This is a genomic window from Pseudomyxococcus flavus, assembly GCF_050038885.1.
GTDB classification, from domain to species: Bacteria; Myxococcota; Myxococcia; order Myxococcales; family Myxococcaceae; genus Myxococcus; species Myxococcus flavus.
Window position 1 is genome coordinate 2,292,224 of the sequence record NZ_CP143624.1, and the last position, 226,432, is coordinate 2,518,655.

202 protein-coding genes (1 of these 202 only partly in view) are annotated in these 226,432 nt (G+C 70.6%); 94 read left to right on the plus strand and 108 right to left on the minus strand.

Annotated elements, in window-relative coordinates:
• From VZL07_RS09615 to VZL07_RS09650, 8 genes are all read left to right on the plus strand, one after another.
• Positions 1–137, plus strand: partial view of an SRPBCC family protein gene (locus tag VZL07_RS09615; protein WP_426755123.1) — the final stretch only. The gene continues 367 nt to the left of window position 1, outside the view; the window shows 137 of its 504 coding nt (coding positions 368–504); its start codon lies beyond the left edge, outside the window; it ends in the stop codon at positions 135–137.
• Positions 138–253: 116 nt separating this feature from the next.
• A complete protein-coding gene (locus VZL07_RS09620; protein WP_426755125.1) occupies positions 254–817 on the plus strand; it encodes a MarR family winged helix-turn-helix transcriptional regulator in 564 nt (187 codons plus the stop codon).
• A 228-nt stretch (positions 818–1,045) separates the two neighbouring features.
• Positions 1,046–4,189, plus strand: a complete 3,144-nt coding sequence (locus VZL07_RS09625; RefSeq protein WP_426755127.1) for a DUF4175 family protein — start codon at positions 1,046–1,048, stop codon at positions 4,187–4,189.
• Positions 4,186–5,982 (plus strand): peptidase MA family metallohydrolase, encoded by a 1,797-nt coding sequence (locus VZL07_RS09630; RefSeq protein WP_426755129.1) that lies wholly within the window; start codon positions 4,186–4,188, stop codon positions 5,980–5,982. Before VZL07_RS09625 ends, VZL07_RS09630 begins: the two co-directional genes overlap by 4 nt.
• A gap of 443 nt (positions 5,983–6,425) precedes the next feature.
• Positions 6,426–6,851, plus strand: a complete 426-nt coding sequence (locus VZL07_RS09635; protein ID WP_426755131.1) for a DUF1622 domain-containing protein — start codon at positions 6,426–6,428, stop codon at positions 6,849–6,851.
• A 173-nt stretch (positions 6,852–7,024) separates the two neighbouring features.
• The gene (locus VZL07_RS09640; RefSeq protein ID WP_426755133.1) at positions 7,025–7,714 is read left to right on the plus strand and encodes a DUF4142 domain-containing protein; all 690 of its coding nucleotides are present in this window, start codon (positions 7,025–7,027) and stop codon (positions 7,712–7,714) included.
• Positions 7,715–7,993: 279 nt separating this feature from the next.
• Positions 7,994–8,668 carry a DUF4142 domain-containing protein gene (locus VZL07_RS09645; RefSeq protein ID WP_426755135.1) on the plus strand — a complete coding sequence of 225 codons (675 nt, stop codon included), beginning with the start codon at positions 7,994–7,996 and terminating at the stop codon, positions 8,666–8,668.
• Positions 8,669–8,754: 86 nt separating this feature from the next.
• A complete protein-coding gene (locus tag VZL07_RS09650) occupies positions 8,755–9,033 on the plus strand; it encodes a hypothetical protein (RefSeq protein ID WP_426755137.1) in 279 nt (92 codons plus the stop codon).
• 65 nt (positions 9,034–9,098) lie between these two features.
• Here the strand turns inward: VZL07_RS09650 and VZL07_RS09655 are convergent, their stop codons facing one another.
• A complete protein-coding gene (locus VZL07_RS09655; protein ID WP_426755139.1) occupies positions 9,099–11,135 on the minus strand; it encodes an LpqB family beta-propeller domain-containing protein in 2,037 nt (678 codons plus the stop codon).
• A gap of 189 nt (positions 11,136–11,324) precedes the next feature.
• On the opposite strand from VZL07_RS09655, the gene VZL07_RS09660 reads away from it, so the two are divergent.
• On the plus strand, positions 11,325–11,945 hold the full coding sequence (locus tag VZL07_RS09660; protein ID WP_426755141.1) for a DsbA family oxidoreductase: 621 nt from the start codon (positions 11,325–11,327) through the stop codon (positions 11,943–11,945).
• 6 nt (positions 11,946–11,951) lie between these two features.
• Here VZL07_RS09660 and fliB read toward each other — a convergent pair whose 3' ends face one another.
• Both fliB and VZL07_RS09670 read right to left on the minus strand, forming a co-directional pair.
• Complete coding sequence (gene fliB, locus VZL07_RS09665; protein WP_426755143.1) at positions 11,952–13,232, minus strand: flagellin lysine-N-methylase; 1,281 nt, start codon at positions 13,230–13,232, stop codon at positions 11,952–11,954.
• 9 nt (positions 13,233–13,241) lie between these two features.
• Positions 13,242–16,661: a TIGR02266 family protein gene (locus tag VZL07_RS09670; protein ID WP_426755145.1), complete on the minus strand. Its 3,420-nt coding sequence runs from the start codon at positions 16,659–16,661 to the stop codon at positions 13,242–13,244.
• A gap of 144 nt (positions 16,662–16,805) precedes the next feature.
• Between VZL07_RS09670 and VZL07_RS09675 the strand changes: the two genes are divergently transcribed.
• Both VZL07_RS09675 and mltG read left to right on the plus strand, forming a co-directional pair.
• Positions 16,806–17,948 carry a hypothetical protein gene (locus tag VZL07_RS09675; RefSeq protein ID WP_426755147.1) on the plus strand — a complete coding sequence of 381 codons (1,143 nt, stop codon included), beginning with the start codon at positions 16,806–16,808 and terminating at the stop codon, positions 17,946–17,948.
• Positions 17,949–18,034: 86 nt separating this feature from the next.
• Entirely contained in the window at positions 18,035–19,054 is a 1,020-nt protein-coding gene (gene mltG, locus VZL07_RS09680) for an endolytic transglycosylase MltG (RefSeq protein ID WP_426755149.1), read from the plus strand.
• Positions 19,055–19,072: 18 nt separating this feature from the next.
• On the opposite strand, the gene VZL07_RS09685 is transcribed toward mltG, so the two are convergent.
• Both VZL07_RS09685 and VZL07_RS09690 read right to left on the minus strand, forming a co-directional pair.
• Positions 19,073–19,864 (minus strand): enoyl-CoA hydratase/isomerase family protein, encoded by a 792-nt coding sequence (locus tag VZL07_RS09685; RefSeq protein ID WP_426755151.1) that lies wholly within the window; start codon positions 19,862–19,864, stop codon positions 19,073–19,075.
• 27 nt (positions 19,865–19,891) lie between these two features.
• Entirely contained in the window at positions 19,892–21,259 is a 1,368-nt protein-coding gene (locus VZL07_RS09690) for a hypothetical protein (protein WP_426755153.1), read from the minus strand.
• Positions 21,260–21,532: 273 nt separating this feature from the next.
• Between VZL07_RS09690 and VZL07_RS09695 the strand changes: the two genes are divergently transcribed.
• The 3 genes from VZL07_RS09695 to VZL07_RS09705 are packed head-to-tail and all read left to right on the plus strand — an operon-like array spanning position 21,533 to position 25,551.
• A complete protein-coding gene (locus tag VZL07_RS09695; protein WP_013937762.1) occupies positions 21,533–22,561 on the plus strand; it encodes an AAA family ATPase in 1,029 nt (342 codons plus the stop codon).
• 15 nt (positions 22,562–22,576) lie between these two features.
• Positions 22,577–23,455 carry a DUF58 domain-containing protein gene (locus VZL07_RS09700; protein WP_426755154.1) on the plus strand — a complete coding sequence of 293 codons (879 nt, stop codon included), beginning with the start codon at positions 22,577–22,579 and terminating at the stop codon, positions 23,453–23,455.
• A complete protein-coding gene (locus VZL07_RS09705; protein ID WP_426755155.1) occupies positions 23,452–25,551 on the plus strand; it encodes a BatA domain-containing protein in 2,100 nt (699 codons plus the stop codon). Before VZL07_RS09700 ends, VZL07_RS09705 begins: the two co-directional genes overlap by 4 nt.
• Before the next feature lie 17 nt (positions 25,552–25,568).
• Here the strand turns inward: VZL07_RS09705 and VZL07_RS09710 are convergent, their stop codons facing one another.
• Together VZL07_RS09710 and VZL07_RS09715 are read right to left on the minus strand one after the other, a co-directional pair.
• Positions 25,569–25,967 carry a hypothetical protein gene (locus VZL07_RS09710; protein ID WP_426755156.1) on the minus strand — a complete coding sequence of 133 codons (399 nt, stop codon included), beginning with the start codon at positions 25,965–25,967 and terminating at the stop codon, positions 25,569–25,571.
• Positions 25,968–25,980: 13 nt separating this feature from the next.
• Complete coding sequence (locus VZL07_RS09715; protein ID WP_426755158.1) at positions 25,981–27,129, minus strand: zinc-dependent alcohol dehydrogenase; 1,149 nt, start codon at positions 27,127–27,129, stop codon at positions 25,981–25,983.
• A 331-nt stretch (positions 27,130–27,460) separates the two neighbouring features.
• Here VZL07_RS09715 and VZL07_RS09720 point away from each other — a divergent pair, with 331 nt between their 5' ends.
• The 4 genes from VZL07_RS09720 to VZL07_RS09735 all read left to right on the plus strand — a co-directional run bounded on the left by VZL07_RS09720 (position 27,461) and on the right by VZL07_RS09735 (position 31,230).
• Positions 27,461–28,096, plus strand: a complete 636-nt coding sequence (locus VZL07_RS09720; RefSeq protein ID WP_426755160.1) for a sporulation delaying protein family toxin — start codon at positions 27,461–27,463, stop codon at positions 28,094–28,096.
• A gap of 77 nt (positions 28,097–28,173) precedes the next feature.
• Complete coding sequence (locus VZL07_RS09725) at positions 28,174–28,755, plus strand: SdpA family antimicrobial peptide system protein (RefSeq protein WP_426755162.1); 582 nt, start codon at positions 28,174–28,176, stop codon at positions 28,753–28,755.
• Positions 28,749–29,744, plus strand: coding sequence for a sporulation-delaying protein SdpB family protein (locus VZL07_RS09730; RefSeq protein WP_426755164.1), 996 nt, complete (start codon positions 28,749–28,751; stop codon positions 29,742–29,744). Before VZL07_RS09725 ends, VZL07_RS09730 begins: the two co-directional genes overlap by 7 nt.
• Positions 29,745–30,144: 400 nt before the next feature.
• Positions 30,145–31,230 (plus strand): YcjF family protein, encoded by a 1,086-nt coding sequence (locus tag VZL07_RS09735; protein WP_426755166.1) that lies wholly within the window; start codon positions 30,145–30,147, stop codon positions 31,228–31,230.
• Between the two features lie 5 nt (positions 31,231–31,235).
• Here the strand turns inward: VZL07_RS09735 and dbpA are convergent, their stop codons facing one another.
• Positions 31,236–32,621: an ATP-dependent RNA helicase DbpA gene (dbpA, locus tag VZL07_RS09740; protein ID WP_426755168.1), complete on the minus strand. Its 1,386-nt coding sequence runs from the start codon at positions 32,619–32,621 to the stop codon at positions 31,236–31,238.
• Between the two features lie 182 nt (positions 32,622–32,803).
• Here dbpA and VZL07_RS09745 point away from each other — a divergent pair, with 182 nt between their 5' ends.
• From VZL07_RS09745 to nagZ, 6 genes are all read left to right on the plus strand, one after another.
• Positions 32,804–33,364, plus strand: a complete 561-nt coding sequence (locus VZL07_RS09745) for a hypothetical protein (protein WP_426755170.1) — start codon at positions 32,804–32,806, stop codon at positions 33,362–33,364.
• A 37-nt stretch (positions 33,365–33,401) separates the two neighbouring features.
• Positions 33,402–34,757, plus strand: coding sequence for a glycoside hydrolase family 2 TIM barrel-domain containing protein (locus VZL07_RS09750; protein ID WP_426755172.1), 1,356 nt, complete (start codon positions 33,402–33,404; stop codon positions 34,755–34,757).
• 95 nt (positions 34,758–34,852) lie between these two features.
• On the plus strand, positions 34,853–35,782 hold the full coding sequence (locus VZL07_RS09755) for a DUF6209 family protein (RefSeq protein ID WP_426755174.1): 930 nt from the start codon (positions 34,853–34,855) through the stop codon (positions 35,780–35,782).
• A 153-nt stretch (positions 35,783–35,935) separates the two neighbouring features.
• Positions 35,936–37,435, plus strand: coding sequence for an RAD55 family ATPase (locus VZL07_RS09760; protein ID WP_426755176.1), 1,500 nt, complete (start codon positions 35,936–35,938; stop codon positions 37,433–37,435).
• Between the two features lie 2 nt (positions 37,436–37,437).
• Positions 37,438–37,803 (plus strand): response regulator, encoded by a 366-nt coding sequence (locus VZL07_RS09765; protein ID WP_426755178.1) that lies wholly within the window; start codon positions 37,438–37,440, stop codon positions 37,801–37,803.
• A 143-nt stretch (positions 37,804–37,946) separates the two neighbouring features.
• The gene (nagZ, locus tag VZL07_RS09770; RefSeq protein WP_426757271.1) at positions 37,947–39,011 is read left to right on the plus strand and encodes a beta-N-acetylhexosaminidase; all 1,065 of its coding nucleotides are present in this window, start codon (positions 37,947–37,949) and stop codon (positions 39,009–39,011) included.
• Between the two features lie 77 nt (positions 39,012–39,088).
• On the opposite strand, the gene VZL07_RS09775 is transcribed toward nagZ, so the two are convergent.
• From VZL07_RS09775 to VZL07_RS09785, 3 genes are all read right to left on the minus strand, one after another.
• On the minus strand, positions 39,089–39,580 hold the full coding sequence (locus tag VZL07_RS09775; protein WP_426755180.1) for a hypothetical protein: 492 nt from the start codon (positions 39,578–39,580) through the stop codon (positions 39,089–39,091).
• 103 nt (positions 39,581–39,683) lie between these two features.
• Positions 39,684–40,523 carry a thioredoxin-dependent thiol peroxidase gene (gene bcp / locus VZL07_RS09780; RefSeq protein WP_426755182.1) on the minus strand — a complete coding sequence of 280 codons (840 nt, stop codon included), beginning with the start codon at positions 40,521–40,523 and terminating at the stop codon, positions 39,684–39,686.
• Between the two features lie 162 nt (positions 40,524–40,685).
• Entirely contained in the window at positions 40,686–41,198 is a 513-nt protein-coding gene (locus VZL07_RS09785) for a hypothetical protein (protein ID WP_426757272.1), read from the minus strand.
• Positions 41,199–41,265: 67 nt separating this feature from the next.
• Here VZL07_RS09785 and VZL07_RS09790 point away from each other — a divergent pair, with 67 nt between their 5' ends.
• On the plus strand, positions 41,266–41,913 hold the full coding sequence (locus VZL07_RS09790; protein ID WP_426755184.1) for a hypothetical protein: 648 nt from the start codon (positions 41,266–41,268) through the stop codon (positions 41,911–41,913).
• 45 nt (positions 41,914–41,958) lie between these two features.
• Here the strand turns inward: VZL07_RS09790 and VZL07_RS09795 are convergent, their stop codons facing one another.
• Positions 41,959–43,278: a response regulator gene (locus VZL07_RS09795; protein WP_426755186.1), complete on the minus strand. Its 1,320-nt coding sequence runs from the start codon at positions 43,276–43,278 to the stop codon at positions 41,959–41,961.
• Between the two features lie 114 nt (positions 43,279–43,392).
• Here VZL07_RS09795 and VZL07_RS09800 point away from each other — a divergent pair, with 114 nt between their 5' ends.
• From VZL07_RS09800 to VZL07_RS09825, 6 genes are all read left to right on the plus strand, one after another.
• Positions 43,393–43,755 (plus strand): MXAN_6627.5 family MYXO-CTERM protein, encoded by a 363-nt coding sequence (locus tag VZL07_RS09800; RefSeq protein WP_426755188.1) that lies wholly within the window; start codon positions 43,393–43,395, stop codon positions 43,753–43,755.
• Between the two features lie 10 nt (positions 43,756–43,765).
• Positions 43,766–44,809: a methyltransferase gene (locus VZL07_RS09805; protein WP_426755190.1), complete on the plus strand. Its 1,044-nt coding sequence runs from the start codon at positions 43,766–43,768 to the stop codon at positions 44,807–44,809.
• Between the two features lie 111 nt (positions 44,810–44,920).
• A complete protein-coding gene (locus VZL07_RS09810; protein WP_426755192.1) occupies positions 44,921–46,366 on the plus strand; it encodes a UbiA family prenyltransferase in 1,446 nt (481 codons plus the stop codon).
• Between the two features lie 13 nt (positions 46,367–46,379).
• A complete protein-coding gene (locus VZL07_RS09815) occupies positions 46,380–47,774 on the plus strand; it encodes an FAD-binding oxidoreductase (protein WP_426755194.1) in 1,395 nt (464 codons plus the stop codon).
• Between the two features lie 24 nt (positions 47,775–47,798).
• The gene (locus tag VZL07_RS09820; RefSeq protein WP_426755196.1) at positions 47,799–48,536 is read left to right on the plus strand and encodes an SDR family oxidoreductase; all 738 of its coding nucleotides are present in this window, start codon (positions 47,799–47,801) and stop codon (positions 48,534–48,536) included.
• A 56-nt stretch (positions 48,537–48,592) separates the two neighbouring features.
• Entirely contained in the window at positions 48,593–49,180 is a 588-nt protein-coding gene (locus VZL07_RS09825) for a Uma2 family endonuclease (protein WP_426755198.1), read from the plus strand.
• Here the strand turns inward: VZL07_RS09825 and VZL07_RS09830 are convergent.
• Positions 49,177–50,280: an aldo/keto reductase gene (locus VZL07_RS09830; protein ID WP_426755199.1), complete on the minus strand. Its 1,104-nt coding sequence runs from the start codon at positions 50,278–50,280 to the stop codon at positions 49,177–49,179. The two genes, VZL07_RS09825 and VZL07_RS09830, sit on opposite strands and share 4 nt — an antisense overlap.
• 90 nt (positions 50,281–50,370) lie before the next feature.
• Here VZL07_RS09830 and VZL07_RS09835 point away from each other — a divergent pair, with 90 nt between their 5' ends.
• Entirely contained in the window at positions 50,371–51,273 is a 903-nt protein-coding gene (locus VZL07_RS09835; RefSeq protein ID WP_426755201.1) for a LysR family transcriptional regulator, read from the plus strand.
• Positions 51,274–51,415: 142 nt separating this feature from the next.
• Complete coding sequence (locus VZL07_RS09840) at positions 51,416–52,714, plus strand: DoxX family protein (RefSeq protein WP_426755203.1); 1,299 nt, start codon at positions 51,416–51,418, stop codon at positions 52,712–52,714.
• 1 nt (position 52,715) lies between these two features.
• Here the strand turns inward: VZL07_RS09840 and VZL07_RS09845 are convergent, their stop codons facing one another.
• Positions 52,716–53,780 carry an MBL fold metallo-hydrolase gene (locus VZL07_RS09845; RefSeq protein WP_426755205.1) on the minus strand — a complete coding sequence of 355 codons (1,065 nt, stop codon included), beginning with the start codon at positions 53,778–53,780 and terminating at the stop codon, positions 52,716–52,718.
• 181 nt (positions 53,781–53,961) lie between these two features.
• Between VZL07_RS09845 and VZL07_RS09850 the strand changes: the two genes are divergently transcribed.
• A complete protein-coding gene (locus VZL07_RS09850) occupies positions 53,962–54,426 on the plus strand; it encodes a hypothetical protein (RefSeq protein WP_426755207.1) in 465 nt (154 codons plus the stop codon).
• On the opposite strand, the gene VZL07_RS09855 is transcribed toward VZL07_RS09850, so the two are convergent.
• The 10 genes from VZL07_RS09855 to modA form a co-directional block, all read right to left on the minus strand.
• On the minus strand, positions 54,326–55,423 hold the full coding sequence (locus VZL07_RS09855; protein WP_426755209.1) for an NAD(P)/FAD-dependent oxidoreductase: 1,098 nt from the start codon (positions 55,421–55,423) through the stop codon (positions 54,326–54,328). The genes VZL07_RS09850 and VZL07_RS09855 overlap by 101 nt on opposite strands.
• A gap of 115 nt (positions 55,424–55,538) precedes the next feature.
• Positions 55,539–57,323: a fatty acyl-AMP ligase gene (locus VZL07_RS09860; RefSeq protein ID WP_426757273.1), complete on the minus strand. Its 1,785-nt coding sequence runs from the start codon at positions 57,321–57,323 to the stop codon at positions 55,539–55,541.
• Positions 57,324–57,427: 104 nt separating this feature from the next.
• Entirely contained in the window at positions 57,428–57,706 is a 279-nt protein-coding gene (locus tag VZL07_RS09865) for an acyl carrier protein (RefSeq protein ID WP_426755211.1), read from the minus strand.
• Positions 57,699–58,274: an isoprenylcysteine carboxyl methyltransferase family protein gene (locus VZL07_RS09870; protein ID WP_426755213.1), complete on the minus strand. Its 576-nt coding sequence runs from the start codon at positions 58,272–58,274 to the stop codon at positions 57,699–57,701. The genes VZL07_RS09865 and VZL07_RS09870 overlap by 8 nt, the downstream gene beginning before the upstream one ends.
• Positions 58,268–59,350: a type III polyketide synthase gene (locus tag VZL07_RS09875; RefSeq protein WP_426755215.1), complete on the minus strand. Its 1,083-nt coding sequence runs from the start codon at positions 59,348–59,350 to the stop codon at positions 58,268–58,270. The genes VZL07_RS09870 and VZL07_RS09875 overlap by 7 nt, the downstream gene beginning before the upstream one ends.
• Positions 59,351–59,548: 198 nt before the next feature.
• Positions 59,549–61,135: an MXAN_6640 family putative metalloprotease gene (locus tag VZL07_RS09880; protein ID WP_426755217.1), complete on the minus strand. Its 1,587-nt coding sequence runs from the start codon at positions 61,133–61,135 to the stop codon at positions 59,549–59,551.
• Positions 61,132–62,070 carry an HmuY family protein gene (locus tag VZL07_RS09885; protein WP_426755219.1) on the minus strand — a complete coding sequence of 313 codons (939 nt, stop codon included), beginning with the start codon at positions 62,068–62,070 and terminating at the stop codon, positions 61,132–61,134. The genes VZL07_RS09880 and VZL07_RS09885 overlap by 4 nt, the downstream gene beginning before the upstream one ends.
• Before the next feature lie 331 nt (positions 62,071–62,401).
• Positions 62,402–63,472 carry a molybdenum ABC transporter ATP-binding protein gene (gene modC, locus VZL07_RS09890; RefSeq protein ID WP_426755221.1) on the minus strand — a complete coding sequence of 357 codons (1,071 nt, stop codon included), beginning with the start codon at positions 63,470–63,472 and terminating at the stop codon, positions 62,402–62,404.
• Positions 63,469–64,143: a molybdate ABC transporter permease subunit gene (gene modB, locus VZL07_RS09895; protein ID WP_426757275.1), complete on the minus strand. Its 675-nt coding sequence runs from the start codon at positions 64,141–64,143 to the stop codon at positions 63,469–63,471. Before modB ends, modC begins: the two co-directional genes overlap by 4 nt.
• Entirely contained in the window at positions 64,143–64,904 is a 762-nt protein-coding gene (gene modA, locus VZL07_RS09900; RefSeq protein WP_426755223.1) for a molybdate ABC transporter substrate-binding protein, read from the minus strand. The genes modB and modA overlap by 1 nt, the downstream gene beginning before the upstream one ends.
• Positions 64,905–64,999: 95 nt before the next feature.
• On the opposite strand from modA, the gene VZL07_RS09905 reads away from it, so the two are divergent.
• A complete protein-coding gene (locus VZL07_RS09905) occupies positions 65,000–65,509 on the plus strand; it encodes a MarR family winged helix-turn-helix transcriptional regulator (protein ID WP_426755225.1) in 510 nt (169 codons plus the stop codon).
• 121 nt (positions 65,510–65,630) lie between these two features.
• Positions 65,631–67,205, plus strand: coding sequence for a trypsin-like peptidase domain-containing protein (locus VZL07_RS09910; protein WP_426755227.1), 1,575 nt, complete (start codon positions 65,631–65,633; stop codon positions 67,203–67,205).
• Here the strand turns inward: VZL07_RS09910 and VZL07_RS09915 are convergent.
• Positions 67,186–67,776: a YdcF family protein gene (locus tag VZL07_RS09915; RefSeq protein ID WP_426757276.1), complete on the minus strand. Its 591-nt coding sequence runs from the start codon at positions 67,774–67,776 to the stop codon at positions 67,186–67,188. The genes VZL07_RS09910 and VZL07_RS09915 overlap by 20 nt on opposite strands.
• 485 nt (positions 67,777–68,261) lie before the next feature.
• On the opposite strand from VZL07_RS09915, the gene VZL07_RS09920 reads away from it, so the two are divergent.
• From VZL07_RS09920 to VZL07_RS09930, 3 genes are all read left to right on the plus strand, one after another.
• Entirely contained in the window at positions 68,262–69,884 is a 1,623-nt protein-coding gene (locus VZL07_RS09920; protein ID WP_426755229.1) for a matrixin family metalloprotease, read from the plus strand.
• A gap of 206 nt (positions 69,885–70,090) precedes the next feature.
• Complete coding sequence (locus tag VZL07_RS09925) at positions 70,091–70,477, plus strand: hypothetical protein (RefSeq protein WP_426757277.1); 387 nt, start codon at positions 70,091–70,093, stop codon at positions 70,475–70,477.
• Between the two features lie 118 nt (positions 70,478–70,595).
• Entirely contained in the window at positions 70,596–71,147 is a 552-nt protein-coding gene (locus VZL07_RS09930; RefSeq protein WP_426755231.1) for a hypothetical protein, read from the plus strand.
• Positions 71,148–71,169: 22 nt separating this feature from the next.
• Here the strand turns inward: VZL07_RS09930 and VZL07_RS09935 are convergent, their stop codons facing one another.
• On the minus strand, positions 71,170–72,078 hold the full coding sequence (locus VZL07_RS09935) for an endonuclease/exonuclease/phosphatase family protein (protein ID WP_426755233.1): 909 nt from the start codon (positions 72,076–72,078) through the stop codon (positions 71,170–71,172).
• Positions 72,079–72,293: 215 nt separating this feature from the next.
• Between VZL07_RS09935 and VZL07_RS09940 the strand changes: the two genes are divergently transcribed.
• Positions 72,294–72,596: a hypothetical protein gene (locus VZL07_RS09940; protein ID WP_426755235.1), complete on the plus strand. Its 303-nt coding sequence runs from the start codon at positions 72,294–72,296 to the stop codon at positions 72,594–72,596.
• A gap of 47 nt (positions 72,597–72,643) precedes the next feature.
• Here VZL07_RS09940 and VZL07_RS09945 read toward each other — a convergent pair whose 3' ends face one another.
• The 3 genes from VZL07_RS09945 to VZL07_RS09955 form a co-directional block, all read right to left on the minus strand.
• Entirely contained in the window at positions 72,644–73,267 is a 624-nt protein-coding gene (locus tag VZL07_RS09945; protein WP_426755237.1) for an MXAN_6652 family MXYO-CTERM-anchored protein, read from the minus strand.
• Positions 73,268–73,338: 71 nt separating this feature from the next.
• Positions 73,339–74,076, minus strand: coding sequence for a TetR/AcrR family transcriptional regulator (locus VZL07_RS09950; protein WP_426755239.1), 738 nt, complete (start codon positions 74,074–74,076; stop codon positions 73,339–73,341).
• Positions 74,057–74,731, minus strand: coding sequence for a DUF4336 domain-containing protein (locus tag VZL07_RS09955; protein ID WP_426755241.1), 675 nt, complete (start codon positions 74,729–74,731; stop codon positions 74,057–74,059). The genes VZL07_RS09950 and VZL07_RS09955 overlap by 20 nt, the downstream gene beginning before the upstream one ends.
• A 167-nt stretch (positions 74,732–74,898) precedes the next feature.
• Here VZL07_RS09955 and proS point away from each other — a divergent pair, with 167 nt between their 5' ends.
• Positions 74,899–76,350 carry a proline--tRNA ligase gene (gene proS / locus VZL07_RS09960; RefSeq protein WP_426755243.1) on the plus strand — a complete coding sequence of 484 codons (1,452 nt, stop codon included), beginning with the start codon at positions 74,899–74,901 and terminating at the stop codon, positions 76,348–76,350.
• A 69-nt stretch (positions 76,351–76,419) separates the two neighbouring features.
• Here proS and VZL07_RS09965 read toward each other — a convergent pair whose 3' ends face one another.
• Positions 76,420–77,652 (minus strand): adenylate/guanylate cyclase domain-containing protein, encoded by a 1,233-nt coding sequence (locus tag VZL07_RS09965; RefSeq protein ID WP_426755244.1) that lies wholly within the window; start codon positions 77,650–77,652, stop codon positions 76,420–76,422.
• 259 nt (positions 77,653–77,911) lie between these two features.
• Here VZL07_RS09965 and thpR point away from each other — a divergent pair, with 259 nt between their 5' ends.
• The 3 genes from thpR to VZL07_RS09980 all read left to right on the plus strand — a co-directional run bounded on the left by thpR (position 77,912) and on the right by VZL07_RS09980 (position 81,281).
• Positions 77,912–78,469: an RNA 2',3'-cyclic phosphodiesterase gene (gene thpR / locus VZL07_RS09970; protein WP_426755246.1), complete on the plus strand. Its 558-nt coding sequence runs from the start codon at positions 77,912–77,914 to the stop codon at positions 78,467–78,469.
• A gap of 72 nt (positions 78,470–78,541) precedes the next feature.
• Entirely contained in the window at positions 78,542–79,159 is a 618-nt protein-coding gene (locus tag VZL07_RS09975) for a YiiX family permuted papain-like enzyme (RefSeq protein WP_426755248.1), read from the plus strand.
• A gap of 55 nt (positions 79,160–79,214) precedes the next feature.
• Positions 79,215–81,281, plus strand: coding sequence for a MopE-related protein (locus tag VZL07_RS09980; RefSeq protein WP_426755250.1), 2,067 nt, complete (start codon positions 79,215–79,217; stop codon positions 81,279–81,281).
• Positions 81,282–81,723: 442 nt separating this feature from the next.
• Here the strand turns inward: VZL07_RS09980 and VZL07_RS09985 are convergent, their stop codons facing one another.
• The 8 genes from VZL07_RS09985 to VZL07_RS10020 form a co-directional block, all read right to left on the minus strand.
• Positions 81,724–82,491 (minus strand): hypothetical protein, encoded by a 768-nt coding sequence (locus tag VZL07_RS09985; RefSeq protein WP_426755252.1) that lies wholly within the window; start codon positions 82,489–82,491, stop codon positions 81,724–81,726.
• Positions 82,492–82,669: 178 nt separating this feature from the next.
• The gene (locus VZL07_RS09990) at positions 82,670–83,425 is read right to left on the minus strand and encodes an ABC transporter ATP-binding protein (RefSeq protein ID WP_426755254.1); all 756 of its coding nucleotides are present in this window, start codon (positions 83,423–83,425) and stop codon (positions 82,670–82,672) included.
• Positions 83,422–84,306 (minus strand): ABC transporter ATP-binding protein, encoded by an 885-nt coding sequence (locus tag VZL07_RS09995; protein ID WP_426755256.1) that lies wholly within the window; start codon positions 84,304–84,306, stop codon positions 83,422–83,424. The genes VZL07_RS09990 and VZL07_RS09995 overlap by 4 nt, the downstream gene beginning before the upstream one ends.
• A complete protein-coding gene (locus VZL07_RS10000) occupies positions 84,303–85,367 on the minus strand; it encodes a branched-chain amino acid ABC transporter permease (protein WP_426755258.1) in 1,065 nt (354 codons plus the stop codon). Before VZL07_RS10000 ends, VZL07_RS09995 begins: the two co-directional genes overlap by 4 nt.
• Positions 85,367–86,287 (minus strand): branched-chain amino acid ABC transporter permease, encoded by a 921-nt coding sequence (locus tag VZL07_RS10005; protein WP_426755260.1) that lies wholly within the window; start codon positions 86,285–86,287, stop codon positions 85,367–85,369. The genes VZL07_RS10000 and VZL07_RS10005 overlap by 1 nt, the downstream gene beginning before the upstream one ends.
• A complete protein-coding gene (locus VZL07_RS10010) occupies positions 86,287–87,489 on the minus strand; it encodes an ABC transporter substrate-binding protein (protein ID WP_426755262.1) in 1,203 nt (400 codons plus the stop codon). Before VZL07_RS10010 ends, VZL07_RS10005 begins: the two co-directional genes overlap by 1 nt.
• 123 nt (positions 87,490–87,612) lie before the next feature.
• Positions 87,613–88,326 (minus strand): YsnF/AvaK domain-containing protein, encoded by a 714-nt coding sequence (locus tag VZL07_RS10015; protein ID WP_426755264.1) that lies wholly within the window; start codon positions 88,324–88,326, stop codon positions 87,613–87,615.
• Between the two features lie 28 nt (positions 88,327–88,354).
• Positions 88,355–88,720 carry a hypothetical protein gene (locus tag VZL07_RS10020; protein ID WP_426755265.1) on the minus strand — a complete coding sequence of 122 codons (366 nt, stop codon included), beginning with the start codon at positions 88,718–88,720 and terminating at the stop codon, positions 88,355–88,357.
• A 317-nt stretch (positions 88,721–89,037) separates the two neighbouring features.
• On the opposite strand from VZL07_RS10020, the gene VZL07_RS10025 reads away from it, so the two are divergent.
• On the plus strand, positions 89,038–89,979 hold the full coding sequence (locus VZL07_RS10025) for a YsnF/AvaK domain-containing protein (protein ID WP_426755266.1): 942 nt from the start codon (positions 89,038–89,040) through the stop codon (positions 89,977–89,979).
• Positions 89,980–90,034: 55 nt separating this feature from the next.
• Here the strand turns inward: VZL07_RS10025 and VZL07_RS10030 are convergent, their stop codons facing one another.
• The 5 genes from VZL07_RS10030 to VZL07_RS10050 all read right to left on the minus strand — a co-directional run bounded on the left by VZL07_RS10030 (position 90,035) and on the right by VZL07_RS10050 (position 95,255).
• Entirely contained in the window at positions 90,035–91,480 is a 1,446-nt protein-coding gene (locus tag VZL07_RS10030) for a serine/threonine-protein kinase (protein WP_426757278.1), read from the minus strand.
• 118 nt (positions 91,481–91,598) lie between these two features.
• Positions 91,599–91,895 carry a hypothetical protein gene (locus tag VZL07_RS10035; protein ID WP_426755267.1) on the minus strand — a complete coding sequence of 99 codons (297 nt, stop codon included), beginning with the start codon at positions 91,893–91,895 and terminating at the stop codon, positions 91,599–91,601.
• Positions 91,896–91,960: 65 nt separating this feature from the next.
• Positions 91,961–93,784 carry a molecular chaperone DnaK gene (gene dnaK / locus VZL07_RS10040; protein WP_426755268.1) on the minus strand — a complete coding sequence of 608 codons (1,824 nt, stop codon included), beginning with the start codon at positions 93,782–93,784 and terminating at the stop codon, positions 91,961–91,963.
• Between the two features lie 5 nt (positions 93,785–93,789).
• Complete coding sequence (gene grpE, locus VZL07_RS10045) at positions 93,790–94,665, minus strand: nucleotide exchange factor GrpE (protein WP_426755269.1); 876 nt, start codon at positions 94,663–94,665, stop codon at positions 93,790–93,792.
• Between the two features lie 98 nt (positions 94,666–94,763).
• Positions 94,764–95,255 (minus strand): transcriptional regulator, encoded by a 492-nt coding sequence (locus VZL07_RS10050; protein WP_426755270.1) that lies wholly within the window; start codon positions 95,253–95,255, stop codon positions 94,764–94,766.
• Between the two features lie 211 nt (positions 95,256–95,466).
• On the opposite strand from VZL07_RS10050, the gene VZL07_RS10055 reads away from it, so the two are divergent.
• Together VZL07_RS10055 and VZL07_RS10060 are read left to right on the plus strand one after the other, a co-directional pair.
• Positions 95,467–97,473, plus strand: a complete 2,007-nt coding sequence (locus VZL07_RS10055) for a lamin tail domain-containing protein (RefSeq protein WP_426755271.1) — start codon at positions 95,467–95,469, stop codon at positions 97,471–97,473.
• A gap of 181 nt (positions 97,474–97,654) precedes the next feature.
• Positions 97,655–97,930, plus strand: coding sequence for a transposase (locus tag VZL07_RS10060; protein ID WP_426755272.1), 276 nt, complete (start codon positions 97,655–97,657; stop codon positions 97,928–97,930).
• Positions 97,931–97,957: 27 nt separating this feature from the next.
• Here the strand turns inward: VZL07_RS10060 and VZL07_RS10065 are convergent, their stop codons facing one another.
• The gene (locus VZL07_RS10065; protein WP_426755273.1) at positions 97,958–98,491 is read right to left on the minus strand and encodes a hypothetical protein; all 534 of its coding nucleotides are present in this window, start codon (positions 98,489–98,491) and stop codon (positions 97,958–97,960) included.
• Positions 98,492–98,780: 289 nt separating this feature from the next.
• Between VZL07_RS10065 and VZL07_RS10070 the strand changes: the two genes are divergently transcribed.
• The gene (locus VZL07_RS10070) at positions 98,781–99,251 is read left to right on the plus strand and encodes a macro domain-containing protein (protein ID WP_426755274.1); all 471 of its coding nucleotides are present in this window, start codon (positions 98,781–98,783) and stop codon (positions 99,249–99,251) included.
• 25 nt (positions 99,252–99,276) lie between these two features.
• Here VZL07_RS10070 and VZL07_RS10075 read toward each other — a convergent pair whose 3' ends face one another.
• The 3 genes from VZL07_RS10075 to VZL07_RS10085 form a co-directional block, all read right to left on the minus strand.
• Positions 99,277–99,795 carry a hypothetical protein gene (locus VZL07_RS10075; protein WP_426755275.1) on the minus strand — a complete coding sequence of 173 codons (519 nt, stop codon included), beginning with the start codon at positions 99,793–99,795 and terminating at the stop codon, positions 99,277–99,279.
• A gap of 397 nt (positions 99,796–100,192) precedes the next feature.
• Positions 100,193–101,779, minus strand: coding sequence for an IS1182 family transposase (locus VZL07_RS10080; RefSeq protein ID WP_426755276.1), 1,587 nt, complete (start codon positions 101,777–101,779; stop codon positions 100,193–100,195).
• An 80-nt stretch (positions 101,780–101,859) separates the two neighbouring features.
• Positions 101,860–102,093 carry a DUF6968 family protein gene (locus VZL07_RS10085; protein WP_426755277.1) on the minus strand — a complete coding sequence of 78 codons (234 nt, stop codon included), beginning with the start codon at positions 102,091–102,093 and terminating at the stop codon, positions 101,860–101,862.
• Positions 102,094–102,465: 372 nt separating this feature from the next.
• Here VZL07_RS10085 and VZL07_RS10090 point away from each other — a divergent pair, with 372 nt between their 5' ends.
• The 3 genes from VZL07_RS10090 to VZL07_RS10100 are packed head-to-tail and all read left to right on the plus strand — an operon-like array spanning position 102,466 to position 104,028.
• Complete coding sequence (locus VZL07_RS10090; RefSeq protein ID WP_426750665.1) at positions 102,466–102,984, plus strand: helix-turn-helix domain-containing protein; 519 nt, start codon at positions 102,466–102,468, stop codon at positions 102,982–102,984.
• Positions 102,906–103,562 (plus strand): IS630 family transposase, encoded by a 657-nt coding sequence (locus tag VZL07_RS10095; RefSeq protein ID WP_426755278.1) that lies wholly within the window; start codon positions 102,906–102,908, stop codon positions 103,560–103,562. Before VZL07_RS10090 ends, VZL07_RS10095 begins: the two co-directional genes overlap by 79 nt.
• A gap of 13 nt (positions 103,563–103,575) precedes the next feature.
• On the plus strand, positions 103,576–104,028 hold the full coding sequence (locus tag VZL07_RS10100; RefSeq protein WP_426755279.1) for an SMI1/KNR4 family protein: 453 nt from the start codon (positions 103,576–103,578) through the stop codon (positions 104,026–104,028).
• Positions 104,029–104,247: 219 nt separating this feature from the next.
• Here VZL07_RS10100 and VZL07_RS10105 read toward each other — a convergent pair whose 3' ends face one another.
• Positions 104,248–104,931: a hypothetical protein gene (locus VZL07_RS10105; RefSeq protein ID WP_426755280.1), complete on the minus strand. Its 684-nt coding sequence runs from the start codon at positions 104,929–104,931 to the stop codon at positions 104,248–104,250.
• A 184-nt stretch (positions 104,932–105,115) separates the two neighbouring features.
• Between VZL07_RS10105 and VZL07_RS10110 the strand changes: the two genes are divergently transcribed.
• The 9 genes from VZL07_RS10110 (at position 105,116) to VZL07_RS10150 (ending at position 117,764) form a co-directional block, all read left to right on the plus strand.
• Positions 105,116–105,760 carry a hypothetical protein gene (locus VZL07_RS10110; protein ID WP_426755281.1) on the plus strand — a complete coding sequence of 215 codons (645 nt, stop codon included), beginning with the start codon at positions 105,116–105,118 and terminating at the stop codon, positions 105,758–105,760.
• 122 nt (positions 105,761–105,882) lie between these two features.
• Positions 105,883–106,575 carry an RNA polymerase sigma factor gene (locus VZL07_RS10115; protein WP_426755282.1) on the plus strand — a complete coding sequence of 231 codons (693 nt, stop codon included), beginning with the start codon at positions 105,883–105,885 and terminating at the stop codon, positions 106,573–106,575.
• Positions 106,572–107,330, plus strand: a complete 759-nt coding sequence (locus VZL07_RS10120) for a hypothetical protein (protein WP_426755283.1) — start codon at positions 106,572–106,574, stop codon at positions 107,328–107,330. The genes VZL07_RS10115 and VZL07_RS10120 overlap by 4 nt, the downstream gene beginning before the upstream one ends.
• Positions 107,327–109,063: a caspase family protein gene (locus VZL07_RS10125; protein WP_426755284.1), complete on the plus strand. Its 1,737-nt coding sequence runs from the start codon at positions 107,327–107,329 to the stop codon at positions 109,061–109,063. The genes VZL07_RS10120 and VZL07_RS10125 overlap by 4 nt, the downstream gene beginning before the upstream one ends.
• Positions 109,064–109,075: 12 nt before the next feature.
• Positions 109,076–110,938: a DUF7151 family protein gene (locus VZL07_RS10130; protein WP_426755285.1), complete on the plus strand. Its 1,863-nt coding sequence runs from the start codon at positions 109,076–109,078 to the stop codon at positions 110,936–110,938.
• Positions 110,939–110,971: 33 nt separating this feature from the next.
• Positions 110,972–112,597, plus strand: a complete 1,626-nt coding sequence (locus tag VZL07_RS10135) for a DUF7151 family protein (RefSeq protein WP_426755286.1) — start codon at positions 110,972–110,974, stop codon at positions 112,595–112,597.
• Between the two features lie 36 nt (positions 112,598–112,633).
• The gene (locus tag VZL07_RS10140; protein ID WP_426755287.1) at positions 112,634–114,505 is read left to right on the plus strand and encodes a DUF7151 family protein; all 1,872 of its coding nucleotides are present in this window, start codon (positions 112,634–112,636) and stop codon (positions 114,503–114,505) included.
• A 69-nt stretch (positions 114,506–114,574) separates the two neighbouring features.
• Positions 114,575–116,317, plus strand: a complete 1,743-nt coding sequence (locus VZL07_RS10145) for a DUF6311 domain-containing protein (RefSeq protein WP_426755288.1) — start codon at positions 114,575–114,577, stop codon at positions 116,315–116,317.
• A gap of 58 nt (positions 116,318–116,375) precedes the next feature.
• On the plus strand, positions 116,376–117,764 hold the full coding sequence (locus VZL07_RS10150; protein WP_426755289.1) for an ATP-binding protein: 1,389 nt from the start codon (positions 116,376–116,378) through the stop codon (positions 117,762–117,764).
• 95 nt (positions 117,765–117,859) lie between these two features.
• Here VZL07_RS10150 and larC read toward each other — a convergent pair whose 3' ends face one another.
• The 9 genes from larC to thiL form a co-directional block, all read right to left on the minus strand.
• Positions 117,860–119,032, minus strand: a complete 1,173-nt coding sequence (gene larC / locus VZL07_RS10155; RefSeq protein ID WP_426755290.1) for a nickel pincer cofactor biosynthesis protein LarC — start codon at positions 119,030–119,032, stop codon at positions 117,860–117,862.
• A gap of 5 nt (positions 119,033–119,037) precedes the next feature.
• Positions 119,038–119,790, minus strand: coding sequence for a nickel pincer cofactor biosynthesis protein LarB (gene larB / locus VZL07_RS10160; protein ID WP_426755291.1), 753 nt, complete (start codon positions 119,788–119,790; stop codon positions 119,038–119,040).
• 25 nt (positions 119,791–119,815) lie between these two features.
• Positions 119,816–120,415, minus strand: a complete 600-nt coding sequence (locus VZL07_RS10165; protein ID WP_426755292.1) for a chemotaxis protein CheC — start codon at positions 120,413–120,415, stop codon at positions 119,816–119,818.
• Positions 120,412–123,441 carry a chemotaxis protein CheW gene (locus VZL07_RS10170; RefSeq protein WP_426755293.1) on the minus strand — a complete coding sequence of 1,010 codons (3,030 nt, stop codon included), beginning with the start codon at positions 123,439–123,441 and terminating at the stop codon, positions 120,412–120,414. Before VZL07_RS10170 ends, VZL07_RS10165 begins: the two co-directional genes overlap by 4 nt.
• A gap of 53 nt (positions 123,442–123,494) precedes the next feature.
• A complete protein-coding gene (locus VZL07_RS10175) occupies positions 123,495–123,863 on the minus strand; it encodes a response regulator (RefSeq protein WP_011556618.1) in 369 nt (122 codons plus the stop codon).
• Between the two features lie 69 nt (positions 123,864–123,932).
• The gene (locus VZL07_RS10180; RefSeq protein ID WP_011556619.1) at positions 123,933–124,355 is read right to left on the minus strand and encodes a chemotaxis protein CheW; all 423 of its coding nucleotides are present in this window, start codon (positions 124,353–124,355) and stop codon (positions 123,933–123,935) included.
• 39 nt (positions 124,356–124,394) lie between these two features.
• Positions 124,395–125,150 carry an MmcQ/YjbR family DNA-binding protein gene (locus VZL07_RS10185; protein WP_426755294.1) on the minus strand — a complete coding sequence of 252 codons (756 nt, stop codon included), beginning with the start codon at positions 125,148–125,150 and terminating at the stop codon, positions 124,395–124,397.
• Positions 125,147–126,529, minus strand: a complete 1,383-nt coding sequence (locus VZL07_RS10190; RefSeq protein ID WP_426755295.1) for a methyl-accepting chemotaxis protein — start codon at positions 126,527–126,529, stop codon at positions 125,147–125,149. Before VZL07_RS10190 ends, VZL07_RS10185 begins: the two co-directional genes overlap by 4 nt.
• Before the next feature lie 56 nt (positions 126,530–126,585).
• Positions 126,586–127,533: a thiamine-phosphate kinase gene (gene thiL, locus VZL07_RS10195; RefSeq protein ID WP_426755296.1), complete on the minus strand. Its 948-nt coding sequence runs from the start codon at positions 127,531–127,533 to the stop codon at positions 126,586–126,588.
• 129 nt (positions 127,534–127,662) lie between these two features.
• Between thiL and VZL07_RS10200 the strand changes: the two genes are divergently transcribed.
• Positions 127,663–129,201 (plus strand): hypothetical protein, encoded by a 1,539-nt coding sequence (locus tag VZL07_RS10200; RefSeq protein ID WP_426755297.1) that lies wholly within the window; start codon positions 127,663–127,665, stop codon positions 129,199–129,201.
• A 24-nt stretch (positions 129,202–129,225) separates the two neighbouring features.
• On the opposite strand, the gene VZL07_RS10205 is transcribed toward VZL07_RS10200, so the two are convergent.
• From VZL07_RS10205 to VZL07_RS10225, 5 genes are all read right to left on the minus strand, one after another.
• Positions 129,226–130,656, minus strand: coding sequence for a di-heme oxidoredictase family protein (locus tag VZL07_RS10205; protein WP_426755298.1), 1,431 nt, complete (start codon positions 130,654–130,656; stop codon positions 129,226–129,228).
• Positions 130,657–130,725: 69 nt separating this feature from the next.
• Positions 130,726–131,469 carry a hypothetical protein gene (locus VZL07_RS10210; protein WP_426755299.1) on the minus strand — a complete coding sequence of 248 codons (744 nt, stop codon included), beginning with the start codon at positions 131,467–131,469 and terminating at the stop codon, positions 130,726–130,728.
• Positions 131,470–131,707: 238 nt separating this feature from the next.
• Positions 131,708–132,295 (minus strand): NYN domain-containing protein, encoded by a 588-nt coding sequence (locus VZL07_RS10215; protein ID WP_426755300.1) that lies wholly within the window; start codon positions 132,293–132,295, stop codon positions 131,708–131,710.
• Positions 132,296–132,367: 72 nt separating this feature from the next.
• Positions 132,368–133,876, minus strand: coding sequence for an ATP-binding protein (locus VZL07_RS10220; protein ID WP_426755301.1), 1,509 nt, complete (start codon positions 133,874–133,876; stop codon positions 132,368–132,370).
• Positions 133,873–134,592, minus strand: a complete 720-nt coding sequence (locus VZL07_RS10225; protein WP_426755302.1) for a GTP-binding protein — start codon at positions 134,590–134,592, stop codon at positions 133,873–133,875. The genes VZL07_RS10220 and VZL07_RS10225 overlap by 4 nt, the downstream gene beginning before the upstream one ends.
• 287 nt (positions 134,593–134,879) lie before the next feature.
• Here VZL07_RS10225 and VZL07_RS10230 point away from each other — a divergent pair, with 287 nt between their 5' ends.
• The 5 genes from VZL07_RS10230 to VZL07_RS10250 all read left to right on the plus strand — a co-directional run bounded on the left by VZL07_RS10230 (position 134,880) and on the right by VZL07_RS10250 (position 139,547).
• The gene (locus VZL07_RS10230; RefSeq protein ID WP_426755303.1) at positions 134,880–135,416 is read left to right on the plus strand and encodes a GNAT family N-acetyltransferase; all 537 of its coding nucleotides are present in this window, start codon (positions 134,880–134,882) and stop codon (positions 135,414–135,416) included.
• A gap of 251 nt (positions 135,417–135,667) precedes the next feature.
• The gene (locus tag VZL07_RS10235; RefSeq protein ID WP_426755304.1) at positions 135,668–137,377 is read left to right on the plus strand and encodes a PilT/PilU family type 4a pilus ATPase; all 1,710 of its coding nucleotides are present in this window, start codon (positions 135,668–135,670) and stop codon (positions 137,375–137,377) included.
• Between the two features lies 1 nt (position 137,378).
• Positions 137,379–138,488, plus strand: coding sequence for a type IV pilus twitching motility protein PilT (locus VZL07_RS10240; protein WP_426755305.1), 1,110 nt, complete (start codon positions 137,379–137,381; stop codon positions 138,486–138,488).
• Between the two features lie 33 nt (positions 138,489–138,521).
• The gene (locus tag VZL07_RS10245) at positions 138,522–138,917 is read left to right on the plus strand and encodes a VOC family protein (protein WP_426755306.1); all 396 of its coding nucleotides are present in this window, start codon (positions 138,522–138,524) and stop codon (positions 138,915–138,917) included.
• A gap of 66 nt (positions 138,918–138,983) precedes the next feature.
• The gene (locus VZL07_RS10250; protein WP_426755307.1) at positions 138,984–139,547 is read left to right on the plus strand and encodes a regulatory protein RecX; all 564 of its coding nucleotides are present in this window, start codon (positions 138,984–138,986) and stop codon (positions 139,545–139,547) included.
• Positions 139,548–139,594: 47 nt separating this feature from the next.
• On the opposite strand, the gene VZL07_RS10255 is transcribed toward VZL07_RS10250, so the two are convergent.
• The 7 genes from VZL07_RS10255 to map all read right to left on the minus strand — a co-directional run bounded on the left by VZL07_RS10255 (position 139,595) and on the right by map (position 146,470).
• Positions 139,595–139,798, minus strand: a complete 204-nt coding sequence (locus VZL07_RS10255; RefSeq protein ID WP_426755308.1) for a YtxH domain-containing protein — start codon at positions 139,796–139,798, stop codon at positions 139,595–139,597.
• Positions 139,799–139,876: 78 nt separating this feature from the next.
• Entirely contained in the window at positions 139,877–141,331 is a 1,455-nt protein-coding gene (locus tag VZL07_RS10260; RefSeq protein WP_426755309.1) for a S28 family serine protease, read from the minus strand.
• A gap of 127 nt (positions 141,332–141,458) precedes the next feature.
• The gene (locus VZL07_RS10265) at positions 141,459–142,226 is read right to left on the minus strand and encodes a hypothetical protein (protein WP_426755310.1); all 768 of its coding nucleotides are present in this window, start codon (positions 142,224–142,226) and stop codon (positions 141,459–141,461) included.
• A 92-nt stretch (positions 142,227–142,318) separates the two neighbouring features.
• The gene (locus VZL07_RS10270) at positions 142,319–144,064 is read right to left on the minus strand and encodes a hypothetical protein (RefSeq protein WP_426755311.1); all 1,746 of its coding nucleotides are present in this window, start codon (positions 144,062–144,064) and stop codon (positions 142,319–142,321) included.
• On the minus strand, positions 144,061–144,663 hold the full coding sequence (locus tag VZL07_RS10275) for a hypothetical protein (RefSeq protein WP_426755312.1): 603 nt from the start codon (positions 144,661–144,663) through the stop codon (positions 144,061–144,063). Before VZL07_RS10275 ends, VZL07_RS10270 begins: the two co-directional genes overlap by 4 nt.
• A 261-nt stretch (positions 144,664–144,924) precedes the next feature.
• Positions 144,925–145,575 (minus strand): DUF2231 domain-containing protein, encoded by a 651-nt coding sequence (locus tag VZL07_RS10280; protein WP_426755313.1) that lies wholly within the window; start codon positions 145,573–145,575, stop codon positions 144,925–144,927.
• A gap of 112 nt (positions 145,576–145,687) precedes the next feature.
• Positions 145,688–146,470 carry a type I methionyl aminopeptidase gene (gene map / locus VZL07_RS10285; RefSeq protein WP_426755314.1) on the minus strand — a complete coding sequence of 261 codons (783 nt, stop codon included), beginning with the start codon at positions 146,468–146,470 and terminating at the stop codon, positions 145,688–145,690.
• 101 nt (positions 146,471–146,571) lie between these two features.
• Between map and VZL07_RS10290 the strand changes: the two genes are divergently transcribed.
• Both VZL07_RS10290 and VZL07_RS10295 read left to right on the plus strand, forming a co-directional pair.
• Positions 146,572–146,850 (plus strand): LysR family transcriptional regulator, encoded by a 279-nt coding sequence (locus tag VZL07_RS10290; RefSeq protein WP_426755315.1) that lies wholly within the window; start codon positions 146,572–146,574, stop codon positions 146,848–146,850.
• A gap of 130 nt (positions 146,851–146,980) precedes the next feature.
• A complete protein-coding gene (locus VZL07_RS10295) occupies positions 146,981–149,446 on the plus strand; it encodes a TonB-dependent receptor (protein WP_426755316.1) in 2,466 nt (821 codons plus the stop codon).
• A gap of 3 nt (positions 149,447–149,449) precedes the next feature.
• On the opposite strand, the gene VZL07_RS10300 is transcribed toward VZL07_RS10295, so the two are convergent.
• From VZL07_RS10300 to VZL07_RS10310, 3 genes are all read right to left on the minus strand, one after another.
• Positions 149,450–151,438, minus strand: coding sequence for an ATP-dependent DNA helicase (locus VZL07_RS10300; RefSeq protein WP_426755317.1), 1,989 nt, complete (start codon positions 151,436–151,438; stop codon positions 149,450–149,452).
• Positions 151,439–151,601: 163 nt separating this feature from the next.
• The gene (locus tag VZL07_RS10305; protein WP_426755318.1) at positions 151,602–152,561 is read right to left on the minus strand and encodes a hypothetical protein; all 960 of its coding nucleotides are present in this window, start codon (positions 152,559–152,561) and stop codon (positions 151,602–151,604) included.
• The gene (locus tag VZL07_RS10310; RefSeq protein ID WP_426755319.1) at positions 152,558–153,556 is read right to left on the minus strand and encodes a site-2 protease family protein; all 999 of its coding nucleotides are present in this window, start codon (positions 153,554–153,556) and stop codon (positions 152,558–152,560) included. Before VZL07_RS10310 ends, VZL07_RS10305 begins: the two co-directional genes overlap by 4 nt.
• Positions 153,557–153,767: 211 nt before the next feature.
• On the opposite strand from VZL07_RS10310, the gene VZL07_RS10315 reads away from it, so the two are divergent.
• The 3 genes from VZL07_RS10315 to VZL07_RS10325 all read left to right on the plus strand — a co-directional run bounded on the left by VZL07_RS10315 (position 153,768) and on the right by VZL07_RS10325 (position 155,759).
• Positions 153,768–154,115: a hypothetical protein gene (locus tag VZL07_RS10315; protein WP_426755320.1), complete on the plus strand. Its 348-nt coding sequence runs from the start codon at positions 153,768–153,770 to the stop codon at positions 154,113–154,115.
• A 77-nt stretch (positions 154,116–154,192) separates the two neighbouring features.
• Positions 154,193–154,996, plus strand: a complete 804-nt coding sequence (locus VZL07_RS10320; protein WP_426755321.1) for a hypothetical protein — start codon at positions 154,193–154,195, stop codon at positions 154,994–154,996.
• Between the two features lie 46 nt (positions 154,997–155,042).
• Positions 155,043–155,759 (plus strand): HAD family hydrolase, encoded by a 717-nt coding sequence (locus VZL07_RS10325; RefSeq protein ID WP_426755322.1) that lies wholly within the window; start codon positions 155,043–155,045, stop codon positions 155,757–155,759.
• A gap of 57 nt (positions 155,760–155,816) precedes the next feature.
• Here the strand turns inward: VZL07_RS10325 and VZL07_RS10330 are convergent, their stop codons facing one another.
• Complete coding sequence (locus VZL07_RS10330; RefSeq protein WP_426755323.1) at positions 155,817–156,281, minus strand: transcriptional regulator; 465 nt, start codon at positions 156,279–156,281, stop codon at positions 155,817–155,819.
• Positions 156,282–156,584: 303 nt separating this feature from the next.
• On the opposite strand from VZL07_RS10330, the gene VZL07_RS10335 reads away from it, so the two are divergent.
• On the plus strand, positions 156,585–157,595 hold the full coding sequence (locus VZL07_RS10335) for a lipid kinase (RefSeq protein ID WP_426755324.1): 1,011 nt from the start codon (positions 156,585–156,587) through the stop codon (positions 157,593–157,595).
• Between the two features lie 80 nt (positions 157,596–157,675).
• The gene (locus VZL07_RS10340) at positions 157,676–160,522 is read left to right on the plus strand and encodes a carboxypeptidase regulatory-like domain-containing protein (protein ID WP_426755325.1); all 2,847 of its coding nucleotides are present in this window, start codon (positions 157,676–157,678) and stop codon (positions 160,520–160,522) included.
• Between the two features lie 5 nt (positions 160,523–160,527).
• Here the strand turns inward: VZL07_RS10340 and hrcA are convergent, their stop codons facing one another.
• Positions 160,528–161,559 carry a heat-inducible transcriptional repressor HrcA gene (gene hrcA, locus VZL07_RS10345; protein ID WP_426755326.1) on the minus strand — a complete coding sequence of 344 codons (1,032 nt, stop codon included), beginning with the start codon at positions 161,557–161,559 and terminating at the stop codon, positions 160,528–160,530.
• Positions 161,560–161,793: 234 nt separating this feature from the next.
• Between hrcA and yedA the strand changes: the two genes are divergently transcribed.
• A complete protein-coding gene (yedA, locus tag VZL07_RS10350; protein WP_426755327.1) occupies positions 161,794–162,777 on the plus strand; it encodes a drug/metabolite exporter YedA in 984 nt (327 codons plus the stop codon).
• Between the two features lie 6 nt (positions 162,778–162,783).
• On the opposite strand, the gene VZL07_RS10355 is transcribed toward yedA, so the two are convergent.
• The 8 genes from VZL07_RS10355 to VZL07_RS10390 form a co-directional block, all read right to left on the minus strand.
• A complete protein-coding gene (locus tag VZL07_RS10355; RefSeq protein ID WP_426755328.1) occupies positions 162,784–163,743 on the minus strand; it encodes an NADP-dependent oxidoreductase in 960 nt (319 codons plus the stop codon).
• A 125-nt stretch (positions 163,744–163,868) separates the two neighbouring features.
• Positions 163,869–165,725: a hypothetical protein gene (locus tag VZL07_RS10360; RefSeq protein WP_426755329.1), complete on the minus strand. Its 1,857-nt coding sequence runs from the start codon at positions 165,723–165,725 to the stop codon at positions 163,869–163,871.
• A 69-nt stretch (positions 165,726–165,794) separates the two neighbouring features.
• Positions 165,795–167,321, minus strand: a complete 1,527-nt coding sequence (locus VZL07_RS10365) for a caspase family protein (protein WP_426755330.1) — start codon at positions 167,319–167,321, stop codon at positions 165,795–165,797.
• On the minus strand, positions 167,318–168,100 hold the full coding sequence (locus VZL07_RS10370) for a hypothetical protein (RefSeq protein WP_426755331.1): 783 nt from the start codon (positions 168,098–168,100) through the stop codon (positions 167,318–167,320). Before VZL07_RS10370 ends, VZL07_RS10365 begins: the two co-directional genes overlap by 4 nt.
• Positions 168,097–168,597, minus strand: a complete 501-nt coding sequence (locus tag VZL07_RS10375) for a sigma-70 family RNA polymerase sigma factor (protein ID WP_426755332.1) — start codon at positions 168,595–168,597, stop codon at positions 168,097–168,099. Before VZL07_RS10375 ends, VZL07_RS10370 begins: the two co-directional genes overlap by 4 nt.
• A gap of 89 nt (positions 168,598–168,686) precedes the next feature.
• Complete coding sequence (locus VZL07_RS10380; RefSeq protein WP_426755333.1) at positions 168,687–170,669, minus strand: hybrid sensor histidine kinase/response regulator; 1,983 nt, start codon at positions 170,667–170,669, stop codon at positions 168,687–168,689.
• 123 nt (positions 170,670–170,792) lie between these two features.
• Positions 170,793–178,226 (minus strand): HAMP domain-containing protein, encoded by a 7,434-nt coding sequence (locus tag VZL07_RS10385; RefSeq protein WP_426755334.1) that lies wholly within the window; start codon positions 178,224–178,226, stop codon positions 170,793–170,795.
• A gap of 199 nt (positions 178,227–178,425) precedes the next feature.
• Positions 178,426–179,313: a hypothetical protein gene (locus VZL07_RS10390; RefSeq protein WP_426755335.1), complete on the minus strand. Its 888-nt coding sequence runs from the start codon at positions 179,311–179,313 to the stop codon at positions 178,426–178,428.
• Positions 179,314–179,471: 158 nt separating this feature from the next.
• Here VZL07_RS10390 and VZL07_RS10395 point away from each other — a divergent pair, with 158 nt between their 5' ends.
• Together VZL07_RS10395 and VZL07_RS10400 are read left to right on the plus strand one after the other, a co-directional pair.
• Entirely contained in the window at positions 179,472–181,703 is a 2,232-nt protein-coding gene (locus VZL07_RS10395) for a TonB-dependent receptor (protein WP_426755336.1), read from the plus strand.
• 1,762 nt (positions 181,704–183,465) lie between these two features.
• On the plus strand, positions 183,466–183,840 hold the full coding sequence (locus VZL07_RS10400) for a hypothetical protein (RefSeq protein ID WP_426755337.1): 375 nt from the start codon (positions 183,466–183,468) through the stop codon (positions 183,838–183,840).
• 28 nt (positions 183,841–183,868) lie between these two features.
• On the opposite strand, the gene VZL07_RS10405 is transcribed toward VZL07_RS10400, so the two are convergent.
• The 4 genes from VZL07_RS10405 to VZL07_RS10420 form a co-directional block, all read right to left on the minus strand.
• Positions 183,869–184,174, minus strand: a complete 306-nt coding sequence (locus VZL07_RS10405) for a cyclic-phosphate processing receiver domain-containing protein (RefSeq protein ID WP_426755338.1) — start codon at positions 184,172–184,174, stop codon at positions 183,869–183,871.
• A gap of 99 nt (positions 184,175–184,273) precedes the next feature.
• A complete protein-coding gene (locus VZL07_RS10410) occupies positions 184,274–184,621 on the minus strand; it encodes a TipAS antibiotic-recognition domain-containing protein (protein ID WP_426755339.1) in 348 nt (115 codons plus the stop codon).
• Between the two features lie 80 nt (positions 184,622–184,701).
• Positions 184,702–184,929, minus strand: a complete 228-nt coding sequence (locus tag VZL07_RS10415) for a hypothetical protein (protein ID WP_426755340.1) — start codon at positions 184,927–184,929, stop codon at positions 184,702–184,704.
• Between the two features lie 32 nt (positions 184,930–184,961).
• The gene (locus tag VZL07_RS10420) at positions 184,962–185,819 is read right to left on the minus strand and encodes a 2-oxo acid dehydrogenase subunit E2 (RefSeq protein ID WP_426755341.1); all 858 of its coding nucleotides are present in this window, start codon (positions 185,817–185,819) and stop codon (positions 184,962–184,964) included.
• A 115-nt stretch (positions 185,820–185,934) separates the two neighbouring features.
• Here VZL07_RS10420 and VZL07_RS10425 point away from each other — a divergent pair, with 115 nt between their 5' ends.
• Positions 185,935–186,846 (plus strand): DUF1684 domain-containing protein, encoded by a 912-nt coding sequence (locus VZL07_RS10425; protein WP_426755342.1) that lies wholly within the window; start codon positions 185,935–185,937, stop codon positions 186,844–186,846.
• A 146-nt stretch (positions 186,847–186,992) separates the two neighbouring features.
• Complete coding sequence (locus VZL07_RS10430; protein WP_426755343.1) at positions 186,993–188,156, plus strand: PQQ-dependent sugar dehydrogenase; 1,164 nt, start codon at positions 186,993–186,995, stop codon at positions 188,154–188,156.
• 64 nt (positions 188,157–188,220) lie between these two features.
• Here the strand turns inward: VZL07_RS10430 and VZL07_RS10435 are convergent, their stop codons facing one another.
• The gene (locus VZL07_RS10435) at positions 188,221–188,991 is read right to left on the minus strand and encodes an SDR family NAD(P)-dependent oxidoreductase (protein ID WP_426755344.1); all 771 of its coding nucleotides are present in this window, start codon (positions 188,989–188,991) and stop codon (positions 188,221–188,223) included.
• Positions 188,992–189,105: 114 nt separating this feature from the next.
• On the opposite strand from VZL07_RS10435, the gene VZL07_RS10440 reads away from it, so the two are divergent.
• Positions 189,106–190,017 carry a LysR family transcriptional regulator gene (locus VZL07_RS10440; RefSeq protein WP_426755345.1) on the plus strand — a complete coding sequence of 304 codons (912 nt, stop codon included), beginning with the start codon at positions 189,106–189,108 and terminating at the stop codon, positions 190,015–190,017.
• Between the two features lie 18 nt (positions 190,018–190,035).
• Here the strand turns inward: VZL07_RS10440 and VZL07_RS10445 are convergent, their stop codons facing one another.
• From VZL07_RS10445 to VZL07_RS10470, 6 genes are all read right to left on the minus strand, one after another.
• Entirely contained in the window at positions 190,036–191,205 is a 1,170-nt protein-coding gene (locus VZL07_RS10445; protein ID WP_426755346.1) for a tetratricopeptide repeat protein, read from the minus strand.
• A 141-nt stretch (positions 191,206–191,346) separates the two neighbouring features.
• Complete coding sequence (locus VZL07_RS10450; protein WP_426755347.1) at positions 191,347–193,794, minus strand: M56 family metallopeptidase; 2,448 nt, start codon at positions 193,792–193,794, stop codon at positions 191,347–191,349.
• Between the two features lie 4 nt (positions 193,795–193,798).
• Positions 193,799–194,182 carry a BlaI/MecI/CopY family transcriptional regulator gene (locus VZL07_RS10455; RefSeq protein WP_426755348.1) on the minus strand — a complete coding sequence of 128 codons (384 nt, stop codon included), beginning with the start codon at positions 194,180–194,182 and terminating at the stop codon, positions 193,799–193,801.
• Positions 194,183–194,308: 126 nt separating this feature from the next.
• On the minus strand, positions 194,309–195,724 hold the full coding sequence (locus VZL07_RS10460) for a hypothetical protein (protein ID WP_426755349.1): 1,416 nt from the start codon (positions 195,722–195,724) through the stop codon (positions 194,309–194,311).
• A gap of 131 nt (positions 195,725–195,855) precedes the next feature.
• Positions 195,856–196,350 (minus strand): hypothetical protein, encoded by a 495-nt coding sequence (locus tag VZL07_RS10465; protein ID WP_426755350.1) that lies wholly within the window; start codon positions 196,348–196,350, stop codon positions 195,856–195,858.
• Positions 196,351–196,629: 279 nt separating this feature from the next.
• Positions 196,630–197,469 (minus strand): SDR family oxidoreductase, encoded by an 840-nt coding sequence (locus tag VZL07_RS10470; protein WP_426755351.1) that lies wholly within the window; start codon positions 197,467–197,469, stop codon positions 196,630–196,632.
• A 112-nt stretch (positions 197,470–197,581) separates the two neighbouring features.
• On the opposite strand from VZL07_RS10470, the gene VZL07_RS10475 reads away from it, so the two are divergent.
• Entirely contained in the window at positions 197,582–198,034 is a 453-nt protein-coding gene (locus tag VZL07_RS10475) for a winged helix-turn-helix transcriptional regulator (RefSeq protein WP_426755352.1), read from the plus strand.
• A 92-nt stretch (positions 198,035–198,126) separates the two neighbouring features.
• Here the strand turns inward: VZL07_RS10475 and VZL07_RS10480 are convergent, their stop codons facing one another.
• Positions 198,127–199,716 carry a phospholipase D-like domain-containing protein gene (locus VZL07_RS10480; RefSeq protein ID WP_426755353.1) on the minus strand — a complete coding sequence of 530 codons (1,590 nt, stop codon included), beginning with the start codon at positions 199,714–199,716 and terminating at the stop codon, positions 198,127–198,129.
• Positions 199,717–199,809: 93 nt separating this feature from the next.
• Positions 199,810–200,049, minus strand: a complete 240-nt coding sequence (locus VZL07_RS10485; RefSeq protein WP_426755354.1) for a chaperonin — start codon at positions 200,047–200,049, stop codon at positions 199,810–199,812.
• 523 nt (positions 200,050–200,572) lie between these two features.
• On the opposite strand from VZL07_RS10485, the gene VZL07_RS10490 reads away from it, so the two are divergent.
• Together VZL07_RS10490 and VZL07_RS10495 are read left to right on the plus strand one after the other, a co-directional pair.
• Positions 200,573–201,148: a hypothetical protein gene (locus tag VZL07_RS10490; RefSeq protein WP_426755355.1), complete on the plus strand. Its 576-nt coding sequence runs from the start codon at positions 200,573–200,575 to the stop codon at positions 201,146–201,148.
• A 59-nt stretch (positions 201,149–201,207) separates the two neighbouring features.
• Complete coding sequence (locus VZL07_RS10495; protein ID WP_426755356.1) at positions 201,208–201,990, plus strand: hypothetical protein; 783 nt, start codon at positions 201,208–201,210, stop codon at positions 201,988–201,990.
• A gap of 22 nt (positions 201,991–202,012) precedes the next feature.
• Here the strand turns inward: VZL07_RS10495 and VZL07_RS10500 are convergent, their stop codons facing one another.
• From VZL07_RS10500 to VZL07_RS10535, 8 genes are all read right to left on the minus strand, one after another.
• Positions 202,013–202,441, minus strand: a complete 429-nt coding sequence (locus VZL07_RS10500; RefSeq protein ID WP_426757279.1) for a hypothetical protein — start codon at positions 202,439–202,441, stop codon at positions 202,013–202,015.
• A gap of 23 nt (positions 202,442–202,464) precedes the next feature.
• On the minus strand, positions 202,465–203,109 hold the full coding sequence (locus VZL07_RS10505) for an anti-sigma factor family protein (protein ID WP_426755357.1): 645 nt from the start codon (positions 203,107–203,109) through the stop codon (positions 202,465–202,467).
• A gap of 72 nt (positions 203,110–203,181) precedes the next feature.
• The gene (locus tag VZL07_RS10510) at positions 203,182–203,796 is read right to left on the minus strand and encodes an RNA polymerase sigma factor (RefSeq protein ID WP_426755358.1); all 615 of its coding nucleotides are present in this window, start codon (positions 203,794–203,796) and stop codon (positions 203,182–203,184) included.
• Positions 203,797–203,877: 81 nt separating this feature from the next.
• Positions 203,878–204,789 (minus strand): Immediate early protein ICP0, encoded by a 912-nt coding sequence (locus tag VZL07_RS10515; protein WP_426755359.1) that lies wholly within the window; start codon positions 204,787–204,789, stop codon positions 203,878–203,880.
• Positions 204,790–204,940: 151 nt separating this feature from the next.
• Positions 204,941–205,423: a hypothetical protein gene (locus VZL07_RS10520; RefSeq protein ID WP_426755360.1), complete on the minus strand. Its 483-nt coding sequence runs from the start codon at positions 205,421–205,423 to the stop codon at positions 204,941–204,943.
• A gap of 7 nt (positions 205,424–205,430) precedes the next feature.
• A complete protein-coding gene (gene hemF / locus VZL07_RS10525; RefSeq protein ID WP_426755361.1) occupies positions 205,431–206,339 on the minus strand; it encodes an oxygen-dependent coproporphyrinogen oxidase in 909 nt (302 codons plus the stop codon).
• 72 nt (positions 206,340–206,411) lie between these two features.
• Complete coding sequence (locus VZL07_RS10530) at positions 206,412–207,170, minus strand: hypothetical protein (RefSeq protein WP_426755362.1); 759 nt, start codon at positions 207,168–207,170, stop codon at positions 206,412–206,414.
• 89 nt (positions 207,171–207,259) lie between these two features.
• A complete protein-coding gene (locus VZL07_RS10535) occupies positions 207,260–207,550 on the minus strand; it encodes a DUF3467 domain-containing protein (protein WP_426755363.1) in 291 nt (96 codons plus the stop codon).
• Positions 207,551–207,625: 75 nt separating this feature from the next.
• Here VZL07_RS10535 and VZL07_RS10540 point away from each other — a divergent pair, with 75 nt between their 5' ends.
• The 11 genes from VZL07_RS10540 to VZL07_RS10590 all read left to right on the plus strand — a co-directional run bounded on the left by VZL07_RS10540 (position 207,626) and on the right by VZL07_RS10590 (position 221,698).
• Positions 207,626–208,432: an alpha/beta hydrolase gene (locus VZL07_RS10540; protein ID WP_426757280.1), complete on the plus strand. Its 807-nt coding sequence runs from the start codon at positions 207,626–207,628 to the stop codon at positions 208,430–208,432.
• Between the two features lie 69 nt (positions 208,433–208,501).
• Positions 208,502–209,224 (plus strand): ABC transporter ATP-binding protein, encoded by a 723-nt coding sequence (locus VZL07_RS10545; RefSeq protein ID WP_426755364.1) that lies wholly within the window; start codon positions 208,502–208,504, stop codon positions 209,222–209,224.
• A complete protein-coding gene (locus VZL07_RS10550; protein WP_426755365.1) occupies positions 209,221–211,761 on the plus strand; it encodes an FtsX-like permease family protein in 2,541 nt (846 codons plus the stop codon). The genes VZL07_RS10545 and VZL07_RS10550 overlap by 4 nt, the downstream gene beginning before the upstream one ends.
• 3 nt (positions 211,762–211,764) lie before the next feature.
• The gene (locus VZL07_RS10555; RefSeq protein ID WP_426755366.1) at positions 211,765–213,003 is read left to right on the plus strand and encodes a lipocalin-like domain-containing protein; all 1,239 of its coding nucleotides are present in this window, start codon (positions 211,765–211,767) and stop codon (positions 213,001–213,003) included.
• Between the two features lie 394 nt (positions 213,004–213,397).
• The gene (locus VZL07_RS10560) at positions 213,398–214,999 is read left to right on the plus strand and encodes a hypothetical protein (RefSeq protein WP_426755367.1); all 1,602 of its coding nucleotides are present in this window, start codon (positions 213,398–213,400) and stop codon (positions 214,997–214,999) included.
• Between the two features lie 157 nt (positions 215,000–215,156).
• Positions 215,157–215,375: a hypothetical protein gene (locus VZL07_RS10565; protein ID WP_426755368.1), complete on the plus strand. Its 219-nt coding sequence runs from the start codon at positions 215,157–215,159 to the stop codon at positions 215,373–215,375.
• Between the two features lie 92 nt (positions 215,376–215,467).
• A complete protein-coding gene (gene glpK, locus VZL07_RS10570; protein WP_426755369.1) occupies positions 215,468–216,958 on the plus strand; it encodes a glycerol kinase GlpK in 1,491 nt (496 codons plus the stop codon).
• On the plus strand, positions 216,958–218,301 hold the full coding sequence (locus VZL07_RS10575; RefSeq protein ID WP_426755370.1) for a hypothetical protein: 1,344 nt from the start codon (positions 216,958–216,960) through the stop codon (positions 218,299–218,301). Before glpK ends, VZL07_RS10575 begins: the two co-directional genes overlap by 1 nt.
• A 53-nt stretch (positions 218,302–218,354) precedes the next feature.
• Positions 218,355–218,666 carry a 4a-hydroxytetrahydrobiopterin dehydratase gene (locus VZL07_RS10580; protein ID WP_426755371.1) on the plus strand — a complete coding sequence of 104 codons (312 nt, stop codon included), beginning with the start codon at positions 218,355–218,357 and terminating at the stop codon, positions 218,664–218,666.
• A complete protein-coding gene (locus VZL07_RS10585; protein WP_426755372.1) occupies positions 218,663–219,952 on the plus strand; it encodes a hypothetical protein in 1,290 nt (429 codons plus the stop codon). The genes VZL07_RS10580 and VZL07_RS10585 overlap by 4 nt, the downstream gene beginning before the upstream one ends.
• A 405-nt stretch (positions 219,953–220,357) precedes the next feature.
• Positions 220,358–221,698 (plus strand): hypothetical protein, encoded by a 1,341-nt coding sequence (locus VZL07_RS10590; protein WP_426755373.1) that lies wholly within the window; start codon positions 220,358–220,360, stop codon positions 221,696–221,698.
• Positions 221,699–221,783: 85 nt separating this feature from the next.
• Here the strand turns inward: VZL07_RS10590 and VZL07_RS10595 are convergent, their stop codons facing one another.
• The 5 genes from VZL07_RS10595 to VZL07_RS10615 form a co-directional block, all read right to left on the minus strand.
• A complete protein-coding gene (locus tag VZL07_RS10595; protein WP_426755374.1) occupies positions 221,784–222,164 on the minus strand; it encodes a cell envelope biogenesis protein TolA in 381 nt (126 codons plus the stop codon).
• A gap of 178 nt (positions 222,165–222,342) precedes the next feature.
• Entirely contained in the window at positions 222,343–223,431 is a 1,089-nt protein-coding gene (gene dapE, locus VZL07_RS10600; RefSeq protein WP_426755375.1) for a succinyl-diaminopimelate desuccinylase, read from the minus strand.
• A 25-nt stretch (positions 223,432–223,456) separates the two neighbouring features.
• Positions 223,457–224,092 (minus strand): cupin domain-containing protein, encoded by a 636-nt coding sequence (locus VZL07_RS10605; RefSeq protein ID WP_426755376.1) that lies wholly within the window; start codon positions 224,090–224,092, stop codon positions 223,457–223,459.
• 58 nt (positions 224,093–224,150) lie between these two features.
• Positions 224,151–224,975, minus strand: coding sequence for a 2,3,4,5-tetrahydropyridine-2,6-dicarboxylate N-succinyltransferase (locus tag VZL07_RS10610; protein ID WP_426755377.1), 825 nt, complete (start codon positions 224,973–224,975; stop codon positions 224,151–224,153).
• 54 nt (positions 224,976–225,029) lie between these two features.
• The gene (locus tag VZL07_RS10615; protein ID WP_426755378.1) at positions 225,030–225,395 is read right to left on the minus strand and encodes a hypothetical protein; all 366 of its coding nucleotides are present in this window, start codon (positions 225,393–225,395) and stop codon (positions 225,030–225,032) included.
• A gap of 391 nt (positions 225,396–225,786) precedes the next feature.
• Between VZL07_RS10615 and VZL07_RS10620 the strand changes: the two genes are divergently transcribed.
• Entirely contained in the window at positions 225,787–225,999 is a 213-nt protein-coding gene (locus VZL07_RS10620; protein ID WP_426755379.1) for a hypothetical protein, read from the plus strand.
• Positions 226,000–226,432 lie beyond the last annotated feature (433 nt).

The window sequence follows — 226,432 nt, forward strand, 5'->3', positions numbered from 1 at the left end:
TCGAGCGTCATGGCCCCGAGGGAGGCCCTGCGCTCCGGCAGGGCATGGACTCCCCCCAGGGCTGGCCCCTGATTCTGGCGGAGCTGCGGCGGGCCCTCGCCCGGGACGCCCGGATCGGGGAAGCGGCGGCGCCCTAGCCCGGCGGCCAGCTTGCGAGCGGTCAACAGCAAACGGTTTTTCCGCAGCAGCCCGGACCGCGACGCGGTAGACCTGCTGCGACTCAAACCTTTGGCTTGAGACACGGAGGCAGCAGGTGAAGGCAGAAGAATCCCCGAAGGACCCGGCAGAAGAGCCGCTGGAGCCCCACGAAGGCGAGCGGACCTACAAGGGGCCGCCCCTCGGCGAAGTGCTCGAGTTCATGCGGCTGCTCTGGGCCGTGGACCACGGGCTCCAGTCCACCTCGAAGCGCATGGAGTCCACGCTCGGACTCACCGGTCCGCAGCGCCTGGTCATCCGCCTGGTGGGGCGCTTTCCCGGCATCACCGCGGGCATGCTCGCGCAGATTCTCCACGTCCACCCCAGCACCCTGACGGGCGTGCTCAAGCGCCTGGAGAAGCGGGGCCTGCTGGAGCGCAAGTCGGATCCGCTCGATGGGCGCAAGGCGCTGTTCTCGCTGACGGAGGAAGGGCGCGCGCTCGACATCCCCTCCGAGGGCACCGTCGAGGCGTCGGTGCAGCGCGTCCTGTCGCGCATGTCGCGCAACCGCATCCTCGCCACCCAGGACGTGCTCACCGCGCTCGCGCAGGAGCTGGGCGGCGTGCCCATGCCCGAAGTCGAGTTCGACGAGACGGGCGCCCGCAAGCCCACCACCCGCTGAGCCAGCTGCCCGCTCGCTCTCTCGCTGTCGGGGCGCCCGTGGCGGGCATTCCGTGACGCGTTACCTCCCGGACCCTCGCCCCCACGCCTCCTTCCAGCGCCAGACACCCGGAGCCCGTCATGCGGGCCTCCGGGTCGTTATCCTTCGCGGGAAGGGAGTGGCTGCTAGAAAATCGGGAAATAGGCCGCCCCTCCAGGGGTTGCCTCGCCACGGAGCGGACAGGACAGCGTGAATCTCGACACCCCGCAGAGCCCAGGCCCCGAGCTACCGCCCCCGCCCCCTCCTCCGCCGTCCACTCCCGCCTCCCGGGCGCGGCCCTCCCTGGAGGCCCCTGGCGTGGAGGCCCTGCTCGCCTCCGTCCGCTCCCGCCAGCGCCGCTACCTGTGGCTCCAGGGGGGAATGCTGGGCGTGGCCTCCACGGCGTTGCTGCTTTCGGCCGGAGGCTTCCTGGCGCTGGTGGCTCCCCGCGCGGGGGCGTCCCTGCTGTGGCTGGCGCTGCCGGTGGGCGTGGCGGTGGCCTGCGTCTTCGGCCTGTGGCTGGCCCAGCGCCGCGTGGGCGATGACATCCTCACCGCGCGGCTGGTGGGCGAGAAGCGCCCGGAGCTGTCCCTGGACGTGCTCGCCGCGGTGGAGCTGATGCGCGAGCCGGACGCGCCGGGCAATGGCTCGCCGGAGCTGGCCGGCGCCTTCCTGCAGCAGATGGACACGCGCGCCCGCACGGTGGACGCGCGCTCGGTGGTGGACAGCCGTCCGGTGCGCCATGTGGCCCTGGGCGCGGGTGGCGTGCTGCTGGCCCTGCTGGTGCTGATGGGCGTGCTCGGCGGCCGCTGGTCCGCGGGCCTGGCGCGCATCCGGGCCGTGGCGGCGACGCCCAAGGCCCAGGCCCAGGTGGAGCCCATCACCGGCGACATCGAGCTGACGTACCGCTACCCCGCCTATACGGGCCTCGCGCCGCGCACGGTGCAGGGGACGAACGGCGAGGTGAGCGCGCCAGCGGGAACGGAGGTCGTGCTGAAGACGCGCTCGGACCGCCCGGTGGAGCGCGCGGAGCTGGTGGTCAACGACCAGGCGCTGCCGCTGAAGGTGACGGGCAACCGCGACCTGGAGGGCAGCTTCGTCGCGAAGCAGTCCGGCCACTACCACTTCGCCTTCTACGGCGCGCGGGACAAGGCGCTCGCGGTGGGCCCGGACATCGCGCTCACCGTGGAGGCGGACAAGGCGCCCGAGGTGTCGCTGCTGACGCCCACGGTGGAGCTGGAGGTGGACCCGGGAGACCAGGTGGCGCTCAAGTACGAGGCCTCGGACGACTACGGCCTGTCCGGCATGGCGCTCGTCTTCCGCACGCCCGGCGCCCAGCAGGAGACGCGGGTGCCGCTGCCGCGCGAGGACGGCCGCCGCATGCGGGGCACGTACACCTGGGATCTGGGCAACCTCAAGCTCGACCCGGGCGACCGGATTACCTACTACGTGGAGGCGCGGGACAACGACGCGGTGGAGGGCCCCAAGAAGGGCGTCAGCCGCACGCAGGTGCTGCGCGTCTACTCCGCCGCCGAGCACCGCCGCGCCGCGCTGGAGAAGACGGAGCTGCTGTGGGGCCGGATGGTGGACCACCTCGCGGACCGGCTGGAGGGGCCGGAGCGCGCGAAGCAGAAGGACCCGCAGGCCATCACCGCCGGGGCCAGCGTGGACACCAGCGGCGAGAGCCTCGTCGCCGACATGAAGGCGCTGGCCCAGGAGCTGGCGCGCGAGCGGGACGTGCCCACCGAGCTGGTCTCCGCGCTGAGCAACATCTCCGAGTCGCTGGGCAGCCACATCCGCGGCACCGCGGAGCTGCGCCGCCTCTACCTGCGCACGCAGCGCGCCCGCGGCGAGGACTGGGGCACCGGCAACCGCCTCACCGCCGTGGTCAACGAGGAGATTGTGGAGCTGGAGAAGGACATCCTCTACCTGGAGTCGCTGCTCGACCGGCAGAAGCTGGAGGCGCTCCAGGAGATGGCCAAGCAGCTCTCCAACGAGCGGCGCGAGCTGGCCAGCCTCATCGAGCAGTACAAGTCCAACCCGGACGAGGCCGCGCGCCAGGCGGTGATGGAGCAGATTCAGCAGCTCAAGTCCCGCATCCAGGAGCTGATGCAGCGCATGGCGGAGATGCGCAAGGGCATCCGCGACGAGCACCTCAACGCCGAGGCCCTGTCCGAGATGATGAAGGACCAGGACCTGCGCAGCGCGCTCGACGACGTGGAGAAGCTGATGCGCGAGGGCAAGGCGGACGAGGCCCTGGCGAAGCTCCAGGAGCTGGGCATGCAGATGGACGAGATGCTCGAGAACCTGGACCAGGCGGGCGACGAGTTCGGCGGCGAGCAGTACCCCGAGCTGGCCGAGAAGTTCGGCAAGTTCATGGAGGAGCTCCAGGACACGGTGCAGGAGCAGCAGCGCGTCGCGGACCAGACGCGCCAGCTTCGCGACCAGGCGCGCTCGCAGAACCGCGAGCGGCTGGCGGAGAAGGGCGAGTCCATCAAGGACAGCCTGATGCGCAAGGTGCAGCAGGCGCAGGAGAGCTACAAGGCGCTGGAGCCCGGCCAGCTCAACAGCCGCGCCGCGCGGCCGCTGGAGGAGGCCCAGGCGGAGCTCAAGAACGTGGAGAACGCGCTGAAGGTCAACGACTACGACCTGGCGGCCGAGGCGGCGGCGCGGGCGGAGGACGCGGCCCGGCAGCTGTCGATGATGGGCGAGCAGCAGCGCCACCTGGACGAGATGTTCGGCAATCCGGAAGAGGTGGTGAAGCAGTCCACGGAGCTGGCGCAGCGCCTGGGCCGCGACGCGCGCAACGTGTCCGAGGTGAACCGGCAGCTCCAGTCCCTCTTCCCGCCTCCGGGCTCGCAGCTGTCGTCGCAGGAGAAGCAGCAGCTCCAGCAGCTCAGCGAGCAGCAGTCGCAGCTGGAGGAGCGCGCGCAGGGCCTGCGCCAGCAGATGGAGGAGATGCAGCAGATGGCGCCCATCTTCGGCGAGGAGGCCACGCAGCAGATGGAGGGCGCCGGCCAGCGCATGGGCGAGGCCGCCCGGCGGATGCAGGGCAAGGACCCGGGCCGTGGCTACGGCGAGCAGCAGGCGGCGCTGGAGGGCCTGCGCCAGTTCCAGCAGCAGATGCAGGAGGGCCAGCGCGGCGGCAAGGGCGGGCTCCCGCTCCCCATGGGCATGGGCCGCCGCCAGCAGGGCAACGGGAGGGACCCGAAGCAGAAGGTGGAGCTGCCGGATGAGGACGCCTTCCAGGCGCCGAAGGAGTTCCGCAAGGACCTGCTGGACGCGATGAAGCAGGGCGCTCCGGAGAAGTACCGGGAGCAGGTGAAGCGCTACTACGAGGAGCTGGTGAAGTGAGCCGCCACGCGCTGAAGCAACCGTCCGGACAGCTTGCCTGGGTCCGGGCCCTCTTCGCGGCCCTGGCCGTGAGCGCCTTCTGCGCGCCGCACGCGGCGTGGGCCCAGGATGCCTCGCTCAAGGAAGAGGTGAAGGAGCGGCTGGGCCGCGTGGAGACGGAGCTGGACGACTGGGACGTCCCCGGCGCCCGGCGCGAGCTGGCCGAGGTGGAGAAGCTGCTCCCCGCCGACGTCGAGCCGCTGAAGTACTACCAGGGCCGGGTGGCCTTCGAGGAAGGCCGCTACGACGACGCGGTGGCGCTGCTGGAGGGCGCCAACATCGAGGACAAGCCGGGCAGCTACCTGCGCCTGGCCAAGGACACGCGCGACATCACGAAGGCCCACCAGCGCGCGGAGAGCGAGCACTTCATCTTCCTGTACCCCAAGGGGAAGGAGGAGGTGCTGGTGCCCTATGCGCTGGAGACGCTGGAGGCCATCCACCGCGCGATGAAGGAGGACCTCGGCTGGACGCCGCCGGGCGGCAAGATTCGCGTGGAGGTGGTGAGCAACGCGCGCGAGCTGTCGAAGGTGAGCACGCTGACGGAGAAGCAGATTGGCACCACGGGCACCATCGCCATCTGCAAGTTCAACAAGCTGATGGTGACCAGCCCCAAGGCGGTGGCGCGCGGCTACGACTGGCAGGACACGCTGGCGCACGAGTACATCCACCTGGTCATCAGCCAAATGAGCCGCAACACGGTGCCCATCTGGCTGCACGAGGGGCTGGCCAAGTTCCTGGAGTCGCGCTGGCGCGGCAAGGCGGGGCTGGCGATGACGCCCTCCACGCAGGCGCTGCTGGGCAAGCGGGTGAAGGCGGACACGCTCATCCCCTTCGAGAAGATGCACCCGTCGATTGCGCTGCTGCCCACGGCGGAGGACGCGGCCACCGCGTTCGCGGAGGTGTTCTACGCCATCGACTACATTCACAGCGTCAAGGGCAACGCGGGCCTGCGCGCCATCATCCAGGAGCTGAAGGCCGGGCAGAAGGACCGCAAGGCGGTGGAGACGGCGATGGGCATGCCCTTCCCGCTCTTCGAGAAGTCCTGGCTGGCGCACATCAAGAAGCAGCCCTTCCCCACCGAGCTGTTGCCGCGCGAGGACCGGGTGGTGCTGAAGGAAGACGCCAAGGGCCAGGTGAAGGACGAGAGCGAGAAGAAGGGGCGTGAAATCTCCTTCGGCGACTTCCAGGAGGTGACGGAGGTCCCCGCGCGCAAGTTCGCGCACCTGGGTGAGCTGCTGCGCGAGCGCAACCGCGTGAAGGCCGCGGCGGAGGAGTACGCCAAGGCGCACGAGCTGGTGGGCGACAAGTACGAGTCGGTGTCCAACAAGTACGCGCTGGCCCTGCTGGAGCTGCGGCGGCTGGACGAGGCGGAGCGCGTGCTGCGCGGCAGCCTGCGCGTGCACCCGGGCTCGCCGTCGACGAACGTCCACCTGGGCCGCATCCTGCTGTACCGGAAGGACTACTCGAAGGCGAAGACGGCCTACCTGGAGGCGCTGGCGTCGGACCCGTTCGACCCGGAAATCCACCTGGCCCTCACGCGCATCCACGGCTCGCTGGGCGAGACGGAGCTGGCGGGGCGAGCGCGGCAGGCGAGCGCGCTGCTCACGGGCCTCAAGGTCGACGAGGTGGACCGGGTGGCCCAGCAGTTCCTCCGGGAGGAAGGCGAGCTGTCGGAGATGAACGTGTCCGGCACGCCGGACACGGGGGCGCCGAAGGACGCGGCGCAGCCCGAGAAGCCGGACGCGGGGAACTGAGAGGCTCAGAGCCCCGGCGTCGCGTCCGTGCCTGCGCGCTGGAGGGGAGGCGCCGCATCGCCGAACCAGGAGCCCTCTGAATGCAGATGCCTTCGGCCTCACAGCCGCCTGGCGTGCGGCCGAAGGCGCAGGAATCCCGCGCTGCGGTGGGCTCAATCGGATGCAGGCGCTGGATGTGTTGCCCGCATGCGAGGCTTGTGGCGCGTGGGACGCGGTCAGGCAGCGACTTTCCTCCTGCCCTTGGGGACACTGATTCCCGGGCGCTCGAACCGCTCATCGCGGCGCGCAGCAATGGCTATCCAGCGAGCCGCTCGCGTGAGGCATGGAAGCACCTCGAAGGCGCCATGGACCGGAGGCTCTCAGCAGCCGGGCCATCGGCCCTTGGACCGGCCGCTCGGTAGACCGACGCCCTTCAATGCCTAGCTTCCCGCATGCGAGGCTCGATGGAGGTCCATTCCCTCATCTCGCTGGCCGCCCAGTTCATGGAATGGGCGGGCGTGGGCACCATGGTGCTGGGCGCCGTCTTCGCCCTCGTCCTGCTCGCCACGCGGCAGCGGCTCTCCACCAGTGAGGCCTACCGCCGCTTCCGGCTCGACCTGGGCCGCGCCATCCTGCTGGGCCTGGAGTTCCTCGTCGCCGCCGACATCATCCGCACCGTCAGCCAGCGCCCGACGCTGGATGGCGTGCTGGTGCTCGGGCTCATCGTCCTCATCCGGACCTTCCTCAGCTTCACCCTCACCGTGGAGCTCGAGGGACGCTGGCCCTGGCAGCATGCTCCGGAGACAAGCCGGCCCGCCCCAGGCGTGCCCCCTGCCCCGCCGCCACACAGAAGGAATCCGGAGCACGAAGTGCGCCCTCCCAGCCACTGAACGCGGTCTCGGTCTCCAGTGCAACGCCACTGTCGGGCAACGCACCCGGTCCCGAACCAAGCGTGCATTCCCATGCAACAACGCCAGCCCTCCCCACCCCACCGCCCAATGCCCAATTCAAGGTGCGCTTCGCGGTCGATGCGACACCTCACACGTACCAGGAGATGCAAGACATGAAGCGGACCTTCCAGGGAGTCATCCTCGCCACGTCACTGCTGACCGGCGGCCTGTCATTTGCGCAGGACAACACACAAGGCAAGGCCTCCGCACAGAAAGGCATGGTGGAGTACCGGGGCTTCATGGCTCCGACGGACGAGCGGGCCCTGCTGGAGCGGCTGCACTACACCAACCAGCAGGAAATCATGCTCGGCAAGCTCGCCCAGCAGAACGCACAGAGCCCGGAGGTGAAGTCCTTCGCCGACATGATGGTGAAGGACCACACGGCCATGGACCAGAAGCTCATGACCTATGCTCAGAGCAAGGGCATGAAGCTCTCCGACAAGCCCCGGCCCATGAACGACATGGAGAAGAAGGCCATGGCGCAGGACCAGGCGACGATGGAGGAACTCAAGACGCTCAAGGGGCTCCCCTTCGACTCCTGTTACATGGCCGGGCAGGTCGGCGACCATGACGCCGCGCTGGGCAAGGTGCTGGCCGCCCGGCAAGGCATGCCCAACGCTCCGGCCGAGGTCTCCGCCATGCTCCAGGAAGCCAGTCAGAAGATGCCAGCCCACCGCGAGCAGGCCTGGACCATCCTCGGCAAGCTCGGGAGCTCCATGGGCGTGGGCGGCTCCGGTACCCCGGGCGACACCATGGACCACGGCGACATGGACCACGGCACCTCGGGAACGCCAACGAAGTAGGCGGCACGTCCCGGCAGGGCGCGGCGCCCGCCGGTCTGGCGGCCCGCGCCCGCCCGCATGGCGGGGGTGCCCATGCGCCCCGGGCCTCCCGGGGCCGTTCAGGTGAAGCACTCAACGCACGGCCTGCGACGGACAGGCAGCAGCACCGTCATCCGCCGCACCCTGCCCTTCCCTCCCGTGAAGTGGCGCACGAACGTGTCTCCTCTCGCCGTGCATCCCGCTCCGACGCCGCTCCAACGTGCGCGCCCGCATTTCTCCACGCACAAGGAGCCGCACGCCATGAAGCATCCCCTCCCGGGGCTCGTCCTCGCCGCCTCGCTGTTCACCCAGGGCATCTCGTTCGCGCAGTCCGGCGTTCCCGACAGCCCGCCCTCCGCGCAGGACACCGTGTCCGTGCAGAAGGGCATGGCCACGTACCGCGGCTACACCGCCCCCACGGACGAGAAGGCGCTGCTCGACCGGCTGCACTACGCGAACCAGCAGGAAATCAAGGCGGGCCAGCTCGCCCAGCAGCGCTCGCAGAACGCGGACGTGAAGGCCTTCGGCGCCATCATGATGAAGGCGCACACCGCGCTGGACCAGAAGCTCACGTCCTATGCGCGCAGCAAGGGCCTGAAGCTGGCGGAGACGCCCAAGGCCATGAACGACGCGGAGGAAGCCTCCATGGCCAAGGACAAGGCCACCCTGGAGCAACTCCAGGTCATCAACGGCGCCCCCTTCGACTCGGCCTATCTGTCGTCACAGGTCGCGAACCACGACGCCGTCCTGGGCCTGGTCCTCACCGCCCAGAAGGCCATGCCCAAGGCCTCCCCGGAGCTCTCCGCCATGCTCCAGGACCTCGGCAAGCAGGTGCCCGCCCACCGGCAGCAGGCCTGGAACATGCTGGGCAAGCTGGGAGACAGCACCGGCGTGGGTGGCTCCGGGCAGCAGCCCCCGCCATCTCCGGAGCACTGACCCGCGAGACACGGCGCACCTTCACACGCCGCACACCCGCGCTGCCCACGGATGAAGGCCGGCCCTCGTGAGGGCATGATGGTGCCATGATGAATCGGACGCTGCCCCTGACCTTTCTCGTCACCGTGAGCGCGCTGCTGTCCGGCTGCTTCAGCGACACGGACACCATCTGCGAGAGGCGGAAGGAGTGTTTCACGGACACGCTCAACGTCCAGTCGTGCGAAGACGACCTCCGCGCCTGGATGGAGCAGCAGGACCAGGACCGCCGCCGGGAAACGCTCGCCTACTGCGCGGACTGCGTCAGCAGCCGGACCTGTTCGCAGATTCGCACCGCCTGCATCGGCGCCTGCAACGGCGTTCCCTGAGCCCCAAGACAACGGGGCCCGCATCTTCCGACGCGGGCCCCGAGCACGACGACGTCACACCGCGGCTACTTGCGCGTCCACTGGTCCAGCCAGCCCAGGACCTCGTCGTGCCACTGCACGCTGTTGGCCGGGCGCAGCACCCAGTGGTTCTCCTCCGGGAAGTAGAGCAGCTTGGACGGAATGCCCTTGCGCTGGAGCGCCGTGAAGGTGCCCAGGCCCTGCGTCTCCACCACGCGGAAGTCCTGGCCGCCGTGGATGACCATCATCGGCGTCTTCCACTTCGCGACGTGCTCGATCGGGTTGTGCTTGCTGTAGCCCGCCGGGTTCTCCCACGGCGTGCCCTTGTGCTCCCACTCCGGGAACCACAGCTCCTCGGTGTCGAAGTAGCCCATGCGCTCGTCGAGGATGCCGTCGTGGTTGACGAGGCACTTGAAGCCGTCCGGCCAGTTGCCCGCAATCCAGTTGATCATGTACCCGCCGTAGCTGGCTCCCAGCGCGCACATCTTGTCCTGGTTGATGAAGCTGTAGCGCTTGAGCGCGGCGGCCAGGCCCTTCTGCAGGTCCTCGAACGGCTTGCCACCCCAGTCATCGGAGATGGAGTCCGTGAAGGCCTGCCCGTAGCCCGTGGAGCCGTGGAAGTCGACCATGACGGCCACGTAGCCACGCCCCGCGTACACCTGCGGGTTCCACCGGTAATGGAAGTGGTTGCCGAACGAACCCTGCGGACCGCCGTGGATGAGGAAGGCCAGCGGGTACTTCTTCTTCGGGTCGAAGTTCACCGGCTTCACGACGTAGGCGTAGACCGTCTCGTTGTTCCAGCCGGGGAACGAGAACTGCTCGAAGCCACCGAAGCGGATGCGCGCCAGCGCGTCCTGGTTCACCTGGGTGAGCTGACGCGAGCCCGAGCCGTCCGCGTTCATCACGTGCAGGTCCGCGGGCGAGTCCAGGTCGTCGTACACGTAGACGATGCGGCCACCCGCCGCGGGCTGCGGCGCGTCCGCGCTGCCTTCCTTCGTGAGCTGGGTGGGCTTGCCCGTGGCCACGTCCAGCGCGAAGACGGGCTGCTGGCCGATGTGCCCGGCGCTCGCGTACAGCGTCTTGCCGTCCGGGCTCCACGCGAGGCTGCCGACGGAGCGGTCCCAGTCCTGGGTGAGCACGCGCTCCTGGCCACCCGGCCACGTGCGCAGGATGACGCGGTAGCGGTCCGCCTCGAAGCCGGGGCGGGACATGGCCAGGTACGCCAGCGTCTTGCCGTCCGGGCTGAAGACGGGGCTGGTGTCGGTGGCGCGGTTCTTCTCCGTCAGCTTGCGCGGCTTCGTCTTGCCGTCGATGGGCGCGACGAAGAGGTCCAGGTCCGTGGACCAGGCCTCGGCGCGGCCCACGTCACGCGCGGCGAAGACGATGCTCTTGTTGTCCGGCGTGAAGGTGAACTCCTCCGCGCCGCCGAAGGGCTTGGAGGGGCTGTCCGCGTCCATGCCCTTCATCACGTCCACGGGCGCGCCGCCGGCCACGGGGACGACGAAGACGTGCGAGCGCCGCCCGTCCTTCCACGTGTCCCAGTGACGGACGAAGAGCTTGTCATACGTGCGGCCGGTGGCCTTGCGCTTGGAGCGCTCCTCCTCGCGCTGCGTGTTGCACTCCAGCGTGGGGCAGTCCGGGAAGACCTCCAGCGCCACGGCCAGGCGCGTGCCGTCCGGCGACAGGCGGAAGGCGCCCACGTCCAGGGGCAGCTTCGTCACCTGCACGGCCTCGCCGCCGTCCACGGGCAGGCGCCACACCTGCGACGAGCCGCCGCGCGAGGACAGGAAGAAGAGGCTCTTTCCGTCCGGCGCCCAGGTGGGCTCGGAGTCCCCCGCCGGATGCGAGGTGAGCTGGCGCGGCGCGGCGTTTCCGTCGACGCCGACGAGCCACAGGTCGGTGAGCCCCCGGTTGGCCTCCATGTCCGTGGTGCGCAGGACGTAGGCGACCTGCTTCCCATCCGGAGAGACGCGCGGGCTGCTCAGCCGGCGCATCGTAATCATGTCGTGGTGGGTGAATGGCTGGGGCCGGGCCGGCGCCGGGGTAGCGCCCAGGGCCAGGGCCGCGAGAAGCGACAGCGGCAAGGCAGTCTCCTGGTTCAGTCGCCCCGCGGTCACCCCACCCGAGGGGTGCGTCACGGGCACGGTTGTCGGAGGTGGACGCTGCCTGCTACGGCCCGCCCTGTCCACCTTCGCGTACCCGGGGTGCACCCGCACGCATTCGCGGCGCACTCCGTCATGACGCGGCGCCTCGACGCGGTTAGACACGGCCGCATGAGCGAGCCCGTCACCCTGCGCGTGTGGTCCGATTACGTCTGCCCCTGGTGCTACATCGGCTACGCCGAGGTCCAGAAGCTGAAGAAGGAGTACGACGTCCAGGTGGACTGGCGTCCCTTCTACCTGCGCCCGGAGACGCCTCCCGAGGGCCTGCCCCTCCCCGATTACGTGCGCGAGAAGATGAAGGACCCGAACAACCCGCTGAAGCTCCGCGCCCAGGCAGCCGGGCTCGCCCTGGTGATGCGGGACATCACCCCGTCCACCCGCCGCGCCCACGAGGCCACGGAGTACGCCCGCGAGCAGGGCAAGCTGGAGCCGTTCCACGGCGCCGTCCTGCGCCGCTACTGGAGCGAGGGTCAGGACCTCTGGCAGTGGGACACGCTCCGGGGCGCCGCCGAGGAGGCGGGCCTGGACCCGGACGCGATGCAGCGCGCAGTGGAAGACGGGCGCTACACGAAGGTCGTGGAGGACGCCATCCAGGAGGCGCGCACCCTCGGCGTCAGCGCGGTGCCCACCTTCGTCATCGGCGAGCGCTTCGGCCTCCAGGGCGCGCAGGAGTACCCCGTGTTCCAGGAAGCCATGCGCCGCCTGGGCGCGACGCCCCGCGCGCAGCGCTGAGGGGCCTCAGAGCCCCTTGAGCAGCACGAGCATCCGGCCGAGCGTCTCGGCGCCCCCGCTCCCCGCCAGCCCCTGGGCGAGGGAGTGGAGCTGGGGCGCCTGCTCGACATGCTTGGCGATGAGCTGGAAGCACTCCACCGCCGAGGCGTCCAATCTCGAGCGCGCCTCCTCCGTGTCCGCCCCGCCCGCCGCGCAGAGCGCCACCACCGAGGGGTGACCGAAGAGCGTCCAGCAGAGGACCGCCTCGCGGAGCACCATGCGGAACACGTAGTCCAGCACGCCGGGCGCGTCCGTGAAGGGCCGGCGCAGCCAGTGATTCACAGCGTGGTGGCGGAAGTACTGCTCCACCCTCGCGGCCAAGCCGGGTGACAGCCGCGCGCGCCGCTCCGCGTGGAGACGCCAGGCGTTGTCAGGCACCAGGTCCGCGCCGCCGTAGGACTCCAGCACCAGGTCCACCAGCGTCAGGAAGCGCTCGCTCTGGACGGCGCCCCGGCGGGCCCTCAGCACGGTGGCGCAGATGCCTGCCCACGGGCCTCCCGGCAGGTCCAGCGCCGCGAAGCCATCGTGCAGCCCCGCCAGCGTCTCCGGCAGGGAGAACGCGTGCAGCACCTCTGTCAGCAGCGCCTCCGCGCCCTCGCGCGCGCCGCCGCGAAACACCTCCGTGCCCTGGAAGTAGAAGCCGTCCAGCCGGAGCCCCAGCTGCCCCAGCGCGAACAGCCGCGCGGCGAAGGGCAGCTCCTGACGCTGGAGCAGGGCCAGCGCGGTGGCGCGCACGGCGCTCGCATGCCGTGTCCACGCGTCCCCGGCGTCCGTGTCCAGAGGCCGCGCCGCCTCGGGACGGATGGCGAGCGACTCGGGCACCGGCACCGGCTCCACGGCGTCCTCCGCCAGCAGGCACAGGCGGGCCACCTCGGGACAGGCGAGCGAGCCGGCCACCTCCAGCCCGTGCATCCAGCGGGTGGCGACGCGGGGGAAGGTGGCGCAGGCGTCCGGCAGCGCGGGCTCGCCGTAGGCGCGGTGCAGAGAGCACGTCTTCCGCGCATCCAGGAACACGCAATGGCCGTCGTCGCGCTTCGCGATGACGGCCTCATCCCCGGGAGCAGCGCCGGGCTCGGAGCGGATGAAGGTGTCCACCCGCTCCGCGTCCGGGCCTCCCGCCACGGCTTCGCGCAGGCGGCGCAAGTGCGCCTCGCTGACGGGGACGACGAGCCCCGCGCAGCAGGTGTCCTCGCAGTCCTGCGCGAGGCACCGGAAGCGCGTCATGTACCGAGGCGCGGTGGCCGTCATGGCGGGAAGCTACTTCCGGCCCAGCGCCTTCTTCAGGAAGCCCCAGAAGCCACCCGCGCGTTCCTTGAGGTCGGCGCCGCGGCGCTCCTCGGCGGCCTTCACGGACTCCTTGCTGACCTGGAGCTGCTTCTGGAGCTCCTCGGGCGAGTAGCGCGTGGCCAGCGTGGCCTTCACTTCCTTGCGCGTGGAGTACTCGCGCGCCTCCACGTGCAGCACGCATTCGGAGTCGAGCTTGAGCGTCACCGCCACGCGCACGGAGCCCTTCGGGCCCTTGGGCAGGCCCTCGATGCGCACGGTGCCCAGGTACTCGTTGGCGGAGATGTGGCTGTCCTCGCCCTGGAAGATGGACAGCTCCAGCGCCTCCTCGTTGTCCTTCGTCGTGTTGATGGCGAAGGAGCGCTGCGCGGGCAGCGGGCTGTTGCGCTCGATGACACGCTTGAAGGCGCCGCCGGGCATGGCCACGCCCACCGTCATCGGCAGCACGTCGATGAGCACCACGCTGCTCACCTTGTCCACGGAGCCGGAGTAGAGCGCCGCGCCCAGGGCCACCGCCTCGTCCGCGTTGACGCTCGCCTGCGGCCCCTTGCCGAAGAGCGACTTGAGCTTGTCGCGCACCAGCGGCATGCGGCTCATGCCGCCCACGAGGATGATGTCGTCCACCTCGGAGGCCTTCAGCTTCGCGTCCAGGAGCACGTCGCGCACCACGTCGATGGTGCGGCTGAGCAGCGGCTCGCAGATCTTCTCCAGCTCCTGCCGGTTGAGGACGACGCGCAGGTCCCGCGGCCTGCCCGAGTCGTCCATCATCAACATCGGGATGTGGACCTCGAAGGTGCTGCGCTCGGACAGGCCCATCTTCGCGCGCTCGGCGGCGTCGCTCACGCGCGACAGGGCGATGCCGTCGCCCGTGAAGGCGATGCCCTCCTTCTCCTGGAAGCGCGCCAGCAGGTAGTCGACGATGAGGTTGTCGAAGTCGATACCGCCCAGGAAGATGTCGCCGCCGGTGCCGAGCACCTCGAAGACGTTCTTCTCGATTTTCAGAATCGTGGCGTCGAAGGTTCCGCCGCCCAGGTCGTAGACGAGCACCTTCTTGTTGAGCTCGCGGTTGAGGCCGTAGGCGAGCGCGGCGGAGGTGGGCTCGTTGAGGATGCGCTCCACCTTGAGGCCCGCGAGGATGCCGGACTTGCGCACGGCCTCACGCTGCGGCTCGGAGTAGTACGCGGGCACCGTCACCACCGCGCGCTCCACCTTCTGGTTGAGGTGGGCCTCCGCCATCTCCTTGCACTCGCGGAGGATGATGGCCTGCACCTCTTCCAGCGACAGCGCGGTGTCCGCCAGCCGCACGGCGGCGCGGCCCGCGGAGTCGGGGACGATGTCGTAGTGGAAGCGCTCGCGGACCTGGTTCACCACGGCGCTGTCATAGGGGCGCCCGACGAGCCGCTTCGCGCCGTAGATGGTGTGCTGGGGGCGCAGCACCAGCTGGTTCTTCGCCCGGTGGCTGACGAGCAGCTTGTTCTGCGCGTTGAGGGAGATGACGGAGGGGATGGTGTTGTAGCCCTCGCGCGAGCGCAGCACGATGGGCCGGCCGTTGGAGAGCAGCGCCACGCACGAGTTCGTGGTTCCCAGGTCGATGCCGATGACGGGCCCCGTGCCACTGAGCGGGCCCGGCGGGGGCAGGAACACCGTCTTCGGCAAGCCGTGCTCGTCGAGCGCGGGCGCCTGGGCGGGCGCCTTCGCCACGGCGGGCGCGAGCACCGTGGGCGTCGCCGATGGCTCGGGCGCACGGGGCGCCTCACGACGCACCTGCGGCAGCCCTTGCTGGGGCGGCGGAGGCGGAGCCACGGGCGGAGGCGGAGGCGGCCGGACCGCCGCGGGCGGCTGCGCGGGCGCGGGCGGAGGCACCGGCGCCGCGCGCGGAGGCGGCGGCGGGGCAACGGGAGGGGCCTCGGTCACGTCATCGGACAGGTCGAGATCGAACTCGATGCTGCCGCCCCCGGAGCGGGCCGCGGCCGGCGCGGGCGGCGGTGACGGCTTCCGCGTGTCCTCCGTCACGGCGAAGTCGAACTCGAAGGCGCCACCGCCGGAAACAGGCGCGGGCGGAGGCGCGCGCGGTGGGGGCGGCGGGGCGATGGGAGGCGCCTCGGTCACGTCGTCGGACAGGTCGAGGTCGAACTCGATGCTGCCGCCCCCGGAGCGGGCCGTGGCCGGCGCGGGCGGCGGCACCGGAGCACGTGGCTGCGGTGGCGCTGGAGGCCGAGCCACTGGCGGCGCGGGCTCGGCGTCGCTCAGGTCCAGGTCGAACTCGAAGGCGCCGCCCCCTGAGACGGCCGCGGGCGCGGTGGGAGCCGGCGCACGCGGTGGAGGCCGCGTGGCCGCGGGCTCCACGTCGCCCAGGTCCAGCTCGAACTCGAAGGCGCCGCCGCTCGCGGGGGCCACACTCGGCGGTGGCGGTGACGCGCGAGGCGGCTCCGCCACCACGTCGCCCAGGTCCAGCTCGAACTCCAGTGCCGCCCCGCCCGATGGCGCGGTGGACTGCGGCTCGACCTCCAGCGAGATGCCGACTTCGATGGGCGGCTCGTCGAGCGGCGCCCCCATGGCCACGGGGGCCTCGCTGGACGGGCTCTCGAGTTCGAACTCGAAGCCGGGCAGCGGCTCGTCGACCTCCGGCACCGCGGGCGGCGGGGGCGTGCTCGCGATGAGCTCGTCGAGCGGAATGTCCACGTCATCCGCGGCAACGGGAGGCGGCGGCGAATACGAGACGGGCACCCCGGTGGGCGCGGGCGCCGGAGAGAAATCGAAGGGCTCGTCCAGGGTGCCAGGCGCGGCCGCGTTGCTGTCCGGCTCGATGTCATCGAACAGCGAGTCGAGCCCCATGCCACCCGGCTCGGCGGGCGCGGGACGTGCGGGCGCCACGGGGCGCGGCTGCACCGGCGCCACGGGCGCGGGACGCGCCTGGACGGGAGGCACGGGCGCGGGGCGAGGCTGCATCGGCGCCACGGACGGCGCGACCGCGGGGGCCACGGCAGGCGCAATCGACGGGGCCACGGACGGCGCAATCGAGGGCAGCGGCTGGGCAGCGGGCCCGCCGGCATCCGCGACGGCCTTGCGCATCGTCATCATCTCGACGAGCGCGCGGCTCGACGTGTCCAGTTCCTCGAACTGGAGGCCCATGCCCGGGGGCCCCGCGGGGTCACCCACTTCACGGACCCAGCGGACCATCGCGGTGCCACGAAGCACGCGCACACCGCCGGCGATCTGCACCTCGAACTTGACGGGGGTCCCCACCGACTGCGGTGTGCGCGAGCGGATGAACATCCCACCCGGGCTCAGGTTCGTGGCGAACTCCTCCGCGAAGCTCCCCACGCTCTCATGTTTCAGCTTCACCAGCAGGCCAACTGCCTTCCTGTCCGTGGTGCGCCTGCCTTGATCCATGGCGAGGACAATCGCGGTACGCGACCCGCCGCTCAAGTAGGTTTTGCCCCCTTGCCTCCCCTCCCGGCGAATGGTCAACGTCAGGTGGACAAACTGACTACCTGCACCTTCCCATAATCTTCGCGGCGTCCCTCGGGAGCCCCCATGAGCGCCATCCCCCTCGCAGTCCCAGCCCCCGCGAGCGCGGGCTGGCTCGTCGACCGGCGGCACGACCTGCTATCCACGGTGGGCGGCTTCGCCGTGAGCCTCGCGCTGGTCGGACTCCATGTCTGGGGCGGCGTCAGCAGCCTGGTGCTGTGGTGGGCCTGGGTGCTGGCGCTGGACGGTCCCCACCTGTTCGCGACCGTGTCCCGCACCTATCTGGATGCGCGGGAGCGGCAGACGCGGCGGCGCCTGCTGCTGGGCAGCCTGGCCTGGTTCGCCGCGGGGCCGGTGTCCTTCGGCCTGTCAGCGGCGCTGGGAACGAAGCTGCCCTTCGCCCTCTTCATGACGCTGGCCGCGCTGTGGGCGTACTGGCACGTGGTGCGGCAGCACTACGGCATCATGGTGCTGTATCAGCGCAAGGGGGGTGAGTCGCTGCCACTGGACCGACGGCTCGACAGCGTGACGCTGTACACGGGGCTCCTGGCCCCTTTCGTCGCGTTCGCGGTGACCCATTCGGGGGCGCGCAAGCAGCTGGGCTTGCTGGGCCCGCCCACGTGGGAGCCAGTGGTGGCCGGGGCGTGCTTCACCGGCGTGCTGGCGCTGGTGGTGCTCTACGCGGGCCGGCAGGTGCAGCGCCACCGCGCGGGGCTGAAGGTGAACGGCCCGAAGCTGCTGATGATGGGCTCGGCGCTGGCGCTGACGGCCGTGGTGTTCTGGCCCCCTGTCGCGGCGCGCATGGACTTCATCATGTTCGCCGTCGCGGTGACGGCGTTCCACAACGTGCAGTACCACGGCGTGGTCTGGTTCTATCACCGCAACCGCTACCACGCGGCGGGCGTGGACCCCACACCGTTCGGCTGGGCGCCCAAGGTGAGCCAGCGCTTCATCATCTACGCGGCGTGCGGTGTCGTGTTCACACTGCTGTACCGGGGCCTGGGCTGCGGCTTCGGCGCGCACCCGGGCTGCGGCGCCTTCGACTCGAGGATGGCACTGGGCGCGGGGCTCACGCTGCGCAACCTGATGGAGTGCTTCATCTGGGGCTTCGCGCTCCACCATTACTACCTGGATCAAAAAATCTGGCGCGTGAGCCGGGACACAGGGCTGCACCGGGACCTGAAGCTCGGGACGGCACCGGCCGCCTGACCGCCGGCCCGCCGGGCGCCCAGGAGGCGACATCTGCGTGTCGGAACGGAGGCACGGCGCGAATCCGGTGATAGCGTGCGCCGCGAATGAAGCGGATTCTCTGGGTCCTGGGTGCAGCCTTCGTGCTGCTGGTGGCGTCCGGCGCGGGCGCCTTCTTCTGGCTGGAGCAGCAGACTCGCACGGCGGCGGCGCCGCCCGGCGCGGACGTGGTGGAGTTCACCGTTCCCAAGGGCACCTCCGGGCGCGGCCTGGGCACGCTGCTCGAGTCACAGGGCCTCATCCGTGACGCGCGGGTGTGGCGCTGGCACCTGTACCGGCGCGGCAGCTTCGCGCCCAAGGCGGGCCGTCACGAGGTCAGCGCCTCCATGACGCTGGCCGAGCTGGCCACGGAGCTGGAAGGCAACCCGATTCCCGAGGACGTGCCCTTCGTCGTCGTCGAGGGCTGGCGCCTGCGCGACACCGACGCGGCGCTCGCGGCGGCGGGCTACATCAAGGCGGGCGCGTACATCGCCGCGGCCAGCAGGCCCCAGGACTTCACCGCGCCCTTCCCCCTGCCCTCGACGGGCACGCTGGAGGGCTACCTCTACCCGGAGACCTACGGCGTGATTCCGGGCAAGTTCGACGTGAAGGCGCTCATCCAGCGCCAGCTGGATGCCTTCGCGCAGCGCTTCTACGCCCCCAACCGCGACGCCATCGCGAAGAGCGGGCGCACCCTGCACGAGGTGGTGGTGATGGCCTCCATGCTGGAGCGCGAGGAGCCGCTCCCGGAGCAGCGCCCCCTCGTCGCGGGCATCCTCTGGAAGCGCGTGGACAAGGGCTTCCCGCTCGGCGTGGACGCCACGTCCCGCTACGAGCTGGCGCAGTGGAATGACCGCGTCGCCTTCCTCAAGCGGTTGAGGGACCCGCAGGACCCGTACAACACGCGGCACAAGAAGGGCCTGCCGCCCGGCCCCATCGGCGCGCCCACGGTGGCGTCGCTCCAGGCCGCGATGTCGCCCAAGCCGAGCGAGTACTGGTACTACCTGCATGATGCGCAGCGCATCCTCCGGCCGTCTCGCAACGCCGAGGAGCACGAGGCGCTGCGCCGCAAGTACAACGTGTACTGAGGCGAGGCCCGGACGGGCTCAGCGCCCCTTGAACACAGGCGCGCGGCGCTCGGCGGCCGCGGCCAGTCCTTCGCCCAGGTCCTCGCTTCCGTAGCTCTCCGCCTGGAAGCGGGCTTCGGCCTCCAACGCACGCAGGAGCTGCGTCCTGTCGACGCCCAGCCGCGTCTTCAGCGCGCGCACGGCCAGCGGCGCGTTCGCGGCAATGCGCCCCGCCAGCTCCCGCGCCCGCGCGAGCACCTGCCCGGAAGGCGCCGCCTCCAGCGCCAGCCCGAGCCTCACCGCCTCCTTGCCATCGAAGCGGCGGCCCGTGAGCAACAGCTCGGCGCCCGCCTGGGCCCCGGCCCGGTACGGCGCCAGGTACGTGGCCCCCATGCCCGGATGCAGCCCCAGCTGGACGAAGTTGAGCGCCAGCTTCGAGTCCTCGGCCACGAGGCAGAGGTCACACGCCAGCGCCACGCACAGCCCCGCGCCAATCGCCGGCCCATCCACCGCGGCGATGACGGGCACCGGCAGCTCCAGCACGCTGAGATAGCGCGCGTAGAAGTCCAGCATGAAGGTCCGCGCCTCCTCGAACGAGGCCTGGCGCAGCCGCTCCAGCATCTTCAGGTCTCCGCCAGCCGAGAAGGCCCCACCCGCGCCCGTGAGCACCACGGCGCGGACGTCGTCGCGCAGCTTCAGCGCCTCGACCCGCGCACGGAGCGCGTCTCCCAGCTCGGGCGTCATCACGTTGCGGCGGGCGGTGTCATGGAGGGTGAGGGTGGCGACGGCACCCTCCACCTCGAGGAGGACCTCGGCGACAGGAGCGGACATGGCCGCGCACTGTAGCGGCCCTGGCGGCTACGGCACCACGAGCCGGAGGAAGGCGTCCTGGTTCCAGGTGTCCCCCGCGCCGTCGCGCTGCCAGCCGGTGACGGCGACCCCGCGCCCCGGCACCGCCACCACCCCCGCCGTGGTCAGCGAGCACACCCCGCTGGCGCACGGCTGCGCGGCCAGCGTCTGCTCGCCCAGCCACGCCCCCGAGGCGGCGTAGCGCGTCAGCACGTCGCCACACGCCACGGCCACGCGGCCCGAGTCCTCCACGGCGACAGACGCCCCCAGCTCCGTCACCTGGCCACAGTCAGGCTGCCGCACCCAGCGCTCGCTCCCATCCGCGCCCGTGGTCAGCACGAAGGCCCCCGAGGAGCCGAGCGACGACGCGCCCCACACCAGCAGGCCCATGAAGTCACCCGCCGCCGCGATGGTGCCATCCGGCGCCACCGTCACCGAGGTGATGCGGCCCTTCGCGCCCGGCACCTCCTTGCCCCACAGCAGGCGCCCGGATGCGTCGAACGCGAGCACCACGAAGCCGCGCACACCGGGGGCGCCGAACGTCTGGCCGTCCACCTCCAGCGTGTCCACGAGCTGCCCCGCCAGAATCGCCTGTCCCGACGGCGCCAGCGCCGCCGCGTGCAGCGCGCTGTCCATGTTCGCGCCCCGGAAACGCCGCGTCCACAGCACGGAGCCATCCGCGGCGTAGCGCGTGAGCACGGGGTCCTCGATGGTCTCCCCCTCCCACTCCTCGCCCGCGGCCAGCACGCCGCCTCGCGCGTCCGCGGCGATGGCGTAGACCTTCTGCCCCACGCGGTGCTGCCACACCGGGGTACCCTCCGCGTCGAACTTCACCAGGAAGCCGTCCTGCGCCTCGCCCAGGCCGAAGTCCGCCGAGTAGAGGAACGCGTTGCCCGACAGGAACGTCGCCGCGTCGCTCGCCGCCACCCGCGTGTCGGAGAAGCGGTTGCGCACCCACTCACGCGACCAGCGCGGCGCCCCCTCCGCCGTGTAGCGCGCCAGCGTCAGCGCCAGCTTCTCGCCCTCCACCGGCTCGCGGTCGGCGTCCTGACGCGGCGTGCTGGACACCACCACCGCCACATCCCCGGAGGGGGCCGTGGCCACACCTGTCCCCACGTCGTCCTGGGGCCCGCCCACCACCTGGTTCCAGGGGGCGGCCATGGCCGGCGCGGGCCGCTGCGGAAGCCGCGTGGCGTCTCCCGGCATCGTGGGCACCGTGGAGACGCCCGGTGCGGCCTCGTCGCCCGTCCGCGGCGCTCCGGCCGGCTCCCCCCCGTCCCCGCTGCTCCCGCCGCACCCGCCCGCCCCCCACAGCAGGGCGACTGAAAGCAGCCCCGTCCAGTGGTTGCCACGCCCACCACGCCGAATTGACCGCATGACGTTCTCCAAGGAGCCCGCTCCCGTCCGCCGGAAGCGAGGCCTTGGGAACCTAAGCAGCGTGTCCAGCCCCCGGCATTCCCCCTGGGCCCGGAGGCACTGTCACATGGCAGGGGGGCATGCAGGCGATCAGCACGCCCATGTGCCCCGGCGTGCCGGGGTGTGCGGCAGCGGAATAGGTCGCCCCCTGAACCGTTGGCAGCGCACGCCCAGGCGCAAGGGTGGCGGAATCCTTTGGTCCCAGCGCCGCCCACGAATTAAGAGAACCCTTCCATGGAAAGCGCCGCCCCCGACTCTCTGCCCGTGCCCGACGCCTCCAGCGACGACCTCCGTGCCGTCGAGGAGCTCGCCCAGGCCCGTAACGAAATCGTCGCCCAGATTGAAAAGCGCGTCGTCGGCCAGCGCGAAGTGGTGGAGCACCTGCTCATCTCCCTCTTCAGCCGCGGCCACTGCCTCTTCGTGGGCGTGCCGGGCCTCGCCAAGACGCTGCTCATCTCCACGCTGGCGGACGTCCTCAACCTGTCCTTCAACCGCATCCAGTTCACGCCGGACCTGATGCCGTCGGACATCACCGGCACGGACATCCTCGAGGAGGACCGCACCACCGGCCGGCGCACCTTCCGCTTCCTCCAGGGCCCGCTGTTCGCGAACATCATCCTCGCGGACGAGGTGAACCGCACCCCGCCCAAGACGCAGGCCGCGCTGCTGCAGGCCATGCAGGAGTACCGCGTCACCGCCGGTGGCCGCACGTACCCGCTGGAGCTGCCGTTCCTCGTCTTCGCCACGCAGAACCCCATCGAGCAGGAGGGCACCTACCCGCTGCCCGAGGCCCAGCTCGACCGCTTCATGTTCCTGGTGGACGTGGGCTACCCCACCGCCGACGAGGAGGTGCAGATCGTCAAGAGCACCACCGGCGGCCCACAGCCGAAGCTGGAGAAGATTCTGTCACCCGAGCGCATCCTCGCGCTCCAGGAGCTGGTGCGCCGGGTGCCGGTGCCGGACCACGTGGTGCGCTACGCGGTGGAGCTGGTGCGCCACACGCGGCCCAAGGAGCCGGGCGCGCCGGACTTCATCGCCAAGAACGCGTCCTGGGGCGCCGGGCCGCGCGCCAGCCAGTACCTGGTGGTGGCCGCGAAGGCGCGCGCCATCCTCCACGGCCGCTTCGTGGCCACCGTCGAGGACGTGCGCGCCCTGGCCCGCCCCGTGCTCCGCCACCGCGTGCTGCCCAACTTCACCGCGGAGAGCGAGGGCATCACCTCGGTGAAGCTCATCGACCAGCTCCTCACGGTGGTGAAGGGCTAGGCCCAGGGCCGCGCCATGCTGCTCGACGCCCAGACACTGGCCCGCCTCCAGGGAGTGAAGCTGCGCGCCCGCGCGGTGATGGAGGGCGTGTTGTCCGGCCTCCACAAGAGCCCCCATCAGGGGCAGAGCGTGGAGTTCGCGGAGCACAAGGAGTACGCCCCGGGCGACGAGCTCCGCCACCTGGACTGGAAGGCCTACGGCAAGTTCGACAAGTACTACGTCAAGCGCTTCGAGCACGAGACGAACCTGCGCGCCGTCATGGTGGTGGATGCGTCCGCCTCCATGGGCTACCGCAGCGGCGCGCTCAGCAAGCTCGATGTCGCCACCACGCTGGCCGGCGCGCTGTGCTACCTGCTGGTGCGCCAGCAGGACGCCGCGGGCCTGGCGCTGATGGCGGGCGGCAAGTGGAAGGACGTGCCGCCGCGCGCGTCGGCCGGGCACCTCAACGTGCTGCTGGACACGCTGGAGCACACCGCGCCCGCCGGCGCCACCGATTTGGGCAGCGCGGCGGACCACCTGGCGGAGGTGCTGCCGCGGCGCTCCAGCATCGTCGTCCTGTCGGACCTGCTGGACGAGAACCAGGACGCCCTGCGCCGCGTCCTGGCGCTGCGGCAGCGGAAGAACGACGTGTCCGTGTTCCACCTGGTGGACCCGGCGGAGCTGACCTTCCCCTTCGACGACCCCACGCTCTTCCTCGACATGGAGGGCCAGGGCCGCATCGAGGTGAACCCGCGCGAAATCAAGGAGAGCTACCTGGAGGAGTTCAACGCCTTCCTGGCGAGCGTGAAGGCCGCGTGCGCCGAGGCGGACGTGGACTACGAGCTGGTGCGCACCGACGACAAACTCGATGACGTGCTGCTGCGGTACCTGGCGCGGCGCGGGAGGCGCCGGTGACCTTCGGCAATCCGTGGATGCTGCTGGGCGCGCTGGGCGCCCTCATCCCCTTGCTGGTGCACCTGTTCGACCGGCGCCGTCCCCGGCCGCACCCCTTCGGGCCGCTGGCCTTCGTGATGCGCAGCCAGAAGCGCACCGCCAGCCGGCTCAAGCTCAAGCGGCTGCTGCTGTACGCGCTGCGCACGCTCATCCTGCTGGCCATCCCCATTGCCCTGGCCCGGCCCGAGCTGACGCGTGACGCCGCCGCCGCGCAGGTGGTGAAGGGCCCCGCGGCCACGGCCATCATCCTGGACGCCTCGCTGTCCATGCGCTGGTCGGACGGCACGTCCAACTTCGAGCGCGCCCGGGATGAAGCGCGCGACGCGCTGAAGGACCTGCTGCCGGAGGAGCCCGCCACGGTGCTCGTCTGCACGCAGGCCCCCGCCGCCCCGCCGCCGCCCGGCTTCGACCGGGGCCGCCTGCGCTCGCTGGTGGACGAAGCCAAGGCCACCTACGGCGGCGCGGACCTGTCGCGCTGTCTGGACATGGCGGCGCGCGCCCTGGAGGAGAGCCCCATGCCGGCCAAGCGGCTGGTGCTGGTCTCCGACATGACGGCCGCGGCCTTCCGGCTGGAGGCCCCGCCGCCCACGGTGAAGGGCCCCACCGGCGCCCCCGTGAAGCCGGAGGTCGTCCTGCGCGACGCGGCCGAGGGGCACGAGGTGCTGAGCAACCGCGCCATCGTCGACCTCAAGGTGGAGCCCGCGCTGCAGGCCGGCCCGCGCGCGTTCCAGTTCACCTTCACGGTGCGCAACTTCGGCGCGGAGCCGGTGAAGGACCTGGAGGCCGCGGTGCGCGTGGGTGAGTCCACGCTGGCCAAGGGCTTCGTGGACATCCCTCCGGGCGGCACCACGCAGAAGACGCTCACGGTGCGCTTCCCGCAGGGCGGCACGGTGCTGGGCCAGGTGGCGCTGGCGCCCGACGCGCTGGCGGAGGATGACCAGCGCTCCTTCGTGCTGCCGGTGCCGCGGGCGCTGAAGGCGCTGGTGGTGAATGGCTCCCCCCACGCGACGCGCTACCGGGACGAGGCCTTCTTCGTGGACGCGGCCCTCACCGCGCCGGGCTCTCCGGTGGAGGTGGCCACGCGCGACGCGGAGGTGGGCCTGCGCGAGGACTTCTCCGCCTACGACCTGGTGCTGCTGCTCAACGTGCCCGCCCCGGGCGCCGACGAGGCCCAGAAGCTGGCGGCCTTCGTGGAGAGCGGCGGCGGCCTCTTCATCAGCATGGGCGACCATGTGAACCCGGAGGCGTACAACCAGCGCCTGGGCACGGTGCTCCCCCGCCCGCTGCGCCTGGTGCGCACCAGCGCCGAGCGCGACGACCCGGACGCGGACACCAAGAGCGCGAGGCTGGCGCAGGTGTCCGTGGAGCACGTCCTCTTCTCGCCCTTCACGGGGCAGGCGGAGGAAGGGCTCGTGGGGGCGCGCTTCTACAAGTACATGCTGCTGGAAGCGGACAGCCCCGGCGCGTCCGGCGCCAGCCAGGTGCTGGCCACCTACGAGGACGGCGCGCCCGCGGTGGCGGTGGCGCGCAAGGGCAAGGGGCGCGTGGCGCTGCTCACCAGCACGGTGGACCGCGACTGGAGCGACTTCGCCATCCGCACGTCCTTCCTGCCGCTGATGCAGCGCTTCGCCGCGTACCTCACCGGCTCGTTGGACGAGCGCGAGGAGGTGCGCGTGCGCGTGGGCGAAGGCGCGACGCTGCGCCCGGAAGGCGGGCGGAAGGTGTCCGCGGTGCGCGCGCCGGACGGCAGCGAGGTGTCCGTCAAGGAGCAGCCGGATGGCTCGCTGGTGGCGGGGCCGGTGATGGAGCCGGGCGTGTACTCCGTCCTCGGCGCGGACGGGAAGGTGCAGCCCGACCTCTCCTTCGCCGCCATCCTCGACCCGTCGGAGAGCGACCTGGGACGTGTGCCCCAGGACACGCTCACCGCCTACTTCGGAGAGGAGACGGTGAAGGCCTCCACGGGCGACGCGGACAAGCCGTCCGTGCCGCTGTGGACGTGGCTCATCCTCGCCGCCTGCCTGGCGTTCTTCTTCGAGGGCACGCTGCTGCGCAAGTAGCGCCGCGCGGGAGGCGCTCAGCCGCGGAGCTGGCGCATCACGACGCGGCCGGCGAAGAGGACCGCCGCCGCGGCGGTGAGCGCTGGAAGTCCCCTCCGCAGCTTGTGCTCGGCCACGTCCACCCGGTCCGCCAGCAGCAACATCATCCAGTGCCGCGTCCAGTGGTCCGGATACTTGTAGGCCAGGCGCCGCAGCATGCCGGAGACGCCCCTGGGCGGCTGGGCCGTGCCGAACACCGGCGGCATCTTCCGCGCGGGCTGGCCATGCTTGAACACCGTCACGTCCGACTGCTGACGCGGCGGCGTGCCCAGGGCATCGCCGCGCAGCTGGGGCGACTCCTCCCTGGGGAAGCCGGGACGGCTCCGGGGGTCGGCGTCCACGCCGTACCCGGGAATGTCTCTCACGTTCGGGTTCATGGTGGGCTCCTTCTCAGGCATGGCCATGCGGGGAGAGGACGCACTTGATGCAGCCGTCCTGTTTCTTGGAGAAGAGGTCGTACGCCTTCGGCGCGTCCTCCAGGCTGAAGCGGTGGGTGATGATGCCCTTGGCGTCCACGCGCCCCTTGCGGATGTGCTCCAGCAGGTGCGGCATGTAGCGCTTCACGTTGCACTGCCCCAGCCGCAGCGTCTGGTTCTTGTTCATCGCCGTGCCGATATCCACCAGGTTCCACGGCGGCCCGTACACGCCCACCACCGAGATGACGCCGCCCTTGCGAGTGGCGTGCATGCACCAGTTGAGCGCCGTGGTGGCGCCCGCCTCGGCCATCAGCCCCAGGCCCAGCACCCGCTGCAGGAGCGAGCCCTCCGCTTCACAGCCTACCGCCTCGATGCTCACGTCGGCGCCGCGGCCCTCGGTGGTCTCCTTGATGGCGGTGACGATGTCCACGTCCTTGAAGTTCAGCGTCTCCACGTGGGCGAACTTCCGGGCGAAGTCGAGCCGGTAGTCCTGCATGTCCACCGCGATGACGCGGCCCGCGCCCATCAGCCACGCGCTCTTCATGGCGAAGAGGCCCACCGGGCCCGCGCCGAACACCACCACCGTGTCTCCCGGCTGGATGCCGCCCATCTCCGCGCCCATGTAGCCGGTGGGGAAGATGTCACTGAGGAAGAGGACGTCCTCCTCGTCCATGTCGTCCGGAATCTTCATGGGCCCCACGTTGGCGAAGGGCACGCGCACGTACTCCGCCTGTCCGCCGTCGTAGCCGCCCGTGGTGTGCGAATAGCCGAACGTGCCGCACGCGACGTCGCTGGAGGGGTTGGAGTTCTCACAGCACGCCGTCAGGCCCTTCTTGCAGTAGAAGCACGCCCCGCAGGAGATGTTGAAGGGCACCACCACCCGGTCTCCCGGCTTGAGGTTGGTGACGCCCGGCCCCACTTCCTCGACGACACCGGCGAACTCGTGGCCGAAGGTACAGCCCACCCGCGTGTCGGGAATGAGGCCGTGCAGCAGGTGCAGGTCCGAGCCACAGATGGCCGTCTTCGTGACCTTGAGCACCGCGTCCTGGGGATGCTCGATTCGAGGGTCGGGCTTGTCCTGCACCCGGACCTTGTAAGGACCCTGGTAGCTGAGTGCGCGCATGCGTGTCTGCTCCTTTGTGCGTAAAGGAGTGAGGCCCCCATACCGATGCGGCAAGGCAGCGCGATGGCTCGTGTGGACGCCCCCTGTCCCTGCCAGCGCCCATGACGGGCTGAACCTCCCAGACACCGTCCCAGCAGACCCGCCGGGTTCTCAGAAACCAGCTAAACCTGAAAGTTTAAACATCCACGCAACTGATACGAATTCGTATAAATTTAAGTAATTCTATGGATTGCGAACAAATTCAACTTGCCAGAAATTCGTGACTTGTCCGTGACGCACCTGGCCGGCCGGGCTGCTCACGGGCAAGAACCCCGATTGCCAGGAGTACACCTTGAAGCGTTCCACCCTGAAGCTGACCTCGGCCATGACGGCCTTCATGACGTTCTCCACCTTCGGCGTGGGCTGCGGCCCCGCGGACGACAGCAGCGGCCCCTCTGCCGGCATCACCCAGAACCAGGCGCTGTCGGGCCAGAACCTGTTCAAGGGCATGGCGTTTGGCCTGGGCCCGGCGGCGCACTACTTCGACGACATCTGGCAGCGTCCGGAGATGAAGGAGAAGCTGGGCGACGAGACGCTGGCGAAGCGCGAGGAGGCCGCGGAGGCCGTCATCGCCAAGATGAGCGCGCTGGACCCGACCTTCTTCGAGCGCTTCGGCCAGGACCTGCGCAGCGGCAACCACCTGGTCATCGACCAGCTCCTGACGGACACGCGGGAGCTGACGTTCGCCGCCGCGAACGCGCTGCGCAAGGACGCCGGCCAGGAGGGTGAAATCAACGCCGCGGCCCTGCACCAGGTCGAGGCCGGCCTGTACCTGTACGTGGAGACCGCCGTCGCGGTCGCCCTCGTGCTGATCCTCATCCTGACCCAGATTGACATCACGCCGGTCGTGGCGGGCCCCCAGGCCAGCCAGCTCCAGCGTGACGTGTGGGTGGACATGCTGGCGAAGCGGTTCGCCGACGCGAAGTAATCGCAGCACCCCGGGGAGTGTCCATCGCCCTCACCGGTGGGCACTCCCCTTCTTCCACCCTCTTCGCGAGCACGGCCGTGACCGAGTCCACCCCTCCCGCTCCCCAGACCTCCCCATCACGCCGCCTGGGCCTGCTGGCCCTGGGGCTCATCCTGGGCTGGACCACGCTCACGGTCTACGCCCTGCACGCGGCGCTTCCGTACAACCCCATCGAGCTGCCCTTCGAGAAGCACTTCAACATCAAGCTGCTGCTGCCGGAGGGGTGGGCCTTCTTCACCCGCGACCCGCGTGACGACCGGATGCTGCCCTATCTGCGCACGCCGGAGGGCCAGTGGGCCTGGGCGAGCGACGCGCCCAACTTCCAGTGGAAGAACGCCTTCGGCATCAACCGGGCCGCGCGGGCCCAGGGCGTGGAGCTGGGCCTGCTGATGAAGGAGACGGCGGCGCTCCCCCGCGTGGAGTGCAAGGAGTCTCCCGACGTCTGCCTGGAGCGCGCCCCGGTGGCCCAGACGCTCCGCAACCCCAGCCCCCGCCCCACGTACTGCGGCCAGCTGGGCATCGTCTTCCAGCGGGCCGTGCCGTGGGCGTGGAGCCGCACCAACCAGGGGAAGCCCATCATCATGCCCTCGAAGGTCCTGCGTCTGGAGGTCGAATGCTGACCGCGCTTGGAGACCGCGCACGCGCCTGGGTGGCGGGGCCTTCCCCGTGGAGCAATGTCTACGGCCTGGCGCGCACGCTCGTCGCGCTGGGGACGGGTGGCACGCTGGCCTTCAGCGACACCACCACGCTGTTCCGCCCCGCGGCGGGCATCCCCGAAGCGCCCGTCTGCGAGGGCATCCGCGCCGCGTCCTTCTTCTGCGTGTTCCCCTCCGGCTGGCTGGAGGTGGCGCGGTGGGCGGCGGTGCTGCTGCTCGTCGTCGTCGCCTCGGGCTGGCGCCCGCGCGTCACGGGGCTCGTGCACTGGTGGGTGGCCGTCAGCATGCCGTGGTCCGCGACGCTGACGGACGGCGGCGACCAGATTGCCGCCATCCTGGCGTTGCTGCTGCTGCCCCTGACGCTCACGGACGAGCGACGCTGGCACTGGAGCGCGCCCGTCGAGTCCTCGGGGAACAATGAGGCGAAGCGGCTCATCGCCCGGTCCGCCTGGGTGATGCTCCGCCTCCAGGTGGCGGGCATCTACTTCCACGCCTCCGTCGGCAAGTTCAAGGTGACGGAGTGGGTGGACGGCACGGCGGTGTACTACTGGCTGCTGGACCCCAGCGTCGGCGCGCCGGACTGGCTGGCCCGCCTGATGCTCCCCGTCCTCAGCAGCCCCGCGGTGGCGCTCATCACCTGGTCCGTGCTGCTGCTGGAGCTGGGGCTCGCGCTGGGGCCGCTGCTGAACCCGTCCCTGCGCCGGGTGCTGCTGCCGCTGGGCATCAGCTTCCACCTGGGCATCGCCGTGTTCCACGGGCTCATCAGCTTCGTGCTCGTCATGTTCGGCGCGCTCATCCTCCTGCTGCGTCCGCTCGATGAAGTCTTCCGCTTCGAGCGGCTCCGCGCCTGGCTGCGGCAGCTTCGTCCCCAGCCGGCCTCCGCCGCGCCGGCACTGGAGCCGGTGGCGGTACAGGCACAGGTGGTGTCGGTGACCACCACCGACGGCGCCTGAGGTGTCGCGCGGTGGCCTCCACGCCGGTGGCGATGCAGGCGGTGTCGGCATCCACCAGTAACAGAGCTTGAGGCGTCGCGTGGTGGCCTCCACGCCGGTGGCGATGCAGGCGGTGTCGGCGTCCACCACTCACGGCGCATGAGGTGTCGCGCGGTGGCCTGCACGCTGGTGTGGAGGCCATGACGTTGCAGCGGGCAACGCCGCGGGGGCACTCCTGCCTGCCCGCCGCCAGGCAGGCGCGCGGTGCCGTGGGCAGGGCCCGGATGTCCGTCCGTCCTGGAGCCGGGAGCCGCCAGGCCGCGCTCCTCCACCGCCGACACGCGGAGGCTTTCCGCTACGCTGATGCGGCCTTCCGCGCATCACGCCCGGGAGGCCTCACCGGCGGAGGCGGCGGCAGCGCATGGACATCCAACTGGCGGACGAAATCCGAAAGCAGGTCGAAGAAGCCTTTCGCAAGCGCGGCCGGGTCAACATCGTCATCGCGGGCCGCAGCGGCGTGGGCAAGAGCACGCTGGTCAACGCGGTCTTCCACGGCCGCATCGCGGATACCGGCCAGGGCCGGCCCGTCACGAAGGAGACGCGCGAGTACACGAAGGACGGCATCCCCGTCAGCATCCTCGACACCCGCGGCCTGGAGCTGGGCGCCTTTCAAGAGACGCTGAAGCTGCTGGAGGAGCTGGTGGCCGCCCGTGCCAGGGACGCGGACGCCACGCGCCACCTGCACTGCGCCTGGCTGTGCATCAGCGAGGACTCGCGCCGCGTGGAGGACGGGGACCTGAAGGCGGCGGAGATGCTCGCGCGCCACATGCCGGTGGTCGTCGTCATCACCAAGGCGCGCAGCGACCAGGGCTTCCGCGCGGAGGTGCAGAAGCTGCTGCCCATGGCCCGCAACGTCATGCGCGTGCGCGCGCTCCAGGAGACGGACGACGAGGGCCACACACTGCAGCCCAAGGGGCTGGTGGAGCTCGTCGAGCTCACCATGGAGCTGGTCCCCGAAGCCCAGCGCAACGCCTTCGCCGCGGCCCAGCGGGTGAGCATCGGGCAGAAGCGCAAGCGCGCGCACGGCATCGTCGCCAGCGCGGCGGCCGCCGCCGGCATCATCGGAGCGGTCCCCATCCCTTTCGCCGACGCCGCCCTGCTCGTCCCCACGCAGGTCGGAATGCTGGCGGGGATCAGTAGCGTCTTCGGCCTCCCACTGACGGAGGCCTTCCTGTCCACGCTGGTGGGCTCGAGCATCACCGGCCTGGGCGCCACCTTCACCGGCCAGTCCATTGTCTCCGGCCTGCTGAAGCTCGTCCCCGGACCGGGCACGGCGATTGGCGCGCTCATCTCCGCCACCACCGCCACCGCGCTCACCACGGTGTTCGGCGAAGCCTACGTCGCCGTCCTCTCCAAGCTGATGGAGAAGCGCTGCGGCGAGCTGCCCACGGAGGAGGAAGTCGTCCAGGCCTTCCGCGAGGAGATGTCCCTGCGCGGCGCCGCGTAGCCGCGCTACCGCACGCGCTCGATTTTGTAGCGGCGGCCCTTGATGCGGCCCTCGCTCAAGCGCTGGAAGGCCACGCGCGACACGCGCCGCGCGACGGCGACGTAGGACACGCGGTCCTGGATTTCAATCTTCCCCACGTCGGCCGCGGCCAGCCCGCCCGCCTCGCCCGTGAGCGCGCCCAGGATGTCGCCGGGCCGCAGCTTGTCCTTGCGGCCCGCGGAGATGTAGAGCGTGTCCCACGCCGACGCCAGGGACACCGCGCCGCGCGGGTCCGCCGAGGGCAGTGACGCCACGTCGCCGCGCTCCAGCTTCACGCCGGTGGCCAGCTCGATGTCGTCCACCTTGCGGCCGTCCCGGGGCGTGACGATGGACACCGCCAGGCCCGCGCGCCCCGCCCGGCCCGTGCGGCCGATGCGGTGCACGTAGGGCTCGGCCTGCATGGGCAAGTCGAAGTTGATGACGGCATCCAGCGCCTCCACGTCGATGCCGCGTCCCGCCACGTCCGTGGCGATGAGCACCCGCGTGCTCTGGTTGCGAAACTTCGCCATCACCCGGTCGCGCTCGAACTGCTCCAAATCCCCCTGGAGCCCGTCCGCGCTGACGCCCGCCTCGCCGAGCGCCTTCTTCAGCTCCACCACCGTCGCCTTGAGGTTGCAGAAGACAATCGCGGAGGCGGGCTGGTAGTGCCGGAGGATGCGCAGGAGCAGGGCCTGCTTCTCCTCCGGCGCGCAGTCGTAGCGCACCTGCTGGATGTCGGGCCCCGCGCTGGCGGCCTCCACCGTCACCCGCACGGGCTCGCGCTGGAAGGCGCGGCTGAGCGCCTCGATGTCCGGCGGGAAGGTGGCGGAGAAGAGCACCGTCTGCCGCCGCGAGGGCATGGCCCCCAGGATGCGCTCCATGTCCTCGCGGAAGCCCATGTCGAGCATCCGGTCCGCTTCATCGAGCACCACCGTGGAGAGCTGCCGCGTCTCCAGCGCCTCCCGGTCCAGCACGTCCATCACCCGGCCCGGCGTTCCCACCGCGAGGTGCGCGCCCTTCTCCAGCGCCTCCAGCTGCGGACGGATGGGCTGGCCTCCCGCGAGCACCAGCACCTGGAGCCCCGGCAGCCGCCGCCCCAGCCGGCGAATCTCCCCCGCGACCTGCGCGCACAGCTCGCGCGTCGGACACAGCACCAGGGCCTGCACCCGGCGGTGCTGTAGCTGGACCTTCTGGAGCAGCGGCAGCGCGAAGGCCGCCGTCTTTCCGCTGCCTGTCTGCGCCTGGCCGACCAGGTCCTTGCCCTGGAGCAGCACCGGGATGCTCTGCGCCTGGATGGGCGTGGCCGTCTGGAAGTCGAGCTCCTGCAGGACCTGGAGCAAGGGGGGCGCGAGTGAAAGCGAGGAGAAGTCCATTCAGGGCCTCGGGGAGCGGAGGCGCGGACAGGAGCCTCGGGTTCTCGCACGCCCCATGTCACACCCCACGAAGGCAGGACAAGCGAAGCCGCCCGCCCCCCGCACTGGATTGCGCCTCACAATCTCTGCGAAACTCAAGTTTTGCCAGAAAACACGCATCAGTCCCTCACCTGGAGCTCACCATGCCCTCCTTCCGCAACCATCTGGTCCTGCTGTCCACCCTTCTGCTCGCCACGGCCTGTGGTGGCACCGAGGAGCTGCCCGCCGAGGGCTCCGCGCCGGTGCTCGAGTCGTCCGGCGACCCGGAGGGCGGCGTGGAGGCGTTCAGCGCCTGCAACGTGACGCTCGCGTGCGCCAACGGCTCGAGCATCCAGTGCTCCAGCGCGTCGGGGAACTGCCACTCCACCAGCACCTCGGTGACGTGTGATGGCGTGTCGAAGGTTTGCGCGCCGTCGTCCTGCGCCCCCGCGGTGAGGACCATCAACGAGAACATCGGCGTGTGCTACCCGTCGCGCCACCCCTACGGCCGCTACGCCATCCTGAGCCCCGAGAGCGGAGTGACGTACACCTGGTCGAGCAACTACGCCTCCCTGCACAGCAACACGGGCTCGTACATCGTCCTCTCCGCCACGTCGGTGGGCTACTTCACCCTGACGGTGACGGCGTCGCGCCCGGGCTGCGCCCAGACGACGACCTTCTCGGCGGACTTCTACGCGGAGGACGCAGCGTTCTGCGGCTTCTAGGCCCGACGCGCCCTCGCGCTCGAAAAGAGGCCCGCGCATGACACCCGCCCGTTCCACCCTCCTCGGCTGCGCCCTGCTCGGCGCGCTCCTGCTGCCGCCCGCGACGGCGGCGGCCCGGACCGTCCTCCTCCAGAAGGATGGCCAGTGGCAGCTACAGGTGGACGGGCGGGCCTACGTCGCACGCGGCGTCACCTTCAGCGGTAGCAGCAACAGCAGGGCCTACGAGCAGGACTGTGCCCGCCTCGCGGCGCTGGGGGTGAACACCCTGCGCACGTGGGGCACCGGCTCGGAGACCCACCTGCTGCTCGACGCCGCGCACAAGCATGGGCTGAAGGTGCTCGTCGGCCTCTGGATGCGGCACGGCCAGCCCGGCGCGGAAGGTGACGACACCTTCGACTACACGCGTGACACGGGCGGTATGAAGAAGCAGCTCGAGGACACGCTGACGCAGGTGCGCCGCTTCAAGGGCCACCCGGCCGTCCTGGCCTGGGGTGTGGGCAACGAGGTGATTCTCAACAGCCCCCACGACGCGGCGAAGGAGGCCTACGCGCGCTTCCTGGAGAAGGTGGTCCGTGAAATCAAACAGGTCGACGCGGACCATCCCGTCATCTCCGTGGACGCGTGGACGCTGGCGGTGCCCTGGTGGGAGAAGCACGTGCCGTCGCTCGACGCGTATGGCCTCAACGTCTACGGCGGCGGCATCCACATGCTGCCCTCGGAGCTGGCGAAGGCCGGCGTGAGGAAGCCCTGGTTCGTCACCGAGTTCGGCGCGCAGGGCGAGTGGGATGCGCCGAAGGACGCGCACGGCGTGCCCCGCGAGCCCACCGACGAGGAGAAGTACGCCGCCATCGTCGACGGGTGGAACAACGCCCTGGCGCCCCACGTGAAGGCGGGCCGGTGCCTGGGCCTGTTCGTCTTCAACTACGGGGCGTCGTTCGACCACACGGGGCTCTGGCTGGGCATGCTGTCGGGCACGGCCACCCGGCCGGCCTGGCACGCGGTGCGCGAGGCCTACACGGGTCAGAAGCCCGCCACGCCCCTGCCCCGGATTGCCGCCGTGTCCGTCCACGGCGCGGAGCGCGAGGGCCCCAGCACCTGGGCCCGCGTCCGGGTCGACGTGGAGGACTCGGCCCCGAAGCTCCAGGGGCTCTCGTTCGCCTACAACTTCCGAGGCGCCGCCACGCGGCACGAGCGCGACGAGGTGCGCCGGCTGGACGCGCGGCCCGGCCCCGCTCCCGGAACGTGGCGGGTGCGAATGCCCGCGGTGCGAGGCGCCATCAAGCTCTACGCGCTCGGCAAGGACGCGGCCGGAAACCTCGCGGTGGCCACCACCTCCGCCACCCTGCCCCTCGCCATGGCCGAGGCCGCCCGGCCGGGCGACGGCGCACCGTGAAATCGCCCGCTCCCCGGCATGGGCTCCCTCCAACAGCGCATGTGTCAGGAACTCCTGGTAAGTGGCGGGTTCCTCAACCTCTGGAGAAACCCAGAATGAAGAAGTCTGCCTGGAAGTCCCTGGCCTTCGCGCTGCCCCTGCTGGTCGCCTGTGGCGGCATGCCGCAGCAGGACGACTCTTCCGCCAGTCCCTCCACGGAGACGCAGCAGGCGCCGCTCACCACGCCCACGGCGACCGTGCGCTTCTCCACCGGCTGGACGCACTCGCAGCACGGCGCCATTGTCCGCGGCGGCACGCTCGTCGTCGACTACGACCTGTACCGGATGACGGACTGTCACCACAGCACCTACGCCGGTCAGCAGGCCTGGGACACGCTGGCCTATGTGCGCTTCCTCCCGGGCGGCCAGCTGTTCAGCGGCAGCGTGAAGCAGGCCACGGGCAGCACCACGTTCGTGAGCAAGCCCTTCGAAGTCACCGTGCCGACGGACGCCACCAGCGTGGAGACGTGGTTCTACACCTCCGGTCGCACGTGCGCGGCGCGCTACGACAGCAACTACGGCCAGAACTACGTCTTCCCGGTGGAGGCGCAGTCGCCCGCCGCGGTGGCGTGGGCCGGTGACTGGGGCGGCAGCTTCGCGCGCGACTGCGAGCACCGCGACGGCCTGGCGGACCCCATCGTCATCGACAGCTACGTCATGGAGCGCGCCTGCAAGTTCGTGGACGCGGACGTGTACGTGCCGGGCGTGACGGACGCCGCCGCCGCGCGTCCCGAGCTCATCCAGGCGCAGGTGGAGCTCAGCGTGGACGGGGCCGCCACGCAGTACCGGTGGCTCACCTATCAAGGCCGCGTGGGCAACAACTACCGGTACCGCTGGAACCTTGCCGCGGAGCCCCTCGCCTATACGCCGTGGAATGCGTATGCCTTCGGGTTCCGGTATTCAACCGATGGCGTGAGCTGGTATCGCATCGCGAACGGCGCGGGCCCCACGGGTGGTGCCGCGCGGACCGTGCAGCGCAGCTTCTGAAATGGGTCACGGCCTGCTGCTGAGGCCCCTCGCTTCAGCGGCGGCTCGGAAGAGGCGCTATGGCAAGAGGTGTTCCCTGAGGAAGGCGAGCGCTTTGCTCCAATCATTCCAGCGGGGCCATACCCGGGCCGGGCCCAGGAAAGGGAACGCGAGATGACCGATAGCACTCCACGCATGCCGGAACGGATTCCCACAGGCATCCCAGGCCTCGACACCGTGCTGCACGGCGGTCTGCGCAAGGCCCGCACCTACATGCTGATGGGACTGCCGGGCTCCGGGAAGACCATCTTCGCCAACCAGCTGTGCTTCCACCACGCGAGCCGTCAGGGCGGGCGCGTGCTGTACCTGACGCTGCTGGCCGAGTCCCACACGGAGCTGGTCGGCAACCTCAGCTCGCTGTCCTTCTTCGACTCCACCCTCCTGCCCAACGCCATCACCTACCTGAGCGCCTTCACGGTGCTGGAGCAGGGGGGGCTGGACGCGCTGGCGGAGCTCATCCGCAGGGAGACCAAGGCCCACCAGGCCACGCTGCTCGTCCTGGACGGACTGGTCGCGGCGGAGGAGGTGGCGCCCTCCCAGCAGGCCATCAAGAAGTTCATCCACGGGCTCCAGGTGGTGACGGGGCTCATGGGCTGCACGACGTTGATTCTCACCACGGGCCGGGGGCAGGGCCTGCGCGCCGAGCACACCATGGTGGACGGGCTGCTGCTGCTCCGGCAGCGGATGTTCGGCGTGCGCGCGGTGCGCGAGCTGTTCGTGCGCAAGTTCCGGGGCAGCCCCTATCTGCTCGGCAAGCACAGCTTCGACATCACCCAGGACGGCATCGTCATCTACCCCCGCCTGGAGACGCTCGCGCAGTCGGGCCCGCCGCCGCGACCGCACCTCGAGGGCAAATGCGCCGTGGGCGTGGCCGGCCTGGACACCATGCTGCACGGGGGCGTGGCCCGGGGGTCGACGACCATCCTCCTGGGGCCGTCCGGCAGCGGGAAGACGCTGCTGGGACTGAACTTCCTCGCGGAGGGCGCCCGCCAGGGCGAGCGCGTGCACTACTTCGCCTTCTACGACTCTCCCGAGCGGATGGTGACGCAGGCGGCGGGCATCGGGCTGGACCTGAAGCCCTTCATCGACCGGGGGGACTTCGAGGTCAGCTTCCGGCCTCCCACCGAGAACCTGCTGGACAAGCTCGGCGTCCAGTTGCTGGACGTCATCCGGACGCACGGCGTGCGCCGGCTCTTCCTGGACGGCTACGACGCGCTCCGCAGGGCGGCCGTCCGGCAGGCCCGCGTGTCCCGCTTCCTGGCCGCGCTGGTCAACGAGTGCCGCATGCGCGGCGTGACGTTGATGTACTCCGTCGAAACCTCTTCTTCGTTCGGCCTGGAGGTGATGTTCCCGATGAAGGGCATCTCCATGGTGGCGGAGAACATCCTCTTCCTGCGCCAGGTCGAGCTGGACTCCCAGCTGCGCCGCTTCGTCACGGTGTTGAAGCTGCGCAACAGCAAGCACGACCCGGCCTTGCGTGAGCTGCACATCCGTCCGCAAGGGATGGAGGTGGCAGGCGCCTTCGACAACGTCGAGATGATGATGACCGGCCTTCCGCGGACGACCGCGCGGCTCGGGCCCCCGCATCCCGACAGCAGGCGCCAGGGGAAGTAGTCATGGGGCCCATCCTCATCGTCGATGACGAATTCGGCATCGTCGAAGCCATGCGAGACCTCTTGAGCGACGAGGGCTACCGGACGGCCATCGCGCTCAACGGGAAGGAGGCCCTGGAGCGCATGTCCGAGGAGCGCCCCTGCATGGTGCTGCTCGACTACATGATGCCGGTGATGAACGGCCCCGCGCTGCTGGAGGCCATGGAGCGCAGCGCCGTGCTGCGGGACATCCCGGTGGTGATGATGAGCGCCAGCCCCCCGGACTACTGGAAGGACCTGCGCTGCGCCGCCTTCCTGCCCAAGCCCTTCTCCCTGACCGAGCTGCTGGCCATCGTGAAGCGCTTCGCCCAGGGCGCCATCCTCCAGTAGCGAGCCCCTCGGGCCCACGGCCTGACAGGCAGCCGACACGCCCGGGGCAAACGGCGTTCCCCCCGAGCATCCCCGGCCCCGCTTCTGCCAGACTGTGTGCCGTGACGACCTCCGCCCTCTACCGCGACTGCGCCCGCCTCTTCATGGTGGGCTTCCCCGGCACCGACATCGACAGTGAGCTCGCCGCGCTGATGGATGACGGCATCTACGGGGCCATCCTCTTCAAGCGCAACGTGGGCACCGCCGCGGACACGGCCGCGCTATGCCATGCCCTGAAAGCACGCGCGGGCCGGCCCTTCATCCTGTCGGTGGACCAGGAGGGTGGACGCGTGGCCCGGCTCCGCGGCGCGCCCTTCACCCCGCTGCCGCCCATGCGCGAGCTGGGACAGCGCGGCGACGCGGCCCTGGTGGAGCGGGTGGGCCAGCTGCTGGCGTACGAGCTGCGGGCGCTGGGCTTCGACTGGGACTTCGCGCCGGTGCTGGACGTGGACACCAACCCGGCCAACCCCGTCATCGGTGACCGCAGCTTCAGCCGCGAGGCGGAGGAGGTGGCGCGGCTGGGCGTGGCGCTCGCGCGCGGCCTGGAGGCCGGTGGCGTGGCCTCGTGTGGCAAGCACTTCCCCGGACACGGCGACACCACCACGGACAGCCACCTGACGCTGCCACGGCTGGCGCACACCCTGGAGCGGCTGCGCAGTGTGGAGCTGGTGCCCTTCCGCGCCTTCGCCCAGGCGGGCCTGGCGTCGCTGATGACGGCGCACGTGCTCTTCGACGCGCTGGACCCGGGCGTGCCCGCCACCATGAGCCCGCGCGTGCTCCAGGGCGTGCTGCGCGAGGAGCTGGGCTTCGACGGGGTGCTCGTCAGCGATGACCTGGAGATGAAGGCCATCGCCGGCCACTACTCCGTGGAGGAGGCCACGGTGCAGGGCACGCTCGCGGGCGTGGACCTGTTCCTGGTGTGCCACCGCGCGGACGTGCAGCGGCGGGCCATCGAGGCGCTGGTGAAGGCGGTGGAGTCCGGACGCGTCCCGCGCGAGCGGATTGCCCAGGCCCATCGCCGGCTCGACGCGCTCAGCGCCCGCTTCGCGCACCCCGCGGAGGACCGGCTCGCCACGCTGGGCAACGACGCGCACCGCGCGCTCGCCATGGGGCTCGACAGCGCCTTCGCGGGCCGGGACCCGACCGAGGTGATGCTGGCCTCCCGCTGAGACGCGGGCGGCCTGGCTGCTCCCGGGCGTATCCACCGGGAGCAGCCGAGGGCGCGCCGGGCGCCCCCGTCAGGCCTTCAGCGGATGTAGGGGCCGCTGCGGTCCTGCCAGCCCAGCGGGGCGTAGCCGCTGTAGTGGCCGCTCCGCCTGCCACCGAGCGCCGCGCCGTCCTCGCCGCCCAGGCCATGGGCCGCGGGCGAGTACGCCGCGCCACCCTCGGCGGCATACCGGTCCTGCATCATGTTCCCGGCGTCGTCCAGGAGGGACCGGCCCTGCGTGCCGTCCTTCTGCGCCGTGCGCGGGTCGATGCTGGAGCCAATCTGGGCGATGGTGCCGTTGTAGCCGCGGTTCGAGGGCATCGTCCAAGGCGGCAGCGCCGCGTTGGTGTTGCCACCCTCCATGTTCTTCATGGCCTCGGCCTGGTCGCCGCGCTGGGCGACGAAGCTGCCCCGCGGCTCATCCGGCTGACGCCCTCCCGTCTCCGGCAAGGGGCCACAGCCCACGGCCAGAACCGTGCCCGCCGCCAACGCCACCGCCGAACCCCACCGCCGAAAATTCCGCTCGCGCATGTCGACTCCTCCGAGTCCCTTCAATCTGGTTGCTGCTGCTTCCCGAAGATGGGCACGCCGGGCGTGCAGACCACGGGGTGACCCCGCGTCCCCCATATAGCCCTCAGCGGCGGGTCCGGGCAGCCTTCTTCGACGCCGGGGCCTTCCGGCCCGTGGAGGGCTTCTTCGCCGCCGCAGAAGCCTTCTTGGCGGCGGGCTTCCTCCCCGCGAGGGCCTTCTTCGCCACCGAGGCGGCCTTCTTGGCGGTGGGCTTCTTCGCCGCCGCAGAAGCCTTCTTGGCGGCGGGCTTCTTCCCGGCCGGGATCTTCTTCGCCGCCGCGCTCTTGCCCGCCGGGACCTTCTTCGCTGAAGCGCTCTTCCCCGCCGGGGCCTTCTTCGCTGAAGCGCTCTTGCCCGCCGGGGCCTTCCTGGCGGCGGCCACCTTCTTGCCGGCCGGAGCCTTCTTCCCGGCGCCTTCCGGCGTCTCCGCGGCCTCGGCCAGCGCGCCACCCTTCAGCGCGGCCAGCACCTCGGCGACGTGGCCGTTCACCTTCACCTTGGGCCACACGTGCTTCACCACGCCGTCAGGGCCGATGAGGAAGGTCGCGCGGGTGATGCCCAGGAACTTGCGGCCGTAGAGCGACTTCTCGCCCCAGACGCCGTAGGCCTCGCACAGCGCGTGGTCCACGTCCGCCAGCAGCGGGAAGGGCAGGTTGAACTTGGTGGCGAACTTCCGGTGACGCTCGGTGCTGTCCGCGGACACGCCCAGCACCACCGCGCCAGCGGCCTCCAGCGCCGAGTGCTCGTCGCGGAAGCCGCAGGCCTCCACGGTGCAACCCGGGGTGTCATCCTTCGGATAGAAGTAGAGGACGACGCTGCGGCCCGCGAACTGCGCGAGCGACACCGTGTTTCCGTCCTGGTCGGGGAGCTGGAAGGCGGGGGCCTTGTCACCTGCTTGGGGCATGGGCATGCGGGCTCATTAGCCACAAAGCCCGCGCCACTCAACGCCCACGCACAGCGCCCACTCCGCCCGGCGCCTCCGACGGCCCCGGCTCCCCCGCAGTGGTATTGGCACCGCCTGCCCGGCGGGTGGCGATGCGCCTCCAGCCGGGTCGCCTCCATTCCGCTAGTGCTGCGCCTCCGCCGGGGCCGGGTGAAGCTCCCCGCCGTGGTCATGGCCATGCTCGCCCGGCGGGTGGCTGTGCGCCTCCAGCTTGACCAGCTCCTTGCGGCACTCCGCCAGCGCCTGGCGCAGGGGCTCGCGGCCGGGCCCCTCGGGCGTCTGGCCCAGCCGGATGGCCAGGGCCTCGCAGGCGGCGCGCTTGGCGTCCACCTCCGACGTCCCGGGGCCCGTGGCGCCGGGCGTGGCCAGGGGCCGCGGGGGCAGCTTCCCCCGCACACCCCGGATGGCGGCGAGGTGCCGTTCCGCCTCCGGGCGGGCCTTGGAGTCCTTGGGAATCGCCTCGAAGGCGGCGATGACGGAGTCCCAGGCCGGGTCCCTGGGGGACACGCGGCGGTCGATGAGCTCGCGGTAGGACGCCTCGGCGTCCCGGAGCTGGTCGGGCCCCTTGTCGCACCCAGGCGACAGAAGCAGACAGAGCGCGAGCGGCATGACGGCGAACAGCCGTCGGGTGGTCATCCTCATGAAGGGTAGGTTCTCCTCTCCTGCTGGCCTCCCGATTGAAGCACGGGTAGGGTGCCGCGTCGTGCAGCCCATTCTCCTCGCCTTCCTGCTCGGTCTGTCCCAAGGCATGCTCCACGCCGTGGGCCCGGACCACTGCGCCGCCATGGCCACCCTCGGAACCCTGGGGGGAGGCCGGCGCCGCGCCGCCATCGCCACCGCCGTGCGCTTCGCCCTGGGCCACGCGGCCATGCTGGGCGGCATCGCCGCGGTCTGCATCCTGGCGGGCGTGGGCCTCTCGGAGACCTTCGAGCGCTGGGCCGAGATTTTCGGCGGCGCCGTGCTGGTGTCCCTCGCGGTGGCCGCCCTGCTGTTCCCCAGCAGCCTGAGCCACGGCCACCCCCACCTGCCCGGCCACGCCAGGGAGCCGCACCAGCACGTCCACACGGTGAGCACCACCGCCGGCGCGCTGATGGCCGTCAGCGGCGTGCGCTCGCTGCTGCTCGCCCTGCCGCCGCTGCTGGTGGGTGGCAGCATGAGCGTGGCCGCGTGGATGTACCTGCCCGGCTTCGCGCTGGGCATCCTCATCGGCATGGGCGTGGTGGGCCTGATTTTCGCGGAGGGCATCGCCCGCCTCAACGCGCAAATCACCCTCTGGGTGCAGCGCGTGGTGGCCGTGGGCTCCGCCGCGCTGGGCCTGTTCTGGATTGGCTCGCGCCTGGTCGGCGGCTGAAGCCCCGGACGGGGTGCCCCGCCATCCGGTGGCGGGGCGTGGCGCCTACGAGCGCTTGTCGAGGATGCCCAGCGACATCATCGACACCAGGAAGCCGTAGACGACGTGCTCGGGGCGGTTGGCGAAGGCCAGCAGCTCCGCCACGGTGCGGTTGCCGTCCACCTTCGGCAGCAGCTCCGCCTCCCACCGCTCCAGCTCCACTTCGTTGAGCTGGTACGCCGGGGCCACGGCGGGGATGAGCCGGTCCTCCGGCTGGAGCAGGCGGCGCAGCCGCTCCGGCTTGTAGAGCTTCTTGATGCCCCGGACGATGAGGTTGGCGGGGTGGACGTCCAGCTTGATGGACTCCGAGCTCGCCTTCTCCTTGAAGCTCAGCACGTAGGTGCCTTCCTCCCAGGCGAAGAGCGAGTAGATGACGGCCTTCACCTGCTGGCCCACGTAGTAGAGCCGCTCGGTGTCCTTGAGCAGCCCGCGCTCCACCAGCACGTCGCCGGTGCGGCGGTTGGACTGCGCGGCCACCGCCGACGCGTCCTGGAGCTGCTCCGGCTTGATTTTGCCGACGCGCACGAGGAACTGGCCGAAGCGGTCCGCGAGCAGGTTGGAGAGGGCGAACACCGGCGTGCCCTTCTCGAAGTAGACGACCTTCTTCACCTTGCCCTTCTGCACGCCCAGCTCCCCCGTCTCGCGGGAGAGATAGAAGGCGGTCAGCAGCGAGGGCAGGTTGTCCTTCAGCTCGCCGCGGCGGCTGCCCGGCGTCCCCGCGGGAGGCGGGTCCGGCGGACGGCCCGGCGTGGGCGGACGCACCTGCGTGGCCGACACCTTCTGCATGGGGCTGGCCGTGAGGTTGGCGCCGCGAATCTCCGCCGTGATGTTGCCGCCGCCCGTCACCTTGATGCGGCCGGTCAGCTCCATGGCGTCCTGCGGGCCTTCCTCCTCCACGTCGATGTCCAGCTCCACCTCGAAGGCGTCCTGGAGCGAGCTGGCCGCCGGACCGGGCTTCTCCGGAGGCAGCACCTTGGTCATCGCCTCCAGCAGCTTCTGGGCCTCGAAGGGCTTCTCGAAGTAACCGGCGGCCTGGTACTTCGTGCGCGCCTCCACGGCGTGCTTGCCACCCTTGAAGACACCCGTGATGAAGAGGAGCGGGAGCTGGGGGTTGTCCTTCCGCAGCGCGTCCGCGAGGTGGTAGCCCATCATGTCGGGCAAGAGGATGTCGAGCACGGCGGCCGCGGGCGCCTGGGCCTTGGCCAGCTCCAGCGCCTGCTTGCCGCGGCTCGCGCCAATGACCTCATAGCCCGCCTCCTCGAAGAGCTGCGTGAGGAGGGACAACAGCTCCTGATTGTCATCGACGACGAGGATTCGGGGTGCCATCGCGGGGCGTACCGTACCAGATGCCGCAGGAAGGGTCAGACAATCTGCCCCCGGGTGCTCCTGGCACCGCGATGGATGCATCCGCCCCTCCAGGCGGTTAGGGTGTCGGCGCCGATGTCCCCCGCCCCGATTGCCCTCCGCTCCCGCCTGCGTGGCCTGCTGGCCTGCCTCCCCCTCCTGCTGCCCGTGGGGGCCCTGGCCCAATCCGATGGAGGGCTCGACGCGGGCCTCCCGGACGCCTCGGTGGGGGAAGGCGGCGCGGACCGGGACAACCCCGAGGGGGATGACAATACAGGCAGGGTGAATACCTCTTGCCGTAGCACCCGGGACTGCTCCCCCCGCTTCTCCTGCGACAACGGATTCTGCCGGTACACTGGCGTGCGCCAGGTGGACCAGCAAGGCTGTGTGCTCGGTGCCCAGGCCGCGCTCGTCATCGTGGGCCTGGCCGCCGTGGGCGGGTACAGGCGCAGGCGTTAGGAGCGCATGCATGAGGCTGGGGCTCAAGGCGGACAACCTGCTGGAGCGCGTGGCGGACTGGCTCAACCTGGCCCCACAGCCGGTGGCCCATGCCTTCTTCGGGATGATGGCGGCGCGCACGCTGATGGCCGGCGTGCGGCTGGGCATCTACGAGGCGCTGACGGACGGCCCCCTGTCGGCGGAGACGCTGGCGGCGCGGCTGAAGCTGTCCCAGGAAGGGACCCGGACGCTGCTGGAGGCGCTGATCGCGTGCGAGGCGGTGGAGCGCCAGCGCGGCGGGCGCTACCGGCTGGCCCCCCGCGCCCGGCGCTGGCTGGACCCGCGCTCGCCCCGCTACATCGGCGCCTTCCTCGAGTTCAACTACGCGCAGTGGGAGTGGTGGAACGGGCTGGAGGGCGTGGTCCGCACCGGTGAGGCGGTGGACATCCACGGCTTCGCCCCGGACGACGCGCGCTGGCGCGACTACATCCACGCCATGCACCAGCTCGCGCGGCTGGCGGCGCCCGAGGTCGTGGCGGCCATCCCCCTGCCCCGCGGGGCGAAGCATGTGTTGGACCTGGGCGGTGCCCACGGCTGGTTCGCCGCCGAGCTGTGCCTGCGCAACCGGGGCCTGAAGGCCACGGTGCTGGACCTGGAGGGCAGCGCCCGCGTGGGCCGCGAAATCATCGCCTCCGCGGGGCTCACCCACCTCGTCACCCACCGCGAGGGCGACATCCTCACCGCGGAGCTGGGCGGCCCGTACGACGGGGTGATGCTCTTCCAGGTGATGCACCACCTGTCGCCCGCGCAGAACGTGGCCCTCCTGCGGCGCGTGCGCGCCTCGCTGACCCCCAAGGGGACGCTGGCGGTGCTGGAGTACCTGCGCGAGGACGTGGACGCGCCCGCCAGCGCGGCGCCCCTGATTGGCCTGCACTACTTCCTCACCTCCGGCGCCGCCGCCTACACGCCCGCCGAGGTGGAGGGCTTCCTGGACGATGCGGGCTTCCGCATCGAGCACAGCCGCCCCATCCGGCACCTCCCGCTGCAGACGCTCCTGGTCGCCCGGATGGATTGAGCGTTCACCCGGCCGCTGTCCGGGCGGGCCAGCCATGACGCGGCTTGCCAGGGCGAGCGCCGTCTGGGCTACCCTGCCCGCCCTTCGATGGCCTCCGTCAATTCGCTGCCCATGCTTCCTCAAACACCCCTTCCCGAGGACTCCCCGGACGTCCCGCTCGCCGTCGACCTCGACGGGACGCTGGTGCGCACGGACACGCTGCACGAGAACCTGCTCGTCCTCTTCAAGCGCGCGCCGTGGCTGCTGCTGCTGGCGCCGCTGTGGGTGCTCAAGGGCAAGGCCTTCTTCAAGGAAGAGGTGGCCCGGCGCGCGACCCTGGACGCGACGAGCCTGCCCTACCACGAGGAGCTGCTGGCCTGGCTGCACGAGGAGAAGGCCCGGGGCCGCCGGCTGGTGCTGGCCACCGCCGCGGACCGGCGCATCGCCGACGCGGTGGCCGCGCACCTGGGAATCTTCTCCGACGTCGTCGCTAGCGAGGCGGGGGTGAACCTCTCCGGCGCGCGCAAGCTGGCGAAGCTGAAGGAGCGCCTGGGCACCTTCGACTACGCGGGCAACGACACGGTGGACCTGCCCCTGTGGCGCGAGTGCCGCCGCGTCGTGGTGGTCCACGCGCCCGCCGGCGTGTTGAAGCAGGCGCAGGGGCTGGGCCGCGACGTCCACCGCGTCTTCGAGCGCCCGCGCGGCAGCCTCCGCGTCTGGGTGAAGGCGCTGCGCGTGCACCAGTGGGCGAAGAACGCGCTCGTCTTCGTGCCGCTGCTGGCGGCCCACAAGGCCACCGATGCCGCCATGCTGCTCCAGGCGGTGCTGGGCTTCGCCGCCTTCAGCCTGTGCGCCTCCAGCGTGTACGTGCTGAACGACCTGCTGGACCTGGACTCGGACCGGCGGCACCCGACGAAGAAGAAGCGCCCCTTCGCGGCCTGCACGCTGCCGGTGAGCACCGGCGTGGTGATGGCGCCGCTGTTGCTGCTGGCCGGCGCGGCGGTGTGCGTGCTGCTGCCGCCCGCCTTCGCGGCCCTGCTGGGCGCCTACTACGTGCTGACGCTGGCCTACTCGCTGCGGCTGAAGCAGGTGGTGATGCTGGACGTGCTGGTGCTGGCCGGGCTGTACACGGTGCGCATCTTCGGCGGCGCGCTGGCGGTGGACGTGCCCACGTCGAGCTGGCTGATGATGTTCAGCATGTTCATCTTCCTCTCGCTCGCGCTGGTGAAGCGGCTGAGCGAGGTGCGGCGGCTGCGGCTCTCCAACGAGACGTCCGCCCACGGGCGCGGCTACCTGGCCCAGGACTACGAGCAGCTCGCCAGCCTGGGCGCGGCCTCGGGACAGGTGTCCGTGCTGGTGCTGGCGCTCTACATCACCTCCGACGAGGTGACGGCGCTGTACTCCCACCCGGAGCGGCTGTGGCTCATCTGCCCGGTGATGCTGTACTGGGTGGGCCGGGTGTGGCTGCTGGCCCACCGCGGGCTGGTGAACGAGGACCCGCTCGTCTTCGCCCTGAGGGACCGGGTGAGCTACGCGGTGGGCCTCGTGTGCGCGTTGGTGCTATGGGCCGCCACGTGAGAGGTCTGGCGCGATGAAGTCACGGGAGTCCTGGGGACGCTATCCCCGAGTCGAGCAGCAGGCGCACGCCCTGGTGTGGCGCACGGACGGGTTGCCCCAGAAGGAAGGCACGCTGCTGCCCCATGGCCTGGGGCGCAGCTACGGCGACTCGTGTCTGAATGCGGGGGGCACGCTGCTGCTGACCTCCGGGTTGGACCGCTTCATCGCCTTCGACCCGGCCACCGGCGTGGTGCGCTGCGAGGCGGGCGTGTCGCTGGACACGATTCTGCGCCTGGCGGCCCCGCGCGGCTGGTTCCTGCCGGTGACGCCGGGCACGAAGTTCGTGACGGTGGGCGGCGCCATCGCCAACGACGTGCACGGGAAGAACCACCACCGGGGCGGCACCTTCGGCCGCTACGTGCGGCGCTTCGAGCTGGTGCGCTCGGACGGCAGCCGCCGGGTGTGCGCGCCGGACGAGAACCCGGACTGGTACGGCGCCACGATTGGCGGCCTGGGCCTCACCGGCCTCATCACCTGGGCGGAGGTGCAGCTCAGGCCCATCAGCAATCCCTACGTGCTCCAGGAGACGGTGCCCTTCGGCAACCTGGACGGCTTCCTCGACGTGGCCCGCGCGTCCGAGAAGGACTACGAGTTCACCATGGCCTGGGTGGACTGCCTGGCCCGGGGGAAGAAGCTGGGGCGCGGCCTGCTGTACCGGGGCAACTTCGCGCCGCCGCAGTTCGACGGGCTGCCGCTGGCCCGGAGCCACCTGTCCCACGGCGTGGGGCTGGCGGTGCCCATGGACATGCCGGCCTTCTGCCTCAACCGGCTGTCGGTGTCCGCCTTCAACTGGCTCTACTACCACCGGCAGAACGGCAAGCCGAAGCAGCGGCTGACGCACTACGACCCGTTCTTCTATCCGCTGGACGCCATCTACGGCTGGAACCGGATTTATGGCCGGCGCGGCTTCCTCCAGTTCCAGTGCGTGGTGCCCTACGCCACCGCGCGCGACGCGCTGAGGGAAATCCTGGAGCGCAGCTCGCGCGGCGGACTGCCCAGCTTCCTCTCCGTGCTGAAGACCTTCGGCGACATCCCCTCGCCAGGGTGGATGTCCTTCCCGCGCGAGGGCGTGACGCTGGCCATGGACTTCGCCAACCGCGGCGAGAAGACGTGGAAGCTGGTGGAGGATTTGGACCGGCTGACGCGCCAGGCGGGCGGCGCGGTGTACCCGGCGAAGGACGCGCGGATGAGCCCGGAGAACTTCGCGGCGTACTTCCCGCAGCGCGAGCGCTTCCTGCAGTACGTCGACCCGTCGTTCTCCTCGTCGTTCTGGCGGCGGGTGAACCCGGTGTCCCTGCCCTTCTCCCTGGCCGCGGAGCGGGGCGCGTCGGCGTCCCCGCCGCCGCAGTCCCTGCTTGCCATCCGCTGACCTTCTTTCCGAGATTCGCTCCCCATGAAGAAAGTGCTCGTCCTCGGCGCCACCAGCGCCATTGCCCAGGCGACGGTGCGGCTCTTGGCCGCGCGCGGAGCCTCGCTGTACCTCACCGGCCGCAACGCGGAGAACCTGGACGCGGTGACGAAGGACGCCGCCACGCGCGGCGCGGCGAAGGTGGCGTCGCAGGTGGTGGACCTGAACGACTTCGACAGCCACGAGGGGCTGGTGGAGGCCGCGTACACGGCGCTGGACGGGCTGGACGGCGTGGTGCTGGCGCACGGCGTGCTGGGTGACCAGGCGGAGGCGCAGCGCTCCTGGGCGGCCACGGAGGCGGTGCTGCGCACCAACTTCCTGAGCGCGGTGTCCCTGCTGACGGTGCTGGCCAACCGCTTCGAGGCGCAGAAGGCCGGCACGCTGGTGGTGATTTCGTCGGTGGCGGGCGACCGCGGCCGGCAGAGCAACTACGTGTACGGCGCGTCGAAGGGCGCGCTCAACGTGTTCCTCCAGGGCCTGCGCAACCGGCTGGCGAGGTCCAACGTGGCGGTGGTGACGGTGAAGCCGGGCTTCGTCGACACGCCGATGACGGCGCACCTGCCGAAGAACAAGCTCTTCGCCTCGCCGGAGAAGGTGGCGCGCGGCCTGCTGAGCGCCGCGGACGCGCGGAAGAACGAAGTCTACGTCCCCGGCATCTGGGCGCTCATCATGCTCATCATCCGGACCATTCCGGAGGCCATGTTCAAGCGCATGAAGCTCTGAGCGCGCTCGCCCCGGCGCGGCTTGTCAGAGGCCGCTGACATCCCCACACTCCAGGCATGGCCTACGGCGCGCGAAAGCAGGACGGTCCCGCAACGCTTGCCGACCTCCAGGCACTGCCGGAGGGCGTCGTGGGCGAAATCATCGATGGGACGCTGTACACGCATGCCCGTCCTGGCGGCGGGCATGTCTATTTCGGGCTGAGGTTGTTTGGCGAGCTGGATGGCCCCTTCCAGCTCGGAGGCAATGGACCCGGCGGCTGGTGGCTCATGGTCGAGCCCGGCGTCCAGGTCGAAGGCTCACCGGAGTTCGTCCCGGACCTCGCGGGCTGGCGGCGCGAGCGCGTGCCGTCGCTGCCCGGGAAGCAGTGGACCGCGGTGCCGGACTGGGCCTGCGAAATCCTCTCGCCCTCCACGCGCGGCTACGACCAGCGCATCAAGCGCCCCTTCTACGCGCGCATCGGCATCCAGCACCTGTGGTTCATCGACCTGGAGGTCCGGACGCTCTCGGTGCACCGGCTCGTCGGCGGCCGGTGGACCGAGCTGGGCATCTACGGAGAAGAGGACGCGCTCGTCCGCGTGGAGCCCTTCGAGGACGTGGAGCTGCGGCTGGGCTGGCTCTGGCAGTCCATCCGTGACAGCCGTTAGCGCCGGAACCAGGCGGGCTCGGCGCGCACCGTCGTGCCTCCGGTGAACATGCCCTGCGAATAGAAGGCCTCCTCGAAGAAGTGGTACGGGTGCACGCGCTCCGGGCGGCTGGCGGCCTCGAGCCGCGCCGCCAGCTCGGGCGGAATCTGGACGTCGAGCGCGTGGAGGTTGGCCTCGAGCTGCTCCACCCGCGTCGCGCCGATAATCGTGGAGCCCACGCCGGGGCGGCGCGTCACCCACGCGAGCGCCACCTGCGCCGGCGGCCGGTCCAGCTGCCGCGCCACGTCCACCAGCACGTCGACGATGTCCCAGTTGCGCGCCGTGAAGAGCTTCTCGTTGGCCGGGTGGCCCCCGGTCTGGATGGAAGGCAGCCGCCCCTCTCCCTTCGCCAGCACGCCCTCGCGCGTGTACTTGCCCGTCAACAAGCCCGCGGCCAGCGGCGCCCACGGCGTCACCGCCGCGCCCAGCGCCAGCGCCGCGGGGATGTGCTCACGCTCGATGTTGCGCTCCACCAGCGAATACTCCAGCTGCAGCGCGGAGATGGGCTCCCACCCGTCCCGCTCCGCCAGCGTCTGCGCTCGCGCGAAGTACCAGGCTGGCACGTCCGACAGGCCCAGGTAGCGCACCTTGCCCTCCCGCACGAGGTCCGTGAGCGTGCGCATCACCTCCTCGACGGGCGTCAGGCCATCCCACGCGTGGAGCCAGTACAGGTCCACGTAGTCCGTCTTCAGCCGGCGCAGCGAGCCCTCCAGCGCGCGGTAGATGTTCTTCCGCCCGTTGCCTCCCGAGTTCGGGTCCCCGGGCGAGGCGCTGATGGTGAACTTCGTGGCGATGACGGCCCTGTCCCTGCCGCCGTGCCGCGCGAAGTACTCGCCGATGATCTGCTCGCTGCTGCCGTTCGTGTACCCATCCGCCGTGTCCAGGAAGTTGCCGCCCGCCTCCAGGTAGCGGGCCAGCATGCGGTGCGACGCCTCCTCCGGGACGCCCCAGCCCCACTCCGTGCCGAACGTCATCGTCCCCAGACAGAGCGGGCTCACCCGCAGTCCCGAGCGTCCCAGCAGGTGATACTGCGCCAGCGAATCAACGCGGTTCGTCGTCATGCGTGCCTCCGTGAAGGCCTTCACAGTGCAGCGCGGACACCGGACGCAGTAGAGGCAGAAGCCGCACAGACTCTTTAGAATGGCTTCACAATGGCGCTGACTCCGCTCAATGAACTGGCCGTGTTCCTCACCGTAGCACGGCGGGGGAGCTTCACCGGCGCGGCGAAGGAGCTCGGCGTCTCCACGTCGGCGGTGAGCCAGACGGTGCGGCAGCTCGAGGAACGGGTGGGCAAGGCGCTGCTGACCCGCACCACGCGCAGCGTGGCGCTCACGGATGCCGGGCGGAAGCTCCACGAGCAGGCCGCGCCCGGCGTCCAGACGGCGCTCGCGGCGCTGGAGCATGTCGCCGCACGGGACACCCAGGTGACGGGCACGCTGCGCCTCTCAGTGCCCTCCTTCGCGGTGCCCATCATCCTGGAGCCCGTGCTGCCCCGCCTGCTGGAGCTGCACCCGCACCTGCGCGTCGACGCGCGCGTGTCCAACCGCTTCGTCGACATCGTCTCCGAAGGGCTCGACGCCGGCATCCGGCTGATGGAATCCGTGGCCAAGGACATGGTGCAGGTCCGCCTGACGCCGGCGTTCCGCTTCGTCATCGTGGCCTCACCCGATTACGTGAAGCGGCACGGACGGCCCACCCGCCCGGAGGACCTGGCGAAGCATGCCTGCATCGGCTACCGCGCCCCTTCCACCGGGCTGCCCTACCACTGGGAGCTGGAGCGCGGCCGGCGCGTGATGCGCGTTCCCGTCACCGGCCCCCTGGTGTCGAACCACACGCGCCTCAACGCCGCCATGGCCGTGGCGGGCATGGGACTCACCTACGTCGCCGAGCCCGAGGTCGCCCCGCTGCTGCACAGTGGCGCGCTGGTGCCCGTGCTGGAGGACTGGGCGCCCACCGTGCCCGGCCTCTTCCTCTACTACCCACACCGCGCTCGAATCTCGCGCCCCCTGCGCGCCTTCATCGACGTGGCGAAGCAGGTGCTGCCCCAGCGGTGACGCGGCGCGCGCCCCGGTGCGACAGGGGGGACTGGCGCCTACCTCGCGCTCTCTGGATAAGCTGGCAGGTCAGCCCATTATGAGCGCCACCGCCCCACTGTCCTCCGTTCCCGAGCCACAGCCCTCCGCTCCCGAAGCGAGCGTGACGCCACCCGCCCCCGCCCGGGAAGCGTGGAGCCTCGCGCGGCGGCTCGCGTTCCGCTTCACCTTCGCCTACCTCCTCCTCTACTCCGCGCCCTTCCCCCTGGACCTCATTCCGGTCCTGGGTGACTTCGTCACCGACCTCTTCGACGGGCTCTGGAAGGCCGTGGTGCCGTGGGTGGGCAAGCACGTGCTGCGGCTGGCCACGGACATCAACGTGATGCCCAATGGCAGCGGCGACACCACGTTCAACTACGTGCAGGTGCTGCTGTTCTTCGTCGTCGCCGTGGGGGTGACGGCGGTCTGGTCCTACCTCGACCGGCGCCGCACCGAGTATGTGAAGGCCCACGACGTGCTGCGCACGCTGGTGCGCTACACGCTCGCCATGGCCATGCTGTCCTACGGGCTGGCCAAGCTCTTCAAGTCGCAGTTCCCCTTCCCCGAACCGGCGCGGCTGATGCAGCCCCTGGGAGACTTCTCCCCCATGGGCCTGCTGTGGACCTTCATGGGGTACTCGAAGGGCTACAACCTCTTCACCGGCGGCGCGGAGTTCCTCGGCGGCTGCCTGCTGCTCTTCCGGCGGACGACGACGCTGGGCGCGCTCGTCACCGCGGGCGTCATGGTCAACGTGGTGGCGCTGAACTTCTTCTACGACGTCCCCGTCAAGCTCTTCTCGTCCCACCTGCTGCTGATGGCGCTGTTCCTGGTGCTGCCCGACGCCCGGCGACTGCTCGACGTCCTGCTGCTCAACCGCGCCACGCAGCCGCGCCCGCTGCAGCCGCCGTTCTCGCCTTCGCGCTGGCTGTTCGGGGCCGGGCTCGCGATGAAGCTCCTGGCGGTGGGCGGCATCGTCTACGGGTTCACCGGCACGCGGATGGACTACATCCGCAAGTACGGAGACGACGCGCCACGGCCCCCGTTCTACGGCTACTACACCGTCGAGTCCTTCACCCAGGACGGGCAGCTCCTGGACGCCGCGTCCGGAGATGCCCGGCGGTGGAAGGCGGTGGCCGTCAACCGCTTCGGCCGGCTGAACATCAAGCGCCTGGACGACACCATGACGTCCTACGGGCTGGAAGAGGACGCATCGAAGAAGACGCTCACCCTCCTCGACGGGCGGGACGACACCGCGAAGAAGTTCGTCCTCACCTACGCGCGGCCCGAGCCGAACCAGCTCGTCCTCCAGGGCACGCTCCAGGACGCCGCCATCGAGGTCCGCCTCACGCGGGTGGACGAGTCCAAGTTCCTCCTGCTCTCCCGGGGCTTCAACTGGATTCAGGAGTACCCCTACAACCGGTGACTCAGTCCAGCGCGGGCACGTCGCGTCCCTCGCCGAAGGCCAGGGCCCAGAAGCGCGGGCGCTTGGGCTCGCGCGCCAGCAGCCACAGCAGGTGGTACTTCGCCTCGTCCTGGCCATCCAGCGCGAGCGCGAAGGTGCCGTAGTGCATGGCCACCGACGTGGCCGAGCGCAGCACCTTGTGCGCCTGGAGGGCCTCCACCGGCCCCATGTGGACGGGCCGGAAGGCGGTGGGCCGGTACGCGCCAATGGGCAACACCGACAGCCGCATGGGCCCGAAGCGCTCGGCCATCATCGCGAAGTGGGGACCGAAGCCCGTGTCTCCCGCGAAGAACACCGGCCCGCCGGACGTGGAGACGACGTAGCCCGCCCAGAGCGTCGCCGCGTTGTCCGTGAGCCCGCGGTTGGAGCGGTGCTGCGCCGGCACGGCCGTCACCGTCTGGCCCGGCGCCACCTCGGTGGACTGCCACCAGTCCAGCTCCTCCACGCGCTGGAAGCCCTCGTCGTCCAGGAGCGCCTTGTTGCCCAGGCCCACGATGAAGCGCGGGCGGTGCGCCGCCTCCAGACGCCGCAGCGTGGGCAGGTCCATGTGGTCGTAGTGGTTGTGGCTCACCACCACCACGTCGATGGGCGGCAGGTCCTCGAAGCGGATGCCCGGTGGCCGCACGCGCCTGGGGCCAATGAAGGACACCGGGCTGGGGCGGTCCGAATAGATGGGGTCCGTCAGCACGTTGAGCCCGTCCGCCTGGATGAGCACGGTGGCGTGGTTGATGAACGTCACCCGGAGCTGTCCGGGTCCCACGCGCTCCGGCGGCGGCTTGCCGGGCGGGAACTCCTCGTAGTCCCGCCACGGGCCGCGAGGCCCCTTTCGCAGCGCCTGGAAGACCTCATCCGGGCTCAGCCGCTTCACGGGCTCAATGTTGTGGAACCGCTCACCGTCGAAGTGGTCCGTCACCGGCCCTTGATGACGAGGGCCCGCGAAGAGGCAGCCTCCGAGCCACGGCGCTGACAGCAGCAGCGCCAGCGTCAGCAGCTTCGACAGGGGCCGGGAAGGGCGGTCCAGGGACATGGGTGCGGCACTCCATCCAGACAGTTCCAGGGAAGACGCCCGCGCGGCCCGGGCCCGTGTCCCCGTCTTGGCCCGGCAGTGGACCGGGTTTGAGCTCATTCGGCAACCGGGAACGCGCGCCGAGGGCGTCACGCGGCGGTGACGGCCCGAGGAACAGCTGCACCGGCTCGCGCGGTGCTACGTGCACTTCGCCGTCGAGCCCCCCTCGCACTTCCGCGTCATGTACAGCCAGACGTGGGACGACGCGGAGAAGTACCCCGAGGTCCACGCCGCGGGCTCGAGCAGCTACCGGCGGCTGCTCCAGTGGGCCGAGGCCGCGCACGTCGCCATGGGTGGCACGGAGGACCGCGAGACGCTGGCGCTCACCGCCTGGGCCTCTGGGTCCACGGGCTGGCGTCGCTCTGGAACGAGGGCTCCCTCCGCAAGAAGACGGGAAGCAGCTCCATCGAGCCGCTGCTGGAGCGCTCCGCCACCTTCTTCAGCCGGCTGTTGGCCAATGCCATCAAGCCCCAGCGCCGCTCACGCTGACACGGCGCGCGCCGCGCTCACGCCACGATGCCGTGCAGGATGCGCTCGAACAGCCAGGGCGTCTTGCCCAGCAGCCGCACCACGGGCCGGCGCAGCCAGGGCCGGCGCGCCAGCATGAGCAGCGCGCCCGTGGACCAGGAGTACTTGCGGAAGACGCGCTGGAAGCACGCTTCATAGGGCAGCAAGACCTCTTGTGAAGCGCCGCGCGCGAGCGCGTCCGGCAGCAGGTTGCCCAGGGACTCCGCGCACACGAAGGCCAGCGACATGCCCTCGCCGGTGATGGCGTCCACGTAGCCCGCCGCGTCGCCCACCAGCGCGAAGCGGTCCGCGATTCGCGTCCGGGCCACCCGTGCCAGCGGCCCCGCGCCGCGCGGCTGGGAGTCCGGCGCCGCGCCCGCGAACCGCTCCGCCAGCCGAGGGAAGCGGGCCAGCAGCGCGTCGAAGCTCACCCGGCCCTCCACCGCACCGTCCTCCCAGAGGAAGGCCACGCCCACGCGCTTCACCCCCGTGGGCGTCACGTAGGCCTCCACGCCGGGCGCGAAGTGAATCTCCACGTAGGGCGTCCATGGCGCGACCTGGAAGTGCCGGCGCAGGCCGAAGCGGCGCGGCCCCACGGGCTCCATCTCCAGGCCTTCCGCGCGGCGCAGCGGCGACGCGAGCCCGTCCGCCGCCACCAGCATCGAGGCCTCCACCGGACCCTCGGCCGTCTGGAGCACCATGCCGTCCCCGCTGCGCCGGTGCGATAGCACCTGCGTGCGCTCGCGCAGCTCCACGCCCACGGTGCGCGCCCGCGAAACCAGCGCCGAGGCCAGGGCCACGCGCCGCACGCCCAGCGCGCCCCTGCCCGGGAACAGGCCTTCCGCCGTGCTTCCGTCCTCCTGGACGTAGCGGACGCCAACAAAGGGATAGCTGCCCTGCGCGTCCAGCAATGGCAGCACGCCCAGCCGCTCCAGCACCGCCATTCCTGGCGACAGCAGCCCCTCGCCACAGGCCTTGTCCACGGGCGCGCTGGAGCGCTCCAGCACCACGGTGTTCAACCCTCGCATCGTGGTGGTGATGGCCACTGCCAGCCCCGCGGGCCCACCTCCCACCACGGCGACGTCATACCGCTTCACGGCGTGGACTCCTCCCCTGCGCGACTTTCAGCCCAATAACACCTGACATGGACTTACCGGAAGAGCCGGGTATCCGGGCACCTGGTCATGCAAGCCATTGGCGCCCGGGAAGGCGTCACGTCTCGCGCTCCGCACGCACCATCGCCAGCGCGCTCTTGGCCATCTCCACGGCGAGGCCCACCGCCCCCACGCGCTTCGGCGGCGCCAGCTCGCCCGCGAGGTAGCGCCGCAGCGCCTCGGCGCGGCGCAGCTTGCCGCTGGACGTGCGCGGCAGCGTCCCCGGCTCCAGCAGGCGCACGGTGTGCGGACGCACGCCCGTGGCCTCCACAACGACCGCGCGGATGCGCTCCTCGACACCGGCATCCGCCTCCGGCCCCGCGCGCTCGGCGAGGATGAGCAGCGCCTCGTCTCCGCTGCCCTCGGGCGTGAAGCCCAGCGCCACCGCGCAGCCGGTACGCACGCCCTCCACGCCCTGCAGCGGCTCCTCGAAGGCCTGGGGCGCGTGGTTGGCGCCGCGGATGATGACCACGTCCTTCGCGCGCCCCGTGAGGTACAGCTCCCCGTCCGCGAGGAAGCCCAGGTCGCCCGTGTCCAGCCACCTGTCCCGCGACAGCACCCGGTCGGTGGCCTGGGCATCCGCGAAGTAGCCGACCATCAGCGACGGCCCTCGCGCGAAGACCCGCCCCACCCGCCGCTCCGGGAGCGCCTCGCCCGACTCGCCGCGCACCTCCACCTCGAAGCCCGCGACGGGCATGCCCACGCTGACCAGCTCGCGCGCGCCCTCTTCCGCGCGTCCCTCTCGTGCGAGCAGCCCCGCGTCCACCCCCAGCATGCGCGGGCCGCGTCCCTCCGGCGGGAAGGTGACGGCGAGCGACGCCTCCGACAGGCCATACACCGGGCGCAGCGCCCGCGCGGAGAAGCCCCATCGCTCGAAGCGCTGGGCGAAGCGGTGAAGGGTGTCCGAGGACACGGGCTCCGCGCCATTGAGCGCATGCTTCCAGGACGACAGGTCCACGCCTTCCAGCTCCTCGTCCTTCACCCGCTTCAGGCACAGCCCGTAGGCGAAGTTGGGCGCGGGGGAGATGTAGCCCTGGTGCCGGGACAGCGCGCGCAGCCACAGCGCGGGCCTCGCGAGGAAGACCTCGGGAGGAATCAGCACCAGGTGGCCGGGGTAGTACACCGCCGACAGCAGGCAGCCGATGAGCCCCATGTCGTGGTACAGCGGCAGCCAGCTCACCCCCACGCGGGGGACGCCCTCCCCCAGGGGCATGGCCACCTCCAGCGCGGACACCTGCGCCAGCAGCGCCTCGTGCGTCAGCGCCACCGGCTTCGGGTCCACCGTGGAGCCCGACGAGAACTGGATGAGCCCCAGCGCGTCCGGCCGCACCGCGACCTCCCGCGCGTCGTCCCCCCGCGCGACGGAATCCACCGTGTGGCAGCCGAGGCGAGGCCGCGCCCGCTCCACGCTCGGCCCCAGGAGCAACCGCACCCTGGCATCCGTCAGCACCATCACCGCGCCCGTCACCTGGAGCATCCGCGAGGTGGACCGGTGATACTCCTCCAGCCGCCCCAATCGCACCGGCGGGTACAGCGGCACCGGCACCGCGCCCACGAGCAACGTGCCGAAGAAGGCATCCATGAAGGCCGGCGACGTGGGCAGCAGCAGCGCCACCCGGTCGCCTTCGCTCACGCCCAGCCGCGCCAGGCCCGCGGCGGTGCGCCGGGCCCGCGCGTACACGTCCGCCCAGGACAGCGACACCTCGCGCTCGGCCGCGTCCACGAAGGTGAGCCCCAGCGGCGAGGTGCGCGCGGTCGCCGCGAGCGTCGCGTTCACCGTGGCGTGTCTCGGCGCCGGAAGCGCGGGGCCCTTCACCCGCGCGGCCCCGGCGCCCGACGTCATCGCGGCGGCCCGTCCCGTTCCCACATCCGCCGCCAGCTCGCGTCCCACGCCGGCTCCCGCAGCCGCGTCCGGACCAGCGCCCGTCACGTCCGAGCCGCCGCGGCTCATGGGCCGACCTCGGGCACGGAGGCCGGCGGCTCGGCGATCCGGCGCGCCACCAGCTTCGCGAGGTCCCCCACCGTGCGCACGCCCTGCGCGTCCTCTTCGGACAGGCGGATGCGAAATCGGTTCTCCAGCCCCACCGCCAGCACCGTGAGCCCCAGGCTGTCCAGCTGGAGGTCGCGCACCAGGTCCTGCGTGGGCTCCACGGCCCCCTTCCACTCCAGCTCGTCGGTGACGATGCGGTGAATCTCGTTGATGACCTCCAGTTCGCGCTCAGCCACGTGGCACCTCCGGGATGAAGCGGGGACGGTGGGAGAACGCCTGGGCGTACACCTCACCGAGCGCCGCCTCCTCCGCGCGGATTCGCACGTAGAGCAGCGCCACATTGCCCGCCGAGAAGACAAGGGCCGTCCACCACGCGCCGTGGATGAGCGGCACACACGCCAGCTCCAGCACCACCGCGACGTAGTTGGGGTGACGCAGGAAGCGGTAGGGGCCACCCGTCACCGGCGCCAGGCCCGGCACCACGATGATGCGCGAGTTCCACCGGTCGCCCAGCGTGGTGATGGCCCAGTACCGCAGGCCCTGCGCCAGCACCGCGCCCCCCAGCGCCGCCCAGCCCCACACGCCCGGGAAGGCGCGCTGGAGCAGGAACACCTCCGCCACGCACGCCACCAGGAAGAGCGTGTGGAACACCACCATGAAGCGGTAGTGCCGCTGCCCCGTCTCCACGCCGCCGCGCGCGAAGGCCCTCGCGGCGTTGCGCTTGGAGAGCACCAGCTCCACCAGTCGCTCCGCGACCAGCACGGCCATGAAGCCCAGGAAGACGGCTTGCGTGGAGGTCACCATCGCAGCAGCACCATCTCCGCGCCGAAGCCCGGTCCCATGGCCATCATCACCCCCCAGTCCCCGGGCCGGGCGTCGACCGTCTCCAGCGTCTGGCCCAGCACGAAGAGCACCGACGCGGAGGACAGGTTGCCCACCTCGCGCAGCGACGCCCACGAGCGCTCCAGCGCCGCGGGCGGCAGCTCCAGCGCCTGCTCGAAGGCCTCCAGCACCTTGGGCCCGCCGGTGTGCGCCACCCAGTGGCGGATGTCCTCGCGCTTCAGCCCGTGCTGCGCGAGGAAGCCGTCCACGTTGCCCCGGATGTGGTTCCTCACCAGGCCCGGCACCTTGGCGGACAGCACCACCTTGAAGCCGGAGTCCACCACGTCCCAGCCCATGATGCGCTCGGTGTCCGGATAGAACACCGAGCGCGACGCCACCACGCGCGGGCCCCGTGCCCCCGGCGCCTCCGCGCCCCGGAGCACCGCGCACGCCGCGCCGTCACCGAAGAGGCCGGAGGCGATGATGTTCGGAATGGACAGGTCCTCGCGCTGCAAGGTCAGCGAGCACAGCTCCACGGCGATGAGGAGCGCGGTGTGCTTCGGGAAGCCCCGCAGGTAGTCCGCCGCGCGCGCCACGCCCGCCGCGCCCGCCACGCACCCGAGTCCGAAGAGCGGCGTGCGCTTGAAGTCCTCGCGGAAGCGCACCCGGTTGGCCAGGCGCGCATCGATGCTGGGCGTGGCGATGCCCGTCACGGTGACGAAGAAGACGTGGTCCACGTCCGAAGGCGACAGCTCCGCGGCATCCAGCGCCTGGCGCACCACCGTCTCGCCCAGCTCGGTGGCCGAGCGCACCCAGGCGTCATTGCGCTGCTGGAAGGTCACCAGCGGCGGGTAGGCCTCCAGCGGCAGCGCCAGGTACCGGCCGCCCACCTGGACCGCGCGGTGGAGGTCCTCCAACCGCTCCAGGTTGAAGTGGCGCGTGGCCCATAGCTCGCGGAACGCGGCGATGAGCTGCTCCTGACTGGCGTAGTGCGGCGGAAGAGCACGTCCCACCGCACGGATGAACGGCGAGCTGTCCTGGCCTGAGGCACTGAGCATGGCGTTCCCGGGGCATTCGCGTCGGTCGAGAGTTGACGCTTAATCGGAGCCAGCGTCCAACGCGATATGGGATGTGCCTGCTCAGGTGTTCCCTGAACGCCTCGCCTGCCGGAATGTCACGGGGATGACGCCTACGGTGGCGGCCCGCGAATGGCCTCGGGTGTCGTGACGGGGACGGCACGGGTTGAACGAGCCCTGCTAGCGCCGGAGGGCCGCGGCCACGAGCAGCAGGAGCAGCGCCCACGTCAGTCCGCCCGGCGCGGACGAACAGCCACCCTCGTCGCGCGGCGGCTCGGGCTCGTTCGGCGTCCCCGCATCCACGCCACCGTCCCGGTCTCCGCCGGTGCCGGCATCGAGCCCACCGTCCGGGTCGCCCCCCGTTCCACCATCCGGGTCCATTCCCGAGCCACCGTCGGGCTCGGGCGGTGGCTCGGTGAGGCAGGGAGCGCCGGAGTCCTCTCCGGAGATGCACAGCCGCCCATAGCGGCCCACCCCCTCGCGCCGCCCATCCACCACGCCCACGATGACGTGGGCCGCATCCGCCGCCTCCACGCGCGCGGTCAGCGTCCCCAATCCGTCCGCCCGGGCGACGCGCAGCACCTGCGTGGGCGTCACCGCGGCCACCAGCAGGTGGATGGCGGCGGAAGGCTCGCCCTCGGTGGGCTCGAAGGAGGCGGTGACGGAGGCCGTGCCACCTTCCACCTCGAAGTAGCGCGTCGACGCGGCGGCCACCCGGACGGAGGGCTCCGACACCGGCAGCGCGCGCGACGCGACGGTCACCTGCGCGTAGCCCTCGGCATTCGAATAGCCCGGTCCCTGCGCCTTGCGCGCGCCGGTGGCCAGGTTCCACAGGGCGAACTCGGAGAAGGCGGTGTCGAAGTCGGCGCCCCAGTCCCGCTGCAGCGCCGTCTCCACCAGCACCGGCCAGCGGACCGACGGCGTCACGACGCTCTCCTCCCAGAGTGAGCGCACGACGCCCTCCCCGAAGCGCTCGCCGAGGAACTGGAAGTAGATACCCGCGCCATAGCTGAAGGACACCGCCGGCCCCTCCGGGTCCAGCACCAGGGTGCGGTCCGGACGCGACAGGTACGCGGCGGTGAAGCGCTCCAGGTCGTCCAGCGCCGGCAGGTAGCGCTCGCTGGCCCAGACCGCCGTCCCCTCCGACGCCACGCTGCCCAGCGCCGGGTGGTAGGCGGCCTGCACCGCGTGGAAGAACTCGTGGCTGGCGAGGATGTCCACGGCCTCGCCGTAGGACGGGTAGCCGTAGCCCGCGAAGTCGTTCTCCTGGAGCATGTGTCCGGTGCAGCGCGACGATGTCTCCAGGCAACCGTCCAGCCGGAAAGCGCCGTCCGCGACCCCACCGAAGTCCACCAGGTACACGTCGAAGCGGCCATCACCGCCGTTGTCGCTCCCCACCCAGCCATCATCCGGCGGCAGGCGGAAGCCCAGCCCTTCGTAGAAGGCGGCGACACGGTCATACGCGGACGCGACGGTCTCCACCGCGTCCGGAACACCACTCCCGTCCGCGTCCGCCGCTGGCACGGCGTTGGAGCCCGAACGGGAGAAGTGGATTCGGAAGCGCCCCCCAGGGGACACGACCGACTCCACCGCCTCACCCTCGTCGAAGCGCGGCGGCATCGCCGAGGGCGAGGTGGGGCGCGCTCCTGCTTGCAGTCCCGCTTCCCACGTCACGAGCGAGTCGTGCCGCTCGTGCGGTCCACGCGGAGCCTGCTGGACAGGGCCACACCCGAAAGGGAGCAGCAGGAGCAGCGCCCGGAGCTTCATGGCAGGAACGCCCACTTCACGCGGAGCTGACCCGAGCCGCTCGGCACTCCCGACGGCAGCTCGTTCGTCTCGTTGCAGTGCTCCTGCACGGCCACATCGTAGTAGGACGTCACCTCGAACTTCACGTGACGGCCGTCGGCCAGGCGGATGATGAAGACATCCCCCGTCATCCTCACGCAGCCCTGGTAGGTCCAGAAGCTGCTCATCGCCATCGTCGGTCCGGAGAGGCCCGAGTTGTCCGGGATGAACTCGCACGTGTCGGTGTACCAGGCGTCCGACTGGAAGGTCAGGTCCGCGGGCACGGACGTCACGGTCTCGAAGCGCGTCCCCGTGGGCAGCCGCGCCACGCCGACGCAGGACGGGCCGGACGTGCCGCCGTTCACCCGGACGTAGTAGCGGCGGAAGGCGATGTCCCAGTCGTGCTCGCCGAACGCCGTGCGGTCATCGATGCTGACCCGGGCCAGGCCCTCGGGCGTGAAGCGGGCGTAGGTGTAGGACTGACTCACGTTGAGGCCACCCGCGCGGGCGTCGATGTACGAACGGAACTCGCCCTCCGGCGCCTCCTCCTCGTACAGGTCACCCGTCGACACGGTGGTGAGCAGGTTCAGCCGGTCGATGCTCTCCTCGCGGCAGGGCACGTCGTTCTGGCACGCCGGCTCCGGGTCCGTACCCGCGTCAGGCTCCGTACCCGCGTCAGGCTCCGTGCCCGCGTCGGGCTCCGGGTCCGTGCCCGCGTCAGGCTCCGGGTCAGTGCCCGAGTCGGGCTCCGGGTTCGTTCCCGAGTCCGTCTGCCCCGCGTCCGGCACCGGCGTGGGCTCGTCGTCGGACGAACCACAGTTCACAAACAGGACCAGCGCCATGGCCACGGCGGCCAGCACCCACAGCCCCTGCTTGCCGGAATCCCTGTGCATCGATTGTTCGGTGTGCGTCTTCATCAACGGCCCTCCCTCGGATGGTGCGGAGCCGGGGCCACCCACGACCAGGACAGGACGCGCGCGGCGCTGTGCCATTCCGACCTCCACGCGGCGCACCATAGTTGATAACGATTCTCATATTCAATATTTCAACTATGAAATCGCGTTGCGAAGGGAACGCTGATGCCGGAATTGCCCGCAGTCCTCGCAAGCGCCCTCGGGCCGTGGTTCGCGAAGCCCGCACGCGTCACCGCCGTCGAGCCGCTGGCACCGCGCCCGCGCCGGGTGCGACTCGAGGGCGAGTCTTTCGAGGGCCTGCACGCCGAGCCCGGCCACGAGGCCGAGCTCCGCGTCAGCGCAGCCGCCGGCACGCGGACGTCTTCACCGCCAGGGACACCCTCGCGCCGGGCGCCACGCCCAGCTCCCGCACCGACGCGGAGGTGAGCCACACCACCCAGTGCACGCCCGCCACCTCCACGGTGGCGGCGTCCTCGCCCGCGGACAGGGGCTCCACCTTCACCACCGTGCCCGTCATGACGTTCCGGGCGGAGATGCCCGTCAGCGGCTGGATGGACAGCAGGATGTCCGCGGCGGGCACGGCATAGGCGGCGCGCGCGCCCGCTGCCAGCTCCGGCGCGTCCGGCACCCACAGCGTCAGCCCGCCTTGCACGTTCAGCCGCAGGCCGCCGCCGTCCGGCCGCTCCAGGAGGCCCTCGAGGATGTTCTCCTCCCCTTCGCCCTCCGCCGCGAGCAGCCCTCGCGCCGCCGCGCCCAGCACCTCGGCCGCGGGCCCGGCCGCGCGGACCTGCCCCTGCTCCAGCAGCAGCGCCTCCCGGGCCAGCACGCGCGCCTCGCCCAGTTGGTGCGTCACGTACAGCATCGGCACCCGGGCCTCGTCCCGCACGCGCAGCAGGTACGGCAGCACCCGCTCCTTCAGCGCCACGTCCAGCGCGGCGAGCGGCTCGTCGAGCAGCAACAACGCCGGGTCCGTGGCCAGCGCGCGCGCCAGGGCCACGCGCTGCTTCTCGCCGCCGGACAACGTGGCCGGGTAGCGGTGCAGCAGCGGCGCCAGCTCCAGAATCTCCACGGCCTCGTCCACGCGGGACGCTCGGCCCGGACGCACGCCGAAGCGCACGTTCTGCGCCGCCGTGAGGTGCGGGAAGAGCAGCGCGTCCTGCGGCACGTAGCCCATGCGGCGCTGCTCGGGCGGAACGTCGCGCCGCGAGGCGCTGTCCAGCAGCACGCGCTCGCCCACCGCCACGCGGCCCCGCGCCCCGCGCCGCAGCCCCGCGAGCACCTCCAGCAGGGACGTCTTGCCGGAGCCCGAGCGCCCCATCACCGCCACCGACGCGCCCTCGAGCCGCGCCTTCACCTCCAGCGCGAAGCGCGCCAGCGGCAATCGGATGTCCAGGTCCAGGCTCACGCGCGCTCCCGCCGACCGCGCCGCCGCGTCACGGCCTCCGTCGCGAACACCGCCACGAAGGCGAGCAGCGCCGCCACGCCCGCCAGCCGCAGCGCCTCCGCGTCCTGTCCCAGCTGCGTGCGCTGGAAGATGGCCAGCGACAGCGTCTGCGTGCGGCCCGGGATGTTGCCGGCCACCAGCACCGTGGCGCCGAACTCACCGAGCGCGCGGGAGAAGGCCAGCAGCGCGCCCACCAGCACGCCGCGCCAGGCCAGCGGCAGCGTCACGCGGAAGAAGGCCCGCGTGCGCGAGTCCCCCAGCGTGCGCGCCACCGCCACCAGCCGCGGGTCCACCTCTTCGAAGCCCGTGCGGGCCGAGCGCACCAGCAGCGGGAACGCCATCACCGCGCTCGCCAGCACCACCGCCCGGGGCGTGAAGACGACCTCCACGCCCCACGCATCCAGCACGCGGCCGAGCGGGCCATGGCGCCCGAGCAACTCCAGCAGCACCAGCCCCACCGCGGTGGGCGGCAGCACCAGCGGCAGCGTCAGCACCGTCTCCACCACGCCCTTGCCCGGCCCCTCCCACCGCGCCAGGGCATAGGCCACCGCCACGCCCGGCGGAAGGATGAGCAGCGTGGCCAGCGCGGCCACCCACACCGTGAACAGCACCAGGTCCGCTGCGCCCTCCATCAAGGTGTCCGCGCTCCAGGTGCCGCGCCGAAGCCGTGCGTCGCGAATACCTTGCGGGCCGCTTCGGACTGAAGGAAGCGCACGAACGCCCGACCGGCCTCCGTCGCCTTGCCCCCGGTGAGCACGGCCACGGGGTAGACGATTCGCGGCACGTCCTGCTCGGGCACCTGGAAGGCCACCCGCACGCGCTTCGAATGCGCGGCGTCCGTGGCGTACACCACGCCGGCGTCCACCCGCCCCGTCTCCACCGCCGCCAGCGCCGCGCGCACGTTCAGCGCCGGCACCACCTTCGGCGCCAGCTCCTTCCAGAGCCCCACCTTCACCAGCCAGGCCTTCGCATACACGCCCGCCGGCACCGCCTCCGGGTCGCCCAGCGACAGCCGCTTCAGCCCCTCGAGCCCGGCAGGTGAAGACAGCGGCGTCTTCGCATCCGCCGGCACCACCACCACCAGCCGGTTGGACAGCAGGTCCACGCGCGTCGACGGCGCGACGAGCCCCGCCTTCTGCACGGCGTCCAGCTGTGCCTCGTCGGCGGAGAGGAACACGTCCGCCGGCGCTCCCGCGATGGCCTGACGTGCCAGGTCGCTGGACGCGCCCAGGGACAGCTCCACCGTGTGGCCCGTGGCCTGGTGGAAGGCGGGCGCCAGCGCCTGGAGCGCATCGGTGGTGCTCACCGCGGCGAACACCAGCACCCGGTCGGCCCGGGCGAACGGGCTCGCCAACGCCGCGAGAACGGCACAGAGCAGCGGCAGATGACGCATGGCGTAGCTCCTCGCATATCCGGCAACCCGCGCCGCATTGTCATCCGGTCCGCGTCCGTCCGGACAACAGATTGACCCGCTCGGGCCGGGCCGCTATGGGATACTCCGTGTCACGGAAATTCCACAAAGAGGAAGAAGACGTTTCCGAGGACCTGGAGAAACTCCAGACCCTGCTCCTCGCGCTGGGCCGGCGCCGCTCGCTCCGTGACCCCATCGCCAGCATGTGCGAGCAGCTCCAGTTCACGCCGCCGCAGGTCCACGCCATCCTGTGGCTCGGCCGGGACGGCGCGCTCACCATGGGCGACCTTGCCCGCCGGCTGGGCGTCACCGAGAAGACGGTGACCGGCGTGGTGGACCGGCTGGAGCGGCAGGGCCACCTGACACGCGAGCGCAGCGCCACCGACCGCCGCGTCGTCCACTGTCGACTCACGGACGAGGGGCAGGCGACCTGGCAGCGGCTCGAGCGCCTCGTCTCCCAGGGCATGCGGCTGTTCCTCGGCATCCTCGACACGTCGGACCGCAAGGCCCTCTTCTCCATCCTGGAGAAGCTGCTGAATCGCATCGACGCCCTGCCCACCGCCGCGCCACGCGAGCGCTCGGCCTGAGCGCGCGGCGAACCCTCGGCCCACACCCCGCCTGACGGACGGGCTGACGTGCGCCGTGCCCGAACGGCCAGGCCCCCCTGCGACCCGCGGCGGTCGCAGCTTGCGAAGGGGGAGGACGGCGATGACGGGACGCGTGCGTGGGGTGACGGTCGGAGTGCTCCTGGGCCTGGTGGCCTGCAGGCGGGACACGGACGCGCAGCCGCCTGTCCCCGCCCCTGAGACGCAGCCATCCGCCAAGCCAGCTCCCGCACCGGCGCTGCCACCGGGACGAGCCGTGGCGCTCGCCTCCGTCGCCCCGCTGGTGGCCTCCGTGAGCCCCGCGGTCGTCAACGTCGAGGTGCGGCTGGGCGCGCCCACGCCGGGCGAATCGGGAGCCATGCCGTGGGGTGGCGAGGGCCCTTCACCTTTCGGGGCCCCACCCTTCGACGACATGCCCTTCGGCGGCTCCCCCTTCGACGACACGCCTTTTGGCGGCGCGCCCGAGGAGATGCCCTCGCCTTTCGAGGCCCCCCTGCCCTTCGCCCCGCCCGTGCGCGAGGGCATCGGCTCCGGCTTCATCATCGACGCCAAGGGGCTGGTGCTCACCAACCACCACCTGGTGGAGGGTGCAGAGGAGATACAGGTGCAGCTCGCGGACGGGCGCGACCTGGAAGCGCGGGTGCTGGGCACGGACGCGCTCACCGACGTGGCGGTGCTCCAGCTCGAGCTGCCGGATAACGCGAAGCCCCTGCCCGTGGTGCGGCTGGGGGACTCGGACGCGCTGCGCGTGGGGGACTGGGTGCTGGCCATCGGCAACCCCTACGGGCTGACGTCCAGCACCAGCCTGGGCATCCTCTCCGCGAAGGAGCGGGACATCGAGGCCGGCCCCTTCGACGACTTCCTCCAGACGGACGCCCCCATCAACCCGGGCAACTCCGGTGGACCGCTGTTCAACATGAAGGGCGAGGTGGTGGGCATCAACACCGCCATCGCCGATGGGAGCTCGGGCATCGGCTTCGCGGTGCCCAGCAACCTCATCCAATCGCTGCTGCCTCAGCTGAAGGAGCAGGGCACCGTCACCCGGGGCTGGCTGGGGCTGCTGGTGCAGGACATGACGCCGGACCTGGGCGAAGCCCTGGGCGTGCCCGTCCAGGAGGGCGCGGTCGTCACCGACGTCACCGCGGAGACGGCCGCGGCCCGGGCGGGCCTCCGGCCGGATGACGTCATCGTCGCCGCGGACGGGCAGCCCATCGACTCGGCGGGCGAGCTCACCCGGCTGGTGGCGATGAAGGCGCCGGGCTCGGAGCTCACGCTGGCGCTCTACCGGGACGCGAAGAAGCGCGACGTGAAGGCGACGCTGGGGAAGCGGCCCGACCTGGAGGGCGTCGCCTCGCGGAAGCCTCCCGAAGGCCCACAGCGCCCCGCGGAGCATCGCGTGGGGCTGAGCCTGATGGACATGGACCCGCGGCTGGCGGAGTCGCAGGAACTGCCGAAGTCCGGCGCGCTGGTGACGGAGGTGGCGCCCGCCTCCATGGCGGAGCACGCCGGGTTGCTCCCCGGCATGGTGGTGGTGGAGGCCGCGAACCAGCCGGTGAGGGGCGCACGGGACGTGGTGCAGGCGCTGCGGAAGGCGAAGCCCGGCGAGTCCGTGCTGCTGCGTGTGGCGCTTCCCGGTGGAGCACGCGAGCTGCGTGCGCTCACGGTGCCGGAGAAGTAGGCGCGCGCGCCAGCAGCACGCGCGGATGCAGCAGCAGGGCGACGGCCTCGCGCACCGTCCAGTAGATGCGGTCGAACAGGTCCAGGTGGCGCACGGTCTCCGGCGCCGGGCTCGTGGCCACCTCCCAGCCGTATCGTCGGAAGGAGTTGCGCGCGCGCAACAGGTGGTACGGGTCGGACACCACCACCACGCGCCGCGCCCCCAGCTCGCGCAGCAGCCTGGAGGTGAGCCGGGCGTTGTCGTCGGTGGAGTGACTGCCTTCTTCGAGCACGCACACCTCCGCGGGCACGCCCAGCCGCGTCGCCAGCGCGAGCATGGCCCGCGCTTCGGAAGGCGGGTTCGCGCCCACGCCGCCCGAGAAGACGAGCCGGGGCGCCAGGCCGCGGTGGTACAGCGCCACCGCGTGCTCGGTGCGTGCGCGCAGGGCGCCGGAAGGCACGCCGCCCGGGAGCACACTCGCGCCCAGCACCACCAGCACATCCGCGGGCGCCGCCTGCTCGCGCCGACCGAAACGGTCCACCACCCAGGCGAGCCCGAAGACGCCCCCCGTCAGCACGCCGGCCCCGACCATCAACAGGCGGGTGAAGCGTCCGGTTCGCTGTCCAGTCAGGGTGGGCGGCACGCCTTGGAACGGTAGCCCGAAGTCGTCCAGGCGCCACGGCGCAATGCGGGGCCCCGCGCCCTCCGGCGGCGCGCACTGACACATTGTTGTCAGGGGCGACCGGCGCAGCGCACTTCGAGCTCGCAGCGATGGCCGGCAAGGATTGCCGCCACGGCAGGCCTTGCATACCGGGGCAGCTCCCAGCACGGAACGCGCCCACGCGCTGACGCGGGCGTATCGCGCCCGCCCCAGGCGTCGTCACACTCGAGGCCATCAGCCCGCGCGTCCGAACATCACGGCCCCAGCGCGATGCCGCGTCATCCACCGGCGCAGGCACAGGACGTGAATAGCGCCTCGCTCACACTCGGACGGCCGCGCAGGCCCCAGTGCCGCAATACCCACCACCACACCCGCGCGTGCGGAGGCACCGCCTCGAGGCGCGGAGGGAGCATCGCATGAAGACCCGGACGCACCTGCAACCTCACTGGAGGCGGACGGCCGCGCTCGCCTCGGCGGCACTGAGCATGGGGTTGGGCGGCTGCGGGCCAGAGTGGACCGAGCCCGCGGAGGACGCGCTCACCTCCACCGCCGAGCAGGCCACGGCCAGCTTCGAGGCCTGGCGCGCGAAGCACGTCGTCGCCACGGAGGAAGGGCACTTCCTGGTCGAAGGCGACATGCGCATGCCCGACCTGGCGGCGGTGCGCCAGTACTGGGAGGGCTTCAACGGAAACCCCAACGCGCTCTCCGTCTTCCGGGTCGGCGGGGCGGATGCCGCCTGGAACCGGACGGACCGCTGGAACATCACCTACTGCATCCGCCCGAGCGACTTCGGCGCGGACTACAGCCGCGTGGTCGAGCTCATGCATCGCGCGGCCTCCGGCTGGGAGGCCGCCGCCAACGTGCGCTTCGTGCACGTGGTGTCGCAGGACTCGGCGGCCTGCAACCGCTTCAACACGAACGTCAAGTACAACGTCGAGCGCAACTTCAGCTTCGTGGGCCTCTCGGCGGGCATGGGCTTCCCCACCTACTCCCGCTCCACCCGCTACCTCGAGCTCGGCCCCACCTCCACGTGGACGGACACGGAGTTCCTGGCGGTGCTCACCCACGAGTTCGGCCACGCGCTGGGCTTCGTGCACGAGCACGACACCGCCCCGGGCTGCGGCAGGCCCACCACCGGCAGCTACCGGCCCCTGACGTGCTACGACGGCCGCAGCGCGATGCACTACCCCTCCGAGCCGGGCTGGCTGGACCCGTCGCGCACGCTGAACTTCATCTCGCAGCGGGACGTCGAGGGCGTGCAGGCGCTCTACGAGGCGCCCACCAACGTGCTCAGCACCTCCAGCGGCACGGTGTACGCCCGCAAGCGCTCCACCGGCGACCTCTACCGCCGCGATGCCCTGGGCTGGACGCTGGTCGGCAACGCGGGCCAGGCCTTCGTCGCGGTGGGCAACACGCTCTACGGACAGATTCCCGGCGGCGGCGCGCCGGTGCAGCTCCTGGGCACCGGCTGGGTCACCATCGGCGGTCCGGCCGGGCAGATTTTCGCGTGCGCCGGCCAGCTCTGCGCCACGGACCCGACGACGGGCAACGTCGCCCGGTACAACGCGACGACGGGCCTGTGGACCGTCATCGGCGGCCCTGGCTCCCGCTTCGCCGCCACCACCACCCAGGTGTTCGGCATCGGCCCCTGGCAGGACGACTACGTCGCACGGTGGAGCGGCACGGGCACCAGCTGGAGCACCGTCGGCGGCGGCGCCAGCGAGCTCATCGGCGGCGGCACCAGCATGTACCGGCTCACCAACGACAAGGATTCCATCCAGCGCTACGACGGCGGCACGACGTGGACCACCATCGGCGGCTCGGGCCGGAGCTTCGTCGCGGTGGGCAGCAACGTCTACGGGCTGCGGCCGGACGGCTCGTACATCATGAGGTACATGGGCACGCACTGGGCGTCCATCCACGGCCCGGCCACGCGCATCGTCAGCTCGAATGGCTTCCTCCTCGCGACGAACCCCGACGACACCATCGAGCGTTACGACCCCGTGACGGACACCTGGACGAACCTGGGCAAGCCCTGAGTCCCCGGGCCAGGCACACGCGTGACGATGCGCCACGGCCACCGGCGCGGCCATCCCACGCGCGGCCGTGCCGGCCTGCCTGCACCGGGAGCGTGGCTCCGCGCTCCCGGTGTCGCATGGCGCGGCGCGTGATTGCGGATGGTGGACACGTCGAGCCCGCACAGGCTGGACGCGGCCCCTGGCGGTGCGCTCCAATCCGCCGGGTGATGACACCGGAAGACGTGACGAAGGCCCTGTCGGACGTGGAGCTGGTTCCCTGCGCGGAGATGGCCCTCATGGACGCTCGGCGCCTGGTGGACGCCTGCCTGGACGCGGACGTCCCAGCGCTCGTCCACCGCGAGGCCTGCAGCAAGCCGGGCTGCAGCCCGAAGTTCCAGGTGCTGGTGCGACCCGAGGACGGGCCTCGCGTGGCGGCCCTGCTCCAGCAGCGCTGGATGGACAGCATCGCGCGCGAGGGCCTGGTCCCCGCGGGCAGCGCCCCGTCGCTGGCGACGCCCGCCGCGGAGGACGGTGAGCTTCCCTGTCCGGCCTGTGGCACCGCCGCCCCGCTCGTGGCGGGCGCCTGTAGCGACTGCGGCCTTCAACTCGATTGAGGGCCGGCTCCGTTCCGCCTCGCCGCACGAAACACCCGCAGCACAATGAGCCCCGCCCGGTGCATCAGGCCGGTCAACCCAGACGTGGCGCGTCGCGCGCTCTCCTTGGAGGAAGCAGATGGAAGTCAAAGGCGTCGCCTTCCTGGCCCGACAACAACTGATGGTGCAGACCCATGGGGAGGCGGCCTGGAAGGCGTTCCTCACCGAGTTCGCGACGAAGGAGCCCTTCTTCTCCAAACCGGTGATGCCGGTGTCGCGCATGCCCGCGGACGCGTTCCTCCGGCTCAACGACGCGCTGCTGGCGCGCTTCTACAACAACAACCAGAGCGCCTACTGGCAGTTCGGCGTGAAGTCCGCCGAGTACGCCCTGAGCCAGGGTCAGCTCAAGGCGATGTTCAGCCAGGGTGACTTCAAGCGCTTCCTCCTGTTCACCCCCGGCATCTGGAAGGGCTACTTCACGGAGGGCGACCTCAACGTGCTCCCCGGCCAGGGCCACACGGACCTGCACATCACCAACGTGCCCCGGCCGCACCCGTACTTCGAGCTGTCGGTGATGGGCTTCGCCTACGGCGGCCTGGTGTACCTGGGCGCGCAGAACCTCCAGCACCAGGTGCTCAAGGGCTTCACCCGGAACGACAACGAGGTGCTGTACCGCTTCAACGTGGGCTGACGCCCACCCCGGCCCGCGCTCCCTACAACGCGGCGCCGATGGCGTGGCCCCCGGCGGTGGGCTCCCTCCGGGCGGCCGCCGGCCCGCCACGCTCCGCGACCGCCGGCGGCGCCGCGTCCAGCTCCAGCCGCAGGTCCGCCACCACGGGGTAGTGGTCGGACGCGTCCACGCGCAGCACCCGGCTGGACATGGGCGTGAAGGCCTCACACGCCAGCACGTAGTCGATGCGCAGCGTGGGCAGGAAGAGGGGCAGTGGATACGTGCCCCCGGTGGTCCCGGTATCGGCGACGACGTCCTGGAGCTCGCGCCGCAGGAGCCGGGTGGAGTGCGAGTCGGGCCCGTCGTTGAGGTCGCCCATCAGCAGCTTGGGCCGCGAGTCCCGCGCCATCAGCCGGGCCACGTACGCGCTCTGCCGCACGCGCACGCTCCCGTTGAAGGGCCGGCGGATGAGGTGCGTGAGGTAGACGCTCACCTCGCGCCCGTCCACCTCCACCACCGCGTGCGCCAGCGTGCGAGGCTCCGCGCCGCGCGGCACCGGCAGCGGGTATTGCGCCAGCGCCTCCAGCGGAAAGCGGGACAGCAGCGCGATGCCGTAGGCGCCTCCGTACAGGTCCGTGGTGCGGAAGTGGGCGCGGTACTTCAGGCCTGTGAGCCGGGACAGCTCCGCCGTCTGGTCCAGGCCGCGCGCGCGGGTGGAGCCCACGTCCACCTCCTGCAACGCGACGATGTCCGGCACCGCGGCGCGGATGACGTGGGCCACGCGCTCCAGCCCGCGCGCGCCGGACTGGATGTTGAACGTCATCACCCGCAGCTCGCCGGGTGCGCGATGCACGGCGACGATGGGCGCGGTGGCGGCACGGTGGACCGGGCCGGTCGCGCAGGCGAGCGGTCCCATCAGGAACAGGACGGGGAAGAGATGGCGAAGACGCATGAGGGAAGGGGCGCGATGTTACGAGCCCGGGGGCGGCCCTGTCGCCCCGCCCCCGTCAAGCCCGCGCGGGGGGCAGGCAGGCGGCCGAGCGCCAAGGAAGCAAGGCAGCGAGGCCGTGTTCGCCTCGCACGAGAGGGCCCGCGCCGGGAAGCGCGGGGGTCTCCGGCCAGGACGGCCCTTCCCCTGGCCGCACGCCACGCCCAACGTGTTCGTTCATGAAAACCGCACTGGCATCCGAGACGTCTGGCCGGCGCCGCTGGCGCACCCTCGCGCTGGCGACCCTACCCGCGGCCCTGCTCCCCCTGGGCCTTCGTGGCTACCGCGCTCGCCGCCGGCCCCGTCGCCCGGCGCCGCTGCGCAGCGCCGTGGGCCTGGGTCTGGTGTCGCTGGCCATCCTGCGGCTCGCGGGCAACTCGCGGCTGAAGCAGCGGCTGCCCCCGGCATGGAGGCAGCGGCTGCCGTCCTTCAACGCTTTCCTGCCCGAGGAGCTCACCGCCTCGGTGGCCTCCGGGCACTGAGGACGCGGGCCCTCTCCCACGGGGCCCCTTCCGGAGGCGGCGGGCCCTCAGGGCTGGCGACGGCGGCGCAGGCGGGTGCCGAGCAGCACCAGGGCCGCGCCCAGCAGCGGGACACCGCCCGCGGCGGCGCAACCGCCGCCATCATCGTCCCCGCCCCCGCTGTTGCTCACATTGATGTTGAGCGTGGTGGCCGCCGAGGAATCTCCCTGCCCGTCGAGGCCGTTGTCGTTCACCGAGTTGCCCGCGCCATACAGGGTGATGGTGCCCGGGGTCGCCGGCGCCACCAGGGTGAAGTCGAAGCGGGCCTCGCCATTGGTGAAGCGCTTGGTGGTGGTGTGGGTCAACTCACCGCGTTCCTTTCGCGAACCCGAGGTCGCGTTGAGCGTGGCATTCGTGTCGCTCACCGCCACGTTGTAGCCCGCGCCCGACGCCGGACCGCCCCGGATGATGAGCGCGTAGTTGCCCGTGGCGCCCGGCGCGAGCGTGGTGGGCCCATCGATGGTCACCGTGGGCGTCCCACTGCCACCGGTATGGCACTCCGCACACGTGAGGCTCGCCCCATCCTTGCCACTCCTGCCAATCATGCCAGCGGAGCTGGCGAGCGCGGAACCAGACACGAGGCACGCCGACACGACACCGGCAACGCCGAGAGATGCAAGGTACGACCGCATGAAGCCTCCAAGAGGACGACGAGAAAGGAGGCCCACTACATAGCGCGCCGCACCAATCCTTCACAGCCGCCCTATCGGCCGCTACTGCGCAGCAATACCGCACACGCTTCGTCACGAAGCTGCGACAACGTGAAGCGGGTCCCCACCCCGGAGTGCTCCAACCCAGCCACCAGGGACAGCACCCCATGCGCCATGGACCAGGCCACGTTGGCCAGGCGACGCGGTTGGAGCCCGGGCGCCAGCCGCCCCGCGCGGGCATCCGCCTGGAGCCGCGCCTCGAGCGCGTCATTCAGCTGTCCACTCAGCGCCAGGACACGGGCCTGATGGGCCTCGGACTGACGCCCCATCAACTGCGGCCACAGGTAGACGACGCGGAAGCCATCCAGGTCCTCAGCGTACAGGTCCACCCGGGCCCGCACCAGCGCGGCCAGGGCCTCCACGCCGCTGCCTGCCGCCGCCACCGCCGCCTCCAGGACCTTCACCTCCCGCTCCAGGCCCTCCACGGCCAGCGCCCCGACGAGGTCTTCCTTGGAGCGGAAGTAGTAGAAGAGTGAAGGCTTGCTCAGGTCCGCCTCCTTCGCCACGGCCTCCAGGGTCAACGACAACACCCCGCCGCGCACCAGCACCGTCCGGGCGGCGGCGAGAATCGCCTGCCGGCGTCCTTCCTGACGCCGCGCCTTGCGCGCCTCGCGCTCGGTGGCCCCGGCGGCCGAGCCCTGCCCGGGGACTGGCACGGACGCGGCCGGCGGTGCCCGGCGACGGCCCGGCGCGGGCTTGCGGCCACCACCGCTAGAGCCGGGCGAAGGCATCGCGCACCGCCTCCCGGCCGCCCTGCTCCACCACGTCTCCGTGGCAGACGACCACGCGCTCCACGCCCCATGCCTGGACGCGCGCCAGCGACGCCTGCACGGCCTGCCGGTCCTTGATGAGGGAGCGGGTCAGCAGCGTGGGCGCCAGCCGCTGCCACGCCCCGTTCAGCTTCAGGTACATGCGGGTGAACCACGAGCCCGTCCGGTGGACATTGAACGCCAGGTCCGTGACGAGCAGCGTCTGGCTGGGACGGTGGAAGAAGAGCACCTCGTCCAGCTTCGGCATCCCCTGGACAAGCACCTGCTCCAGCACGGAGGCCCAGCCAGCATCCGCCGCGTCTCCCAGCTCCACGTCGATGCGCAAGTCCGACCGCTTGCGCCGCAGCCCCGCGGGCGCGGCCACCTTCGCGTCCGGGTAGGCCGCGGCCCAGTCCTGCAGGCTCAGGTGGTGCATCAGGTTGGGCGCCACCAGGAAGCGCACCGACCCGAGCGCGTCCACCGCCGCCCGCGCCTCGGGCGTGAAGCGGACGGGCGAGTGGAGCCACAGCCCCCCATCCGGCAGGCGGACGGCCGTCATCCGTCCCCCCAGGTCCATGACTCCGACTCGGAACTCCACCGTGAAGACGTACACGCCCTCGGCCACCTGGCGAAACATGACTGCCTCCTGGATGCGGATTCAACCGGCGCTCATTATTCTGACCGTTGGTCGAAAAATGCAATCCAATCCTGGATGGAGTCGGGGGCCCGGGCGGCGGCGGGGGTGACGGGGCCGTTGATTTCCGGGTGGGCCCGGCGTAGGCAACCGTCCTCTTTCCACGACTTTTGAAGGGTGCTCCGCACATGGCCGAGAAGCTCACGCCCCGTGAGAAGGGCTTTTCCGAGTGGTACGTCGACCTGGTCCAGAAGGCGAAGCTCGCCGACTACTCGGACGTGAAGGGCTGCATGGTCATCCGGCCCAATGGCTATGCGCTGTGGGAGAACATGCAGCGCGTCCTGGACAAGATGTTCAAGGACCTGGGCCACAAGAACGCGTACTTCCCGCTGCTCATCCCCGAGAGCTACCTGAAGAAGGAAGCCGAGCACGTCGAGGGCTTCAACCCGCAGCTGGCCGTCGTCACGCACGCGGGCGGCTCGAAGCTGGAGGAGCCCTACGTCATTCGGCCCACCAGCGAGACCATCATCAACCGCAGCTTCGCCAAGTGGATCCAGAGCTACCGGGACCTCCCGCTGCTGCTCAACCAGTGGGCGAACGTGATGCGCTGGGAGATGCGCACGCGCCTGTTCCTGCGCACCACCGAGTTCCTCTGGCAGGAGGGCCACACCTGCCACGAGACGGAGGAGGACGCGGAGAAGGAGACGCGGCAGATGCTGGAGGTGTACCGGACCTTCGCCGAGGACTACATGGCGATGCCGGTGCTGCCCGGCCAGAAGTCGGAGTCCGAGCGCTTCGCCGGCGCGCTGCGCACCTACAGCATCGAAGCGATGATGCAGGACAAGAAGGCGCTCCAGGCGGGCACCAGCCACAACCTGGGACAGAACTTCGCCAAGGCCTTCGACACCCAGTTCCAGGGCCGCGACGGCAAGCAGCACTACGTGTGGCAGACGTCCTGGGGCGTGTCCACGCGCCTCATCGGCGGCCTCATCATGACGCACTCGGATGACGCCGGCCTCATCGTCCCGCCGAAGCTGGCGGCCACGCACGTGGTGGTCATCCCCATCTTCGGCAAGGCCTCCGACGCGGAGAAGGCGCAGGTGCTGGAGAAGACGAACGCGCTGGCCGCGGACCTGCGCAAGGCGGGGCTGGGCGTGGTGGTGGACGACGACGACACCAAGAGCCCGGGCTTCAAGTACAACGAGCACGAGCTCATCGGCACCTGCCTGCGCATCGAGCTGGGCCCCAAGGACCTGGCGAAGAACTCGTGCGTCATGGTCCGCCGCGACGTGCGCCAGAAGGAGTTCGTGTCGCTGGACGAGGCCGTGACCAAGGCCCAGGCCATGCTGGACGCCATGCAGAAGGACCTCTTCAACAAGGCCAAGGCCTTCCGCGACTCGCACACCTTCGAGGTCAACTCCTACGAGGAGCTGAAGGAGAAGGCGGACCAGGGCTTCCTGCTGGCGCACTGGAACCTGGACCCCAAGGTCGAGGCGCGCATCAAGGAGGAGACGGGTCTGACGACGCGCTGCCGTCCCTTCGACCTCAAGCAGGAGCCGGGCAAGTGCGTCGTCACCGGCGAGCCGTCGCCGGGCCGCATCGTGTTCTCCAAGGCGTACTGATTCACCCTCGCCGGCGGCGGGGACGTCACCGTCACCTGCCGCCGGGAGCCCGGCCGCGCTTGCCGGCCTTCAGCTCGCCACGCGCACCGGGGTCGGACGGGGCATGAAGGTGGCCACCGGCCGCGCCTTCCCCGCCACCGGGAGGGGCGTGGCCGGCTCGAACTGGAACGCGTCCCCACAGCGCTCCTGCGTGGCACCGGACACCAGCATCGGGACGCCCACCTTCTTGGTGAGCCCCTCGATGCGGCTGGCCAGGTTCACCGCGTCACCAATCACGGTGTACTCGCGCCGCTGCTCGCTCCCCACGTCGCCCACCACCACCCGCCCGGTGTGGATGCCGATGCCGATGCTCAGCGGCTCCTCGCCCCGGCGAGCGCGCTCGGCGTTGAGCGCCTCCAACGCCTCCAGCATCGCCAGCCCACAGGCGACGGCGGCCCGAGGGTGGCCGGGCAGGTCCAGCGGGGCGCCGAAGTACGCCAGGATGCCGTCGCCGATGAACTTGTCGAGCGTCCCGCCGTGGCGGAACACCACCTCCACCATGCGCGACAGGTATTCATTGAGCAGCGCCACCACGTGGGGGCTGTCCATGCGCTCGGACATGGAGGTGAACCCGCGGATGTCGGAGAAGAGGAGCGTCACCTCGCGGTGCTCACCACTGCCGGCCTCGGTCCCCCGCTCGGCGATCTGTCGGGCCACCTCGGGCGAGAAGTAGCGGCCGAGTCGCTCGCGCTGCACCTCCTCCTGGGCCACCTCCTTCACCAGCCCCATCACCTGACGGCCGATGAAGGACGCGGCCAGCGCGGCCAGCGTCAGCACCAGCACCATGCCGGAGAGGAACGCGTCGGGCGGCAGCCGCGCCTCGAACAGGAGCCAGCCTTCCAGGCCCATGGCCATCAGCGCGGCCACCGCCACGTACCGGCGTGACAGCGTCAGCAGGGCCACGATGACCACCAGGGTGATGAACACGCCCAGCGTCAGCAGCGCGGCGGTGCCTGGGGACGCCGAGCCCTGGATGGACAGCCACTGGAGGAAGCAGACCGCGGGCATGTCGATGAGCGTCACGCCCAGCGCGGGCCGGCGCCCCAGCGACGGCAGACGCCGCGCGCCCAGCCAGAGCACGAAGGCCAACAGGAGATAGGCGGCCAGCGCCCACGAGGGCACGCGCCAGTCGTCCAGCCACGCCACCACCCACCAGCTCGCCGTCCCCACCACCCGCACGCGGTTGAGCCACTCCCCCACCTGCGCGCGCCAGCCGTTCAGCCGTCTCTGGAGCGTCTCGTCGACCTGAATGCGCTTCGGCATCGGACCCGGACGGTAGCCCAGGCACTCCGACGCCTCCAACCATGCCCCCAGCCATCCAGGAGCAGGCGCAAGACGCCTCCTCCATCACCTCGGCGCGCGCCACGGCGACAACCCCGCGCGGGCCCCCTCGCCCGACAGCAGGCAGGAGAACAAATTGCCGCCGCCTCGGCGTGCACACGGAGAGAACCCGACGCATGCCCCCTATGCTGCTGGTGAGACGCACGGGCCATCCCACCCGTCCCGCCAGGAGCCCCGAGCCATGCGCCTGTTCACCGCCGTCACGCTGGGCGCCACCATCGAGACCCGCGTCGCCGCGCAACTGCGGCACCTGCAGGCCCTGGCCCCACGGGCCCGCTGGGTGAAGGTGGAAGGCCTCCACCTCACGCTCGTGTTCCTGGGCGACGTGGACGCGGCGCGCCTGCCCACCCTCCACGAGGCGCTGGCACCGGTGGGCGCGCGACATGCGCCCTTCGTCCTGTCCATTGGGGGCGGCGGCGCTTTCGGCGCGGCGGCGCACCCACGGGTGCTCTGGGCCGACGTGGGGGGCGCGACGGACGCGCTGCGGGCGCTGCAGGCGGATACCGCCCGGGTGCTCCAGCCCCTCGGCTTCGAGCCCGAGCATCGGCCGTACACCGCGCACCTCACGCTGGCGCGCTCGCGAGCGCCGCGGGGTGACCCGGCCCTGAGCGCCTGCGTCCAGGCGCTGTCGGGAGCGGCGCTGGGCGAGGGGCGCGTGGACCGGCTGGTGCTCTTCGAGAGCCAGGGTGGGCACTACCTACCCCGGCTGGAGGTCCCCCTCGGCCACGCGTCCGCCTAGCACCGGGCGTCCTGGCATCCCGGCTGCACTCTCAGACCGCGGACGCAGGTAAACACCCGAAAGGACACGTCGATGCGGTGGTTGCTCATGCTGATGGTGTGGCTCGGTGCCCACAACGCGGTCGCAGCGCCACAGGAGGACCTGGAGGCCCGGTTGAAGACGGGAGACATCGTCCTCCACACGTCGCGCTCCTCGCAGTCCCAGGCCATCCAGAAGGCGACGCAGAGCCCTCTGTCACACGTGGGTATCGTGGAGGTCACTGAGAAAGGCGCCTGGGTGGTGGAGGCCGTCCAGCCGGTGCAGCGCATCCGGTTCTCGAAGTGGAAGGCCCGGGGCGTGAAGGGCGGCATCCTGGTCCTGCGGCCCCAGGCGCTGAGCGATGCGCAGCGGCAGCAGGCCGTTGCCGCGGCCAAGGCGCACCTGGGCAAGCCGTATGACTGGCGCTTCGGCTGGGGAGACGAGGCGATGTACTGCTCGGAGCTGGTGCGCAAGGCCTACGCCCAGGGCGCGGGCGTGGAATACGGGAAGATGGAGCGGCTGGATTCGCTCGAGGTGAAGGGGCTGGAGCAGCAGCTCCGCGAGCGCTACGGGAAGCGGGTGCCCATGAACCTGGAGCTGGTGACGCCCGCCAGCATCGCCGTGGATGAGCGACTGGACGTCGTCCACTCGGACTACCCGTCCGTGAGGTAGGCGCGGCACGCGCGAGGACGCGCCGGCATGGCGGGGACGCGGTAGACTGCCCGCCATGCGACGCATCCTGGTGCTCATCCCTCTCCTCGCGCTGGTCGGCTGTAAGAAAGATGAAAGCCCCGGTGCGGTGAAAGTCACGGTGAATTACTCGGGCTTCCTCCCGGGCTGTGTGCTCGTGAAGGCCCGAGACGAGGGCAGTGGCAAGGAGCTCGCCACGCCCGTCCCTGGCAAGGGGGACCGCACCGGCGGCTCCCTCGTCGCCGCGGTGATTGCCCCCAGCGGCTGGGGGAGCTCGGTCCGGGTGGAAGCCCAGGCACACGAGCAGGGCTGCGACGCAGGCTCGCCCGTGGTGAGCAGCACGTCCCTGGTGACGCTCACGCCGGGCGAGTCCGTTCCGGTGACGCTGTCGCTCCAGGCCCGGGACTTGGACGGCGACGGCTTCGTCGACGTGCTCAGCGGCGGCACGGACTGCAACGACGCCAGCGCCGCGGTGCACCCGGGCGCGGAGGAGCGCTGCAACGACGTCGACGACAACTGCAACGGCCAGTCCGACGAAGTGGAGCTTCGCCTCGGGCAGAGCTGCACCGAGGGCGAGAACTGCCCGGGAACCCGCGCGTGCGGCGTGGATGGCAGCGTCGTCTGCAACGCGCCGGATGCCGTGTACGCCTATCCCGACCAGGACCAGGACGGCCGGGGCGACATGAACGCCACGCCCCGCGCCTTCTGCACGGGCATCGAGCCGGGCTACGTCCCGGGGCCCGCGGATGACTGCGACGACACCAACGCCAGCATCCGGCCCGGGGCACAGGAGCTCTGCAACGGCGTGGATGACAACTGCGACGGGAACATCGACGAGACCTTCCCCCAGCTGGGTGACGCTTGCGAAGCGGCCGGCCAGTGCCCCGGCGTCCAGGTCTGCGACCCGTCGGGCATCGCCACGATGTGCGAAGCCACGGTGTCCCCCAGTGACTGGTACGTGGACGCGGACGGCGACGGCGTGGGCAGCGGCTCGGCCACCCAGTCCTGTGTCTCGCCTGGGGCGACGTACGTGAACCTGGGCAACGACTGCAACGACGGCAACCCGTTCACCCACCCGGGCGCGGAGGAAATCTGCGACGGCCTGGACAACGACTGTGATGGGAACCCCGAAGGCCCCGAGGTGTGCCCGAGCGGTGGCCCCACCTTCGTGGCGCGAACCGTGGGCGCGACGGATCAGCAGTGGCGCTCCATCTTCACCCAGACGCCCGGCGATGTGACGGCCGTGGGCAGTAGCGGGAACAAGGCGGTGCTCGTGCCGGGCTCGAGCACGTTCGACACCAGCGCCAGCGGCTGCAGCAGCGGCAGCGGAGGGAATTGGAATGCGGTCTGGGCGGACATGGAGAACGGCGGCCGCGGCTACTTCGGGTCTTCGGGAGGCAGGCTCTCCATCCTCGACAGGAGCGAGAATGCCTGCACGGAAATGGTCACCATGAGCCGGGCCACCCAGGGCCTCGTGGGCTTCCGCCACGAAGGTACCCTGGAGATTCATGGCGTCACCTCGAACAATCCTCCCACGATCAATCAAGGGGCGACGTTCATCTGGAACGGAGGAAGTGGCACGGGCGCGCTGACCTTCGGCACCACGGACGTCGGACCGCTGTACGACATCCACGGGCGCTCCCGGGCCACCCTGTTCGCCGTCGGTGGCTATGAAACCGGCAGTACCCGGCCGCGCATCTACCGCTTCAACATCGGCAGCGGCCAATGGCAGTCCCTGGGCGTGCAGGACTCCATTTCAGGACTGGGCCGCCTTCGTGGCGTCTGGGTGGTGAACGACACGCTGGCTTTCGCAGTGGGCGAGTTCGCGAGCGGCGCGAACTCCGTCGTCCGGTGGAACGGCGTCACCTGGAGCAGAATGGCCTTCCCGACGACGCACAACGAAACGCTGACTTCCGTCGTCGCGTTCGGTGCCAGCTCCGTCTACGTCACCGCGGAGGGCGGTCGCGTCTACCGGTACGACGGGCAGCAGTGGCAGATCATCTTCGAAGACAACGACCGCCACTTCCACGACATCGCCGGCACCAGCCCCGCGGACCTCTGGATTGCGGCGGATGGAGGCCAGATTTTCCACTGGCCCCAGTGAGCTGACGTGCCTCGCCCGCCGCGTCCCGACGACGCGGCGGGTGCCGAGGCCACGCGGCCCACCGGCCCATGCGAGCTGGACACGACGCCTCGAACGGGCGCAGGCGGTGCGCGCTGCCTCCACGAACACCTGTGCCGTGAAGGGGCGCGACAGCGCCTGTTCCGTCAACGCGCCTGAGACACCAGCAGGGGCGTCGCCACACGCCCCAACGATGCACGGCCATTCGATGCAGGGCTTACGGGCACGTGCGTGAAGCGATGTGCGGCCCGCCCCAGAGCGCCTCGGGCGCTCGCCGGCGGCACGCCTGGGCGCCCAGGCAGCACGGGCCCGCCAGGGACCACGGCATCACGAGCGGTACGACCCGCCGGACGCGCACGCAGTCCCTCGGCGAGGGCACGCTCCCCGCGAAGGAAGCGTGCCCCGATACGACAGGACGACAGGACTACTTGGCGCGACGGCGGCGGGCGCCCGCATCCGGCGCGGTGCCCGCGTCCTCGCCACCCTCGGGGGCCGCCTCGGTCCCCGTGACGCCGGCATCCGTCCCGGCGTCGGCGTCCGTGCCACCGTCAGCGTCGGCGCTCGCGCGCTCAATCTGCGGCGGCGGGTTGATGAGCGTCAGCGAGTTCAGGAACTCATCCGCGCCCGGCGCGCCGATGGCCGCGTTGTACACGGCGATGAGGTTGTAGATGCGCGGCCCCACCAGGTAGCTGCGGCCCTTCACCTCGCCGCTGGGCGACGCCAGGACGTAGGCCTTGCCCGGGTAGCCATCCAGGGTGATGTCCTCGGAACTCTTCAGCTCGCCGCTCACCTGCCCGGCGATACCCTGGATGCCGCCGGTGATGAGCGCCTCGGCGGGAACGGTGGCGACGAACGCCTCCGGATAGTCCACGGTGTTGATGAGGTAGGTCACGTTGTCCTGCGTCGTCGCGTACGTGACGAGCGAGGCCTTGTCCGTCCGCTTCGGCAGGGGCGCCTCGGCGCGCTGCGGCTGGGGCGCGGGGCCCGGCATCTTCACGGTGAAGCCCTCGGGGGCCTCCAGGACGTTGAACTGCACGGCGGGGACCTCAGGGGCCACGTCACCGCCCTCGTTGGGAACCTCCTCGATGGTGGAGGACGCTTCCCGGGTCTCGGGCTTCTGCTGACCGGCGCACGCGGCGGCAATCAGCGCGAGGGTGGCGAGGCTTGCGACAAGGCGGGACAACGGGGACATGGGCACACTTCCTGAGTGTGGTTGAACGCAGCGCGTCGTATGACGCTAGACGAACTTCCTGGGTGCTGACTACCCGACTTTGAGCCGGGAGACAGTTTCATCGCGCGCCGGACTCTACCGGAGCGTCAGCGAGAGGACGTAGCGGAGCGCCACGGATTCCGTCCCATGGCGGCCCTGACTACTCGCCGAGATATGCACGTCGGACCTCCGCGCTCTCGAGGAGCGCCTTTCCCGGCCCCGCCATGACCACCTCGCCGGTCTCCAGCACGTAACCGTAATGGGCCGCGTTGAGCGCCAGGTGCGCGTTCTGCTCCACCAGCAGCACGCTCACCCCGGTGGCGTTCACCTCGCGCAGGGTGCGGAAGATGGCCTCCGTCACCTGCGGGGCCAGGCCCAGGGATGGCTCGTCCAGCAGCAGCAGCTGCGGCTTGCTGAGGAGGGCGCGGGCGATGGCCAGCATCTGCTGCTCGCCGCCCGACAGCGTCCCGGCCATCTGCTTGCGGCGCTCCTTGAGCACCGGGAACAACGTGAAGCTCTTCTCCAGGTCCTGCTGGATGCCCGCGGCGTCCTTGCGGAGGTACGCGCCCAGCTCCAGGTTCTCCTGGACGGACATGTTGGGGAACACGCCCCGCCCTTCCGGCGCGTGCGCCATGCCCCGCGGCACCAGCTGGTGCGCCTTCATGGCCGTGGTGTCGTGCCCGTTGAACTGGATGCGCCCGGCGCTGGGCTTGAGCATGCCGCTCACCGCGCGCAGGGTGCTCGTCTTGCCCGCGCCGTTGGCGCCGATGAGGGCCACCACCTCGCCCTTGCCCACCGTCAGCGACACGCCCTTGAGCGCCTGGATGGCGCCGTAGTGCACCTTGATGCCGTCCACCGACAGCAGCGGCGCAAAGGCCTGGCGCTCGCCCAGCGTCTTCACCTGCGCCTCGCTCACGCCGCCCCTCCGTGGCTCTCCAGGTAGCTGTCGCCCAGGTACGCCTCGATGACCTTCCGGTCGCTGCGCACCTGCGCCGGCGCGCCCCGGGCAATCGTCTCGCCGTGGTCCAGCACGGTGATGAACTCGCAGATGCCCATGACCAGCTTCATGTCGTGCTCGATGACGAGCACGCCCAGCTTGAAGTCGTCCCGCAGCTTGCGGATGAGCACCATCAGGTCCGCCTTCTCGCGGGTGTTCATGCCCGCGGCGGGCTCGTCCAGCAGCAGCACCTTGGGCTGCGTGCCCAGCGCGCGCGCGATTTCCAGCCGGCGCTGCTCGCCATAGGGCAGGTTGCGCGCCTCCTCGTCGCGGCGGTGGGCCAGGCCCATGACCTCCAGCAGGTGCTCCGCCTGCCGGGTCAGCTCCCGCTCCTCCTGCTGGAAGCGCGGGGTGAGCAGCAGCGCCCGCCACCAGTCGCGGTAGTTGATGAAGGCGCCCCGCATCTTCGCCCCCAGCCCCACGCCCTCCGGGTGCAGCGCGCCCTGCGCCCGGCACGCCACCTTCACGTTGTCCAGCGCGGAGAGCGCGCGGAACAGGCGGATGTTCTGGAAGGTGCGCGCCAGCCCCAGGTGGTTGATTTGATGCGGCAGCCACCTGTTCACCCGCTGCCCGGCCACGCGCACCTCGCCCTGCGTGGGCTGGTACACCCCCGTCAGCACGTTGAACGCCGTGGACTTGCCCGCGCCGTTGGGGCCGATGAGGCCCTGCAAGTCCCCTTGCCGCACGGTGAGGTTGAAGCCCGTCAGCGCCTTGAGGCCGCCGAACTGGATGCTCACCCCATCCGCCTGGAGCAACGGCGCTCCGGCCTCCGCCTTCGTCTCCTGCACGGCTGCGCTCACGCCAGCCCCCTGCGCTTGCGGGGAATCCACCGCGGCAGCACGTCCCAGATTTCCTTCGTCCCGAACAGGCCCTGGGGCCGCGCCAGCATCAGCACCACCAGCAGCAGGCCGTACACGGGCATGCGAATCTGGTCCACCTTCTGCGCCAGGCTCCCTTCCGCGCCCAGCACGGTGAACAGCGAGCGCAGGCCCTCGGGCAGCAGCGTCAGGAAGGTGGCCGCGACGATGGCGCCCGTCGTGGAGCCCAGGCCGCCCAGCACCACCATGACGACGATTTCCATCGACTTCACGAAGGTGAAGGAGCCGGGGTTGATGATGGGCACGAAGTGCGCGAACAGCGCGCCGGCGACGCCCGCGAAGAACGAGGAGATGACGAAGGCGCGGACCTTGTACCCCGTGGTGTCCACGCCCATGGCCTCGGCGGCCACCTCGTCCTCGCGGATGGCCCACAGGCTGCGGCCGTGGCTGGAGCCGGTGATGCGCCGCGCCACCAGCACGGTGAGGAACACCCAGAAGTACACCATGGCCGGCGAGGAGGACTGCGGAATGCCGGACAGGCCCAGCGCCCGGCCGAAGGCATCCGTGTTCTGCACCACCACGCGGATGATTTCACCGAAGCCCAGCGTGACGATGGCCAGGTAGTCGCCGCGCAGCCGCAGCGACGGCAGGCCCACCAGGAAGCCGCACAGCGCCGCGGCCAGGCCGCCCACCAGCAGCGACACGACGAAGAGCACCTGGTCGCTGGCGGCCACCGGCAGGAACGAAATGGCGATGTCCTTCAGGTTCAGCGACAGCACGCCGGAGATGTAGGCCCCCACCGCCATGAAGCCCGCGTGGCCGATGGAGAACTGCCCCGTCATGCCGTTCACGATGTTGAGGCTGACCGCGAGGATGATGTTCACCCCCACCACCGACAGCAGGTAGGTGGCGAACGGGGCGTCGCTCATCAGCCACTGGAACAGCGCCAGCACCGGCAGCGCGACCAGCACCGGCAGGATGCCGCGCAGCGAAGCGGGGACGGCGGAGCGGGCCTCGGGAACGGGAAGCGCCGGAGTCTCCATCAAACCTTCTCCGCGGCGACGCGGCCGAACAGGCCACCCGGCTTCACCAGCAGGACGAGGATGAGGAAGCCGAAGGCCACCGCGTCACGCCAGGTGCTGGCCGCGTAGCCCACGACGAACTCCTCCACCAGGCCCAGCACCAGTCCGCCCACCACCGCGCCGGGCACGTGGCCGATGCCGCCAATCACCGCGGCCACGAAGGCCTTGAGGCCCACGTACAGGCCCATCAGCGGGCTCACCGACGTGTCCTTGATGGCGTAGAGCAGGCCCGCGCCCGCCGCCAGCGCGCTGCTCAGCATGAACGTCAGCGCGATGACGCGGTCGGTGGGGATGCCCATGAGCGCCGCCACGCGGTGGTCCCAGGACACCGCGCGCATCGCCCGGCCGAAGCGGGTGCGGAACACCAGGTACTGCAGGCCCACCATCAGCGCCACGGCGATGCCGAAGCTGATGACCTGCCAGTTCCACACCACCACGTCGCGGTCGCCGATGACGAGCCACTCCACCGGCTCAATCACCTCCGGGAAGGCCCGCGGCGCCGCGCCCGGCAGGAAGCCGATGTCCAGCTGGAAGCCGTAGGACAGCGCGAAGGAGATGCCGATGGCGGTGATGAGCGCGGTGAGGCGCGGCTTCTCACGCAGGGGCCGGTACGCGAAGCGCTCGATGATGAACCCGAGCAGCGCGCAGCCCAGCATGGCCACCGCGAACACCACGGCCACGCCCAGCAGCGAGCTGCGCATGTCCCGCCCGAACGCGAACGCGGTGGCGTAGCCCATGTAGACGCCGACCATCATGACGTCGCCATGGGCGAAGTTGATGAGCTTCAGGACGCCGTACACCATCGTGTAGCCGAGCGCGACGAGCGCGTAGATGGTGCCGGCGGCCAGTCCGTTGATGAGATGCTGGAGGAGCTGCGCCATTAGGGGTTGATGGTCGTGACGTACTGCGTCTTGCCGTCCTCGACCTTCAGGACGACGGCCGACTTCACGGCGTTGCGGTTGGCATCCAGGGTGACGGTGCCCGCCACGCCCGGGAAGTCCTTCGTCTGGGCGATGGCATCACGCACGGCCGGGCCGCTCAGGTCCTTGGCGCGCTCCAGGGCGGCAATCGCCACCCGGGCCGCGTCGTAGCCCAGCGCCGCCAGGGCGTCGGGCACCGCGCCGTAGGCGGCCTTGTAGTCCGCGATGAACTTCTGCACGCGCGGGTCCGGGTTGTCCGGCGAGTAGTGGTTGGAGAAGTAGCCGCCCTCGATGGCGCTGCCGCCCAGCTCGAAGAGCTTCTCGGAGTCCCAGCCGTCGCCGCCCATCAGCGGCACCTTCAGGCCCACCTCGCGCGCCTGGCGGGCGATGATGCCCACCTCGCTGTAGTAGCCCGGTACGTAGATACCCTCGGGCTGCGACTTGCGGATGGCGGTGAGCTGGGCGCGGTAGTCGGTGTCGCCCTGGCTGTAGCTCTCCACGGCCGTCACCTTGCCGCCCAGCTCCGTGAACTTCCGGTTGAAGACGTCCGCCAGCCCGATGGAGTAGGCGCTCTTGTTGTCCTGGAGCACCGCCACCTTGTCCAGCTTCAGGTTCTCCCGCGCGAACTTCGCCATCACGAAGCCCTGGAACGGGTCGATGAAGCAGACGCGGAAGATGTAGTCGCCCTTCTCGGTGACGGTGGGGTTGGTGGAGGACGGCGTGATCATGGGCACGCCCGCCGCCTGGGCCTTCTCCGCCATGGCCAGCGAGTTGGACGACGCCACGTCGCCGAGAACGATCACCACCTTGTCCTGCGTAATCAGGCGCGTGGCGGCCTGGGCCGCCTCCTCGGGCTTGCTCTGGTTGTCGTAGACGCGAACGGCCAGCTTCTTGCCCTTCACCCCGCCCGCGGCGTTGGCCTCCTTGACGGCCAGCTCGATGCCGTTGCGCGTGGAGATGCCGAACGTGGCCTGGCCACCGGTGAGCGAGCCCACCACGCCCAGCAGGATGGTGTTCGCATCCACCGGTGCTCCACCCGCCGCCTCCTGCCCCTGCGCGGCCTGCGGACCTCCTTCACCGGAGGGAGCGGGCTGCGTCTTCTTCTCGCAGGCGGCCGCCAGAACGGCGAGCGCTGCGAGCAGCATCGGGGCAAGTCGTCGCATGCGGGGCGTCCCTTCTCGGAAACTGACAAGGCAAAGCCCCGGTTTTCTAGGGGACACCTCTCCATGGGTCAAGCGCGCAGCCGCCCCGTGCCCCCGTTACGCACCCTCTGTGCGGCGCGTCAGTCAGGAGTGCAACCCGTCCACCGGGCCGTCGTGGAGCACCTCGCCCCGCTCCTCCACCTCGGCCGTCTCTTTCCGGACGGTGGCATGGACCTTCTGGAGCGCCTCGGCGGTGTACCGGGAAACCGCGACCTCCTGCCACACGTGGACCGTCTTGGTGAGCTCCACCCGCTCTTCATGAAGGGGGATGACGAAGGTACCCGCCTCGAAGGGCACCAGGCCCTCCAGCACCGGCCGGGCGGGAGCCGAGGTCGCACGCGGGCCCTCCGCGGCCACCACCTGCTCGGACACCCGCTCCACCACCAGCTCCTCGCGCCGCACGGGCACCGTGAAGTGCCGGACCTCCGTGCGCACCACCTTGTGGATGCGCACCTGCCCCGTCTCGTGCACCACGACGCGGGGATGGGCCTCCTCGCGGGCCAGCGGAATCACCAGCTCGGACGGCGTCGCGAAGTCGGCGGCGAGCACGGACTCGGTGCCGCCCCCCTCCGCGTGCCCGGCGCCCTCCTCGGCGGGTGACACCTCGTCCCGGGTGAGCCCCAGGTGCACGTCGCCCTCACGCACGTCCACCACGTCGCCGTAGCGCGCCGTGAAGGCCTTGAGCCGCAGCAGGCCCCCTTCGATGGCGAAGGTCTCCTCGCCGCACCCCACCACGGTGCCCAGCCGCGTCCCATCCGCCGTGAAGACCCGCATCCCTTCCCGTACGTCTCCGCGCATCGGCGGACTCCTTTCGTGGATTCACGGCTCACGCCGGGGTGGGCATCCCGCTCTCGTACCAGGGTTGCTCCCGGCCGTTCGGCCCCCGACGGAGCACCGGCTCCGCGTGCGGGCGGGGGCTGCCCGCTTCCAGCGGCATGCGCGCCACGGGCGCTGAAGCGGGCACCAGGGCCAGGGCGGGCGGCTGGGAGCGCCGGCGTGCGAGACGGCGCGCCACCAGGGCGCCCAGCATGCCGGACGCGCAGGCCACGCCCACCACCGGGCCTCGCAGGTCCGGACGAAGCAGCCGGTGAAGGCCCCGCACCACCAGGTGCGCCCCGAGGCCCGCCGTCGCGCCTCCGGCCCACGCGTGACGCCCGCGCCACGGCTCCCAGGTTTCCTGCCTGCTCCTCATGACGCTCTCCCGTCGGACGCTCGCGGCCCGTGGTCAGGGCACACCGCGCCGTGAAGATGGGGTGGGCCGCCGCGCCGTGAGAAGCCCCGGGAGACAGGGCAGCCAACAGGACAGGCGGGTGTTCGGGCGGGCAGGCACATGACCAGCCCAACTGGCACTGCGCCCTCGGTCCCTGTCGTCGGGCGCACGCGCTCACACCTTCCATGATGACCGGGGTGGAAGCCCCAGGGCCTCGCGCCCGCACGCGAGGCAACCACCAGCACCGGGGTCCAGGGTTTGCCAGCCGGCCCACCCGCCCCGGTCACGAGGAGCCAGCCATGTACCAACGCAGCGACATCAAGGAAGGGATGGTCGTCCGCAGCATCGACGGCGAGAAGCTCGGCAAGGTGTTCGCCGTCGGCGACAGCGAATTCCACATCGAGAAGGGCCTCTTCTTCCCGAAGGACTACCTGGTCCGGTACTCGGAGGTCAGCCGCATCGACGGCTCGGAAATCATCCTCAGTCACGGCAAGGAGACGCTGAGTCGGCTGACGGACGAGGGCCGCACGGAGGCCATCGCCGGAACGGGCGGAGGCGCGGGTGTCGGCCCGGGCGCGGTGGGCATGGGCGCCGAGCGGGCCGCGGCGCGCCCCCAGGCGAGCGTGGACACCAGCGCGGACACGACGGGAAGAGGCGCCTACGACACGGGCCTGGGCACGGAGCCCCGCGCCCGCGCCGACATGGGCACCGGCCCGGCGGGCGTGCGCGCGACGGACACCGCCACCACCGGCATGGATACGGGCACGGCGGGGATGCGCGCCGCGGACACCGCCGCGGGCGCGCGTGGCGTCTCCGGCCGCGAGGAGGACATCACCATCCCCGTGTACAAGGAGGAAGTGGACGTGCTCAAGCGGGACGTCCAGGCGGGTGAGGTCCGCGTCCACAAGGGCGTGAAGGAGGAGGACAAGGAGATGGACGTGCCGGTGCGCCGCGAGCGCGTCCGCGTGGAGCGCCGGGACGTGAGCCCGGGCCGCCCGGCGATGAACGCCTCCTTCCAGGAGGAGACGGTGGTCGTCCCGCTGCGGGCGGAGGAGGTCGAGGTCCAGAAGCACGCCGTCGTCAGCGAGGAGGTCGTCATCCACAAGGATGAGGTCGACGAGCAGCGCCACATCTCGGAGCACCTGCGCCGGGAGGAAGTGAACGTCCGCACCGAGGGCAGCGAGGAGCGGCCGCGCACGCTGAACGCCCCCTCCGACGACCCGTCGAAGCGCGGGTACTGAGGAAGGCTTCCCGGCCCCGCGCCCCCAGGCGGGGGCCGGGCCTTCGGGCACCGCGTCAGCTGGAGGACTTCGCGAGCGCCGGGCGCAGGATGCGCGTCTCCTCCGCGCCCGCGCCTCCCGGCGGGCGCGCCCACGGCTGCGCGCGGTCCAGCTGCTGGAACTCCCGGTGCCGGTTGTCGAAGTGCTTCGCCATGAGCCGCGCCAGCTCCGGCTCGCTCGCCGGGCGGCAGGCGTCCGCCAGCCGGTCCGCCATCTCCCGGGCGCTGCGGAAGCGCGCCTCGGGCCGCTTGGCCAGCGACGTCTCCAGCACACCCCACAGCGCGCGGGAGACGTGCGAGGGCCGGGACGGCAGCGCGTCGTTGCAGATGGCGTGCATGGTGGCCAGCTCTTCCGGCTTCTCGAACGCCCGGGTGCCGGTGAGCGCCTGATAGAGGATGAGCCCCATCGCGAACAGGTCGCTGCGCGCATCCAGCTTCTGGCCCCGCGCCTGCTCGGGGGACATGTACAGCGGCTTGCCCTTCACGATGCCCGGCAGCGTCACCGTGCGCTGGGCGCGCGCCTTGGCCACGCCGAAGTCCAGCACCTTCACCCGCCCGTCGAACCCCACCATGAGGTTGTGCGGCGACAGGTCGCGGTGCACCAGCTCCAGCGGCGCGCCGTCCTCGCCCTGCAGCGCGTGCGCCGCCTGCAAGCCCGCCAGCGCCTGGAACACCACCCCCACCGCGTGCGCCGTCTCCAGCGGGCCCCGGAGCGCGCGGATGAGCCGCGAGAGGTCCACGCCGCGCACCAGCTCCATGGCGATGTAGTACGCGCCCTCCGCCTCGCCGAAGTCGTAGACGTGTACCAGGTTGGGGTGCGAGAGCCGCAGGCCAATGCGGGCCTCGTCCAGGAACTGCTGGATGATCGAGCCGTCCGAGGACAGGTGCGGGAGGATGCGCTTGAGGGCCACCAGCCGCCCCAGTCCCTCCGGCCCCCGGGTCCGGGCCACCAGCACCTGCGCCATGCCTCCGGTCCCCAGCGGCGTCACCACCTCGTAGCGGCCGATGTGGCCCCGCGATGACGGCGACGCGTCCGAGACGAGCGCGTCCAGCCGCTCCAGCGCGCTCTTGCCGCCCGTCAGCGCCAGGAAGCCCAGCACGGCCGTGTCGAGCTGCTCGCCGATGGCCTCCACCAGCTTCATCACCAGCCGGCCGCCATCCTCGAAGGCGCCCTCCACCACGAGCCCCAGCCCGCCCAGCTCCAGGCTGCCCAGGGCCAGCTTCGTACAGAAGAGCGTCTTCCCGTCCTGGAGCTTGCGGACGCCCTGCCAGTACGCCGCCTCGGACACCTCGGTGCCCAGCTCGCCCAGGACGCGCGTGAGCACCGGGCCCTGCGTTCCCCGCAGGGACACGAAGCCGGCACGCGCGTGCACCAGCCGGGCGCACTGCGTGAGGAACACGTCGAGCCCGGAGTCCAGGTCCAGGCCACGCTCCAGGCAGTCCTCCAGGATGGCGTCCGCCATCCGGTGCACGGACACCAGACCGCGCAGAAAGACGACCTCATCCTCCAGGGAAGGAAAGTCCACGGGGACATTCAACACCCGGGACGTCCGTTCCGGGAAGTCAGGTCTGTCCAGGTGCTTACACCCGCTCCCGGTCCTTCCGGGCCGCGACCACCGGGAGCTGCTCGGGAGCGCCGGGGCGCAGCGCCAGGGGCGTGTGGTCATCCATGAGCCCGTGTGCCTCCAGCACCCGCTCCAGGTAGGCCACGCGCTCGCGGAGCAGCTTGACGTCGGCGCCCCCGTACTGGACCTCCTTCAGCCGGATGAACGCCTCCACCAGCGGCTTGAGGGAGAAGCGGAGGGTGAGCCCGAACAGGGGGACCCCCACCACCATCGCGGTGGTGAGGAGGATGACGACGCCTTCCATGACATCCATCGGTGCGCTCCAGGGGACTGCGCGGCAGGGCGATTACGCGGGAGCGCGCTGATGATTGCGCGCGCTCAGCTCGCCTGGCCCGTGTAGATGGCGTCGGCGATGCGGTAGGCGCTGCCCTCCAGGCGCTGGAAGGCCTCCTTGAGCACCGCCGCCTCGGAGGTGTTGAGCACGTCCTTGAGGCGCTCCAGGTCCGCCTTGATTTCCTCGCGGTCCTTCTCCGACAGGAGGCTGGCGTACTCCTCCAGGCTCTTCTCCGTCGTGTAGATGAGGCCGTCGGCGTTGTTGCGCAGCTCCGCCAGCTCCTTCTTCTTCTTGTCGTCGGTGGCGTGCGACTGCGCGTCGGCGATCATCGCCTGGATCTCCGCCTCGGACAGGCCGGAGTTGCTCACCACGCGCACCTGCTGGACCTTGCCGGTGCCCAGGTCCTTGGCGCTGACGTGGACGATGCCGTTGGCGTCGATGTCGAAGGACACCTCGATTTGCGGCACGCCGCGCGGCGCCGGGGGGATGCCCACCAGCTCGAAGCGCGCCAGCGTCTTGTTGTCCGCCGCCATCTCGCGCTCGCCCTGGAGCACGTGCACGCTCACCAGGGGCTGGTTGTCCACCGCGGTGGAGAACACCTGGCTCTTCTTGCAGGGGATGGTGGTGTTCTTGTCGATGATCTTCGTGAACACGCCGCCAGCCGTCTCGACACCGAGCGACAGCGGCGTCACGTCCAGCAGGAGGACGTCCTTCACCTCGCCCTTGAGCACGCCGCCCTGGATGGCCGCGCCCACGGCGACGACCTCGTCCGGGTTGATGCCCTTGTGCGGCTCCTTGCCGAAGAACTCCTTCACCTTCTGCTGCACGCGCGGCATGCGCGTCATGCCGCCCACCAGCAGCACCTGGTTGATTTGCTGCGCGGCGATGCCCGCGTCCTTCAGGGCAATCTTGCACGGCTCGATGGTGCGGTCGATGAGGTCCGTCACCAGCGCCTCGAAGGTGGCGCGGTCCACCGTCTCCGTCAGGTGCTTGGGACCGGTGGCATCGGCGGTGATGAACGGCAGGTTCACCTCCGTCTCGGGCGCGCTGGACAACTCGTGCTTGGCGCGCTCGGCGGCTTCCTTCAGGCGCTGGAGCGCCATGCGGTCCTTGCGCAGGTCCAGGCCGTTGTTCGCTTCCGCGAAGCGCTTGGCCAGGTAGTCGATGAGGCGCTGGTCGAAGTCCTCACCGCCCAGGAACGTGTCGCCGTTGGTGCTCTTCACCTCGAACACGCCGGCGTTGAGCTCCAGGATGGAGATATCGAAGGTGCCGCCGCCGAGGTCGTAGACGGCGATGCGCTCGGTGCCACCCTCCTGCACCTTGTCCAGGCCGTAGGCCAGCGCGGCCGCGGTGGGCTCGTTGATGATGCGCAGGACGTTGAGCCCGGCGATGCGGCCGGCATCCTTGGTGGCCTGGCGCTGGCTGTCGTTGAAGTAGGCGGGGACGGTGATGACCGCCTCGGCGACCTGCTCGCCAAGGTAGTCCTCCGCCGTCTGCTTCATCTTCATCAGGACGATGGCGGAGACCTCCGGCGGGCTGTAGCCCTTGCCGCGAATCTCCACCCACGCGTCGCCATTGGGGCTGGCGGCCACCTTGAAGGGCGACACGCCAATGGCCTTCTTGGCCTCGGGCGAGTCGAACTTGCGGCCGATGAGCCGCTTGGCGGCGAAGACGGTGTTCTCCGGGTTGGTGATGGCCTGCCGCTTGGCAATCTGCCCCACCAGGCGCTCACCCGAGTCAGTGAAGCCCACCATGGAAGGCGTGGTCCGGCTGCCTTCGCTGTTGGGGATGACCACCGGCTCGCCGCCCTCCATGACGGCGACGCACGAGTTGGTCGTCCCAAGGTCGATTCCAATCACCTTGCTCATGATGGTTACTGACTCCCCCCGGACGAGTTCTCGGTCTGCTCGGGCGCGGCGGGCGCCCCGGTGTCGGTGGCCGCGGCGGGTTCAGCGGCCGCGGCGGGTTCGGCGGCCGCGGCGGGCTCCGCGGGAGCGCGCGCGACGACGACCATGGCCGGACGCACCAGCCGGTCATTCAGGTAGAAGCCGCGGACGACCTCCTGCACGACGTGGCCGGCGGGGACCTCCGCGGTCTCCACCTGCTGGATGGCCTCGTGCATGCGGGGGTCGAACGGCTGGCCCTTCGCGCTGAAGCCCTTCACGCCATGGCGGCCGAGCGCGTCCTCGAAGGACTTGCGCGTCATGGCCACGCCCTTCTCGAAGCTCTCCAGGTCCGGCGACTTCGCCGCCGCCTCGAGCGCGCGGTCCAGGTTGTCCATCACCGGGAGCAGGTCCTTGAGCAGCTTCTCCGCGCCGAAGCGCTGGACCTCCTCCTTCTCCTTCTGCGCGCGCTTGCGGTAGTTCTCCAGGTCCGCGGCGTGCCGAACGGTGCGCTCCTGCGCCTCCTTGGCACGCTCGTGGGCCTCGCGCAGGCGCTCCATCATCTCCCGGCCCTTGGCCTGGCTGAGCTCGAGCTGCGCCTTGAGGGTCTCCACCTCCTGGCGGAGCGCCGCCACGTCCTCGGGCGGTGCCTCGGCCTCAGCGGGGGTGGAGGGAGTCTCTTCGGGGGACAGGGATACCTCGGTCTCCGCCGAGGTGGACGGGCCGGAAGCCCCCACCTCGATGACGGTCACCTCGTCCTCTTCGTCCATGCGACGCTCGACGCTGCGCACCGCCGCGTCAATGACGTCCTGCCCGATGTCTGTCTGGATTCTGCTCTTGTCGTTCGAGCCGGCCACGGCGCGCACTATCTCACGCGCCGCATGGCGCTCCAAATGTCGAGAAGGACAAAGGAAACCCGACGGCCCCCGGGCAGGCAGGCTTCACGTCCAGCGGAACTTCACGCTCAGGCGGTGGGCTTCTTCGCCTTGCCAATCGTCTTCTTGGAACCTGAAGCACCCTTCTTCGCCGTCTTGGTTGCGGGGCTCTTGGCGGCGGTCTTCTTGCGGCCAATGGACTTGGTGCCCCCCTTCTTCGCCGCGGGGCGGGAGGTGCCGGCCTTGGAGGCCTTGACCTCCGAGGCGGGCTCGGCCGGCGTCGGGGCGGGGCGCGGGGGGGCCGCCTGCCCGGCGCCCTCCTCGGGCTTGAAGGCCCGCTCCACGGCGCCCTCGACTTGACGCACGGCGACTTCAATCTTCTCCGCCGCCACCTTGCTGGTGCTGGCGGCCCAGGTGCGCAGCTGCTCCAGGCCCTCCTTCACCTTGGCCTGGTTCTGCGGGTCCTTCACTTCCTTGAGCAGGCGCTGGGCCTCGCCCCGGAGGTCATCGGTGGTGCGCTTGAGCTCGTCACCGGTGCGCTTGAGGAAGTCCATCAGCTGCTTGTCCCACTTGTTGGCCATCTGCGGTGTCCTCCATGGGGCGGACATCCCCCCGGTATCCGCCACCATTCCACTCCACGGCTGCCCGGGAGCGCAAAACCTTCCGTGATTCCTCGAGGTGAAACACGCACGAAGACGGCGGCCATTGCCTCGTGCATGCCAGCGCCGGGCGGGGCTAGAGTGCTCGCCTCGCGGGCTCCGCTCCTTGAAGCCCGCGCTGGAGCCCGCCGACATGTCGTTTGCCCGAATGGCGGGGATGCTCGCCGTCCTCACCCTGCTGTGCGCCTGTGATGGGCGTGGAAACTCTGGCGGGCCGCAGCTGCCCGCCGTCGAACTGTCGCCCACGACCGTGGGCCTCCCCTACGAGGCGAGGTTCACCGCGACCGGCGGCGAGCCGCCCCTGCGCTACACGGTGACGCCGCCTCCGCCGGGCTTCTCCTTCTATACGGGGGACGGACGGCTGGAGGGGCCGGGCACCGAGGCCGGTGACTACGCGCTCACCGTGACGGTGCGGGACGCGAACGGCGCGGAGCATGTGCGCACGTACACGCTGAGAATCTGGCCGCGAGTCGAGGTCACCAGCCTCGTGCTCCCTGCCGCCATCACGGGCAGCAGCTACGAGCACGTCCTCGCCGCCGCCGGTGGACGCCCGCCCCTGGAGTGGGAGGTGGTGGGGGGCTCGCTGCCCACGGGCCTCTCGCTCACGCCGGAAGGGGTGCTGAGCGGTCAGGCGCAGGGAGAGGGTACGTACCCCGTCACCGTGCGCGTCCAGGATGCGCATGGCGCCGAGGCCGTGGTCGAGCTCGGGCTCCTGGTGCTGTCTTCCGGGGAGCCGCCGGAGGGGAGCTTCCCGCTGTCGGTGGCGAACTGGAACATCGAGTGGTTCGGGGATCCGCTCAACGGGCCGGGCAACGAGCCGCTGCAGTTGGCCAACGCCCAGGCCGTCATCGCCGACGCGGGCGTGGACTTCTGGGGCCTGGCGGAGATCGTCAGCACGGAGCAGTTCAATGAATTGAAGGCCCGGCTCCCCGGGTACGACGGCTTCCTCGCGGATGACAGCTCGCGGGTGTCGTCGGGCACGAGCTACTACGGGGCCAACGACCAGAAGGTGGGCGTGCTGTTCAAGTCGGACGTGGTGGAGGTGCTGCGGGCGGATGTGGTGCTGTTGAGCTCCAGCTACGACTTCGGTGGGCGTCCCCCGCTCCGGCTGGACCTTCGCCTCCATCGCGAGGATGGCAACAGCGTGGACGTGACGGCGCTCCTCCTCCACATGAAGGCCTACACGAGCGAGCAGGATTACGCGCGGCGCCTGGCCGCCTCCATGGCGCTCAAGGACTACCTGGACCAGCGCCTGCCCACGCAGCGGGTCATGGTGATTGGCGACTGGAATGACGACGTGGACGAGTCCACCACGACCAATCCGGCCACCGGCTGGAAGTTTGACTCGCCGTACCGCAACTTCGTCAGCGACACGGCCAACTACAAGTTCACCACCGAGGCCCTGTCGCGAGCGGGGGTGGGCAGCACGGCGAGCCGGAGCTCGTTCATCGACCACCAGCTCGTCTCGGATGAGCTGTGGGAGAGCTACATCCCCAACTCGACCACGGTGTTGCGGCCGAACATCACGGGCTACCGGAACAACACGTCCGACCACTACCCCATCATCAGCCGCTTCAACTTCGGCCGGACGGGCGGCGGTGGCCCGGGGGACGGCGGGACGCAGTACCCGGTGTTCATCAACGAGTACCTGCCGCAGACGCACAACATCCCCGGCACGTCGACGCCGGACTACGACCAGCAGTTCGTCGAGCTGGTGAACTCGGGCACCACGGCGGTGGACCTGGGTGGCTGGAAGATTCACGACGCCAACTCGCAGGCGGGCATCGACCCCGTGCGGCACGTGTTCCCCGCCGGGACGATGATTCAGCCGGGTAAGTCGTACGTCGTGTACTCGGGCCCGACGGCGGTGCCCACGGGCGCGACGAACGCCACGGCCGCCTCGAGCGGGGGGCTGTACTTCAACCGGGGCGTCAACGACGGCAGCAGCGGCGACACCGTGTTCCTGGTCCGGCCGGACAACACCGTGCACGACAGCGCCGGCTACCAGGACACGGAGGTGGGCATCTCCTACAACCGGAGCCCGGATGGCAGCGGTACCGGGACCTGGGCGCCACACACGCAACTGTCGCCCGGCATCGAGGCTTCGCCTGGGCAACGGGTGAACGGCACGGCGTTCTGAATTTGCCTTCATCCGCGACCGAGCGCCTGCGGGCGTGGCCCAGAAGAATGTCACCAACTGCACCTGTTCGTGAAGTTGCCCCAGCTCCGCAGAGCGTTCCGGGATTTCGCCATCAGGCAACAGCCCGGAACTTCTTTTCGTAATTAACGGGCGACTTGTAGTCGAGCGCAGCGTGCCGCCGGTGCGGATTGTACCAGCCTTCGATGCCGACAAGCTCGACGAGCGACTGTGGCATCAGCAGGGAGTAAAGCTGATTGCTCCCCACCGACAAGGGCGCAAGACGAAGCCCCAAGACGGCCGCGAGCTGCGCCGATACCGTCGACGCTGGAAGGTGGAGCGGCTTTTCGCCTGGCTCCAGAACTTCCGGCGCGTCGTCACCCGCTACGAGGTGAGGGCGGAGAAATTCCTCGGCTTCCTCCACCTCAACTGCTTCCTCGTCCTCTTGAGGCGATTCTGAGATTACCTCTTCCCAAGGCCCGCTCCCCTATTTCTTCACAGCCTCCAGCGGAACGAGTGAGCCACCAGGATAAAGAACACGAGCATCACCCTTCGACACACGCGACGCCAAATTTGGGCCAATAAAAATTGGAAGCTTGTCCTTCGACACCAAGGGGCATTGCTTTCGCACAAAATTCGCAAGGCTCTTCATCATGGCCTTCAGGCGCTTCAAGTCATCATCCTCCGACCGCGTATTAAGATAGAAACGGCCTGGAATCACAGCGCCATCCTTCTCTTCGGCTCTCGTCCATTCAAGACAGACACCCGCCTTGGGGTAAACCTGAAATTCACCTTCATGCTCCGAAAGAGGTATCACCCGAGACTGAATCAACTCCAGCAGGTCAGCAGGAAAAACAATCTGCTCGGCACTCTCACACTCCCCTGCGGACACCGCATTTAACACGGGCCTATCAAGAAACCGAGACGCACAAAGTGCCTGCCAACGCTCCCTGAGGAATTCACACAGGAGCCTTTCGTCATGCTTGTCTGCTGCAATCCTGAATTGAGTACCCATCGTCATTGCCCTCCCACCACGCCTGCCTCGGTTCGACTGACCGAATTAAGGGGGGGAACCATGTATCCCGGTTTTAAGAACGAGGCCAAGTCCACTCCAGGCAAAGGTCTCGCTCTCGAGCTCACCGATGATTGACGGAGCAGACGGGACGAGGCCAATGGGAGCTGTGACGATGAGCCGACGACGCGCAGAAGGAGTCGCTTACAGGTCAGCCGCTCGATACTCTGGAACCAGGAGCGAAACTTGAGGTCCGACCGCACCAACTCGACCGCATCTGATTGGAAGCACTGAAGCGATGCCCACCCTCTTCGTGAAAGGCGATCTTCTCCGGCAGGACGGGCTGCACGCCCTCGCCCATGGCTGCAACTGCGCGGGAGCAATGGGCAAGGGCATCGCCGTGGAGTTCCGAGCACGGTTCCCCGAAATGTACGCGGAGTACAAGCAGCGGTGCACTGATGGCCGCTTCAATCTGGGAGACGTGTTCACTTGGACCGGGGCGGACGTAACGGTGTTCAACCTCGGCACACAGAGAACCTGGAGGACGAAGGCCGACCTGCAGGCAATCGAGAAAGCGGTCTCCACGATGGTCCAACAAGCAGAGGCAATGGGCATCGGGATGATTGGCCTGCCAAGAATCGGAGCGGGCCTCGGAGGGCTTCCCTGGGAACCGGTTCGTGAACTCCTGGCTCGTATCGGGGAGGCTACACGCGTGACCCTGATTGTCTTCGAGGAGTATGTGCCCGGCGTAGGTGTCACACTGCCCTGAGGACGCCTTCAAGCGAGCGGGGTGCTCAGTCCTCCAATGCCCATTCGTCAAGCCCAGCAGAAGCAAGCCGGGTGCGAACTGCGGCTACCGCAGCGGGATTCAGACCCAACCCCGCGCCTGCCGCATAGACGTTATTCAGGACGACCCCACGATCGCGCCCCGTGAGGAGACTCACGACCTCCGCGAGGTTCTCGTCGGCCATGTGAGGGTACAGCACCGCCAGAAGCGGCAGGTAGTCTGCCTCTGACACTCCATCCGGGAAAGCTCTACCAATCAAGTTCGTGCTGCTCATGAGATGAGGTGGGATGTTCATGGCGTTGATGCTCATGCTAACCGGGCTCCAACTGGAGCTCGTATTGAGCTTGCACGCCCGCCTTCTCGAGGATGACACCCAGCAACCTCGCGGCATCCCCTGGGAGATGCTCCCTCGCAAGCAGTTCGGCAGCATCTTGTTGTAGATGTTCACGTCCAGCGCGTCGAGGATGGTGTCGCGGCTGGTCTGGGCATCCTGGCCATTGGCGACGAGGTCCTTGGCGAGTTGCATCCACGCAGCGCTCTCACGGTCCGAGACGACGCGGCGCTGGCCCTTGAACGCTCTGAAGAAGCCAATGTCACTGAAGCGACGGAATGCGAACGAGGCGCGGAAGCGCGTAATAGGGGCAGCAATAGCCTGTTACGCGGTCTCAGCGCCGCTTCTTCCTCAACCGGAGAAAACGGATGCGTCGCTCAAGCAAGAATTGACGCTCCTGTTCGCGAAGCGCTTCGGGATCTTCACCATGCGCTCGAAGCATGTGATCCATCTCTCTATCCACCGCCCGTACGAATCGCGCCTCCGCCTCCTCGGTAAACCCGAACGGGAACGTTCGTGGCAGGAGCAGAGAAGGGTGTCCTAAGAACCGGAGTTCGTCCGCGATAGGCTCTAGAGCGCCGAACAGGTTAGGTCACGCCGCGAGTTGGTCGCGCGCGGCAACCTCAAGGTTTTGGACGGCCGCAAGGCGCCTGAGGTCAAAGAGGTTGCGGCGCGTGCCGCGGTAGCGGGCCTTGGGGCCCTGGCGGTTGGCGAGATGTGCCAGGCAATGCTCGACGCCGACCCGCTCGCGGAGTTGAGCGCGGCCCGCGCGCGTCTGGAGACGTGAGCGAAGGCGCTGCTGGAGGCGCTCGTCATCGCCCATCGTGACGCTGCGCCCCTTGCCGGACGCGGCCTGGGTACAACTGGGGCGCAACTTGCACGGCCCGCAGGCTTCCGGGTCGAAGTGCACGACGGCGCCGGGCTCGAAGGGCTCCACCTCGCCCGCAGGGCACGTAATGGTGCCGTCGCGGATGTTCACTTTGAAGTCGCGCTTGCCGAAGAGTCCGGGCTTCGCGCTGGCGCCTCGCCACGGCCGGCAGACGACGTCGCCGCCGCTCGCCAGTACGTCTTCGGTCATTGCGCTGTTGAGGTACGCCCTGTCGATGAGGAGGACGTCAGGGAAGAGCTCCTGGTGGGCCATGTCTTCCTGCAGTGCGCCCGTCGCCTCCTCTTCGGGGCGGTTGGCGGGTGTCACGGCGCAGGCCACCACGAGCTCGCTGTCGAGGTCGATGCCGACGTGCTGCTTGTAGCCATTGAAGCGCTTGCTCTTGCTCTTACGCCCGTGGCGCATGTCGGCGTCCTCAAGGGAGATGCGCCTGTCGGCCGCCACGCCCTGTCGAATCTGCACGCCACCCTCGGAGCGCGGCCCCAGGTCCTGTTCGCGCACCTGCGCGAGCGCTTCGATGTAGCGCGTCAGCGGAGCCGCGACGCACGAGTTCGACTGCTTCGCCACCCAGGCCATGAGGCGGTCGAGCTGTCGGCACAGGCGATTGAGTGCGTCGCCCTTCGCGTCGGGCGCGCTCCAGTCGATATCGAGGCCGGCCTTGATGCTGCTGGCCATCAGCAACGGCGCATCGGCCTGCTGGCACACCTCCTCGACGTCAGTGCCGAGCACGAGCGCCATGCCCTCGGCTATTTTTCGGCCTGCGTGGCCGAGCAGGTTGAGGGTGTCCTCAACCCGCCCGGCCCCTTCTAAAGGGCGGCTGTCCACCCCCACTCGCAGCGTCTTCGGCGTCTTCTTCGAATCGTACCCCTTCGTCCGCTTCGCCACCTCGACGGTGTGCTCCAGCAGCCGGCGGTCCATTTCGGTCGCGATGAGGCGCTCCCTGAATTGCTGCAGCCCGCCCTGGGAGAAGGCTGGCTTGTCCTCGTCCGCGCCGAGTCGGTCCAATACCATTCGCCACCGGCTGTCGGTGGCCGAGAGGCACACGGCTTCGGCGTCCGACGTCTGCGTGTAGGCCTGCACCAGCAGCGCCATGCACATCATCGCAGGCGGCTGCGGCGCTTGTCCCTGGCCCGTCTGTCGGTACATGGCCTCGAGTTCGTCCTGAAAGGCCTCGTCGAACAACTCGTGCCGATGCTCGCGCAGGAAGACGAAGAGCTTCCTGCTCTTCCCCGCGAGCTTCAGCAGGCGCTGCTCCCGTGCGCTCTGCTCCACAGCCGGCTTCCAGCGTTCCATGAGCCACCTCCGTGAGGGGGTGACCTATGCACGTAGCGCCAGCCCGCGTCGATCCTCTGCCGCTTGCCTGCTCCCTCGACCTAACCTGATCGGCGCTCTAGCAGGACTCTCGCGCCTTCAATCGCCACCCACAGCGCCTGCACCGAGTCCACGCCCACCGCATCCGCCTTGAGCTTCGAGGGACCAATGCCTACCACTTCGTATTTGCAGACATAGTCACGTCGAGAGCGGACGGGCTTAAACCACCGGACCTCGATGCTTCCTGAGCCGTCCGCCCACTCATACTTCCTAGTCGCCACAATCACTCTCGCCATGGTAGCCTTCAATCCCCGGAAGTATTTACAGCACCAGTCATTACAGGCCCTCAGGCTTGAGTTCGGTCAAGTCCCGAATCTTGTGTAGTTCATCGGGAGAGGTGGGGTGGACGCGAGAGTTCGGCGCGTGGCCGCAGAGCGACGGGGATTACTGGCCCGGACACCACATCTTCGACTTGTGGCATGGTGGTCACCCGACAGCACGCGACAACGTACTGCCTGTCCCACCTGCAGTGCACAAGGTCATCAACAAGGCATACCCGGCGTGTTACGTCCGCGGCGGCCAGTGGAGCACGGTGGGGCCTGACAGGCCCTAAGTAGGCCGCCAGAAGTTCCGAGACAAATTCCGGCCGCATGCACAGCTTCCAGGGCATGCGACCGGCAAGGAGCCCTGCCGAGCTGGGGCTGACAGCATACGACAGGCGGAAGCTGGAGCGGGCGCTGCGGCAGGCACGCGATGCCCGCCACTTCCGCCGCCTTCTCGCCATCAAGCTCATCGCCGAGGGCAAAGGCCCGGGCGAGGCCTCGCACCTGGCGGCCTTGAGTCGGCCGGCCGTCTACTTCTGGTTGGAGCGCTACCTGACAAAGCGCACCCCGTCCGCACTGGTGGATGCCCCGCGCTCAGGGCGGCCCAGAAAAGCCCCGCGTCTGACCTCTGAGCGTCTGCGCAGGGTGGTACGCGCCAGTCCCGAGAAGGCGGGCTGGGCCAGCCATGGCTGGACGGTGCCGCTGCTGTGCACCCACCTGAAGCGCAAGGGTTTCGAGGTGTCAGCCCGCACGCTGCGCCGACGGTTGCATGAGGCGGGCCTGGCGTGGAAGCGGCCGCGGTACGTGTATGCGACGGCGGCGCCTCACCCGGGGCAGAAAAAGGGGGCCTTGTTCGCCGTCTGAAGCGGCTCAAGCGCCAGTGGCCCCGGGCGGTGCTGCTTGTCATGGACAGCACGCTGCTGCGCTGGTTTCCACCGCTGCGCGCGATGTGGACTCCGGTAGGCGAGCAGGCGTTGGTGAAAATTACCGGCGAGAATGCCAAGCGCACGCTGTGGGGCGCCATCAATCCACGCACCGGCAGGCGCGTCGTCATGGCGACCCGGCGCGGCAGGCAGGAGGACTTCATGGCCTTCCTGCGTGCACTGCGCGCTGCCTACCCCGGTCGCTCACTGCTGCTGGTGCTCGACAGGGCCAGCTGTCACACCGCCCAGAAGTCTCAGCGGCTCGCCGCTCGTCTCGGTATCCACCTGGTGCTGCTGCCCAAGCAGCGCTCGGAGCTCAACTGCATGGACCACCTTTGGCGTCCGCTCAAGCAGCACGTGTCGGCCAATCGGCAGTACCCTACGGTGGAGCAGCACGTCGACGCCGCCATCGAGTGGGTGCTAGCCCTCTCGCCCCAGGACGCCCTCCGCAAGGCAGGCTGCCTCGCCGAGGGCTTCTGGCTGCGCGATTTGTTAGAGAACTTCTGGCGACCTACTTAGGTGGACTGAGACCATGAGAAAGCTCCTCGAAGAAGTCTCCCGCGCCCACTTCCCGAATGCCCCCGCAACGCCCGCGCAAGTTGCAGCCTTCGAGTCGCGCGTCGGCTGGCGGTTGGATGAGAACCTGCGCGCCTTCTACCTCCATTGTGACGGGGCAACGCTGTTCCGTCGGCGTCCTGACGCGAACTACCGCATCCTATCGCTGGCTGAAATCGAACGAGCCCGCGTTTGTATGCGCGGGGAGGATGACGACTCGATGGGGGCGGCGTCCTGGTACACACTTGTCTACTGCCAGGACAGCGACTACGTGCTGGTGGATGTGGCGCCCTCCAGTGGCCCGTACCCTCTGCTCGACGCCTACCATGAGACATACCCTCGCGAGGTTCGGCAAATAGCGGGCTCGTTTCGCGAGTTCCTCGAACGCACCCTCGCGAGTGGCGACCGCTTCTACTGGCTGGAGGAATAGGGGGTCCGCGGCAGGTAAGGCCCTCTACGTCCGCGCAAACACTGACTCCATGGTCAGTTTCCTTATCCACATTTGGAATCGTCGTGTGCCATTCCAGGTATCAAGCAACGGCGCCCAGTGGCAGGCGCTTGCTTCGTAGCAACTCCCAGACATCAATTGGCCTTCGCTTCCTTGGCGGATTGAGCCTATCACGGCGGCCGGGAGAGCCAGCTGCCCACGTCACTCCTTCGGGAGGCCCCCCAGCGCGGAGGACCGTTCCTCCTTCGCAAGCTCGGCGCCCGAGAGGATGCGGTAGCCGAGGCTCAAGGCAGCGTCCGCCTTCACAGCGTCCACCCGCACGCGGTGCCCTTCTGGTGTGATGGCGTCGACCTTGCCGTCGCGGACCATGACCAATCGCTGAGACGCATGAACCTGGTCCCCCACATCGTCCACGCGGGCATTCGCGAGTTTGCCAGTGGTGACGTCCAGAACCTGCACGACGATGGACGTGAACCGCTTCGCACCATGCACCGCGGTCCGGGCAAGCGTGGGCTCCTGCGGTCCATCCATGCACGCGATGACACCCGTGACCCAGCCCTTCGCCGGCGCGGGCTGCTGATAGACATGCAGGGTGTTCCCGTACCGGTTCGCGATGACGCTGCTCGGCCCCCGCGTCGTTCCCGAGTCCAGACGCCAGTCGTAGTTGCGTGGACGGCAGATGGCGACCGCGCGCTGATGGAAGTAGTTCTCCAGCGTGTCGACATCCGTGAACGCGTTCCCCCGCACCTCGATACGGACGATGCCTGGAGCCACCTCGGTGTCGCGGTAGCCGCCACGAAACCCCATCCGCTGGTATGGCGTGGAGCACCCGGCAACCAGCCCAGCAATCACTGCGGCCCCCACGAGCTTCTTCGTGTTCTGCATGGCAAACACGTTCACGCACGGTGGAGGATGGCGTCAAACCATGCGGCCTACTCCTCCAGGGTGAGAGAACCGCCTTGCTGACTACGTCAGCAGCGCACTTCAGTGCGCGTCGAGCGTCCAGCACGGAACGGTCCGCACCCCGTCCCGCAGCGATACACACCACCCGTTCGAAGAAGCCCATCCCATGTCGAAGACGCGCACCCTCTACCGCCCAGTTGGCCTCAAGGAGGCGGAGCTCATCCTCGCGTCCCACTGCTCGGCGTTCCCGCCCCGGCTGCCGGACCAGCCCATCTTCTACCCAGTCATGAACGCCGAGTACGCACGGCAGATTGCCCGGGACTGGAACACTCCAGACGCGGGCTCCGGGTACGCGGGCTTCGTCACGGCTTTCGACGTGGCGGCGGACCATCTCTCGCGCTTCACCGTGCGGACCGTGGGCAACAGCCTCCACCAGGAGCTGTGGGTTCCCGCCGAGGACCTCGCCACCTTCAATCGCCACATCCAGGGTCCCGTGCGCTTCACGGAGGCATGGTATGGCGCTGAGTATCGCGGTCCGGCCACCCCACTGGGTCCCCTGGAGAGCCAGCTACGCGCGCTGCTCGACCAGAGCGCTGACACCCTGCCCCGGCTTCAGGAGCTGCTCCAGGCCAACACCGCCGCCTGTCTCTTCAACTTTGCCTGGTGGTCCTCCACCCCGGCGGCTGCACAGGGCCTGGAGCCGTCCGACCACCTCCGCCTGCTCGACCGCATCCGCGAAGCCTGGGTGGCCCTGTACCCCACATGGCCGCTTCCCGCCTCGGGTGCGAATCGTCACACGGCCGCACAATGAAAATGCGGCCCGTGCGTTATTAGGCACGACCCATTTTGCGACCACGTTCCGTATCCCATTTTGAAGGGACAACGGACGGCCGGGCATTGGGCTCGAGCCGGCTCGCGAGGGACGGAGCTACCGTGCTGCCAGGGAACGACCGGGCCGTCTTGGAGGCTTTCCGCCGGGGGGAAACGTCCGTCCTCACGCAGGTGTACCGAACCTATTCGCCCGAGGTGCTCCGCTACCTCTCTCGGAAGTTCGCGGTGGGCTCGGAAGGGGGGACGCGGACGGTGGCGCTGTCCGCGCTGGATCTGGACGCCGCGCATCAGGAGACGTTCGTCCGGGCCTTCCGGCCGAACATGCGGCAGGCCTATGACGGGGTACGGCCCTACCTCGGCTTCCTCCTCACGGTGGCGCGCTCGACGGCCATCGACCTGATGCGCGCGTCGGGACGCGTGTCCCGCGAAGCCGTCCCCATGGACGACGCGCCGGAGCTGACCCACCTGCCCACCGAGAGCCGCTCGCCGGAGGAAGAGGCCCTGGGCTCGGAAGTGCGCGACCTGGTCCGCCGCTTCCTCGACACACTGACGGAGGAAGGCCGCGCCCTGGCGCAGCTCCGTTTCGTGGAAGGACTTTCGCAGGAGTCCACCGCCGAGCAGCTCCAGCTCACCCGAGGCGAAGTCCGGGTGCGCGAGCGGCGGCTGCGGACGCAGTTCACGGAGCATCTGAAGGCCTCGGGCTGGCTGGACGCATCGGCCGAGCCCGGGCGGATGGAGCTGGGAGTCCTCCTGGCCTCACTCGCCCTGTGCGCAATAGGGAGCATGCCCTCATGAGGTGGTACGAGAGACACATCGACGCCAGCCTGACCCGGTGGTCGCTGGGGGACCTGTCCTCCCACCAGGCCGCCCGCCTGCTGCGCCACGCCCACGCCTGCCAGCGCTGCGGTACCCGCTATGAGCGCTGGGCCCAGGCCCACCGCGGCCTCGAAGGCGGGAACCTGGACGTCCCTTCCTCCGTGGAGCTCAAAGCATTGTCACAAGCGGGACTGGAGGCCGCCCTGGCCGCGGCCGCTCCGGAGCAGGCCCCCTCGCGCTGGCCCTCGCTCGCGCTGCTCGGCGGCGCCCTGGCCGCGGTCTTCCTCGCGGTGGTGCTTGTCCCCACCGCCACGAAGGCGCCCGGTGAGTTCGTCGCGCGCGGCGAAGGCACGGCGCCTCCCGGCGTCGCCCTGCGGCTCTTCTGCGCCACGCCCGGCCAGGCCCTGCGCGAGCTGCACGCGGGAGACGCCTGCCGCGCTGGCGCCATGCTGGCCTTCGCCGCCGGTGGCCAGCCCCCCTTCACCCACGTCGCGGTCCAGGTCCGCGGCGTCCATAAAGCGGAGGTGACGGCCGGTCCCTTCGCCCTGTCTGGCAGCCTGGGCAAGGAAGCCCCCCTGGAGCTCACCGTCCCCATGCCGGAGACGGCGGGCGTCCTGGAAGTCATTGCCGTCTTCGCGGACAGCCCGGCCGAGTCCCTGGCGACCCTGCGCGGCGAGCAGACCGAGGGCACGGTGGTGCTCAAGCAGTCAGTGAGGGTAGAGGAAGGGCCATGAACAAGCTGGGAGTGTTCCTCGGAGCCGCGGCACTGCTGCTGGCCCGTGGTGCCTCGGCCGAGACCGTGGTTCGGCGTGCCCTCGTCATCGCCCACAACGGGAGCGACGACCCGTCGCTCCCGTCGTTGCGTTTCGCGGACGACGACGGCGTGCTGTGGGCGGAGACGCTGCAACGCCTGGGCGTGGAGACGACGCTGCTCGTCGACCCCGACGACGCGACGCGCGCCAGTGCGCGCCCCGTGCTCGCCGGCGCCCGCGCCCCCACGCCGGACGAGGTGAAGCGCGAGGTGGCCCGCCTGCGCGCGGCCAACCTGGTGGACCACGAGCAGGGGCGACAGACGGACGTGCTCCTCGTTTACGTGGGCCACGGCAACACGGACGAGGCCGGGCGCGCGTACTTCACCCTCGCGGGGGGCCGGCTCGACAAGGCCAGCCTCTACGCGGACGTGGTGGACCCGCTCGGCGCGGACTACGTCCACGTCATCGTGGACGCGTGCCGCGCCTCGGGCGTCGTGGGCAGCCGCGGCGGCCAGACGGACGCGGCGGTGCTGGCCGAGCTGCGCAGCATGCTCGCCCGCGAGCAGCTCGCCACCCGCCCCACCGTGGGCGCCGTGTTCGCGGAGAGCGACGACGGCGAGACGCACGAGTGGTCCCGCATCCGCGCGGGCGTCTTCAGTCACGTGGCCCGCTCCGGCCTCATGGGCGCGGCGGACATCAACGGCGACGGGAAGGTGGAGTACAGCGAGCTGGGCGCCTTCGTCACCGCGTCACTCCAGGGCGTGAAGGGCCTGCCCGCACGGCTGACGCTCCACGCCTTCGCCCCCACCCGCGAGCCGCGGCGCGCGCTGGTGGGCCCCGCGCCGAACGGCCCCAGCCTTCCCTTGCCCGCGGGGCTCGAGCACTCGCGCATCTCCGTCGAGGACTCCGACGGCAGGCGGCTGGCGGACGTGCGACGCTCCCAGGAGCAGTACGTGCTGCTGCGCCTCCCCGAGCGCGATGTGTATTGGATTCGCACCCCCACCCAGGAGGCCCGCGTCACGCTGGCGGAGCTGACCACCGGCGTCATGGCCCTGGGCGAGCGGGAGCTCCAGGAGCGCGGCCCCGCCGAGGAGGCCCTGCGCAAGGGCCTGTTCACGGTGCCGCTCGACAAGGACTTCTACGAGCGCTACGTGGCCACCTCGGGCCTGGCGCCCGTGGGCCTGTCCCAGGCGTTTCCGCCCAGCGTGGGCGGCGCCTTTCCGCAGCTCCGGCTGCGGCGCCCGATGGTCGCGTCGGGGTGGGACCTCGGCTGGACGGGACAACAGGCCCCGCTGGGCTTGAGCACCCTCGCCACCGGCCCCACGGTGACATGGCGGCGTGAGGCCCTGCCCTCGCTCCCCTCGCTCTACTACGGCGCCCGCGCCACCTATGGCCTGACGCCGCTGGCCACCGATGGCATCCGCACCCACCGGGGCGCGCTGCTCGGGCTCCTGGGCGCGCAGGCCCCGGTGTCACTGCGCGTGCCGCTGTTCCTGGAGGCGGGCGCGGGCTGGGGCTTTCTGGGCATCAGCCGCGGCCAGGTACGCATGGGCGACCCCACCGTGCTCTCCACGTACTCGGCCGCGGGCGTGACGGGGACGCTCGTGGGCGTGCGGCTGCGGCTGGCCGCCACGCTCACCTATGACCGCGTCACCCTCGATGGCCGCAATCACTGGGACCGCGCCTTCGGCTTCGAGCTGGCGCTGCGACGTTAGAGAGGCCCGCGAATGAGACGCATGTGGATGGCGGTGCTCGTGGTCGTCACGGGCTGTGACGGCATCGACCTGGAGCGGCTCGTCAGACAGCACCCGCCCCTGTCCCGGCTCGAAGCCGAGCCGGCGGGCACCCACTGCGCGCACGGCGGCCACGCCGTGCACACGGGCCTGGACCGCAATGACAACGGCGTGCTCGACGATGACGAGGTGGTGACCACGGCGTACGCCTGCGCCACCGCCATCCCCGGCGTGCTGGTCCACGTCCAGGACGAGCCGCCCGGCGAGAACTGCACCGAGGGCGGCAAGGTGTACCGGGCGGGGCATGACCTGAACGGCAATGACACGCTGGAGGACAGCGAGGTCAGCCGTGAAGTCTACGGCTGCGCCAGCTCGGAGCAGGTCGTCACCCGCGTGCGGGCGCACGAGCCCCTCGTGTTCCCGTGCCATGACGGCGGCTCCCGCGTGGAGGCGGGACAGGACCAGAATGGGAATGGCGAGCTGGACGACTCGGAGGTCCGGGCGACCGCCACCCTCTGCGTACCGCCCACCGAGGTCCGGGTGCGCCAGTCCCCGGCACCCGCTGGCCTGGCCTGCCCCACGCCGAGCATCCAGGTGGACGTGGGAACCGACGCCGACGGAGACGACGTGCTCGAGGACGAAGAGGTGTCGTCCTCCATGTTCGTGTGCCAGCCCCTGCGCACCCTGGACGGGAACCATCACGTCCGGAGCGCCATGGACCTCGTGGTGCTGGAGGGAATCTCCCGCATCCGAGGCAACCTCTATTTCGAGCCCGGCCCCACCACGGAGGCCGTCCTGCCGGACCTGATGCAGGTCGAGGGCGCGCTCGAAATCCGAGGCACCTCGCTCCAGCGCGTGGAGCTGCCCTCGCTGCGCTCGGTGGGGCACGCGGTGCATGTGATTGACAATGCCGCGCTGACGACGCTGTGGCTGGGCGCTGGTGGCCGCACGCCGCTGTGGGTCCAGGGAGAGTTCACCCTGGCCTCCAATCCCTTGCTGCCCACGCTCGAAGGTGTGAGCGCGGTGCTCCCACGGAACAACCTCACGTTGAGGGACAACGACGCCATCGAAGTAGGCTACTTCGCGCACATCGCCGAGCACCTGGGGTCCATCACCGTCGAGGGCAACGAGAAGCTCCCGATGCTTCCCTTCCGCCACCTCGCCTGGGTGGGAGGCTCGGTGAGCATCATCCAGAACCCCACGCTGAGCAGCCTGGAAGGAACGGTGCTGCAGAAGGTGGTCGGCGACCTCATCATCGAGGACAACGACGCCCTCACCACGCTGTCGGGCATGCCGATCCTGGAGGCCATTGGCGGCACGCTTGGCGTGCGAGACAATGACCATCTGGCCTCCGTCGAGGGCATGGACGCGCTTGCCCAGGTAGGCGAGCTCGAGCTCTCGCGCAACCCCCAGCTGGAGTCCGCGGGGGAATTCCCGGCGCTCGCCCACGTCACGTCCGGCATCTATCTCAACCAGAACGCGAAGCTGAAGAGCACGTGGGGACTCGGCAAGCTTCAGCACATGGGCTTCCTGTACGTCGGCCACAACCCGGAGCTCACCGGGCTGATGGGCTTCGACCGGCTCCACACGCTGGGGACCCTGACCGTGGAGGGCAACACGGCCCTCCCGGACCTCACGGGCCTCGTCATGCTGCGCGCCGTGAAGGAGCTGCATGTCCTCTCCAACGAGAACCTGCTCCACCTGAACCTGGAGGCCCTGGAGAACGTCAGCGTCTCCTTCAGCATCGTGGACAACCCCAGGCTGCCGAACTGCCTCGCCGTGCAGCTCGCGGAACGGGTCAACTCGAGTGGGACGCCGGAGATTCACGGCAACGACACGACGGCCACCTGCGACTGACGGACGCTCCCCTCGCGGAGAAGAGACGCCCCCATGCGATGGACCTGGATGACGGTGCTGGTGCTGGCCTCGGGCTGTGACAGCATCGACCTGCGGCGGCTCGTCCCGCAGCACGAGGCCCGCACGCGGATCTCCGACACGCCTTCCGGCGAGTACTGTCCCCACGGTGGCCGGACGCTCCACGCGGGCCTGGACCTGAACGACAACGGTGTGCTCGATGACGACGAGGTGACGAGCACCGAATACGTCTGCGCCACGCCCACGGCCGGTGTGCTGGTGCACATGCAGGCGGTCTCCCCCGGCGAGACGTGCCCGCACGGCGGCCATGTGTCGCGCGCGGGCCAGGACGTGAATGCCAACGGCGTCCTGGAGGACGACGAGGTCAGCCGCGAGGTGCATGCCTGCACGGAGCTGGCCGACGCGGCCGTGCTCCACCGCACCCGGCATGTGCCTCCGTTGTCGCCGCCTCCACCGTGGGGCTGTAGCTGGGGACGCACCTGGGTGGAGGCCGGCCCTGATTCGAATGGCAACGCGCGGCTCGACGACGACGAGGTGCGGGCCATGGAGGACGTCTGCGCACCGCCAGCGCAGCTCCGGGTGCTCCATGCCCCCGAGCTCGCCAGCGCAACCTGCCCGGAAGGAGGCACCCGGGTCCTGGTGGGTGTCGATGCCAGCGGCGATGGTGTGCTCGATGGCGCCGAGATCTTCGCGACCGCCTTTGTCTGCAAGGCCCTGCACACCTTCCATGGCAACTACACCGTGCGAACGGCCTCGGACCTCGCGGCGCTCCAGCGAATCTCCCGCATCCAGGGCTCGCTCTGGATTGACGACACGTCGCTGACCGAGCTGAGCCTGCCAGGGCTCGCGGTCGTGGACGGCACCCTGCGGCTCTGGAACAACCAGCTCCTGACGCGGGTGGCCCTGCCGGGCCTGCGCTTCGTGGGGGAGGACCTCGATGCGTCTGGCAACCCGGCGCTGGCGGCGCTGACGGCTGGCGGCGCCGAGCACCAGCAGCTGCTCGTCGGGCGGAGCCTCGTCGTCATCAACAATGACCAGCTCCGCGGCCTCTCCGGGCTCCAGAGCGTGTCCCCCCGGCTGAACGTGCTGCTGACGGACAACGACGTGCTCGACTTCGTCCCGAAGGAGGAGTCACCGCTCCTCGGGGTCGCGAACCTCAGGGGCTCGCTCACCGTCACCGGGAATGGCGCGCTGCGAGCGCTCCCCTTCTCCAATCTCTTCCATATCGGCGGCAGCGTGAGCATCACGGGGAACCAGGCGCTGCTGTCCCTGGAGGGGCTCAACCCGTGGACCATTGGCGGGTCGCTGGCCATCATCGACAACGAGCTCTTGAGCGAGCTCTCCGGCCTCTCCGAGGTACGGCACCTGACGGAGCTGAGCGTCGAGGGGAACCGCTCATTGGTGAGCCTGGCGGGCCTGCGGGCCTTGAGCACGCTGAAGTCCCTCCGCGTGGCGGACAACGCGAGCCTCATGCGGTTCGACCTGGAGGCCCTGCGTGAGGTCGACGCGGCGTTCGAAGTCCAGGACAACGCCCGGCTGCCCTCGTGCCTTGCGACAGCGCTGGCGGCCTCCGTGTACACCGGTGATGTCGAGCAGCTCGACATCCGCGGCAACGACGACACCGCCCCCTGTGGCGATTGACGCTTCGAAAGGTCTCCTCCGATGCGATGGACATGGATGCTGGCGCTGGTCCTGACCACCGGGTGTGACGGCATCGACCTGCGCCGGCTCGTCCCGCAGCACGAGGCCCGCACGCGGGTGGCTCCGGAGCCCTCCGGCGCGAACTGCGAGTACGGAGGCAGGGCCGTGCTCTCCGGGCTGGACCAGAACGACAACGGCGTGCTCGACGACGACGAGGTCACGGGGACCGAATACGTCTGCGCCACCGCGGCCCCCGGCGTGCTGGTGCGCACCCAGGCGATTCCTCCCGGCGCGCAGTGTCCGCTGGGTGGGCAGCTCACCCTCGCGGGGACGGACCTGGACGGGGATGGCCTCCTCTCCGACGACGAGGTGACGCGAGAGGTCCAGGGCTGCCAGGAGCCCGTGCCCGTGGTCGCCCGTGTCCGACCGCTGCTGACCCAGCCCTTCGTGTGCCGGTACGACAACGCGCTCGTGGAGGCGGGCGTGGACCTCAACGGGAACGGCGTGCTCGACGAGGACGAGCTCCGGGCGACCACCCGCCTCTGCGCCGACGCGGAGGTGACGCGGCTCCGCCAGCGACCAGAACCCCAGGGCCCGAACTGCACCACCGGCGGCACCGTGGTGGAAGCCGGCGTGGACGAGGACCTGAACACGGTGCTCGACGATGACGAGGTCCGCGCCGCCACCTACGTGTGCCAGCCGTCGGCGACGCATGATGGGCTGTACGTGGTGGAGGACGCGGCCGACCTGGAGGCGCTGCGCACCCTCTCCAGCATCCGTGGCGGGCTCTCCATCGAGAACACGGGCATCTCGGAGGTCGTGCTCCCCGGCCTCGTGTCCGTGGACGGGCCGCTGCAGATTCATGGGAACCCGACGCTGACCCGGGTGGAGCTGCCGGGGCTCCGCTACGTCGGTGAGACGCTGAGCATCATCGACAACGAGCGGCTCGGCACGCTGCACGTCGGCCCCCAGACGCCAGAGGCGCTCCCCCAGGTTCGCGTCCACAGCCTCACGCTCTACAGGCTTCCCAGCCTGCCGACCGTGAGCGGCCTGGCCGCCGTCGTCCCCCTCTTCGACGTGACGCTGTGGAACACGGGCGTCCGGTGGAGCCCGGGCATGTTCCCGCATGTCCAGGAGGTGCTGGGCAACGTCTCCATCCATCAGAACGCCGTGCTGGAGAAGCTCCCCCTTTCGGCCCTCGCCGCCGTGGGCCGGAGCGTGACCCTCTCGGAGAACGTCATGCTCCAGTCCCTGGAAGGGATGGAGCGGCTGACCTCCATCGGCGGCTCCCTCGACATCTCGAACAATGACTCGCTCCAGACACTCGCCGGCCCGGAGAGCCTCTCGGTCGTGAAGCGCCGTGTCAGCGTGACGGGCAATGACCAACTCCAGGAGGTCCGCTTCGAGTCCCTCCAGGAGGTGGAGAGCCTCGCCATCGTCGACAACGCGATACTGGAGGACGTGGGCCCCCTGCCGACCCTGCTGCGCGTGCACGGGGATGTCGTCATCGAGGAGAATGCGAGCCTGCTCGGGGTGACGAAGCTGCCTCGGCTCCAGAGCCTGGGAGGCGCGCTGTTCGTCACCGGCAACCCGCTGCTGACGGACCTGACTGGCTTCAATCAGGTGACGTGGATGTCCGGCCTGTTCGTCACGGGCAACAGCGCCCTGACGAGCCTGGGCACCCTGAGCGCCCTCCACGCGCTGGGCACGCTGGAGGTCCGGGACAATCCGGCGCTCACGCGGATGAACCTGGATGCCCTGGAGCAGGTGCGCCAGGCGTTCTTCGTCACGGGCAACGCCCGGCTCCCCTCCTGCTGGGCCACGATGCTCGCCGACAACACCTACACCGGGCCCCCCGAGGGGCGCTTCATCGGGGACAACGACAGCAGCACCCCGTGCCAGCTCTAGCCTGGCGGCAAGCCGGCCGAGTGGGACGGTGCTTGCCCGCGCGGGAAGCACAGTCCTACAAAGGCCGGCATGACGACCCCGAGTCCACCGGTGTCGAGCGACTCCGCTTCACCGGAGGTTGCCCCGGCTCCGCCCGTCCCCACCGCCGCGCCCACCCCTGCCCCCGCGAGCCGGTGGGCGCCCTGGGGCGCCGCGCTGGGTGGACTGGCCTGGTTCCTGTGGCTCGGCGGTGGAAAGACGATTCCGCCCACACGTCTCGACTGGGCGGTTCGCGAAGACTGGGCGGCCTCCACCTTCGGCTGGCTGTTCTACCGCAACGCCCCGTGGAGCCTGCCTCTCACCCGTTCTCCCGACCAGCTCTTCCCGCATGGGACGTCTGTAGCGCTCACGGACGGCAACCCCCTGCTGGCGGTGCTGTTCAAGCTCTTCAACGGGCTTCTGCCCGCTGACTTCCAGTACCACGGACTCTGGCTGGCGCTGGGTTTCGCCCTCATGGGCTGGTTCGGCGCGAAGCTGGTCTCCGTGGTGTCGGCCCGCCCCACGCACCAGTTGCTGGGCGGGCTCCTGCTGGCCCTGGCTCCGCCCATGGCGGCGCGGTTGGGACACCTGACGCTGTGCTCACACTGGCTGCTGGTGGCCATGATGTGGCTGCACCTGCGCGACACGCCGGATGCGCACATGGCGAAGCGAAGCCTCCTGTGGGCCGCCGCGCTGAACGCCGTGGGCGCGGGCACGCATCCGTACCTGGTGGCCATGCTCGCGCCACTGGCCATGGCGCTGACGGTGCGGCTGGCCATGGGCCGCGTCATCAGCTGGGGCCGCGCCGCGCTGGCCTCGGTGGGCATCGTCATGCTGGACGTGCTCATCTTCGCCCTCTTCGGCTACTTCGTCGGCAGCAGCCTGGGCGCGGAGGGCTTCGGCCAGTTCTCCGCGGACCTGACCACGCTGTTCAATCCCGTGGACTGGTCGCGCCTGCTGCCGTCCCTGCCCGTGGCGCGGCGACAGGCCGAGGGCTTCGGCTACCTGGGCGCGGGGGCACTGCTGCTGGTGCTGCTGTCCACGGTGGGCGCGGCGCTCCGCTTCCGCGCGCTGAGGGGCCTGCCCTGGCGGCGGGGCATCCCCTTCGCGGTGGCGGTGCTGCTGCTGGCCACCTACGCGCTGTCGTCCCGCGTGACGTGGACGGGCCGGCTGGTGGTGGACCTGGGCGGGCTGTACGAGCCCTTCTCGCGGCTGACGTCCGCGTTCCGCGCCTCCGGACGCTTCGTCTGGCCGCTGTGCTACGCGTTGATGGGCGGCGCCATCCTCCTGTGGCTGCGGCAGTGGCGCGAGCGGGCCTGGGTGGGAACGGCGGTGCTCGCGCTGGCCGTCGCCGTGCAGGCCTACGACGTGCGCGAGGACAAGAGCGAGCTGCGCCGGCGGCCCGACGGCTTCCGGCGGCTCCAGGCTCCGGAGTGGGCGGAGCTGAAGGGCCACTACCAGCACCTGGCCCTCTTCCCACCGCAGGTGCAGTGGGTCTGCCCCTACAACGAGCCGCTGGTCAACGCGGCGGGGTACCTGGCGTACCGGCTGGGCCTCACCTTCAACAGCGGCTACGCCACCCGGACGCCGCCGTCGATTGCGGAGCAATGCAACGCCACCATGCGCCCCGGCGGCCTGGACGCGGACACGGTGTACGTCGTGGTGCGTCAACAGGTCGGCGCCTTCCTCCGCGCCGGTGCGCGCTGCGGCCAGCTGGAGGGGCTTTCCGTGTGCGTGGCCGGGCAGCGGAACGACGCCTTCGCCCAGGCCCTGGGACGGCATCCACTGCGATAGTTCGCGGCCCCGCTGAATCCGGTGGACTCCCGGGCCGGGACAGGCAGCATCCCGGCGTATGGGAAGCGAGGACATCGTCGCAGCACTGCGCCAGGTGCCGCTGTTCGCCCGGCTCACCGCGGAACAGCTCCGCTGGGTGGCGGACCACGGCCGTCAGCTCCGCTTCCCCGCTGGCACGCGCATCGCCGAGCAAGGTGCTCCCGCGGATGGGCTCTCCATCATCCTGGAGGGCCGCACGCAGTGGAGCCGCCACGCGGGCGGCGAGCCCGTCCCCTCCTTCACGCTGGAGGCAGGCGACCTCTTCGGCGAGCTCATCCTCTTCCTGAACGCGCCCTACCCCAACAGCGGCGACGCGGTGACGGACGTGCGGCTGCTCCGGCTGGAGCCGGCCACCTTCTGGGAGCTGCTGCGCCTGGTCCCCGCGCTCAGCCGGGGGTTGATGGAGCTGGCCTCGCAGCGCACCGAGCAGCAGGCGCAGGAGGTCCGCCCGCAGGTGGCGCTGCTGCCCACGGGGCGCATGGCCGCGGAGCTGAGCGCCGAGCTGGGCAGCCCCGCGGCGGCGGCCCGCCGGAGCGCGGCGCGGCTGGGCGAGCTGATGGCCACGGTGTCCGCGCGCGCCATGGCCCTGGGCGAGCACGGCCTGTCGCTCCCCCAGCGCAGCGTCCTGCTGGCCCTTCCCCGGGAAGCGGCGGAGCGCGGACGCCGCTCGCCGCCCCTGGAGCCCCTGGCCCGCGCCGAGCGCGAGGAAGCGCTGGGCTCCTGGCTGGAAGCGCGCGGTGTGGCGGATGCGTGGGAGGCGGCGCCCGCGCTGGTGGCCTCCGGGCTGGACGTGGCGTGGCTGGAGTCGGTGGCGACGCGCGTGGGCCCCACGCTGCTGGGCGACGTGCTCGCGTGGCTGGTGGTGGCGGTGAGCTGTGACGTGCTCCTGGCCGAGGTGGAGCGAGGGACGGCGCGCATCTCCGCGCTCGTCGAGGGCGTGAAGGCCTATGCCTTCATGGACCCCGCCCCGCCGGAGGACGTGGACGTGCATGAGGGGCTGGAGCACGCGCTCTCGGTGCTGAGCCACCGGCTCCAGGACGAGCGCCTCACCGTGGAGCGTGAGTACGACCCGCGGCTGCCGCGCTTGAAGGCGGAAGGCGTCGCGCTCGACGAGCTGTGGACCCAGCTCATGCTCAATGCGCTGGAGGCGCTGGGTGAGCGCGGCGGCCGCATGCGGCTGCGCACCTGGAAGGAGGCGGCGCACGTCGTCGTCGAGGTCGGGGACGATGGCCCGGGCATCCCCCGCGACCTGCTCCCGCGCATCTTCGAGCCCTTCTTCAGCACGAAGCCTCACGCCGCGGGCATTGGCCTGGACGTCTGCCGCCGCATCGTCGAGCGCCACGGCGGCGACCTCCGGGTTCGCTCCGAGACGGGCGGCACGCGCATCCAGGTCCGACTGCCGGCGTAGCCGCACCTCGCGTGCCAGCCGATGCTGGGCGGCAAGGTCCACGTTCCGCCCTTCGACCATGGCGCCGGAGATGGAGCCCGCCCGGCTCGCGGCGCTCAGTCCTTCTGGCCGAGCGCCGCGACCGCCGCGGCCATCACCTGCTTCACCGGGATGCCCGCGGCCTCCGCCACCTGGCGGCAGTCCTCGAACTCCGGGTGGGCGTTGAGCACCGCCCCCTGGCGCAGCCCGCGCTTCACGCGGACCTTGCCCCACGGCGTCTCCACGTCCACCCAGTCGCGCTCCAGCGCCTGGCGCTCCACCCGGTGGTAGCGCACGCCCAGCGTGGTGGACTCGCGCAGCACCACGTCCACCACCGCCTCGCGCGTGCCGCCCTCCACCAGCGCGCCCAGCAGGTGCCCCGGCCGGCTCTTCTTCATCACCGTGGGCGTCACCCACGCGTCCAGCGCGCCCACCGCGAGCAGCCGCTCCAGCAGGTGCCCCAGGAGCTGCGGCGTGGCGTCATCCAGGTTGGCCTCCACCACCCAGAGCCCATCCGTGCCGGCCTGCTCCAGCCGCCCCAGGGACGCGCGCAGCACGTTGGGCCGGTCCCTGAAGTCCTTGGTGCCCACGCCGTAGCCCACCTTCTCCACGATGAAATTGGGCGGGTGGCCGATGTGCGCCAGCACCTTGAGCAGCGCCGCGCCCGTGGGCGTCGTCAGCTCGCCCACGCCCTCGAAGCGCACGGGCACGTCCCGGAGCAGCTCCAGCGTGGCGGGGACGGGAATGGGCATGGCGCCGTGGGCCACGCGGATGGTGCCGCTGCCCAGCGGCGGCGGCGCCGCGTGGACCTCCGGGTTGCCCAGCAGCTCCAGCACCACCGCCGCGCCGCAGATGTCGACGATGGAGTCGACCGCGCCCACCTCGTGGAAGTGGATGTCGTCGATGGACACGCCGTGGACCTTCGCCTCCGCTTCACCGATGGCGCGGAACACCGCCAGCGCCCGCTCCTTCGCGCGCGGCGGCAGCGTGTCCGCCTCCTCGATGAGGCGCCGGATGTCCGCATAGGCGCGGTGCGGATGCGCTTCGCGCGCATCCAGCACGACGTCCAGGTGCGTGCCGCTGATGGCGTGGCGGACCGCGCGGCTCACCGCCAGCTTCCAGCCCGGGACGCGCAGGCCCGACAGGGCGCGCTCCAGCTCCGCGGGCGGGACTCCCAAATCCAGCCCCGCGGCCAGGAACATGTCCCCGGCGATGCCGCCCACCGGCTCCAGGTAGAGGATGCGTCGCATGCGGCTCACCTGCGTCCCTTCGTGCGGGAGATGAGGGCCGCGTAGAAGCCGCCGCCAAACCCGTTGTCGATGTTCACCGTGGCCACGTTGGAGGCGCACGAGTTCACCATCGCCAGCAGCGCGGACACGCCTTTGAAGTTGGCGCCGTAGCCCACCGAGGTGGGCACCGCGACGACGGGGATGCCCACCAGTCCGCCCAGCGCACTGGCCAGCGCGCCCTCCATGCCCGCCACCACGACGGCGGCGTGGCACTCCTGGATTTCCTCGCGGCGCCGCAGCAGCCGGTGGATGCCCGCCACGCCCACGTCGTAGACGCGCCGCACCTCGGCGCCCATGGCCTCGGCCGTCATCGCCGCCTCTTCCGCCACGGGGATGTCGCTGGTGCCCGCCGTCACCACGGCCACGCGGCCCGCGCGCACCTTGCCCTGCTTGAGATGGAAGATGCGCGCCACCGGGTGGTACTCGCCCTTGGGGAAGCGCGCCAACAGGGCCTCCGCCTTCTCCTGCTGGAGCCGCGTCACCAGCACCGTCTGCTTGCGCTCCACCAGCGCTCCGACGATGCCCAGGAGCTGCTCGGCCGTCTTGGGCTCTCCCAGCACCACCTCCGGGAAGCCGAAGCGCAGGTTGCGGTGCGTGTCGAGCGTCGCGTACCCCAGCTCGGCGAAGGGCAGGTCCTTCAGGCGGCCCACCGCGTCGTCCACCGTCACCCGGCCCGACTTCACGCTCGCCAGCAGCTGCTTCAGCGCCTTCTCATCCATGGGCGCCCGTCTATCGCGAAACGGGCTACACGCCCAGCCGCGCCAGCAGGTCGCGGATGCTGTCCCGCTCCAGCACCAGCAGGAGCTGACCGCCCACCGGCGGCGCCGCGGCCGCGAGGAAGCGAGCCTCCAGCACCACCACGCGACTGGCGTCGCCCTCCACCTGACGGACCGCGTCGGCCACCACGCCATCCGCGCTGCCGCGCCACACCGTGGGAACGGTGGGAATCAGCTTCCAGCCCGTCAGCCGCCCCATGGCGGACAGGCAGGCGCTGGCGACGATGTTGGCCGTCTCCGCCACCACGCTGTCGCGCTCGGCTTGAATGGCGGGCTGTCCCTCCAGGAGCAGGGCCTCCAGTGCGGCGCCGTCCTCCTGGGAGAGCACCAGCACCAGGGTGCCACGCAAGCCGCCCTGGATGCCCAGCCACGCGGCCACCACCGGCGCGTTGCCGCCCAGCAACTCGGCGGCGCCAGCGGGCCCCGTCAGCAGCACGCGCGGAATCGAGAGGTCCACCTTGCGCCCCCCCATCAACCGGGAGAGCGCGTTGGCCGCATGGCCGCAGCCGATGTTGGCCACCTCGCGCAGAGCGTCGAGTTGCGCGTCGCTGGGCAGGGGCAGGCTCACGCGGACAGTAACCTCGGCACGTCCAGGATGAACACCGGACGTCCACTTCCCAGAATGGTGACGCCGGACAGGCCCGGCAGCAAGTCCAGCGGCCGAGACAGCGGCTTGAGTACCACTTCCTCCTGCCCCAGCAACCGGTCCACCGCCAGCGCCACCCGCCCGGAATCTCCGTCCATCACCACGAAGGGCCGCGTTCCCTGCTTTCGGGGCGCAGGAACACCTACCAGCGCGTCCAGCGAGTGGACCGGCAACAGCGAATTACCGTGGGGCAGCAGGGCCGTCTCGCGGCTGCGGCTGAGCGACTCGCCATCCGCCTCCGTGGCGCCCACCACCTTGGCGATGGGCAGGCCGAAGACCTCCTCGCCCACCTCCACCAGCAGCAGGTGCACCACCGCGACCGTCAGTGGAAGGCGCAGCGTGAAGCGGGTGCCCCGGCCGCGCTCGCTGTCGATTTCGAGCGTGCCGCCGACGTTCTCCACCACGCGCTTCACCGCGTCCATGCCCACGCCGCGGCCGGAGATGTCGGTGATGTCCTTGGCGGTGGACACGCCCGGAAGGCACGACAGCATGAAGGCCTCGCGGTCCGTCATGCGCGCCGCCGCCTCCGCCGAGAGCAGGCCCCGCGACACCGCGGCGTTCTTCAGCTTCGCCGGGTCCATGCCCCGGCCATCGTCCTCAAGCTCGATGATGACGCGGTCTCTCGCGCGCTTCACCGCCACCAGCACCCGGCCCCGCGGTCCCTTCTTCGCGGCGACGCGCTCCTCGGGCGACTCCAGGCCGTGGTCGATGCAGTTGCGCAGCAGGTGGAGCAGCGGGTCCGCCAGCTCCTCGAGGATGGCCCGGTCCAGCTCGATTTCCGCGCCGGTGATGACCAGGTCGACCTCGCGCTCCTTGCGGCGGGCGATGTCCCGCGCCGCGCGGGGCAGCCGGTCCGTGATGAGGGACAGCGGCGTCATGCGCGCCGTCATCACCTTGTCGTGCAGGTCCTTCACCAGCGTGTGCAGCCGGTAGACGCCCTCCTCCAGCGCGGGGCGGGTGTTCTCCGGCAGCACCTTGCCCACCTCTCGCAGGCGGGCCGTGGCGAGCATCAGCTCGCCCACCGTGTCGAGGAAGTAGTCGAGCAGCTCCGTGCGCACGCGCACCGTGCGCGACGCGGTGTCCGCCACGGGCCGGCCGCCGTCGGGCACGGGCATCATGGAGGACGGCACCACGGGCGCGGCCACCGCGGGCTTCACCGAGACGACATCCACCTCGGCCACGTTCTTCAGCGCCGCGTGGATGCCGGCTTCGCCCGCCGGAGTCTCGATTTCGAGCTGGATGTTGCCGTCCGGAATCCGGCCGGCCTTGAGCTCCTCGAGCGCGGGGCGGAGGTCCACCAGCGTGCCCAGGTTGGTGAGGCGCTTGTGGACGAGGAAGGCGCGCACGCCTGGCACCTGGCAGGTGGGCGCGATGCGAAGGCGCACCGCCCAGCGCTGGGCCAGCGTCTCCGGCATGGGGGCGCTCGCGGCGGCCTTCAGCGCGTTCGCCATGTCGGGTGCGTCCGACGCCCGGCGTGCGGGCATCGGCACCACCACGCCCTGGGGGGGCTCCTGCGTGGAGACGGAGGCTTGCGAGCCCGCCTGCGGGGCACCGGCGACGGTGAGGCTTCCGCCCGCGTCGGGAGCGGCTCCCTGCGCGCCATGGCTCACACCGTTGGGTCCAGGGCCCGTGGCCGCGCCGCTGGTGAGGCCGGGATTCGTGCCGGCGTCGCCGGTTCCGGGGCGCGTGCCTACGGCATTGGAGGCCGATGCGGCGTCGCCCGACTCGGCGACGGCGCTCGTGCCTGGCACGCCCGCGCCGCCGTCATTCGCCGCGCCCGCACGGTCCGATTGCGCCAGGGCACCTGTGCCCGTCGCACCCGCGCTGCTGCTCCCGAGGCGATTCGGCAGGCCCGCACCGCTGGGGCCTCCGGCGCCGCTCGCAGGTCCGCCTGTCGCAGCCGTGCCACCTGCGGCGCTGCTGCCTGGCCCGCCAGCAGGACTTGCATGCTCCGCCCCTGCGCCGACAGGCCCGGAGCCCGCACGGCCCGACGAACTGGAGCCTGAGGCGACAGGTCCGGAGGCTGAGCCTGTTGCTCCAGCGCCACTGGCACTCGGACCACTTGCTCCTGAGCCCGCCGAAGCAGCGTCTGAGCCCCTTGCCCCGGAGCTTGTTCCACCCGTTGAACCATCGCCTGCGCCGACAGGCCCGGAGCCTGCTCCACCCGCCGAGCCGGAGCCCGAACCTCCAGCCCCGGAGCCTGTTCCACCCGCCGAGACTGAGCCACCAGCCTCCGAGCCTGTTCCAGCCGTCGAACTGGAGCCACTTGCTCCTGAGCCTGTTGAGCCGGAGCCCGAACCTCCAGCCCCGGAGCCAGTCCCACCTGCCGAGCCGGAGCCCGAACCTCCAGCCCCGGAGCCAGTCCCACCTGTCGAGCCGGAGCCACTGGCTCCTGAGCCCGCCGGGCCAGCACCAGAACCTCCAGCCCCGGAGCCGCTCGCCGAGCCACCGCCCTCGGGCCCGGCGCCACCCGGCATCACCGAGCCCGCACCGCCCGACTCCGCGCCGCCCTCCGGCTTCAGCGCCGTCACCTTGGCGACGCGCGTGGCCGCCGGAGCGTGGCCCGTCATCGTCGTGACGCGCTGGCTGAGCTGGTTCAGGAGCGCCGAGGCATCGTCCGGCGGCTTGCCCTCCGACACCGAGCGCACCTGCGCGAGCATGGTGTCGGCGGCGGTGAGCAACAGGTCCACCAGGTCCCGGTCCAGGCGGCCGCGGTCCTGACGGACGGCGTCCACGAGGTCCTCCACCCGGTGCGCCAGGATGGCGATGGGCTCGAAGCCCATGGACGACGCCATGCCCTTCACGGAGTGGGCGTGGCGGAACATCGAATCCACCGCGCTGGACGAGCCCTCGCGCTCGAGCTCCACGAGGTCACGCCCGAGCGCCTCCAGGTGGTCGGTCGCCTCGGAGATGAAGAGCCCGAGGTAGCGGGACATGTCCATCGTCATGGACCCGGCCTCGAATCAGGAAGGAGGGACGGCCCGCGCTCGCGCGGCACCGCTCAGGTCTCGCCCAGGACCTTCTTCACGACGGCCAGCACGTCCTCGGCCCGGAACGGCTTGACGATGAAGTCCGAGGCGCCCGCCTCGATGGCCTCCATCACCAGGCTCTCCTGTCCGAGCGCCGAGCACATGATGACCACCGCGCTGCTGTCCGCCTTGATGATTTCCCGCGTGGCCTCGATGCCGCTCTTGAACGGCATGACGATGTCCATCGTCGTGAGGTCGGGCTTGAGCTCCTTGTACTTCTCCACGGCCTCCAGGCCGTTGGCCGCCTCACCGACGACCTCGAACCCCCCAGACGCAAAGATGTCCTTGATCATGTTGCGCATGAAGATGGCATCGTCGACGACCAGGACCCGCTTAGCCATGTGAAGAACTCCGCCTCCGAATCGCCTGAGGAGCGCGGACACTAGCATCCACGCTTTCCAGGGGGCTACTCACTTGGAATGGGTGAACAAGGCAACCACCGCGGCGTCCAACCCTTCTGGGTCCAGGACCGTCACTCCCAGGCCACCCAGCCTGGCGACGCCCCGGATGGCCGGCGTCATCTTCCCTGGCGCCGTGCTCACCCGCTCCACCGCTTCGATGCCGTCTACGTCCGTCACCAACAGTCCCAGGTCCCTCCGCCCACGGTCCAGGAGGACCACCCGTCCGGGCGGGGTAGGACCTTCGGGAAGACTCAGGAGCTGCCGCAGCTCTACCACCGTCACGACCCGGCCGCGCAGATTCATTACGCCTGTAATGGCCAGCGGCGCGCGCGGCACGCGGGTGAAGCGCTCGGGGGGCACGACGACCTCCCGCACCGCCGAGAGCGGCAGCCCGTAACGCTCCTTTTCCACCCGGAAGATGACGTGCCGCACAGGAGTAACGTTCTATCCGCTCTGGAATGACCGGCCCGCTCACCGCCGCTTCGACCGGGACGCGCCCGCCGCGCCGCGCTTCGCCATGGACGCCTTCGCGCCAACCCGCGCCGTGGGACCTTTGCGCGCCGGGGCTCGCTTCGCCACGGATTTCTTGCCGGCCGCCGTGGACTTGCCCGCTGCGGGCTTCCGTCCGCCACCTGCTTGCTTCACCGCCGCGGCCTTCCGGGCGCCGGTCCCCCGCTTCGCCGCCCCGGCCTTCTCCGCGCCACCCACCCGCTTCGCCGCCGGGGGCTTCTGCGCCCGGGAGGCTGACGCCTTCACCCCAGGCGCCTTCTCAGCGCCAGCCTCCGGGACCACGGCGCGAGATGGCGTCCCAGCACGGGCGGACGCCTTCGGCGCCTGCGCCCCCGACGCCATCATCGCCTTGAGCACCTTCTGCGGGGCCACGGCGCGGAAGCTCTCGTGAATCCACTGGGACAGCAGCGCGACGGGGACCTCGCTGCCGGGCTTGAAGCGGGAGGACACCCAGCCGCTCTTGCCCAGGCCGTAGCCGGTGGGCTCGGTGAAGGGCAGCGTCAGCGCGGCCTCGTTGGACTCGGGGAGCTTGGTGGTGACCCCCAGCCCGTCGTTGTCCAGCGTGAGGATGACGAACATCTTCCCCTTCACCTTGGCCGTGCGGTGGCCCCAGGGGAACTCCTCGGTGACCTCGGGGAGCGCGAGCATCACCTCGCGCAGGTGGTCCTCGGCGGCCTTCAGCTTCGGGTCGACATTGTCTGCGGGCGTGTGACTCATGAACCCAGGCGGAAGCTGCGCACGACGCTCTGCAGCTCGACGGAGAGGTTGGTCAGCTCACTGGCCAGCGACGTCATGCGGGACACGGCGGCCGTCTGCTCCTGGATGACGGCCTGGATGGCCTCCGTGGACGCGGCGTTGTTGCGCGCCACCAGCTTGATTTCCTCGATGGCCTTCACCATCTCCTCGCTGCCCTTGAGCTGCTCGCGGGCGCTCTCGGAGATGAGGTGCACCTTCTCCGAGCCCTTGCGGATGGTGTCGGTGATGGCGCCCATGGAGCGCACGATGTTGGTCAGGTCCTCGCGGCCCTCGGCCAGCTCCGCGATGCCTTCCTTCATGGCGCTCACGACGGAGGTGGACTGGCCGGAGATGTCACGCGCCAGCTTGGAGATCTGCTCCGCGGAGCGCCCCGCGCTCTCGGCCAGCTTGCGCACCTCGTCCGCGACCACCGCGAAGCCGCGGCCGTACTCACCCGCGCGCGCCGCCTCGATGGTGGCGTTGAGCGCGAGCAGGTTGGTCTGCTGCGCCACCTGCGTAATCGCGTCGACGATCTTGGAGATTTCCTGCGTCTTCTCGCCGAAGGCGAACACCTGCTGGCTGGCGGACTCGATGCGGTTGAAGACCTTCTTCACCTTCTCGCCGGCCAGCCGCGCCGCCTTGGAGCCGTCCTCGGCCGCGCTGCTCGTCTCCGCCGTGGTCCGCGCCGCGTCCTCGGCGCTGGCCGTGGTGCGCTGGATGCTGCCGGCCATCTCGGTGATGACCTTCGACGCCTTCGACACCAGCTGCGACTGCGACTCGGCGCCGCCGGCAATCTTCTCCATTGACGAGCCCACCTCCTCGGTGGAGCCGTTGACGTTCTCCGCCGAGCGCTGGAGGTCGATGGCCGTGTCGGCCACGCTCTTGGCCGTCTCCTGAATCTTGCCCACCAGCTCGCGCAGGTTCTCCTGCATGCGGGTGATGGCGCCCGTCAGCTCGTCAATCTCGTCGCGCGTGCTGCCGCCCTCGGCGGCCACCGGCTTGGACAGGTCACCCTGCGAGATTTCGTACGCGGAGCGGCTGAGCACCTTCACGCGGGTGACGCGCGCCAGCAGCGACGGCAGCAGCGCCGCGGCCGCCCCGGTGATGAAGATGGCGACGCCGATGCGGACGACGTCCTTCCACACTGCGGGGCCGGGGCTGAGCTGGTGGAAGAGGACGTCCGACGCGTACATCCACACCGTGAGCAGCAGCCCCAGCACCACGTAGCCGTTGAGAATCTTCCGGTGCAGGGAGACCTCGCGGGTCGCGCGAGGGCTGTCCACGGCGCGCAGCAGTCGCTGCAGGGGCTCGCGGCGGGGAGTGTGTCCTGGGACTGTGTCGTCGCGGAGGGGACGGCGCACGGGTTGCTTTCGGGGGATGTGAAGCGCCTCGGGTTTAGCCTTGCTGCACCGCAGGGTCAATCCGCCGGCCGCGGCCGGAAGTGGTCGAACCCTTCGGGTGGTGGGAGAACACGGCCTGTCCTGTCCCGGCTCACCCACCCACGTCCCTCTGTGAAGTGGCCGATGCGGGTGATGGCGTGTCCTCCTGTAGCGCACGCGCGCTCGAATGCCCGGCTGCGCGCCGGGGGAACGGCCAGCAGCAGCTCGTAGTCCTCGCCGCCCGCGAGCGCGCCCGCGGGCCCCAGCGCCTTCTTCACCGCCGCCGACAGCGGCAGCCGCTCCAGCTCCAGCTCCGCCCGCACACCCGAGGCGGTGCAGAGATGACCCAGGTCCGATGCAAGGCCGTCTGAAACATCCAGCGCCGCGGAGGCGAAGCGCGCGGCCACCCGGCCCAGCGCCACGCGCGGCTCGGGGCGGCGCTGGCGGCGCACGGCGGCGCCTCGGCGGAGGCCCTCGCGAAGCTGCGCGAGCCCCAGGCGTGCGTCGCCGAGCGTGCCGGACACGTAGAGCAGGTCCCCGGGCCGGGCGCCCGCGCGGGTGAGGGGCGCGCGCGTCAGCTCACCCGCCGCGGTGATGGTGACGGACAGCTCGCGCGCGGAGGTGAAGTTGCCACCCACCAGCGCGATTCCATGCGCGGTGGCCAGCGCGGCCATGCCCCGCGCGAGCCCCGTGAGCTCCCGGAGCGGATAGTCCCGAGGCAGCGCGAGCGCGCAGACGAACCAGCGCGGCGTGGCCCCCATGGACGCCAGGTCCGACAGGTTCACCGCCAGCGCCTTGTGGCCAATGTCCGCGGGTGAGAACGCGGCGCGGGTGAAGTGCACGTCCTCCACCACCGCGTCCGTGGTGACGCACTGCGCCCCGCGCTGTGGCGCGAGCACCGCGCAGTCATCTCCCGGCCCCACGGGCACGCGGGCTCGCGGGAAGTGCGCGAGGAACCGGCGGATGAAGTCGAACTCACCAAGCATGGAGACGGAACAAAGACCAGACGCAGTGTCGGAGCAATGACACTTTTTGGCACTCAGGGGTGACGAAACGCGTCCGCGCCAATCGAAGACAACCTGGAGATTGGGTTTTCCATCTCCCGGGGGTCATCCATGTCGAAGATTGGAGAGCGTCTGCCTTCTATCGCCACACCCAAGGCCCGGACGGAGGCGGAGGGCCCGGGCACGAAGGCGGTCAGCACGCAGCAGTGGGTGGACCTGCTCGGCGCCCTGATTCCGTCGCCGGGCGTGACGAAGGCGTCTGCCGCGAGCACGTTCGCCACCCGGGCCACGGCGGCCGTGGGCGACGCGCAGCGGGCGGCCTCCGCGCAGGAGGTCCTCCCCTCCTCCCTGGGCCTACTGAGAGATGAGCGGCTGGCGCGCTGCATCGACGAGGCCTTCCGGGACATCTTCGAGGGCGAGCGCTGGCCCAGCGGCCCCGAGCGCTCCAAGTGGCTGGGCTTCGCGAAGGAGCTTCGCGCCAAGGACCCGAAGGTCACCGCCGAGCAGGTCCGCTCCGCCATCGCGAACGAGCTGCGCCTGCAGCGCGACGGGCTGGACTCGCATTCGGCGGCGAACACGGACCGCTTCATCCAGGACGCCGTGAAGTGGGTGTCCCTCTGCTACGAGGGCCGGGAGCGCGACGCCACGCCCGCGGAGATGAACCACTGGCGCGACGTCGCCGCCCGGCTGCGCCGGGAGAAGCCGGACCTCACGCCCGAGCAGCTCAAGTACGCCATCACCGACGCGGTGCGCGCCCAGATGACGGGGACGGACAAGGCGACACCGGAGAACATCGACAAGTTCATCGAGGACGCCGTGAAGTGGGTGTCCCTCTGCTACGAGGGCCAGGAGCGTGCGCCCACCGCCTCGGAGCTGCAGCACTGGCGCGACTTCGCGAAGAAGCACCAGAAGGAGAATCCGGACCTCACGCCCGAGCAGCTCAAGTCCGCCATCACGGATGCCATCCGGGCGAAGATGACGGGGACGGACAAGGCGACGCCGGAGAACATCGACAAGTTCATCGAGGACGCCGTGAAGTGGGTGTCCCTCTGCTACGAGGGCCAGGAGCGTACGCCCACCGCGTCGGAGCTGAGGCACTGGCGTGACTTCGCGAAGAAGCAGCTGGCGGAGAAGCCGGACATGACGCCGGAGCAGCTCAAGTCCGCCATCGGCGACGCGGTGCGCGCGCAGCTGACGGGCATGGACAACACGGGCGGCGCCAACATCGACCGGTTCATCCAGGAAGCCGTCCAGTGGGTGTCCCTCTGCTACGAGGGCCAGGAGCGCGACGCCACGCCCGCGGAGCTGCGGCGCTGGCGCGAGCTCGCCGCGAAGAAGAAGGCGGAGAAGCCGGACATCACCCCGGAGGAGCTCAAGTACGCCATCACCGACGCGATTCGTGGCGAGGTGACGGGCACCAGCGCACCCGCCGAGCAGAACATCGACCGCTACATCAAGGAGGCCTTCGACTGGGTGTTCCAGGTGTACCGGGGCGTACCCGAGGACACGCCGCGCGAGCCCACGCCGCGCGAGCTGCATGAGTGGCGGCAGTTCGCCCGCGCGAAGCTGAACGAGAAGCCGGAGATGACGAGCGAGGACCTCAAGTACCTCCTGCTGGAGAGCATCCGCACCGCCCTGGCCAACCAGTGAGGGCGGCGGCCCCTGCGCTCGGCGTCAGAGCGAGCGCAGGAAGGCCACCAGCGCCTCGCGCTCCGTCTTGCTCAACGCCTTGAAGCGCTCACGTGCCTTGGCGCCTTCGCCACCGTGCCAGAGAATGGCCTCCTCGAAGCTGCGCGCGCGGCCGTCGTGGAGCATGCGGACCTGACGATTCACCGTCTCGAGCAGGCCCAGGCCCCACAGCGGCGGCGTCCTCCACTCGGTGCCGCTGGCCTCGCCGTCGGGTCGTCCGTCCGCCAGCTCCGGCCCCATGTCGTGCAGCAGCAGGTCCGTGTACGGGCGGACGCGCTGGTTCGACAGCTCGGGGATGTCCTCGACGGTGCCCGTGGTGAACTCCGGATGGTGACACGCGGCGCAGCCCGTCTGCTGGAAGAGCGCCTGCCCCTTCACCACCGCGGGGTCGGTGACGTCCCTGCGCGCAGGGGGCGCAATCAAACGCAGGTAGAGCATCGTCAGCCCGAGCTGGTGCTCACTGAGGCCGGGGCCCGCCTTGGCGGGCGGAACCTTGCAGGGGGCCTGCTTCGGCGTGCAGTTGCGCTCGGGGTAGAGCGCGGACGTGAGCCCCAGGTCCTCGGAGAAGGCGCTGGCGACCTGCTGCTCCAGCGTGGGCTGGTTGGCCTTCCAGCCATAGCGCCCCAGACGGACCTGGCCGTCACGCGCGCTGGCGACGCGGTTGGGACGGCCGGAGATGCCATCACCGTCGCGGTCCTCGGCATCCGCCAGGGCCAGGATGGCCTCATCGGGAATCGCCTCCAGCAGGCCGAGCCCGAACACCGGCGCGGGGATGCGCGGCGAGAGCATCGTCTTCGCCGCGAGCCGTCCATAGCCCAGCCTGGCGAGGTGGTAGCGGGGCTTGCGCAGGACATACGGCGCTCCATCCGCGTACTTCCCCTTCACGTCCGTATAGGTGACCCGGACCTCGCCTTCGGCGACGACGCCTGGGATGGCCCGGTCATGCAGCTGGCCGCCATAGACGGGCTCACTGCGCCCCGCGGGTGCCCCCTTCGACGGCACGCTCAGCCGGACGAGCAGTGGCGCCTCGGTGCCCAGCTCCGTCAAGGGCCGACCGCGGCCATCCTTGAAGTGACAGGAGCCACAGCCCGTGGCGTTCGAGAAGGGCCCCGCGACCGCGTCTGGCCTGGCGGCCCAGTTCCGCATGAACACGGCCTTCCCATCAATCATGGAGGTCCAGCGCGCACGGTCCAGATTGGCCAGCGCGCGGCCGTAGGCATTCGGCGTGACATCGAAGACCGTCGTCTTCCCTCCGGAGAGGGCCGCGTCCTCGGCGTCCACCCCCGCGGGGGCGGCGGGCGGCGGCGCATCCGCCACGGACTCCGGCGGCGCCGAGCGGGCGGGGCTGGCGGCGAGCAGGACGGACAGGGACCACCAGAGCGTCTTCAAAGGCATGCGCTTGGATGGACGATGCATGGCTCGCCTCGACGGGAACGACTGGAAGCAGGGTCGCCCCCGCTTCCAGCCAGGTGAGAAGACGGCGGATTACTTCGTGGCGGCGGGGACGACGCTCTCGCTGACGATTTCGACCGTGCGCGCCGTGCTCTGGATGTGGATCTCGTCGAAGCCGAGGTAGGGGTAGCTCGTGGGCCCACGGACCTCCTCGCTCAGGACAATCTCGTCGGCCGCGACCTCGCGTCCGTCGCTCAGCCGGACGACCGGGCTGGCCACCTGGAAGCGCCACTCACACGACGCGCGCGGCGTGACGTGGAAGGTGCTGGCGCACGGGATGTAGCAGTAATTGCAGTTCCAGTAGCCCATCTGGCTGCACTGCGTCAGACAGGCCGAGACGCTCTGATAGCGCGACCGGCAGTTCGGCGGGTTGTTCGTGACGGGGCCCGGGTTGTAGGGGCCGGGCTCATAGACACCGATGGTGCCGTTGCGGATGCCACCGATGGCCGCCTGCAGCCGCCCCTGGTGGTAGACCATGGCGGAGTACGTGGTGGACTCACCCGCGCCCGTGAAGCGCGCGGCGTACGTGTTCTCCTGCCCGTTGCTGTCGATGGTGGCCGTGCTCGTCACCGAGCCCTCGGACACGGAGGAGAACAGCATCCGGTTCTCGGCGCGGTCGCTCTGGCTGAAGGTGGCCGCCGTCCAGTTGGTCGCCAGGCCCGTGTGGATGAGCACGCCATCCTGGCCCGACCCGCTCTCGCTCTCCACCTTGACGCCCGCGTCGGTGGCCGTCACGCGGGCCTTGCCGATACCGCAGTGGTTCAGCTCGCTGAACATCACGCATTCCTGCGCCTGGGCCTGCGCAAGAGGAAGGGTGAGGCTGAAGACAGCGGCCCAAAGCGTGTTTCCAAGACTCCGTGGCAGACGCATCTGACGGCTCCTATGCCTTCATGGGAAATCCATGAAAGTGAGCCTTTCCGCTTCAATGCTCATGCCACGAATTGATGCCCTCTCACGAGGGCGCGGGCAGTGACAGGAATCGCCACAGCCCGGCCGGGTCATGTGACTGCCTTTGCTACAGGAAGACACCCGGGTCGAACTCGTCCACGTTGACCGGGAGCATGCGCGGCAGGGGCCGGTTGAACACGCGGGCGTTCAATTCCAAATCCAATATCTTGAGCCCGGAGGGGACGAGCTCGCGGAAGCGCTGGCTGACGTACTCGCGCAGGCCGAGCACCGCCACCTGGCGCTTCTCCTCCAGCATGGGCTTGAGGGCCTCGGCGAAGTCCGCGCCGTCATGGCTGGCGAGCACCACCGCGGCGCCGGGGCGCTGGGTGCGGATGTTCTCCAGCAGCTTGAGGATGCCCAGGTCCACCACCTTCTGGTCGGGGCGGCCGTAGAGCAGGGCCACCTCGCAGCCTGCGGACTTGAGCGCGCGCACGAAGCCAATCATGACGTCGGGCAGCTGCTCGCCGCGGGCGTTGAGCACCACCACGCAGCGCACGGGGGCGGGGAAGTTGTTCTCGCAAAAGGAGACGAGCCGGTCGAACTGGACGCGGTCCTGGGACTCGGGCTTGCGTCCCACCACGTTGGACACGGCCCAGTCGATGTTCTCTGCGTCGATGAGTACGTAGGAGGCTGCGGGGGTGCGTCCGGAGAGCATGGCCGCGAGGATACGCGGGAGCCCAGGCGGCCGGGGGACTCTGTTCCATCCCCGCGGCTTCGCCCGCCCGCGTCAGAAGCGGTCCTGTCCGGTCGCCGACGGCGTGGGCGCCAGCGCGGAGAGCCCGCCGGACTCCGCGAGCGGCGGCTGGAGCGGCAGCACCACCGTGAAGGTGGAGCCCCGGCCGAACTCGCTCTCCACGGAGACGCGGCCGCCATGCCCCTCCACCAGGCTCTTCACGATGGCCAGCCCCAGCCCCGCGCCGCCGTGCTCGCGCGTGGAGCTGCCGTCCACCTGGTAGAAGCTCTGGAAGATGTGCTCGAACTGGTCCTCGCGGATGCCCACGCCCGTGTCCTCCACGGACACGCGGTAGCCCTGCACGCCCAGCTCCGGCTGCGAGCCCACCTCCGACATCACCACCGACACCCGGCCCCCGGCCCCGGTGAACTTCACCGCGTTGGCCAGCAGGTTCACCACCACCTGCCGCAGCTTGTCCGCGTCCGCCGTGAGGCGCGGCTGGGGCAGCGGCGGCAGGCGCACCTCCAGCTCCACGCCCTTGCGCTGCGCCTGGGGCGCCACGCTGGACACCGCCGTCTGGATGACGCCGCCCAGGTCCACCGGGCCAATCACCAGCCGCAGCCGGCCCGCTTCAATCTGGCTCAGGTCCAGGATGGAGGAGATGAGGTTGAGCAGCGACTCGCCCTTCTCCACGATGGTGCGCACGTACAGCAGCTGCTCCGGGTTGAGCGCGCCGGCCAGCCCCTCGGCCAGCATCTCCGAGTAGCCGATGATGGACGCCAGCGGCGTGCGCAGCTCGTGGCTCACCGTCCCCAGGAAGGTGGACTTCAGCCGGTCCAGCTCCTTGAGGCGGGCGTTGGCCTGCGCCAGCCGCGCGTTGTTCGCCTCCAGATCCCTGTGCGTCTCCAGCATCGCCTCGATGTGGAGCTGCGTGGCCAGGAAGGCCCGCTGCCCGCTGGCCACCAGCGCGGCCAGCACCTGGCCGAAGTGCACCAGCACCTGCGCGGCCGTGCGCTCGGGGACGCGGCGCACGCGGCCCACCAGCTCGTGCGCCCGCGACAGGTCCAACCCGGCGATGTCCGTGAGCGAGGGCGGGAAGTCCACCAGCTCCTCGGGCGTGAAGGGCCCCAGGATGACACGGCCCAGCGCGTCGCCCTCCCAGCGCACCGGCATCACCAGGTAGCGCAGGCCGGTGAAGCACGGCAGCGCGATGATGCCCACCTCGTCCGCGCCGTCCCCGCGCGACGGCCGGGCGCCCTGCACCGGCGCCACCGGCCCGTCCTTCACCCGGGCCACGGTGGCGGTGCAGCGCGCGCGTCCCTCCGGGAAGCCGAACACGTACGAGCAGAAGTCGCCGTGCCCCACCTTCACGTCGGCCAGCTTGTCGCCCGCGGTGTCCATCACCTTGATGCCCACGCGGTACAGCGCGCTGAAGCTGCGCACCACCTCCGTGAAGGAGGGCAGGTCCAGCATGTCCGCCAGCGACAGCCGCCGCTGGAGCACCGACTCACGGCGCGAGGCGCCCACGCCGTCCGGCGTCCCGCTGCCCGCCGCGCCGCTCATCGCCCGCCTCCGCTGCGCGCGTCCGCCGCCGCGCGCCCGTACGTCGCCTCCAGCGCCGTGCCGGTGACGTCCATGCGCCGGAATATCTGGCCCAGGAACTCCTGCTCCGTCAGGCCCAGGTTCCGCGCCAGATGGGCGCGCAGGTCGAGCCGCCGGTAGGCCGCCTGCGCCACCGCATGGAAGGTTTCCAGCACCCCCTCGCCCCGCAGCGCCACCGCGCCCACCACCGCCTCGCCGCCCCGGCGGCGCGACTCCTCGATTTCAGCGTCCGTCCGCGCGTCCGGCAGGTCCTTCTTGTTGAACTGGATGACCACCGGGACCTGGCTGGGGTCCAGGTTGTTCTCCCGCATGTTCTCCTGGAGGTTGCGCCAGTAGGCGTTGTTGTCCGCCGTGGCGCTGCGCCGGCTGTCCGCGATGAAGACCACCGCGTCCGCGCCCTGGAGGACGATGCGCCGGGTCGCGTTGTGGATGACCTGGCCTGGCACCGTGAAGAGCTTCACCTTCACCTTGAAGCCGGAGGAGGTGGAGAAGAAGACGGGCAGCAGGTCGAAGAACAGGGTCCGGTCGTCGTGCGTCTCCACGGTGAGGAGCCGGCCGCGCACCTCGGGGGACGCCTTGGCGTGGAGGTGGCGCAGATTCGTCGTCTTCCCGCTGAGGCCGGGCCCGTAGTAGACGATCTTGAGCGTCAGCTCTCGCTGGGCGTGGTTGAGTTGCAAGGTGGGGCTCTGGCTGACGGTCGAGGTGTGGAGTTTGACGCCTCGGCGCCCGAATGCGCGTTTTTATAGTGGGAAGCTGCCCGGCACGGAAGGCCGGCGGGGTGCCAGGCGTGGAAGCGATGCTCATTCTTGGAATGGGCTGGACGCATGGCAGGTTGGACGGAATCCGGCTCCTCACCACACGGAGGAGGGCGTTCCTCACTTGAGGGGACAATGTGCGCGGAATCACTGCGTGCACCGGTGCCGCGGGAGCGGTTAGGATCGCAACTCGACGGAGGAGCAAGGCGATGACGATGAAGCAGGTGGACGCAGGCGTGGAGGTGGCCCCAGCACCGGTCCTGGACGTGGCCGGCCTCCCCAACGACCTGATTGCGGCGGTGAAATTCGGCCTGCCCACCGACGAGGACATGACGGCGGTGGCGGCCCTGCGCGCCAGCTCGGAGCCCTGGAAGACCCGGGGCGAGACGCCGGAGGACAGCCTCAAGGCCCTCACCCAGCTCAAGCCCTTCATCCATGTGGCGAAGGTGCAGAATCAGCTCGTCGGCTACGTCACGGTGGAGCGTGACGGCCCGGTTCCGGGCGCGGCGTACCTGCGGAACATCGTGGTGAAGCCCGAGCTGCGCCGCAAGGGCCTGGGCAACGTGCTGCTGGAGCAGGCCCTCAAGGCGGCCCGGGACATGTACCGCAAGACGATTGCCCTGCGGGTGGACCCGTCCAACTCGCCCGCCGTGAGCTTCTACCGCAAGGAGGGCTTCACCACGGTGGCCACGGTGGTCTCCAAGAAGTCCGGGAAGCTCCGCCTCCTGATGTCCCGCGAGCTCTAAGCCCCCGGTCGTGTCGCACCCGGGCGGGAGAGCCCCTCCCGCCCGCCGCTCCGAGCGGGCCCCACTGGGTCCCGGAGCCCCGCCCTTCTCCCCTGCTTCCAGGTGCTGCCCCCGTCAGGCGCGCGGGATTTCCGCGCGCCCGGGAGCAAGCGACCGGCCCGGGACAAGGGGTGGCCGCATTCTGCGGAATGTCGTCTATCCTGCGGCTCCCCCGCGCCCGCGTGCAGACGCGGCCAGAGTCGACATCCCGCATGAAATCGCTCGCAGAACTGTTGCGGCACCTGTCGCGTCCGGGTGTCACCGAGTTGACCCTGGCGACCGGCCGCCCGCCGATGATCCGTGGAAGCAACGGGTACGAGGCGGTGGACACCGCCACCGCGACGGCCGAGGACATCACCCGCGCCCTCCAGGCGATGGTGGGCGTGGCCCGGGCCTCCACGGTGACGGAGACACCGGTGCAGTGGTCCGTGAACGCCACCGGCCTGGGCTCGCTGGCCATCGCCGCCATGCGCCGGGGCGACCTCATCCACCTGCGCCTCAGCCGCGCCGCCGATGCAGGGGCCGCTGCCCAGGCCGCCACGCCGAAGCCCGCCGCGCCCGCGCCCGCCGCGCGCCCCGCGGTGGCGACTGCGCCCGCGGCGCCCCCCTCCTACCGGGCGCCCGAGCCTGCCGCGGCCCCGCAGTACCGCGCGCCGGAACCCGCAGCGGCCCCGCAGTACCGCGCGCCCGAGCCTGTCGCGGCCCAGCGGGCCGCGGAGCCCGCGCCAAGCCGCCCGATGGCCGCGCCGGCCCGGACCTTCACGGGCACCGGCCGCGAGCTGGCGGTGCTGCTCGAGGAAGGCCGCCGGGGCATGGCCAGCGACGTGCACATCATCGCCGAGCGCCCGCCCCTCTTCCGCTTCGCGGGCGACCTGACGGCCCAGGGCCCGGTGCTGGACGCGGCGACGGTGGAGCGGCTGCTGCTGCCCGTGGTGCCGGAGCGGCTGCGGCCGGTGCTGGAGCGCGAGGGCAGCTGTGACTTCTCCCTGGAGACGCCGGAGATGGGGCGCTTCCGGGTCAACGTGAGCCGCCAGCGCACGGGTCTCAAGGGCACCTTCCGCCTGATTGCGCGGGAAGTCCCCACGCTGGAGTCGCTGGGCCTGCCCGCGGACATCGCCAAGGCCACGCACCACCACCAGGGCCTCATCGTCATCACCGGCCCGTCCGGCCACGGCAAGACGAGCACGCTGGCGGCCATCGTGGACCTCATCAACCGCGAGACGTCCCACCACGTGCTCACCGTGGAGGACCCGGTGGAGTTCGTCCACCCGCGCAAGCGCGCGCTCATCAGCCAGCGCGAGGTGGGCTCGCATACCAAGACGTTCGCCAGCGCGCTCAAGGGCAGCCTCCGCGAGGACCCGGACGTCATCGTGGTGGGCGAGCTGCGCGACACGGAGACGGTGCGCATGGCGCTGTCCGCCGCCGAGACGGGCCACCTGCTCATCAGCACCATGAACACGCCGAGCGCGGCGAAGACCATCGACCGGCTCATCGACCTCTTCCCGCCGGGCGACCAGCAGCAGGTGCGCCTGTCGCTGTCCAGCGGCCTGCGCCTCATCGTCAGCCAGCGACTGCTGCCGGGCGCGGACGGCAAGGGGCTGGTGGCCGCGGCGGAGGTGCTACCGGGCTCGGTGTCCCTGGGCAACCTCATCCGCGACAACAAGACGTACCAGATTCCCTCGCTCCAGCAGCGCGGCAAGAGCCTGGGCATCGTCCGCTTCGAGGACTCGCTCGCGGACCTGGTGCGCTCCGGGAAGGTGAAGCTGGAGGTCGCCAAGGGCTACGCGGACAACCCGGATGAGCTGGAGGCCATGGTGACGGGCAAGCGTCCCGGCGCCACCGTGGCCGCGCCCGAGTCCCCGCAGGAGAGCGCGCGGCTCCTGAGCAAGATGGGCTCGCTGATGGGAAGGAAGGGCTCCTGAGATGACGACACCCCGCCTGGCCGTCCTGTTCGACGCGCTGCTGGAGCAGAAGGGCAGCGACCTGCACCTGGGCATCGGCTATCCGCCCATGGGGCGCATCCGCGGCGAGCTGGTGCCCCTGCGCGAGCAGCCGCTCACCGCGCCGGAGATGCAGGCGCTGCTCTTCGAAATCTGCACGCCGGAGCAGCAGCGGCAGATTGTCGAGGACCTGGACCTGGACTTCGCCTACAGCTACGGGACGAAGGCCCGCTTCCGCGCCAACTACTTCAACAAGATGACGGGCCTGGCGGCCGTCTTCCGCACCATCCCCAGCAAGGTGCTGTCGCTGGAGGACCTGAAGACGCCGGAGGTGGTGCGCAAGCTGGCCGAGCGCCGCAGCGGGCTGGTGCTCGTCACCGGCCCCACGGGCAGCGGCAAGTCCACCACGCTGGCCGCGATGATCAACTACATCAACAAGACGCGGCCCGCGCACGTGCTCACCATCGAAGACCCGGTGGAGTTCGTGCACGAGTCCATGAAGGCGCAGGTGACGCACCGGGAGGTGGGCCCGCATGCGTCGAGCTTCGCCACGGCCATCCGCTCGGCGGGCCGCGAGGACCCCAACGTCATCCTCATTGGCGAGCTTCGCACCAACGAGACGATGAAGCTGGCGCTCCAGCTGGCGAGCTTCGGCGTGCTGGTGTTCGCCACGGTGCACACCAACAGCGCGCCGGCCACCATCGACCGCATCATCAACGCCTTCCCCGCGGACGAGCAGCAGCAGGTGCGCGGCATGCTGGCGGAGAGCCTGGCCGGCATCGTCGCCCAGCAGCTCATCAAGACGGCGGACGGCAAGGGCCGCGTGGCCGCGCTGGAAATCCTGGTGGGCGGGCCCGCCATCGCCTCCATGATTCGCGAGGGCAAGGTGTTCCAGATTGCCTCGAAGATGCAGGCGGGTCAGGGCCAGGGCATGCAGACGCTGGACATGCACCTGGAGCGCCTGGTGAAGGACGACGTGATTACCCCCGAGGCCGCGCTGGAGAAGGCCCAGGACAAGGAGAACCTGGCCAAGGTCATCTCCCGCATCAAGCCGGACTGGCAGGTGCCCGAGTCCCTGAAGTCACTGGGCTGAGCAGCGGCGACGGGCATCCCGAGGAAGAAGCGCATGACGATGAAGAAGCCAGCAGTGGGCACCGTGGGCTGGATGGACCTCACGGTGAAGGACGCGGTGGGGGTGAGGGACTTCTACAAGGACGTGGTGGGCTGGACCGCCACCGGCCTGGACATGGGCGGCTACGAGGACTTCGTCATGATGCCCCCGGGCGGCGGAGAGACACCCGCTGGAGGCATCTGCCACGCGCGCGGGCCGAACGTGGACATGCCCACCGGGTGGATGGTCTACATCACCGTGGCGAACCTGGAGCAGAGCCTGGAGCGGGTCACCGCGCTGGGGGGCCAAGTGCGCGGCAAGATTCGCGGCTCCGAGAAAGCGGGTCGCTTCTGCGTCATCGAGGACCCGTCCGGCACGCTGTGCGCGCTCTACCAGTCGGGGAGCGACTGACAGGCCGCACGCTCCTCCCGGCGTTCCTTCCGGGCGTCGGACCTGGGTGGTAGACCCAGGTCCGTCATGGACGAGGCGCGGGGAGGACAGGACAGGAAGAAGGAGCGCGGGCCCAAGCGGCCCCGGAAGGTGTCCCCCACCTACCTGGAGAACGCGGCGCTGCACTACCTGAAGCGCTACGCGGCGACGAAGAGCCAGCTGCAGCGCGTGCTCCTGCGCCGGGTGGACCGCTCGCTCAAGTTCCACGGAGGCGAGCGCGGCGAGGCGCTCGCCTGGGTGGAGGCGCTGCTCGCGAAGCTGGTGCGCAACGGCCTGCTCAACGACGAGGCCTACGCGCAGATGAAGGCGCACTCGCTGCGCGCCTCGGGCCGCAGCACGCGGGTGATTGCCCAGAAGCTGCGCCTGAAGGGCGTGCCGGCGGAGGTCGTGGCGAAGAAGGTCGCGGACGCCACCCACGAGGTCTCCGAGGAGGAGGCCGCGCGCATCTGGGCGAAGAAGAAGCGGCTGGGGCCCTTCCGCACACAGCCCGGCACCCGGGAGGAGAACCGCAAGCGGGACCTCGCCGCGCTGGCCCGTGCGGGCTTCTCCTTCGGCATCGCGAAGAAGGTCATCGACTCCGGCCCGGCCTGAGGGCACGGCGGGCCGCCCCCGTGGGAGCGGCCTCCTTGAAGGGCACCTCAGTTGTCGGTGGCGTCCTCGATGTTGTCCCCGGCCTCCTCGGCCGTGTCCTCAATCTTGTCGCCCGCCTCGTTCGCCGCGTCCTCCGTCTTCTCCGCGGCGCGCTCGGCGTCGTTCTCCGCGCTCGCACGCGTGTTGCGGCTGCACCCCGTGCCCATCACCAGGACACCCAGCGCCGCGGCCATCAGCATCGTCTTCGTCATGTGTTCGCACCCTCATGAAGGTGCGGCGGAAGATAGGCACGGCCGCCTGGCTGCCAAGGATGCTTTGAGCTCAAACCGCTACTTCGCCCGGTACGCCTTCATGCGCGCGTCGCTGGCCGGACGAGGCCGCAGGGCCTCCACCCCCGTGGGGAGGTACACCGGCGCATCCGCCCACTCCGAGAGCCGCCCGAGCAGGAAGCTGCGCTGCGGCTCCGGCAGCGCGCTCAGCGTTCCGTAGAAGCCGATGCTGTCCTCGGCGATGACGCGGTAGGCGTCATTGCCCGGCGTGGTGTTGAAGGCGCTCGCGGTCCACGGGCTCAGGTCACCGTAGATGAGCAGCACCCGCTTCGCCTCGAAGCGGGTCCACGCCTCCACCAGCCCCATGGTCCACGGCTCGTACGTCTTGTGCACGCCTTCAGGCGGGAAGCGCGTGGGGACGTGCTGACCGGGGTAGCGGAGCAGCGGCAGCAGGTGCACCTCCGGGTAGCCCGGGCCCCCGAGCTGCGTGGCGCCCTGGTAGTAGAGGGGCGCGGACTCCTCCAGCGCCTGGTCGGAGAAGGTGAACTCCATCGTGGAGACGTAGCTGAAGAAGGCGAAGAGCTCCTCCGCGCTCGCCTCCGGCGAGGGCAGCGACTCACACGTGCCCGCCATGCCGTAGTACTGCCAGAAGATGAAGGGCACCTCGATGACGGCGAACTCGAAGGCCCGGTCCTTGCCCAGCACGTTGAAGGTGAAGCCCTGGGCGTCGTAGCCATCCATGAAGGGCAGCAGCTCGTCACGCCGGGTTAGCGCGGCGTACTGGAGCGACGCGAGCTGCTGACGGCACGCCGCGTCCCCCACCTTCGTGAGGAGATAGCGGCCGTGGCGCGCATCATGAAGGCCCCGGCTGTGCTGCGCCGCGTACGTCACGGTGGCGTGGACGTCGTTGGGGAAGAAGAAGCGGTGGGCCAGGGCCGCGGTGCCGCCCTTGAAGACGCCCGTGGACAGCCAGCGCCCGCCATACAGCGGCTTGAAGGCCTCGACGACCCGGTGGGCATCCGCCGCCGCCTGCCACACCGTCAGCTTGCGCCAGTCCATGGACGCCGGCTTCGACGCGCCATGGAAGCGGTGCTCCACGGTGAGCTGGTTGCCCTGGAGCAGGTCGGTGGGCTCGGCGGGGATGGGCTCCTCGAAGATGTAGGCGCCCTCGGTGTCCAGCACCATGGGCGCCGTCACCGAGCGGTGCATCAGCGTCACCCGCTGCTGGAAGCGCGTGCCCCAGGGACGCAGGTGGTCCACGGGCTGCTCGAAGTCCATGGTGAAGAAGCGGAACCCGTTGACCTCGACCTCGCTCAACACCGTGAGGCCGTCGATGGCCTCCAGCCGGGTGCGGATGTCCGCGCTCGACAGGTCCACCGACACCTGCGTGGGCGCGGTGCCCTGCTCCAGGGACTCCAGCCCCTCCGTCGCCGAGCCGCCACAGGCGAGCAGCCATGCGCCGAGCAGACCGCCCACCGCGAACCTCGCCCAGTGCCGCTTCAGCCCGCTTCGCATGGTGTCATCCCTCTGGTGTCCGTTGGAGCCCGCGAAGATAGCAGGCCCGGCCCCTTGCCACCTGTCTACATACCAGCCCCGCCCAACGAGCGGTATGACGGCCTATTTCCAGGAACGGCGCAGCGCCTCAGGGGCCAGGCCGCGCCTGTTCGAGCAGACCCTCGCGCATCAGCGAGAAGACAACCTGCCCACATCGGCCCCGCATGTCCGCAGTGGCACGCGCCACCCGAACGACATAGCGCACACCGTCCAGGGTCAGCCAGGCCGGCGCTCCCACCGGGACCTCCACGGAGGTACCGGGACCTGGCGCACGGTTCGCGAGCGTCACCCGGAGCTGAACATCCAGTTCATGCGTCCCATCCGCCAACGTGCAGCCCATGTCCTCCCAGCGGAAGCTCAGTTCCGGCACGAGCCCTGCTGGAAGCAGCACCTCTCCCGACGGGGTGGTGGGCGCGCTCGGCACCGTGAGCGCCAGCAACCGCCCCTCTGCGTCCCGCAGGGTATCCCCCGACATCAACGCGGGGACTTCGCCGTCACGCGTCGAGTGACACGACGTGGGCTCGCGATGGCTCGACCACTGAACGACCTGTCCCGTCAGGTCCGACAGCACGTCCGGCACCTGGAGGTTGTAGCTCACGCCGCCGCGCACCGGCCCCGCCTCGTACTCCAGCACCGAGGCCCACTGGTCCTGGTGCCGGTACGCGCCGCGCAGCTGCCGGGCCACGGTGAAGCGGCGCTCCAGGCGCGTGCCCGTGCGCTGCTGCGCGGCGTCCTCGGGCGCTTCCTTGAACGCCACGTCCACCTGGGCCGCGCGCCAGACCGCGACACACGGGCTTTCGCGCCGGAGCGCGGCCAAGGCGTGTCCGGCGACGGGGGCCGGCTCGGAGCACTTCATCTGGCAGCCCATCAAGCCGGCGAAGAGAAGCCCCGCGGCACCGCGCCCCCAGCTCACGGGAGCACGACGGCGTGCCGGACGAGGTCGCGTGCTCATGGACATTCGGCGTACAGCGTGGTGCCGTCGGGCGACACGAAGAAGTCCTGTCCCTCCTCCTGCCCCCGGGCCCGCAGCCGCTCCCGCGTGCGCTCCACCGTCAGGCGCCGCGCCGCGAGGGTGGGCACCGCGTAGGGCGCGTGCGGCTGCAAGCGCACGGGCCCGCCCTTGTCGTCCGGCGCGTACTTCGCCAGCACCGCGCGGCTCGCGCCGTCATCCGCGTCGCCGTCGTCCAGGAAGTCGAGCTCCACCGAGCCCCACTCGTTCACGTCGCAATCGCACGAGCCGCACCCGGGGAAGCCACAGCCCAGGAAGCCGTTCCGGCAGGAGATGCACTTGCTCTTGGGCGACGCGCTGCAGGCGACGCACGCATTGAGTCCGAACGAGTACGAATGCCATCCCGGGTTGCCCACGCCGAGCATCTGGTAGCGGTAGTTCATCACGCTGGCATGCACCACGCTCGTCTGCGCGGGCACATCGTTACCGTTGTGGTCCAGCGCCAGGTTGTGCCCCAGCTCGTGGATGAAGGTGCCTCGCTGCTCCTGGACGCTCGGGCTGCTCCAGCACCCCAGGCTGACGATGAGGTCGTTGCCCAGCACCTCGGCCTTGCCGGACGAGCACGACGTGCTGCTGCCCTGCCGGTACGCCCACACGGCATAGTGGAAGTACGGCCGCCGCTCCGGGCTTCCGGAGGAGAACCCGCTCTGCTTCAGCGCATAGAAGTCCACGCCGCCGTCGCACGCGCCGAAGCACACCACCTCGTGCCAGGGCAGCGCGCTGTCGATGAAGACATGGAGGCGCACCCCCGCGTCCTGTGCGAACACCGCCGCCGCGTCCGCCACCAGCCCGGCGTAGGGCTTGCGTGTGAGATAGGGGTTGGTGGGGTGCTGCATCCAGTCCACTTCGACGTAGAGGTCCTTCGCCGTGGGACTGCCCCACTCGGAGAAGGAGAAGCCGTCGTTGCCGAACAGCTCCAGCGGGTCCGGTATCCCGTCCCCGTCCGAGTCCTTCGAGTCCGGGTTCAACCCCACGAGGGGCTCCAGTGCGTTGGAGATGCCGTCCTCGTCCTCGTCGTTGTCACTGAAGATGGTGGACCAGAGCGCCTCGTCATGAACGAAGCTGGCCGTGCCCGAGCTGCCCGGGAAGCGCCCCACCACCACGCGCTGCGCGCCCGCGTTCTGTGTGCTCGACGCGACGACGAGCGGGTAGGAGCGGGGCCCGCTGTCATCGTCATGCTGCAGGTACTCCGCGTTGGAGCGCATCAGGAAGACGAGGTGGTCCCCCGCGCCGGGCGTGGTGGACGTGGCCCGGAAGGTGTCCTTCGCGTTCCAGGCGAAGCTCAGCGGCACGCCGCCGAAGGGCTGGCTGCTCAGGAGCAGCTCCCCGTTGCGATACAGGCTGGCGGTGCCCCCGCGCCCGTCCGCGTACGCGCGCACCCAGACGCGGTAGAGGCCCGAGTCCGGCGCGGTGAAGGTCACACACGAGCGCGTCGCGCCGGCGCAGTCATCCCCCATGGCCACCTGGCTCCAGCCGCCCCGGTCCCTGAGCACGTGCAGCACGGTGTCGGGCGCGGCGCCGGTCAGGTCGCGCGTCTCGAAGGTGTAGCTCTGCCCCGCGTCCAACCACGTGCTCAGCCAGATGAAGCTGCCCCAGTCGCGCGAGGCCACATAGTGCGGCCCGGCCAGTGCCAGCGCGGGCGTGAGCAGCAGCAACGTGAAGAGGCCCTTCGGGAGTGCTTTCATCGCCCCTCCTCCTTTCGGAAGAACGCTTCCTTGAAGGCGTCCTGCTGGCGCGCCTGTTCCTCGGGCGGGAGCGCCCGCCACTTCTCCCGCTCCACCGCCAGCGCCCGCTGGTAGCGCGCGTCCACGTCTCGCGCCCGGCGGTCCGCGGCCGAATCCTCCGACGGCGGCGTCAACTTCGCGACCAGGTTCAACGCCGCCAGGTAGCGCCGCTCCTTCGCCGCGCGCGTCTCGGGCGTGGCCTCCATGAAGTCGCGCTCCGTGCGGGCCACGAGCGCCGCCAGGTCCTCCACCTGTTCCTCGCGAAGCAGGGCCAGCTCGTCCGGCGTCAGGGGCACCATCGCGCGCGCCGCGAACCGCTCCCAGTCGGGCGCGTCCTCGCGCGGCCTCACGACCTGCGCCGCCCTGCCGGCAGCATCCTTCGCGGGCTCGACATGGAGACGCGGCGCCACGGCATCCTTCGGGGGTGGGGCCACGGCCCGAGCCACCCCCAGGGGCGCGGCATCACTCCGCAGGACCCAGCGGGGCACCAGCAGGGAGGCTCCCGCGCCCACCATCACGATGGCCAGCACCACTCCCGCGATGTCTGCTCGTGCGCGCATGCGTCGTCCCCCGCCCGCTCGCACGCAGCTCTAGCGTCATTTGCAGGGAACGGCAAACCAGAGGGCTGGTGGATGGCCCGGGGGTTCAGCGCAGGGCTCACGCATCCGCCGGTGGCGCGCAGCAATGTCCTGACCTGGACGCCTGAGGACAGGGGACCGCGAACCGGCCGGATGGCGTGAGGCCTGAATCCCGGCGCGGGGCGCACCTGTTGGTCCGCAACGCGCGGAAGTGCCCTGACCTGGCGGCCCGAGAGGCGGAGACTACGCCTGGGGCATGGGACGCCCCGGGCCCTGGAAGACCACCACGGGCGCCGGCAATGTGAGGGACTCCTTCGTCTCGGCCCCGGTGGCGCCCTGGGCGAGCGGGCGTCCTCCCGAGAGAAGCTCGCGCGCTCGCGAGACCAGCCACAGGGCGCCCCGAAGCGCGTCCCGCACCAGCAGCCGGGGCGCATCGCGCGCCAGCAGCAAAGGCGCGTTCGCCCGCGCGGAGCCGGGCTGTCCCACGCCCAGCTCGTAGACCATCTTCCCACCCAGCGTCGCGGTGTAGAGCGCCAGCCCACAAGCGCCCAGGCCCAGCGCCACGGTGGCGGCGGTGGGCTCGCGCCGCAGCCGCCACGCCGTGACGCCCAGGGCACTCAGCAGGACCGTGGCATTCCCGACGCCATGGAGGAACGTCATGTCCTGGGCTCGGGGTGTCTCCAGCCGGACTTGCTGGCTGGCCGCCAGCCCCGCCACACCCGCGCACAGCCCGCTCACGGAGCCGACCACCCAGATGCGGCGGGCGACTCGGGCCCAGGCCCCATCGCCGGTCGTCACCGAGATGAGGTCCGCCACCGCCGCGGTGGGCAGCAGCGCCAATGGCATGTGCACCAGGGACGGGTGCAGCTCGTGCAGCAACATCTCCTTCTTCATCGCGCGGCCTCCTGCCCTCGTCCTCCAAGGTTAGGCACCCCGAGAGGCCATGGCAGGCCCGGCTGCCTGCCCGCCCCCAGGGCCGCGCGAGACGTTCACTCCTGGGCGAAGCTCAGCAGGCGATTTCCAGCGAGAGGACGGACTCGGGCTGGGTGAGGATTTCGCAGCCCCCCGGCGTCACGAGGATGGTGTGCTCGAACTGGGCGGAGAGGCTGCCGTCCTCCGTCACCACCGTCCAGCCGTCCGGGAGGAGGCGGATGCCCGGACGTCCCAGGTTCACCATGGGCTCGATGGTGAGGACCATGCCCGAGCGCAGCTTGATGCCCGAGCCTCGCTTGCCCGTGTGTGGGACGGTGGGCGGCGTGTGCATCTGATGGCCGATGCCGTGGCCACCGAACTCCTCCACCACGCTGCAGCCCTCCTTCTTCGCCAGCTCCTCGATGGCGGCGCCGATGTCGCCCAGCCTCGCGCCGTGACGGACCACCGCGATGCCCGCGTCCCGGCACCGGCGCGCCACGTCGACGATTCGCCGGGCCTCCTTGGACACCTCGCCAATGAGGAACGTGGCCGACGTGTCGCCGTGATAGCCATCCAGGCAGGTCGTCACGTCCACGTTGAGGATGTCCCCCCGGGCGAGCCGCTCGTCCGGGCTGGGGATGCCATGGCAGACAACGTGGTTGCGGCTGGTGCAGACGGTCGCCGGGTAGCCATGGTAGCCCAACTGGCTGGGCTTGCCCCCTCGGCGCGCCGTGTCCTCGCGCACCCACTGGTCGATGTCCGCCGTCGTGACGCCCGGGGCCAGCTTCGAGGCGACGAAGGCCAGCGTGCCCGCCGCCGCCTGGCTCGCTCGCCGCAGCCGCTCCACTTCGGCGCCCTTGAACAATGAAATGCTCATGGCCGCCAAGGTGGGGCGACGGTGGCCCTGGCGTCCAATGCTGTTTCGGTATGGCCGCGTGCGCGTGTACTCGCGCACGGGCGCCCGCTAGAATGGCGCGCGTGAGCCTCACGCATATCCAGTCCTTCGTCGCCGTCGCCGAGGAGTGCAACGTGAGCCGGGCCGCGCGCCGACTGCACCTCACGCAGCCGCCGCTCACTCGCCACATCCAGGCGCTCGAGGATGAGCTCGGGGCACCGCTCTTCGAACGGACGCGCAGTGGCATGCGCCTGCTCCCCGCCGGAGAGGCGTTCCTGCGGCACGCGCGGCGCATCCTGGCCGAGGTGGATGCCGCGGTGCTCACCGTGCGGGACGTGGCGGCAAGCCGCACCAGCGGGTGATGGCTGGCGCCCCCGCTGGACGCCTGGAGCGGGTACGCGCGGCGCGGCTGCGTTCAGCAGAGAACGGCCAGGACGTGTCTGCGCCTCCTTTGCGCAGGTCGACTGGTCAGCGCTGTTAGAGCGAGCCGTGATGCCCGTCCTCCTCGAGATTCATCGAAGCCCGCGCGTGTGCCCCCCTCTGGGGCTCGTGGCCCTGCTCGCGATTGTCGCGCTTTCCGCACCGGTGACGGCGCATGGGGCGGACAGCCCGTGGACGCAAGACAGCAGCGGGCCGCGCCTCGTGGAGTCCTCCACACTCCGTCACGCGATGCACCTGGTGGCCGGGGATGTGCCACGAAACACACGGCGTCTCGCGGTCGATGCAGGGGTTGAAGCCTCGGACGCAAGCGCTCTGACGCAGACGCTCCCCGAGCCCCCGGGCACACTCCGCCCTCCGGACACGCTGGCGTCAGGACGCAGCACGAACACGCCAGCTTCAGCGGCCGCGACCGCTCTGGCGCAGGCGTCACCTGCCTCGGCAGACGGCACGAAGGTCCAGGGCCCTCCGCGCGCCTTCGCCGCGACAGCGCCGGATGGCGGCGCGGAGACATCACCTCCGGACGAGTCCTCAGCGGGCGCCGCGCAGACCGTCATCACGGGCTCGCGGCGTCCACGTCCCGCGCGGGACGTGCCCGCGACCACCACGGTCATCCCGCGCACGGAGGTGGACCGGAGCCCCACGCTCACGCAGGACACCCTCGTCCGCACCCTGCCCTCCGCCGCCACGTTCCGCCGCACCCCGAGCCTCGTTTCCGACCCCACCGCACAGGGGCTGAACCTCCGCGGGCTCGCGCCGTCGGGCGTGGCCCGCAGCCTCGTGCTGCTCGACGGCATCCCGGTCAACGACCCGTTCGGGGGCTGGATTTTCTGGCGCTCGCTGCCGCGGCTCGGGCTCGACCGCATCGAGGTCGTTCCCAGCGGCGGCTCCGCGCTTTACGGCAGCGGCGCGCTCGGCGGCGTCGTGCAGCTCGTGTCACGTTCCATCACCGGCCCCCAGGTCGACGCGGATGCCACCTACGGCAACGCCAGCACCGGCCACGTCGCGGCACGCGGCGCCGGTGCCTGGGGCCCCGTCCGTGCTTCGCTGGAAGCCGAGCTCCTCGGCAGCGATGGCTACCCCATCGTCAGTCCTGCCCAGCGAGGCGCCATCGACACCGACACGCCCAGCGACCACATCGTCGTCAACGGCCGCATCGAGGCGGACGCCACCGAGGCGCTGACCCTCTCCGCCCGCGCCGGCCTCTTCCGCGAGAATCAAAACGGCGGCACCCGCTTCACCACCGCGCGCGTGGAGCTGGCCCACTTCGCCGCGGGCGCGAAGCTCCGCACGGAGCACGGCGGCACCTTCACGCTGGACCTCTTCGGCCGGGCGCAGCGCTTCGAGCAGGACCGCGCCCGCGTGGCGTCCGACCGTTCCTCCGAAGCCCTCACCGCCTCGCAGGACGTCCCCGCCAACGACCAGGGCGCGTCGCTCGTGTGGACCGGCCCCACCTGGATGGGGCTGGGCACGCACGTCCTCACCGCCGGCCTGGACGCGCGGCGCATGGCGGGCACGTCCGACGAGCAGCTCTTCCCGCCAGCGCCCTCGGAGACCTCCACCCTCCGGCGCCGGACGGGCGGCACGCAGCTGTCCGGCGGCGTCTTCCTGGAAGACCTCTACACCCCCACGCCCGCCCTGGAGCTGAGCGCCGCGCTCCGCCTGGACATGTGGCGCAACACGGACGGCGCGCAGCGCCTGGAGCGCGCCAACGGCACCGTGGACACCACCGCGTTCGAGGCGCGCACCGAGCAGCAGCTCAGCCCGCGCCTGGGCCTGCGGCTGCGCCCGGCGGAGGGGCTCACCCTGCGCGCCTCCGCGTACCGCGCCTTCCGGGCCCCCACGCTCAACGAGCTGTACCGCCCCTTCCAGGTGGGCACCGTCCTCACCGCCGCCAACGCCAACCTGGGCGCGGAGCGCCTGTGGGGCACCGAAGCCGGCGTGGAAGCCGAGTCCGCGTCGCTGGGCCTCACCACGCGCGTGACGGGCTTCTGGAATGTGCTCGACGACCCCATCACCAACGTCACCCTCGCCGAGCCGCTGCCGGATGGCTCGGCGCGGCAGCGGGAGAACCTGGGCCAGGCGCGGGTGCGTGGCGTGGAGGCCAGCGTGGACTGGAGGCTGTCACGCCGGTGGACGGCGCTGCTCGCGTACACCTTCGTGGACCCGGTCGTCACGCGCTCGCCCGGACAGCCCGAGCTGGTCGGCAAGCAGCTCGCGCAGGACCCGCGCCACCGGGGCACCGCCATCGTCACGTTCCACGACCCCGACCTCGTGACGGCCACGGTGCAGCTGCGCGTCACCGGCCCCCAGTTCGAGGACGACCTCAACGAGCGCCCCATGGGCGGCTTCGCGGTGGTGGACGTGTCCGCCAGCCGCCGCCTCTTCTGGAAGCTGCACGTCTTCGGCGCGGTGGAGAACCTCTTCGACCGGCGGTACCTGGCGGGCCGCGCCGGTGTGGACACGCTGGGCCCGCCGCTGCTCGCGCGCATCGGCCTGCGCCTGCGCGACGCGCCCTGAGGCTCAGCGAACCGTGCGCACCGGCCGCACCGGGCCGTTGAACCAGCGGCTCAGCGACACCACGTCGTCCATGCGGCGCGCGGGCGGGAGGCTGTCGAGGAAGACGCGGCCATACGACTTCGTCACGATGCGCCGGTCCAGCATCGCGACGATGCCCCGGTCCGCCTGCGTGCGGATGAGCCGGCCGAAGCCCTGTCGCAGCGCGAGCGCCGCGTGCGGGAGCTGGTACTGCTCGAAGGGCTCCTCGCCGCGCTGCTGGAGCTGGTTGATGCGCGCGGCCACCAGCGGGTCCCCCGGCGACGCGAAGGGCAGCCGGTCGATGATGACCAGGCTCAGCGCATCCCCCGGGACGTCCACGCCCTCCCAGAAGCTGTGCGCCGCGAACAGCACGCTCGGCGTCTCGCGGAAGGCCTCCAGCAATTGCTGCTTGGGGCGCTCGCCCTGGAGCAGCGCCTGGTAGGGCAGCCTCGGCGCCACCAGCTCGTAGGCGCGCACCATGTTGCGCAGGGACGTGAAGAGCACGAAGGCGCGCCCGCCCGTCACCTCGCAGAGGCGGTGGATTTCCTCCGCCGCCTCCTCGATGAAGCCCGGCGCGGACGGGTCCGGCAGGTGCGTGGGCAGGTACAGCGCCGCCTGGGACGGGTAGTCGAAGGGGCTGGGCACCGCCAGCGTCCGCACCCTCGTCACCGGCTGGCCGTCCTCGCCGTACAGGCCCATGCGGTTGGCGAAGAAGTCGAAGCGGCTGTCCGCCGCCAGCGTCGCCGACGTGTACACCACCGTGTCGAGCGCGCCGTACATCCGCTCGCGCAGCTCCTTCGCCACGTCGATGGGGCTGGCGCGCAGGAAGAGCCCCTTGCCCCGCTGCTCCGCCCAGTAGACGTGGTCGGCGGACTCGGCCTTCTCCAGGAAGGAGAGCTGCTCCTCCATCTCGTCCGCGCGGCGGGTGATGGCCGCCAGCTCCGGCTCGCGCTCGCCCACCGTGAAGGCGGACAGCGCCGCCAGCGCGTCGCGCACGCCCTCCAGCGGCGTGGACAGCTTCGCCATGACCTCCGCGCGCAGCGCCACCGAGGCCTCGTGGCCGGACAAGCCCAGCGCCCGGGGCGCCTGCGCGAAGAGCGCATCCGCTCCCGCCCGCACCCGCGCCGCCAGCGCGCGCAGCATGGCGTGGCGCGAGTCGTCCTCCTTCAACGACGCCACCGCGTCCCGCGCCAGCTCCTCCAGGCGGTAGTTGGACACGCTGCAACCGAAGTGGCCGCTGGCCGCGTCCTCCAGCGCGTGCGCCTCGTCGAAGATGACGGCCTCGTACCAGGGCAGCACGCCTTCGGTGCGCTTGCCCGAGCTGCGCAGCGCGAGGTCGGCGAAGAAGAGGTGGTGGTTGACCACCAGCAGGTCCGCCTGCTCCGCGCGCTTGCGCATGCGCGTGACGAAGCACGTCTCGTACTGCGGGCACTTGGTCCCCACGCACGTCTCGGACGTGGTGGACAGGCGCGACCAGGCGCTGAAGGACTCGGGCAGGTCCAGCTCGCTGCGGTCGCCCGTGTCCGTCTCCTCCGCCCAGGCCTTCAGCTTCGGCCAGTAGCGCGACTCCTCGCGCGAGCCGAACTGCGGCTCCTTCGAGAAGGCGTCATAGCGGTGCAGGCACAGGTAGTTGCTGCGGCCCTTGAGATAGGCGGCCTCGAAGCGCAGGCCCATCTTCTCGCGCAGCAGCGGCAGGTCCTTGAAGAAAATCTGGTCCTGCAAGGTCTTGGTCGCCGTGGACACGACCACCCTGCGCCCGGACAGCAGCGCGGGCACGAGGTAGGCGAGCGTCTTGCCGGTGCCCGTCCCCGCCTCGGCCAGCAGGTAGCTGCGCTCGGTGAAGGCCCGCTCCACGGCGCGCGCCATCTGGAGCTGCTCCGGGCGGTGCTCGTACGCGGGCAGCGCGACCTCGAGCGCGCCTCCCGGACCGAGCAGGCTGTCGACGGAAAGGGGGGTGGAGACGGAGAGCGACATCGGCACCGGAGGGGAGACGGGATGCGGCCGGTCAAAATAGCAGCCACCGCCGCTTCCGGCGCGTTTCCGGCCACGGACGTGCTCCATGTCCAGGATGGCCGCCTGCTCCTCCGCCGACGGGCCACGTCGCCCGCGGCCGGCCGCTCCCTGAACGGCCCGCCCGTCAGTAGCCCGCCATCAGCTTGCGCATGTGCTGGAAGACGAGCACCGCCAGCACCAGCACCACGATGAAGCCCACCCCCACCGCAATCTTCTTCATGCGCTGGAGGGCGTCGGACGCCCCCGACGGCTCGGCCGACGATGGCACCACCAGGGTGGCCCGGCGCACCACCTCGTCGCGGCCTCGCTGGGCGAAGGTGTCGTGTGGCACGCGCGCCAGGCGGATCCGATACAGCCGCCCCACCATGGCCAGCTCGCCCCGCCCCACCGCCAGCGTCATCAGCCGGTCATGGGCGTCCCAGTCGTCCCAGCGGGCCGCGAGGTTCCGCCATGCGTCCATGAGCACGTCCGAGAGTGGCTGCGACTCGGGGACGTAGTTCACGTAGACGAGCCCGCACTGCGAGCAGGCCAGGGCCTCCTCGCGGCGCGGGGCCACGCACTTGGGGCAGACGCCCGGAGGTGGCTCGAAGAGCACCGCGTCCGTCAGGGGCAGGGGCTGCCCGCCCTCTCCCCGCACCACGCGAAGGGCGGGCTGGCCCGCGCGGGGCGCCGGCATGGCCTGCATGGAGGGCGGCACCTGTGCCGCATGTGAAGTGGCCACGGGCGGCGGCGACGCGCCGGGCGATGCGAGCACGTCGGTCGGCACCGGGCCCACCGGCTCCGAAGCGAAGCCCGAGGGCTGCCCCTGCGCCCCAGCCCGCACCGAGCCCATGGGCTCGGCGCCTGGCCCGGTGGACGGCGCGGGCACGACGGAGGCCGGCGTCCCTCCGGCCACAGGCGCGAACACGGCCGGCGTCTCGGACACGCGCGCACGAGCCTCGTCCACCCTCGGCGCGGTGCCCACCGACGGCCCCGCCCGGCTCTCCGCGCCGCAGCGCCCGCACGTCACCACGAGCCCGCCAGCCTCGGAGCGGAACGTCTCCAGCGGCACGAGCCGCTCGCACGTGTCGCACAAGAACTTCATGTCATCACCTGACGCAGGGGAATGGGCATGGCGCAGCCGATGAGTGCCAGCAGGCACAACGCGCAGATCCACTTCCGCAGGGGACTGAGCGGCGCCTGGGGTTCCACCACCTCCGGATGACCGAACCCTACCAGCTTGCTCGTCACCAGCAGCCACAGGCCCCAGGACGCGGTGACGAAGACGGTGAGGAGCAGCAACACCACGGCCACCGCGCGGCCCACCCAGTGCGCATGGCGCCCCCAGAGCGCATACGCCAGGTGCCCGCCGTCGAGCTGCCCCACGGGCATCAGGTTCAGCAGCGTGACGAGCAGGCCGAACCACCCGGCGATGACCACCGGATGGACGAGCACGTCCTTGCCCTCCGGGAGCGGCCCCAGGGCCAGCCGCGTCAGGCCCTGCATGAGCAGGCTGTCACCGAAGAGCGTCTGCACGCCGTTGAAGGGGACCTCCGGCGCGGGCGGCGCCTGGGTGATGCGGTCCATCACCCAGGTGATGGCGTCCCGGCCCAGGGCCCAGAGCGAGCCGTCCCCCGGGAACCCGGCGGCCGGGATGTCCGGCGCGTCCACCACCGTGGAGTGCGCCAGGCCCCAGAAGAGGATGGGCAGTGCCACCGCCAACCCCGCCAGCGGTCCCGCGGCGCCAATGTCCACCAGGGCGTTGCGGTTCGGGATGCGGTCGCGAATCCGGATGACGGCGCCCAGCGTGCCCACGCCCAGCACCGGCAACGGGATGAAATAGGGCAGGGAGGTTTCAACCCGGTGCCAACGCGCCAACAGGTAGTGCCCCATCTCATGGGTCCCCAGGATGGCCAGCAGCGAGAAGCTGAAGGCCAGCGCGCGAAGGGCCGCCTCGGAGGACACCTCGCCCAGGGAGTAGGGCCGCTGGAAATGGAAGTAGAGCAGGTACGAAGTGAAGGTGGTCCCAACCGTCAACACCAGGAGCAACAGGTGCACCCAGTAGCGGGGCGCGGGGCGAGCAGCGGAGACGGTGTCCATGAAGGGAGCCTCGAGGTTGGCTAGCAAGGGGAGATGTGCATTGCAACGCGCCGCTGCCCACCAGGACTGGGACGGAGTGTCTCGGACGGACCTTGACATGGGGTCGACATCTGCTACGACCCCGCCCGCTTGGAAGGTCTCAAGACAGCGGCCAGATGCTCTCCAAGGCGTCCGGCCACCACACAAGCGTCCATTTCAAGAGGGGAAGACCATGAAGAAGTTCGTGCTGACCGCCGTTGCCGCCAGCAGCCTCGTTGCCTGCACCAGCGTTGAGAGCGCCGTCGTCTCCGGTACGGAGATCGCCTCCAACGGTGAGGCCGTCGCCGTGGTCCAGGCCAAGGCGCTGGGCCTGACCGCCATCTTCCACATCGTCGACATCGTCCAGAGCGACCTGGACACCGTCATCAACAAGCTGCTCATCGCCGAGGCGAAGGCCATGGGCGCCTCCAAGGTGGAGCTGCTGAACGCGAGCACCACGCCCCGCCACGGCATCTACGCGCTGACGGGCACCATCATCGGCTTCCCCGGCTCCACCGCCGTGGGCGTGGCGGTCAAGTAGTCCACACCGCGCAAGCCGCGCAGCCCCACAGAAGGCCCCCTGGCGACAGGCGGGCCTTCTTGCTTTCGTGCTCCATCATGCGCATCCGCCTCCTTCTGCTCTGTGCCCTGACGGCGCTCACCGGCTGCCCCAAGAAGGGCGGTGAGGACGACGCCACGCTGCTGCCCCAGGTCAAGGCGGGGCTGGCCGAGCGCGAGGCGAAGCTGCGCAGCTACCGCATCGCCGGCACCGTGCAGGACACGGGACTGGAGGCGGTGTCCTTCGGCTTCGACTACCGCGCGCCCCAGCGGCTGCGCGGCACGCTGGGCCCGCCCGCGTCGCGCACCTTCGCCTGGGACGGCACCCGCTTCTTCCAGCAGCTCGACGGCGAGAAGCAGTTCATCGCCTTCACCTCGGAGCTGCCGCCCGCGAAGCTCGCCGGCTTCCTGTCGGAGACGTTCCACCCCTTCATGCCCGAGGGCTTCCGCGCGCCGCTCCTGCTGAGCCACGCCACGGTCCGCCGCGCCACGCACCCGCTGGCGCCGCAGGCGGTGGAGCTGCTCCAGAAGCTGGAGGGCGAAGGCCAGGGCCTGGAGATGACGTACGTGCTGCGCTGGCCCCAGCTCGACTTCCTGGCGCGGCGCACCCGCGCGCCTGACGGCGGGGAGACCGAGGAGCGCGTGGAGGAGGAGCACTGCGACGCCGCCCTGTCGCTGTGCGTGCCCAGGCGGCTCGGCCGGTGGCAGGGAGGCAGGCGCGTGGGGGAGACGGTGCTGACGCGCGTGGAGCTGAACGCGCCCCTGCCCAACGACGGCTTCACCCTCACCGCGCCCGAAGGCTACGACGTACAGACGCGGACACTGGTGGAGTCCGCGCCCGCCACCCCACCCTCGGGCGGTTGACCGCCACCCCCGGCATCCCCACCTTCGGGGCCGAGGGGCAAGGCAAATGGTGGAAAACGTCATCTTCGACGTGGATGGAACCCTGGTGGATTCGGTGGACGAGCACGCCGAGGCTTGGCGGCGCGCCTTCCTTCACTTCGGCCGGGACATCCCGTTCGCACACGTGCGCAGTCAGATTGGCAAGGGGGCCGACCAGCTCATCCCCGTCTTCTTCAACGACGAGGAGATGGAGCGCTTCGGAAAGGACCTGGACGAATACCGCAGCAAGCTCTTCCAGGGCGAGTTCCTGCCCAAGGTGCGCGCGTTCCCGCGCGTGCGCGAGCTCTTCCAGCGGCTGCGCGCGGGCGGCGTCCGCATCGTGCTGGCCTCCAGCGCGAAGGACGACGAGCTGAAGCACTACGTGAAGCTGTGCGGCATCGAAGGCCTGTTCGAGAGCAGCACGAGCCAGGAAGAGGTGGACAAGAGCAAGCCCCACCCGGACATCTTCGAGGCGGCCCTGGCGCGGCTGGGCAAGCCTGGCCCGGACGTCACCATCGTCGTGGGCGACACGCCCTTCGACGCGCTCGCCGCCAACAAGCTGAGCCTGCCTTCCGTGGGCGTGCTGGCCGGTGGCTTTCCGCCCGACGACCTGCGCGCCGCGGGGTGCCGCACGCTGGTGAAGGACATCGCGGCCCTGCTCGCGCGCTACGAGGCCTCCCGGCGCGAGTGGCCCTGGAACGAAGCGGAAACGGCCCCCGTGGCCAAGACCGACGAGCGCCGCTGAAGGCCGCGCACCGCCGTTCCCCATCCCCCGTGCGAGGGATGGGGAAGCAGGCGTGCGCTAGCTGCGCGAGCGTGAGCGGCTGCGCGAGCCGCGGCCGCTGGCACCGCGCGCCGGAGTCCGGCGGGCGCTTCCACGCGACGCCGCACCGGAGCGCTTCGCGGTGGAGGAACGACGGGCCGTGGCGCGGCGGGCCGCGACACCCCGAGCGGTGGACTTGGAGCCCGAGCGCGTGGAGCGCGTGGGCTTGCGCGTGGTGGTGGCGCGCTTCGCGGCGGTGGCCTTGCCACCCTTGCGGCCCGCCTTGCGCGCGTTCTTCCGCGCCGTGGGACGGCGACGCGCGGCCTTCGCCTTGCTGCCCGAGCCCCCCTTCTTCATCCCGCCGCCCGTGAGCTTGTTCACCGTGGCCCAGGCCCGGGCCTCGGCCGTCTTGTCGGAGACGCCACGCTTCTCGTAGCCCTCTTCGATGTGCTCGGCCATGCGCTTCTGCTTCGCCGTGTACTTCGCCTTGCTTCCTCGTGCCATGCGTCTGCCTCTCCAGGCATGGCTGACACCTGCATGGGGCCAGCTCCAGCGCAGAGGTGGGCAGTCACCCACCCATCGGGAAGCGTCTGGCCGGATGGACCTGTTCAGCGCTCAACGCACGCACGCACGCTGACGGGACACCCGACACCGGGAATGTACCGGAGCACCGTCACGCGCCGAACCGCGGCCCCTCCCCACCTGCGCACCGCCGCGTTGACCTTCTCCCAAGCCCTGGGACTCACCGCTGTCGCCCCCTGCACGGGCGGCCTCCGCCCTCCGTACTGCTGGCCGGACTGACAGTGCGTGCACAGATTGGCGTGCGACCCGAAAGAGGAGGCACCCCTGGAACCCGCCCTCATCAAACCCCCGCGCCGGCCCGACCTGGAGGGGGGCCCCGCGGTGCTGGTGGTGAACACCCGCTCGCGCTCGGGCCGGGAGGCTTTCGAGAGTGCCAGGGAGAACCTCGTGGCGCGGGGCGTCTCCATCGCGGAATGCCACGCGCTGTCCCGGGCGGACCGACTGGACGCGGTGGTGGACCGGATGGCGGAGCTGGGGGTCCGTCGCATCATCGTGGGAGGAGGCGACGGCACGCTGAGCCGCGCGGTGGCCCGCCTGCTGGGCCGCGACGTGACGCTGGGCGTCCTGCCGCTGGGCACCGGCAACGACTTCGCGCGCTCGCTGGGAATCCCGGCCGACATCGAGTCGGCATGTGACGTGATTGCCCAGGGCTACACGGCCCGGGTGGACGTGGGCCTGGCCAATGGCCGGCCCTTCCTCAACGCGGCCAGCCTGGGGTTGGCCACCGGCATCGCCAAGCGGCTGACGAAGCGGCTGAAGCAGCGCGCCGGGAAGCTGGCCTATCCGGTGGCGGCCGCCGCGGAGGTGAAGGACCTGCGGCCCTTCCACATCCGGTTGAAGGCGGACGACCAGGAGCTGTCCCTGGACGTGCTGCAGCTCGTGGTGGGCAATGGCCTCTACCATGGCGCTGGAAACATGGTCGCGCCCGACGCGCGGCTGGATGACCGGCGGCTGAATGTCTACGCCATCGCGGCGCCTTCGGCGGCATCGGGGCTGGAGGGCACCGGTCGGGGCCAGCTGCAGGACATCGTCACGCTGGTGCGCGTGGCCCTGTCACTGCGCACCGGCGAGCACGTGGAGCACCCGGCCGTCACTTCGCTGCGCGCCGCGCGGCTCTACGTGGAGGCCGAGCCCGTGCAGGAAGTGAACGCGGATGGCGAGCTCGTGGGCCGCACGCCCATGCGCTTCGAGGTGGCGCCCGCGGCCCTGCGGGTCTACGCGCCCGCGCCCTCCTGAAGTTTCGACTCGGCGCCCGACTGGCCTACACTGCCGGTACTGCCGCGACGGCACCGGCCGGACGCGGGGAGGCCGAGCCCGTGCGTCACCGAATCCCGCTCCTGATTGCCTCGTGCCTGGCCATCGCGGCCGTGCTGCTCCTGTGGTTCCGCGTGCCCGCCCCGGCGAGCACACCGGCTCCACGGCCGGGCACCGCCGCCCTGGCCACGGCGGCCGCGGCTCCCGAGACCGCGCCCCGCGCCAGCGCGCCGCCCACCCCGGCCCTGGAGACGCCCCCCGCCCCGGACACGGGGGCCTTCGTGGTGCGCGTGGTGGGGCCACAAGGGCCGCTGGAAGGCGCGCGCGTGCGGGCCTACGTGCGCGTGGCAGAAGACGGCACCGGGACCACGCCCTGGCGCCGCGCGGGCGAAGGCACCACCACGGAAGGCGGCGTGCTGCGGCTGCTCGCGGCGCCGGGCGACTACCTGCTCTCCGCGCACGCCCCCGGCCATGGCCCCGCGCGGCGGGAGGCCACGCGCCCCCTGGGCGAGGCGGAGACGGCCGTCGAGCTGCGCCTGTCCGAGGGCGTGACGCTGCGCGGCCTCACGGTGGCGGAGGGACGCGGAGAGCCCGTGCCGCTCGCGACCCTGACGCTGCGGCCCTACCCCGGCACGCCCACCGCCTGGGCCACGCCCACCGGCCTGCCCGAGGAGGCCGCGGAGACGACGAGCGACGCCCAGGGCCGCTTCGTTTTCTCGCAGCTCACGCCGGGCCGCTATGAGCTCACCGCCGAGGCACCCGGCTTCAGCCGCCGCACGCTGCGCCTGCTGCACGTCCCCCAGGCGGGAGACGTCGTGGTGGGGCTGTGGGGTGCGAGCACCCTGGAGGGCTTCGTCGTCGACGCGAAGGGCCAGCCCGTGGCGGACGCGGAGGTGACGGCGTCCGGCGCCTCCGCGCCCGTGCGCACCACCACCGGCGAAGGCGGCGGCTTCGCGCTGGAGGTGAATGCCGGGACGTGGGTCGTGTCCGCGCGCCAGGGGCGTCAGGTGGGCCGCGTGGCCGGACCGCTCTCCGTCGCGCCGGGCGAGACGCTGCGCGGCCTGGTGGTGACGCTGGGCGCCGCCAGCGGCATGGCGGGCAGCGTGTCCACCGTGGACGGCGCGCCCGTGCGCGGCGCGGTGCTGGTGGCCACGCCCGCGAGTGGAGCGGGCGAGCTGGGCCGTGCCACTTCCAGAGAGGACGGAACGTGGCGGCTGGACCTCCCGCCGGGGGAATACGACGTGACGGTCCGGGCAGCGGGCATGACGGGGCGGCTGCTCGAGGGCGTGGTGGTGAATGCCGGCGCCGACACGCCCGTGGACGTGCGGCTGGAGCCCGCGACAGCGACGCTGGAGGGCCTGGTGGTGGACGCGGAGGGACGGCCCCTCGAAGGCGCCCAGGTGCGCGCCGAGCCCCAGTCCTTCTCCGGCACGGCCCACACCACGCTCACCGACGCCCAGGGGGCGTGGCGGCTGGAGGGCCTGGAGGCGGGGCCCACCTCCGTGGGGGCCCGGCGCGAGGGCTCACAGCGGTGGGCGTCGCGGCTGGAGACCTTGAAGGCCGGGCTCGTCACGCGCGTGGACTTCACGCTGACGGACTCCGGCTCGGTCTGGGGACAGGTGACGCGGGCCTCGGGCGCGCCGCTCGGTGAGCCCGCGTTGATCCACGCGGTGCCCCGGGGGGGCTCGGGAGCGGCCTCCACGGAGACGGACGCGCAGGGCCAGTTCCAGCTGGAGCTGCCCGCGGGCGTGTATCAACTGGTCGCCCTGCCCCACCAGACGCCCGCCATCTACTTCCACCTGGAGAGCGACCCGTTCGTGACGGTGCCCTCGGGAGGCACCGTGCGGCAGGACCTGGTGCTGAAGGAAGACGCGGTGCTGTCCGGTGTGGTGCTGGAGCCCTCGGGCGTGCCCAGCCCGCTGGCCATCGTGGCCGCCATCCAGGGCGGGGACTTCCCCATGACGCGCAAGGAGCGCGCGGACGAGGCGGGCCGCTTCAGCCTTCCCCCGCGTCCCCAGGGCTCCCGGCCCCTGGAGCTGGTGGCGCACAACGCGGGCCGCGTGGGACGGCTGTCCGGCGCGCACGAGGACCAGGCGCCGCTCACGCTCCGGCTGGAGCCCGCGGCCACCCTGCGCGGGCGCGTGGTGGCGGGCAGCGGCGCGCCGCCGGACGGCTTCCTCCTGGAGCTGCGCGAGGCCAGCGGCGAGGAGCTGCCCTGGGCCGGCGCCTGGCCCACCACGCGGCGCTTCCCCGGCGACACCTTCGCGCTGCCGGACGCTCCCGCGCAGGCGCTGAAGGTGACGGTGCGCACCGACGACGGCCGCACGGGCGAGGTGCAGGTGTCGCTGCGCCCGGGGGGCTCGGCGGACGTGGAAATCCCCCTCACCGGCGGCGTGGCGTCCATCTCCGGGCGTGCGGTGTGGAGCCGCAACGGCGGCCCGGCGGCGGGCGTGGCGGTGTTCCTCGACAAGGCGGTGGGCTCGCGGCCGGATGGCCTCACGGGACCGGACGGCCGCTTCCGGCTGAGCGACGTGCGCCCGGGCGTCCACACCGTGCGGCTGCTGCCGCCCGAGGGCCGCGTGGAGACGCGCACCGTGAAGGTGGCGGAGGCGGAGGCCGCCGACGTGGGCGACGTGACGGTGTCCCCGCGCCGGGCCACGCCGGGCACGCTGGGCGCGGGCTTCAGCGAGGACCGGGGCCACGTCGCCTTCGCGTGGCTGACGCCGGACGGCCCGGCGGCGCGCGCGGGCGTCCACGTGGGGGACCGGCTGGTGGCGGTGGATGGCCAGGTGGTGCGCGACAGCACCGAGGCCGAGTCCCGCACCCGGGGCGCGCCCGGCACGCCGGTGCGGCTGCACGTGCGGCGCGGAGGCGGCGAGCAGGAGGTCCTCGTCACCCGCGCGGAGTGACGGGGCTACACCTTCTCCAGCACGCGCGACAGCACCTGCGCGGTGAAGTTCACCAGCGGAATCACGCGCCGGTAGTCCATGCGCGTGGGACCGATGACGCCCACCGTGCCCAGCACCTGCTCCTGGTTGCCGTAGGGGCTGGCGATGACGGTGACGTCACCGGCCGCGGAGAAGTCGCTCTCCGCGCCGATGAAAATCTGCATCTCGTTGGCCACCTGCACCCGGTCCAGCAGCGACAGCAGCTTGTGCTTCTCGTCCAGCGCCTTGAAGAGCGCGCGCATGCGCTCCACGTCCGCGAACTCCGGCTGCTCCAGGAACGAGCCCGTGCCCTGGATGAGCACCCGCTCCGTGGTGGGCAGGTCCGTGGCCGCCGCGCCCAGCTTCAGCGCCTTGGCCGTCAGCGCGTTGTAGAGCGCCTGCTCCTGGTCCATCTCCGCGCGGATGCGCTCGCGGGCCTCCTCGAGTGGGACTTCGCGCAGCAGCTCCGACAGGTAGTTGCTCGCCTTGAGCAGCTCGTCGGAGGTGATGGGGAACTCCACCGTAATCGCCTTGTTGTGGACCTGCCCGCTCTGGCCCACGAGGATGGCGAGCACCCGGTTCTCCCGCAGGCGGACGAACTCGATGCGCCGGAACACCGCCGACTCCGGCCGCGGCGCCACCACCACGCCGGCGTGCCGCGTCAGCGAGTGGAGGATGCGGCTGGCCTCGCCCAGCATCTCCGCCAGGTCGGCCTCGTGCGCGAGCCCCGCGTGGATGAGCTCCCGGTCCCTCGGCGTCGGGTCCTTCAGCTTCACCAGCGTGTCCACGTAGAAGCGGTAGCCCTGGTCCGTGGGAACGCGGCCCGCCGAGGTGTGGGGCTTCTCCAGGAAGCCCAGCTCCTCCAGGTCCGCCAGCACGTTGCGCATGGTGGCGGAGGACACCTCGAACCCCGACCTGCGCGTGAGCTGTTGACTGCCCACCGGCCCGCCCGTGGAGATGTACTCCTGCACGACGGCGCGGAGGACTTCCTTCTCACGTTCACCCAGCTCTTCGGACATCCCTGGCGCACACTCCGGAGCCCCCGGTGCGGCGGCACCCTCCGCCCGGGCTCCATGAGAAAGTCTAAGGAAGCGGCCCCGGGCATTCAATCCGTGAGCCGCCATGTCCCTACGTGCGGCCAAGCGCGGCATTCCCGACGTCCCCGCCCAGCCGGCCAGCCAGCCGCCCTGACGGACGGGCGCAAGGATGGAGACTGTACCCGCCCGGAGGGACCCCGGCTGTGAGGTATGGGAATGCCCACATGGCTGGCGAAACGCGGCGGCGCTAGAAGCCGCGCCGTGCCCGCCTCGCGCGTCGCGTCCCTTCCTGATTCCCAGACAGCCCCCGTCAGCCTGTCCCCTGGCAACGTCCAGCCAGCAGGTGCCCATCGCGGGTGGCTCATCGCCAGCCTCCTGTCCCTCTACATTATTTGGGGCTCCACCTATCTGGCCATCCGGTGGGCGCTGGAAGGGGGCATGCTCCCGTTCCTGATGTCGGGCGCGCGCTTCGTGATCGCCGGGGCGCTGCTCTTCGCGGTGCTGTGGCTGAAGGGCACACCGGTGCCCACGGCCCGCCAGTGGGGCGCCAGCGCGCTGGTGGGCACCATGCTGCTGGGGCTGGGCAACGGGGGGCTCGTCTTCGCGCAGCAGTGGGTGCCCTCGGGGGTGGCCGCGCTGGTGGTGGGCAGCCTGCCCCTGTGGACGGCGCTGTTCGGCGGGCTCTTCGGCCAGTGGCCCGGACGCGCGGAGCGCTGGGGGCTGGCGGTGGGCTTCGGTGGCATCGTCCTGCTCAACCTGGGCAGTGACATGGGCGGCCGGCTGCTGCCGACGCTGGCGCTGCTGGTGGCGCCCATGAGCTGGGCGCTGGGCTCGGTGTGGAGCCGCCGGCTGCCCATGCCGCAGGGACTGATGTCCACCGCGGCGCAGATGCTGTGCGGCGGCGCCATCATCCTGGGCTTCGGCCTGCTCGTGGGCGAGCGCCCGACGGTCATGCCCACGCCGAAGGCGGTGCTCGCGTTCCTCTACCTCATCACCTTCGGCTCGCTGGTGGGCTACAGCGCCTATGGCTACCTGCTGCGCCATGCGCGCCCGTCGCTGGCCACCAGCTACGCCTACGTCAACCCGGTGCTGGCGGTGTTCCTGGGCGGCCTGCTGGCGGGTGAGACGATGACGCCCACGGCCTGGCTGGCCATGGGCGCCATCCTCGGCGCGGTGGTGCTGCTGACGCGCAAGAAGTGACGCGGCTCAGTTGACGAGCAGCACCTTGCCCACGCCGCTCTGCTCCGCGAGCTTCTGCGCCTCCTGCACCTGCTCCAGCGGGAAGCGCTTGCTCACGGGGATGACCAGGTCGCCCCTGGCGACGGCCTGCCCCAGCTGCGTCAGGCGGCGTGAGTCCGGATGCGCGAAGATGGCGCGGACGGTGAGCTGCCGGCCCTTGGCCTCGGGAGGCTCTCCCAGGACGCTGCCCAGGGTGCCGCCGGGCTTCACCTTCTCCAGCACGCTCGCCACCACCTTGCCCCCCACGGTGTCCGCCACCGCGTCCAGCATGGGCAGCTTCGCGACCTCCTCCGGCACGTCGAGCGCGAACACGCCGTCCACGCCCAGCTTCTGCGCCTCGGCCTTCTGGCTGGCGCGGACGCCGGCCAGCACCTTCACACCCCGCGCCTTCGCCGCGAAGACGGCGGAGCGCCCCACCGAGCCCAGCGCGCCGGTGACGAGCACCGTCTCCCCGGGCCTGGGATTCACGGCCTCCTCCATCAACTGCACGCCGGTGAGCGTGACGAGCGGGAGCGCGGCGGCGTCCTTCAAGTCCATGGACTCGGGCACCTTCGCCCAGGACTCCGCGGGCGCGACGGCTTTCTCCGCGTAGCCGGCCTGCACCACGCCCATGACGCGGTCGCCCGGCTTGAAGTCGGTGACGCCCGGGCCCACCTCCATGACTTCGCCCGCGACGTCCCGCCCCAGGATGGTGGGGAAGCGCAGCTCCATCCGCTCCCGCAGGTCCCCGCGCCGAATCTTCCAGTCCACGGGGTTGATGCCCGCGGCGGTGACGCGGACCTTCACCTCGCCCGGCCCCACCTTCGGCTCGGGCATGTCCTGAACTGCGAGCGCATCCACGTCCCCATAGGACTTGAGCACCACGGCTTTCATGAGCGCCTCCTCGACGACACCGATGACTTCGAGCGTCGCGCGAAGGGTAATCACCCGCGGAGGCCGCCCACCGGCGCGCCTGGCCGGCCCCGCCTCCTCCTGAACCGAGGAGGCAGCCACCCGGCTCCAGGCAGGCGAGTACGGCCAGCGAATCCCAGCGTGCGGTGCTGGAACAGTGCTCATCGGTTCGGACGGAAGATACTGAGCGATGAGCGTTCTGACACCGCGATCACAGGCTGCCCCGTGACATCCAGTGCCAGCGCCGTGGGCCCCGAGGGGCCGAACTCCCGGAGCCGCTCCTTTATCTGGCCTCCGTGGGGATACCAGACCGCATGGAGGCCTCGCCTGTTCTGCCCCGCGATGAACGTCATCAACACCCTGCCCTGGCCATCCACGGCAACTGTCGGCCAGCGGCGCTCTTCCGCAGGGATCCAATCCTCCGAGGTCGTCGCCACTTCCATGCTCCAGGCCGAGCCCGACCAGCGAGCGACCATCACCCCATGGTGCCCATATAAACTTGTCTCCGACCAGACCACCACAGGGCTTCCATTCGGCAGCGTGGCTAGCGCGGGCTGGGCGGCCCGATAGTCGCTCGGGAAACGCCGTTCGTAGACGAGCCGCCCCCCCATCGCATCCCAACCCGAACCATTCCAGTAACGGACATACAGGCCCTCCAGCACGTACGAGGATTCGGCCTCCGCCCACGCCAGGAAGACCCCGCCCGCGCCATCCACGCTCAGCGCGGGCGCATCGGTGGAGACGGTGGACTCCGGGCCCGCTCCAGCCCGCTGAACGCTCCCCAGCGCCAGCCACTGCCCCGCTGACCAACGCCAGACATGAATGCCGTCGGAGGCCCCCCACGCCACGACGGGCCGACCTTCACTGTCGATGACCATCGCCGAGGCGTGCGGTACCGCCCCCTCGGGCAGGCGCAGATGCGCCCCCACTGGCTGCCAGGCGGAATCCATCCACTGGAAGACATGCAGCGTGGAACCTGCGTTCGCGGAGGCATGCTGCTGAAACGCCACCACCGGGCGCCGCTCCGCCCCCAACGCGAGCAGGGGATGCGAGACGGTCCACCCCTCGGCGGCATCTGAAGCGACGAACGGCGCGCCCATGACGCTCCAGACGCTGCCCTCCAAGCGTGCGACCACGATGCGAGCGCCACGCAGCTCGTCATGCCCTGTCATGCCGGAGCGGTCTGCCAGCGCGGTGACCGTCGCCCCACCTGGCTCCACGACCAGCGCCGGACGGCCCGCGACGTCCACCCCCTCTAGCTGGCCTGGGATGAGCTCGAAGAAGAGGGCGGGCTCCGACCTGAATACGGGGACGGTCCAATGCCAGACAACTCGCGCCCCCATGTGGGGATTGAACTGAGCGGGGTTGCCAGCCACGTCCGTGATGTCCTCCAAGGGCATGGAGGCCCGGCCCTCCGACGGCGCGCCGAGGCGCCTTTCCAGCGGCGCGGACAAGCTCAAGCCGTCATCGGACAGCGTCATCCGCACGGTCCAGTCGATGTCGCCGACCTGGACGGTGGCCTCCACACCCTGCGGGCGCCTGAGCCGGATCGGCTCCGAGAACGACACGCGCAGGGTCGCGGCCTCATCGACGGACGTGTTGTCGGAATTGGGCGTGCTCCCGTTGGCGAGGGGGCCCGTGCGGTCCACGGACACGGGGTGCTCGTCGCTCGTAAAGGTGCGTCCCTTCCACTGTGCCCGTGCCTGGAGTCGATGGAGTCCCTCCTCGACCACCGTCGTGTCCCAGATGTACTGGAAAGGCGGCAGCAGCGTGGCCAATTCCCTTCCATTACGCGTCAGCTCGATCTTGTCCGGGGTGCCTCCCTGCGTCTGTACGGTGACCAGGAGGTTCCCGTTCACGTGCTCCATTCCCCGGGAGTTGTTGATCTCCAGGTGCAGCACGTCGGCGGGTGAGGGGTTCCGCAGCGTGCCATCGGAGACCTCTCCACAGCCCAGCAGGAACATCGTGGCGAGGAGGCATGCGGGACGCGCGAAGGGCAAGGAAGCGAAGCGAATCATCAAGGCTCCAGGCATGACGTGACGTGCTCCCTTTGGACACGCGAGCCCGTGCCAGTGGGAACTGGCGCATCAGAAGTTCCAACCCAGCCCGACGCCGGCGCTCGCGAGCGGGGTCAGCTCGGTGCCCTCGGGCAGGGGCATCAACGCGCCGCCCACGGAGCCCGTGACGACCAGTGACACGCGCTCGACGCCAATCCAAGCCGAAGCGCTCACGCCGCCGTAAGGCGCCATCCCCGTCCTGGTCGTTCCCGCCTCGTTCTGGATGAGCAACAAGGCGCCCAGCTCCGGTCCGAGCATCAACGAGCTCTCCCCGAGGTGGAACCGCCGGCCCATGCCCAGCCGTAGCGACCACTCCGTCTGGCGGATGGCGCGGTTCACCACGGACGCGCTGGCGCGACCGGCGAACGTGCCCCACGCCACGTCCAGGAGCCCGGGGCGGATGGGCGCGTTGAACAAGGCCTGGAGCTGCCCCCCGATGCTCGAACCGATGTTGCTGGCTGTCCGCGTCGCGAAGGTGCCGCCCAGGTGCAGCGCGCCGCGCCAGCCCTGGGGGCCCTTCGCCTGCAGCGCGACCAGCGTGCCCTTGCGGAGCAGCGACTCATCCACCAGCGCATGCCCCTTGTCGGGCACCGCGACGCGCATCTCCAGCCACGCGTCCTCCCGCCGCGAGCGCAGGCGATAACCTCCCGGTGGCAGCGCCAGCATCACCGGGCCGCTCCCCTTGGAGAACACACCCATCACCATGCCGTCCTGCTCCGAGGCCACCACCCATTCCCCCGGCTCGGGTACGGTGATGAGCAGCCGGCTGGGCGCGAGCACGGGCTCGGTGAGCACCAGCTCACCCTGCCCCTTCAAGTCGAAATGGAAGTTCGGGTGCTGCGTCCCCGCGCGGGTCAGCAGCGTGGATTCCACCGTGCGCCCATACGCGTAGGCATAGGACTCCTGGAGCGTGACGCGCCCGTCCCGGTTGAGGTCTCCCGCGCCACGCAGCCCCGCCAGCAGGTGGTGCGTGAAGAAGGAGCCCTGGAGGTCATCGGCCTCCTGCGAGGCCTCGTCCGCGCTGGATGAGGTGACGATGACGCGCCCCTTGATGGCGGGCGCGGACCACTGCACCAGTCGCTCCTCCACGGGCTCCAGCCCCTTGAGGCGGGTGGCGGCGCCGGAGCGGCACGAATCGATGAACATCACCGCCACACCCACGGGCGACGCTTCCATGAACGCCACCAGATCCTTCACCGGCAGGCGTGTCCCGGAGAGGTGCAGCGACTCGCCATCGGCGTGGCTCGACACGTAGACGAGGAGCTGGTCGCCTGGGGCGGCGTCGCGGGCCATGCGCTCACGCAGCAAGCCCAGGGCCGACCTCACCCGGCCCGCATCCGCGCCCAGGACGACCTGGGCGTCGTCCGGGTGGAGCCCGCCCGCGTCCCGGAACAGGGTGAACATGCGGCGTGCGTCCGCGTCCGCGAAGCGGAGGGGCTCATCCGAGGACAGCCCGCGGTTGGCGCCGATGAGCAGCGCATAGCGCCTCGGGGGTGGTGCTTCCGCGGAAGGCGATTGGGACAGCAGCGCGGCGGTCAGCAGCGAGAGCAGCATCATGGACCGGAGCTCACGGGGACAGCGAGACGGTAGTGGTGCGCCGCGCCTTCCCACGGCACGGAGGACTGGCAGTCCGAGGGCTGCTTCCGGGCAGCACAGGCAGCGGCCTGTATCGCCAGGGCCGCACGACCTGGCTCGACCGGCAGCGGCGCATCCGAGAAGAAGGCGTCCAGCACGAAGTCACCGGGCGTGACGATGAAGGTGGGCGGCATCACCAGCGTGGACGGGTCTCCCGACTGCGTGCCGCGCGCGGGCCAGAGCAGCGACACCTTTCCCGTCGTGTCCGTGGCGAACACCAAGGCGTACCGGTAGGGCGCCGTCTTCAGCGAGAGCGTTACCACATCCCCGGGCGACAGCGGCGCATCCACGGCGCCGTCCGCCTGCCGCACCACGGACACGAAGGGCCCGCCCTTGATGCGAACCCCGTCCGGCGGCTCGCGAAGCACCACCACCGACGCCAGTCCCAAGGCCGCGGCCAGGGGAACCGCCCACAGCCATTTCCTCAGCGAGTCCCGCATGGGCGAGGGCGGCTCGGGCCGGGTGAACCACCGCGTCCACGCGAACGCTGGTGCCACACGCTCGGACTCGGGTTCCTCGCGCTGCGCCAACACCCGCGCCCGCGTCCGCGCGAACTCCGGGACCTCGCGCGCCGCGCCCGCCGCCTCGCGCAGCCGCGCCAGCTTCGCCTGACATTCCGCGCACGCGGCGAGATGGGGCGGAGGCGCCGCATCCCCCACCACCAGCTCGTCCAACGCGAGCCTCGACAGGTGCCCGCTCATGACCGGGGCTCCAGCGCCAGCTCCCGCGCGCGAACCCGGACCTTCTCCAGCTCGCGCCCAACCGTCTTGCGCGACAGACCCACCACCTCCACGATTTCCTCCTGGGTGAGCGCATCCACGAAGTGGAGCGTCGCAATCTGGAGGGCGCGGTCATCCAGCTCGCGCGCCAGGACGCGAAGCAGGTTGCGGGCCTCCACCTCCTGCGGGTCCGCGCCCGCCTCCTCTGCCTCGGCGGTTGCCTGGGCGGGGACGTCCTTCAGCGCCCGGCTCCGCAGCAGGTTGAGACAGACATGGGTGGTGACCCGGAAGATGTAGGTCATGGGGCGCGCCTCCGCGCGGAACGCCCCACCCGACTCGAGGAGACGGCAGAAGACCTCCTGCACGGCGTCCCAGGCATCCGAGTCGCGGCCAAGCAGGGTCCTTGCCCTCCCATGGATGGTGGGCGCGTACTTTTCATAGAGGTCGGCGAGCTCCGAGGCGCCTAGTCCCCGGGCCATTTTCTCTCCACGCTCCATTGGACACGTGACCGTGCCAGCGTGGGAACCGCCCCCCTAGAAAAAACGCGGGCCCGCTCGAACGGCCCCACTCAGTTCGCGGAGCGTGTCGCCGCGTCCGGATGCACGGTGACGGAGGGCGCCTCCGTCTCGCGCGGCAGCCACACGTGGAAGGTGGAGCCCTCTCCCGCGATGCCCGGCGACTCCACCCAGATACGGCCGCCGTGCTGCTCGACGATGCCCTGGCTGATGGTGAGTCCCAGGCCCAGGCCGCCGTACTTGCTGCCGTGCGCGCGGCCGAAGCGCTCGAAGATGAGCGCCTGCTTCTCCTTGGGGATGCCCACCCCGGTGTCCGTCACCGACAGGTGGACCCCCTCGTTGTTCTCCCGATGGAGCCGCACCCACACGGGGCCGCCCTCGGGCGAATACCGCAGGGCGTTGGACAGGAGGTTCGTGAGCACCTGGTCCAGCCGGCCCCGGTCCCACGTCCCCTCGAGCCGCTCGGCGGCCTCCACGTGGATTTCGTGCCCCTGGGACAGCACGGCCATGCGGTCGCGCGTCTCGTGCACCAGCTGGCTCAGGTCGAACCGCTCCAGCTCCAGCGACAGGCGTCCCGCCTGGAGCCGGCTGATGTCCAGCAGGTCCTCCACCAGCTTGGCCATCCGGTCGATTTGACGGTTGATGATTTTCAGCGACTTGCCAGGCCCGGCCTCCGTCTCGCCGCCCAGCTTGAGCAGCGCCAGGTGCGCGTGGCCCTTGGCCGCGGCCAGCGGCGTGCGCAGCTCGTGGCTCGCCGCCGCGAGGAAGGCGTCCTTCGCCTCGCTGGCCAGCCGCAGCGCCGTCTCCGCCCGCTGCCGCTCGGTGATGTCGCGCGCCACGGAGATGAAGCGCCCCGGGCCGCCATCCGCGGCGATGTACTGGAGCACCACCTCCACCGGGACCTCCGTGCCGTCCCGCCGGCGGTGGCTGGTGGAGTACGTCTGGCTGGGCAGGGTGCCGCTCACCAGCGGCGCCAGCAGCTTGCGGAAGCCCGCCTCGTCGAAGGCGCTCTCCACCTCCAGCACCGACAGGCCCACCAGCTCCTCGGTGCTGCTGGCCAATTGTTTGGCCGCGCCGGCGTTGGCGTAGGTGAGCGTCAGCGAGTCCGGGGAGAACATGAGGACGCAGTCCAGCGTCGCGTCCAGCGTCGCCTTGAAGCGGCCCAGCGCCTCCTCCGCCCGGCGCTTGTCGTCGATGTCCGTGGCCACGGCAATCCAGCCGGCCAGCAGGCCATTCTCGTCACGCTCCGGCACCGCGCGCGCCAGGTGCCAGCGGTAGACGCCGTCGAAGCGGCGCAGCCGGAACTCGCGCTCCACGCGCTGCCCCAGGCGGATGGCCTGCCCCCACGCGGCGCGCATGGCCTCGCGGTCCGCCGGGTGGACGAACTCCAGGAAGGTGTTCAGCGACAGCGGCTGCTCCGCCTGGATGCCGGTGTAGTCGCGCGCGGCGCGGTTGGCGTAGGTGAAGCTGCCATCCGCGCGCGCCGCCCACATCACCTCCGGCAGCGACTCGGTGAGGCGCAGGTGGCGCAGCTCGCTCTGGCGCTCCAGCGCCTCGCGCTCGCGCTGCCGGAGCAGCGCCGCCTGCCGCTGAATCTGCTGCTCCTTGAGGAACAGGTCCACGAAGACGCTGACCTTGGAGCGGAGGATTTCAGGGTCGAACGGCTTGAGCAGGTAGTCCACCGCGCCGTGCGCATACCCCTTGAAGACGTGGGCCGCGTCACGGCTGAGCGCGGTGAGGAAGATGATGGGGATGGTGCGCGTGCGCTCGCGCTGCTTGATGATCGTGGCCGTCTGGAAGCCATCCAGCCCGGGCATCTGCACGTCCATCAGGATGACGGCGAAGTCGCGCTGCAGGAGGAACTTGAGCGCTTCCTCTCCGCTGGTGGCCTTCACCAACTCCTGCCCCAGCGGCTCGAGGATGGCCTCGAGCGCGAGCAGGTTGGACGGATGGTCGTCCACCATCAGGATGCTTGCCCGGGACTGGGGAGGCCCTTCCTGGTTGCGTTCCGCGGGGATGTGTTCGCTAGGCGTCATTGAAGTCGGCGGAAGGAATCTGCCTGGGCTCCACTTTTTCTCAAGCTGGGAGAGGCTAGGCGTCCCCCCGTCCGGACCCAAGCCCGGAAGAGGGGCGCCGTGCGGTAACCATCAATCAGTGCATCAAGCCGTCACCCAAAGACGGATGAGCTCCAGAAGCTTGTCCGTATCCACCGGCTTGGGCAGGTAGTCGCTCGCGCCGGCGGCCATGCACTTCTCCCGGTCGTCCTTCAGCGCCTTGGCCGTCACCGCGATGATGGGCAGGCTGGCGTACTTGAGGTCCTTGCGGATGGCACGCATCGTCTCATAGCCGTCCATCTCCGGCATCATCACGTCCATGAGGACGATGTCGACGTCGCGGTGCTGCTCCAGCATCTCGATGGCCGCGCGCCCGTTCTCCGCGAACACCACCTGCATGCCGTGGTTCTCCAGCACGCTGGTGAGGGCGAAGATGTTGCGCATGTCGTCATCCACGACGAGCACCTTCTTGCCGGACAGCTCGCTCTCCTTGTCGCTGCGCTGGGCCAGGGCGGCGCGGGCGCGGGGCGGCAGGTTCTGGTCCAGCCGGTGGAGGAACAGCGCCGTGTCGCTGAGGAGCTGCTCGGGACTCTTCGTCCCGCTCTTGAGGATGACGCTGCCGGTATAGCGGCGCAGCCGGGCCTCGTCCTTGGGCGTCAGCTCCTTGCCCGTGTAGATGACGATGGGCAGGTCGCGGAAGCGGTTCTGCGTCTTCACCTCCTCCACCAGCTTGATGCCGTCGGTGTCGGGCAGCATCAGGTCGATGACGACGCAGTCGAACTCACCCGTCTCCAGGTTCCGGAGCACCTCCTCGCCGGTGGCGACGGCCGTCACCGCGACGTCGCCGCCTTCGCTGAGCAGCTTCACCAGGCTGTCGCGCTGGACGTCGTCATCCTCCACCAGCAGCAGCCGGCGCTCCTTGCGCTCCAGGAAGCTGGCGAGCTGGTTGAACACCCGCTCCAGGCCCTCCTTGCTGACGGGCTTGGTGAGGTAACCGAAGGCGCCCTGCGAGTTGCCCTGGTTCTTGTCCATGACGCTGATGACGTGCACCGGGATGTGGCGCGTGCGCGCGTTGCGCTTGAGCCGGTCCAGCACGCTCCAGCCGTCCACCACCGGGAGCTGGATGTCCAGGGTGATGGCGTGCGGCTGGAACTCGTTGGCCATGGACAGGCCGGTGTCGCCGCGCGTGGCCACCAGGGCCTTGAAGCCCTTCTCCCGCGCCATCTGCACCATGATGCGGGCGAACTTCACGTCGTCCTCGATGATGAGCAGGACGCGGTCGCCCTCGCGGATGTGGTCCCGGTCATCCTCCACGGAGACGGGCGTCAGCAGCGACTCGATGGGCGGCGGCAGCGCCGCGTCCAGCACGTGGCCGCTGTCCGCCACGGCCGGCGCGGAGGAGGCCGCCTCCTTGCGTGGCTGCTCGGGCGGCAGGGGCAGCCGCGGGACGGGCTCCAGCGCGGGCGGCATGGACGTCAGCACCTCCTCCTCGGGGCTGACGTACTCGGGCGGCAGGTAGAGGGTGAAGGTGCTGCCCCGCCCCGGCTCGCTGACCACCTGGATCTCGCCGCCCAGCAACTTGGCGATTTCGCGGCTGATGGACAGGCCCAGGCCGGTGCCACCGTACTTGCGCGCGGTGGAGCCATCCGCCTGCTGGAAGGCCTCGAAGATGAGGCGCTGCTTGTCCCGGGCGATGCCAATGCCCGTGTCCGACACCGCGAAGCCGAGCACGTAGCGCGAGCCGCGGAGCACCGCGTGGTCGAACTGCGTGCCCGGCTCGGCCAGCTTCACCTTGAGCTGGACGCTGCCCTCGTCGGTGAACTTGAAGGCGTTGGACAGCAGGTTCTTGAGCACCTGCTGGAGCCGCTGCGGGTCCGTGCGGATGTGCCGCGGCGTGCCGGGGCCCACCTCCACGGAGAAGGACAGCCCCTTCTGCTCCGCCACCGGGAGGAAGCTGCGCTCGATGAACTGGTTGAGCTCGGTGAGGACGATGTCCCGCGGCTCCACCTGCATCTTCCCGGCCTCCACCTTGGACAGGTCGAGGATTTCGTTGATGAGGCTGAGCAGGTCTCCGCCGGAGGCGTAGATGGTGTTCGCGTACTCCACCTGCTTGGGGTTGAGGTTGCCCTCCTTGTTGTCCGACAGGAGCTTGGCCAGGATGAGCAGCGAGTTGAGCGGCGTGCGCAGCTCGTGGCTCATGTTGGCCAGGAACTCGCTCTTGTACTTGGAGATGACGGTGAGCTGCTCGGCCTTCTCCTCCAGGCTGAGGCGAGCGCGCTCCACCTCGTTGTTCTTCTCCTCGACGCGGCGGTTCTGCTCCTCCAGCAGCTTCGCCTTCTCCTCCAGCTCGCTGTTACTGCGCTTGAGGGCCTCCTGCTGCTGCGTCAGCTCCTTGGACTGGCTCTGGAGCTCCTGCGTGAGGTCCTGCGACTGGAGCAAGAGCTGCTCCGTGCGCATGTTGGCGATGATCATGTTCAGCACCACGCCAATGCTCTCGGTGAGCTGGTCCAGGAAGATCTGATGGATGGCGCTGAACGGGTGGAAGGAGGCCAGCTCGATGACGGCCTTCACCTCGCCCTCGAAGAGGACGGGCAGGACGATGATGTTGAGCGGCGCGGCCTCCCCCAGCCCGGAGGAGATGGTGATGTAGTCCGGAGGCACCTGCGTGAGCAGGATGGTCTTCCGCTCCAGCGCGCACTGGCCCACGAGCCCCTCACCGAAGCGGAAGCGGTTGGCGATGTGCTTGCGCTCCCGGTACGCGTAGGTGCTGGTGAGCTTGAGCAGCGGCGTGCCCGCCTCGGTGCCGTCCACCAGGAAGAAGGCGCCGTGGTGGGCGGAGACCAGCGGCGTCAGCTCGCTCATGATGAGGCGGCTGACGGCGTCCAGGCTCTTCTGGCCCTGCATCATGCCGCTGAACTTCGCCAGGTTCGTCTTGAGCCAGTCCTGCTCCTGGTTCTTCTGCGTCGTCTCGCGCAGGTTGACAATCATCTGGTTGATGTTGTCCTTCAGCGCGGCGACCTCGCCCTCCGCCACGACGGTGATGCTGCGCGTGAGGTCGCCCTTCGTCACCGCGGTGGCCACATCGGAGATGGCGCGGAGCTGGCTGGTCAGCGTGCCGGCGAGCTGGTTCACGTTGTCCGTGAGCTGCCGCCATGTGCCGCGCGCGCCGGGCACGCGGGCCTGGCCGCCCAGCTTCCCTTCGATACCCACCTCGCGGGCCACCGTCGTCACCTGGTCGGCGAAGGTGCCCAGCGTGTCCGTCATGTTGTTGATGGTCTCCGCCAGCGCGGCGACCTCGCCCTTGGCGTCCACGATGAGCTTCTGGGTGAGGTCACCGTTGGCGACCGCCGTCACCACCTTCACGATGCCCCGCACCTGCGTGGTGAGGTTGGAGGCCATGAAGTTCACGTTGTCGGTGAGGTCCTTCCACGTGCCGGCCACGCCGGGCACGCGGGCCTGACCGCCCAGCTTCCCTTCGACGCCCACCTCGCGCGCCACGGTGGACACCTGCTCGGCGAAGGTGCCCAGCGTGTCCGTCATGTTGTTGATGGTCTCCGCCAGCGCGGCGACCTCGCCCTTCGCCTCCACGGCCAGCTTCTGCTTCAGGTCGCCGTTGGCGACGGCCGTCACCACCTTGACGATGCCGCGCACCTGGGTGGTGAGGTTGCGGGCCATGAAGTTCACGTTGTCCGTGAGGTCCTTCCACACGCCGGACACACCGCGCACTTCCGCCTGACCGCCCAGCTTGCCCTCGGTGCCCACCTCGCGCGCCACGCGCGTCACCTCGGCGGCGAAGCTGTTGAGCTGGTCCACCATGATGTTGATGGTGTCCTTCAGCTCCAGGATTTCGCCCTTGGCATCGACGGTGATTTTCTTGGACAGGTCCCCGTTGGCCACCGCCGTCGTCACCAGCGCGATGTTCCGCACCTGCGACGTGAGGTTGGAGGCCATGCTGTTCACGTTGTCGGTGAGGTCCTTCCAGGTGCCGGCCACGCCGGGCACCGCGGCCTGACCGCCCAGCTTGCCCTCGGTGCCGACCTCCTTCGCGACGCGCGTCACCTCGGCGGCGAACGCACGGAGCTGGTCCACCATGGTGTTGATGGTGCTCTTCAGCTCCAGGATTTCGCCCCGCGCCTCGACGGAAATCTTCTGCGAGAGGTCGCCATTGGCCACCGCCGTCGTCACCTTGGCGATGTTGCGCACCTGGTCCGTCAGGTTGCCGGCGAGGACATTCACGTTGTCGGTGAGGTCCTTCCAGGTGCCGGCCACACCGGGCACCGCGGCCTGACCGCCCAGCTTGCCCTCGGTGCCGACTTCCTTCGCGACGCGCGTCACCTCGGACGCGAAGGCGCGCAGCTGGTCCACCATGGTGTTGATGGTGTTCTTCAGCTCCAGCACCTCGCCCTTCACGGAGACGGTGATCTTCTGGGACAGGTCGCCATTGGCGACGGCCGTGGTCACCTTGGCGATGTTGCGCACCTGGTCCGTCAGGTTGCCGGCGAGGACATTCACGTTGTCGGTGAGGTCCTTCCACACGCCGGACAGGTCCTTCACGTCGGCCTGACCGCCCAGCTTGCCCTCGGTGCCGACCTCCTTCGCCACACGCGTCACCTCGGCGGCGAAGGCACGGAGCTGGTCCACCATGGTGTTGATGGTGCTCTTCAGCTCCAGCACCTCGCCCTTGGCGTCGACCGTGATTTTCTTCGACAGGTCCCCGTTGGCGACGGCCGTGGTGACTTCGGCGATGTTGCGCACCTGCGCCGTGAGGTTGTTGGCGAGCAGGTTCACGTTGTTGGTGAGGTCCTTCCACGTGCCCGCCACGCCCGGCACTTCCGCCTGGGCGCCCAGCTTGCCCTCCACGCCCACCGTGCGCGCCACGTCCGTCACCTGCTGCGCGAAGATGGACAGCGTCTGCGTCATCGCGTTGATGGTGTCCGCGAGCGCGGCAATCTCCCCCTTCGCGTCCATCGTGAGCTTCTGGTTCAGGTCACCGTTGGCGACGGCCGTCACCACGCGCACGATGCCGCGCACCTGCGTGGTGAGATTCACGGCCATGAAGTTCACGTTGTCCGTGAGGTCCTTCCACACGCCGGACACACCGCGCACTTCCGCCTGACCGCCCAGCTTGCCCTCGGTGCCGACTTCCTTGGCGACGCGGGTCACCTCGGCGGCGAAGCTGTTGAGCTGGTCCACCATGGTGTTGATGGTGTTCTTCAGCTCCAGCACCTCGCCCTTGGCGTCGACGGTAATCTTGCGCGACAGGTCGCCCTTGGCGACGGCCGTCGTCACCTCGGCGATGTTGCGGACCTGGTCGGTGAGGTTGTTGGCGAGCAGGTTCACGTTGTTGGTGAGGTCCTTCCACGTGCCCGCCACGCCCGGCACCACCGCCTGGGCGCCCAGCTTGCCCTCCACGCCCACCGTGCGCGCCACGTCCGTCACCTGCTGCGCGAAGATGGACAGCGTCTGCGTCATCGCGTTGATGGTGTCGGCCAGCTCGGCCACCTCGCCCTTGGCCTCCATCTTCAGGCGCTGGGTGAGGTCACCGTTGGCCACCGCCGTCACCACCTTGGCGATGCCGCGCACCTGGGTGGTGAGGTTGACGGCCATCACGTTCACGTTGTCCGTGAGGTCCTTCCAGGTGCCGGACACGCCGCGCACCTCGGCCTGACCGCCCAGCTTGCCGTGGGTGCCCACCTCGCGCGCCACGCGCGTCACTTCGGAAGCGAAGCTGTTGAGCTGGTCCACCATGGTGTTGATGGTGTTCTTCAGCTCGAGGATTTCGCCGCGCGCGTCGACGGTGATTTTCTTCGACAGGTCGCCGTTGGCCACCGACGTCGTCACCAGCGCGATGTTGCGCACCTGCGTGGTGAGGTTGGACGCCATGTAGTTCACGTTGTCCGTGAGGTCCTTCCACACGCCGCCCACACCCTTCACCTCGGCCTGACCGCCCAGCTTGCCCTCGGTGCCGACTTCCTTCGCGACGCGCGTCACCTCGGACGCGAAGGCGCGCAGCTGGTCCACCATGGTGTTGATGGTGTCCTTCAGCTCCAGCACCTCGCCGCGGACGTCCACCGTGATTTTCTTGGACAGGTCGCCCTTGGCGACGGCCGTCGTCACCTCACCGATGTTGCGCACCTGCGAGGTGAGGTTGTTGGCCATCAGGTTCACGTTGTCCGTGAGGTCCTTCCAGGTGCCGGCGGCGCCCGGGACCTGGGCCTGCGCGCCCAGCTTGCCCTCCACGCCCACCGTGCGCGCGACGCTGGTCACCTGCTGCGCGAAGACGTTGAGGGTGTCCGTCATGGCGTTGAGCGTGGCGCCCAGCGCGGCAATCTCGCCCTGCGAGGGCACCATCAGCTTCTGGGTGAGGTCGCCGTTGGCGACCGCCGTCACCACCTTCACGATGCCCCGCACCTGGGTGGTGAGGTTGGAGGCCATGAAGTTCACGTTGTCGGTGAGGTCCTTCCAGGTACCGGACACACCGGGCACCGCGGCCTGGCCGCCCAGCTTGCCCTCGGTGCCCACCTCGCGCGCCACGCGCGTCACCTCGGAGGCGAAGCCGTTGAGCTGGTCCACCATGGTGTTGATGGTGCTCTTCAGCTCGAAGACCTCGCCCTTGGCGTCGACGGTGATCTTCTTGGACAGGTCGCCGTTGGCCACCGCGGTGGAGACCTCGGCGATGTTGCGCACCTGGGCCGTGAGGTTGTTGGCCATCAGGTTCACGTTGTCCGTGAGGTCCTTCCACACGCCGGACACGCCCTTCACGTCGGCCTGACCGCCCAGCTTGCCGTCGCTGCCCACTTCCTTCGCGACGCGCGTCACCTCGGCGGCGAACGAGTTGAGCTGATCCAGCATCGCGTTGACGGTGGTGCCGATTCGGAGGAACTCCCCCTTCACCGGCTGACCGTCAATCTCCAGCGCCATCTTCTGCGTGAGGTCGCCCTGCGCCACCGCCACCAGCACGCGCGCCACCTCGGTGGTGGGCTGCACCAGGTCCCCGATGAGCGAGTTGATGGAGTGGATGCTGTGGGCCCAGTCGCCGCGCACGTCGCCCAGCGACACGCGCTCACCCATGCGGCCCTCGCGGCCCACCACGCGCTCCACGCGGACCACCTCCTGCGTCAACGCGGCGTTGAGCGACACCACGGCGTTGAAGGCGTTGGCGATGTCCTCCATCACCGGATCATCGTCGGCCTCCGGGAGGCGCACGGAGAAGTCGCCGGCCTGCACTGAACGCAGCGCGGCGAGCAGGGGCTGCAGGGAGTGGCTTCCGCGGCCCCGGCCACGCGCGGCGGGCGCCCGGGCACCGGCGGCCCGGCCGTTGCGGCGGGATGACTTCTGCGCGGGCGCCTCCAGGGACGCCGACGTGGTGGACCGGGCCCGTCCTCGCTCGCCCCGCAGGCTGTTGGCCGTCTCGGGTCGTTCGGAGGGAATGGCGCGGGCAGGATCCCCCTGCCTGGCAGCCCCGTTCCCCGCGGACTTCCGCGCGGAGGCACGCTTGCGACCATTGGAATGGGATTGAGGAACCTTGGTGTCGTCCACGCGAGAAACCTCTGTTCGGGATGAACGCTGCTGGCTGCGCTGAGCGGCGCCCGGACTGGGGCGAATCTCCAGGGAGTTCGCGGGCTTGTCGATTCAATGCCAGGCGCTCAAAACCCCGAGCGTTCGCCAGTGAACGCTGCGCGTCGAAGGCTCGGACGCCCCGTGAAGAGCGAGAGCCCCCGTGCCTCCTACCAACATCTCAGGGTGCGGGAGCCGTGCACGGAAATCCATCGCAGCCGTGCACATAGAGGGGCTGTCCGAGGAGCCTCCGGGCGGGCATTCCAGGCGGGCGCTTCGCAGGCTCGGCGTGGGATGTCTCGAGATCCAGTGCGTAGGCCTGCCCGGTCTGTTCCGCGCAGCCCACCAGCACGTGCCCGGGGCGGTCGAGCCACCACAGACTGTCCGCCACGCAGGGCACTTCGACGGAAAGCGGCTCGAGGGTCCGCGCCTTGTAGAACTGAAGCGCGCCCCTCGTGAGCACGGCGGCGAAGGTGCCCTCGGCGCCCACGGAGAGACGGGCCTCGGCGTCGGGTGGCACGACCACCTGCCCCAGCACCGCGCCATCGGGCGCCACCGAGACGAGCTGCCCCTCCGCGTCCAGCGCCAGCACACCGCTGGCGTGGCTGACGAGCGCCACCGGGGAGAAATCCCCCACCCGCTTCGCCGTGGCGCCGTCATCCCGCCAGAGCGCGCCAGGCTGGGACCACCAGAGGCGGTTCTCCCCATCGAAGGTGATTGCGCGCACCCCGGCCCTGGGAAAGGCGCGCGAGCCGCCGCTGCGCTCACAGACCGCCACCGACTGCGCGCCGTGGATGGCGACACGTGAGGCATCCGGGGAAACGGCCCAGCCCAACCGTGGTCCTTCCAGCAGACCCGAGAGACAGTGGTTGAGCGCGCCGAAGGCAGGGTCCGAGATGGGCGCGGAGATGAGGTAGGGCAGGCTGGTCGTGGCCACGTAGACGAGCAGCCCGAGCGCGGCGGCGATGACGATGGTGAGCGGCCACATTCCGGCACGGCGCACACGGGCCTCTTTCGCGGAAGCGCGCGCCGCCTTGCCTCCAGACACCGGACTCTCCCGTCCACGCACGGCGGCGGCTCCTCGCGTCGGCACTTTCGCGTCACGGACCATCCGGGCCATGTCAACGCCTGCCCGGCTCCACGTCCCAGCTCGTTTCGTCAGGACAGCATAAAACCGGACCGAACGGGGGCCGTGTCATGCTGGCTTGGAGGGGAGGCAACGCCCGCATGGAGGGGAAGAAGGCGCTGCGAGTCATCACGGTCATCCTGGCAGTGCTGCTGCCGTCTGGTTCAGCGGCGAATCCCCTGAGTGCCATCGTGGGGACGGTCATCGACGCACAGTCGGGGCAGCCCATCGCGGAGGTCGTCGTGACGATGACCTCGTCCGAGGAGGAAGGCGAGCGCATCGCCGTCACCCGCCCCGATGGGAGCTACCGGCTCCCCAACCTGCGACCGGGCGACTACGTGCTCCGCTTCGAGCGGGAGCACTTCGAGCCCTACGTGCTGACCGCGCTGACCGTGCGCGAAGGGCGCTCCCTGCGCGTCAACGTGACGCTCCAGCCCAGCAACGAGCGTGACATCCTCTCATTGGACTCCTTGCCTCCCACGGTCGACACGGAGAGCTCGGCGCTGCGCGATGGGTTCTGGCGGGACGGTGTCTCGCACATCCCGGTGAGCCGGCCTTCCGGGTGGGATGGCGCCGTACGCACCGCGGACAGCCTCGCGGAGTGGGTCCCAGGCACCGTGGACAGCGCGGACGGCCTCTCCATCAGTGGTGCCTCGCCGTTCGAGAACGAGTACCTGCTGGATGGGCTTTCGACGCGCGACCCGCTCACCGGCCGCAACCTGCTGCCACTGAGCAGGGAGTTGCTCGGCGACGTCGAGGTGCTCACGGGCGGCTACATGCCGGAGTACGGCCGTACGACGGGCGGCATCCTGGATGTGAAGACCCCTGCCCCGACCCTCGAGCTGCGCGGAGAGGTCTTCGCGAACTGGGCGCCAGGCGTGCTGGAGGGAACGAGGATGCACACCCCCGAGGCTCCCACTCGAGGCTCTCTCGAGCACCTCGGGGACATTGGCGGCACGTTGAGCGGTTCGCTCCATAACAAACGGCTCTGGTTCTTCGCCGGTGTCGTCCCCACGCTCAGCCGTGTCGAACGAAACGGCGCCTTCGTGGACCAGCGCAACCTGCAGGCACTGGGCAGGCTCACGTATGCCGTCGACGAGCGGCATCACGTCTCGCTGTCGGTCCTCACGGCACCTGCGTCGATACGAAGCGAAGACGCCCGTGCGCCCTGGCATACGGACAGCGACTCCTTCATGGCGAGGCTCGACTACAACGGCTGGCTCCTGAACAGGCGGCTCGGGCTCGACATCAAGGTGGGCTGGCTGAGCCATCGCGCCACCTCCGTGAACGGAGAGGAAGACTCCGCCACCGACCTGCTCCGCATCCAGGGAAAGGCCCAGGTCTCATCCTGGCTGAACCTCCTGGGAGTCCATCTGCTCAAGGCGGGCGTGGAGTTCGAAGAGCATTCACTGGTGTCTGGGATGACGGGAACCGTCCTGGGTAGTTTCGCGCAGGACCGCTGGACTCCGTTCCACGGGCTCACGCTCAACGGCGGCATCCGCTACGACGTGCAGTTGCTGGAGACAGAGGCTGGTGGCGAGATGTCCCATCACCAGCTCTCGCCGCGTCTCGGGCTCGTGCTCGACCCGTCGCGAAATGGCCGGGTGAAGGTCTTCGCCCATGCGGCGAAGTACCAGGGGCTGCTGCCACTCGGATTGCTGGGACCGGATACGCACCTCACGCCCCGGCTCGCGCCAACGTCCTCCTCCGAGCTTGTCGCAGGGGCCGAGCATGAGCTCGGGCTCTTCGCCAAGGCGGGCGTGACCTACACCCATCGACGCCTGGACGACGCGCTGGCGGTGGTCCCCCAGGAGACGGGAGAAGGCTTCTCGGTCGTCAATCCGCAGGCGGAGCGGACCTATGATGCCCTCGCGGTGGAGCTCAGCCGACGCTTCTCCGACGGTTGGCAGGCCCAGGTCAGCTATATCTGGTCGCGGCTCCATGGGAACTACGCAGGCCCCTTCGGCGATGAAACCGGACGGCCGCTGGCGCAGTCGCGATTGCTTCCCGCCGACCGCCCTCATGTCATCAAGGCCTACGGGTCCAAGGCGTTTCTGATGGCCCGGACGGTAACGCTCAATGTGGGGCTGGCCTACCTGGGAGCCGCCGGGACTCCACGCGACACGGACGATTCGCGAACCCCCTGGGTCCATACCGTCGATGTCCATCTGAGCGCTCGATTTGGCGCTCCGAGGGATGACGTGCTGACGGTCAGCCTCGACGCGTTCAACCTGCTCAATTCCCAGGTCGCGCTCCGCGACGACTCGCTGCTCGTGCCCTTGCGGTACCAGACGCCACGGCAGCTCCGCCTGGGGCTTCGGTACGCCTTCTGAGACCGCAGGTTTGGCGAGTCCTCTTTGGCCACGAGCGGCGGCAGGCCCCATCCCTTGGCGCCTCGGTCCTCGAGGGCCTGGAGCTTGCTCATGCGCCAGGGCCATGCGCTGGAACCGGGTCCTCAAAATCAGGGTGTGGCTGCTGAGCCTCAAGTTCGTCGTGCTGCTGGTTACCGTGGAGTGCGTCTATCGGACCACAGTCGCTCGGGAGCCCGCCCTTCCCCAGAAAGTGGAGAGCCCGTCCATCCGGCATCCTGACAACAGGTAACGTGGGCGCTACCTGGGGACGAATCAACGCTTCGAGTGCGCACCCGAGCGCTTTCGGCATCGACTCGACAGGGTGCTGAGGCGCCTGGTCCATAAAGGCATCGTGTCTGCTGCTGAAGCCGAAGCCGCACGCTCGGCGCCATGGGTTCCGCCCCCGACCCTCCATGCGGCGTCATGTCCATGGTGATGACAGGTCTCCAACGCCAACGCTCCCGTCGTGCGGCCTGCCTCCTGGCTGTCCGTCTGGTGTCACGCTTGCCGCCCCGCCCTCGGACCTCACCTTTGCGAAGTAAGGGGAAAGGAACCGACCATGCGACGCGCCATCACCCATGCCGCCCTGACCTTCAGCTTCCTCACGTCATCGGCCGGGCTCGCCCAATCAGCGAGCGGTGGCTCGCCCGGAGGGACGGTGACTGACGGGACTCAAGGCCTCCCCCAGCCGCAGGGAACCTACGCGCCAGGCAACTTCACGCCTCCGCCGCAATTGATGCCGGGTACTTCGGGGGGAACTCCGATGGGCACGATTGAGACCAACACCGGTGCGGAGCCCGCTGCCGCGCCCCCAGCGGGCGCAACGCGCGGGAGCCTCATGGGGCCCACCACCGGCGGCAGCGGACAGGCAGGGACGGCCGCGAGCAGTGCCAGTGGCACCTGGGGGTCTGGAACGAACGTTCCGCCCACGACCACGACAGGCACGGGCCTATCGGATGTGAGTGGCACCGGCGAGGCGGGAGTCACGAATGGAAGCACTGGCATGACAGCCGGCTCCAACCCGGACGTCAGCGGCACGGCCACGGGCGGTAGTGGCATGACGACCGGCGCGACAACGGGGAACGCCCCTGTAGGAACGGCGAGCGGGGGGGCGACCACTGGCACCTCGGCGGGATCCAGCTCGGACGTCAGCGGAACGGCCACGGGCGGTAGTGGCGCGACGTCGGGGGGCACTGCTGTGGGAACCGCAGCCGGAGCGGCGGGCGGAGGCGCAACAGCCGGCACCGCAACGGGAGGTAGCGGGGCCCCGGCCGAAGCAACCACTGGCGGTGCTACGGCAACTTCGCCTGGAGGAGCGACAGGTGAAGGTAGCTTGACTGGCGGCAGTGGAACTTCAACGGGCGCGACCACGGGTGGCACGACGGGAACTCCGTCTGGTGTGACGGGCGAGGGCAACGCGACCTTCGGAAGTGGGGCCTCGGCGGGCGGGGCCACGGGTGGCACGACGGGAGCATCATCCGGCGCGACGGGTGAGAGCAGCGCAACCGGGGGCAGCGGCTCCTCGGCAGGCGCGGCTGCTAGCGGCACGTCTGGAACCACGCCTGCTACGACGAGCGACGGCAGCGACTCCTCGGCGGGCACTGCCGCGGGCGGCACGGCGGAAACCGCAGGCGAGGGCAACGCGACCGGGGGCAGTGGCACCTCGTCGGGCGCGTCCACTAACGACACGGCAGAGGCCCCGGCAGCGGGCGCCGCACGCCCCGAGAACCTCGAACAGGAGGTCGTGCAACTCCGCGAGCAGGTCCAGCGATTGGAGCGAGAGGTGGACACGCTACGGCGCAATGACACGGGCACGGGCGGCTCGGGAGCCCAGGCCACGGCGCCCGAGGCGGACACCGAGTCCACGGTGCTGGCCAGCGTCGTCATGCAGGGTCGGGTGACCTCGGTCGGCAAGGACCACATCGTGGTCCGGGACGCCGAGTCCGGCGACGACTTCAACCTGTTCGTGACCGACACCACGCGCATCAGCGCCAACGGCAGGCGCGTCTCGCCGCAGCAACTGGCCGAGGGCACGCGCGTCCAGGCCGCGTTCAACTACATCGCGGATGGCGACACCTACGCGACGCAGATTCAGGCCTACCCTCGCCGCAGGCGATGAGGACGCGCGGCCTCAATCGGGACCGCGCTCATCCTCCCTGCCGCTCCCGGACGAAGCGCTCGATGCGGGCAATGGCGAGCGCCATCTTCTGCCGCGCGGAGCTGTTCGCCGAATGCACCTGGACCCGTGGTGGCACGAAGCCACGGGTCGCCACGGCCTCTTCCAGCCACAACAGGACGTCGTACCCGGTGCCGTGCGCGTCGTCTCCCAGGTCGTGGTCCAGGCTCAGCTCCGTCACCTTCCCGGTCTCCAGCAGCGAGATGGCCTCCTCGGGCCACCACACCCGAACCCACCCCTCGGGCGTGGCGCGCTCGTCATCCAGATAGACCTTCATCCCACCCGCTCCTCGTCGTGCGGTGTCACGGCGCCCAGGGACGAGCCCGGGACGCCGCGACTGAAACACCGCCCCCCATGGGTCCACGGACCGGCACAGCTACGTCGGCCCATCCAGGCGGGCCATCGCCTTGCCGATGTACGCGAAGAGCCTGGGGTCCACGCCGTGCTTCGAGGCGACTCCCGGCTCCTGCTGGTGCATCGCGGTCAACGCCCCTTCGATGCCCGGGTCTCCGCCCGTGAACGCCTTCAGCAGCTCACGCCAGCGCAGGGCCAGCGAGCGCACCGGCTCGCACGTGGGGTCCGTGCCCTTGTCCATCTCCGCGCGCACGCGGGCGATGAGCTGGGGCCACTCGGCCTCGACCTGACGGATGGCGTCCTCGCCCAGGGCCTCGCGGCGAGCCTTCAACTGCTGGAGCTGCTCCGGCGTGTAGTACTTCTCGAACATGTCACGCACCTCATCGCGCCACGAAAGTGTGGCGTGACGAGGTGGATACGGCCTCACGCAGCGTGAGGCTCAAGGGGCAATCAGCGCTCTCCCTCCCCGGGGCCACCCGCCAGCTTCCGCAGCTTCGCGGCGAAGGGGCTCTCCTCTCCGGGCCGCAGCGTTCCGCCGGCCATCCGCTGGCGCCGTGCCATCGCGAGCGGCCCCTCCGCGGGCCCTTCCAGGGACTCCTTCTCGAAGCGATCCTGCCCCCCCAGGGCACGGCCCACGGGGCGCGAGGCGCTGACACGGCGGTTGGTATCGACGGACATGAGGGCACCTCTCGAAGTGACGCCCCGGGATGCTACTCCACCTCCGGCCCGCTCACAGCCCCACCCGCTGCGTCCCAGGCACGCTCCGGGTCCTCCAGTGCGGCGCCGATGTGACGAAGGACCCGCGCCACGTCCTCCACGCCGATGAGCCGGGCGTCCCACGTACAGGTGAGCGTCATCACCTTCCCAGGAACGAGCGCCCCCGCCTCCAGCACGGGCTCGGTCCGCACCGCGCCCGGCGCCAGCAGCAGCGGAACGCGTGTGTACGGCACCAGGGCCACAAAGCCACGCTCCAACCCCAGGGAGCCCAGGCTCGTCACCGCCACAGAGCCGAACGGGTCCCACGGCATCCCCACCCAGCGCAGGTCCACGTTCAGCGTGAACCAGACGAAGGACAGCAGCCGCAGCGCCAGCCCCATCAGGAAGCCGGGGATGCGGTACGAACGGCGCTTGCCGCGCTCGATGACCGCATCCCGGCGCGCGCGGACCGCATCGATGCGTGAGGCCATCGTCTCGGCAAAGGACGTCAGCGACAGCGCATCCGCGCGGTGCACCGTGGCCGTCGTCAGGTCGGCGCGCCCCGACTCCCCCGGCTGCACCACCAGCACGCAGACGCCCACGTCCTTCCGCCGCCAGGGCCGGTTCCACCGCAGCAGCACGTTCGCTTCCGGGTGGCGGCACAGCGCGTCCGCGGCGGCCTTGGCCACCAGGTGCGTCACCGTGAGGCGCTGTCCCGTTCGGGCCCGGTGCGCTTCGAGGAACGCGAGCGCCCGTTCCATGCGCACCTCCACCGCCGCATAGGCGCTGGGGTCTCCCGGTGAGCGCCACGTGCCCAGGGCGAGCTTGCGGAAGGCACCGGGTGGCGGTGTGGGCTGAAGGTCGAGGTGCACGCGAGACGCCCGGCTTCTCACGGAGCTTTCGCCCCTGCAACTCCGGTGGCGGCCAGGGGCCTGCGCCCGCCGCGCCGCCCTGTTAGACAAGGGCTCCCTTCTCCGAGGCCCTGACATGACGCCCACCGCCCTGGCCCTGTCTCTCGCCCTCCATGCCGCGCCCGCTCCCCAGGCCGCCCCCAGGAACATGATGACCGCCGCCCCCACCATCGAAGCACTGAACACCGCGACCCGTGCGTGGCACGAGGAGCGTATCGAGCGCCTCCAGGCCGAGGACGGCTGGCTCAGCCTCGTGGGCCTGTACTGGCTCGAGGAGGGTGAACAGTCGGTGGGCTCCGCGCCCGGGAACGACCTCGACTTCCCGGAGGGAACTCCGGCGAAGCTGGGCACCTTCACGCGGCAGGGAAAGACGGCCCGCTTCCAGCCCGCCCCCGGCGTGGCGCTCACCCGCAACGGCCAGCCCTTCACCGGCGGCGTGCTCCAGTCGGACGAGCAGGGCACCCCGGACGTCTTGAAGCTCGGCAGCCTCAGCTTCCAGCTCATCCTCCGGGGCGACAAGCTGGGCGTGCGCGTGCGGGACTCCAGCGCCCCGGCGCGCAAGCAGTTCCACGGCATTCCCACGTACCCTGCCAGCTTGAAGTGGCGCGTCGAGGCGCGCTTCGAGCCGGCGCAAACGCCCCGCACCATCCAGGTCCCCAACGTGCTGGGCACCGTGGAGGCGATGAAGGCCCCGGGCACCCTCGTCTTCACCGTGGACGGCAAGGAGCACCAGCTGACGCCCGTGGAGGACGGCTCGGGCAAGCTCTTCATCATCTTCGCGGACGAGACGAACCGGGACGCGACCTACGGCGCGGGCCGCTTCCTCTCCGCGGACATGCCTCAAGACGGACGCGTGGTGCTCGACTTCAACCGCGCCTACAACCCGCCCTGCGCGTTCACCCGGTTCGCCACCTGCCCGCTGCCGCCGAAGGGCAACCGGCTGGCCCTGCGCGTGGAGGCCGGTGAGAAGCGTCACGCGGACCACTGAGTCCCAGGCGCTCGACATGACGAGCGCCCGGGCGTCTCCCTGGGCGCATACAGGCGGCCAGAGATGCCACGCATGCGCGTCCCTTCCCGGACGCTTGACGCCCTTGAGGCTGGCGCATCCGCACGCGCGGGGACATTAATCCAGGCATGCGCGCCTCCCGCTCCCTGCTCCCCGCCCTCGTGGTGCTCGCCCTGTCCGCCTCCGCCTGCCGCAAGAGCCAGGCGCAAGGCACCGCCTCCCCCCAGGACTGCGTCCTCGTGGAGGATGGCTGGGGCCAGGACGGCACCGTGCCCTTCCAGGTGGAGGTCGTCGCGCAAGGGTTGGAGACACCGTGGGGCATCGCGTGGCTCCCGGGAGGCGACGCGCTCGTCACCGAGCGCCCGGGCCGCATCCGCCTGCTCAAGGGCGGAGTCCTCCAGCCCCAGCCCGTGGCGACCGTGCCCGTCGCGGATGCCGCGGAAGGCGGCCTGCTCGGCATCGCGCCCCACCCGAACTTCGCGAGCAACCGCCAGTTCTACATCTACGTCACCACGGACGCGGGCGGCACGGAGGAGAACCGCATCGAGCGGTGGACGCTGTCCGAGGACCACACCACCGCGACGCTCGACCGCGTCATCTTCAACGGCATCGCGTCCGCCACCTACCACGACGGCGGCAGGCTGCGCTTCGGCCCGGATGGCATGCTGTACGCGGGCACCGGTGACGCGAGAGACCCCGACCGTTCGCAGAACGCGAACGACCCCGCCGGCAAGCTGCTGCGCCTCACGCCGGAGGGCGAGGTCCCGCGGGACAATCCCATCCCCGGCTCGCCCGCGTTCCTCACCGGCATCCGCAACCTCCAGGCCTTCGACTGGCGGGACGCATCCACGCTTTACATCGTGGACCACGGCCCCAGCGGGGAGACGATGCGCCGGGGCCATGACGAGGTGAGCGTCGCCCGCCGGGGCGACAACCTGGGCTGGCCCGGCATCTACTCGTGTGAGACGCGCAAGGGATACATCACCCCGTCCATCACCTACGAGGACGCCCTGCCTCCGGGCGGTGCCGCCATCTACACCGGCACGGCCATCCCCGAGTGGAAGGGCTCGCTGCTCATCGGCACGCTGGGCTCGCGTCACCTCCAGCGCGTGGAGTTCGCCCCGGGCTCCCACCGCGTGGCCCGCCACGAGGTGTACCTGCGCAACACCCACGGCCGGCTGCGCGAGGTCATCATGGGCCCGGACGGCCACCTCTACGTCACCACCAGCAACTGCGATGGGCGCGGTGACTGCGGGCCGAACAAGGACGTCATCCTCCGCCTGAAGCGCTGAGCACCAGGGCGCGCGCCCTTCCCCGGCGCTCCAGCCATTGACGGGCCACTGGAGCGCCCCGCCGTCAAAGCAGGATGCCGCCCGAGGCCTCGATGCGCTGGCCCGTCACCCACCCACTCTCGGGCGCCAGCAGCAAGGCCACGATGCCGCCGATGTCATCGGCCTGGCCCACCCTGCCAAAGGCGGTCTGCGCGGACAGCGCCTTCTTCATCTCGGGACTGTTGCGGATGGCCCCACCCCGGAAGTCGGTTTCGACGGGCCCGGGCGCGAGCACGTTGACCGTGATGCCGCGAGGCCCGAGCTCCTTCGCCATGTATCGGGTCAGCGCCTCCACGCCCGCCTTCATCGCCGCATAGGCGCCGTAGCCGGGGAAGGCGAAGCGCGTGAGCCCGGTCGAGATGTTCAGGATTCGCCCGCCATCCGCCATCACGGGCAGCAGCCGCTGCGTGAGGAAGAACGTCCCCTTCAAGTGGACGTTCATGAGGGCGTCGAACTGCGCCTCGGTCGTCTCCGCGAAGCTGGCGTTGATGCCGATGCCCGCGTTGTTCACCAGGAAGTCCAGCCGCTCGCGCCCGAAGTGGCGCCCCAGCTCCGTCCTGACGTTCTCCACGAAGGCGCCGAAGCCGCTCGTATCTCCGACGTCGAGCGCGAGCGCCACGGCCTTGCCGCCAGCGGCCTCAATCTGCTTCACGGTGTCCGCCGCCTCCGCCACGCCACCGCGATACGTCAGGATGATGCCCACGCCGCGGGCCGCCAGGTGGAGCGCCATGCTCCGGCCGAGGCCACGGCTTCCTCCCGTGATGAGCGCCACGGGCGACTTGTTCGAGGTATTCATGTCGGTTCCTTTCAGGTCTGTGCGGCGCCGCACCGCACGGGTCCATGAATAGTGAGCCGGCCCCGGGTTGAGAACGAGGCTGCGCTCCGACACACTGTTTCGATTGGAGAAACAATGGGCATCGACCTCGAATCGCTGAGGATCTTCGTGAAGGTGGCCGAGCTCGGCAGCCTCACGCGCGCTGGCGAACAACTGGGGATGCCCAAGGCCCGGGTGTCGCTACGGCTGAAGGCACTCGAAGCGGAGCTGGGCAGTCAGCTCTTCCAGCGCACCACGCGCGTCGTGCGTCTCACGCCAGATGGCGAGGAGCTCCTCCCCCGTGCCAGGCGGCTGGCGCAGGAGGCCGAGGAGCTGGGCACGATGTTCCAGGCCGCGCGAGGACTGCGCGGGCGTGTGCGCATCGACCTGCCAGTCAATATCGCGTGCGAGATCATCCTCCCGCGGCTCCCCGAGCTGCTGGCCCGGCACCCCCACCTCGAGGTGCTCATCCACACCACGGACCGGCGCACCGAGCCCTTCCGGGAAGGCTTCGACATCGTGCTGCGCGTCGGCGCGCAGGGGGACGCGGAGCTCGTCGGGCGCAAGCTCGGCGTCCTGCGGATGATGAACTACGCCAGCGCCGCCTACCTGCGGAAGTACGGCACGCCGCAGCGCCTGGAGGACCTGGACCGGCACTTCCTCATCCACTACGCACCGGCGCTCGGCGCCGACACGCCGACCTTCGAGTACCCGCACGAGGGCGGCTACCGCGAGCGGCCCATGCGAAGCATGGTGACCGTGGGCAGCGTCGCCGCCTACGTCGCGGCCTGCCGGGCGGGGCTGGGCATCGTCCAGATTCCGCGGCTCAGCGCGCGCGAGCGCCTCCATGAGGACACGCTCGTGGAGGTCCTCCCTGAGCTCACCTGCATGCCCATGCCCGTCTCGCTCCTGCACACCTACGGCAGGAGCGTGCCGCGCCGCGTGCGCGTGGTGATGAACTGGCTCACCGAGCTGCTCGTCCAGTCCCTCGAGACCTACAAGGGGTGAGGTCGAGCGCCAGGGCCCTCAGGCGCCGAGCTCCTTCAACAGCTGCTCGGCCTGCGCGCGCACCTCCTCGGCGCCCAGCGCCAGGGCCTGCTTCGCATGGCGCGCGGAGGCCTCCTTGTCCGAGGGGAAGGTCCCCAGGGCCATGTTGAGGTGCGTGCCGGCGTCATTCGGGTGCGCGGCCAGCACCGGCGCCAGCAGGGCTGGAACACGCGCGTGCTCGTTGTCCTGCATCAGCACCACCGCCAGGTCGTTGGTCGGGCCGGGGTCCGTCGGCACCGTCGCCGACGCCTCTTCCAGCAGCTTCAGCGCGGGGGCGCGCTCACCGAGCGCCAGGTGCATCTGCGCCAGCGCGTGCTGCGCCTGCCAGTTGCCGGGAGCCTGCCGCAGCACCTCCGCGAAGAGGTCCCGGGCCTCGGCGAAGCTGCCCGCGCTCATCATCGCCAGCCCGTGCAGGTAGAGGTAGTTGAGGCTGCCGGGCTCCAGCTTGCGCAGCTCCTCCGCGGCGCGCCTGGCGCCCTCGGCGCTGCCGCCGGACAGGTAGAGCTTGAAGAGGTCCTCCAACACCGCGCGCTGGAGTCCGCCCTGGGCCTTGTCCAGGGCCTGGGTCGCGGCCTGGATGGCCAGTCCCAGCTGGCCGCAGGCGGCGTGCGCCCGCGACAGCATCAAGAGCGGCATGGCCTCCCGCGGGGCCCCTTCGGCGGCCCGAAGGAAGTGGGACACCGCGCCGTCCGGCTGGCCCTGCTGGAAGCGGATGCGGCCCAGCTCGAAGTGGGCGTGGGTGCTGCCGGGGGCAATCTGGAGCACGGACTCGAAGGCGGCGCGCGCGCCAGCCAGGTCGCCGCGCTCGAACAGCAGCGAGCCCAGGTTGAAGCGCTCGAAGTAGCCGGCGGAGGGTGCGGCGGCCAGGGCCTTGAGGGACTCCAACGCCTCCGCGTCGCCCGCCTGCGCACGCAGCATGGCGAGGTGCGCCTGCCCCTCCGTGTGGTCCGGCTTCGCCTTCAACAGACGGAGCACGGCCGCCTCCGCGTCCGCGGCGGCCCCCGTGCTGAGGTACGCGCGCACGAGGCCCAGGAGGCAGTCCACATCGTCTGGATGGATGGAGAGCCCCTTCTGGAAGCTCTTCACCGCCTCCTGGACCTGCCCCATCTGGAGGAAACGTCCGCCTTCCTGCGCATGCGTCGAAGCCATGCGCTCGGGTCTACCACGGGGTGGCGAATCCCGGCAGTCCACGGAGTTGCGGGCCCGTGTGGACCTCGCCTGGAAGCCCGCCCCACACCCGCACCGGCAGCGAGACAGGCCTGGGGCTCGAAGTGCGTGGCGGCCCGCGCATCAGGTGGGCAGCGGCTGCCCCAGGCCCTTGCTCAGGGCCTCGTCGATGAGCGCGTGCACCTTCTTCTCCGCCTCCTGCATCCGGGCCTGGTGCTGCGCGCTCAGCTTCGCCTGCTCCTCATGCAGGGCGTGCTGCTTCTCACTGAGCTTGTGCTGCTCCTCGCCCAGGCTCTCCATCTTCCTGGCCAGCTCCGCCATCTGCGTTTCGATGACCTTCATCTGCTTTTCCAGCTCGGCCTCCTGCTTCTTCAGCTCGGCGCGCCGGCTCGCGCGCTCGGCCTCGGGAAGGGAACCCAGACGCGACTCCTCCAGGTGCAGCCCCGACTGCTGATAGGCCAGGTCACCGAGCTTGCGTCCCAGTCCGCCCTGCTCATGGCCCAGGGTCGCCTGCTTCTGGCCGAGCGCCGCCTGCTGCCGGCCCAGCTCGCTCTGCTTCTCGCCCAGCTTCGACTGGGACTCGCCCAGCGCCCGGGTGCTGGTCAGCGCCTCGCGCACGGACTTCAGCGTGGCCGCATCGCGGATGATGAACGCCTCTCCCTTCCGGCGGACGAACAGAATCGCCTTGTCCTTCTGCTTGAAGGTGCGCGCCAGCTCGAGGTCCACCGTGGTGCCGTTCATCATGGCCATGCCATCCGCCAGCAGGACGTAGCCGCTGTCCGGGCCGCCATGCGGCATCGGCGCGGGCGGCGCGGGCGGCGCGGGCGGAGGCGTCGCGCCAAGGTACTTCACGGTCCCGATGAGGTGCGGGGAGGCGACGGCGACACGCGGGGCGGGCGGAGGCGCGGGCGGAGTCACGCGGGGCGGCGCGGGCGGCGGCGCGGGAAGCGCGGGAACGGCCGCGACGACCGGGATGGCGTCCGGCGTGCCCACAGCCACGGCGGAGGAAGGCGAGACGACCGCGACGCGCCTCTCCATCGACGGAGTGGACGTTGCCGCCGGTGCGGACGCGACCTTGCCCGCGGTAGCGGCCGAAGGCGCGGAAGCGACGGGCGCTGCGGCAGGTGTCGACGCGGCCTTGTCGGCGGAAGCAGTGCGCGTGACATCACGCTGGGCCACCGCGTCTCGAGACGGACTCGCCTTGCTGGACGCCATGGGCGCCTGGGCTGGAGACGCGGCGTCACCCTTCCCGGAGGACGGAGCCCGCGCGCCATCCGCTTCACGCGCGACGACCTGGAAGGGCACCAGCGCCGCGGCGCCCAGTGCACAGAGCGCCACCTTCAGCAGGCGCCGGGAACGGGTGGAAACGGCATCGACGTGCTCCAGCATGCTCAACCTCCTGTGCAACGCATCAACGTGGTGAGAGGACGCACCGAGCACCGCGGCCGTACCGGGCGCCCTGGCGATACCGAAAGCGAGAATCAGCTCGCCGTAGTCGGCGGGCTCGGCGCCGGTGAGACGGAGGGCCTCGGCGTCACAGGCCTCCTCTCGCGCCAGTGCGTACTCGCGCGCGGCGCGGCGGGCGAGCGGGTGGAAGAAGAGCAGCGACTCCGCCAGCGCCGGCACCCAGCCCAGCCACAGGTCGCCTCGCCGCAGGTGCGCCAGTTCGTGCGCGAGCGCCATGCGCAACGCCTCCATGGGCAGCCTCCGCACCGCCTTCGCGGGCAGCACCACCACCGGGGCGAAGAGGCCCGTGGCCAGCGGACTGCTCACGCCTTCCGAAACGCGGAGTGCTGGCGCGCGCCGCAGCCCCGCTACCTCGGACAGCGAGCGCACCTCGGCCTCCAGCATCGGATGCTCCAGCGGCCGCGAGACCCGGAGCAGGCGGCGCATCGCGAGCCCGCCCTTCACATGGCGCCCCACGTGCCACACCACGCCGGCGACCCATAGCGCCAGGAGGAGCCCAACGACGATACCCGTCCAGGGAGCACCCGCTGCCGTGACACCTCCGCCCATCACGTCCGCGCGGCGCTCCACGGGCCACCAGGACACGGGCTCGCCGCGCGCGGCCTCCACCGAGAGGCTGGAGTGGCTCGCCCCTTGGGGCGCCTCCAGCGCATGCGCCACCACGTCATTCCCAGTTTCTCTCGCGGTGCCCCAGGACCGTGTCGCAGGGGCCTGCCCGACGGTGGCCTGCGCCGCGATCGCACCACGTCCGTCCGAGCGCTCCCCGCTGCCGGTGTCCCCTCTTAGCCCCAGCACCGAGGTCACGGACGCGCGCATCCCCGCGCCCCGCGTGGTGGCTTCGTCCCACCGCGCCTCCACCCACGTCCACCCGGAGGCCGCCGAGGCGGGCAGCACGGGCAGCGAGACGGACGGAAGCCACCCCAGCGCCACCACGAACTTCAGCGCCACCAGCCACCACAGCCCCGCGCGCAGCGACGCCGGCAGCTTCGGAAACGCCCGCGACACCGCCCACACCAGCACGGCCCACAGCGCGCCCTGCCATGAGGCCCGCCACAGCCCCGAGGACGCCCACTCTCCCACGTGAGACAGCCATTCCGTGCCCATGGTCCTATCCCTTCTGCTTCTTCGAGCGCAGGCGGGCCACGACGTCCTGGAGCTGCGCCAGCTCCTCGTCGGACACGTCCTCGACCTCGGACAGGTAGGCGGCGAAGGGCGACAGCGAGCCCGACAACGAGCGCTGCACGAAGTCCCCCACCACGTCTCGCAGCAGCTCCGACGTCGGCACCGGCGAGGCGTACTGGTACACGCCCTCCACCTTGCGCCGCGTCAGGTACCCCTTGAGGCGCAGCCGCTCCATCACCGTGAGGATGGTGGAGCGCGCCAGCCCCTGCGGCTCGCCGAAGCGCTCCGCCACCTCGCCCACCGTCGCCGGACCGCGCTCCGCCACGTACCGCAGCACCGCCAGCTCCTGCTCTCCGACCGGCTTCTTCATGACCCTTCCCGTGACGACAACTGTAGTCACGAGGAAGGTACGGCTGACTACAACCGTAGTCAAGCCGGGCAAGAAGAAAGCGGCGTCAGGCCCGCGAAGGCCCGCCGCCGCTCGGGCTGCTGCCGTTCAGCGCTGGAAGTCCAAGCCGACGCCGGCGCCCGCGGTGACACCTCGCACGAGCGTCCCGTCCGGTTGTGGGAAATGGACGGTTCCGCCGGAGCCCCAGGCATAGAAGTGGTTGAGGATGCGCTGGCGCACCTCCAGGCTCGCCAGGTACCGCGGCCTGTCCCCCAGTCCCGTCAGCACCACGCGCGTCAGGGCCCGCGTCTTGCCGCCCGGCAGCTCGAAGCCGGCGGACAGGTCCACGTCGGTGCGGCCGAAGCCGAAGTACTGCGCGGCCACGCTGCCCAGCAGCAGCAGCTCGTTGGGGTTCCCCTTCGCCATGCTCACCTCCAGGTAGCCGGCGAAGCCCGAGGGCAGCTCCTCGTCCGCGATGGGCGTCTCCGACAGGCCGACGCCCGAGAAGCGGCCCAGCTCGTAGTCGGAGCCGAACATGCCGAAGCGGAAGCGGCCTCCCTGCTTGCGGCCCTGGAGGGTGACGCTCAGTTGCGTGCCGCTGGCCATCTGCCCTTCGAAGGCCACGCCCAGCAGTCCGCCGAAGTCCGGCGAATACGCCTGCGTGAAGCGCGCGCCGCCGCCCAGCAGGGCCCACGCGCGCAGCCGCTCGCCCTTGTACAGGGCAATGTCGCCCCCCACCGAGGCCAGCGTGAGGTTGGGCGTGGTGCCGCCCGCGCGGCCCGCGTCGTGGGCCGCGGACAGGCGCACCAGGTAGCGGTCGAAGTGCTTGGCGTCGTCGCTGCCCATGCGGCCGATGTCCAGCAGCGCCTCGCCCGCGAAGATGCGCGCGGCGAGCACGTCACTGGCCAGAACCTCCGCGCGGAGCCCGCCCGTCACGAAGGTCAGCGAGCCACCCGCGGGGTGATAGTCCGGCGCCAGCGTGTTGCTGTAGCGGTTCACGAGGTAGCCGCGCCCTAGCGTCTCCTCGGAGAAGGGCTCGATGCGCAGGAAGAAGGGGCGGCCTTCCTGGCCGATGCGCAGCATGCGCACCACCTGGCCCAGGTCGCTCAGGTCGTCCCAGTCCTCGTGTCGCAGGCCGCCGCTGTAGTCGTCCTCGCGCTTCGGCGCTTCATCCACCATGCGCAGCCGCAGGTTGGCGCCCAGCCGCAGCACGAAGGTGTCCCCGTGCGTCAGCCCCAGGGAGGGATACACCCGCGCGAAGAAGTCCTGTCCGCCGTCACGAGGCCCCGACGGCAGGCTGAGGCCGCCGACTTCCAGCTGTCCGCTGAAGCCGAAACCCTCACCTCCCGTGTGGGAACTTCCCGGGGGCGCGGGCTCATCCAGTCGCGCCGCGGAGACGGAGGCGCCTTGTGCCGGCGCCGACGAGGAGACGTCCTCCTCCGAGGTCACCTCCTCCACGGTGGAGCTGGCCTCGTACTGCGTGGACACCAGGGCGAGAAGTGCGAAGAGGGGGGCGCCAGTCATCGTCCCCCAACTCTACCCGCCCACGACGCGAGACAAAGCACACGACTGCAATCGCGTGTGGGTGGCGCTGCGGCCCGTCGGCACACACGCCCCCGCGGAAATCCCGCGGAGGACGTGGCCGTCATGCCGCGTCAGCGGGTGCTGTCGACCTCGACGTCACTGCTTTCCACTTCCTCGGTCTGCACGTCGTCGGCGTCGAGCTCCTCGACCTCGGACTTGCCGTCCACCGGCTCCTTCTGGATGTTGCCCGAGCCGCCCACGCCGTCCTTCCGGGCGTCCTCGCTCTGCTGACCACCCAGGAGCGGGCCATCCTGCACGTCGTAGCGCTCGCCCTCCGGCGTCGTCACCGAGGTGCCCGCGCCCATGCCGGGACCGCTGCCGCCAGTCGCCTCGCCGTCGTAGACGGTGGGCGCGTCCTGTCGATCACGCCGCTCGTTGTCCGTCACGTCACCGGCTTCGCCCGGGCTGCGGTCATCCCAGTCGGAAGACGTATCCACGGACTCGGGTGACGTCGTCTCCGAGCCGGAGCCACCGATGGCGCTGTCATCCGCCCGCGTGTTCGCCGAGTTGCTCGAACACCCCCAGAAAGCCAGCGCCGCCACTGCGGCCATGAGAGGAAGCTTCATGGTGAACCCCCTTGCGTGAGAGAAGTTGTGCTCTCGACAAGGTGGCGTCCCTCGCGGCAGGCACAACCCGCCAGCCGTGCCCGTGCCCCCGGGCCCGTCCCAAGGCAGGCGGGCGCCCAGGGCCCCGCCTCCCCGCCGCCTCCGGGAGCGGCTCGCCCGGACCGCACGGGAGCAGGTCCCTGAGCCGCCCGCCCCTGAGGCGCCTCCACGCCACGAGTGAGGCGGGCCACGGCGTTCCCGGACCGAGCACCGGGCCCCTTGCTCCGAAACGGCGTGCCGTCAGCGGAACGCCGCGACGTGGCGCTCCACCCATGCGGAGAACGGGCTCGGCGGACGCCCGAGCACCCGCTCGACCTCAGGGCTGACGCGTCGCTCCTCCTCCGTGGGGGCGCCGAGAATGTCGAGCGTGCCATCGGCGACGGGCTCGGGCATGAACCGCAGCATCATCGACCGGGCCTCCTCGCGGCTCCACTCCACGAAGCGCAGCGGCGCCCCCAGGGCCTCCGCGATGACGGCGGTCTGCTGGCGCGGGGAGATGGCGGTGGGGCCGGTGAGCACGTACACCTTGCTGTCATGGCCGTCCTCGCGCAGCGCGCGGTCCGCGACGGCCGCGATGTCCGCGGGGTCCACGATGGGGAGCGCCACGTCAGCGAAGGGGGCCGCGATGCTGCGCTCGGCGCGCACGGAGGCCGCCCACGCCAGGGCGTTCGAGGCGAAGCCACCGGGGCGAAGAATCGTCCAGCGAGCCGACGTCGCCCGAACCGCGTCCTCGACAGCACGCAGGTGCGCATGCGAGGGCGCCGCGGACCGCGTGCCGACAGCGAGCGACGAGAGCAGCACCACGCGCGGCACCCGGGCTTCTTCCAGGAGGTCGCGCAGCGCCACCGGCGAGAGGCCCTCCCCTCCGCCCGGGATGAGGAGGAAGACGCCCGACGCGCCCCGCAGATGCGGCGTCAGCGACGCGGGCGAGGACAGGTCTCCCTGGACATGGCGGACCCGCGGAGGGAGCGGCTCCGCGGGAGCCCTGCGCGCCACCGCGGTGACCTCCTCTCCCGCTCCCGCGAGCCTCCGCACCAGCTCCCGCCCCACGTTGCCCGTTGCGCCCGTCACGACAATCATTCGCGTGCTCCTCGAAAAGGGTGTGCCCTTTCGATAGCGGTCGCGCGGACGTCGTGGCACTGGATGACGAGCCACCTCCCCGCTTTCCAGTAACCGCCGAGTTACCACCGCCATGTCACTCAAGGTCAGGAAGAACCGAGCCACACCACCGGCCGATATCGTCCGGGCGCCACGCGGCAAGCGCGGAACGGCGTCGGAGGAGTGCCCGCTCAATCGCTCGATGGAGCTGCTCAGCGGGGCGTGGGCACCGCACGTCCTGTATTATCTGAGCGCCCAGCCCCGACGCTTCGGCGAGCTGCGGCTCGACATCCCGGACGTCTCCGCACGCGTGCTCAGTCAGCGCCTGCGAGAGCTCGAGGCGCGGGGCGTGGTCGCGCGCACCGTCGTGCCCACCACGCCGACCTCGACCGAGTACGCGCTCACCGACCTCGGGCGGGAGCTTCTCCCCATCATCCAGGCCATCGCCGACGTCGGCCGTCGTCTCCAGAACCGCCCCGTCGAGCGCCGGAGCCGTCCGCCGAAGCCGCGCCCACGCGGTGAGGCGCGTCCGCTCGCGCTGGGCTGAGATGTGACGTCGAGTTGCCCCATCCCGGGTCCGGCTCCCGTTGCGCTGGCGGCAGCGGGCACACGCCAGTCCCACCGCGTGGCCAATCAGCGCTAACCGTCGTCCTGCACGCAGGGAAGGATGGCGCGGTGCGGGCGCTCGGTGCCCGTACCCACCAGCCAGCGCGACAGCAGCCGGATGCCGGAGGCGAACAGCCCGTCCTCGGCGCGGTGGAGCGCCTCGAAGAGGGACTCGTCCAGCACTGAATCCTCCGGGTCGATGATGAGCTCCTCGGGCTCCAGCGACTTGAGCAGCGGGCTCTGGTCGAACACCGTCACCATCGGGTGGGTGCGCAGGCGCTGCAGGCCCATGACGGCCAGCTCGTCCAGCCACTCCACCAGCCCCCCGTCCGCGGCGGCCAGCATGCGCAGCGCGGGCATGCCCGCCAGGCCCGCGTGCTCCGCCATCAACGACACACGGATGCGGCGGATGGCGCGCATCGTCGCGTCGTTGGGGGCCTCCGCCTCCCAGCTGATGTTCAGCTCCGAGTCCAGCCCGAGGCTCCGGTTGGTGGTGTTCGCCGAGCCCAGCGTGAGGAAGCGGTCATCCACCACCATCACCTTCGAGTGGATGTACGTGTAGACGTCCGCGCCGGTGCGCGCGTCATGCCCCGCGGAGCAGTACACGCCAAAGGCATGCCCCGTCTCGCGCGCCACGCGCTCCAGCGCGCGCAGCAGCCGCACCTGGGCAATGCCCATGGCGAGCTGCTCACGCAGCGCCTCGGGCTGCTGGGGCAGGACCAGGACGATCTGGAGCCGGGGCCGCCACGGCGACCGCATGCGCCTCACCAGCGCCTGGAAGATGGCCCGCGAGGAGAAGTACTGGTTCTCGATGTAGATGAAGCGCTCGGCCGAGTCGATGGCGTCCAGGTACAGCGCGGCCACCTCCTGCACCGGGGGCTGCGGAGGCAGCAGCGTCTTGCCGAAGGTGCGGCTGAGGGCCACCGGCCCCGGCGGCGCCGGCAGGCTCGGCGTGAAGTCCACGTCGTCCCTGGACACCCTGGGCAGCCGCAGCTCGCCGCCGCCCGCGTGCGCCCAGCGCGCCTCGAACAGCTCCGCGAGCCGGTCCACCACGGGGCCCGTCAGGACGGCCTGCACGTCATGGTACGGGCCATGCGGGTCCCTGCCACTGTCACAGCGCAGCTCCGAGCGCACCGGGTGGTCCCGGTCATCCCACCGGCAATCACAGACATCCATTCCGCCGGTGAAGGCCACCGCGCCGTCGATGACGACCACCTTCTGGTGGTGCGCGCCGTACAACGGACTGGAGGCGTCGAAGCGGAAGCGCACCTGTCCGTTCGCCGTCCAGTTGAAGATGAGCCGCTGCATCCACTCGCGCTCCATGGCGAGCAGCAGGCTGAAGTCCCACGCCAGCACGTAGACGCGCAGGTCCGGGTTGGCGCGGCACAGCTCGTCCAGCATGGGCAGCAGCCGCGCCTCGCCGCGCGCCTCGCCCAGGTCCTCTCCCCGCAGCAGCGCGACGTCGCTGTCGAACTGCCAGCCCGTCATCGCGATGTAGCGCCGGGCCTTCTGCGCGGCCCGATACAGCTCCCGGTAGTAGTCGCGCGCGTCCACCAGCACGCCCGCGTCGCTCGCCTCCTCTACCGTCCAGCAATTCCGTCCGGGACTGATGATGCGTCTCAAAGGTGCGTCCCTTCCCGTCGCCGCCTCGGCCGCCCTCCCTGGCGCCACCGCCAGGCCCCTTGCACCTCACGCGCGCCCCGGTGGAGCCGCGCTTCAGCCGACGAAGACGATGTGCTTGCCCGTGGCGACCGTCATGTCCCGGGACGACATCACCTGCGCCACCTTCTTCACCTCGCCACCCACCGTGTCGAACGCCGCCGCGATGAGGTCGCCCAGCGTCACCTGCACCTGCCGAGCGCTCCGGCCCGCGCCCTTCACCGCGCTCGCCGTCGACACCTTCACCTGCTGAGCCTTCCGACGGATGACCTGTCCACGCTTCTGCGTCTTCGCCATGATTTCGTCTCCAAGGGTGAGGGGTTCGCCTGTCCTGCTCCCGACCCGCCGCCGCCAACCTGCACGCCCACTCCCATCAGCAACCGTCGTGCCGAGCGCCAACCCCGCGATTTCCCGAGGGCCGGCTGCTTGGTCCCCCACCCCAAGGACTGGACCTCTGACTTTTTTTCAGCCTTGTGCGCCCCGGCCCCGACGGAACTTCTTCCGGTGGGGGCCTCCGCGCGCCCGGGCGCTCCAAAGCGCCTCCGGGGCAGGTTGCCCCACCGGGGCATCCCGCCCCACGCCAGGCGCCCCACGCCCACGCGGCCCGCGACGCCTGGCTGCCCTCGCGCGGCGCATGGCCGCGGCCCTACTCCCAGCGAAGGGCAGGTCACCTCGCGCCATACCGACCGCGCGGGTCGTTATTGAGCCACGGGGAATCCCATATCGAGTTCTCCGGAAAATTACATACATGCAAGCCTATTTGAAAATATGGAAAAAAGTCGCTTCAATACGTGTCACTTCCCACGAGGGCGTTATCCGTATGGAATTGAAGACCCCCATCAGTGCCACGGCTCCAGCGCTTCAGCCCATGTCCTTCCAGGGTATCGAAGTCATCGGCCAGTCGATTCTCGCCATCGTCAACGGCATGGAGCTCGCCCAGTCGCGCGCGCTGCGCATCCTGGGAGAGAACGGCATCGCGCCGTTGAAGGCGGACACCTGGTACCCCATGCCCGCCCTGCTGAAGTCCTTCCAGCTCGTCTTCGACAAGATTGGCCCCAGCACGGTGAGAACCATCGGGCGGAAGATTCCGGACAGCGCGCACTTCCCGCCGGACATCGACACGCTGGAGAAGGGGCTGCGGGCGGTGGACATGGCCTACCGGATGAACCACCGCGGCAAGGGCACCATCGGCGGCTACCGCTTCGAGCTGGTGGACCGGCGCAACGCGCGCATGGTGTGTGACAATCCCTATCCCTGCGATTTGGACCTCGGGCTCATCGAGGCCATTGGCGACCGGTTCCGCCCCAAGGATTCGCTCTGGGTGCGTATTGAACATGAGGCCAAGAGTTGCCGGCGCCGGGGCGACAGCTCCTGCACATACACCATCAACTGGTAACGGGACTCCGCCAGCGGGCCGGGGCGGTGAATCACCTCACATCCATCGGGAGGTCCACCATGAAGGAAGTGCTCCAACACATCGCTGTGCGCGAGGCGCGCTTCGCAGCGCACCCCTTCTTCTCCGACATGAGGATGGACCGTCCCATCGAACAGGTGATGGCCTTCGCCCCGCGCCTGACGTTCTGGGTGATGACGTTCCAGGACGTGCTGCGCCTCAACGCACACTTCATCCAGGACGCGCACCTCAAGGCGCTCGCCACGCGGCACCACGCCGAGGAGGGCGGGCACGACCAGTGGTTCGAGGAGGACATCTCCGCGCTCACCGGCAGCTCGCTGAGCATCGGCGCCATGTACGGCCGCGCCCACGTGAAGACGCGCGACGCGGCCTACGCCATCATCAGCGAGGTGTACCGCCCGGTGGATGACCGGCTGCGCATCGTCCTGCTGTGGGCGCTGGAGTCCACCAGCCACGTCTTCTTCAGCCGCACCGCCATCGTCACCGCGGCGCAGGGCGCGGATGAGCGGCTGAAGTACTTCTCCGACCACCACATGCAGGCCGAGGCGCAGCACGCCATGTTCGAGCAGGAGCTGGCGGCGGAGCTGGAGGCCATGCAACTGTCCCCCGAGGTGCGCGCGGACGCGCTGGCCATGGTGGACCGCATCTACGAGGCCTTCGACGCCATGTTCGACGGGCTGCGCATCCACCTGGAGCGGGAGCACGCCGAGGCCCCCGCACCGGGCCTCCAGGCGCACGCGCCGCAGGAAGAGGTCCTCCCGCTGGAGCTGGAGGAGGACCTGGAAATCCTCGTCCTGGAAGAGGACGAGGCCCGCGCCGCCTGAGCCCGGCGGCGCGACAGCGGGACTACCGCGCGGGAGGGGAGAGCACGAGGATGAGCTCCCCGCCCACGTACTTGCCCGCCTTCTGGTAGACGGCGCCCTGGCGGCCCAGCTCCACGTCCAGCGTGGGCTGGCGCGGAATGGCCACGCGCACCGTGGCGGTGCCGTCCTTGATGCCCTGCAGCTGCAGCGTCGCGTTGGCGCCGTTGGGCAGCTTCACCTCGGAGGCGCTCTTCGCGCTCACCGTGAGCACCTCCTGCGAGAGGCGCTTGAAGGAGGTGAAGCTGAAGTTCTGCTTCTGGAACTGCTCCTTCATCTTCTCCAGCTCGGGCGGGTTCACCTCGGTGCCCTTCTTCGAGGCGAGCACCACCTCCACCTGGACCTGGACCTTCGCGTCCTGCGCGCTGGCGGCCAGCGGCAGCAGCAGGCCCAGCCCGAGCACCGCCCACAGCATCCGGCCCGACGATACGTGCTTTCTCACAAGGAGCCTCCCGACGGCCTGGGGGCGTCCGGCGCCGGGCGCGCGGGCACGTTGCGCCCGCTTCCGTCCGGCTGGCCGTTGCCCGTCTGTTCCTGCCGCTCACCCTTCTCCGCGCCAGGGACCAGGACGTCCGAGTCCTCGTCCACCAGCCAGATGATGGTGCCCCCATTGTCCGTCTCCATCACCACCGGCGCCACCTCGGCGTTGCGGTAGGGCTGGATGGACTTCACCGTCATGCGCTCGGCGGCGTACCCCACCGGCGCCCTGTCACTCATCAACAGGGGCAGCCCCACCAGTACCAGCACGGCGGCGGTGGCCAGCGACGAAATCATCGCGGTGCGCTGGTAGAGGAACATTTCGGACACTGCCAGCTTCAGCCGCTCCATGAGGGGCGGCTTGTCCGGCGTCACCCGCGCCATGACGCGCTGGGTGAAGTCCTTGAAGTCCACGTCGTCCAGGGCCATGTCCAGGCCCACCCGCAGCAGGCCGGACTCGGCGCGCAGGTCCGCCGCCCGCCCGGTGCAGTCGCGACAGGCCGCCAGGTGCCGCTCCACGTTGACGCGCTCGGCCGAGCTCAGCTCGCCGTCGACGTACGGGGACAGCATGGGGACGAAACGCTCACACGCGGGATTTCCGGCCATTGGCTTTACCTGCTCGCTGGAAGGGGCTGCGAAAATTGGGACGGCAGCTCCTCTCAGATATTCGAGGCCTGCTCACTCACTGCCCACCCCGCTCTTCGCTTCGTCCAACTCCAGGTATTCACTGAGGATTTTCTGGACCTTGGCCCGGGCATGGAAAAGCCGGCTCATCACCGTGCCCTTGGGAATGTCCAGGGTGCGGGCCAGGTCGTCGTAGGACATGCCCTCGATTTCCCGCAGCAGGAGGATGGCCCGGTGCTTCTCCGGCACCGTGCCCAGGGCCTCCTGGATCTTCTCCGCCAGCTCGCGGCGCAGGGCGCTCTTCTGGGGGTTGGTGCCCAGGCGGCTGCCCAGCGCGCCGATGCGGGCCTCGGACAGGTCCATGGACTGGCTCTCGTCGAACTCCACGGCCTCGCCGCCTCCGCCGCGCTTGCGAATCACGTCGATGCAGATGTTGACGGTGATGCGGTAGAGCCAGGTGTAGAAGGACGAGTCGCCCTTGAAGTGGTCCAGGTACTTGTAGACCTTGACGAACGCCTCCTGGGAGACGTCCATCGCTTCCTCCTTGTCCTTCAGCATGCCCAGGGCAACGGCGTACACCTTGCGCTGGTAACGCTCGACGAGGAGTTTGAAAGCGCGCTGGTCGCCGCTCCGGACGCGCTTGACGAGAGTGAGGTCGTCGGTGGCCAAGTAGGTGCGGCAACCTAGCACAAGCGGGCGCAATCCAAGGAGATTCGCACTGGCGAAGGCGCCGCCGCCGGGCGGACGGGCCTAGAGACTGACGAGCGCTGCCACGGCGAGTGCGATGCCCAGCAAGGCCAGCAAGGCGCCAAACGTCACCCGCTCCCACCGCCCCTGCGCCACCGCCCCGTCCTCCGGGTCCGAGCGGAAGCGGTGCAGCACGTTCCACAGCATCCTCGGCCCCAGGCGGCGATTCGTACCGCGCGGGCGCCGCGCGTCCTCCGCCTCTTCCTGGGGCACCTCCTCGCGCGGGCGCAGCGCCGGCATCGCCGGGCCATGCAGCAGCACCGCCGCCCGGGCGCCAGGGGCCTGGGCCAGCGCCTGCTCGGCCGGTCGGGCGGCCACCTCCTCGGAGTGGCGCACCTCGGGAGGCGGCTCCAGCCGCACGGCGGCGGCCCGCAGCCGGGCCTCGGCGGGTGTGCGGGCTTCCATCACCCACAGGCCGCGCGTCACGCCGTCCTCACCGGTGTGCGCGTCCCGCAGCTCGGCGAAGCCCTGCCCCTCGAGCGCCTCGCGGAAGGCCTCCCGGGCCTCCGGCTCGGGCGGGAGCTGCGCGGCGGCCGTGGCGTAGGCCGCATAGAATTCCCACAGCCGGGTGGCCCGCTCCGAGCCCGACAGCCGCGGCGGCGCCAGGTGCGAGGCCAGCAGCGCCGCGTCCGACGCGAAGCGGCGCCCCAGCGCCTCCTGCCCGGAGGTGTCCGCGAGCTGGGGCGGCACCAGCTCCGCCACCGACTTCACCGGCGGGCGCTCCTGGCCGCCCATGGGCGGGTGCGGCGCGGGTGGCTGCCGCGGGCGGAAATTGTCATCGGGCCGGGAAGGCTGCGCCCCGCGCCCCCAGTCTCGCGGGCCCTGTACGTCCGGGCCCGCCAGACGCCGGGAGCCGCCAGCGCCCAGTGAGCGGAGGGCGCGGTCAATCACGTTGGGGATGCGTAGGGAGGGCATGGGCGATGCCTCGCTCTGGCTGGGGGGGCCGGCCTGTTGCGTCCGAGCCTGACACGCGCCGCTGCCGCGTACCGTTACCGCCCATTTCAAGGGTCGGCCTGCCCGGCCCCTTCATTCTCGCGGGGAACGCGGAGAGGGTTGCGGCCCGCGGCTACTCGCCCGCGCGCTCCACCTCGATGGGCGTGGTCATTCCGTTCGCATCCAGACGAACGCGGTAGACGGAGTTCTGCCCGTCACCGTCGAAGTCCCCCCGGGCGAGGCAGGACACCTCCGGCTCCCCCACGGGACTCTCCAGCACCACCACCTGGTACTGGAAGCGCACCTTCCCCTCCGGCTCGAAGCCGATGCGGTGGAAGGCCTCGTCCTCGGGGAAGGGCACGGCCCGGCCTCCGGGCGGAATCTCCTTCGGCGTGGGCCCCGCGGTGACGTAGACGCCGTGCTCGGCGCGGTAGGCCTGGACGGCGTCGCACAGCGCCAGCACGTTGACGCGGGCCTCGGTGTCATCCGCGGCCCCCTGCGGGGCCGTCCCACCCGGGCCGCGCGCCCGGAGGCCCCCCCAGAGCGCGAGTCCGAGGATGGCTCCCCCGGCGAGCCCCACGAGCAGCAACCGCTGGCGCCTCGAGTCCCGGGCCATCCGCCGCTCAGCCTCCCTGGTGGGCCCAGTCGCGGGGCTGGCGCAGCACCTCCACCAGCCGCGCCTCGGGCGTCCCGGGCTCGGGGTGGTAGTCGTAGCGCCAGCGGACCTGCGGCGGCAGCGACATGAGGATGGACTCGGTGCGCCCGCGCGTCTCCAGGCCGAAGACGGTGCCCCGGTCGTAGACGAGGTTGAACTCCACGTAGCGCCCGCGCCGCACCTCCTGCCAGAAGCGCTGCCCCTCCGTCACCGGCGTGTCCTTGCGCCGCTCGGCGATGGGCAGGTACGCGTCGAGGAAGGCCCGGCCGCAGTCCTGGACGAAGGCGAACTCCTTCTCCAGGTCCCCGCCCATGTTCTCGAAGAAGATGCCGCCCACGCCGCGCGTCTCCTCGCGGTGGCGCAGGTAGAAGTACCCGTCGCACGCGGCCTTGAAGCGCGGGTAGTAGTCCGCGTCGTGCCTGTCACACGCGGCCTTGTGCACGCGGTGGAAGTGCGCCGCGTCCTCCTCGTAGAGGTAGTAGGGCGTCAGGTCCGCGCCGCCGCCGAACCACGCCTTCCCGCCCTGGTGGATGAAGCGGTAGTTGGCGTGCACGGTGGGCACATGCGGGTTGCGCGGGTGCAGCACCAGGGAGAGCCCGCCCGCCCAGAAGCGGCGGCCCTCGCCCTGGAGCTTCTGCGCGAACTGCTCCTCCAGCTCGCCGAACACCACCGACGTGTTGACGCCGGCCTTCTCCAGCACGGCGCCGTCCTCCAGCACCCGGCTGCGGCCACCGCCACCGCCGGGACGGCTCCACGCGTCCTCGCGGAAGCGCGCCGAGCCGTCCAGCCGCTCCAGGGCGGTGCAGATGTCGTCCTGCAGCGACCGGATGAAGGCCGTCATCCGCTCCTTGAGACTCTCCACGTCTACCGTCTTCATTCACGCTCCCAGGGCCCGGCGCCCGCCGCAGGCCTACACCACTTCCCGGCCCCGGGGGAGCGCGCGCGCGCCCTACGGCTGCATCGAGTATTCGTCCGGGGCCTCGAAGTCCACCGGCGGCACGGCGGGCGCCATCTGCCCCGCCGCGTCGAAGGCCTGGATGCGGGCCCGGTAGCTGCGGCCATCCTCCATGGCGAAGGTGCCGCTGCAGGCCTCATGGCCGATGAAGGCCGTGTTGTTGCTCACCGGCACCACGTACTGCTGGACGCTGGGGCCCGGGCGGCGCGGCTCCAGCTTCACCACCAGGTACGCCGGGCTGTCCTCCTTCAGCGACAGGTTGAGCCGGACGAAGCGGGCGGTGCCCTGGGCGCTGCGGCGCAGGAAGCCCTCGGAGACGGCGGGGCGCTTGAGCCAGCGCGGGGCCTGCTTGTCCGGCCCCTTGCCCGTGCGCCACTCGGGCAGCATGGTGCCGCGGCCATTGAGGAGCGCCACGTTGGGCAACACCTCGTCCACGCGCAGCGTGTAGCGCTTGTCCGGCTCCATCTTCCCGGCGGGCTTGAGGATGACGGTGACGCGGCCCAGGCTGCTCTCCCAGCCGCGCTGCGCGGACACCTCGACGATGTGGTTGTCCGCCACCAGCCGCAGCTTCTTGCCCACGAGCGCGGCCACCTGGGGCCGCGCGGTCCCCACCCCTTCCAGCAGGAAGCGAGCGTTGGTGGGGATGATGGCGCCCGGTGTGGGGAAGAGCTGCACGCCGTCGCCCAGGCACTGGGCCGCGGCGGAGGAGGCGTAGAGCGACACGAGCAACGGGACAAGGAGTCTGAGCACCATGGGGCCAGTCTGCGCGCCACGGCTCCCGAAGGCCAGCGAACGGCCAGGAGAAACACCCGACGTGTGGGTTTCCCGGGGCCGGAGGACGCTCAGTGCACGCCGCCGTCTTCCTCGGGAATCGCGATGGGGCCGAACTTCGCCTCGTAGCGCTGGATGTTGTCCTGCATGGCCGCCAGCAGCCGCTTCATGTGCTTGGGGCTGGTGATGATGCGCGAGCGCACCCGGGCCTTGGGTTGCTGGGGCTGGACGTAGATGAAGTCCAGGGTGAACTCGGTGTCCGAGTGGTTCACCAGGGCCATGTTCACGTACTGACCATTGGCCACGTCCTCATCCATCTGAATCTGCAACTGCATGTCCGGGGGCTTCGGAGTGTCCGCCATGAGGCAGGGGGCATAGCGCCTGCGCCCGCGCGTGGCCAGTGTCACGGCGTGAGCCCGACTGCCGAGACCGGGGCCCTGGACCCGCGGAAGACGGCCCCCTTCGACCTGGGACGGGGCGATGAGGTGTGCCTGCTCCTCCATGGCTTCACGGGAAGCCCGTGGGACGTGCGCCCGCTGGGCGAGGCCCTGGCCGCGCGGGGCCTGCGCGTGGTGGCGCCCCGCCTGCCGGGCCATGGCACCACGCCCCAGGCCCTGCTCCATGTCACCTGGCGCGACTGGCAGGCCGCGGCGGAGCGGGCCCTGCATGAGGTGGGCGGCCGCCGGGGCGTGTTCGTGGCCGGCCTCTCCATGGGGGCGCTGCTGGCGCTCGGGCTGGCGGCGCGGCATCCGGAGGCCGTGCGGGCGCTGACGCTCATCGCGCCCGCGGTGCGCTTCCGGGGGCCGCGCATGTTCCTCGTCCGGCAGCTCGCGCGCACCCCGGTGCTGGAGTGGACGCACCCGTGGGTGGCGAAGACGGGCACGGACATCTCGGACCCGGAGGCCCTGGCGGAGGCCCCGGTGCTGCCGGCCTTCCCCGTGGCGAGGCTGAGGGATTTGTGCACGCTCCAGACGCTGGCGATTCGCGACGCGGCGCACGTGCGCTGCCCCACCCTGGTCGCGGTGGCGGAGCAGGACCACGTCGTGGACCCGGACGGCGGGCGGTGGCTCGCACGCCGCCTCACCGCGGCGCCGTCGGTGCGGGTGCTCTCGCTGCGGCAGGGCTTCCACATCATCCCCCGTGACACGGCGGGGCCCCTGCTGGCGGCGGAGGTGGGCGACTTCCTCACGCAGCCGCAACACGCGTCCTACTGGGAGACCCCTTCGCCCGCTGCTGGCGCCTGAACGGGGTGCGGCCATGCGCGAGCGGAGGAAGCGGCGGCGCGCGAGGCAGCCGTGTATGGAGGTGCACCCATGCCTCCGCCCGACTCCGCTCCCCTGGTCGAACTGCGCGACGTCACCAAGGCCTACGCCGAAGGCGACACCGTGCGCGAGGTCCTCTCCGGCGTCCGGCTCTCCCTGCATCGGGGCGAGTTCGTGGTGCTGCTGGGGCGCAGCGGCTCCGGCAAGTCCACGCTGCTCAACCTCATCAGCGGCATCGACCTGCCCAGCCAGGGCGAGGTCCGCGTGGACGGGCGCGACCTGTCACGGCTGAACGAGCGCGAGCGCACGCTGCTGCGCCGCGAGCGCATCGGCTTCATCTTCCAGGCCTTCAACCTGCTCCCCACGCTGACGGTGGAGGAGAATGTCCGGCTGCCGCTGGAGCTCAACGGGCACGGCGGCGCGGAGGCCAGCGCCCGGGCGAAGACGCTGCTGGAGCAGGTGGGCCTGGGCCCGCGCGCGCACAGCTTCCCGGACCGGCTGTCCGGCGGCGAGCAGCAGCGCGTGGCGGTGGCGCGGGCCCTGGCCCACGAGCCGCCGCTGCTGCTGGCGGACGAGCCCACCGGCAACCTCGACGAGGCCACGGGACGGCAGGTGCTGGACCTGCTGGAGGCGCTGACGCGCAAGGGCAACACCTGCGCGCTCGTCGTCACCCATGAGCCCGGGCTGGTGTCCCGCGCCCACCGCGTCCTGACGATGGAGGGTGGCCGCCTGGTGGAGGTGCCCCGGGCCTCCTCGCGGAAGGAGGCGCTGTGAGCCGGCTGCTGGTCCACTCCAGCCTGCGCCACCTGGGCCGCCACCCGTGGCTCACGGGCCTGTCGCTGCTGGGCATCGCGCTGGGCGTGGCGGTGGTGGTGTCCATCGACCTGGCGAGCGGCAGCGCCCTGCGCGCCTTCGAGCGCTCCACGGACGCGGTGGCCGGGCGCGCCACGCACCAGCTCGTGGGCGGCTCCACGGGCGTGCCGGACGCGGTGTACCGCGACCTGCGCGTGCGCCCCGGCGCGCCGGTGGCCGCGCCCGTCGTGGAGGGCCACGTCCAGGCGGCGGTGGGCGACAGGCGCACGCTCACGGTGCTGGGCGTGGACCCCTTCGTGGAGGGCCCCTTCCGCGACTACGCCCGCGGCGAGGCGGTGGGCAACGTGAGCGCGCTGCTCACCGAGCCGGGCGCGGTGATGCTGAGCGCCCGGGCCGCGCGGGCCCTGGGGTTGACGACCGGCGACACGCTGCCGGTGCGCCTGGAGGGCCTGGAGAAGCCGCTGCGCGTGGTGGGACTGCTGGAGCCGGCGGACGAGGACACCGCGCGGGCGCTGGAGGCGCTGGTGCTCACGGATGTGGCCACCGCGCAGGAGCTGCTGGGCCAGACGGGGCGGCTGACGCGCGTGGACCTGCGGCTGACGGGCGGCGACGCGCAGGTGCAGGCGCTGGCGGCCACCCTGCCCCCGGGCCTGGAGCTGGTGCGCGCCGCGTCGCGCGCGGGCACGGTGGAGCAGATGACGCGGGCCTTCCGCACCAACCTCACCGCGCTGTCGCTGCTGGCGCTCGTGGTGGGGATGTTCCTCATCTACAACACCATGACGTTCTCCGTGGTGCAGCGGCGCGGGCTGCTGGGCCGCCTGCGCGCGCTGGGCATCACCCGGCGCGAGCTCTTCGCGCTGGTGCTGGGCGAGGCCGCGGTGCTGGGCGCGGTGGGCACGGTGCTGGGGCTGCTGCTGGGCGTGCTGCTGGCGCGTGGGCTGGTGGAGCTCGTCACCCAGACGCTCAATGACCTGTACTTCGTGGTGAGCGTGCGGCGGCTGGCGCTGGAGCCCTTCACCCTGGCCAAGGGCCTGGCGCTGGGCCTGGGCGCCACGCTGCTGGCGGCCCTGGTGCCCGCGTGGGAGGCGGCGCGCTCGCCGCCGGTGACGACGATGCGCAGGTCCACGCTGGAGGACGTCTCGCGCGGGCGGGCGCCGCGGCTGGCCCTTTTGGGGCTTCTGGTGCTGGCCGCCGGCACCGCGCTGCTGGCGTGGCCCACCCAGGCGCTGCTGCCCGCCTATGGCGGACTCTTCTCGGTGCTGCTGGGCGCGGCGCTGCTGGTGCCGTGGACCACGCAAGGGTTGTCCGCCCTGGCCGCCCAGCCGCTGGGCGCCGCCTTCGGACTGATGGGGCGCATGGCCGCGCGGGGCGTGCACACCAGCCTCAGCCGCACGGCGGTCGCGCTGGCGGCGCTGATGGTGGCGGTGGCCACCACGGTCGGCGTGGGCCTCATGGTGTCCAGCTTCCGCGGCACGGTGGTGTCATGGCTGGACACGTCGCTCCAGGCGGACGTGTTCATCTCCCCGCCGTCGCTCGTCGCGCGGCGCGGCGGCGCCACGCTGCTGCCCGGGCTGGCCGAGACGCTGCGCGCCACGCCCGGCGTCGCCGGCAGCAGCACCCTGCGCGTGGCCAACGTGCGCGTGGACGGCGTGCCCACGGACCTGATGGCCGTCGACTTCTCGCGCACGTCCGCGCGCCCCTACACCTTCAAGCAGGGCACTCCGGAGACGGTGTGGCGCGAGCTGATGGCGTCGCCCGACACGGTCCTCGTCTCGGAGCCCTTCGGCTTCCACCGCGGCGTCGGCGTGGGAGACTCGGTGCGGCTGGCCACGGACAAGGGGCCGCGCGACTTCCGCGTGGTGGGCGTGTACTTCGACTATGGCTCGGACGTGGGCACGCTGCTGATGCCGCGCACGACCTACGAGCACTGGTTCGACGACCGGGGCATCAGCGGCGTGGCGCTGTACGCGGCGCCCGGGCAGGACGTGGACGCGCTGGTGGCCTCGGTGCGCGAGCGGGCCGGCGACGCGCAGGCGCTGCTGGTGCGCGCCAACCGCTCGCTGCGGCAGGCGTCCCTGGACGTCTTCGACCGGACCTTCACCATCACCCAGGTGCTGCGGCTGCTCGCCATCGGCGTGGCCTTCGTGGGTGTCTTGAGCGCGCTGATGGCCCTGCAGCTGGAGCGCGCGCGGGAGTTCGCCGTGCTGCGCGCCACCGGGCTGACGCCGGAGCAGCTCTGGGGCCTGGTGTCGCTCCAGACGGGGCTGCTGGGGCTGCTGGCAGGGCTGTTCTCCGTGCCGCTGGGCGTGGGGCTGGCCTACGTCCTGGTGCACGTCATCAACCAGCGCTCCTTCGGGTGGACGCTCCAGCTCGCGCTGACGCCGCAGACGCTGGTGCAGGCGGTGGTGCTGGCGCTGGTGGCCTCCGCGCTGGCGGGCCTCTACCCCGCCTGGAAGATGGCGCGCGCCAACGCCGCGCTGGCGCTGCGAGAGGAGTGAGACATGGGCAACGGCCGGGGACTCATCATCGGAACGGCGGTGGTGCTGGTGGGGCTGGCGGCCGCGGTGGCCTTCATCACCCGCGAGCAGCCCCTGCCCGCGCTGCGCCAGGGCGGCACGCTGACGGTGGCCAGCGCCATGAGCGGCAGCACGGAGGGCTACGCACGCGCGGAGGCGCCCCGGGCCTTCCAGTTCCCCGAGGACCACGGCCCGCACCCGGCGTTCCGCACGGAGTGGTGGTACTGGACGGGCAACCTGGAGACGGAGGACGGGCACGCCTTCGGCTACCAGTTCACCCTGTTCCGCAACGCGCTGGCCCCCGAGGCCGCGCCGCGAGACTCCGCCTGGGGCGCGCGGCAGGTCTACATGGGCCACTTCACGGTGACGGACGTGAAGGGCGGCACCTTCCACGCCTCGGAGCGCTTCAGCCGCGTGGCGCTGGGGCTGTCCGGCGCCACCGCGCGGCCCTTCAAGGTGTGGCTGGAGGACTGGGAGGCAACCAGCGTGGGCGAGTCCACCTGGCCCATGCGGCTGCGCGCGCGCACGGACGAAGTGGCGCTGGAGCTGCTGCTGGAGCCGGGCAAGTCGCCGGTGCTCCACGGTGACCGCGGCCTGAGCCAGAAGAGCGCGGAGCGCGGCAACGCGTCCTACTACTACTCGATGACGCGCATGCCCTCGCGCGGCACGGTGGAGGTGGATGGCCGGACGTACACGGTGAAGGGCGAGAGCTGGATGGACCGCGAGTGGAGCACCAGCGCGCTCGGCGCGGACCAGGTGGGCTGGGACTGGTTCTCGCTCCAGCTCTCCGACGGCAGCGAGCTGATGTACTACCAGCTGCGTCATCGCGACGGCACGCCGGACGCGTTCAGCTCGGGCCTGTGGGTACCGCCCGAGGGCGGCGGTGAGCCGGTACACCTGAACCGCGACGACATGCGGCTCACGGTGCTGGACTCGTGGAAGAGCCCGCGCAGCGGCGGTGAGTACCCGTCGCGCTGGCGCATGCAGGTGGAGAAGCTGGGGCTGGACCTCACGGTGACACCGCGCCTGGCCGACCAGGAGCTCCCCGTCACCGTCGTCTACTGGGAAGGCAGCGTGGGCCTGGAGGGCGCGCGCCAGGGCCGTCCCGTCACGGGGCGCGGCTACGTGGAGCTGACGGGCTATGCGGACGCGCAGGGGCCACGGCGGCGCGAGGCCCAGGCGCGTGGAGCGCCCGACGTGGCGGCCACCCAAGAGCGCCCGTAGCAGGCAGCGCGGTCCTCCGCGTCTGGCGATTGCGCCTCCAGGGCATCCCTCTCGCCAACGCCAGACAGCAGGACGCACCAGACGGCTGGGGCGTGGCGGCGCGAGCGCCTCCGCTCCGGTTGCGTGACACACCCCTTGGAGACCGGCGCGCCCACGCTGCTCCGGTGGGCGCGCGGGGTGACGGCTGTCTCCCGCGAACACGCGGCACGTCCTCGGGCCTGAGGCGTCCGCGTTCTCCATCAGGGTAGCGCGACGCCGCTCCCGCCCCGCGGCGTTCCCCACGCGCCTGCCCCGGTCCCGGGGCTCACCTGCCAATCCCTGGCACCCTGCTTGCCTCTGGAGTCAGGGCGTGAAGCGACGCGTCCAAAGACAGACATCGGAGGAGACCTGGGGCATGAGCGGACTCGGACGAGGCAGGTGGTGGGCAGGAGTGCTCGGGCTGGCGGTGTTGATGAGCTGTCACGGCGACGAACAGCTCCAACAGCCCCGCCCCCCGGATGACGGCATTGGCGATGGCAACGAGCAGCCTCCGCCCGTAGCCCCTGATGACCCACCACCCGACGAGGGAGACCCACCGCCCATTGGCGGGGAGGACTCCGACGGTGGTACCCCGGACGCAGGCGAGGACGGCGGCGTCCCGGCGCCTCCCGACGCGACCTGGCGAATCCTGGGCCCGGACGAGGGCGGCCCGCGCGAGGTGCTGGGCGTCACCCAGGACGAGGGCGGCAACATCTGGGTCGCCGGCGGCGAGGACGGCCTGTGCCTGTTGACTCCGGGCGCCGCCAGGCTGCGCTGCTACACCATGGCGGACGGCCTGAAGCCCTGGGCCCCGTGGAAGGGCAAGGACCCTGCGCCCGAGGCGCGCTACCTCAAGGTCCTCTCGGTGACGGGCGGCCCGGCGGGCACCGTGTTCGTCGGCTACGAGGGCCGGCCCAACTGCGAGAGCGAGTTCTACAAGGCCCCCGGCGTGTTCGAGGACCCCGCCATCTACAAGAGCGGCGACGCGGACCGCGTGGAGCTCCAGGCGGACGGGACGCTCCGCGTGGTGCACTACGACATCCACTCGCCCGCGCACTCGGTGCCCGGCTATGGCCACCGCGAGAAGCTCTGCACGGTGAACCGCATCGTCTGGGACAAGGCGCGCAACAGCCTGTGGTTCGCGTCCAACCACGGCCTCGCCTGGGGCGAGCCCGACTACCAGGGCGGCGAGGCCTGCACCAACGCGGAGGTGAACGCCGCCAACGAATGGGTCCACTCCGGAGGTGAGAAGCGCCAGCGCTGCAAGTTCGGCGTCATGGAGCACATCCACCCAGCCATCGCGATGAGCGACAGCTCCACCAGCGAGGACAGCCGGCTCGCCGGAGACGTCTGGGGCGTGGCGGTGCGGCCGGACGGCGACGTGTGGATGGGCACGCACATCCGGACCACGCGGTTCAAGATCATGACCAACGCCGTGGGCCACGAAGGCACCGGCGCCCCGTGGAACTTCGAGGCGGCGCGCAAGCAGAGCGAGGAGAAGAAACACGTCGCCAACCGCATCGACCTCTGGCCGGACGCGGTGGCCGAACCCCAGTTCCCCAGCCACGCGCAGCGCAAGGACGACCTGGTGAGCGACCTGGTGCTGATGCCGGACGGCACCGTCTGGGTGTCCAGCTTCGCGTGGGGCCTGGCGAAGCTGAACGACGCGGGCCAGGTGATGGGACATCTGCTCGAGGGTGAGACCGAGCGCTTCGTCTCGTCCCTGGAGCGGGACCCGCTCGATGGCAGCCTCTGGATTGGGCACCGCTGGGGACAGGGGCTGATGCGCATGCACCAGGAGGGGCAGTTCGTCAGCTACAAGCCCATGCTCGGACGGTGGGGGGCCCTCCCCGTCTGGGACATCCAGGCGGTGGGCAGCGGCGAGACGCGCAAGGTGCTGGTGGCCTTCAGCGCCCATCGGGACGCGGCGGGCAACATCGTCCTGCCCGGAGCCATTGGCATCTACAGCGGCAAGTAGCCAGACCGCCTGACTGCCTCCCATGCCTGCCAGGGGGCGCGGGAGGCACTTTCTCCGGCAAGGGCTGTCCGTCGCGGATGAAAGCGTCAACTTGAAGGCACTCCGCACCCGCGGGGCGTCCCTGCCCTGGCGGGGGCCTTCAACGCAAGGAGCCACCATGTCGCTACTGGACAACCTCTTCGGCAATCGTCGCGTGTCGGGCTTCGGTGGATGGAACCGGGGCCGCGGTCGCTACAGCGGCCGCAGCCTGGGCGGCCATGGCCGTGGCTATGGCCGCGGTCGGGCCGGCACCAACCCGCTGGCCCGCATGGCCCTGGGCGGACTGGCCGCCCTGGGCCTCCGCAAGGTGCTCGGCAACCGGCGCTACGGGTACTAGCGGCGGAGCCGGGCAGGAAGCTCGCCTGCCCGGCCCCTCGCCTGGGGTAGGTTCCCTCTCCGCTGGCATCCACCATAGGGAGGGCACACCCCATGCCGAAGGCGAAGTACGTCCTGGCCCTGGACCAGGGCACCACTGGAACGCACGTTTCCATCCTCGACACGAAGCTGCAGGTGGTGGGCCGCTCCTACAAGGAGTTCACCCAGTACTTCCCCAAGCCGTCCTGGGTGGAGCACGACCTGGAGGAAATCTGGGCCAGCAGCGAGTGGTGCATCGCCCGGGCCCTGAAGGATGCCGGCCTGCGCGGCAAGGACATCGCGGCCATTGGCATCACCAACCAGCGTGAGACGACGGGCCTGTGGATGCGCGACAGCGGCGAGCCGCTGGGCCACGCCATCGTCTGGCAGGACCGCCGCACCGCCGAGCAGTGCCGCCGGCTCAAGGAAGAGGGCGTGGAGCCGCGCGTGCGCGAGGTGACGGGCCTGGTGGTGGACCCGTACTTCTCCGGCACCAAGCTCACGTGGCTGTTCGACCACCTGAAGGGCGCGCGGGCGAAGGCGGAGAAGGGCGACGTGTGCTTCGGCACCATCGACACCTGGCTCGTCTACAAGCTCACCGGCGGCGAGGTGCACGTCACCGACGTGTCCAACGCCAGCCGCACGCTGCTGATGGATTTGACGACGCTGCAGTGGAGCGACGAGATGCGCGCGCTGCTGTCCGTGCCGGCCGCGTGCCTGCCGCAGATTCGCGGCTCCGCGGAGGTGTACGGCACCACGCGCGGCATGCGCAGCCTGCCAGACGGCATCCCCGTGGCGGGCATGGCGGGAGACCAGCAGGCGGCCCTCTTCGGCCAGGCCTGCTTCGAGCCCGGCGAGTCCAAGTGCACCTACGGCACCGGCGCCTTCCTGCTGATGAACACCGGCTCGGAGCCGGTGCGCTCGTCGGCGGGCCTGCTCACCACCGTGGCGTGGCGGCTGGGCGGCACCGGCACCACCACCTACGCGCTGGAGGGCAGCAGCTTCATCGCCGGCGCCGCGGTGCAGTGGATGCGCGACGGGCTCAAGGCCATCAAGCGCGCGCCGGACATCGAGGCGCTGGCCGCCACCGTGAAGGACTCCGGGGACGTCGTCTTCGTGCCGGCCCTGGCGGGCCTGGGCGCACCGCACTGGCGTCCGGAGGCGCGCGGCCTCTTCGCCGGCATCGACCGCTCCACCACCGTGGCCCACATGGCGCGCGCGCTGCTGGAGGGCATCGCGCTGCAGATTCACGACCTGGCGGAGGCCATGCGCCGCGACAGCGGGCGGGACATCCCCGTGTTCAAGGCGGACGGCGGCGCGGCGGCCAACAACCTCCTCATGCAGTTCCAGGCGGACGTGCTGGGCGTGCCGCTGGTGCGCCCGCGCAACCTGGAGACGACGAGCCTGGGCGCGGCCTTCCTCGGCGGCCTGGGCGTGGGCATCTGGGACAGCCCGGACGCCATCCGCCGCGCGTGGAAGGCGGACAAGACGTTCAAGCCGAAGATGAAGGCGGACGCCCGCGAGCGACACCTGGCCAAGTGGCGGCGGGCCGTGGAGCGCGCGTGATGCGGGCGGCCCACGCCCTCCGGCTGCTGTCGGCGCTGCTGGCGCTGGGCACGGGCACGGGGTGCCCCATGAGCCCCTGTGAAACCCACCCGCCAGCTCCGCTCTTCGACAGCACGATGGTCGGCGTGGGTCAGCCCCTGGAGCTCACCGTCGACGCCGTGCTCAACGAGTGCGCCTACTCGCGGGAGGACCGGGCGCAGTCCGTCACCGTGGAGGTGAGGGACCCGCAGAACCGCGTGGTCCCCGCCACCGCGGAGCTGCGGCCACATGGCTATGACGCCATCGTGCGCTTCACGCCGGAGCAGACGGGGCGCTACCACCTCGTCGTCTCCTTCTCTCCGGTGGGCAGCGTCCGCCAGAGCTCGCTCTACGTGGTGGAGGACCACAGCGCCGAGCCCCTCCAGGCGGAGCTCTCCACGGTGGTGGAGTGCCTCTCCGTGGACCGGACGTCATCCGGAACGTGGCTGTGCGGCAGCCGGGCGCTGCGCACGCCGGACCAGGAGCCCCAGCCCCTGGGCGACTACTTCTCTCCCGCCGTCGTGGCGGACGACGTGGTGTGGGTGACGGAAGCCGCGGAGGTGCGCCGCTACGTCGACACCGGCAGCGGCCCGCTGGCCACCTCCGCCACGGCGCCCTTCCCCGCCGGGGCGCCGCCCCATGCGCGGCTCGCCACCGCGAGCGAGCTGCTGCTGCTGGATGACGCGAACCTGCACCGCTATGCCTATTCGGAGGCAGAAGGGCTGCGCGCCATGGGCGCGGCCCCCGTTCCTCCCGCGCGGCTGGCCACGTTCAGTGATGACCTGCCCTCGCTGCTGATTCGCGCGGGCGAGCGGCTGCTGGTGGTGCGCATCGCCGAAGGTCCGCCTTCCGCCGGGCTGGTCATCGAGGCCTGCCCCTACCAACTCGACGCCACGGGCGCGCCCCAGCCCGTCCCGGACGAGCCCTGTCACAGCGTCCCGGGCATCCCCGTGGGCCACGAGGAGGGCGTGCTGTGGGCGCGCGCCGTCCCCATCACGGAGGGCACGACGCTGCTCCGGTACTCGGCGGCGAGCGGCAGCCTGGTCCTGGAAGGCGTCCTGGAGATGGGCCCCTCCTTCCAGGTGCAGGCCGCCAGTCGCCTGCGGACCATGGGCTTTGGACTCCCCGTGGTTTCATCCGCCACGAGCAACTCGGGCCCCTATGCCGTGCCCCGCTGGCGCGCGGAGACGGGCACCGTCGTCCTGGAGCTGCTGCCGTCCCCCCCGGGGCACAAGCCGCCCTTCGTCAGCGGGCGCCACTTCTGGCTGGAACACCGAAACGTACTTTATGGCGTGAAAGTGTACGGGCGGCCGTCCACGCCTTGACGAAGGACAGCGCGTGTCTTCCCTCGGGCGCGGGAGCGGGTAGAAAGGCGGCCATGGCTTCCAAACCCACGCTGCTCGCACCCGAGGCGCTCCAGTCCTTCCTCTCGCAGCACACCGAGTGGAAGCACGAGGGCGGGATGATTCGCCGCACCTACGAGGCCCCCAGCTTCCTGGCGGGCATCGCCTTCGTGGAGAAGGTGGCGCAGGCCGCGGAGAAGGCGGACCACCACCCGGACATCGACATCCGCTGGCGGAAGGTGACGCTGGCGCTCGTCACGCACGACGCCGGGGGCCTCACCGACCGCGACACGGCCCTGGCCGCCGAGGCGGACCGCCTCTTCTCGGAGGTCGCGCGCGCGCAGTGAGCACGTCCGGCTGGGTGGCGCGTCTCGTCGGACGCGGAGGCGGGGGGTGGTGGGCGCTCGGTTGCGCGTGGGTGCTGGGCACGGCGCCAGTGGCGTGGGCCCAGGAGACACCGCCGCTGGAGCCGCGCCCGGAGCGTCTGTATTTCAACCCCGGCTCGCTGCTGGGCTCGGCGCGCATGGTGGCGCTGGGTGGCGCATACGTGGGCATCGCCGAGGGCGCCGCGGGCCTGCCCAGCAACCTCGCGTCGCTGGCGCACCGGGGCCCCGCGCTGGAGAAGGACTGGGATTTGGGCGTCACCCTGTCCTGGTTGGATTTGCCCTTCACCGGCACGCGCAAGCGCGACGTGGACAACGACGGGCGGCCCGACGAGTCCCAGGACAGCCGACAACTCCTGGGCGGCCTGCTGCTCCAGTACAAGCGCTTCGGCATCGGCTTCGCCATGCGCAACAGCGTGGTGTCCTACTGCGCCACCGCCGCGTGCGCCGGCCCCAGCGAGCGCATCCGCGTGTCCCTGACGCAGTCGGTGCTGGCGGGCGCCATGTCCTTCGGCCAGGACGACTTCATCCTCGCGCTGGGGCTGTACGCGGCGCAGGCCTCCTTCCGGCTGGACTCCGGCGGTACGGACCTGCGCTACGGCGACACGGGCGTGGCGGTGGACATCCTGTACCGGCCCCATGGGCGCCCGTGGCGCCTGGGCGTGACGGTGCGGCCCGAGGTGGTGGCGGACTGGCGGCGGGAGGCGGACCAGGTGCCGGAGCTGGCGGGACGCACGCTCTTCGGCGCGGTGGTATCGCCCGCCGTGCTGTCGGTGGGCGCGAGCTGGCGCTTCGGCGAAGGCGCCGAGCGCTACAACCGGCTGTCCCCCGCGGCGCGGCGGCACCTCCTGGTGGAAGGCGATGCGCTGCCGGTGCCCCCCGAGGAGCCCCTGGACGCCCCGGCCGGGCGCTGGCTCATCAGCGCCCAGGTGGACCTCATCTCCAGCGTGGACAACGCGGTGCCCGCGCGCACCTTCGCGTCCACGGCCGAGGAGGAGACGGTGGGCAAGGGCTCCGCCTTCGCGCCGCGCATCGGCGTGGAGCACGACACGGTGCCCGGGATGATTCGGCTGCGGGCCGGCGCGTACGCGGAGCCGTCGCCCTTCGACAACCGGCGCGCGCGCCCCCACGTCACCGGCGGCTTCGAGGTGTTCGTCTTCCGCTACTGGGAGGACTGGTCGGTGACGGCCTCCTTCGACCTGGCGCGCCGCTACACCAACGTGGGCCTGTCCGTGGGCTTCTGGCGCTGAGGCCCAGTGACGGTCAGGTGCCCCACCAGGGCACCGCGCATCCATGACTGGGCAACGTCGGCTCCACCCGCGAGGCCCTGCTTCCCAACGTCCCGGCAGCGGCGCCGCGCATCCGGGCGGGCAGGCAGGCAGACGCCCCAGTGGGTGTTGCTGACACAAACGCGCATGCCGACCCTCCCCTGGGCGGAGCGGGGGGACTGCATGCATCCAGGGTGGCGTTGGGTCCGGACCGTCGTGAGCGCGGCGGTGTTGAGTGGGGCGGGGATGTGGATGGGCTGCGGCGGTGGAGGGAGCTCGAGCGACCTCCCAGGGGAAGCGCCGTGCGAGGAGACCCCGACCGGGGAATGTGTCGCGCCCCCTTCGGAGGCACCCGACGAAGAGACGCCTCCCGAGGAGCAGCCGTCCGTGCCACCGCCTCCGCCGCGGCCACCGCTGCCGCCCGCAGGCCCGGGCAGCACGCTCTGGCTGCGGTTCGAGGGCACGCCCCAGGACGACCTGGCGCTGGACGCGGCGGTGGACGCCAGCGGCGACATCCTCACCCTGTCACTCCAGGACATGGATGACCTGGACAGCCTTCAGCCCACGGATGACCGGGCGAAGCTGGTGCTGACGCGCCGCTCGCCGACGGGCGAGACGCGCTGGCAGAAGCCTTTCGACGTGAGGGCCCTGGCGACGCCGCCGGAGCTGCGCGCGTTCGTCCAGGGCCGCGTCGCGGCGGACCCTGCGGGAGGCATCGTCCTCGCCGGCACCGCCGAGGGCATCGTGGACTTCGTCACCCACAAGCTGGGCGATGGCCCCTTCATCGTCCGGATGGACGCGGACGGCAACGTCCTCTGGGCGAACCCTCTCGGCGGCGCCGGCCTCACCGTGGCGGACCTCGCCGTGGACGCGCAGGGGCGGACGTGGGTGGCCGTCAACGCCCCCGGGGCCACGGACTTCGGCAATGGGGAGACGGGCTCGGGCGCGATGGTGGTGACGTACTCGCGCGAGGGCATGGCCGAGGCCGTCCTGCGCGTGGGCGAGCCCCAGGGCGGCGGACGCGTGGAGCTCACCACGATGGCCCTGGATGATGCCGGACGCATGGCGGTGGGAGGCCGCTACGAGGGCGCCGTTCGCTTCGGCAGCCAGCAGGCGAGCGCCGCGCAGGAGGGCAGCCCGTTCATCGCCTTCTACCAGCAGGGCGGGCTGACCTGGACCAAGGCCCTGGGCCAGGCGAGCGGCACCGTGCGGGACGTGGGGCTGGACGGCGAGGGCACGGTGGTGGCCACGGGCCCCTTCCTGGGCACGGTCCGCTGGGGAGACGCGCAGGTGCCGGGCCACGCCTTCCGAGAGACGGCGTTCGTCGTCTCCGCGAAGGCGGCGGGCGAGGAGACATGGGCCAAGGGCCTGGGAGACGGGCTCCAGGTGGACTCACTCGTGCTGGAGCCCTCCGGGGAGATGGTGCTCGCGGGCTTCACCTACAACCGCATCGAGAACGGCGTGTCGGGGCAGGACGGCCTGGGCTCGGCGCAGCCGGTAGCGCTGCGCTACGACGCGGCGGGCGGCTGGCTCCACACGCAGATGTACCTGTCGGACCCGCCCCAGCCCCGGGGCGAGCTGTATGGCCTGGAAGCCATCCCCTACGCGGGGCTGCTGCCGGACGGTGACGTTGTCCTCTTCGGCCACACGGACCGGCAGACCGACTTCGGCACCGGGCGCCAGAGCACCTCGCGCGGCGACGTCTTCCTGCTGCGCATGAAGCGCTGAGCTGAGCGCCCAGGGCCTCCGGAAAGCACCAAGGGCCATGGGGTGGGTTGCCCCCATGGCCCTCGTCGCAGGTGCCGTGCGTGGCTCAGCGGCGCGTCGTGCGGCGCGTGGACGTCTTCCGGGCGGCCCCGCGCGAGGCCCCCCGCTTCGCGGTGCCGCGGGTGCCCGTCTTGCGAGCCGTCCTGCCCGCCGTGCCCGTCTTCCGCGGCGTGGCCTTGCGCGCGCCGCGGCCGGTGGCGCGGGAAGGTGACTTGCGCGTGGCGGACTTGCGGGTCGCCGTCTTCCCGCGAGCAGCTGTCTTGCGAGTGGTGGCGCGCTTCACGGACGCCTTGCGCGCGCCCTTGCGCGCCCCGCCCGCGCTCTTGCGCTTCGCCGTGGCGCGGCGCCGCTTGGGCGTGGGGCTCGTCTCGGCCGGGGTAAGGGTGACATCGTCGGTCGGCTGCGGATTGACGGACTCGTTCGTCATTCAGTCGGCTCCGGTAAGGGGAGACTGCAGGCGATGCATGAACAGGGTACGCCCATGCACGCCAGGACGTGTGCGGTGAAGGCACGCAGATGAACGACAGCGGACGAATGCCCCGTGCGAGCGCGCGGCGCGCCTGCCCTGGAGGGCAGGGTCTCCGCGCGCCTCACCGCGGGTCGCGTCAGCTCGCGCCCTTGAGGAAGGCGGCGAGCTTCTCGTACGCATCCGCGAGCGGCGCGATGGGCGCGCTCTCGTTGGCCTGATGCGCCTGGGCCGTCTCGCCGGGCCCGAAGTTGACGGCGTCCACGCCCCACTCGCCGAAGCGGGCCACGTCCGTCCAGGCCTGCTTGGAGGCCGCGGGCAGGCCGGTGAGGGCCATCAGCTGCTGGTACAGCGGATTGCCCGCCACCACCGGGCCGCTGGGCGACGCGTCGATGAACTCCACCTCGGCCCGGCCGTCGACGAGCGCGAGCACGTCCGCCTTCGCCTGCTCGATGCTCTTGCCCGGCGCGAAGCGGTAGTTGAGGTTCAGCTCGAAGGCCTCGGGGATGACGTTGCGCGCGCGGCCGCCCTTGGCGAGCGTGGCGTTGATGACCTCGTAGAAGGGGAAGCCCGCGACGTTGACCTCCACGCGCTGGCGCCCGAGCAACTCCGTGAGGAACGGGCCCGCCTTGTGGATGGCGTTCTCCCCCTGCCAGGGCCGCGCGGAGTGCGCGCTGCGGCCGGTGAAGCGGACGGTGACCTGCATGGAGCCGACGCAGCCCACCTGCACCACGCTGTCGGTGGGCTCCATGGCGATGCCGAAGCGCACCTTCGCCAGGTCCGGCCGCTTCTCGAACAGCGGGATGAGGCCGCTCTCGGCATAGGCGCCCTCCTCGCGCTCGTAGAAGAGGAAGGCCAGATTCACCGGCAGGGTGTCGCGGCGCAGGTCCTCCGCGAGCGCCATCATCACCGCCAGGCCGCCCTTCATGTCGGAGGCCCCCAGCCCGAAGACGCGCTCACCCTCGATGCGCGCCTCGCGGCCCGCGTCGCTGGGATGCGGGGGCACGGTGTCCAGGTGCCCGATGAGGGCCACCGTGGGGCGCGCATCCTCCAACCGCCCGAGCAGCAGCGTGTGACCGACCCGGAACACCTCCTCCGGCTTGAAGTGCCGGCGCGCCCAGCGCTCGACATGGTCGGCGATGGGTCCTTCCTGGGTGATGGGGCTGGAGATGCGGCACAGCTCGAGCGTCAGACGAGCCAGCCGCGCGGCGAGGTCGATGGAAGCCATACGCCTTCCACCATAGCGCCGGGCCTCAGGACTCCGCGAACGCTTCCTCGAAGCGCGTCGTCCCCTCGAGGACGGACGCACAGAGGCAGGGCGGACCTTCGGGCAGCGCCGTGAAGCCATGAACACTGCCGTCGGGCTTGTCGAGCGACTCGCCCGGCCACACCTCGTGTCCGTCGTCCTCGCGGAAGCCCCCCTCCAGCACCAGGCTCCATTCGCGGCCCTGGTGCGCATGGCGGGGGTAGCGCACGCCCGGGTGGAGCCGGAGGATGGCCGCCATCATCCCTGCGCGGGCGGGGCCCGGCTCCACCGGCATCAGCTCCGAGCCCTCCACCGGCCCCGGCATCCACGCCTCCGGGTCGCACACGCGCGCCAGCAGCGCCAGCGCCTGCTCCCGGGACAGGTCGAAGAAGGCAGCCACGGCTTCCGCGAAGCGGACGAGCCGTCCGGGGCCTTCCATCTGGTCCATCAACCGCGCCAGCGGCTCGGGCGGCGGCACCACCAGGGACGCCAGCGCCGCATGCGTGGACACCAGCCGGTCCGCCGCCGCCCTGCACCGGCCACAGGCGGCCAGGTGCTGCTCGACCGCATCCCGGGCGGGCCCCTCCAGCATGCCCAGGGCCCACTCGGGCAGCAGGTCGTCCAGGTGGTGCGCGATGCTCACGTTCCGTCCCTCACACGCGCTCTACGGCGTGCGTGCCCCGCTGGATTTCATGTGCGGCTCACACCGCCACCGCGAAGTCGCGGAGCGCGGCATTCAGGCTGGTCTTCTGGTCCGTGGACTTCGTCCGCTGGCCGATGATGAGCGCGCACGGCACCATGTACTTGCCGGCCGGGAACTGCTTCTCACGCATGCCCGGAATCACCACGCTGCGCGCGGGGACGCGCCCCTTGTAGATGCGCTCCTCGGGGCCCGTGACGTCGATGATGGGCGTGGACGCGGTGAGCACCACGTTGGCGCCCAGCACCGCCTCCTCCTCCACCACCACGCCCTCCACGACGATGGAGCGGCTGCCCAGGAAGGCGCCGTCCTCGATGATGACGGGCGAGGCGGAAGGCGGCTCCAGCACACCGCCGAGCCCCACGCCCCCGGACAGGTGGACGTGCTTGCCCACCTGGGCGCAGCTGCCCACGGTGGCCCACGTGTCCACCATGGTGCCCGCGCCCACGCGCGCGCCGATGTTGACGTAGCCCGGCATCACCACCGCGCCCTTCTCCACGAAGGCGCCGTAGCGCACCGTGCCCGGGGGCACCACGCGCACGCCGGCGGCCTCCAGGCCCTTCTTCAGCGGCACCTTGTCGTAGAACTCGAAGGGGCCCACCTCCATCACCTGCATCTCCGACACCGCGAAGAACAGGAGGATGGCCTCCTTCACCCAGGCGTTGACCTTCCAGCCGTCCGCGCCCTTCTCCGCCACGCGGAGCTCTCCCGCGTCCAGGCGCGCCAGCGTCTCGCGCACGGCGGCCACGTGGGCCGCGTCCTTCAACAACGTCCGGTCCGCGAACGCGGCGGACACCCTCTGGGACAGCTCTTCGATAGGCGCCATGGCGGCTCCTTGAAGCACAAATCCGCGCGCCGCGCCGCACCTGGTTTGAGGGGCTCAGTGGGCCACGGGCTCCTCGGCCACCGGGGCATCCCCATCCAGCGCGCCGCCCCCGTGCGACGTTCCATCCAGCTCGGCCAGCGGCATCGTCTGCGTGGGAATCTCCGCGTGTGCGCCCCTGTCCGCGGCCACCACCCGGCCCGGCATCTGTCCCTCCAGCAGCACCGCGCCGCGGGAGACGTGCCGGACGCGTGACAGCGGGTACTCCGTCCAGCGCCGGCTGAAGGGCCAGCGCCGCGCGTAGAAGTGCTCCTGACCGATGAGGGCCACGTAGCCCAGCATCGCACCGCTCTCGTCTCGCACCCGCAGTCCACTGGTGAGGGAGCGCCGCTCGTAGGGCGACGCGATGGTCGGCCATGCCATGGGTGACACCTCCTGTGCTCTCAAGCTGGGTGCCCCTGACCGCCTCGGGGAGCCGCCCCCGGGCGCCGGACGTCCGCCCGCTCCCCTGCCTCCCTCTGCAACCCGCGGTGAAACATCCGTTTTTCTTGGATTTTCCGGGCAACCTTCTGGCCGGCTTGCCGCGTCCCTCGTTCCCCCATGGAGGGCTCATGAGCACATCCCCCGCGCGCCCGTGGTGCCACGCCCTCGCGGTGCCCGCACTGTCCACCGTCGGCTGCTAGGGCCAGGCGTCGCTCGACGTGCAGGGCGTGCCCATGATCGGCAGCCTGCCGGACTCCGGCACAACCCGAACCCGTCGCCCGTCCAGCAGGACGGCTCGCTCCGGTGCGACCTGGACAGCGTCCCCGCCAGCGTGACGTTCCAGACGGTGGCGGCGGACTTCGCGCGGGTGATGCACCCGGCCATGGTGCGCGAGGTGCCCGGCTGCATCTCCTGCCACGGCACCACGCACGGCCGCCTCTTCACGGTGAGCAGCAACGGGATTGAGACGTTCTACTCGCTGCGCGCGGCGGGCTTCCTGTCACCCGAGTCCGGCTCGCTGCTGTTGACGTACATCAAACGGTAGACGGAGCCCACCGCAGTCCCAGAAGGCGCCACCCACAGGCGCTACGACCGTGGGTGGCGCTTTTTCGTGAGTCATCACGTCAGAAGATGCCGAGCGGGAGACCCTCGATGACGGGCGTGACGGGCGTGTTCCTCCCGTTGATGCGATAGACGACCATCACGTGCTTCGACATGAGCCGTCCCTGCTTGTTCGGGATCTCCAAGCAGCAGGCCTGCAACCACGCCCCCTTGAGCCTCCAATCATGACACTGCTTGTTCAGTCCATTTGACTGAACTGGCCGATGCGGGGGCAGGCTCCGGGGTGAGCCGAAATCCTGTTCCAAGTATCGACGCACGCTCGCCAGCGCCTCCGCGCAACTCCCTTGCTGGACTGCGGCGATTGCACCGACGCCCGCGAGCTCCATCTCCCCTGAGAGCCAGTAGGTCAGCTTGCC

What these genes read in the sequence shown, in the direction of transcription:
- VZL07_RS10610 (WP_426755377.1), bottom strand. Translation starts at nt 224,975, where the DNA reads ATGGCGCCTATCGAAGAGCTGTCCCAGAGGGTGTCCGCCGCGTTCGCG.
- VZL07_RS10405 (WP_426755338.1), bottom strand. Translation starts at nt 184,174, where the DNA reads ATGAAGGTCTATCTGGATGACGAGCGCGCCACGCCCGAGGGGTGGGTT.
- VZL07_RS10110 (WP_426755281.1), top strand. Translation starts at nt 105,116, where the DNA reads ATGTCGAAGACGCGCACCCTCTACCGCCCAGTTGGCCTCAAGGAGGCG.
- VZL07_RS09785 (WP_426757272.1), bottom strand. Translation starts at nt 41,198, where the DNA reads ATGACCACCCGACGGCTGTTCGCCGTCATGCCGCTCGCGCTCTGTCTG.
- VZL07_RS10530 (WP_426755362.1), bottom strand. Translation starts at nt 207,170, where the DNA reads ATGGTGCTCAGACTCCTTGTCCCGTTGCTCGTGTCGCTCTACGCCTCC.
- VZL07_RS10360 (WP_426755329.1), bottom strand. Translation starts at nt 165,725, where the DNA reads ATGATTCGCTTCGCTTCCTTGCCCTTCGCGCGTCCCGCATGCCTCCTC.
- VZL07_RS10505 (WP_426755357.1), bottom strand. Translation starts at nt 203,109, where the DNA reads ATGGCCGGAAATCCCGCGTGTGAGCGTTTCGTCCCCATGCTGTCCCCG.
- VZL07_RS10430 (WP_426755343.1), top strand. Translation starts at nt 186,993, where the DNA reads ATGCGCGCCTCCCGCTCCCTGCTCCCCGCCCTCGTGGTGCTCGCCCTG.
- VZL07_RS10245 (WP_426755306.1), top strand. Translation starts at nt 138,522, where the DNA reads ATGACGATGAAGAAGCCAGCAGTGGGCACCGTGGGCTGGATGGACCTC.
- dnaK (WP_426755268.1), bottom strand. Translation starts at nt 93,784, where the DNA reads ATGAGCAAGGTGATTGGAATCGACCTTGGGACGACCAACTCGTGCGTC.
- VZL07_RS09910 (WP_426755227.1), top strand. Translation starts at nt 65,631, where the DNA reads ATGACGGGACGCGTGCGTGGGGTGACGGTCGGAGTGCTCCTGGGCCTG.
- VZL07_RS09975 (WP_426755248.1), top strand. Translation starts at nt 78,542, where the DNA reads ATGCGGTGGTTGCTCATGCTGATGGTGTGGCTCGGTGCCCACAACGCG.
- VZL07_RS10100 (WP_426755279.1), top strand. Translation starts at nt 103,576, where the DNA reads ATGAGAAAGCTCCTCGAAGAAGTCTCCCGCGCCCACTTCCCGAATGCC.
- VZL07_RS09715 (WP_426755158.1), bottom strand. Translation starts at nt 27,129, where the DNA reads ATGCGCGCACTCAGCTACCAGGGTCCTTACAAGGTCCGGGTGCAGGAC.
- VZL07_RS10485 (WP_426755354.1), bottom strand. Translation starts at nt 200,049, where the DNA reads ATGGCGAAGACGCAGAAGCGTGGACAGGTCATCCGTCGGAAGGCTCAG.
- VZL07_RS09925 (WP_426757277.1), top strand. Translation starts at nt 70,091, where the DNA reads ATGACACCGGAAGACGTGACGAAGGCCCTGTCGGACGTGGAGCTGGTT.
- VZL07_RS09905 (WP_426755225.1), top strand. Translation starts at nt 65,000, where the DNA reads ATGGGATACTCCGTGTCACGGAAATTCCACAAAGAGGAAGAAGACGTT.
- VZL07_RS09935 (WP_426755233.1), bottom strand. Translation starts at nt 72,078, where the DNA reads ATGCGTCTTCGCCATCTCTTCCCCGTCCTGTTCCTGATGGGACCGCTC.
- VZL07_RS09710 (WP_426755156.1), bottom strand. Translation starts at nt 25,967, where the DNA reads ATGAACCCGAACGTGAGAGACATTCCCGGGTACGGCGTGGACGCCGAC.
- VZL07_RS09940 (WP_426755235.1), top strand. Translation starts at nt 72,294, where the DNA reads ATGAAAACCGCACTGGCATCCGAGACGTCTGGCCGGCGCCGCTGGCGC.
- VZL07_RS10455 (WP_426755348.1), bottom strand. Translation starts at nt 194,182, where the DNA reads ATGAAGAAGCCGGTCGGAGAGCAGGAGCTGGCGGTGCTGCGGTACGTG.
- VZL07_RS09880 (WP_426755217.1), bottom strand. Translation starts at nt 61,135, where the DNA reads ATGAAGCTCCGGGCGCTGCTCCTGCTGCTCCCTTTCGGGTGTGGCCCT.
- VZL07_RS10185 (WP_426755294.1), bottom strand. Translation starts at nt 125,150, where the DNA reads ATGAGTCACACGCCCGCAGACAATGTCGACCCGAAGCTGAAGGCCGCC.
- VZL07_RS09795 (WP_426755186.1), bottom strand. Translation starts at nt 43,278, where the DNA reads ATGGCACCCCGAATCCTCGTCGTCGATGACAATCAGGAGCTGTTGTCC.
- VZL07_RS09695 (WP_013937762.1), top strand. Translation starts at nt 21,533, where the DNA reads ATGGAAAGCGCCGCCCCCGACTCTCTGCCCGTGCCCGACGCCTCCAGC.
- VZL07_RS10025 (WP_426755266.1), top strand. Translation starts at nt 89,038, where the DNA reads ATGTACCAACGCAGCGACATCAAGGAAGGGATGGTCGTCCGCAGCATC.
- VZL07_RS10500 (WP_426757279.1), bottom strand. Translation starts at nt 202,441, where the DNA reads ATGCTGTGGGCGGTGCTCGGGCTGGGCCTGCTGCTGCCGCTGGCCGCC.
- VZL07_RS09815 (WP_426755194.1), top strand. Translation starts at nt 46,380, where the DNA reads ATGAAGTCACGGGAGTCCTGGGGACGCTATCCCCGAGTCGAGCAGCAG.
- VZL07_RS09830 (WP_426755199.1), bottom strand. Translation starts at nt 50,280, where the DNA reads ATGACGACGAACCGCGTTGATTCGCTGGCGCAGTATCACCTGCTGGGA.
- dapE (WP_426755375.1), bottom strand. Translation starts at nt 223,431, where the DNA reads ATGGCTTCCATCGACCTCGCCGCGCGGCTGGCTCGTCTGACGCTCGAG.
- VZL07_RS09640 (WP_426755133.1), top strand. Translation starts at nt 7,025, where the DNA reads ATGAAGCGGACCTTCCAGGGAGTCATCCTCGCCACGTCACTGCTGACC.
- yedA (WP_426755327.1), top strand. Translation starts at nt 161,794, where the DNA reads ATGCCCACATGGCTGGCGAAACGCGGCGGCGCTAGAAGCCGCGCCGTG.
- VZL07_RS09765 (WP_426755178.1), top strand. Translation starts at nt 37,438, where the DNA reads ATGGGGCCCATCCTCATCGTCGATGACGAATTCGGCATCGTCGAAGCC.
- VZL07_RS10220 (WP_426755301.1), bottom strand. Translation starts at nt 133,876, where the DNA reads ATGAGCGGCGCGGCGGGCAGCGGGACGCCGGACGGCGTGGGCGCCTCG.
- nagZ (WP_426757271.1), top strand. Translation starts at nt 37,947, where the DNA reads ATGGTGGGCTTCCCCGGCACCGACATCGACAGTGAGCTCGCCGCGCTG.
- VZL07_RS10615 (WP_426755378.1), bottom strand. Translation starts at nt 225,395, where the DNA reads ATGGCATGGCCGACCATCGCGTCGCCCTACGAGCGGCGCTCCCTCACC.
- VZL07_RS09755 (WP_426755174.1), top strand. Translation starts at nt 34,853, where the DNA reads ATGAAGAAGTCTGCCTGGAAGTCCCTGGCCTTCGCGCTGCCCCTGCTG.
- VZL07_RS10565 (WP_426755368.1), top strand. Translation starts at nt 215,157, where the DNA reads ATGTCGCTACTGGACAACCTCTTCGGCAATCGTCGCGTGTCGGGCTTC.
- VZL07_RS10425 (WP_426755342.1), top strand. Translation starts at nt 185,935, where the DNA reads ATGACGCCCACCGCCCTGGCCCTGTCTCTCGCCCTCCATGCCGCGCCC.
- VZL07_RS09675 (WP_426755147.1), top strand. Translation starts at nt 16,806, where the DNA reads ATGAGCGCCATCCCCCTCGCAGTCCCAGCCCCCGCGAGCGCGGGCTGG.
- VZL07_RS10125 (WP_426755284.1), top strand. Translation starts at nt 107,327, where the DNA reads ATGAACAAGCTGGGAGTGTTCCTCGGAGCCGCGGCACTGCTGCTGGCC.
- bcp (WP_426755182.1), bottom strand. Translation starts at nt 40,523, where the DNA reads ATGCCCCAAGCAGGTGACAAGGCCCCCGCCTTCCAGCTCCCCGACCAG.
- VZL07_RS10235 (WP_426755304.1), top strand. Translation starts at nt 135,668, where the DNA reads ATGAAATCGCTCGCAGAACTGTTGCGGCACCTGTCGCGTCCGGGTGTC.
- VZL07_RS09885 (WP_426755219.1), bottom strand. Translation starts at nt 62,070, where the DNA reads ATGAAGACGCACACCGAACAATCGATGCACAGGGATTCCGGCAAGCAG.
- VZL07_RS10320 (WP_426755321.1), top strand. Translation starts at nt 154,193, where the DNA reads ATGCGCATCCGCCTCCTTCTGCTCTGTGCCCTGACGGCGCTCACCGGC.
- VZL07_RS10075 (WP_426755275.1), bottom strand. Translation starts at nt 99,795, where the DNA reads ATGCAACTCGCCAAGGACCTCGTCGCCAATGGCCAGGATGCCCAGACC.
- mltG (WP_426755149.1), top strand. Translation starts at nt 18,035, where the DNA reads ATGAAGCGGATTCTCTGGGTCCTGGGTGCAGCCTTCGTGCTGCTGGTG.
- VZL07_RS10325 (WP_426755322.1), top strand. Translation starts at nt 155,043, where the DNA reads ATGGTGGAAAACGTCATCTTCGACGTGGATGGAACCCTGGTGGATTCG.
- VZL07_RS10370 (WP_426755331.1), bottom strand. Translation starts at nt 168,100, where the DNA reads ATGAGCGGGCACCTGTCGAGGCTCGCGTTGGACGAGCTGGTGGTGGGG.
- VZL07_RS10365 (WP_426755330.1), bottom strand. Translation starts at nt 167,321, where the DNA reads ATGATGCTGCTCTCGCTGCTGACCGCCGCGCTGCTGTCCCAATCGCCT.
- VZL07_RS10070 (WP_426755274.1), top strand. Translation starts at nt 98,781, where the DNA reads ATGCCCACCCTCTTCGTGAAAGGCGATCTTCTCCGGCAGGACGGGCTG.
- VZL07_RS09700 (WP_426755154.1), top strand. Translation starts at nt 22,577, where the DNA reads ATGCTGCTCGACGCCCAGACACTGGCCCGCCTCCAGGGAGTGAAGCTG.
- map (WP_426755314.1), bottom strand. Translation starts at nt 146,470, where the DNA reads ATGAGCATTTCATTGTTCAAGGGCGCCGAAGTGGAGCGGCTGCGGCGA.
- VZL07_RS10435 (WP_426755344.1), bottom strand. Translation starts at nt 188,991, where the DNA reads ATGAATACCTCGAACAAGTCGCCCGTGGCGCTCATCACGGGAGGAAGC.
- VZL07_RS10240 (WP_426755305.1), top strand. Translation starts at nt 137,379, where the DNA reads ATGACGACACCCCGCCTGGCCGTCCTGTTCGACGCGCTGCTGGAGCAG.
- VZL07_RS09920 (WP_426755229.1), top strand. Translation starts at nt 68,262, where the DNA reads ATGAAGACCCGGACGCACCTGCAACCTCACTGGAGGCGGACGGCCGCG.
- VZL07_RS09760 (WP_426755176.1), top strand. Translation starts at nt 35,936, where the DNA reads ATGACCGATAGCACTCCACGCATGCCGGAACGGATTCCCACAGGCATC.
- VZL07_RS10395 (WP_426755336.1), top strand. Translation starts at nt 179,472, where the DNA reads ATGGAGGGGAAGAAGGCGCTGCGAGTCATCACGGTCATCCTGGCAGTG.
- VZL07_RS10515 (WP_426755359.1), bottom strand. Translation starts at nt 204,789, where the DNA reads ATGCCCTCCCTACGCATCCCCAACGTGATTGACCGCGCCCTCCGCTCA.
- thiL (WP_426755296.1), bottom strand. Translation starts at nt 127,533, where the DNA reads ATGCTTGGTGAGTTCGACTTCATCCGCCGGTTCCTCGCGCACTTCCCG.
- modB (WP_426757275.1), bottom strand. Translation starts at nt 64,143, where the DNA reads ATGGAGGGCGCAGCGGACCTGGTGCTGTTCACGGTGTGGGTGGCCGCG.
- VZL07_RS10010 (WP_426755262.1), bottom strand. Translation starts at nt 87,489, where the DNA reads ATGCGACGACTTGCCCCGATGCTGCTCGCAGCGCTCGCCGTTCTGGCG.
- VZL07_RS10140 (WP_426755287.1), top strand. Translation starts at nt 112,634, where the DNA reads ATGCTGGCGCTGGTCCTGACCACCGGGTGTGACGGCATCGACCTGCGC.
- VZL07_RS10440 (WP_426755345.1), top strand. Translation starts at nt 189,106, where the DNA reads ATGGGCATCGACCTCGAATCGCTGAGGATCTTCGTGAAGGTGGCCGAG.
- VZL07_RS10315 (WP_426755320.1), top strand. Translation starts at nt 153,768, where the DNA reads ATGAAGAAGTTCGTGCTGACCGCCGTTGCCGCCAGCAGCCTCGTTGCC.
- VZL07_RS10560 (WP_426755367.1), top strand. Translation starts at nt 213,398, where the DNA reads ATGAGCGGACTCGGACGAGGCAGGTGGTGGGCAGGAGTGCTCGGGCTG.
- VZL07_RS09650 (WP_426755137.1), top strand. Translation starts at nt 8,755, where the DNA reads ATGATGAATCGGACGCTGCCCCTGACCTTTCTCGTCACCGTGAGCGCG.
- VZL07_RS10135 (WP_426755286.1), top strand. Translation starts at nt 110,972, where the DNA reads ATGCGATGGACCTGGATGACGGTGCTGGTGCTGGCCTCGGGCTGTGAC.
- VZL07_RS10255 (WP_426755308.1), bottom strand. Translation starts at nt 139,798, where the DNA reads ATGACGAAGACGATGCTGATGGCCGCGGCGCTGGGTGTCCTGGTGATG.
- VZL07_RS10065 (WP_426755273.1), bottom strand. Translation starts at nt 98,491, where the DNA reads ATGACGATGGGTACTCAATTCAGGATTGCAGCAGACAAGCATGACGAA.
- VZL07_RS10275 (WP_426755312.1), bottom strand. Translation starts at nt 144,663, where the DNA reads ATGCGCGCACGAGCAGACATCGCGGGAGTGGTGCTGGCCATCGTGATG.
- VZL07_RS10555 (WP_426755366.1), top strand. Translation starts at nt 211,765, where the DNA reads ATGGGCAACGGCCGGGGACTCATCATCGGAACGGCGGTGGTGCTGGTG.
- modA (WP_426755223.1), bottom strand. Translation starts at nt 64,904, where the DNA reads ATGCGTCATCTGCCGCTGCTCTGTGCCGTTCTCGCGGCGTTGGCGAGC.
- VZL07_RS10470 (WP_426755351.1), bottom strand. Translation starts at nt 197,469, where the DNA reads ATGATTGTCGTGACGGGCGCAACGGGCAACGTGGGGCGGGAGCTGGTG.
- VZL07_RS10130 (WP_426755285.1), top strand. Translation starts at nt 109,076, where the DNA reads ATGAGACGCATGTGGATGGCGGTGCTCGTGGTCGTCACGGGCTGTGAC.
- VZL07_RS10120 (WP_426755283.1), top strand. Translation starts at nt 106,572, where the DNA reads ATGAGGTGGTACGAGAGACACATCGACGCCAGCCTGACCCGGTGGTCG.
- VZL07_RS09820 (WP_426755196.1), top strand. Translation starts at nt 47,799, where the DNA reads ATGAAGAAAGTGCTCGTCCTCGGCGCCACCAGCGCCATTGCCCAGGCG.
- VZL07_RS10080 (WP_426755276.1), bottom strand. Translation starts at nt 101,779, where the DNA reads ATGGAACGCTGGAAGCCGGCTGTGGAGCAGAGCGCACGGGAGCAGCGC.
- VZL07_RS09800 (WP_426755188.1), top strand. Translation starts at nt 43,393, where the DNA reads ATGTCCCCCGCCCCGATTGCCCTCCGCTCCCGCCTGCGTGGCCTGCTG.
- VZL07_RS10090 (WP_426750665.1), top strand. Translation starts at nt 102,466, where the DNA reads ATGCGACCGGCAAGGAGCCCTGCCGAGCTGGGGCTGACAGCATACGAC.
- VZL07_RS10495 (WP_426755356.1), top strand. Translation starts at nt 201,208, where the DNA reads ATGAAGGAAGTGCTCCAACACATCGCTGTGCGCGAGGCGCGCTTCGCA.
- VZL07_RS10295 (WP_426755316.1), top strand. Translation starts at nt 146,981, where the DNA reads ATGCCCGTCCTCCTCGAGATTCATCGAAGCCCGCGCGTGTGCCCCCCT.
- VZL07_RS10055 (WP_426755271.1), top strand. Translation starts at nt 95,467, where the DNA reads ATGTCGTTTGCCCGAATGGCGGGGATGCTCGCCGTCCTCACCCTGCTG.
- VZL07_RS09805 (WP_426755190.1), top strand. Translation starts at nt 43,766, where the DNA reads ATGAGGCTGGGGCTCAAGGCGGACAACCTGCTGGAGCGCGTGGCGGAC.
- VZL07_RS10005 (WP_426755260.1), bottom strand. Translation starts at nt 86,287, where the DNA reads ATGGCGCAGCTCCTCCAGCATCTCATCAACGGACTGGCCGCCGGCACC.
- VZL07_RS10535 (WP_426755363.1), bottom strand. Translation starts at nt 207,550, where the DNA reads ATGGCGGACACTCCGAAGCCCCCGGACATGCAGTTGCAGATTCAGATG.
- VZL07_RS09775 (WP_426755180.1), bottom strand. Translation starts at nt 39,580, where the DNA reads ATGCGCGAGCGGAATTTTCGGCGGTGGGGTTCGGCGGTGGCGTTGGCG.
- fliB (WP_426755143.1), bottom strand. Translation starts at nt 13,232, where the DNA reads ATGACGGCCACCGCGCCTCGGTACATGACGCGCTTCCGGTGCCTCGCG.
- VZL07_RS10450 (WP_426755347.1), bottom strand. Translation starts at nt 193,794, where the DNA reads ATGGGCACGGAATGGCTGTCTCACGTGGGAGAGTGGGCGTCCTCGGGG.
- VZL07_RS10250 (WP_426755307.1), top strand. Translation starts at nt 138,984, where the DNA reads ATGGACGAGGCGCGGGGAGGACAGGACAGGAAGAAGGAGCGCGGGCCC.
- VZL07_RS09690 (WP_426755153.1), bottom strand. Translation starts at nt 21,259, where the DNA reads ATGCGGTCAATTCGGCGTGGTGGGCGTGGCAACCACTGGACGGGGCTG.
- VZL07_RS09950 (WP_426755239.1), bottom strand. Translation starts at nt 74,076, where the DNA reads ATGCCTTCGCCCGGCTCTAGCGGTGGTGGCCGCAAGCCCGCGCCGGGC.
- VZL07_RS10230 (WP_426755303.1), top strand. Translation starts at nt 134,880, where the DNA reads ATGACGATGAAGCAGGTGGACGCAGGCGTGGAGGTGGCCCCAGCACCG.
- larB (WP_426755291.1), bottom strand. Translation starts at nt 119,790, where the DNA reads ATGGATGAGAAGGCGCTGAAGCAGCTGCTGGCGAGCGTGAAGTCGGGC.
- VZL07_RS09835 (WP_426755201.1), top strand. Translation starts at nt 50,371, where the DNA reads ATGGCGCTGACTCCGCTCAATGAACTGGCCGTGTTCCTCACCGTAGCA.
- VZL07_RS10490 (WP_426755355.1), top strand. Translation starts at nt 200,573, where the DNA reads ATGGAATTGAAGACCCCCATCAGTGCCACGGCTCCAGCGCTTCAGCCC.
- VZL07_RS10300 (WP_426755317.1), bottom strand. Translation starts at nt 151,438, where the DNA reads ATGTCGCTCTCCGTCTCCACCCCCCTTTCCGTCGACAGCCTGCTCGGT.
- VZL07_RS10460 (WP_426755349.1), bottom strand. Translation starts at nt 195,724, where the DNA reads ATGACTGGCGCCCCCCTCTTCGCACTTCTCGCCCTGGTGTCCACGCAG.
- VZL07_RS09670 (WP_426755145.1), bottom strand. Translation starts at nt 16,661, where the DNA reads ATGGATCAAGGCAGGCGCACCACGGACAGGAAGGCAGTTGGCCTGCTG.
- VZL07_RS09845 (WP_426755205.1), bottom strand. Translation starts at nt 53,780, where the DNA reads ATGTCCCTGGACCGCCCTTCCCGGCCCCTGTCGAAGCTGCTGACGCTG.
- VZL07_RS10305 (WP_426755318.1), bottom strand. Translation starts at nt 152,561, where the DNA reads ATGAAGTTCTTGTGCGACACGTGCGAGCGGCTCGTGCCGCTGGAGACG.
- VZL07_RS10410 (WP_426755339.1), bottom strand. Translation starts at nt 184,621, where the DNA reads ATGTTCGAGAAGTACTACACGCCGGAGCAGCTCCAGCAGTTGAAGGCT.
- VZL07_RS09735 (WP_426755166.1), top strand. Translation starts at nt 30,145, where the DNA reads ATGGACATCCAACTGGCGGACGAAATCCGAAAGCAGGTCGAAGAAGCC.
- VZL07_RS10015 (WP_426755264.1), bottom strand. Translation starts at nt 88,326, where the DNA reads ATGCGCGGAGACGTACGGGAAGGGATGCGGGTCTTCACGGCGGATGGG.
- VZL07_RS09915 (WP_426757276.1), bottom strand. Translation starts at nt 67,776, where the DNA reads ATGGTCGGGGCCGGCGTGCTGACGGGGGGCGTCTTCGGGCTCGCCTGG.
- glpK (WP_426755369.1), top strand. Translation starts at nt 215,468, where the DNA reads ATGCCGAAGGCGAAGTACGTCCTGGCCCTGGACCAGGGCACCACTGGA.
- VZL07_RS10475 (WP_426755352.1), top strand. Translation starts at nt 197,582, where the DNA reads ATGTCACTCAAGGTCAGGAAGAACCGAGCCACACCACCGGCCGATATC.
- VZL07_RS09955 (WP_426755241.1), bottom strand. Translation starts at nt 74,731, where the DNA reads ATGTTTCGCCAGGTGGCCGAGGGCGTGTACGTCTTCACGGTGGAGTTC.
- thpR (WP_426755246.1), top strand. Translation starts at nt 77,912, where the DNA reads ATGCGCCTGTTCACCGCCGTCACGCTGGGCGCCACCATCGAGACCCGC.
- VZL07_RS09860 (WP_426757273.1), bottom strand. Translation starts at nt 57,323, where the DNA reads ATGACGTCGGGCGCCGGGGCCGCGCGGGTGAAGGGCCCCGCGCTTCCG.
- VZL07_RS10520 (WP_426755360.1), bottom strand. Translation starts at nt 205,423, where the DNA reads ATGGCCCGGGACTCGAGGCGCCAGCGGTTGCTGCTCGTGGGGCTCGCC.
- VZL07_RS09645 (WP_426755135.1), top strand. Translation starts at nt 7,994, where the DNA reads ATGAAGCATCCCCTCCCGGGGCTCGTCCTCGCCGCCTCGCTGTTCACC.
- VZL07_RS10020 (WP_426755265.1), bottom strand. Translation starts at nt 88,720, where the DNA reads ATGAGGAGCAGGCAGGAAACCTGGGAGCCGTGGCGCGGGCGTCACGCG.
- VZL07_RS10210 (WP_426755299.1), bottom strand. Translation starts at nt 131,469, where the DNA reads ATGTTCAGCGAGCTGAACCACTGCGGTATCGGCAAGGCCCGCGTGACG.
- hemF (WP_426755361.1), bottom strand. Translation starts at nt 206,339, where the DNA reads ATGAAGACGGTAGACGTGGAGAGTCTCAAGGAGCGGATGACGGCCTTC.
- VZL07_RS10260 (WP_426755309.1), bottom strand. Translation starts at nt 141,331, where the DNA reads ATGCGAAGCGGGCTGAAGCGGCACTGGGCGAGGTTCGCGGTGGGCGGT.
- VZL07_RS10105 (WP_426755280.1), bottom strand. Translation starts at nt 104,931, where the DNA reads ATGCAGAACACGAAGAAGCTCGTGGGGGCCGCAGTGATTGCTGGGCTG.
- VZL07_RS09635 (WP_426755131.1), top strand. Translation starts at nt 6,426, where the DNA reads ATGGAGGTCCATTCCCTCATCTCGCTGGCCGCCCAGTTCATGGAATGG.
- VZL07_RS10580 (WP_426755371.1), top strand. Translation starts at nt 218,355, where the DNA reads ATGGCTTCCAAACCCACGCTGCTCGCACCCGAGGCGCTCCAGTCCTTC.
- VZL07_RS09685 (WP_426755151.1), bottom strand. Translation starts at nt 19,864, where the DNA reads ATGTCCGCTCCTGTCGCCGAGGTCCTCCTCGAGGTGGAGGGTGCCGTC.
- VZL07_RS09870 (WP_426755213.1), bottom strand. Translation starts at nt 58,274, where the DNA reads ATGGTGACCTCCACGCAAGCCGTCTTCCTGGGCTTCATGGCCGTGCTG.
- VZL07_RS10270 (WP_426755311.1), bottom strand. Translation starts at nt 144,064, where the DNA reads ATGAAAGCACTCCCGAAGGGCCTCTTCACGTTGCTGCTGCTCACGCCC.
- VZL07_RS09875 (WP_426755215.1), bottom strand. Translation starts at nt 59,350, where the DNA reads ATGCTCAGTGCCTCAGGCCAGGACAGCTCGCCGTTCATCCGTGCGGTG.
- VZL07_RS10375 (WP_426755332.1), bottom strand. Translation starts at nt 168,597, where the DNA reads ATGGCCCGGGGACTAGGCGCCTCGGAGCTCGCCGACCTCTATGAAAAG.
- VZL07_RS10465 (WP_426755350.1), bottom strand. Translation starts at nt 196,350, where the DNA reads ATGAAGCTTCCTCTCATGGCCGCAGTGGCGGCGCTGGCTTTCTGGGGG.
- VZL07_RS10150 (WP_426755289.1), top strand. Translation starts at nt 116,376, where the DNA reads ATGGGAAGCGAGGACATCGTCGCAGCACTGCGCCAGGTGCCGCTGTTC.
- VZL07_RS10050 (WP_426755270.1), bottom strand. Translation starts at nt 95,255, where the DNA reads ATGGCCAACAAGTGGGACAAGCAGCTGATGGACTTCCTCAAGCGCACC.
- VZL07_RS09980 (WP_426755250.1), top strand. Translation starts at nt 79,215, where the DNA reads ATGCGACGCATCCTGGTGCTCATCCCTCTCCTCGCGCTGGTCGGCTGT.
- VZL07_RS10415 (WP_426755340.1), bottom strand. Translation starts at nt 184,929, where the DNA reads ATGTCCGTCGATACCAACCGCCGTGTCAGCGCCTCGCGCCCCGTGGGC.
- VZL07_RS09965 (WP_426755244.1), bottom strand. Translation starts at nt 77,652, where the DNA reads ATGCCGAAGCGCATTCAGGTCGACGAGACGCTCCAGAGACGGCTGAAC.
- VZL07_RS09930 (WP_426755231.1), top strand. Translation starts at nt 70,596, where the DNA reads ATGGAAGTCAAAGGCGTCGCCTTCCTGGCCCGACAACAACTGATGGTG.
- VZL07_RS10030 (WP_426757278.1), bottom strand. Translation starts at nt 91,480, where the DNA reads ATGGCGGACGCCATCCTGGAGGACTGCCTGGAGCGTGGCCTGGACCTG.
- VZL07_RS09745 (WP_426755170.1), top strand. Translation starts at nt 32,804, where the DNA reads ATGCCCTCCTTCCGCAACCATCTGGTCCTGCTGTCCACCCTTCTGCTC.
- VZL07_RS09945 (WP_426755237.1), bottom strand. Translation starts at nt 73,267, where the DNA reads ATGCGGTCGTACCTTGCATCTCTCGGCGTTGCCGGTGTCGTGTCGGCG.
- VZL07_RS10280 (WP_426755313.1), bottom strand. Translation starts at nt 145,575, where the DNA reads ATGAAGAAGGAGATGTTGCTGCACGAGCTGCACCCGTCCCTGGTGCAC.
- VZL07_RS10380 (WP_426755333.1), bottom strand. Translation starts at nt 170,669, where the DNA reads ATGACGCCTAGCGAACACATCCCCGCGGAACGCAACCAGGAAGGGCCT.
- VZL07_RS10085 (WP_426755277.1), bottom strand. Translation starts at nt 102,093, where the DNA reads ATGGCGAGAGTGATTGTGGCGACTAGGAAGTATGAGTGGGCGGACGGC.
- VZL07_RS10200 (WP_426755297.1), top strand. Translation starts at nt 127,663, where the DNA reads ATGTCGAAGATTGGAGAGCGTCTGCCTTCTATCGCCACACCCAAGGCC.
- VZL07_RS10310 (WP_426755319.1), bottom strand. Translation starts at nt 153,556, where the DNA reads ATGGACACCGTCTCCGCTGCTCGCCCCGCGCCCCGCTACTGGGTGCAC.
- VZL07_RS10330 (WP_426755323.1), bottom strand. Translation starts at nt 156,281, where the DNA reads ATGGCACGAGGAAGCAAGGCGAAGTACACGGCGAAGCAGAAGCGCATG.
- VZL07_RS09750 (WP_426755172.1), top strand. Translation starts at nt 33,402, where the DNA reads ATGACACCCGCCCGTTCCACCCTCCTCGGCTGCGCCCTGCTCGGCGCG.
- VZL07_RS09660 (WP_426755141.1), top strand. Translation starts at nt 11,325, where the DNA reads ATGAGCGAGCCCGTCACCCTGCGCGTGTGGTCCGATTACGTCTGCCCC.
- VZL07_RS09985 (WP_426755252.1), bottom strand. Translation starts at nt 82,491, where the DNA reads ATGTCCCCGTTGTCCCGCCTTGTCGCAAGCCTCGCCACCCTCGCGCTG.
- VZL07_RS10595 (WP_426755374.1), bottom strand. Translation starts at nt 222,164, where the DNA reads ATGACGAACGAGTCCGTCAATCCGCAGCCGACCGACGATGTCACCCTT.
- VZL07_RS10175 (WP_011556618.1), bottom strand. Translation starts at nt 123,863, where the DNA reads ATGGCTAAGCGGGTCCTGGTCGTCGACGATGCCATCTTCATGCGCAAC.
- VZL07_RS09825 (WP_426755198.1), top strand. Translation starts at nt 48,593, where the DNA reads ATGGCCTACGGCGCGCGAAAGCAGGACGGTCCCGCAACGCTTGCCGAC.
- hrcA (WP_426755326.1), bottom strand. Translation starts at nt 161,559, where the DNA reads ATGTCCGAAGAGCTGGGTGAACGTGAGAAGGAAGTCCTCCGCGCCGTC.
- VZL07_RS10445 (WP_426755346.1), bottom strand. Translation starts at nt 191,205, where the DNA reads ATGGCTTCGACGCATGCGCAGGAAGGCGGACGTTTCCTCCAGATGGGG.
- larC (WP_426755290.1), bottom strand. Translation starts at nt 119,032, where the DNA reads ATGCGACGCATCCTCTACCTGGAGCCGGTGGGCGGCATCGCCGGGGAC.
- VZL07_RS10035 (WP_426755267.1), bottom strand. Translation starts at nt 91,895, where the DNA reads ATGGATGTCATGGAAGGCGTCGTCATCCTCCTCACCACCGCGATGGTG.
- VZL07_RS10170 (WP_426755293.1), bottom strand. Translation starts at nt 123,441, where the DNA reads ATGACGATGGACATGTCCCGCTACCTCGGGCTCTTCATCTCCGAGGCG.
- VZL07_RS10205 (WP_426755298.1), bottom strand. Translation starts at nt 130,656, where the DNA reads ATGCATCGTCCATCCAAGCGCATGCCTTTGAAGACGCTCTGGTGGTCC.
- dbpA (WP_426755168.1), bottom strand. Translation starts at nt 32,621, where the DNA reads ATGGACTTCTCCTCGCTTTCACTCGCGCCCCCCTTGCTCCAGGTCCTG.
- VZL07_RS10000 (WP_426755258.1), bottom strand. Translation starts at nt 85,367, where the DNA reads ATGGAGACTCCGGCGCTTCCCGTTCCCGAGGCCCGCTCCGCCGTCCCC.
- VZL07_RS10215 (WP_426755300.1), bottom strand. Translation starts at nt 132,295, where the DNA reads ATGCTCTCCGGACGCACCCCCGCAGCCTCCTACGTACTCATCGACGCA.
- VZL07_RS10575 (WP_426755370.1), top strand. Translation starts at nt 216,958, where the DNA reads ATGCGGGCGGCCCACGCCCTCCGGCTGCTGTCGGCGCTGCTGGCGCTG.
- VZL07_RS10145 (WP_426755288.1), top strand. Translation starts at nt 114,575, where the DNA reads ATGACGACCCCGAGTCCACCGGTGTCGAGCGACTCCGCTTCACCGGAG.
- VZL07_RS09810 (WP_426755192.1), top strand. Translation starts at nt 44,921, where the DNA reads ATGCTTCCTCAAACACCCCTTCCCGAGGACTCCCCGGACGTCCCGCTC.
- VZL07_RS10545 (WP_426755364.1), top strand. Translation starts at nt 208,502, where the DNA reads ATGCCTCCGCCCGACTCCGCTCCCCTGGTCGAACTGCGCGACGTCACC.
- VZL07_RS10265 (WP_426755310.1), bottom strand. Translation starts at nt 142,226, where the DNA reads ATGAAGTGCTCCGAGCCGGCCCCCGTCGCCGGACACGCCTTGGCCGCG.
- VZL07_RS09730 (WP_426755164.1), top strand. Translation starts at nt 28,749, where the DNA reads ATGCTGACCGCGCTTGGAGACCGCGCACGCGCCTGGGTGGCGGGGCCT.